The sequence below is a fragment of the Tenacibaculum sp. Mcav3-52 genome, from assembly GCF_022347665.1.
In the GTDB taxonomy this organism is placed as follows: domain Bacteria; phylum Bacteroidota; class Bacteroidia; order Flavobacteriales; family Flavobacteriaceae; genus Polaribacter; species Polaribacter mesophilus.
Map to the genome: position 1 here is coordinate 576717 of NZ_JAKRGE010000001.1, position 230686 is coordinate 807402.

At 31.7% G+C, this 230686-nt stretch carries 226 protein-coding genes and 6 tRNA genes (2 of these 232 only partly in view); 122 read left to right on the top strand and 110 right to left on the bottom strand.

Features of this window, described 5'->3' with window-relative positions; genetic code table 11:
- The 3 genes from MHM83_RS02660 to rnr all read right to left on the bottom strand — a co-directional run.
- Positions 1-182, bottom strand: partial view of a head GIN domain-containing protein gene (locus MHM83_RS02660; protein WP_239178306.1) — the beginning only. 496 nt of this gene lie to the left of the window's left edge; the window shows 182 of its 678 coding nt (coding positions 1-182); the start codon lies at positions 180-182; its stop codon lies off the left edge, out of view.
- Positions 183-260: 78 nt separating this feature from the next.
- Positions 261-881 carry a hypothetical protein gene (locus MHM83_RS02665; protein ID WP_239178307.1) on the bottom strand — a complete coding sequence of 207 codons (621 nt, stop codon included), beginning with the start codon at positions 879-881 and terminating at the stop codon, positions 261-263.
- 19 nt (positions 882-900) lie between these two features.
- The gene (rnr, locus tag MHM83_RS02670; RefSeq protein ID WP_239178308.1) at positions 901-3096 is read right to left on the bottom strand and encodes a ribonuclease R; all 2196 of its coding nucleotides are present in this window, start codon (positions 3094-3096) and stop codon (positions 901-903) included.
- Positions 3097-3212: 116 nt separating this feature from the next.
- Between rnr and MHM83_RS02675 the strand changes: the two genes are divergently transcribed.
- The 4 genes from MHM83_RS02675 to MHM83_RS02690 all read left to right on the top strand — a co-directional run bounded on the left by MHM83_RS02675 (position 3213) and on the right by MHM83_RS02690 (position 5921).
- On the top strand, positions 3213-4124 hold the full coding sequence (locus MHM83_RS02675) for a diacylglycerol/lipid kinase family protein (protein WP_239178309.1): 912 nt from the start codon (positions 3213-3215) through the stop codon (positions 4122-4124).
- Positions 4125-4199: 75 nt separating this feature from the next.
- Positions 4200-4364: a hypothetical protein gene (locus tag MHM83_RS02680; RefSeq protein WP_164505163.1), complete on the top strand. Its 165-nt coding sequence runs from the start codon at positions 4200-4202 to the stop codon at positions 4362-4364.
- Positions 4365-5049: 685 nt separating this feature from the next.
- A complete protein-coding gene (gene rpiB / locus MHM83_RS02685; RefSeq protein ID WP_047788060.1) occupies positions 5050-5481 on the top strand; it encodes a ribose 5-phosphate isomerase B in 432 nt (143 codons plus the stop codon).
- Entirely contained in the window at positions 5481-5921 is a 441-nt protein-coding gene (locus MHM83_RS02690) for a GNAT family N-acetyltransferase (protein WP_073182359.1), read from the top strand. Before rpiB ends, MHM83_RS02690 begins: the two co-directional genes overlap by 1 nt.
- Here MHM83_RS02690 and MHM83_RS02695 read toward each other — a convergent pair.
- The 3 genes from MHM83_RS02695 to MHM83_RS02705 are packed head-to-tail and all read right to left on the bottom strand — an operon-like array spanning position 5918 to position 8749.
- Positions 5918-6514 (bottom strand): T9SS type B sorting domain-containing protein, encoded by a 597-nt coding sequence (locus tag MHM83_RS02695; RefSeq protein ID WP_239178310.1) that lies wholly within the window; start codon positions 6512-6514, stop codon positions 5918-5920. The genes MHM83_RS02690 and MHM83_RS02695 overlap by 4 nt on opposite strands.
- Positions 6515-6550: 36 nt before the next feature.
- Positions 6551-8143, bottom strand: a complete 1593-nt coding sequence (locus MHM83_RS02700; RefSeq protein WP_239178311.1) for a hypothetical protein — start codon at positions 8141-8143, stop codon at positions 6551-6553.
- A 30-nt stretch (positions 8144-8173) separates the two neighbouring features.
- Positions 8174-8749: a pseudouridine synthase gene (locus tag MHM83_RS02705; protein WP_159610599.1), complete on the bottom strand. Its 576-nt coding sequence runs from the start codon at positions 8747-8749 to the stop codon at positions 8174-8176.
- 114 nt (positions 8750-8863) lie between these two features.
- Here MHM83_RS02705 and recA point away from each other — a divergent pair, with 114 nt between their 5' ends.
- Positions 8864-9871, top strand: a complete 1008-nt coding sequence (recA, locus tag MHM83_RS02710) for a recombinase RecA (protein WP_047788064.1) — start codon at positions 8864-8866, stop codon at positions 9869-9871.
- A gap of 87 nt (positions 9872-9958) precedes the next feature.
- On the opposite strand, the gene dut is transcribed toward recA, so the two are convergent.
- Positions 9959-10390 (bottom strand): dUTP diphosphatase, encoded by a 432-nt coding sequence (dut, locus tag MHM83_RS02715; RefSeq protein WP_239178312.1) that lies wholly within the window; start codon positions 10388-10390, stop codon positions 9959-9961.
- Positions 10391-10488: 98 nt separating this feature from the next.
- Between dut and MHM83_RS02720 the strand changes: the two genes are divergently transcribed.
- From MHM83_RS02720 to MHM83_RS02730, 3 genes are all read left to right on the top strand, one after another.
- Positions 10489-11484 carry an NAD(P)H-dependent glycerol-3-phosphate dehydrogenase gene (locus MHM83_RS02720; protein WP_239178313.1) on the top strand — a complete coding sequence of 332 codons (996 nt, stop codon included), beginning with the start codon at positions 10489-10491 and terminating at the stop codon, positions 11482-11484.
- A gap of 228 nt (positions 11485-11712) precedes the next feature.
- Complete coding sequence (locus MHM83_RS02725; protein WP_047788067.1) at positions 11713-12372, top strand: hypothetical protein; 660 nt, start codon at positions 11713-11715, stop codon at positions 12370-12372.
- Between the two features lie 3 nt (positions 12373-12375).
- Positions 12376-13644 (top strand): MFS transporter, encoded by a 1269-nt coding sequence (locus MHM83_RS02730; RefSeq protein ID WP_047788068.1) that lies wholly within the window; start codon positions 12376-12378, stop codon positions 13642-13644.
- 88 nt (positions 13645-13732) lie between these two features.
- On the opposite strand, the gene MHM83_RS02735 is transcribed toward MHM83_RS02730, so the two are convergent.
- From MHM83_RS02735 to MHM83_RS02765, 7 genes are all read right to left on the bottom strand, one after another.
- Positions 13733-14224: a hypothetical protein gene (locus MHM83_RS02735; RefSeq protein ID WP_047788080.1), complete on the bottom strand. Its 492-nt coding sequence runs from the start codon at positions 14222-14224 to the stop codon at positions 13733-13735.
- A gap of 94 nt (positions 14225-14318) precedes the next feature.
- Entirely contained in the window at positions 14319-15965 is a 1647-nt protein-coding gene (locus tag MHM83_RS02740) for a glycerol-3-phosphate dehydrogenase/oxidase (RefSeq protein ID WP_073182370.1), read from the bottom strand.
- A gap of 112 nt (positions 15966-16077) precedes the next feature.
- A complete protein-coding gene (locus MHM83_RS02745) occupies positions 16078-16512 on the bottom strand; it encodes a YHS domain-containing (seleno)protein (RefSeq protein WP_239178314.1) in 435 nt (144 codons plus the stop codon).
- A 1-nt stretch (position 16513) separates the two neighbouring features.
- Positions 16514-16969, bottom strand: a complete 456-nt coding sequence (locus MHM83_RS02750; protein ID WP_073182368.1) for a YHS domain-containing (seleno)protein — start codon at positions 16967-16969, stop codon at positions 16514-16516.
- Between the two features lie 56 nt (positions 16970-17025).
- Positions 17026-18204 carry an alanine racemase gene (locus MHM83_RS02755; RefSeq protein WP_239178315.1) on the bottom strand — a complete coding sequence of 393 codons (1179 nt, stop codon included), beginning with the start codon at positions 18202-18204 and terminating at the stop codon, positions 17026-17028.
- A gap of 4 nt (positions 18205-18208) precedes the next feature.
- A complete protein-coding gene (locus MHM83_RS02760; RefSeq protein ID WP_239178316.1) occupies positions 18209-19495 on the bottom strand; it encodes a D-arabinono-1,4-lactone oxidase in 1287 nt (428 codons plus the stop codon).
- A gap of 58 nt (positions 19496-19553) precedes the next feature.
- Positions 19554-20528, bottom strand: a complete 975-nt coding sequence (locus tag MHM83_RS02765) for a LuxE/PaaK family acyltransferase (protein ID WP_239178317.1) — start codon at positions 20526-20528, stop codon at positions 19554-19556.
- A gap of 104 nt (positions 20529-20632) precedes the next feature.
- Here MHM83_RS02765 and MHM83_RS02770 point away from each other — a divergent pair, with 104 nt between their 5' ends.
- Genes MHM83_RS02770 through MHM83_RS02780 form a run of 3 tightly spaced genes read left to right on the top strand, consistent with a single transcriptional unit; the run spans position 20633 to position 22967 of the window.
- The gene (locus MHM83_RS02770; RefSeq protein ID WP_047788073.1) at positions 20633-21037 is read left to right on the top strand and encodes a hypothetical protein; all 405 of its coding nucleotides are present in this window, start codon (positions 20633-20635) and stop codon (positions 21035-21037) included.
- 43 nt (positions 21038-21080) lie between these two features.
- Complete coding sequence (locus tag MHM83_RS02775; protein WP_317125563.1) at positions 21081-21581, top strand: RNA polymerase sigma factor; 501 nt, start codon at positions 21081-21083, stop codon at positions 21579-21581.
- A 3-nt stretch (positions 21582-21584) separates the two neighbouring features.
- Positions 21585-22967, top strand: a complete 1383-nt coding sequence (locus tag MHM83_RS02780) for an outer membrane beta-barrel protein (RefSeq protein ID WP_239178318.1) — start codon at positions 21585-21587, stop codon at positions 22965-22967.
- Here MHM83_RS02780 and MHM83_RS02785 read toward each other — a convergent pair.
- On the bottom strand, positions 22964-24016 hold the full coding sequence (locus MHM83_RS02785; protein ID WP_239178319.1) for an isoaspartyl peptidase/L-asparaginase family protein: 1053 nt from the start codon (positions 24014-24016) through the stop codon (positions 22964-22966). The genes MHM83_RS02780 and MHM83_RS02785 overlap by 4 nt on opposite strands.
- 110 nt (positions 24017-24126) lie before the next feature.
- Between MHM83_RS02785 and amaB the strand changes: the two genes are divergently transcribed.
- On the top strand, positions 24127-25668 hold the full coding sequence (gene amaB / locus MHM83_RS02790) for an L-piperidine-6-carboxylate dehydrogenase (RefSeq protein ID WP_239178320.1): 1542 nt from the start codon (positions 24127-24129) through the stop codon (positions 25666-25668).
- Between the two features lie 75 nt (positions 25669-25743).
- Here the strand turns inward: amaB and MHM83_RS02795 are convergent, their stop codons facing one another.
- The 5 genes from MHM83_RS02795 to MHM83_RS02815 all read right to left on the bottom strand — a co-directional run bounded on the left by MHM83_RS02795 (position 25744) and on the right by MHM83_RS02815 (position 29753).
- The gene (locus tag MHM83_RS02795) at positions 25744-26127 is read right to left on the bottom strand and encodes an ankyrin repeat domain-containing protein (protein ID WP_047788101.1); all 384 of its coding nucleotides are present in this window, start codon (positions 26125-26127) and stop codon (positions 25744-25746) included.
- A gap of 110 nt (positions 26128-26237) precedes the next feature.
- Entirely contained in the window at positions 26238-27377 is a 1140-nt protein-coding gene (locus MHM83_RS02800; RefSeq protein WP_239178321.1) for an ATP-binding protein, read from the bottom strand.
- 3 nt (positions 27378-27380) lie between these two features.
- Positions 27381-28136 carry an SDR family NAD(P)-dependent oxidoreductase gene (locus tag MHM83_RS02805; protein ID WP_073182385.1) on the bottom strand — a complete coding sequence of 252 codons (756 nt, stop codon included), beginning with the start codon at positions 28134-28136 and terminating at the stop codon, positions 27381-27383.
- Between the two features lie 134 nt (positions 28137-28270).
- Positions 28271-29188: a hypothetical protein gene (locus MHM83_RS02810; protein ID WP_239178322.1), complete on the bottom strand. Its 918-nt coding sequence runs from the start codon at positions 29186-29188 to the stop codon at positions 28271-28273.
- A 103-nt stretch (positions 29189-29291) separates the two neighbouring features.
- On the bottom strand, positions 29292-29753 hold the full coding sequence (locus tag MHM83_RS02815; protein ID WP_239178323.1) for a hypothetical protein: 462 nt from the start codon (positions 29751-29753) through the stop codon (positions 29292-29294).
- A 77-nt stretch (positions 29754-29830) separates the two neighbouring features.
- Between MHM83_RS02815 and MHM83_RS02820 the strand changes: the two genes are divergently transcribed.
- Both MHM83_RS02820 and MHM83_RS02825 read left to right on the top strand, forming a co-directional pair.
- Complete coding sequence (locus MHM83_RS02820) at positions 29831-30940, top strand: NAD(P)/FAD-dependent oxidoreductase (RefSeq protein ID WP_239178796.1); 1110 nt, start codon at positions 29831-29833, stop codon at positions 30938-30940.
- 21 nt (positions 30941-30961) lie between these two features.
- Positions 30962-31414: a 3-oxoacyl-ACP synthase gene (locus MHM83_RS02825; protein ID WP_239178324.1), complete on the top strand. Its 453-nt coding sequence runs from the start codon at positions 30962-30964 to the stop codon at positions 31412-31414.
- 187 nt (positions 31415-31601) lie between these two features.
- Here MHM83_RS02825 and MHM83_RS02830 read toward each other — a convergent pair whose 3' ends face one another.
- On the bottom strand, positions 31602-32537 hold the full coding sequence (locus tag MHM83_RS02830) for an ABC transporter ATP-binding protein (protein ID WP_239178325.1): 936 nt from the start codon (positions 32535-32537) through the stop codon (positions 31602-31604).
- A gap of 201 nt (positions 32538-32738) precedes the next feature.
- Here MHM83_RS02830 and MHM83_RS02835 point away from each other — a divergent pair, with 201 nt between their 5' ends.
- Genes MHM83_RS02835 through MHM83_RS02845 form a run of 3 tightly spaced genes read left to right on the top strand, consistent with a single transcriptional unit; the run spans position 32739 to position 33930 of the window.
- Positions 32739-33269 (top strand): RNA polymerase sigma factor, encoded by a 531-nt coding sequence (locus tag MHM83_RS02835; protein WP_047788096.1) that lies wholly within the window; start codon positions 32739-32741, stop codon positions 33267-33269.
- A 9-nt stretch (positions 33270-33278) separates the two neighbouring features.
- Complete coding sequence (locus MHM83_RS02840) at positions 33279-33698, top strand: hypothetical protein (RefSeq protein ID WP_073182380.1); 420 nt, start codon at positions 33279-33281, stop codon at positions 33696-33698.
- A gap of 13 nt (positions 33699-33711) precedes the next feature.
- The gene (locus MHM83_RS02845) at positions 33712-33930 is read left to right on the top strand and encodes a hypothetical protein (protein WP_047788095.1); all 219 of its coding nucleotides are present in this window, start codon (positions 33712-33714) and stop codon (positions 33928-33930) included.
- A 42-nt stretch (positions 33931-33972) separates the two neighbouring features.
- On the opposite strand, the gene rimK is transcribed toward MHM83_RS02845, so the two are convergent.
- From rimK to MHM83_RS02865, 4 genes are all read right to left on the bottom strand, one after another.
- Entirely contained in the window at positions 33973-34845 is an 873-nt protein-coding gene (rimK, locus tag MHM83_RS02850) for a 30S ribosomal protein S6--L-glutamate ligase (protein WP_047788094.1), read from the bottom strand.
- 3 nt (positions 34846-34848) lie between these two features.
- Positions 34849-35262, bottom strand: a complete 414-nt coding sequence (locus MHM83_RS02855; protein WP_047788093.1) for an ATP-dependent zinc protease family protein — start codon at positions 35260-35262, stop codon at positions 34849-34851.
- A gap of 129 nt (positions 35263-35391) precedes the next feature.
- Positions 35392-37470, bottom strand: a complete 2079-nt coding sequence (locus MHM83_RS02860) for a M13 family metallopeptidase (protein ID WP_239178326.1) — start codon at positions 37468-37470, stop codon at positions 35392-35394.
- A gap of 112 nt (positions 37471-37582) precedes the next feature.
- A complete protein-coding gene (locus MHM83_RS02865; RefSeq protein WP_239178327.1) occupies positions 37583-39742 on the bottom strand; it encodes a prolyl oligopeptidase family serine peptidase in 2160 nt (719 codons plus the stop codon).
- 141 nt (positions 39743-39883) lie between these two features.
- Here MHM83_RS02865 and trxA point away from each other — a divergent pair, with 141 nt between their 5' ends.
- The 5 genes from trxA (at position 39884) to MHM83_RS02890 (ending at position 46187) form a co-directional block, all read left to right on the top strand.
- Positions 39884-40243 carry a thioredoxin gene (trxA, locus tag MHM83_RS02870; RefSeq protein WP_047788090.1) on the top strand — a complete coding sequence of 120 codons (360 nt, stop codon included), beginning with the start codon at positions 39884-39886 and terminating at the stop codon, positions 40241-40243.
- Positions 40244-40547: 304 nt separating this feature from the next.
- Positions 40548-41519: a ribonucleotide-diphosphate reductase subunit beta gene (locus MHM83_RS02875; RefSeq protein WP_047788089.1), complete on the top strand. Its 972-nt coding sequence runs from the start codon at positions 40548-40550 to the stop codon at positions 41517-41519.
- A 174-nt stretch (positions 41520-41693) separates the two neighbouring features.
- Positions 41694-44081, top strand: a complete 2388-nt coding sequence (locus MHM83_RS02880; protein ID WP_239178328.1) for a ribonucleoside-diphosphate reductase subunit alpha — start codon at positions 41694-41696, stop codon at positions 44079-44081.
- Between the two features lie 68 nt (positions 44082-44149).
- Positions 44150-44812, top strand: a complete 663-nt coding sequence (locus MHM83_RS02885; protein WP_167712581.1) for an SMI1/KNR4 family protein — start codon at positions 44150-44152, stop codon at positions 44810-44812.
- A gap of 37 nt (positions 44813-44849) precedes the next feature.
- Positions 44850-46187 (top strand): deoxyguanosinetriphosphate triphosphohydrolase, encoded by a 1338-nt coding sequence (locus tag MHM83_RS02890; protein ID WP_047788086.1) that lies wholly within the window; start codon positions 44850-44852, stop codon positions 46185-46187.
- A 52-nt stretch (positions 46188-46239) separates the two neighbouring features.
- Here MHM83_RS02890 and MHM83_RS02895 read toward each other — a convergent pair whose 3' ends face one another.
- Entirely contained in the window at positions 46240-46812 is a 573-nt protein-coding gene (locus tag MHM83_RS02895) for a DUF3109 family protein (RefSeq protein WP_047788085.1), read from the bottom strand.
- A gap of 110 nt (positions 46813-46922) precedes the next feature.
- Here MHM83_RS02895 and MHM83_RS02900 point away from each other — a divergent pair, with 110 nt between their 5' ends.
- The 3 genes from MHM83_RS02900 to MHM83_RS02910 are packed head-to-tail and all read left to right on the top strand — an operon-like array spanning position 46923 to position 49269.
- The gene (locus tag MHM83_RS02900) at positions 46923-47504 is read left to right on the top strand and encodes a MarC family protein (protein WP_047788084.1); all 582 of its coding nucleotides are present in this window, start codon (positions 46923-46925) and stop codon (positions 47502-47504) included.
- 2 nt (positions 47505-47506) lie between these two features.
- On the top strand, positions 47507-48121 hold the full coding sequence (locus MHM83_RS02905) for an FAD-dependent oxidoreductase (protein ID WP_159610635.1): 615 nt from the start codon (positions 47507-47509) through the stop codon (positions 48119-48121).
- Positions 48122-48138: 17 nt separating this feature from the next.
- The gene (locus MHM83_RS02910) at positions 48139-49269 is read left to right on the top strand and encodes an endonuclease (protein WP_167712582.1); all 1131 of its coding nucleotides are present in this window, start codon (positions 48139-48141) and stop codon (positions 49267-49269) included.
- A 10-nt stretch (positions 49270-49279) separates the two neighbouring features.
- Here the strand turns inward: MHM83_RS02910 and MHM83_RS02915 are convergent, their stop codons facing one another.
- Both MHM83_RS02915 and MHM83_RS02920 read right to left on the bottom strand, forming a co-directional pair.
- The gene (locus MHM83_RS02915; RefSeq protein WP_167712583.1) at positions 49280-49969 is read right to left on the bottom strand and encodes a LytR/AlgR family response regulator transcription factor; all 690 of its coding nucleotides are present in this window, start codon (positions 49967-49969) and stop codon (positions 49280-49282) included.
- Positions 49966-50769, bottom strand: a complete 804-nt coding sequence (locus tag MHM83_RS02920) for a sensor histidine kinase (RefSeq protein ID WP_239178329.1) — start codon at positions 50767-50769, stop codon at positions 49966-49968. Before MHM83_RS02920 ends, MHM83_RS02915 begins: the two co-directional genes overlap by 4 nt.
- Before the next feature lie 365 nt (positions 50770-51134).
- Between MHM83_RS02920 and MHM83_RS02925 the strand changes: the two genes are divergently transcribed.
- Positions 51135-51518, top strand: coding sequence for a DUF1573 domain-containing protein (locus tag MHM83_RS02925; protein ID WP_239178330.1), 384 nt, complete (start codon positions 51135-51137; stop codon positions 51516-51518).
- Between the two features lie 236 nt (positions 51519-51754).
- Here MHM83_RS02925 and MHM83_RS02930 read toward each other — a convergent pair whose 3' ends face one another.
- The 7 genes from MHM83_RS02930 to MHM83_RS02960 all read right to left on the bottom strand — a co-directional run bounded on the left by MHM83_RS02930 (position 51755) and on the right by MHM83_RS02960 (position 58119).
- The gene (locus MHM83_RS02930; RefSeq protein WP_047788102.1) at positions 51755-52510 is read right to left on the bottom strand and encodes a succinate dehydrogenase/fumarate reductase iron-sulfur subunit; all 756 of its coding nucleotides are present in this window, start codon (positions 52508-52510) and stop codon (positions 51755-51757) included.
- A gap of 10 nt (positions 52511-52520) precedes the next feature.
- Positions 52521-54536 (bottom strand): fumarate reductase/succinate dehydrogenase flavoprotein subunit, encoded by a 2016-nt coding sequence (locus tag MHM83_RS02935; RefSeq protein WP_047788103.1) that lies wholly within the window; start codon positions 54534-54536, stop codon positions 52521-52523.
- A 12-nt stretch (positions 54537-54548) separates the two neighbouring features.
- Positions 54549-55226, bottom strand: coding sequence for a succinate dehydrogenase cytochrome b subunit (locus MHM83_RS02940; protein WP_073182389.1), 678 nt, complete (start codon positions 55224-55226; stop codon positions 54549-54551).
- Positions 55227-55410: 184 nt separating this feature from the next.
- Entirely contained in the window at positions 55411-55995 is a 585-nt protein-coding gene (locus tag MHM83_RS02945; RefSeq protein WP_239178331.1) for an alpha-ketoglutarate-dependent dioxygenase AlkB, read from the bottom strand.
- Positions 55996-56001: 6 nt separating this feature from the next.
- A complete protein-coding gene (locus MHM83_RS02950; RefSeq protein WP_073182391.1) occupies positions 56002-56691 on the bottom strand; it encodes an alpha/beta fold hydrolase in 690 nt (229 codons plus the stop codon).
- Positions 56692-56695: 4 nt separating this feature from the next.
- Positions 56696-57313: a DUF6973 domain-containing protein gene (locus MHM83_RS02955; RefSeq protein ID WP_239178332.1), complete on the bottom strand. Its 618-nt coding sequence runs from the start codon at positions 57311-57313 to the stop codon at positions 56696-56698.
- 5 nt (positions 57314-57318) lie between these two features.
- Positions 57319-58119, bottom strand: coding sequence for a S24 family peptidase (locus MHM83_RS02960; protein ID WP_073182393.1), 801 nt, complete (start codon positions 58117-58119; stop codon positions 57319-57321).
- 313 nt (positions 58120-58432) lie between these two features.
- On the opposite strand from MHM83_RS02960, the gene MHM83_RS02965 reads away from it, so the two are divergent.
- From MHM83_RS02965 to MHM83_RS03025, 13 genes are all read left to right on the top strand, one after another.
- Positions 58433-61984, top strand: coding sequence for a hypothetical protein (locus tag MHM83_RS02965; RefSeq protein WP_239178333.1), 3552 nt, complete (start codon positions 58433-58435; stop codon positions 61982-61984).
- A gap of 235 nt (positions 61985-62219) precedes the next feature.
- Positions 62220-64787, top strand: coding sequence for a hypothetical protein (locus tag MHM83_RS02970; protein WP_239178334.1), 2568 nt, complete (start codon positions 62220-62222; stop codon positions 64785-64787).
- A gap of 5 nt (positions 64788-64792) precedes the next feature.
- The gene (locus MHM83_RS02975) at positions 64793-65134 is read left to right on the top strand and encodes a hypothetical protein (RefSeq protein ID WP_047788113.1); all 342 of its coding nucleotides are present in this window, start codon (positions 64793-64795) and stop codon (positions 65132-65134) included.
- Positions 65135-65247: 113 nt separating this feature from the next.
- Positions 65248-65391, top strand: coding sequence for a hypothetical protein (locus tag MHM83_RS02980; RefSeq protein ID WP_239178335.1), 144 nt, complete (start codon positions 65248-65250; stop codon positions 65389-65391).
- Between the two features lie 229 nt (positions 65392-65620).
- Positions 65621-65908, top strand: a complete 288-nt coding sequence (locus MHM83_RS02985) for a hypothetical protein (protein ID WP_239178336.1) — start codon at positions 65621-65623, stop codon at positions 65906-65908.
- Between the two features lie 339 nt (positions 65909-66247).
- The gene (locus MHM83_RS02990) at positions 66248-66679 is read left to right on the top strand and encodes a TIGR02594 family protein (protein ID WP_159610655.1); all 432 of its coding nucleotides are present in this window, start codon (positions 66248-66250) and stop codon (positions 66677-66679) included.
- Positions 66672-67100 (top strand): phage holin family protein, encoded by a 429-nt coding sequence (locus MHM83_RS02995; RefSeq protein WP_047788116.1) that lies wholly within the window; start codon positions 66672-66674, stop codon positions 67098-67100. The genes MHM83_RS02990 and MHM83_RS02995 overlap by 8 nt, the downstream gene beginning before the upstream one ends.
- A 68-nt stretch (positions 67101-67168) precedes the next feature.
- Positions 67169-67786, top strand: coding sequence for a hypothetical protein (locus tag MHM83_RS03000; protein ID WP_159610656.1), 618 nt, complete (start codon positions 67169-67171; stop codon positions 67784-67786).
- Positions 67787-67890: 104 nt separating this feature from the next.
- Entirely contained in the window at positions 67891-69870 is a 1980-nt protein-coding gene (locus tag MHM83_RS03005; RefSeq protein WP_159610658.1) for a hypothetical protein, read from the top strand.
- Between the two features lie 229 nt (positions 69871-70099).
- Complete coding sequence (locus MHM83_RS03010; protein ID WP_239178337.1) at positions 70100-70699, top strand: hypothetical protein; 600 nt, start codon at positions 70100-70102, stop codon at positions 70697-70699.
- 145 nt (positions 70700-70844) lie between these two features.
- Positions 70845-71690 (top strand): helix-turn-helix domain-containing protein, encoded by an 846-nt coding sequence (locus tag MHM83_RS03015; RefSeq protein WP_239178338.1) that lies wholly within the window; start codon positions 70845-70847, stop codon positions 71688-71690.
- Positions 71691-72085: 395 nt separating this feature from the next.
- On the top strand, positions 72086-72643 hold the full coding sequence (locus MHM83_RS03020; protein ID WP_047788122.1) for a carboxymuconolactone decarboxylase family protein: 558 nt from the start codon (positions 72086-72088) through the stop codon (positions 72641-72643).
- Positions 72644-72746: 103 nt separating this feature from the next.
- Positions 72747-73109: a cupredoxin domain-containing protein gene (locus MHM83_RS03025; protein ID WP_073182403.1), complete on the top strand. Its 363-nt coding sequence runs from the start codon at positions 72747-72749 to the stop codon at positions 73107-73109.
- 47 nt (positions 73110-73156) lie between these two features.
- Here the strand turns inward: MHM83_RS03025 and MHM83_RS03030 are convergent, their stop codons facing one another.
- The 7 genes from MHM83_RS03030 to MHM83_RS03060 form a co-directional block, all read right to left on the bottom strand.
- Positions 73157-73579, bottom strand: coding sequence for a hypothetical protein (locus tag MHM83_RS03030; protein WP_073182404.1), 423 nt, complete (start codon positions 73577-73579; stop codon positions 73157-73159).
- Positions 73580-73595: 16 nt separating this feature from the next.
- Positions 73596-73814 (bottom strand): PLD nuclease N-terminal domain-containing protein, encoded by a 219-nt coding sequence (locus MHM83_RS03035; RefSeq protein ID WP_239178339.1) that lies wholly within the window; start codon positions 73812-73814, stop codon positions 73596-73598.
- 100 nt (positions 73815-73914) lie between these two features.
- Positions 73915-75207, bottom strand: a complete 1293-nt coding sequence (locus MHM83_RS03040) for an aminopeptidase P family protein (protein ID WP_239178340.1) — start codon at positions 75205-75207, stop codon at positions 73915-73917.
- A gap of 73 nt (positions 75208-75280) precedes the next feature.
- Entirely contained in the window at positions 75281-75865 is a 585-nt protein-coding gene (locus tag MHM83_RS03045) for a Crp/Fnr family transcriptional regulator (protein WP_073182406.1), read from the bottom strand.
- A gap of 217 nt (positions 75866-76082) precedes the next feature.
- Positions 76083-77396 (bottom strand): DEAD/DEAH box helicase, encoded by a 1314-nt coding sequence (locus tag MHM83_RS03050; RefSeq protein ID WP_239178341.1) that lies wholly within the window; start codon positions 77394-77396, stop codon positions 76083-76085.
- Positions 77397-77562: 166 nt separating this feature from the next.
- Entirely contained in the window at positions 77563-78528 is a 966-nt protein-coding gene (locus MHM83_RS03055; RefSeq protein WP_073182408.1) for a succinylglutamate desuccinylase/aspartoacylase family protein, read from the bottom strand.
- The gene (locus tag MHM83_RS03060) at positions 78509-79396 is read right to left on the bottom strand and encodes a RimK family alpha-L-glutamate ligase (protein ID WP_073182409.1); all 888 of its coding nucleotides are present in this window, start codon (positions 79394-79396) and stop codon (positions 78509-78511) included. The genes MHM83_RS03055 and MHM83_RS03060 overlap by 20 nt, the downstream gene beginning before the upstream one ends.
- Before the next feature lie 142 nt (positions 79397-79538).
- Here MHM83_RS03060 and MHM83_RS03065 point away from each other — a divergent pair, with 142 nt between their 5' ends.
- The 29 genes from MHM83_RS03065 (at position 79539) to atpG (ending at position 110171) form a co-directional block, all read left to right on the top strand.
- The gene (locus MHM83_RS03065) at positions 79539-82364 is read left to right on the top strand and encodes a VPS10 domain-containing protein (protein WP_239178342.1); all 2826 of its coding nucleotides are present in this window, start codon (positions 79539-79541) and stop codon (positions 82362-82364) included.
- 96 nt (positions 82365-82460) lie between these two features.
- Positions 82461-82823: a dihydroneopterin aldolase gene (folB, locus tag MHM83_RS03070; RefSeq protein WP_047788131.1), complete on the top strand. Its 363-nt coding sequence runs from the start codon at positions 82461-82463 to the stop codon at positions 82821-82823.
- Positions 82824-82878: 55 nt separating this feature from the next.
- Positions 82879-82949 (top strand) — tRNA-Cys (locus tag MHM83_RS03075).
- A gap of 80 nt (positions 82950-83029) precedes the next feature.
- Positions 83030-83875, top strand: coding sequence for an MBL fold metallo-hydrolase (locus tag MHM83_RS03080; protein ID WP_159610668.1), 846 nt, complete (start codon positions 83030-83032; stop codon positions 83873-83875).
- A 10-nt stretch (positions 83876-83885) separates the two neighbouring features.
- Positions 83886-85523 (top strand): S8 family serine peptidase, encoded by a 1638-nt coding sequence (locus MHM83_RS03085; RefSeq protein ID WP_239178343.1) that lies wholly within the window; start codon positions 83886-83888, stop codon positions 85521-85523.
- A gap of 67 nt (positions 85524-85590) precedes the next feature.
- Positions 85591-85995, top strand: a complete 405-nt coding sequence (locus MHM83_RS03090; RefSeq protein ID WP_239178344.1) for a hypothetical protein — start codon at positions 85591-85593, stop codon at positions 85993-85995.
- Positions 85996-85997: 2 nt separating this feature from the next.
- Positions 85998-87848, top strand: a complete 1851-nt coding sequence (locus MHM83_RS03095) for a M1 family metallopeptidase (RefSeq protein WP_239178345.1) — start codon at positions 85998-86000, stop codon at positions 87846-87848.
- Positions 87849-88061: 213 nt separating this feature from the next.
- Complete coding sequence (locus MHM83_RS03100) at positions 88062-89753, top strand: glutamine--tRNA ligase/YqeY domain fusion protein (protein ID WP_239178346.1); 1692 nt, start codon at positions 88062-88064, stop codon at positions 89751-89753.
- A gap of 240 nt (positions 89754-89993) precedes the next feature.
- The gene (gene ricT, locus MHM83_RS03105; RefSeq protein ID WP_159488807.1) at positions 89994-91430 is read left to right on the top strand and encodes a PSP1 domain-containing protein; all 1437 of its coding nucleotides are present in this window, start codon (positions 89994-89996) and stop codon (positions 91428-91430) included.
- The gene (locus MHM83_RS03110; protein ID WP_073182415.1) at positions 91420-91905 is read left to right on the top strand and encodes a gliding motility lipoprotein GldH; all 486 of its coding nucleotides are present in this window, start codon (positions 91420-91422) and stop codon (positions 91903-91905) included. Before ricT ends, MHM83_RS03110 begins: the two co-directional genes overlap by 11 nt.
- Complete coding sequence (locus MHM83_RS03115; RefSeq protein ID WP_239178348.1) at positions 91905-94181, top strand: penicillin-binding protein 1A; 2277 nt, start codon at positions 91905-91907, stop codon at positions 94179-94181. Before MHM83_RS03110 ends, MHM83_RS03115 begins: the two co-directional genes overlap by 1 nt.
- Positions 94182-94240: 59 nt before the next feature.
- Positions 94241-94942, top strand: a complete 702-nt coding sequence (locus tag MHM83_RS03120) for a CoA transferase subunit A (RefSeq protein ID WP_239178350.1) — start codon at positions 94241-94243, stop codon at positions 94940-94942.
- A gap of 38 nt (positions 94943-94980) precedes the next feature.
- Positions 94981-95334, top strand: a complete 354-nt coding sequence (locus MHM83_RS03125; protein WP_125343996.1) for a four helix bundle protein — start codon at positions 94981-94983, stop codon at positions 95332-95334.
- A gap of 38 nt (positions 95335-95372) precedes the next feature.
- Entirely contained in the window at positions 95373-96026 is a 654-nt protein-coding gene (locus MHM83_RS03130) for a 3-oxoacid CoA-transferase subunit B (protein ID WP_239178352.1), read from the top strand.
- A 65-nt stretch (positions 96027-96091) separates the two neighbouring features.
- Entirely contained in the window at positions 96092-96853 is a 762-nt protein-coding gene (locus MHM83_RS03135) for an exodeoxyribonuclease III (protein WP_047788142.1), read from the top strand.
- 7 nt (positions 96854-96860) lie between these two features.
- A complete protein-coding gene (locus MHM83_RS03140; protein ID WP_073182419.1) occupies positions 96861-98369 on the top strand; it encodes a lytic transglycosylase domain-containing protein in 1509 nt (502 codons plus the stop codon).
- Positions 98370-98395: 26 nt separating this feature from the next.
- On the top strand, positions 98396-99388 hold the full coding sequence (locus MHM83_RS03145) for a DUF4837 family protein (RefSeq protein WP_073182420.1): 993 nt from the start codon (positions 98396-98398) through the stop codon (positions 99386-99388).
- A gap of 114 nt (positions 99389-99502) precedes the next feature.
- Complete coding sequence (locus MHM83_RS03150; protein WP_239178354.1) at positions 99503-100975, top strand: DUF5687 family protein; 1473 nt, start codon at positions 99503-99505, stop codon at positions 100973-100975.
- Between the two features lie 20 nt (positions 100976-100995).
- Positions 100996-101691 (top strand): ABC transporter ATP-binding protein, encoded by a 696-nt coding sequence (locus MHM83_RS03155; RefSeq protein ID WP_239178356.1) that lies wholly within the window; start codon positions 100996-100998, stop codon positions 101689-101691.
- Positions 101692-101785: 94 nt separating this feature from the next.
- Entirely contained in the window at positions 101786-104017 is a 2232-nt protein-coding gene (gene porW, locus MHM83_RS03160; RefSeq protein ID WP_239178358.1) for a type IX secretion system periplasmic lipoprotein PorW/SprE, read from the top strand.
- Positions 104018-104036: 19 nt separating this feature from the next.
- Positions 104037-104444 (top strand): bactofilin family protein, encoded by a 408-nt coding sequence (locus MHM83_RS03165; RefSeq protein WP_047788147.1) that lies wholly within the window; start codon positions 104037-104039, stop codon positions 104442-104444.
- Complete coding sequence (locus MHM83_RS03170; protein ID WP_159488822.1) at positions 104413-104643, top strand: AtpZ/AtpI family protein; 231 nt, start codon at positions 104413-104415, stop codon at positions 104641-104643. The genes MHM83_RS03165 and MHM83_RS03170 overlap by 32 nt, the downstream gene beginning before the upstream one ends.
- On the top strand, positions 104636-105016 hold the full coding sequence (locus tag MHM83_RS03175; protein WP_073182425.1) for a DUF6168 family protein: 381 nt from the start codon (positions 104636-104638) through the stop codon (positions 105014-105016). Before MHM83_RS03170 ends, MHM83_RS03175 begins: the two co-directional genes overlap by 8 nt.
- 124 nt (positions 105017-105140) lie before the next feature.
- A complete protein-coding gene (atpB, locus tag MHM83_RS03180; protein ID WP_047788369.1) occupies positions 105141-106262 on the top strand; it encodes a F0F1 ATP synthase subunit A in 1122 nt (373 codons plus the stop codon).
- Between the two features lie 45 nt (positions 106263-106307).
- Entirely contained in the window at positions 106308-106496 is a 189-nt protein-coding gene (gene atpE / locus MHM83_RS03185; RefSeq protein ID WP_028891526.1) for an ATP synthase F0 subunit C, read from the top strand.
- Positions 106497-106583: 87 nt separating this feature from the next.
- Positions 106584-107081 (top strand): F0F1 ATP synthase subunit B, encoded by a 498-nt coding sequence (locus tag MHM83_RS03190; protein WP_047788149.1) that lies wholly within the window; start codon positions 106584-106586, stop codon positions 107079-107081.
- Between the two features lie 7 nt (positions 107082-107088).
- On the top strand, positions 107089-107646 hold the full coding sequence (gene atpH / locus MHM83_RS03195; RefSeq protein WP_047788150.1) for an ATP synthase F1 subunit delta: 558 nt from the start codon (positions 107089-107091) through the stop codon (positions 107644-107646).
- 21 nt (positions 107647-107667) lie between these two features.
- Positions 107668-109248 (top strand): F0F1 ATP synthase subunit alpha, encoded by a 1581-nt coding sequence (gene atpA / locus MHM83_RS03200; RefSeq protein WP_047788151.1) that lies wholly within the window; start codon positions 107668-107670, stop codon positions 109246-109248.
- A 62-nt stretch (positions 109249-109310) separates the two neighbouring features.
- A complete protein-coding gene (gene atpG / locus MHM83_RS03205; protein WP_047788152.1) occupies positions 109311-110171 on the top strand; it encodes an ATP synthase F1 subunit gamma in 861 nt (286 codons plus the stop codon).
- A 26-nt stretch (positions 110172-110197) separates the two neighbouring features.
- On the opposite strand, the gene MHM83_RS03210 is transcribed toward atpG, so the two are convergent.
- On the bottom strand, positions 110198-111073 hold the full coding sequence (locus MHM83_RS03210; RefSeq protein ID WP_239178360.1) for a hypothetical protein: 876 nt from the start codon (positions 111071-111073) through the stop codon (positions 110198-110200).
- A 196-nt stretch (positions 111074-111269) separates the two neighbouring features.
- On the opposite strand from MHM83_RS03210, the gene MHM83_RS03215 reads away from it, so the two are divergent.
- Positions 111270-113963: an Ig-like domain-containing protein gene (locus MHM83_RS03215; RefSeq protein WP_239178362.1), complete on the top strand. Its 2694-nt coding sequence runs from the start codon at positions 111270-111272 to the stop codon at positions 113961-113963.
- Between the two features lie 49 nt (positions 113964-114012).
- Here MHM83_RS03215 and dxs read toward each other — a convergent pair whose 3' ends face one another.
- Positions 114013-115782 (bottom strand): 1-deoxy-D-xylulose-5-phosphate synthase, encoded by a 1770-nt coding sequence (gene dxs, locus MHM83_RS03220; RefSeq protein WP_239178364.1) that lies wholly within the window; start codon positions 115780-115782, stop codon positions 114013-114015.
- Between the two features lie 38 nt (positions 115783-115820).
- Between dxs and rsmI the strand changes: the two genes are divergently transcribed.
- Positions 115821-116492: a 16S rRNA (cytidine(1402)-2'-O)-methyltransferase gene (gene rsmI, locus MHM83_RS03225; RefSeq protein ID WP_159610718.1), complete on the top strand. Its 672-nt coding sequence runs from the start codon at positions 115821-115823 to the stop codon at positions 116490-116492.
- Positions 116493-116526: 34 nt separating this feature from the next.
- On the opposite strand, the gene MHM83_RS03230 is transcribed toward rsmI, so the two are convergent.
- The 5 genes from MHM83_RS03230 to MHM83_RS03250 are packed head-to-tail and all read right to left on the bottom strand — an operon-like array spanning position 116527 to position 119570.
- On the bottom strand, positions 116527-117225 hold the full coding sequence (locus tag MHM83_RS03230) for a hypothetical protein (RefSeq protein ID WP_239178366.1): 699 nt from the start codon (positions 117223-117225) through the stop codon (positions 116527-116529).
- Entirely contained in the window at positions 117222-117878 is a 657-nt protein-coding gene (locus MHM83_RS03235; protein WP_173360463.1) for a hypothetical protein, read from the bottom strand. The genes MHM83_RS03230 and MHM83_RS03235 overlap by 4 nt, the downstream gene beginning before the upstream one ends.
- Before the next feature lie 2 nt (positions 117879-117880).
- Positions 117881-118576: a hypothetical protein gene (locus MHM83_RS03240; RefSeq protein WP_239178368.1), complete on the bottom strand. Its 696-nt coding sequence runs from the start codon at positions 118574-118576 to the stop codon at positions 117881-117883.
- Complete coding sequence (locus MHM83_RS03245) at positions 118567-119220, bottom strand: hypothetical protein (protein ID WP_239178370.1); 654 nt, start codon at positions 119218-119220, stop codon at positions 118567-118569. Before MHM83_RS03245 ends, MHM83_RS03240 begins: the two co-directional genes overlap by 10 nt.
- A gap of 11 nt (positions 119221-119231) precedes the next feature.
- Positions 119232-119570 (bottom strand): PadR family transcriptional regulator, encoded by a 339-nt coding sequence (locus tag MHM83_RS03250; RefSeq protein ID WP_239178372.1) that lies wholly within the window; start codon positions 119568-119570, stop codon positions 119232-119234.
- A gap of 146 nt (positions 119571-119716) precedes the next feature.
- Between MHM83_RS03250 and MHM83_RS03255 the strand changes: the two genes are divergently transcribed.
- Both MHM83_RS03255 and MHM83_RS03260 read left to right on the top strand, forming a co-directional pair.
- Positions 119717-120760 (top strand): ferredoxin--NADP reductase, encoded by a 1044-nt coding sequence (locus tag MHM83_RS03255; RefSeq protein ID WP_239178374.1) that lies wholly within the window; start codon positions 119717-119719, stop codon positions 120758-120760.
- Positions 120761-120781: 21 nt separating this feature from the next.
- Positions 120782-121459, top strand: a complete 678-nt coding sequence (locus MHM83_RS03260; RefSeq protein ID WP_047788161.1) for a LysE family translocator — start codon at positions 120782-120784, stop codon at positions 121457-121459.
- On the opposite strand, the gene mgtE is transcribed toward MHM83_RS03260, so the two are convergent.
- From mgtE to MHM83_RS03285, 5 genes are all read right to left on the bottom strand, one after another.
- The gene (mgtE, locus tag MHM83_RS03265; RefSeq protein ID WP_047788162.1) at positions 121456-122805 is read right to left on the bottom strand and encodes a magnesium transporter; all 1350 of its coding nucleotides are present in this window, start codon (positions 122803-122805) and stop codon (positions 121456-121458) included. The genes MHM83_RS03260 and mgtE overlap by 4 nt on opposite strands.
- Before the next feature lie 87 nt (positions 122806-122892).
- Positions 122893-123696: a 16S rRNA (adenine(1518)-N(6)/adenine(1519)-N(6))-dimethyltransferase RsmA gene (gene rsmA / locus MHM83_RS03270; RefSeq protein ID WP_047788163.1), complete on the bottom strand. Its 804-nt coding sequence runs from the start codon at positions 123694-123696 to the stop codon at positions 122893-122895.
- A gap of 11 nt (positions 123697-123707) precedes the next feature.
- Positions 123708-123896, bottom strand: a complete 189-nt coding sequence (locus MHM83_RS03275) for a hypothetical protein (RefSeq protein WP_047788164.1) — start codon at positions 123894-123896, stop codon at positions 123708-123710.
- A 2-nt stretch (positions 123897-123898) separates the two neighbouring features.
- Positions 123899-124228: a DUF4286 family protein gene (locus MHM83_RS03280; protein WP_047788165.1), complete on the bottom strand. Its 330-nt coding sequence runs from the start codon at positions 124226-124228 to the stop codon at positions 123899-123901.
- Positions 124229-124286: 58 nt separating this feature from the next.
- Positions 124287-126062 carry a tetratricopeptide repeat protein gene (locus tag MHM83_RS03285; protein WP_239178376.1) on the bottom strand — a complete coding sequence of 592 codons (1776 nt, stop codon included), beginning with the start codon at positions 126060-126062 and terminating at the stop codon, positions 124287-124289.
- Between the two features lie 177 nt (positions 126063-126239).
- On the opposite strand from MHM83_RS03285, the gene MHM83_RS03290 reads away from it, so the two are divergent.
- Positions 126240-126383, top strand: a complete 144-nt coding sequence (locus MHM83_RS03290; protein WP_164505161.1) for a hypothetical protein — start codon at positions 126240-126242, stop codon at positions 126381-126383.
- A 91-nt stretch (positions 126384-126474) separates the two neighbouring features.
- Here the strand turns inward: MHM83_RS03290 and serS are convergent, their stop codons facing one another.
- The 3 genes from serS to MHM83_RS03305 all read right to left on the bottom strand — a co-directional run bounded on the left by serS (position 126475) and on the right by MHM83_RS03305 (position 129139).
- Positions 126475-127749, bottom strand: coding sequence for a serine--tRNA ligase (gene serS, locus MHM83_RS03295; protein WP_239178378.1), 1275 nt, complete (start codon positions 127747-127749; stop codon positions 126475-126477).
- Positions 127750-127815: 66 nt separating this feature from the next.
- The gene (locus MHM83_RS03300) at positions 127816-128043 is read right to left on the bottom strand and encodes a helix-turn-helix domain-containing protein (protein ID WP_047788168.1); all 228 of its coding nucleotides are present in this window, start codon (positions 128041-128043) and stop codon (positions 127816-127818) included.
- Positions 128044-128200: 157 nt separating this feature from the next.
- Positions 128201-129139: a bifunctional riboflavin kinase/FAD synthetase gene (locus MHM83_RS03305; protein WP_047788169.1), complete on the bottom strand. Its 939-nt coding sequence runs from the start codon at positions 129137-129139 to the stop codon at positions 128201-128203.
- 193 nt (positions 129140-129332) lie between these two features.
- On the opposite strand from MHM83_RS03305, the gene MHM83_RS03310 reads away from it, so the two are divergent.
- Entirely contained in the window at positions 129333-132071 is a 2739-nt protein-coding gene (locus tag MHM83_RS03310; protein ID WP_239178380.1) for a TonB-dependent receptor, read from the top strand.
- A 10-nt stretch (positions 132072-132081) separates the two neighbouring features.
- Positions 132082-133731, top strand: coding sequence for an SGNH/GDSL hydrolase family protein (locus MHM83_RS03315; protein WP_159610732.1), 1650 nt, complete (start codon positions 132082-132084; stop codon positions 133729-133731).
- 29 nt (positions 133732-133760) lie between these two features.
- Here MHM83_RS03315 and MHM83_RS03320 read toward each other — a convergent pair whose 3' ends face one another.
- From MHM83_RS03320 to MHM83_RS03340, 5 genes are all read right to left on the bottom strand, one after another.
- A complete protein-coding gene (locus MHM83_RS03320) occupies positions 133761-133988 on the bottom strand; it encodes a hypothetical protein (RefSeq protein WP_047788172.1) in 228 nt (75 codons plus the stop codon).
- Between the two features lie 97 nt (positions 133989-134085).
- Positions 134086-135633: a glycine--tRNA ligase gene (locus MHM83_RS03325; RefSeq protein WP_239178382.1), complete on the bottom strand. Its 1548-nt coding sequence runs from the start codon at positions 135631-135633 to the stop codon at positions 134086-134088.
- 105 nt (positions 135634-135738) lie between these two features.
- Entirely contained in the window at positions 135739-136617 is an 879-nt protein-coding gene (locus tag MHM83_RS03330; protein WP_073182437.1) for a hypothetical protein, read from the bottom strand.
- Positions 136618-136664: 47 nt separating this feature from the next.
- Complete coding sequence (locus MHM83_RS03335) at positions 136665-137567, bottom strand: hypothetical protein (protein WP_073182438.1); 903 nt, start codon at positions 137565-137567, stop codon at positions 136665-136667.
- 45 nt (positions 137568-137612) lie between these two features.
- Positions 137613-138173 (bottom strand): class I SAM-dependent methyltransferase, encoded by a 561-nt coding sequence (locus MHM83_RS03340; RefSeq protein WP_047788176.1) that lies wholly within the window; start codon positions 138171-138173, stop codon positions 137613-137615.
- Between the two features lie 208 nt (positions 138174-138381).
- Here MHM83_RS03340 and MHM83_RS03345 point away from each other — a divergent pair, with 208 nt between their 5' ends.
- Together MHM83_RS03345 and MHM83_RS03350 are read left to right on the top strand one after the other, a co-directional pair.
- Complete coding sequence (locus tag MHM83_RS03345) at positions 138382-138921, top strand: ComF family protein (RefSeq protein ID WP_231128364.1); 540 nt, start codon at positions 138382-138384, stop codon at positions 138919-138921.
- 54 nt (positions 138922-138975) lie between these two features.
- Positions 138976-140571 carry an Ig-like domain-containing protein gene (locus MHM83_RS03350; RefSeq protein WP_239178384.1) on the top strand — a complete coding sequence of 532 codons (1596 nt, stop codon included), beginning with the start codon at positions 138976-138978 and terminating at the stop codon, positions 140569-140571.
- A gap of 108 nt (positions 140572-140679) precedes the next feature.
- Here the strand turns inward: MHM83_RS03350 and MHM83_RS03355 are convergent, their stop codons facing one another.
- Both MHM83_RS03355 and MHM83_RS03360 read right to left on the bottom strand, forming a co-directional pair.
- Positions 140680-140898, bottom strand: a complete 219-nt coding sequence (locus tag MHM83_RS03355; protein WP_159488855.1) for a hypothetical protein — start codon at positions 140896-140898, stop codon at positions 140680-140682.
- A 10-nt stretch (positions 140899-140908) separates the two neighbouring features.
- Positions 140909-141400, bottom strand: a complete 492-nt coding sequence (locus tag MHM83_RS03360) for a DinB family protein (RefSeq protein WP_167712532.1) — start codon at positions 141398-141400, stop codon at positions 140909-140911.
- Positions 141401-141612: 212 nt separating this feature from the next.
- Here MHM83_RS03360 and MHM83_RS03365 point away from each other — a divergent pair, with 212 nt between their 5' ends.
- Complete coding sequence (locus MHM83_RS03365; protein ID WP_167712531.1) at positions 141613-142569, top strand: helix-turn-helix transcriptional regulator; 957 nt, start codon at positions 141613-141615, stop codon at positions 142567-142569.
- Here MHM83_RS03365 and polA read toward each other — a convergent pair.
- A complete protein-coding gene (gene polA / locus MHM83_RS03370) occupies positions 142566-145388 on the bottom strand; it encodes a DNA polymerase I (protein WP_239178386.1) in 2823 nt (940 codons plus the stop codon). The two genes, MHM83_RS03365 and polA, sit on opposite strands and share 4 nt — an antisense overlap.
- Before the next feature lie 172 nt (positions 145389-145560).
- Here polA and MHM83_RS03375 point away from each other — a divergent pair, with 172 nt between their 5' ends.
- Complete coding sequence (locus tag MHM83_RS03375) at positions 145561-146784, top strand: metallophosphoesterase (RefSeq protein ID WP_073182443.1); 1224 nt, start codon at positions 145561-145563, stop codon at positions 146782-146784.
- A gap of 88 nt (positions 146785-146872) precedes the next feature.
- Positions 146873-147166, top strand: a complete 294-nt coding sequence (locus tag MHM83_RS03380) for a thioredoxin family protein (RefSeq protein ID WP_047788184.1) — start codon at positions 146873-146875, stop codon at positions 147164-147166.
- Here the strand turns inward: MHM83_RS03380 and MHM83_RS03385 are convergent.
- Positions 147163-147792, bottom strand: coding sequence for a polysaccharide deacetylase family protein (locus MHM83_RS03385; RefSeq protein WP_239178388.1), 630 nt, complete (start codon positions 147790-147792; stop codon positions 147163-147165). The two genes, MHM83_RS03380 and MHM83_RS03385, sit on opposite strands and share 4 nt — an antisense overlap.
- Before the next feature lie 4 nt (positions 147793-147796).
- Positions 147797-150910, bottom strand: coding sequence for a glycosyltransferase family 117 protein (locus MHM83_RS03390; protein ID WP_239178390.1), 3114 nt, complete (start codon positions 150908-150910; stop codon positions 147797-147799).
- A gap of 216 nt (positions 150911-151126) precedes the next feature.
- Here MHM83_RS03390 and MHM83_RS03395 point away from each other — a divergent pair.
- The 4 genes from MHM83_RS03395 (at position 151127) to MHM83_RS03410 (ending at position 152440) form a co-directional block, all read left to right on the top strand.
- A tRNA-Gln gene (locus MHM83_RS03395) sits at positions 151127-151197 on the top strand.
- Between the two features lie 95 nt (positions 151198-151292).
- Positions 151293-151363 (top strand) — tRNA-Gln (locus MHM83_RS03400).
- A 112-nt stretch (positions 151364-151475) separates the two neighbouring features.
- Positions 151476-151853, top strand: a complete 378-nt coding sequence (locus MHM83_RS03405) for a hypothetical protein (RefSeq protein WP_239178392.1) — start codon at positions 151476-151478, stop codon at positions 151851-151853.
- Between the two features lie 104 nt (positions 151854-151957).
- A complete protein-coding gene (locus MHM83_RS03410) occupies positions 151958-152440 on the top strand; it encodes a DUF4252 domain-containing protein (protein WP_239178394.1) in 483 nt (160 codons plus the stop codon).
- 92 nt (positions 152441-152532) lie between these two features.
- Here the strand turns inward: MHM83_RS03410 and MHM83_RS03415 are convergent, their stop codons facing one another.
- Positions 152533-152880: an arsenate reductase family protein gene (locus MHM83_RS03415; RefSeq protein ID WP_239178396.1), complete on the bottom strand. Its 348-nt coding sequence runs from the start codon at positions 152878-152880 to the stop codon at positions 152533-152535.
- Positions 152881-153001: 121 nt separating this feature from the next.
- Between MHM83_RS03415 and MHM83_RS03420 the strand changes: the two genes are divergently transcribed.
- Both MHM83_RS03420 and MHM83_RS03425 read left to right on the top strand, forming a co-directional pair.
- Positions 153002-153457 carry a DinB family protein gene (locus MHM83_RS03420; protein ID WP_239178398.1) on the top strand — a complete coding sequence of 152 codons (456 nt, stop codon included), beginning with the start codon at positions 153002-153004 and terminating at the stop codon, positions 153455-153457.
- A gap of 52 nt (positions 153458-153509) precedes the next feature.
- Positions 153510-154658, top strand: coding sequence for a cystathionine gamma-synthase (locus MHM83_RS03425; RefSeq protein ID WP_239178400.1), 1149 nt, complete (start codon positions 153510-153512; stop codon positions 154656-154658).
- A 52-nt stretch (positions 154659-154710) separates the two neighbouring features.
- Here the strand turns inward: MHM83_RS03425 and MHM83_RS03430 are convergent, their stop codons facing one another.
- Both MHM83_RS03430 and fbp read right to left on the bottom strand, forming a co-directional pair.
- A complete protein-coding gene (locus MHM83_RS03430; protein WP_047788194.1) occupies positions 154711-155319 on the bottom strand; it encodes a superoxide dismutase in 609 nt (202 codons plus the stop codon).
- Positions 155320-155443: 124 nt separating this feature from the next.
- Positions 155444-156478, bottom strand: coding sequence for a class 1 fructose-bisphosphatase (gene fbp / locus MHM83_RS03435; RefSeq protein WP_159488919.1), 1035 nt, complete (start codon positions 156476-156478; stop codon positions 155444-155446).
- A 146-nt stretch (positions 156479-156624) separates the two neighbouring features.
- Here fbp and MHM83_RS03440 point away from each other — a divergent pair, with 146 nt between their 5' ends.
- The 3 genes from MHM83_RS03440 to MHM83_RS03450 are packed head-to-tail and all read left to right on the top strand — an operon-like array spanning position 156625 to position 160207.
- Positions 156625-157107, top strand: a complete 483-nt coding sequence (locus MHM83_RS03440; RefSeq protein WP_239178402.1) for a GNAT family N-acetyltransferase — start codon at positions 156625-156627, stop codon at positions 157105-157107.
- Positions 157094-158347, top strand: coding sequence for an aspartate kinase (locus MHM83_RS03445; RefSeq protein ID WP_239178404.1), 1254 nt, complete (start codon positions 157094-157096; stop codon positions 158345-158347). Before MHM83_RS03440 ends, MHM83_RS03445 begins: the two co-directional genes overlap by 14 nt.
- 51 nt (positions 158348-158398) lie before the next feature.
- Positions 158399-160207, top strand: a complete 1809-nt coding sequence (locus MHM83_RS03450; RefSeq protein WP_239178406.1) for a GNAT family N-acyltransferase — start codon at positions 158399-158401, stop codon at positions 160205-160207.
- Between the two features lie 81 nt (positions 160208-160288).
- Here MHM83_RS03450 and rseP read toward each other — a convergent pair whose 3' ends face one another.
- Positions 160289-161626 (bottom strand): RIP metalloprotease RseP, encoded by a 1338-nt coding sequence (rseP, locus tag MHM83_RS03455; protein ID WP_239178798.1) that lies wholly within the window; start codon positions 161624-161626, stop codon positions 160289-160291.
- Between the two features lie 159 nt (positions 161627-161785).
- Here rseP and MHM83_RS03460 point away from each other — a divergent pair, with 159 nt between their 5' ends.
- The gene (locus MHM83_RS03460) at positions 161786-162463 is read left to right on the top strand and encodes an SCO family protein (RefSeq protein WP_239178408.1); all 678 of its coding nucleotides are present in this window, start codon (positions 161786-161788) and stop codon (positions 162461-162463) included.
- Between the two features lie 104 nt (positions 162464-162567).
- Here the strand turns inward: MHM83_RS03460 and MHM83_RS03465 are convergent, their stop codons facing one another.
- On the bottom strand, positions 162568-162909 hold the full coding sequence (locus MHM83_RS03465; RefSeq protein ID WP_239178410.1) for an SdpI family protein: 342 nt from the start codon (positions 162907-162909) through the stop codon (positions 162568-162570).
- Positions 162910-162912: 3 nt separating this feature from the next.
- Complete coding sequence (locus tag MHM83_RS03470; protein WP_047788202.1) at positions 162913-164238, bottom strand: serine hydrolase domain-containing protein; 1326 nt, start codon at positions 164236-164238, stop codon at positions 162913-162915.
- 92 nt (positions 164239-164330) lie between these two features.
- Between MHM83_RS03470 and MHM83_RS03475 the strand changes: the two genes are divergently transcribed.
- Complete coding sequence (locus tag MHM83_RS03475; RefSeq protein ID WP_159610763.1) at positions 164331-165542, top strand: aminotransferase class V-fold PLP-dependent enzyme; 1212 nt, start codon at positions 164331-164333, stop codon at positions 165540-165542.
- Positions 165543-165611: 69 nt separating this feature from the next.
- Here MHM83_RS03475 and MHM83_RS03480 read toward each other — a convergent pair whose 3' ends face one another.
- Complete coding sequence (locus tag MHM83_RS03480) at positions 165612-166313, bottom strand: Bax inhibitor-1/YccA family protein (RefSeq protein ID WP_082118594.1); 702 nt, start codon at positions 166311-166313, stop codon at positions 165612-165614.
- Between the two features lie 407 nt (positions 166314-166720).
- Here MHM83_RS03480 and MHM83_RS03485 point away from each other — a divergent pair, with 407 nt between their 5' ends.
- The 3 genes from MHM83_RS03485 to glpQ all read left to right on the top strand — a co-directional run bounded on the left by MHM83_RS03485 (position 166721) and on the right by glpQ (position 170329).
- Positions 166721-167746, top strand: coding sequence for a zinc metalloprotease (locus MHM83_RS03485; RefSeq protein ID WP_047788205.1), 1026 nt, complete (start codon positions 166721-166723; stop codon positions 167744-167746).
- A gap of 108 nt (positions 167747-167854) precedes the next feature.
- Positions 167855-169348 (top strand): YfcC family protein, encoded by a 1494-nt coding sequence (locus MHM83_RS03490; protein WP_239178412.1) that lies wholly within the window; start codon positions 167855-167857, stop codon positions 169346-169348.
- A gap of 75 nt (positions 169349-169423) precedes the next feature.
- Positions 169424-170329 carry a glycerophosphodiester phosphodiesterase gene (gene glpQ / locus MHM83_RS03495; RefSeq protein ID WP_239178414.1) on the top strand — a complete coding sequence of 302 codons (906 nt, stop codon included), beginning with the start codon at positions 169424-169426 and terminating at the stop codon, positions 170327-170329.
- Here the strand turns inward: glpQ and MHM83_RS03500 are convergent.
- The gene (locus MHM83_RS03500) at positions 170319-172091 is read right to left on the bottom strand and encodes a chloride channel protein (protein ID WP_073182464.1); all 1773 of its coding nucleotides are present in this window, start codon (positions 172089-172091) and stop codon (positions 170319-170321) included. The genes glpQ and MHM83_RS03500 overlap by 11 nt on opposite strands.
- A gap of 192 nt (positions 172092-172283) precedes the next feature.
- The gene (gene aspS / locus MHM83_RS03505; protein WP_047788209.1) at positions 172284-174038 is read right to left on the bottom strand and encodes an aspartate--tRNA ligase; all 1755 of its coding nucleotides are present in this window, start codon (positions 174036-174038) and stop codon (positions 172284-172286) included.
- Between the two features lie 182 nt (positions 174039-174220).
- Between aspS and MHM83_RS03510 the strand changes: the two genes are divergently transcribed.
- On the top strand, positions 174221-174565 hold the full coding sequence (locus MHM83_RS03510) for a HopJ type III effector protein (RefSeq protein ID WP_239178416.1): 345 nt from the start codon (positions 174221-174223) through the stop codon (positions 174563-174565).
- Here the strand turns inward: MHM83_RS03510 and MHM83_RS03515 are convergent.
- The 3 genes from MHM83_RS03515 to pheS all read right to left on the bottom strand — a co-directional run bounded on the left by MHM83_RS03515 (position 174555) and on the right by pheS (position 177502).
- Positions 174555-175925: an alanine/glycine:cation symporter family protein gene (locus tag MHM83_RS03515; RefSeq protein ID WP_073182466.1), complete on the bottom strand. Its 1371-nt coding sequence runs from the start codon at positions 175923-175925 to the stop codon at positions 174555-174557. The genes MHM83_RS03510 and MHM83_RS03515 overlap by 11 nt on opposite strands.
- An 89-nt stretch (positions 175926-176014) precedes the next feature.
- Positions 176015-176410, bottom strand: coding sequence for a hypothetical protein (locus tag MHM83_RS03520; protein ID WP_073182467.1), 396 nt, complete (start codon positions 176408-176410; stop codon positions 176015-176017).
- Between the two features lie 72 nt (positions 176411-176482).
- Entirely contained in the window at positions 176483-177502 is a 1020-nt protein-coding gene (gene pheS, locus MHM83_RS03525) for a phenylalanine--tRNA ligase subunit alpha (RefSeq protein ID WP_073182468.1), read from the bottom strand.
- 191 nt (positions 177503-177693) lie between these two features.
- Between pheS and gdhA the strand changes: the two genes are divergently transcribed.
- Positions 177694-179037 carry an NADP-specific glutamate dehydrogenase gene (gdhA, locus tag MHM83_RS03530; RefSeq protein ID WP_047788213.1) on the top strand — a complete coding sequence of 448 codons (1344 nt, stop codon included), beginning with the start codon at positions 177694-177696 and terminating at the stop codon, positions 179035-179037.
- Between the two features lie 77 nt (positions 179038-179114).
- Here gdhA and MHM83_RS03535 read toward each other — a convergent pair whose 3' ends face one another.
- Positions 179115-179447 (bottom strand): hypothetical protein, encoded by a 333-nt coding sequence (locus tag MHM83_RS03535; protein WP_125064411.1) that lies wholly within the window; start codon positions 179445-179447, stop codon positions 179115-179117.
- A 345-nt stretch (positions 179448-179792) separates the two neighbouring features.
- On the opposite strand from MHM83_RS03535, the gene MHM83_RS03540 reads away from it, so the two are divergent.
- Positions 179793-180752 carry an endonuclease/exonuclease/phosphatase family protein gene (locus MHM83_RS03540; protein WP_047788215.1) on the top strand — a complete coding sequence of 320 codons (960 nt, stop codon included), beginning with the start codon at positions 179793-179795 and terminating at the stop codon, positions 180750-180752.
- Between the two features lie 50 nt (positions 180753-180802).
- Here MHM83_RS03540 and glmS read toward each other — a convergent pair whose 3' ends face one another.
- Genes glmS through MHM83_RS03555 form a run of 3 tightly spaced genes read right to left on the bottom strand, consistent with a single transcriptional unit; the run spans position 180803 to position 185036 of the window.
- Positions 180803-182659, bottom strand: a complete 1857-nt coding sequence (glmS, locus tag MHM83_RS03545; RefSeq protein ID WP_167712514.1) for a glutamine--fructose-6-phosphate transaminase (isomerizing) — start codon at positions 182657-182659, stop codon at positions 180803-180805.
- A gap of 5 nt (positions 182660-182664) precedes the next feature.
- The gene (locus MHM83_RS03550; protein WP_239178418.1) at positions 182665-184221 is read right to left on the bottom strand and encodes a DUF4270 family protein; all 1557 of its coding nucleotides are present in this window, start codon (positions 184219-184221) and stop codon (positions 182665-182667) included.
- Positions 184221-185036: a glycogen/starch synthase gene (locus MHM83_RS03555; RefSeq protein ID WP_159488958.1), complete on the bottom strand. Its 816-nt coding sequence runs from the start codon at positions 185034-185036 to the stop codon at positions 184221-184223. The genes MHM83_RS03550 and MHM83_RS03555 overlap by 1 nt, the downstream gene beginning before the upstream one ends.
- A 96-nt stretch (positions 185037-185132) precedes the next feature.
- Between MHM83_RS03555 and panC the strand changes: the two genes are divergently transcribed.
- From panC to MHM83_RS03580, 5 genes are all read left to right on the top strand, one after another.
- Positions 185133-185981 (top strand): pantoate--beta-alanine ligase, encoded by an 849-nt coding sequence (panC, locus tag MHM83_RS03560; RefSeq protein ID WP_239178420.1) that lies wholly within the window; start codon positions 185133-185135, stop codon positions 185979-185981.
- 88 nt (positions 185982-186069) lie between these two features.
- Entirely contained in the window at positions 186070-186420 is a 351-nt protein-coding gene (gene panD, locus MHM83_RS03565; protein ID WP_028891458.1) for an aspartate 1-decarboxylase, read from the top strand.
- A 1-nt stretch (position 186421) separates the two neighbouring features.
- Positions 186422-187372, top strand: a complete 951-nt coding sequence (locus tag MHM83_RS03570; RefSeq protein ID WP_231128361.1) for a lysylphosphatidylglycerol synthase transmembrane domain-containing protein — start codon at positions 186422-186424, stop codon at positions 187370-187372.
- Between the two features lie 35 nt (positions 187373-187407).
- Positions 187408-188769 (top strand): DNA repair protein RadA, encoded by a 1362-nt coding sequence (gene radA / locus MHM83_RS03575; protein ID WP_239178421.1) that lies wholly within the window; start codon positions 187408-187410, stop codon positions 188767-188769.
- Positions 188770-188801: 32 nt separating this feature from the next.
- Entirely contained in the window at positions 188802-189314 is a 513-nt protein-coding gene (locus MHM83_RS03580; RefSeq protein WP_239178422.1) for a hypothetical protein, read from the top strand.
- Positions 189315-189406: 92 nt separating this feature from the next.
- Here the strand turns inward: MHM83_RS03580 and MHM83_RS03585 are convergent, their stop codons facing one another.
- The 13 genes from MHM83_RS03585 to MHM83_RS03645 form a co-directional block, all read right to left on the bottom strand.
- Positions 189407-191590 (bottom strand): transglycosylase domain-containing protein, encoded by a 2184-nt coding sequence (locus MHM83_RS03585; RefSeq protein WP_239178423.1) that lies wholly within the window; start codon positions 191588-191590, stop codon positions 189407-189409.
- Positions 191591-191677: 87 nt separating this feature from the next.
- On the bottom strand, positions 191678-192712 hold the full coding sequence (locus tag MHM83_RS03590) for a S66 family peptidase (RefSeq protein ID WP_239178424.1): 1035 nt from the start codon (positions 192710-192712) through the stop codon (positions 191678-191680).
- 127 nt (positions 192713-192839) lie between these two features.
- Complete coding sequence (arsM, locus tag MHM83_RS03595) at positions 192840-193808, bottom strand: arsenosugar biosynthesis arsenite methyltransferase ArsM (RefSeq protein WP_159610788.1); 969 nt, start codon at positions 193806-193808, stop codon at positions 192840-192842.
- A 211-nt stretch (positions 193809-194019) separates the two neighbouring features.
- Positions 194020-194838: a purine-nucleoside phosphorylase gene (locus MHM83_RS03600; RefSeq protein WP_239178425.1), complete on the bottom strand. Its 819-nt coding sequence runs from the start codon at positions 194836-194838 to the stop codon at positions 194020-194022.
- A gap of 102 nt (positions 194839-194940) precedes the next feature.
- The gene (locus MHM83_RS03605; protein WP_239178426.1) at positions 194941-195576 is read right to left on the bottom strand and encodes a TIGR04282 family arsenosugar biosynthesis glycosyltransferase; all 636 of its coding nucleotides are present in this window, start codon (positions 195574-195576) and stop codon (positions 194941-194943) included.
- Positions 195569-196012, bottom strand: a complete 444-nt coding sequence (locus MHM83_RS03610) for a rhodanese-like domain-containing protein (protein ID WP_370641884.1) — start codon at positions 196010-196012, stop codon at positions 195569-195571. The genes MHM83_RS03605 and MHM83_RS03610 overlap by 8 nt, the downstream gene beginning before the upstream one ends.
- Before the next feature lie 224 nt (positions 196013-196236).
- Positions 196237-197292, bottom strand: coding sequence for an arsenosugar biosynthesis radical SAM (seleno)protein ArsS (gene arsS / locus MHM83_RS03615; protein WP_239178800.1), 1056 nt, complete (start codon positions 197290-197292; stop codon positions 196237-196239).
- 162 nt (positions 197293-197454) lie between these two features.
- Positions 197455-197790: an arsenosugar biosynthesis-associated peroxidase-like protein gene (locus tag MHM83_RS03620; RefSeq protein WP_239178429.1), complete on the bottom strand. Its 336-nt coding sequence runs from the start codon at positions 197788-197790 to the stop codon at positions 197455-197457.
- Between the two features lie 73 nt (positions 197791-197863).
- A complete protein-coding gene (locus MHM83_RS03625; RefSeq protein ID WP_159610792.1) occupies positions 197864-198571 on the bottom strand; it encodes a DUF547 domain-containing protein in 708 nt (235 codons plus the stop codon).
- A gap of 109 nt (positions 198572-198680) precedes the next feature.
- Positions 198681-199871: a DUF5018 domain-containing protein gene (locus tag MHM83_RS03630; protein WP_239178431.1), complete on the bottom strand. Its 1191-nt coding sequence runs from the start codon at positions 199869-199871 to the stop codon at positions 198681-198683.
- Positions 199872-199951: 80 nt separating this feature from the next.
- Positions 199952-200037: transfer RNA gene (locus MHM83_RS03635), tRNA-Leu, on the bottom strand.
- Positions 200038-200098: 61 nt separating this feature from the next.
- Positions 200099-200187, bottom strand: a tRNA-Leu gene (locus MHM83_RS03640).
- Positions 200188-200210: 23 nt separating this feature from the next.
- Positions 200211-200282, bottom strand: a tRNA-Gly gene (locus MHM83_RS03645).
- A gap of 172 nt (positions 200283-200454) precedes the next feature.
- Here MHM83_RS03645 and cyoE point away from each other — a divergent pair.
- The 10 genes from cyoE to tsaB all read left to right on the top strand — a co-directional run bounded on the left by cyoE (position 200455) and on the right by tsaB (position 207738).
- Positions 200455-201357: a heme o synthase gene (cyoE, locus tag MHM83_RS03650; RefSeq protein WP_047788375.1), complete on the top strand. Its 903-nt coding sequence runs from the start codon at positions 200455-200457 to the stop codon at positions 201355-201357.
- Positions 201357-201941, top strand: a complete 585-nt coding sequence (locus MHM83_RS03655) for a cytochrome c oxidase subunit 3 (protein WP_047788232.1) — start codon at positions 201357-201359, stop codon at positions 201939-201941. Before cyoE ends, MHM83_RS03655 begins: the two co-directional genes overlap by 1 nt.
- A 56-nt stretch (positions 201942-201997) precedes the next feature.
- A complete protein-coding gene (locus MHM83_RS03660; protein ID WP_239178433.1) occupies positions 201998-202981 on the top strand; it encodes a cytochrome c oxidase subunit 3 in 984 nt (327 codons plus the stop codon).
- A 21-nt stretch (positions 202982-203002) separates the two neighbouring features.
- Entirely contained in the window at positions 203003-203341 is a 339-nt protein-coding gene (locus MHM83_RS03665; protein ID WP_047788234.1) for a cytochrome C oxidase subunit IV family protein, read from the top strand.
- Between the two features lie 60 nt (positions 203342-203401).
- Positions 203402-204049: a hypothetical protein gene (locus MHM83_RS03670; RefSeq protein ID WP_047788235.1), complete on the top strand. Its 648-nt coding sequence runs from the start codon at positions 203402-203404 to the stop codon at positions 204047-204049.
- A gap of 11 nt (positions 204050-204060) precedes the next feature.
- Positions 204061-204708, top strand: a complete 648-nt coding sequence (locus MHM83_RS03675) for an SCO family protein (protein WP_159509341.1) — start codon at positions 204061-204063, stop codon at positions 204706-204708.
- 1 nt (position 204709) lies between these two features.
- The gene (locus MHM83_RS03680) at positions 204710-205234 is read left to right on the top strand and encodes a DUF420 domain-containing protein (protein ID WP_047788237.1); all 525 of its coding nucleotides are present in this window, start codon (positions 204710-204712) and stop codon (positions 205232-205234) included.
- Complete coding sequence (locus MHM83_RS03685; RefSeq protein ID WP_047788238.1) at positions 205227-205439, top strand: hypothetical protein; 213 nt, start codon at positions 205227-205229, stop codon at positions 205437-205439. The genes MHM83_RS03680 and MHM83_RS03685 overlap by 8 nt, the downstream gene beginning before the upstream one ends.
- Before the next feature lie 197 nt (positions 205440-205636).
- Positions 205637-206965 carry a TolC family protein gene (locus tag MHM83_RS03690; protein WP_047788239.1) on the top strand — a complete coding sequence of 443 codons (1329 nt, stop codon included), beginning with the start codon at positions 205637-205639 and terminating at the stop codon, positions 206963-206965.
- Positions 206966-207063: 98 nt separating this feature from the next.
- The gene (tsaB, locus tag MHM83_RS03695) at positions 207064-207738 is read left to right on the top strand and encodes a tRNA (adenosine(37)-N6)-threonylcarbamoyltransferase complex dimerization subunit type 1 TsaB (RefSeq protein ID WP_047788240.1); all 675 of its coding nucleotides are present in this window, start codon (positions 207064-207066) and stop codon (positions 207736-207738) included.
- Here tsaB and MHM83_RS03700 read toward each other — a convergent pair.
- From MHM83_RS03700 to MHM83_RS03710, 3 genes are all read right to left on the bottom strand, one after another.
- Positions 207735-208541: a mechanosensitive ion channel family protein gene (locus MHM83_RS03700; protein ID WP_047788241.1), complete on the bottom strand. Its 807-nt coding sequence runs from the start codon at positions 208539-208541 to the stop codon at positions 207735-207737. The two genes, tsaB and MHM83_RS03700, sit on opposite strands and share 4 nt — an antisense overlap.
- Before the next feature lie 57 nt (positions 208542-208598).
- Positions 208599-208952 (bottom strand): DUF1304 domain-containing protein, encoded by a 354-nt coding sequence (locus MHM83_RS03705; RefSeq protein WP_047788242.1) that lies wholly within the window; start codon positions 208950-208952, stop codon positions 208599-208601.
- Positions 208953-209030: 78 nt separating this feature from the next.
- Positions 209031-209231: a dodecin family protein gene (locus MHM83_RS03710; RefSeq protein ID WP_047788376.1), complete on the bottom strand. Its 201-nt coding sequence runs from the start codon at positions 209229-209231 to the stop codon at positions 209031-209033.
- A gap of 161 nt (positions 209232-209392) precedes the next feature.
- Here MHM83_RS03710 and MHM83_RS03715 point away from each other — a divergent pair, with 161 nt between their 5' ends.
- Positions 209393-209740: a toxin-antitoxin system YwqK family antitoxin gene (locus tag MHM83_RS03715; RefSeq protein ID WP_047788243.1), complete on the top strand. Its 348-nt coding sequence runs from the start codon at positions 209393-209395 to the stop codon at positions 209738-209740.
- A 56-nt stretch (positions 209741-209796) separates the two neighbouring features.
- On the opposite strand, the gene MHM83_RS03720 is transcribed toward MHM83_RS03715, so the two are convergent.
- Positions 209797-210435, bottom strand: a complete 639-nt coding sequence (locus tag MHM83_RS03720) for a ribonuclease H1 domain-containing protein (protein WP_239178436.1) — start codon at positions 210433-210435, stop codon at positions 209797-209799.
- Positions 210428-210997, bottom strand: a complete 570-nt coding sequence (purN, locus tag MHM83_RS03725; RefSeq protein ID WP_159610807.1) for a phosphoribosylglycinamide formyltransferase — start codon at positions 210995-210997, stop codon at positions 210428-210430. The genes MHM83_RS03720 and purN overlap by 8 nt, the downstream gene beginning before the upstream one ends.
- Before the next feature lie 180 nt (positions 210998-211177).
- On the opposite strand from purN, the gene MHM83_RS03730 reads away from it, so the two are divergent.
- The 6 genes from MHM83_RS03730 to MHM83_RS03755 all read left to right on the top strand — a co-directional run bounded on the left by MHM83_RS03730 (position 211178) and on the right by MHM83_RS03755 (position 217788).
- Positions 211178-211414: an acyl carrier protein gene (locus MHM83_RS03730; protein WP_028891431.1), complete on the top strand. Its 237-nt coding sequence runs from the start codon at positions 211178-211180 to the stop codon at positions 211412-211414.
- Positions 211415-211420: 6 nt separating this feature from the next.
- The gene (gene fabF, locus MHM83_RS03735) at positions 211421-212671 is read left to right on the top strand and encodes a beta-ketoacyl-ACP synthase II (protein WP_159509347.1); all 1251 of its coding nucleotides are present in this window, start codon (positions 211421-211423) and stop codon (positions 212669-212671) included.
- Between the two features lie 6 nt (positions 212672-212677).
- The gene (gene rnc / locus MHM83_RS03740; protein WP_047788247.1) at positions 212678-213415 is read left to right on the top strand and encodes a ribonuclease III; all 738 of its coding nucleotides are present in this window, start codon (positions 212678-212680) and stop codon (positions 213413-213415) included.
- A gap of 84 nt (positions 213416-213499) precedes the next feature.
- Positions 213500-213970 (top strand): IPExxxVDY family protein, encoded by a 471-nt coding sequence (locus tag MHM83_RS03745; RefSeq protein ID WP_047788248.1) that lies wholly within the window; start codon positions 213500-213502, stop codon positions 213968-213970.
- Positions 213971-213973: 3 nt separating this feature from the next.
- Positions 213974-215401 carry a pyruvate kinase gene (gene pyk / locus MHM83_RS03750; protein ID WP_239178438.1) on the top strand — a complete coding sequence of 476 codons (1428 nt, stop codon included), beginning with the start codon at positions 213974-213976 and terminating at the stop codon, positions 215399-215401.
- Positions 215402-215664: 263 nt separating this feature from the next.
- On the top strand, positions 215665-217788 hold the full coding sequence (locus MHM83_RS03755; RefSeq protein WP_239178440.1) for a Tex family protein: 2124 nt from the start codon (positions 215665-215667) through the stop codon (positions 217786-217788).
- Positions 217789-217845: 57 nt separating this feature from the next.
- Here MHM83_RS03755 and MHM83_RS03760 read toward each other — a convergent pair whose 3' ends face one another.
- The 3 genes from MHM83_RS03760 to MHM83_RS03770 all read right to left on the bottom strand — a co-directional run bounded on the left by MHM83_RS03760 (position 217846) and on the right by MHM83_RS03770 (position 222048).
- Positions 217846-220782 carry a TonB-dependent receptor plug domain-containing protein gene (locus MHM83_RS03760; protein ID WP_239178442.1) on the bottom strand — a complete coding sequence of 979 codons (2937 nt, stop codon included), beginning with the start codon at positions 220780-220782 and terminating at the stop codon, positions 217846-217848.
- 18 nt (positions 220783-220800) lie between these two features.
- Positions 220801-221532 carry an energy transducer TonB gene (locus MHM83_RS03765; protein WP_073182492.1) on the bottom strand — a complete coding sequence of 244 codons (732 nt, stop codon included), beginning with the start codon at positions 221530-221532 and terminating at the stop codon, positions 220801-220803.
- 180 nt (positions 221533-221712) lie between these two features.
- Positions 221713-222048 (bottom strand): single-stranded DNA-binding protein, encoded by a 336-nt coding sequence (locus MHM83_RS03770; protein ID WP_073182491.1) that lies wholly within the window; start codon positions 222046-222048, stop codon positions 221713-221715.
- A gap of 167 nt (positions 222049-222215) precedes the next feature.
- On the opposite strand from MHM83_RS03770, the gene MHM83_RS03775 reads away from it, so the two are divergent.
- Positions 222216-222758, top strand: a complete 543-nt coding sequence (locus tag MHM83_RS03775) for a GNAT family N-acetyltransferase (protein WP_239178444.1) — start codon at positions 222216-222218, stop codon at positions 222756-222758.
- Positions 222748-223098, top strand: a complete 351-nt coding sequence (locus MHM83_RS03780; RefSeq protein WP_047788252.1) for a hypothetical protein — start codon at positions 222748-222750, stop codon at positions 223096-223098. Before MHM83_RS03775 ends, MHM83_RS03780 begins: the two co-directional genes overlap by 11 nt.
- Here the strand turns inward: MHM83_RS03780 and MHM83_RS03785 are convergent, their stop codons facing one another.
- On the bottom strand, positions 223099-223566 hold the full coding sequence (locus MHM83_RS03785; protein ID WP_159610817.1) for a CBS domain-containing protein: 468 nt from the start codon (positions 223564-223566) through the stop codon (positions 223099-223101).
- A gap of 100 nt (positions 223567-223666) precedes the next feature.
- On the opposite strand from MHM83_RS03785, the gene MHM83_RS03790 reads away from it, so the two are divergent.
- On the top strand, positions 223667-225967 hold the full coding sequence (locus tag MHM83_RS03790; protein ID WP_239178446.1) for a M28 family peptidase: 2301 nt from the start codon (positions 223667-223669) through the stop codon (positions 225965-225967).
- A gap of 280 nt (positions 225968-226247) precedes the next feature.
- Here the strand turns inward: MHM83_RS03790 and MHM83_RS03795 are convergent, their stop codons facing one another.
- The 5 genes from MHM83_RS03795 to MHM83_RS03815 all read right to left on the bottom strand — a co-directional run.
- Positions 226248-226877, bottom strand: coding sequence for a carbonic anhydrase family protein (locus MHM83_RS03795; RefSeq protein ID WP_159610825.1), 630 nt, complete (start codon positions 226875-226877; stop codon positions 226248-226250).
- Between the two features lie 55 nt (positions 226878-226932).
- Positions 226933-228513, bottom strand: coding sequence for a SulP family inorganic anion transporter (locus MHM83_RS03800; protein WP_047788266.1), 1581 nt, complete (start codon positions 228511-228513; stop codon positions 226933-226935).
- 183 nt (positions 228514-228696) lie between these two features.
- Complete coding sequence (locus MHM83_RS03805; RefSeq protein ID WP_047788267.1) at positions 228697-228996, bottom strand: hypothetical protein; 300 nt, start codon at positions 228994-228996, stop codon at positions 228697-228699.
- Between the two features lie 54 nt (positions 228997-229050).
- The gene (locus tag MHM83_RS03810) at positions 229051-229803 is read right to left on the bottom strand and encodes a CDC27 family protein (protein WP_047788268.1); all 753 of its coding nucleotides are present in this window, start codon (positions 229801-229803) and stop codon (positions 229051-229053) included.
- A protein-coding gene (locus MHM83_RS03815; RefSeq protein ID WP_073182500.1) for a BatD family protein crosses the window boundary here: on the bottom strand, positions 229803-230686 show its 3' portion. It continues 880 nt past the right edge of the window; 884 of the gene's 1764 nt are visible here — the last part of the coding sequence; its start codon lies beyond the right edge, outside the window; its stop codon occupies positions 229803-229805. Before MHM83_RS03815 ends, MHM83_RS03810 begins: the two co-directional genes overlap by 1 nt.

Consider the following 230686-nt stretch of genomic DNA (forward strand, 5'->3'; position numbering starts at 1 on the left):
TTAACTTTGTCTGTTTTTTCGCCAGTAACTATTATTTTAGATTCATCAGATTTTACTAGTTTTAAATCTATGCCATTGTACACTTTTACTATTGAAAAGTCTCCTAAATTCTTAGTTATGGTTGTTTGAGCTGATGCTAAAACGGTCATCAAGAACAAACTTAATATTGCTAACTTCTTCATAATAAATTCCATTAGTTAATTGAGTATAACCAATAATTATACCAATACTATAAAGGTAAATACTTAAAAATATTGTTTTTAACTGAATATTAATTCTGTATTATTCTTAAATTTTATAATTTCTCCTACTTTAGGTTTCTTAATTGTATTAACAAGGCCTACTATAAAAATAAGTATAAAAATTCCTCCAATTATTAATACTCCAGTTGGTCCCAAAAAGTCTGCTACTCCTACAAATATTTTTTTTATTAAACCTCTTCTGCCACTTGTGTTTAATGTTTCACCATTTTGTAAACTTAGAGCAGTGTTATGTAGGATCCAGGTAACAACTCCAAATAATAATAAACCAAATATATAAGATTTAATTTGTTTGAAAAGTGAATAATTTTTTACTACTATACCTTTTAAATTATTTAATAAATATGTTTTAATTTCAGAATAAGTAGCTGAATTAATTATTATTTCAATTTCATTTTCCTTATCATCCTTTAAACTAATTGTTATAATCTGATCTGTATCATTTAATAAAATTTCTTTTATTTCTTCAAATATTATAATAGTAGTATTTGTTAACTTCTGTTCTGAAATTAGATTACTAACATCAACTTCAACAGGTTGTTCTGTTATCCACAGGGATTTCTTATTAGCAATTAGATAAATATTATTTTTTTCTTCTTCAGTAGTAATCCAAATTTTCATAGTTTTTTATATATAATTTTTAATGTGATATTAAGTTAAAATCTAAATGTTTACGTTCTAAATCGGTATGTTTTACTTTTACAACAACTTCATCCCCTAATTGAATAATGTTTTTAGTTGACTGTCCAACCACAGCATATTGTTTTTCGTCAAAGATATAATAATCATCCTTAATGTCTTTAATACGTACCATACCTTCGCATTTATTGGATTTTATTTCAACATAAATTCCCCATTCTGTAACACCTGAAATTACTCCCTCAAATTCTTGATCTTTATGATCTTGCATGTATTTAACCTGCATATATTTAATGGAATCTCTTTCAGCTTTTGAAGCTAATTCTTCCATTTTAGAAGAATGTTTACACTTTTCTTCATAAATTTCGGCTTTAGGTGAGTTTCCGCCATCTAAATAGTGTTGTAATAAACGATGTGTCATCACATCAGGATAACGACGTATTGGTGAAGTAAAATGGCTGTAATAATCAAAAGCTAAACCATAGTGACCTATATTTTGTGTAGTATATTCAGCTTTACTCATTGAACGAATGGCTAAGGTTTCTACCATGTTGGCTTCTCCCTTGCCATGAACGTCTGATAATAATTTATTTAAACTATCCGATGTTTTTTGGCGTGTTTCTGTATTGATTTTATATCCAAATTTACTAACAATATTTTGTAACGATGCTAGTTTTTCTACATCTGGTTCATCGTGTACACGGTAAACAAAAGTTTTCTTACTTGGTCTCCCTGCAGAAAGCCCTATAAATTCAGCTACTTTTTTGTTTGCTAATAACATAAATTCTTCAATCAGTTTATTAGCGTCTTTAGCTTCTTTAAAGAAAACTCCTGTAGGGTTAGCATTTTCATCTAAATGAAATTTAACTTCAACTCTATCAAAAGAAATAGCTCCTGATTTCATACGCTTTTTACGCATTTTTTTAGCTAGTTCATCAAGTTTTAATGTAGCTTCAACAATAGTTTCATCAACTTCATATACTTCTCCAGTTAAAGAAACATCAGCAGGAATTATATTATTTTTATTCTCAATGATTGCTTGTGCTTCTTCATAAGCAAAGCGTTTATCAGAATAAGTAACAGTTCTTCCAAACCATTGGTTAATAACTTGTGCTTTCTCATTCATTTCAAATACTGCTGAAAAAGTTAATTTTTCTTCATTTGGTCGTAAAGAACAAACTCCGTTACTTAACATTTCAGGTAGCATTGGTACCACTCTATCAACTAAATATACTGATGTAGCACGATCATAAGCTTCATCATCTAAAACAGTTTTTGGTTGTAAATAATGAGAAACATCAGCAATATGAATACCTATTTCATAATTTCCATTTTCAAGTTTTGTAAATGATAAAGCATCGTCAAAATCTTTAGCATCTTTAGGATCTATGGTAAATGTTAAATCTCCTCGCATATCTCTACGCTTAGCTATTTCATACTTAGTAATTTCAATAGGTAATTCAGATGCTTCTTTCTCTACTTCAGTAGGAAATTCATAAGGTAAACCATATTCTAATAAAATAGAATGGATTTCTGTATCGTGATCTCCTGGTCTTCCTAAAACTTGAGTAATTTTTCCAAACGGATTTTTAGAATTCTCTGGCCAATCAGTCATTGTAGCAACAACCTTATCACCATCTTTTGCGCCATTAAGTTTACTTTGAGAAATAAAAATGTCTGCATACATTTTAGTGCTATCTGGTATAACAAATCCGAAATTTTTATTCATTTGTAATACACCAACAAATTCAGTTTTTGCTCTCTCAATAATTTCTACAACATCGGCTTCAAGTTTATTACTTCTACGCTTTTTATACACATAGGCTTTTACAGTATCATTATGTAAACCTTTACCTAAGTTTACTGAAGGCACAAAAATATCGTGTTCAAAATCATCACAAATAAAATAAGCATTGCCATTAGAGGTAGCATCTAAAGTACCAACATGGTATTTACGGTCTTCATTTATTTGATATTTACCTCTATCAACTTCTTTAATTTTCTTGTTAGCTGTTAATTCTGCTAACTTTTTAATAATTTGATTTTTGCCATCAGTATCAGAAACTTTCAATTTAGAAGCAATCTGTTTGTAATTGTAATATTTATTACTGTCTTCGTTAAGTATTTTGAAAATGTTACGGGTAAGATCTTTGATAACTTTACCCTTTTTTTTGTAGATTTTTTTCTTTCTAGTCATTAATCTTTCGTCTTATTTAATTTTCAACCAAAGTACGAATAAAATTAATGCTAGTAATTTAAATAACTGTTATAAATTGATTTCGTACTTTTCCAATCTTTATTTAAAGTGATGGTATGAATAATTCTTGGTTTGTTATTGTTAATCCTTTAGCTGGTAATGGTAAGTTCAATAAATATTGGTCAGATATTCAACAGGAATTAAAATTTAATAATATAACCTATGAATATGCAAAAACTGAATATGCTAATCATGAAAAATTAATTGTTCAACAAGCTATTAACAAAGGTTATAAGAAAATAATTTCTGTTGGGGGTGATGGTACTTTACATCATGTTATTAACGGAATTATGACTCAAAATACTATAAAACCTGAAGAAATAACTATTGCTGTTATTCCATTAGGTACTGGTAATGACTGGATTAAAACATACAATATACCTAAGAATATAAAAGATTCCGTTGGTTTAATAAAGCACGGAAAAACTATTTTTCAAGACATCGGTTATTTGGAATTACCTGATACTTCTTCCTATTTTAATAATGTAGCTGGTATTGGTTATGACGGATATGTTGTTAACAAGTTGAATAAATTAAAGAGATTTGGATCTATAGCCTACTTATTGAGTGGGATAGCGGGTTTATTACTCTACAAAAGAACTACTTTTAACATAACTATTAACAATAAATCTGTTGAAACAAAGTGTTTAATGACTTTGTTTGGTATTTGTAAATATTCAGCAGGAGGTATGCAATTAACTGATTATAAAGGTTCTAATAATGGTTTATTTGATATAACAATAGCTAAAAATCTGTCCTTTTGGGACTTACTATTTTCAATTAAAAAATTATACAACGGAAAAATTCTTCAGCATAAAAAAGTAGAAACGCATTTGGCTAACTCATTGTTAATAACTCCTAAAAATAATGATGAACTTCCTTATATTCAAGCAGATGGTGAGTTAATAGGTAGAGGACAAGTTAAAGTTAGTATTCTAAAAAGTGCTATTCAAATAGTTATTCCTTAAAAAGTTAAAAAAAACTTAATAAAATTGTAACGTTTCTTAAATTCATACGTCTTTATAGTAAGAAAGTCGTTATAAATGAAAAACTTACGCAAAATAATAGCACTGTTTATTTTCATATTCATTACAGGAATTATCGTAACAGTAGTGAGTATAAATACAACTTTAAACAAAAAAACTCCTTCAGAAGTAGTAACTAAAGATACTATTTACCTTATCAAAGCTTCTAAGAAAGCCGTATAAGCCTTTTTTACTCACTTATTATCACTTTTCAACAAACGTGGTATTTACGCCTTATTTTTTGCAATTTGCCCTAAAAGAAGACAAAGAGATTACACTAGTTTTTTAAACTCAGTAAATGATTAGTAGAAGAATTTGTAAAACTCAAAACTTCAAAAAAACTGTTATTAACATATTATATTATTAATAAAAGAGATTTTAAAAATTTAAAAAAAGAAATGATTGTTATTATAGTGTGTTAATATGTAGCATAAAAAGTATATTTTATTTTTGGTGAAGTGACTTATTAAAATAAATAAACAAGTTATTAGTTAAATAAAACTTTAAAAATCAACTATAAAATAGAGTTATTAACAAAAGTTATAAACAGCAATTCACTGAAAATTATGGATAGTTAATTTTCTTTTCAATGTAAAAAAAGGGTTAATTTAATGTTGATAAATGTTCATTAAAATCTAAAAAAAAAAGTTGCATAATTAATTCTTGTTCTTGTATTGTAAAAAATATCTAGAAAATCAAATTTTCTTTTCAGAATATACTATTACTTCTTAACAATTTGATAATATAGCTTAACTTCTTAATTTTAAATAGGTTATTAAGAATGCTAAAAAAAGCATTGTTAATTACTGTTGATAACCGTGAATAACTGTATTTTTGTAATTCACAACTGAATTAAAATCAACAAATTATGACAATCGCTGTAGGAAACGATCACGCAGGCACCGAATACAAATTTGAAATAGTTAAGCTTTTAGAAGAATTAGGACATAAAGTAATCAACTTTGGTACGAATGAAACCGATAGTATGGATTACCCAGATACAATTCATCCAGCTGCTGAAGCTGTGGAGACAGGACAAGCAGAAATGGGAATTATTTTATGTGGAAGTGGTAATGGAGCGCAAATGACTGCTAATAAGCACCAAGGAATTCGTGCTGCTTTATGTTGGAATAACGAATTGGTTGAATTAACACGTCAGCACAATGATGCTAACATTTTAACAATTCCAGCTCGTTTTGTATCGTTACAACAAGCTTTAGGTTTTGTAAAGATTTTTTTATCTACCGAATTTGAAGGAGGTCGTCACGCGAATAGAGTAAATAAAATAGCTTGCTGTTAATGAATTTTATAGTAAAAAGATTTCAAGAATTAACAACTTCAGAACTGTATGAGCTTTTGCAATTACGTTCTGAAGTTTTTGTTGTTGAGCAAGATTGTGTGTATCAAGATATTGATGGTAAAGATCAAAAGGCTTTACACGTTATAGGAGTTAAAGAAGGTAAAATAGTAGCTTATACACGATTATTTAATAGTGGTGAATATTTTGATACACCAAGTATTGGTAGGGTAGTAGTTAAAGAAACGGAACGTAAATATGGTTACGGACACGATTTGATTAAAGCATCCATAAAAGCTATTGTTGATAACTACAATGAAACTACCATAACGATTTCTGCACAAACCTATTTGCAAAAATTCTACGAATCTCACGGATTTAAACAAATAGGTGAAGGTTATTTAGAAGATGGTATTCCGCATATAAGAATGGTTAGAAATTAGTTTCTAATTAAAGCAAAAGCACCATTTTTAGCCTCTCCGTTTGTAAAAATTATTTGATACCAGTATGTAGTACTTGGAAGTGGTTTTCCATTGTATAAACCATTCCAACCAATAGTGTTTGGTTTAATTTTACCTACTATCTTTCCAAATCTATCAGTAATATAAATTTCTTTAATAAGATTGTTATTAGCGTTTACAATCCAAGTATCATTGTTACCATCGTTATTTGGAGTAAAAAAGTTTGGAATGGTAACATCTCTTTCTTCCTCTATAAGAATGGTAAAACTACTTTCATTATTACAACTAGTATTTATAGGGTTTACATTATAAATAAAAATTGTTTGAGAATCAGTAATAATATCTCCAGAATTTAATTGATTTCCATTTCCTCCAGATTCAGTATAATAATTTCCATTTATTAGATTAGGTAAAGTAAATTCATTAATAGCAAAAACATCATTTAAAATATCAACATCAGGTGAATTGTTTATAGTAACCATAAATGAAGATTCAATTGAACAAGAAGGATTACTTGAATCTTCGTTATAAATAAAAATTGTTTGAGATTTATTTATAATATCTCCAGGGTTCAATCGATTTCCATTTCCATTAGATTCAGTATAGTATTTTCAATCAGATAAACTAGGTAAAGAGTAATTATCACAGGTGATAACATCATTTAAAGTATCAACAGTTATGTTACAAGTAGTCTGTTTACATTCTGATTCATCATTAATAAAAGTAGATGTAGCATCAATAGAAATCCAATTTACTTCACTAAAATTTTTATCATCAACAAGAATACAATCCAAATTATTATTTGTTGTATTAAAACTGTTTCCTGGTATATTTTGATTAGCACCATTTCTTAAATCTAAAAAAGTTAGTTTATTGTTAGATACAACGAAGTAATTTATTTTTGGATTATTAGATAAATCCAATGACTCTAAATTTCCATCAGGAGCATAAAATTCTTCTAAAATAATATTATTTGATACATCTATACTAGTAAATAAATTACCTCCACAACTTAATCTTTTTAAATCTTTATTTAATGATAAATTTAATTGATTTAGTAGATTATGTTCACACCATAAAAGATATAGCTCTAAGTTCCTAAATATGTCTAAATCCTTTATTTTATTTAGAGAACACACCAACCTTTCTAACTTGATATTATTACTAACATTTATTTCATCAAGAAAGTTATCACTACAAAATAAATCTACTAATTTTAAATTATTACTAACATTTAGTGTTGTAATATTATTCTCTGATATATTTAAATGTGTTAAATTTTTAAGGTTATCGAGATTTATAGAGGTAATAGAATTAGTATAACATATAAGTTTTGTTAAATTCTTAAAATCTTGTATACCTGTTAAGTCAGCAATATTTTTTTCTTGAATTTCTAATTCTAGTATGTTTTCAATATTACTAGTTAACACATAGTCATCTAAAGGGCCAGAATCATATCCAAGGTTTATTAACTCTTGTTCAAAATTATCATCGGGTACATAGGTTAATAGAGGAGTAGCACAATTAGTACTAAACACAGAGTTGTCATCAATATCTATCCAGTTAGTTTTACTATAATTTTCATTATCTACCTGAAAACAGGTTAAATTAGGATTATCAATGCAATAAAATTGAGTAATAGATGAATTATTACCATTTTTAAAATTTACTTTTTCTAAAATTCCGTGACTTAAATTAAGTTGTTCAATTTTAATATTTTTTGATAAATCTAATTCTGTAATACTAGAATTACCTATAGTTAAATCTTTAATGTTAATATTATTTGATAAATCAATTGAACTTATACTAGTGTTAATACAGTGAAAATTTTCTAGTTTACTATTATTTGAAATATTCAAATTTTGAAGCATTGAATCACTATAAATATATAAATCTATCAAATTAGTATTACTAGAAAGATCAATAGTTACAACCTCATTTAATTCAATTGTTAATTTTTCTAAAGCAATAAAGTCTTCTATACCTTGTAAGGATTTGATTCCGTTTATATAATCAGCACTTCCTGATATTGATAGGTCGTTTACAGTGCTGATATTATTAGTAGGAACATAATCATCTAAAGGACCAGAATCATACCCTAAATCAATTAAATATTGTTCAAAACCATCATCGGGAACATAAGTATTTTGTGAGTAAGAAAATAAAGTAAAAAAGAAAAGTAAAAGAGTTATATATTTTTTCATAGCTTTTTATAAAGCTGTAAAAGTAACAAACTAAATCAATTCTTCAACTTCTTTAACTTCACCAACTTGCATGTTACCTAGTAAAATGTTACCTACACGAACGCGTACTAAACGGAGTGTAGGAAAACCAACAGCTGAGGTCATTTTACGTACTTGTCTAAATTTTCCTTCGGTTAATGTAACTGATATCCAAGGAGTAGGACCGTGACGAGCATCTCTAATTTTTTTAGAACGCTCTGGTAAATCTGGTGTATCAATTGACTTAACTTTGCAAGCTTTAGTTATATATTTCTTTCCGTCAAAACCAATTTCAATCCCATTTTTTAATTGATCAATAGCTTCTGAAGTAATTGCTCCGTCTAACTGGACATAATATTCTTTTTCAACTCCACCTCTGGTAGTGATAAAGTCGCTTACTTTTCCGTCGGTTGTTAACAACAATAAACCTTCCGATTTTGCATCCAATCTACCAACAGCCATTGTTTTTTCAGGAAAATTGTATAATTCACCTAATAATTTGTGTTTACCTCCTTTTTTTTGATTTGTAATAAATTGTGATAAAAAACCATAAGGTTTGTAAATCATGAAGTGACGATGGTTTGACATCTTTTCTTTTTTAAGAAGTACAATATTACAAAATGTAACATAAAAAGATAGGATACTAAAGCTAGTTTTTCATAACTTAGCCGTTCTTATTACTTAAAATAATTAGTACGATTTATGGCAGCAGATAAAGAAAAAGAAGCGAAATTAAAAGCGCTTCAACTTACACTAGATAAGTTAGATAAAACTTACGGTAAAGGAACCGTAATGAAGTTAGGAGATAGCCAAGTAGAAGATGTAGATGCAATATCGTCAGGTTCTTTAGGATTAGATTTAGCCTTAGGAGTAGGAGGGTATCCTCGTGGAAGAATTATAGAAATTTACGGACCAGAATCATCAGGTAAAACAACTTTAACAATACATGCAATTGCAGAAGCTCAAAAAGCAGGAGGTATTGCTGCTTTTATTGATGCGGAACATGCTTTTGATCGTTTTTATGCTGAAAGTTTAGGTGTAGATGTTGATAATTTAATTATTTCCCAACCAGATCATGGAGAACAAGCATTAGAAATTGCTGATAATTTAATTCGTTCGGGAGCTATTGACATTGTAGTGATTGACTCGGTTGCAGCATTAACACCAAAATCTGAAATTGAAGGTGAAATGGGTGATTCTAAAATGGGATTACATGCACGTTTAATGTCACAAGCTCTACGTAAATTAACAGGTACTATTAGTAAAACAAACTGTACAGTTATATTTATTAACCAATTACGTGAAAAAATTGGGGTTATGTTTGGTAACCCAGAAACTACAACAGGTGGTAACGCTTTAAAGTTTTATGCATCTGTTCGTTTAGATATTCGTCGTAGAACACAAATTAAAGATGGCGATAAAGTAATTGGTAACAGTACTAAAGTTAAGATTGTAAAGAATAAAGTTGCTCCGCCATTTCAACAAGCAGAATTTGATATTATGTATGGTGCAGGAATATCAAAAGTTGGTGAAGTTTTGGATATTGGAGTAGAATACGGAATTATAAAGAAAAGTGGTTCATGGTTTAGTTATGGAGACACTAAATTAGGTCAGGGTAGAGATGCTGTAAAAGGTGTTATTAAAGACAACCCTGAATTAATGGAAGAGTTAGAAAATAAAATAAAAGATGCTATTGAAAATCAAGATTAAGTTTTAAATTTAAAAGTTCTAACTATTACTAAAAAGCTGTTGAAAACTTCAACAGCTTTTTTTCTTTAGAAAGAATAAGATATGTGTTTAAATTCCAGTACTACCAAAACCACCAGCACCACGTTCAGTTTCGTTTAAAACTTCTACTTCTTGCCAGTTTACACGTTCGTGTTTTGTAATAACTAATTGCGCAATTCGCTCACCATCGTTAATTGTAAAATCTTCGTTAGATAAATTTACTAAAATCACCCCAATTTCTCCACGATAATCAGCATCAACTGTACCAGGAGAATTTAATACGGTAATCCCTTTTTTGGCTGCGAGTCCACTACGTGGACGAACTTGAGCTTCATACCCAACAGGAAGCGCAATAAATAAACCTGTTTTAATAATAGCTCTCTCTAAAGGTTTTAAAATAATAGCAGCATCTATATTTGCACGTAAATCCATTCCTGCAGATCCCTCGGTTTCATAAGCTGGTGTTTGATGTTTGGATTTGTTTATGATTTGTACGTTCATATGTTTCATATAGTTTTTAAAATTCAAATATAATAAGCTTTAAGTTTAGAGAGTCGATTATAGATTTCTTAATTTTGTAATACAAACAAATACTACTTATGAACAATCAAACTAAAATAGCCGTTTTAGGAGGTGGAAGTTGGGCAACAGCTATTATTAAAATGTTATCTGAAAACTTAGAAACTATTGGTTGGTATATGCGCAGCATATATGCTATTGAACATATTAAACGTAATAAACATAATCCTAGTTATTTAAGTTCTGCAGAGTTACATCCTGAACAGTTAGATTTGTCTGAAAATATAAATTACATTGTAGAAAATTATGACGTGTTAATTTTTGCCGTTCCTTCTGCTTTTTTAAACGGAGAATTAGAAAAACTTACTGCTTCTTTAGAGAATAAAGTTATTTTTTCAGCCATTAAAGGAATTGTACCAGAATCAGGATTAATTGTTGGTGAACATTTTCATGAAAAATACAATATACCATATGAAAATATTGGGGTAATATCTGGACCATGTCATGCAGAAGAAGTAGCCATGGAACGCTTATCGTATTTAACACTTGCTTGTCAAGATGAAGAAAAAGCTAAAAAACTTAGTAAAGCTATAGCAGGACGCTATATTAAAACTAAAATATCTGATGATATTATTGGTACTGAATATGCAGCGATGTTAAAAAATATTTATGCTATAGCTGCAGGAATTGCTCATGGTTTAGGCTATGGAGATAATTTTCAAGCGGTATTAATGAGTAATGGTATTAGAGAAATGAAACGCTTTATTAAAAAGATTCATAAAATGAAGCGCAATATTAACAATTCAGCATACCTAGGTGATTTATTAGTTACTGGATATTCTACATTTAGTAGAAATAGAATGTTTGGAAATATGATAGGAAAAGGCTATACCGTAAAATCTGCTATGTTAGAAATGAGTATGGTTGCTGAAGGATACTATGCAACAAAAAGTGCCTATAAAATTAATCAAAAAAACAAAGCTAAAACTCCAATAATCAACGCTGTTTATAACGTTTTATACGACAAGAAAGAAGCGAAAGATGAGTTTTTAAAGTTAACAAATAGATTAGATTAGTTGTTTGCATTTGTACAAATAATCCTTCTTAATAAAAATTAAGAAGCCCCATCAATCGCTCCTATATTTAGTTGTGTATAGGTCTTGTATACAAGATACAATAGTAACAAATTTAGATTAAAATTCTGATTAACAAAGTTTTTAATTAAAAATATTAGATATTTTAATTATGAAATAATTTTACTATAAGTTTTATTTTTGTTTCTTTGGTTTAAAATTAAACAAAAAATGAAAACAATTCAAGAAGCTGTTGAAATAACTATCAGAAAAACTCCTTTCATAGAAGAAGCTCTAAATGAGAAGTTAATTAATGTGTCATCGTTAGCAAGAGAAATTTTACCTGAAGTTTCTAAACTTTTAAAAAAAGAAGTAAAAGTAGGTGCTGTAATGATGGCTATTAACAGGTTATCTCCAGCTAATGAATTGAGAGTTAGAAAAAATATTAAAAGACTTGCTTTAAATTTAGGAGACGTAATTGTACGATCTGATTTATGTGATTTTACATTCAAAAATACAACGTCTTTATTAAAAGAAATTGCTAAAATTTTAAGTAAATCAGCAGATAGTAAAGATTATTTCTTAACGGTTTCACAAGGTATTTTTGAAACAAATATTGTAACAAGTAAAAACTTACAACCTTTTGTTGAAGAAATTTTTAAGAAAGAAGCATTAATTAATAATGTAAACGATTTAGCTTCTATAACTATAAAACTACCAAAAGGAAACTTAGATCAATCAGGTATATACTATTTTATTTTAAAACAATTTGCTTGGGCAAATATAGCGGTACAAGAAGTAATTTCTACAACACATGAAATGACTATAGTAGTAAAAGAAAGAGATGTAAATGAAACATTTGCAATTTTAATGGATTTGAAATTAAATTAATTTATGGAAAAAAAAGACCCCTATGCTTCCTTAAGAATTAAAGAATTTAATATTTTTCTTTTAGTACGTTTTGCCTTAGTATTTGCATGGTCTATGCAATTTATTATTATCGAATGGCAGGTTTACAGTATCACTAAAAATCCATTATCATTAGGAATTATTGGACTAATGGAAGTAATTCCTGCAGTATCTATGGCGTTGTTTGCTGGTCATATTGTAGATCAAAAAGAAAAAAGAAATCTACTAGCCTTGTGTATTGGCCTATTTTCACTCATAAGTTTAGGACTATTCTTTTTAACATTGCCTAGTTTTATTGAAGATTGGAATAAAAATACTGTGCTATATGCTATTTATGCTCTGGTCTTTTTTGGTGGATTATTACGTTCTTTTTTCGGACCTACGATTTTTTCATTAATTGCTTTAATTGTACCTAAAAAATTATATCCTAACGCTGCAACATGGAGTAGTTCAACTTGGCAAATAGCTTCAGTATTAGGACCAGCTTTTGCAGGGTTTACTATTTCTTGGATTGGAGTACATTGGTCTTTATGTGTTGTATTTGGTTTAGTTTCAATATCATTTTTTACGGTATTTTTTATCAAAAAGAAACCAATTCTAAATCCAAAAATTGGAGAACCCGTAATGAAAAGTTTAAAAGAAGGAGTACGTTTTGTATATAAAACAAAAGCTATTTTAGGAGCACTTACATTAGATATGATTTCGGTATTATTTGGTGGAGCAGTAGCATTATTACCAGTATATGCTCAAGATATTTTAAAAGTTGGACCAGAAGGATTTGGTGCATTGCGTGCAGCACCAGCCATAGGAGCCTTTTTAACGATGTTAGTTACTGCATATATACCTATAAGTAGAAATGCAGGAATGAAGCTTTTAACAGCTATATTTGGTTTCGGAATTTGTATTATAGTATTTGGTTTATCAACCGTTTTTTGGATTTCTATTGTAGCCCTATTTTTTAGTGGTGTAACCGATGGTGTTTCTATGGTAATTCGTCAAACCATTTTACAGTTAAAAACACCTGATCATATGCGTGGTAGAGTAGCTTCAGTAAATTCTATGTTTGTAGGTTCTTCTAACGAATTAGGAGCTTTTGAAAGTGGGGTAACAGCAAAGTTAATGGGAACAGTAACAGCAGTGGTTTTTGGTGGTACTATGACTTTAATTACCGTTATTACTACTGGAGTTTTAAATCCAACGCTTAGAAAGTTAGATTTAACTAAAGATTTGGAAGAGCATGAGAAGGAAGAATGATAAGTAAACTGATGTTCTATAGATATAAATAAAAATGCCTAGAAAATTATTTCTAGGCATTTTTAATATACTTTTTAAAGTAAATCAATTATGACATATCAAAATAATTGATTTTTGTAATTTTTTTAGTAGTTTGATCAAAATTAATATTAATAAAAACATCACAACTATCACATTCAGCATATAAAATACTCTTAGAGCCATTTCTACCAGTTGTTAAAGCAACTTCTCCTAACTTACTTATTGGATCTCCAACAGTAATTGTTATTCCTTTAATAGTAAAAGTAGCTTCATTACTTAAAACATCTAAAGACTCGATATATGGTTTTCTTCCAGAAGTAGAAAAATCTAGTTTTAAACCATTAAACTTAAAATAGTAATAAAAACCATTATCTTCAAAAGAAACAGTTGCACCTAATAAAGACTCTACTTTAGCTTGTTTACCTAAAGTTTTTTTAATATCAGTTAAGGCAATATTATTTATTTTAATATTATCAAAATCAGAGTTCGAAATAATATTAGTTTGACTTTTTGCTATAAACGCGGTTAATAGAAAAAATACTAGTATTAGTTGTTTCATATTACTTAAAAATTAATTGTATAAACCCTTTCGAAGAACGAGGTTTTTGCAGTCGCCAAAGATATAATACTCGATTAATTTTCTATGTAAGAAACTAGTTAAATTTTAAGGTTAAAGCTATTTTTTTATCCAATTCTTGTTGATGTTTTAAAGTTGTATTTTCATCCCAATTAAAGCGGCTTGTAAATTCTTGAATAACAAAGTTTTTATAAAGATCAACACTAGGTTTATCAAAAAATAAACGACCAGTTCTTCTCATAAAGAAGTCGGTAGGAGTACAGGTCATTTCATGCTTTATTACAAACCATATTTCAGCTTTTAATAAGCGCTCTTGTATATTTTCTTCATTAAGCTCATCAAACTTATCTAAAATAAGTTCGGTTTGTTTACCATAGTTATATACTAAATAACTGGCATCTTTTTCAGTAAAACCATGTAATTTTAGTTGTTTATAAATTTGATTAATGTATAGTTTTACTGATTTATAATTTTGAAAAGGCCCTCCTGATAAAACAATTTCTTCAGTTTGAATTGGATCAAATTCAACTTCAAAACGACGTTTCATTTTTTTCGCAACAATATCCACAATCCGTTCTGCCATTTTTCTATAACCTGTTAATTTTCCTCCAGCAATTGAAATTAACTTGGTATCAGAAACAAAAATTTCATCTTTTCTAGATAATTCTGAAGCCGATTTTCCTTCTTCGTGAATTAACGGGCGTAATCCTGCCCATGATGATTGAATATCATCTATGGTTAATTGAATATCAGGAAACATGTTATTTACTGCTTCAATTAAATACAAAGCATCCACCATTGAGGTTTCAACGGTGTCTTTATCTTCTTGATAATTGGTATCGGTAGTTCCAAAATAGGTTACTTTTCCACGAGGAATAGCAAACATCATACGACCGTCTGGAATATCGAAATACACAGATTGTTTTACAGGCAACTTTTCATGCGGAACAACTAAGTGAACTCCTTTGGTTAAATGCAAACGTTTTCCAATTTTAGAATTGTTAATTTGGCGTAATTCATCTACCCATGGTCCAGCTGCGTTTACTACATATTTAGCTCTAATATCATAACTTTCTTCAGTAAAAGCATCCGTTACTTTAGCACCTACCACACGCTTATTTTCGTAAATAAATTCGTCTGCACGCGTGTAGTTTAATATTTGTGCGTCGTATTGACTTGCTGTTTTTAAAACTTCTATAGTTAAACGAGCATCATCAGTACGATATTCTGCATAAAAACCTGCACCGTTTAAAATACTTTTAGGTAATAAAGGCTCTTTTTCTAACGCTTCTTTTTTATCAAGCATTTTACGTTTATCATCTCCTTCAACAGAAGCTAACACATCGTATACTTTTAATCCGATAGATGTTAGCCATGAACCGTAAGTTCCGCCATCAATTAATGGTAAAATCATTTTTTCAGGAATTACCAAATGTGGCGCTAGTTTATGAACAATAGCACGCTCAGTACCCACTTCTTTTACCAACCAAAAATCAAATTGTTTTAAGTAGCGTAAACCTCCATGAATTAGTTTGGTAGATTTACTAGAGGTTCCCGAAGCAAAGTCATTTTTTTCAATTAAAGCGACTTTCATTCCACGTGAGGCAGCATCTAAAGCAATACCTGCACCTGTAATACCACCACCGATCACTAGAATATCAAATTCGGTAGTTTGTAATTCTTGTTGAATGTTTTTTCTATTGAAAGAAGAGAAATTATTCATAGAGCTGTTTTTATCAACCAAAAATAAGAATAAAAAGAAACGATAAGCATAAAAAAAGAGCTGAAATTATCAGCCCTTTTAGAAGTCGCCCCCACAACTATTAAATCTAAAACTAACGATTCAATTTTTTCCAATTAGTATCTGCTTGTTTTTTGAGCTCTTCTGGATTTTCTTTTAACCACATTTTTAAAGTATTGGTTCCCCAAGAGTTATAAAATAAATACAGTTTACCATCTCGTATTTCAAAAGTTTTCGGATCAATATCCACCTTTTCACCAGTTTTTCCAATGGCATAGGCGCAGTACCCTCCATATTGTGGATTGTATTTTTGAGGATTTTTAAGGAAAGTAGCTAAATTTTCTTTTGACGAAAAATGAAAGGAAACGTTATTATATTTAGTTGTAATTTTTTTATTTCCTTTTTCGGCTTTATTATGAAAATAACTTACTACATCGTAACCTTTAGCAATAACTCCGTTTTTGGTATTGTATTCTTGTGAGAAGACAATACTTGAAAAAAATAGAAAGAAGATAAATATATGTTTCATTTTATTTTTTTTTATGTTTTAGTTCTTCCCAGTTTATATCTCCCTGATTTTGTAACTTTTTAGTATCACCATTTTTCCAATCATCAAGTTTGCTAGAAAGCCAAGAACTATAAAAAAGATATAATTTACCATCTCTAATTTCATAAGCTTCTGCATCAATATACATTTTAGTTTTCTTAGCAGCTACAGCATATGCACAATATCCACCATATTGAGGAATGTATTTTATTGGATTTTCTTTGAAAAGGGATAAATTTTCTTTTGAAGAAAACTTGAATTTAGCTCCATCATAAGTTGTTTGAAACTTCTTTATTCCTTCAACAGGTTCACTATTTGTAAAGTAAGAAACAACATCGTAACCTTCGGCTACATAACCTTTTTTTGTATTGTAGTCAGTTTTTTGAGCGTATAATGCAGTAGAGACTACTACTAAAAGTAGTGTAATAAAGTTTTTCATTGTTTGTAGATTTTATGAGTAGTCGATGAAAAACAAAAAACATTACAATTGAATAATTAAGAATTATTTAATAATTGCCAAGGCTGTTGAATTTTACCGTTTTTAATAGGCAAAATTTCTCCAAATTGTAAAAAAACAAACTCACTTTGGTGTGGTCTTAAAAAGACAAAATCATCTACTTGTAAAGGTATGTTTTTAGGAACATTAATCATTGTTTGATTAGTAGAAGAACCAAACAAATTATTCTGTTTTACCCCTATAGGGTAGTAATAGTCAGCTTTCCAAAAACCGCCATAAATAAAAGCAGATTTCTTACTAAAAAATTGTTTTAGTTTTTCTAAACCTGGAAGCGTTGTATTTGAAAAAGTCTTTAAAACAGGAGTAGCTATAAATGTTGCTGGTTTATAGCTTTTTAAGGAAGGAATGTCAAACGCTGTAGGTTTTACAAAACATGAACCAATAGCAATATCGTTTATTGGAGAATTTTGTTCTTTATGCAATTTTAAGGTAGGGCTTCCAGCTCCGTTAAAGGTTAAGTTATTATTCCATAGTTCTGGAAAATCATTTTTAATTAATTTTTTGCATTGCTCGTAAAATTGATTTGCTAAATGTGATGCTTTTTTTTGAGAACGAATAATCTTTGGAAGTTTTACCACATGTGGATCATAGCCCATAAACCCAGAAAATTCAACAAAATTTTGATTGTTTTCAATAAGTGATAGTCCTTTTGTTAAACTTTTTAAAGAAGAAACCCCACCGCGGTGCAAACCCACGTCTATCTCAATATTCAATTGTAATTTTTGATTGAGTTGTTTTGCCAAATTAATGTATTCTTCAATTCGTTTTTCGGTATCAACCAACCATTGAATTTGAGTAAATGGGTTAAATCCGTTGTGCTGTTGAGGTAAGTTGTTGTAAAAATATTCCGCAGTTTTTATAGGCATGGGTTTACCCAATAAAACATCGACTTTGTTCCCCAATCGAGCAACTAAATCAGTTAAAAAAGGTTGATGAAAAACCATCAACTTGCTTGAATGTGTTTTTTCTAATATATATTCAATTAATTGGACCGAAGGCAATGATTTTACTACAATTCTGAGTGATGCATCTTTTCTAAAATTAGAAATTACTTCTGTAATATTTTCATCTAGAATATCTAAATCTACTAACAAACAAGGAATGGCCCGTTGGTAGTTTTTAAGTTCTTTATTTAAGATTTTAAAATAAGCATCCATAATATTAAATACCTAATAGTTTTTGAAGATACGGGTTCACAAATATATTTTCTGGATCATGTTCTTTTCTGAAAGTCATAAAGTTGGTGAATTTAGGGTACATTCTAGCAATATCATCCGAAGTAAATGTATTCATTTTACCCCAATGAGGTCTTCCGTCATAGGCTTTAAAAACTTCTTCTAAAGCAGCAAAATAAGCACTACTATCTTTTTTATTGTATACGTGACAAGCAATATATGCCGAATCCCTTCTGTAGGCAGGGCTCATAAAAACATCATCTCCTTTTACCCAGCGATTTTCAATAGGAAAATGAATATTGAACTTTTTTGAGTTGACAATTTTTTGCACATCCTTAAATACATCTTGATAGGCTTCTGCAGGAATATTATACTCCATTTCATGAAACTTTACCATTCGCTGTGTTGCATATACTTTATGACTGTGATATACTTTTTTTACGTTACTTATACTAGCTGCTGTAATGTTAGAAACTGTTTTGTTTTGTGAAGGAAAAACTTTTGCAAACTCGCACATCAACTTAAAAACATAGTTTTCGAGTACATATTCTGTCCAATAATTAAAAAAGTTTACTTTATCAGGCTCAGAATATTCAACAATATTTGAAGTTTTTGTCCATGCTGTGTTTGTGTATGGAATCCAGTAAAACTCAAAATTACGGTTTTGAGAATTTCTTTTGCCCAAAGTAGCCAATACATCACTTAACTTTTCCTTTTTATTTTGAAGTTTTAGTTTATAAGCAGGAACACATTGTAAAGTAACTTCAGTAATAATACCTAAACAACCTAATGATACTTGAGCAGCTTTGAATAACTCAATATTTTTTTCGGTAGAACACTCAATGATTTCACCTTTTCCATTCACAAATTTTAATCCAACGACTTGGTTACTGATAGATTTAAGTTCGATACCTGTTCCATGTGTACCTGTACTTATAGCTCCTGCAATTGATTGAACGTTGATGTCTCCCATGTTTTCCATAGCTAATCCTTCTTGAAAAAGAAGTTCTCCTAATAAAGAAAGTTTTGTTCCTGCTTTTACAGTAGCTTGATTTTTTTCTTTGTTTATTGAAATGAGTCCTTGAAAGTTATCGAGAGTTACTAATATTTCGTCAGTACTACATAAAGAAGTAAAAGAGTGACCAGAACCAATGACTCTAATTTTTTGATTAAATTGTATAGCTTTTAAAACAAGTTGTTGAATTTCATTTTCCGAATGAGGAAATGCAACTGCAGATGGATTCCACCGTACATTTTCTGCCCAGTTTTTCATAAGACCTTGAAATAATAGAGGTTAATTGACTGGGAAGATAGTAAAAAATAAAAAAGGATTATAAAACCATCAAATTACAACCGCGTATATCTGAATTATCAAAACGTCCTATAATTTCAAAACTATTGTCTTGGTATACCTTTCCTAAATCTTGTGTAGCAATAAAAGAACAAGAATTGTAGTTTGCTAAATCAATTACATTAATTCCGCCTGATTTTCCTTTAGGTAAAATAGTCAAAGCATCTTCAGTATCACGAGTTAAGACTTGCATCCAAGGCGGACAGTTAAAAACACCATTTCCTTTTGAATATCCTTGACTTAATAATTCTGTCATTCCATATTCAGAATGAATTTCATTTACTCCAAAACCATTGCTTAAAATCGCATGTAATTCGTTACGAATAAGTTCTTTTCTTCTTCCTTTCATTCCACCAGTTTCCATAATAATGGTATTAGAAAGATTGAATTCATATTGTTCTACCAAATCTAATAAAGCAAAAGAAACGCCTATAAGTAATACTTTTTTTCCTTGTGAATCTAAATTTGTAAGCTTTTGAGCAAGTTCATCTAAATTGTTGAGGTAAAATCCACTTTCAGGATGTTGAGAACGTTTAATTAAGTCTTCAACCATATAAATCAAAGAAGATCCTTTACGTTCTAAATAATTGGGTAACAAAGCTAGTACAACATAGTCTTCAATATTACCGTAAAAATGTTCAAAACCTTTTAAATAGCTGGTTTCGTACCAAGATAAATCGGTAACTAAATGCTTACTGGTTGTACTTCCTGTAGTACCAGAACTTGTAAAGGTTTCTTGAATTTCATTTGTAGACGAAAGTACTTCTCCAGTTTTAAAAAACTGAATAGGTAAAAACGGAATTTGTTCAATAGTATGTACATCAGAAGGATGAACGTATATCAAATCACAAAAAGAACGATACACTTTATTATTTGTAAACTGATGTTTAAAAACTTGTAGTGCAGTTTTATTAAAATCTTCTGTAGACTGTATGTTAAAAATGGTGTTCTTCATAAACTTTTACAAAAGTAAGAGTATTCGACGCAACCTTTTTAATTTTTTTTCATCTACTACATAAACCATGGAAAGTTAAAATAATAACCCTAATTATATATGTCATGAAAAAAATTTTAATCCTTTTTTTAAGTGTATTTACGTTTTATTCTTGTTTAGATGATGACAGCCCTAATGTTAGATATGAGTTTTTAAAGGTTGATAGTGCTACAACTCCTGAAAGTTTTACATTCGGAGAAGTTGATACAATTAAGATAAAGTATACATTACCCAATAGTTGTTACTCTTTTAATGGATTGTATTATCAAAAAGTAGATACAACTAGAATTGTAGCTGGTACAGCAATAGTAGCTCTTGATGTTGCTTGCACTCAAGATGTAAGACAAGAAGAATATGCTTTTCCTGTTGAGGCAACACAAGAAGAAGATTATGTTTTTAAGTTTTGGAAAGGTAAAAATGATGAAGGAGAAGATGTATACGAAGAAGTGGTAATTCCAGTAAATTTGTAACATCAATTTAGAAAAACTCATACAAGGATGCTGTCATCAAAATATCACAGCGCAAGCGCAAGTTTACCAGTTGTTTTCTGGTAAACTTTTTGCGCTGTGTTTAAAGTATTCACGTAATTATCAAGATGCAGAAGATACATTACAAGATAGTTTTTTAACTATTTTTAAAAAGATGCCTCAATATCAGCATAAAGGTTCTTTTGAAGGATGGATGAAGAGAATAACTATAAATACAGCATTACAAAAGTATAGAGAAAAATCACCTTTACAGTTAGTTTCAGAAGCTCCTGATGAGGAAATAGTAGAAGAAATAGAGCTTGAAACTGAAAATGTGAATATTGATGTTTTATTAGAGCTCATTCAAAGTTTACCAGATAGGTATCGCTTAGTTTTTAACTTGTATGTATTAGATAATTATTCACATAAAGAAATAGCAGAATTATTAAATATTTCTGTAGGAACATCAAAATCAAACTTATCACGAGCAAGACAGATATTGAAAAAAGAAATGGAATTGTATCAAGCAAAAGAGGCAAAAGCATAACTGATGGAAGAAAAAAATATCGATAGACTATTTCAAGAAAAACTTAAAGATTTGGAGGTAACTCCAAATGAAAATGTATGGAATGCTATTGAAGAAAAGCTCCAAAAAAAGAAAAAACAGCGTGTTTTTCCTATTTGGTGGTTTTCTGGAGGGGTTGCAGCTATGCTTGTTTTAGGTTTTTTGTTTTATCCATTTACTTATGAAAAGGGAAATATAGATGATACAGATGTAATTATAGTTGAATCACCAAAACCAGCAACTAAAGAGCAAGAAAATAAAAATGAAGAATTAAAAGATAATTTATTAATAAAACCAACAAAAGAAAATATAAGGGAAATACTTGTTGTAAAAGAAGTAACGAAAAAGAAAAATAATTTGAAAGAAAAACATCGTAAAAACGAAGTTTTAACCGCTAATCATGTTGTGAAGGTTAGTAAAAAAGAATTGCAAGAAAAAGATAGCAATAATGTGTCAAGTAGAGTAGTTGAAGGGGCTTTACTGGCTAAAAATGATGTTGTGAAAGAAGAAAATTCTGCTGGCAAGCTTGAAAATAGCTTGCCAGTTCTTAAAAAAGAAGAAATAAGTTTTTTCAAAAAAAACAATGATACAATTCGTAAGATTATAAAACCAAAAAAAGATTTTTTAGCGGTTGTAAATGCTGAAAAGGATAAAAAAGAAGAGGATAAGATAAAGAAACTTTGGACCGTTTCTCCAACAGTAGCAGTATTAAACTCAAATTCTTTTTCTAAATCATCTCCAATAGATGCAAGTTTATCAAACTCTACAAAAGGAAGTACAAGTTATTCTTATGGTGTTCAAATTGCTTATCAATTAAGTAAAAAATGGTCTATTCAGTCAGGAGTACACCTCCAAGAAATGGGGTATTCTAATACCAACGTAGCTGTTAATCCTGCAAATTCAAGTACTGCAAGTGTAGCTTTTAGTTCAGGAGAAAGTTATGAATTAAATGATACTTCTCAAACAAATTTTAGTACAAATTCAGTATCCATTAGCTCAGGTAGTCTAGATGGTGAGTTGAATCAAAGTTATGGATATATTGAAGTTCCAGTAGAAGTTAAGTATAGTGTATTAGAAGGAAAAAAGCTAAAAACACAATTAGTTATGGGTTTTAGTTCTTTGTTTTTAAATAAGAATGATGTAAACTTAAAAACTACCGATTTTTTAACATCAGGAGAAGCAAACAACTTAAATAGCGTTAACTTTAGTGGAAATTTAGGGGTAGATTTTAGTTATAAGTTCAGTAAAAAATGGTCTCTAAATATTAATCCAATGCTAAAAACCCAGTTAAATACATTTAAAAACGATTCAAATGGGTTTCAGCCATACTTTATTGGTGTTTATACAGGTTTAAATTATCAGTTTTAATCGTTGTAAATTTTAATTACTAAATTACCTTTATCATCCATTGAAGCTCTGTACATTCCTGCAGTATTAAACTCAAAAGACATATTTCCATTTTTATCAAGTGCAACAACACCACCTGTTCCACCAAGTTTGGTTAATTTATTTTGAATCACATCTTTGGTAGCTTCTTTTAATGATTTTTGTTGATATTCCATTTGAGCAGAAATATCATACGCTACTTGAGATCTTATAAAGTATTCACCCCAACCAGTTGAAGAAACACCACAGGTTTTATTATTTGCATAAGTACCTGAACCAATAATAGGAGAATCTCCAATTCGTCCCCAACGTTTGTTAGTCATGCCTCCAGTAGAAGTTCCTGCAGAAATGTTTCCTTTTTTATCCAGAGCAACGCAACCTACTGTACCGAATTTACTATTTTTAATGTCAATATCATAAAAAGCAGCTTCTTTATCATCATGATCTAACTCCGTTTTTTCTTTGTCTTTAATTCGTTGTAAAGATTTAAAGCGATTTTCAGTATAAAAATAACTCGGGTCTACAATTTTCAACCCTTGTTCTTTAGCAAATTTGGAAGCTCCACTTCCAGAAAGCAGCACATGATCGGAGTTTGTCATCACCGTTCTAGCAGCTTCAATAGGGCTTTTTATATCTTTTACCCCAGCTACAGCACCTGCATTCAATGTTTTTCCATCCATAAAAGAAGCATCTAATTCATTAGTTTCTTCATGTGTAAATACAGCTCCTTTTCCAGCATTGAAAAGAGGAGATTCTTCCATAACCTGAATAGTTTTTACAACAGCATCGTTACTAGATCCTCCATTCTTTAATATCTCATATCCTGTTTTTATAGCTTCCTTTAGCTTAGTTTTATAAGCAGTTTCTTTTTCGGGAGTCATATTCTCTTTTAAAATGGTACCAGCACCCCCATGAATAATAATAGCGAACTCATTAGTAGGAGTATTATTTAGCTCTTTGGAAGTTACTTTAGATTGATTGCAAGAAAATAGTAACAAAATTAAGGCAAGGAAGTTGTAAATATTTTTCATTATTTTGTTAATTTTTAAACAAACTAAGTTGTTTTTGTTTAATTTATTAATTGTAAAATTATTCGTAGTTTTGAGTTTTAAATATAAAAACTAAAATTACAATATAAAACATGGCAGATTTTGGTATTAAGGAAGCTTTAGCTCAATTAGGCTTAAAAGATATAAACAACGGAACTTCTACAGGTTCAGTAAACTTTGCAAATGGAGAAGTTATTGAAAGTTATTCACCTGTTGATGGTAAGTTAATTGGTAAAGTAGTAGCAAGTACTCGTGAAGATTATGATAAGGTGATGGATGTAGCTACAACTGCTTTTAAAGAGTGGAGAGCAATGCCTGCACCTCAACGTGGAGAAATTGTTCGTCAATTTGGAAACAAGTTAAGAGAATTAAAAGAACCATTAGGTAAGTTAGTTTCTTACGAAATGGGAAAATCTTACCAAGAAGGTTTAGGTGAGGTTCAAGAAATGATTGATATCTGTGATTTTGCTGTAGGTTTATCTCGTCAGTTAAACGGACAAGTAATTCCATCAGAAAGACCAGGACACGTAATGAGAGAGCAATGGCACCCATTAGGAGTGGTTGGTATTATATCAGCATTTAATTTCCCTGTGGCTGTTTGGTCTTGGAACACAGCATTAGCTTGGATTTGTGGTAACGTATGTGTATGGAAAGGTTCAGAAAAAGCTCCTTTATGTTCAGTAGCTTGCCAAAATATTATAGCTGAGGTTTTAAAAGCTAACGATTTACCAGAAGGAATTTCTTGTATTGTTAATGGAGATTACAAAGTTGGTGAATACATTACTGAAGATACTCGTATTCCTTTAGTATCAGCTACTGGTTCTACAAGAATGGGACGTATTGTTGGTGCTAAAGTTGCTGAGCGTTTCGGTAAATCATTATTAGAATTAGGAGGAAACAATGCAATTATTATTACTCCAACTGCTGATTTAAAAGTAGTAGTTCCTGGAGCTGTATTTGGTGCTGTAGGTACTTGTGGTCAGCGTTGTACATCAACACGTCGTTTAATCATCCACGAATCTGTATATGATAAAGTAAGAGATGCGATTGTTGGAGCTTACGGTCAAATTAAGATTGGAAACCCATTAGATGAAAACAATCACGTTGGTCCATTAATTGATAAAGATTCTGTAAATACATATTTAGCTGCTATTGAAAAAGCAAAAGCTGAAGGAGGTAAGGTATTAGTTGAAGAAGGCGTTTTAGAAGGAGAAGGTTATGAAAGTGGTTGTTACGTTAAACCAGCAATTATTGAAGCTGAAAACCATTATGAAATTGTTCAACATGAAACATTTGCTCCAATTTTATACTTGATGAAGTATTCAGGAGATGTTGAAAACGCTATTGAATTACAAAATGGAGTAGCGCAAGGATTATCTTCTTCAATTATGACAGCAGAAATGAAAGAAGCTGAAAAATTCTTATCATTTGCAGGATCTGATTGTGGAATTGCAAATGTAAATATAGGAACTTCTGGTGCTGAGATCGGAGGTGCTTTCGGAGGTGAAAAAGAAACAGGTGGTGGACGTGAGTCTGGATCTGATGCTTGGAAAGTATACATGCGTCGTCAAACTAACACGGTAAACTATTCTGATGAGTTACCTTTAGCACAAGGAATTAAGTTTGATTTATAAGAAAATATAATTTTCAAAACATAAAAAAGTCACATCGAAAGATGTGACTTTTTGTTTTTAATTAAGTAGGATACATTACTTTCCTAAAGCTTTAGCAATAACTTTATAAGACTCATGTGCTTTTGACATTTTAGCATATTCTAAGGCAGTATATCCTCTTTCAGACTTTGTTTTTAATTTTGCTCCGTTATCAATTAATAATTGAACAATATCTGCTTTGTTATATCTAGCAGCAAACATTAAAGGAGTTAGTCCTGTAGACTTTCTGTTAATATCTGTTCCGTTTTCAACCATAGCTTTTACAGCCTCAAAGTTTCCAGCTCTAATTAATTTACAAAAAGTACTTACATTAGGGTATTCTAGGTTAGTTTTAACAGGTGTTTCATATGGAGTTGAAGTAGCAGTAATAGTTCCGAAGGATAAAGTAATTGCTAAAGCTGATAAAATTAATTTTTTCATGATGTTGTGTTTTTATGATTAGGTTACAGCTAAAAGACGCCTATAAAAACAAAACGTTTCACCAAAAACAGACACTTAACAATTATTTAAGATAAGGTCTTAAAAATCTCTTAATGATATTTTACTTTTCGTATTACTCGCATAGCTTCTTTGTATTTAATATAGGTAGTTTTATCTTCTAAGTTTTTGATATAATTTTTTGCTTTTTTAAGTTGTAGAGGAGCAATTTCAAATCCATTTAAATAACAGATTAGATAGGTAGTAGGTAGTCGATATACATCTTCATGTTCAATAACAGAAAGAGGTTTGTTGTTCACAATTTTAGCGATGATACTATTATTATTATCATAAATAAGTTGTAAAATATCGTTATGATATTGAGGAGCTTCAAATAAAAATTCCGTAACAATATCATGCTTTCCGTTATCTTTAAAGTTAATAATGGTTTTTTCTAACGGATAGCGTTTTTCACTCTTATCAATCCCTAAAACAATGTATTCGGTGATAATAAAAGACTGTTCGTTGTAACTAATTTGTACATCATCTAACGAAGAAAAAAACAAACGTACTTGTTCGTTTACCAACTCAATATCAACACGAGTAAAAAACGCTTCATTATTTATAATTTTCTTTTTTCCTGCCCAACAAAGCACAAACTGTTCGTTAAATACTTTGTATTGCGGATTATATTCTGGTTTGTGCCTATTAATAAAGTCGAAAACGCCATCAAGGGTAAGTTGAATATTGTTACTTGCGTTTTTTTCAATAGCCTCAACAATAGCTTTGTTGTTATTTTTTAAAACAAAATTTTCTTCAGCAGGCATAGAATTACTACCTCTACGATAAAAAATAGTTCCTTTACGATATTTCCAGACATTTTTGGCTAAAGAGGTAATTAATTTGGTAGGATAAATAGTTACTAATCCAATTACTTTGTGGCGTTGCAAACGTGGAAAAGGAACATTTTCATATTCTATTTTTGGTGGATTATTCAGATAAGCATTTACCAAATTTTGAATTTTGCTATCATCATAAAAATCAACTCCTATAATTTTATTTTCTTCATCCTCAATACCAATAACAATATATGAGTTGTTGTTAGGGTTTGAATTAGAAAGTGCACAAACGTGTTTTATAAACTTAGCTTTTCCTTCTTTAGAACCAAAGGATAATTTTTGTTTTTTATCATAAAAACTATTCTCGTCGTTATGAGACAGTAAGTTTTTAATTAAAAGACGTTTGTTAATCACAACTTAAGCGTTTTTGTTCACAATAGTTGCACTAGCTTGCGCTGTAGGGTATACAATTAAATCTTCAATATTTACATGATACGGACGAGTAACTACAAAGTGAATAATATCTGCTATATCTTCAGGTTGTAGTGCTTTGTATCCTTGATATACAGTTTTAGCTCTTTCAGAATCTCCTTTAAAACGAACATCAGAAAACTCAGTTTCTACCAATCCTGGGTGAATGGCACATACGCGAATATTGTGTTGATTCAAATCAATACGCATTCCTTTATTTAAAGCGTTTACAGCGAACTTTGACGCACAATACACATTTCCGTTAGGATACACATCTTTTCCTGCGATAGAGCCAATATTTACAATGAAACCATTGTTTCGTTCTACCATTTGAGGAATAATAGCTTTTGAAACGTATAATAAGCCTTTAACGTTTCCGTCAATCATAGCGTCCCAATCGTCAATATTTCCATTTTGAATGCTGTTTAATCCATGAGCATTTCCAGCATTATTAATAAGAATATCAATATGTTTAAATTCGTCAGGTAAACTATTGATCGCATTTTGTACTTCTTCGTTATAACGAACATCAAACTGAAGTATATGTACTTTGGTAAATTTTGATAATTCTTGTTGCAGTTTTTGTAGCTTTTCAACACGTCTACCACAAAGAATTAAGTTGATGTTATTTTTAGAAAAAAGTTGAGCGGTTGCCTTACCAATACCTGAGGTTGCTCCAGTAATTAAAGCAGTTTGTTGCATGGTTTTTTGTTTTGTATAAAGGTAATATTTTTTATGTTAAGCCACCATTATAAAATGAAAAACCGCCCCTAGCGGAGCGGTTTCTTTTAGTTGGCTACTACACCAACCAAAAATCAACTAACCAAACTTTATTTTTATTTCCTTTTAGGAACTGTTTCTCTTTTTATTTTAGTACGTTTTCTACCGCTACTCCTTACAGCTGGTTTTGTAGTATTTGTTTTTTCTGCTTTTAAATACTGGATAAATTCTATACCAGAAAAAATATATGTTGTTCTTGAACTTACGTGCTTTAATCGTATTGTTTCGTCATTTATAACGGTTAAATCAAACTCTTCAGTATCTCCGTTATCATAATTAAGTGTTAAATATTTTAGATTGTTTTCTCCTATAACATTTCTAACAATATAACTTCCTTCAAAATCCCAATTTATATAATCAACATTTGTGCCAAAAGGGTCATGTGATGAATAGAATGTCACATCATTTTTATGAGTAAATTTTAGATAATGCTCGTTATCAAAAGGATTTGGAGCACCTCCAGTTTCATCAGTTCTTTCCCAAGCTTTAAATTCTTGTAAGAAATACTCAATATTTTCATAAAACAACATGTTATAATCAAATGTATCTGTTTGATACCCTACTAGATAATAACTTACATTTTGTGATAAATCATCAATTCTAATTTCGTTATTAGAAAGTTGTACTACATCAAATTCAAAATATCCATCTATATCATGACGCGTTTCTAAAATTGTTCCGTATGTACTATAGTTACCAACAGCTATACCTAAACCATTTCCTGTTTTACCAATATCAACAATATTATTATTTGCATACATGGTTCCGTTTAAAAAAGAAATAGTAAAAGCTCTTGATAAAAAAGGAACTTCGCCACTACCAGTTGTTCTGTGATAATCTACATACCATAAATCATAACTTGAAATATATTCGTTTAAAGAAAAACCATCATCTACAATTTCATTTCTTACAACACATGACGTAAGTGTTACACCACCAATAAGTAGTATTAAAAGTAATTTTATACGTTTCATAAGCATTCATTTTATGGTTATGCTTATAGGTTTTCAAATTACGTGCCAAAAATAAAAAACACCTCTTTTTTGAGGTGTTTAAAGTTATTCTATACTAAGGTTTTTATTGCATAAAGACCTTATCTTTTTTTATAATGCTTTCTATTTTAACGTAGTGTGTTTTCTCTTCAATAATATAAGAAACCATTGCTTCATTTTCTTTTAATTCAAAAGGAAATTCTTCTGCAGGAGTGTTACCAAACTCTTTTTTTGGGTCAGCATGTAAAATAAGATCATTTAACTCATTAGATGAGGTTTTATAACGAGCAGTAATGTATTGTTTATCATTATGTTGCTCAACAATAGCCTTGGTAATCCTATTTTGAAAATATACTTTTTGAAAGTCAACTGGCTTCTCAGCAGTAAAATTAATAATCAAGTTAGTAGAGTTATAACTACCTTTTACACCTCCTGTTACATGAGAATAACTTGCAGATTCTATTTTGAAAGGATGATTGTTCTCCATTTTTACACTTGCGCATTTAGTAAAGCTTAGAGCTAAAATTAAGATTCCAATTAATTTCATAGAGTTGTTTTTTAATGTTTAAATTTAGACATTCAAGGAGTGTGCCAAGTCACAAATATAATCAGATTTATATGAAGTTGAATTTCAGTTACTGGGAACTAAAAGAGTGGTTTACAAATGTTGATTTTACTGTAGTAGGAAGTGGAATTGTGGGGTTAAATTGTGCATTACAATTAAGAGAAAAATACCCCAAGGCAAAAATTCTAGTTTTAGAAAAAGGAGTGTTACCACAAGGAGCCAGCACTAAAAATGCAGGTTTTGCTTGTTTTGGAAGTTTATCTGAACTGATAGATGATTTAAATACACATACCGAAGAAGAGGTTTTTAGCTTGGTAAAAAAACGTTGGCAAGGTTTACAGCTTTTACGCACCACACTGGGCGATAAAAACATAGATTTTCAACAAAATAAAGGATATGAATTGTTTTTAACAAAAGAGTTATATGAATCGTGTTTAGAGCAAAAAACATCGATAAATGAGCTTTTAAAGCCGTTGTTTTCTAAGGATGTTTTTTCAGTTGATGATAACAAGTTTGGGTTTCAAAATATTCATCAACAATATATAACCAACCAGTTTGAAGGGCAAATAGATACTGGTAAGATGGCGGCTAAGTTGTTAGAAAAAGTTTTGTCCTCAGGGGTGAAAATTATCAACAATATACAGGTTGAAGAATTTATAGAAAACAACGATGAAGTAGAAGTAAAAACGAATCAGATTGAGTTTACTACTAAAAAATTATTCATTGCTACCAACGGATTTGCAAATAAATTATTGAAAGAAAATGTACAACCTGCACGAGCACAGGTATTAATTACTAAACCGATTGAAAATTTACATATAAAAGGAACTTTTCACCTAGATAAAGGATATTATTATTTTAGAAATATTGATAATAGAATTTTGTTTGGAGGAGGAAGAAATTTGGATTTTAAAGGTGAAGAAACTGATGAGTTTGGACAAACATTGCTTATTCAAAACAAATTAGAAGAAATTTTAAAAACAACAATTTTACCGAATACTAAAGTTGAAATAGAACATCGCTGGAGTGGAATTATGGGGGTTGGAAATCAGAAAAAAGCGATTGTAAAACAGCTTTCAAATAATGTGTTTTGTGGTATACGATTAGGAGGAATGGGAGTTGCTATAGGAAGTTTGGTAGGAAAAGAGTTAGCACAACTTGTAAATTAGTATTACTTAGAAAAGTAAGAAATGAATATTAAAGAAGAACTATACAAACAATGTGAGTTGTATGTAAATAAACGTTTACAAACTGTAGAAGAAACAATTTCTTCTCATCAAAAAGCATTACAATCTGAAACAAAAAGTTCTGCAGGAGATAAACATGAAACCGGTAGGGCAATGCTACAGTTAGAAATGGAAAAAGCGAGTCAGCAACTTAGTGGAATTGCTCAAATGAAAGAAACACTTGCTAAAATTAATACAGATACAACTTCAAAAATTGCTCATTTAGGCAGTGTAGTTATAACCACCTCAACTATAAACTATTTCATTAGTGTGAGTGTAGGATTGTTAACTTTTGAAAATAAAAAATACTTCGCAATATCTCCATCTTCACCTATTGGAAAGTTAATTTTAGGTAAAAAGGAGGGTGAATCTTTTGAATTCAACGGAGCAAAAAGTGTCATTAAAGAAATTTTTTAAGAAAAAGTAGGGTAAAACAAAAATAACTTGTTTTACATGCAGGAAAGGTTGTTATAACCAGAACAGAAAAAGAAGCTATAATACACTTTTATCTTTTGGTGTTTAAGATGGTAAGGGTGTATTTTTTTTAGAAAATAATTTATTTTAAGATAGTTGAGTAATAATTATAGAGATAGTTATTATTGGTTTAAACAGTCTCTTTTAACTTAAATGAGACTGTTTTTTTATGCTCAATATTTTCAAAGTGGTTTATAAAAACGGATTGGTTGTTATAAGCAACTTCTATTAGCCAATACCCCCCCTTAAAATAAGACTTCAATACAGTTCCTTCTAGTTTTGATGGTTTTTTGGTAATCTCAAGTAAGTTAGGATATAGTAGTAATGTTTGTTTATTTATGGTGAGTTCGTTTACATCATCAAATAAAGAAGCAACATACTTTTCTTTTCGGTTTTTATATAAGTTTGTTGGACTGTCATGCGCAATGATTTGGTTGTTGCGGATTACCATCATGGTATCAGCAAAAGAAAGAGCATCATTTCCATCGTGCGTAGCAACAATACAGGCAATATTTTTCTTTTTTAAATAAGCAAACAATCGTCTTCTTAATGAGTTCTTTTTAAAGTTATCTATTTGACTGAAAGGTTCGTCTAACAATAATAATTCTGGTTCTTTAGCCAATGCTCTAGCAATGGCTACTCTTTGTTGCTGTCCACCACTTAAGTTTTTAACTTTTTCGTTCGCTAATTCGGTCATTTCAATAACTTCCAGAAGTTCTTGTGTTCTTTCTTCAGCTTCTTTAGGGTAAAATCGTGACAAGAACTTTTTAATATTTTCACTTACAGATGTGAAAGGCATTAAGTCAAAATCTTGCGCTACATATTTAAAAAACTCCATTCCAGGAACTAAATAGTGTTCAGGTCCTAAAATTTGAATATCATTCCAATATAAGTTCCCTTTATCAACATCTAGTAAACCATATACAATTTTTAAAAGTGTAGATTTTCCACAACCGCTTTCACCCATTACACACAAGTGCTCACCTTTTTGAAGTGTAAAATGGATGTTTTCTAAGGTTTTTTCTTTAGATGGATAAGTGAATGAAATATTATTTACTTGTAGCATGGTTGCAAAAATACATAAAGGTTTAAGATAAATTATAAACAAGATTTTTCATTCCAAGTTTCTCTTTAAATAGTCTTCTTTTTTAAAAAATTAGCTCTAAGTATATTTGTTATAAATGGTATGAAGAGTTTTTTTAAAAAAAATGCAATAGAAAATAAAAAGTACGTCTTTATAATTGAGGAGCTCAAAGAAAGCCTATAAATGAACCAAGAAACGGAAAATAAAAAGAAATTAAAAGCCTTTTTTGATAAAGAATATGGTGCCCTTAAGTCTTATGTTGGAACTAAAATTAAACAAAGTATTCATCAAGATGCAGAAGATATTATTCAAGAAGTTGCTTTAAAATTGTTTTCTGGAGTTAATGGAAATTCACCGATAAACAATGTAGCTAGCTTTGTTTACAGGTCTCTAAAAAATAAAATCATTGATAATTTAAGAAGAAAGAAATACGAAGCTTCAGCTTCAGATATTGATGAAATAAAACTGATTGAATTTACAGAGGTTTTATATGGTACTCCTGATAATACGTACTCTGAAGTAATGAAAAAGGAACTAGAATTAAGAATAATGAACCTTAAACCTGTATATAAAGAAATAATTATAGCTATTGATTTTGAAGGGTACACATACAATGAACTATCGGAGGAACTTAAAGTACCTGTTGGAACATTAATGTCAAGAAGACATCGAGCATTAGGAATATTACTTAGAAAAATTGAAAACAAAAAATAAAAATAAAAGATGGAAAATTTGTTTAAAGAAAGAAGAGATGGAGAATCTCCAGGAATATTTGTAGGAAGAATAATATTCGGAATAATTGCAGTTTTAATGCTTGCAATACTTTTTGGATATGCAATTATGTGGCTTTGGAATAACCTTATGCCAGATATTTTTGGATTACCAGTTATTAACTACTGGCAAGCAGTAGGGTTATTTATTTTAGCTAAAATTTTATTTTCTTCTAGTGAATGTGGAGGAAAACATAAATCAAAGAAATATTCTAACAAAAGAAGAAAACACAAGTTCAAATCACATTATGAAAAGAACTGTAAAGGAAAGTTTTCAGAATGGGAACATTATGATAGGTTTTGGAAAGAAGAAGGCAGTGAAGCTTATCAAAAATATGTAGACAAATTAAATAAAGAAACGGAACAAGAATAAAAACCATTGAGTTATGAAACTATTTATCTATGGAACCGATATTGACACAAAGAAAAAAGAAGATTCTATACGTCAGTTATTTAATAAAGATAATAATATAATTAATATATCTATTGATCTTGAAGATGTTGATAATGTTTTAAGAATAGAGGCAACTGATATTATAACAGAAGCTGACATTATAAATAAAGTAAAAGAAAAAGGATTTAACTGTATGGAATTAGCAGATTAAATATTAAAACAAAACCGACATTATTTAATGTCGGTTTTGATTTTAAGCACTTCTTTCTACGTAACGTATAATACTTTTTGCTATATCTTTTCCAGTAGCTTTTTCAATGCCCTCTAAACCAGGAGAAGAATTAACTTCTAAAATCAAAGGACCTCTATCAGACTGTAACATGTCTACACCGGCGATACCTAATTTCATTGCTTTTACAGCTTTTAAAGCAGCATTTTCTTCTTCATCAGTTAATTCTATAATTTCTGAAGTTCCTCCCCTATGTAGGTTGGATCTAAATTCACCTTCTTTTCCTTGACGCTTCATAGCTCCAACAACAACACCATCTACCACAAAAACACGAATATCAGCACCTTTAGCTTCTTTAATATATTCTTGAACAATTACACGAGCTTGCAAACCATTAAAAGCTTCTATAACAGACTCAGCTGCTTTTTTGGTTTCTGCTAACACAACACCTAAGCCTTGTGTTCCTTCTAAAAGTTTAACAATTAAAGGAGCTCCTCCTACTTTTTTTATAATTTCTGAAGTGTCTTTTGAATAATTAGTGAAAACCGTTTTTGGAAGTCCTAAATTTGCTCTTGAAAGTACTTGTAAACTACTTAGTTTATCTCTAGAGCGTACCAAAGCTTGAGACTCTACAGCAGAAAATACTTTCATCATTTCGAATTGACGTACAACTGCGGTACCATAAAAAGTAACTGAAGCACCAATACGAGGAATAATAGCGTCAACATCGGTTACAAGCTCATGATTGTATACTATCGCAGGCTTTCTTTTTTCGATAATAAGATCACATTTGGTATGGTCTAATACGACCATTTCATGTCCTCTTTTTTCGCCTGCTTCTACTAAGCGTTTGGTTGAATATAATTTAGGGTTTCTAGAAAGAACAACAATTTTCATTTTTTATATTTCTTTTGATGTGATGTTTTTTTGTGAAACGTCCACAATAAATTTTTTGTTTAAAAATTTTCTACCAATTAATACTGGATAATTCATTTTACCTCTATCTGATAGTGATAGTTTTATTTTATATTTTTTACCATAAAAAATAGCGGAGGTGGAAACAACATATCTTTTTTGTTTCTTTCCGTTTGAGCTTCTTATGCTTTTAACTTTATACTTTGTTGTTTGGAGCAATTTATTATTATATTTTTCTGTTTTTGGGCAGAGTAATATAAACTCTAACACTCCGTCTTTTTCTTCAATATGCTTACAATGTATTGCAGAAGTATAGGCTCCTGTATCAATTTTTACAGGTAAATCTTCTATTTCCCAGTTTAAAAAGGATATTTTTTCAATCCTTCCAATTAGTCTCATTCTATTAAAAATTAAGGAGGGCGAATTACTTACTATTTTTTGGAATATACAAAACTTGTTGTTAATTTTTGGAAAACAAAAAACCAGTGTATATACACTGGTTTAAAGGTACTTATTTTTTAATTGAATTTACCAAATTCTTACACGATCTTCTGGTTTTAAGTACATTTTGTCTCCTTCTTTAACATCAAATGCTTCATAAAAAGCATCTACGTTTTTAAGAGGCATATAAGCTCTGTACATTCCAGGAGCGTGTGTATCAGTCATGATACGGTTTTTTAATGCTTCATCACGCATTTTAGTTCTCCAAATAGTTCCCCAAGAAAGGAAGAAACGTTGTTCAGGAGTAAATCCGTCAATTTTTTCTGGACGACCATTCTTTTCTAAGAAAATTTGTAATCCTTCATAAGCAGCTTGTACACCACCTAAATCACCAATATTTTCACCTAAAGTAAACTCACCATTTAAGTTCATACTATCAATAGCAACAATATCACTAAACTGCTTTATTAATTTGCTTCCTGCTTCTTTAAACTTTTCTGAATCTTCTTCTGTCCACCAATTTTTTAAGTTTCCGTCACCGTCAAAACGAGCACCAGAATCATCAAAACTATGAGAGATTTCATGACCAATAACAGCTCCAATTCCTCCATAATTTACAGCTTCATCAGCTTTGTAGTTATAGAAAGGAGGTTGTAAAATAGCTGCTGGGAATACGATTTCATTGTTGACAGGATTAAAATAAGCGTTAACAGTTTGAGGAGACATTCCCCATTCAGTTCTATCTACTTCTTTACCTAATTTATCCATATCTTTTTCAAAGTTCCACTTACGAACATTAACAGCGTTGTCAAAATAAGTACCTCCCTCATCTAATCCTTTAACAAGTAAAGTTGAGTAGTCTTTCCATTTATCAGGATATGCAATTTTAACAGTTAATTTGTGTAATTTTTCTAAAGCTTTTTCTTTAGTTTCAGCACTCATCCAAGGTAATTGCGCAATACGTTTTTCAAAACCTAACATTACGTTATCAATCATTTCCTTAGCTTTTTGCTTCGCTTCTGGTGGAAATTTCTCATCTACATATAACTTACCTAAAGCTTCGCCAATAGCGCCATTTAAATTAGCTAAAGCACGTTCGTCTCTTGGACGTTGTTGTTTAGCTCCACGCATTTCTTTACTGTAGAATTCCCAGTTAGCTTTTTCTAAATCAGTAGATAATAAACCTAATGAGTTGTTGATAGCATTCCAACGTAATGATAATTTAACAGTTTCAATAGGACTATTTTTAAGTACTTCATTCATTGCTTTGAAATACCCTGGATCTGTAACAATAACTTTATCGATACTATCTACTCCAATACCTTTTAAATGAGCTTCCCAATCAATTACAGGAGCCAATTCAGCTAATTCAGCAAGAGTCATTGGGTTGTAAATTTTACGTGTATCTCTACGCTCTTCTTTTGTCATTCTAGGTTCAGCTAAACTCTTTTCGAAAGCAACAATAGTTGCTGCATTCTTTTTAGCTGTAGCTTCATCATCACCAAATTCTTGTAACATTTTAGCTACAAATACCTCATATTTTTCAAGCTTGTCTTTTACCTTTTCATCTACGTAGTAATCTCTTGATAAACCAAGTCCGCCAGCTCCCATGTAACCCGCATTCATACTACTGTTCTTAAGGTCGTTAAACACTCCAAAACCATAAAAACCAGCACCCCCATAAGGAGCCATATTGGTAATGAAAGTTTGTACGTCGTTTAAGTCTTTAATTTCTTCAATTTTTTGAAGAAAAGGTTGTACAGGTGCTTTACCTGCTTTATTTCTAGCTACGGTATCCATGATGGTTTCGTAGTAGTTTACCGCTTTTTCTTGATCAGAATCTATTTCGTTTCCTTCAGCATCTTTTATTTTTGGGAAGTTACCTTCTTCAATAGCCTTGTTTAAGATAGCTAATACATCTTTGGTAGTGGTTTTTCTTAATTGATTAAATCCTCCCCAAGAAGTTTCATCAGCAGGAATTTCAGTGTTATCAATCCAAGAACCGTTAACATATCTAAAGAAATCATCGGTAGGTTTAACCGAAGTATCCATGTTTTCTAAAACAATTGCCTGTACTTTTTCTTCAGGCTTTTTATCTGTTTTACATGCAATAACTCCTAAAGAAGCAACGGCAGTAGTAAACAGCATTTTGTGAATGGTTTTCATTTTTAATGTTTTTTGAATGAATCTTAATTTTAACAAACTACCTCGAGATTTTGTCCCGAGGTAGTAAATTTACTCTAAATAAGAGTCTGTTTTTATAAAAATGTTACAGTTTTTAACTTTTTATTTTCGATTTTGGAGCATTTGGTAATGTTTCAAATCCCATGTTGAATAATGTAAATCCAAAAATATCAGCATACTGCTCAATAGTTTTTGCTACAGGAGTTCCTGCTCCATGACCCGCATTGGTTTCAATTCTAATTAATACAGGGTTGTCTCCTTGTTGTTTTTCTTGTAATTCAGCAGCAAACTTAAAACTATGAGCTGGTACTACACGATCATCATGATCACCAGTAGTTACCATAGTTGCAGGATATTGAGTTCCTTCTTTTACATTGTGTACTGGTGAATATCCTTTTAAGTATTCAAACATTTCTTTGCTTTGTTCAGAAGTTCCGTAGTCATACGCCCAACCTGCTCCAGCTGTAAATGTGTGGTAACGTAACATATCTAACACGCCTACTGCAGGTAAAGCAACTTTCATTAAATCAGGACGTTGTGTCATCGTAGCTCCTACTAATAAACCTCCGTTTGATCCTCCTCTAATAGCTAAGTAATCAGATGAAGTATAGTTTTCTTTGATTAAGTATTCAGCAGCAGCAATAAAATCGTCAAAAACATTTTGCTTTTTTAACTGTGTACCTGCATTGTGCCATTTTTTACCATACTCTCCACCACCACGTAAGTTAGGTACAGCGTACACACCACCTTGTTCCATCCAAACCGCATTGGCAATACTAAAACTTGGAGTTAAGCTTACATTGAATCCGCCATAACCATATAAAATAGTAGGGTTTTTACCGTTTAACTCTAATCCTTTTTTATAGGTAATAATCATAGGAACTTTTGTTCCATCTTTTGAAGTATAAAATACTTGCTTACTTTCATAGTCATCTGCGTTGAATGAAATAGCGGGTTTCCAGTATAGTTCATAAGTTCCATCTTCTGGGTTGAACTTATATGAAGAACTTGGAGTGTTGTAATTGGTAAAAGAGAAGTATAATTCTTTTGCATCTGTTTTTCCTCCAAAACCACCTGCAGAACCTACACCTGGTAGTTCTACTTCACGGATTAATTTTCCATCAAAATCATATTGTAATACTTTAGAAACAGCATCTACCATATATTTTGCAAAGAAGTATCCAGCTCCTGTTGATGGAGATAATACATTTTCAGTTTCAGGAATAAAATCTACCCAGTTTTCTGGAGTTGGGTTTGCAGCATCTACAGTAACAATTTTCTTATTAGGAGCATTCAAGTTGGTTACTAAGTATAACTTACTTCCTCTACTGTCTATTACACCAGTATCACTATCAAAATTGTCAATGATAGGTGTTAATTTACTATTAGGGTTTGTTAAATCTTTAATAAATAACTTGTTTCCAGAAGTTGAGGTTGAAGCAGAAATTAATAGATATTTGTTGTCTTCTGTTAAATATCCACCAACATAACGGTGTTTTTCTTCTGGAGTAGCCCCAAAAATAACTTCATCGGAACTTTGAGGAGTTCCTAACTTATGGAAGTATAATTTATGTTGATCTGTTTTAGCAGATAATTCACTTCCTTTAGGTTTGTCATAACTAGAATAGTAAAAACCTTCGTTTCCTTTCCAAGCTATTCCAGAAAATTTTACATCAACTAAAGTATCTTCTTTAATTTCTTTGGTTTCAGCATCCATTATAATAACCTTTCTCCAATCACTTCCTCCTTCAGAGATTGCATAGGCTACAGTTTTTCCGTCTTTGGTAAAGCTTACTGAAACTAACGATGTAGTTCCATCTTCAGCAAACGTATTAGGATCTAAGAAAACTTCTTCTTTACCCTCTTTATCTTTTCTGTATAGAACATATTGGTTTTGCAATCCATTGTTTTTATAAAAATAGGTGTAATCACCTTCTTTAAATGGAGTTCCTACTTTTTCATAGTTCCATAATTCAGATAAACGGTCTTTTAACTGTTTACGATATGGAATTTTGTCTAAGTAATCGAAAGTAACTTCATTTTCAGCTTTTACCCAAGCTTCAGTTTCGGTACTTCTATCGTCTTCTAACCAACGATAGTTATCAGTTACTTTAGTACCAAAATATTCATCTACAACAGGCTTTTTAGTTGTTTCTGGATAGTTCACACTAATATTTTTTTTAGATTGCTTTTCTTCTTTACAAGAAACTAAAATTGTTCCTGCACAAATAATGGGAAGAAGGATTTTTCTCATGATTAAAAAATTGGTTAATTAGACCAAAGTTAGAAGAAAAACACTCATAGTCATTTATTTTAAGATGATTTTAACAAAAACAGCTTTGTAAATCTATTGAAATAAAAACGACTACCTTTACGTAATTATAATACAATAAGCATGACTGAAAATTTAAACAAAGAAGCTTTTTTAAAAAAGGTTTTTAATTATGAAGAAAATAAAGAATGGAAGTTTGAAGGAGAATTACCTGCAATAATTGATTTTTATGCTGATTGGTGTGGACCATGTAAAGCATTAGCTCCTGTTTTGGAAGAATTAAGTGCAGAGTATGAAGGGAAAGTTCATATTTATAAAATAGATACAGAAGCAGAACAAGAATTAGCTGCTGCTTTTGGAATAAGAAGTATTCCTTCTATGTTATTTTGTCCTGCTAACGATGAACCTCAAATGGCTCATGGAGCATTACCAAAAAAACAAATTGAACAAATAATAGAGGATGTTTTAAAGGTTAAAAAATAACCTAAAAAAGAAGAATACAAAGGTTTAAAAAGTGGCGCAAAAAGTGTCACTTTTTTTATGTTTAAACACAAAATAAGAAACTCAGTGAGTATCACTTGTCAAGCATTTTTTTTAATTTTAAGTATTTGATTTGTAGGTTTTTGTAAAATGTAAAAAATATTGTAAATTGAAGAAAAAAAAGTGTTTTGTTAAAAACTTCAAGGGATTTGTGAATAAGTATAGCTTTCAAAATATAGCAATTTTTCCAATCTTTGTTTCTGTACTCAGGGAATAAAAATAACAAACTAAAAAGAGCTTAAAAAGCATGGCATCGATTGAACCAATTTTACAAGAAAACAAAGACAGATTTGTAATTTTTCCAATTCAACATAATGACTTATGGGAATGGTATAAAAAGCAACAAGCTTGTTTTTGGACTGCTGAAGAAATTGATTTACATTCAGACTTAACAGACTGGAACACTAAACTAACAGACGATGAGCGTTACTTTATTAAGCATGTTTTAGCATTTTTTGCCGCATCTGATGGAATTGTAAATGAAAATTTAGCAGAAAACTTTGTAAACGAAGTTCAATACTCAGAAGCTAAGTTCTTTTATGGTTTCCAAATCATGATGGAAAATATTCATTCAGAAACGTATTCATTATTAATTGATACATATATAAAGGATGAAGAAGAGAAAGATAGGTTATTCAAGGCAATTGAAGTTTTTCCAGCAATTAAAAAGAAAGCAGATTGGGCTTTAAAATGGATTGAATCTGATTCGTTTGCTGAGCGTTTAATTGCTTTTGCAGCAGTTGAAGGAATTTTCTTTTCAGGTTCTTTCTGTTCAATTTTCTGGTTAAAGAAACGTGGGTTATTACCTGGGTTAACATTCTCAAACGAGTTAATTTCTCGTGATGAGGGTATGCATTGTGATTTTGCTGTACACTTACACAACAATCACTTAGTAAACAAAGTGCCAAAAGAAAGAATAAGAGATATTATTATCTCAGCTTTAGATATTGAAAGAGAATTTATAACGGAGTCTTTACCTGTGAGTTTAATAGGTATGAATGCAACGTTAATGACTCAGTATTTAGAATATGTTACCGATAGACTACTTTTAGAATTCGGATGCGAAAAAGAGTATGAGTCTACCAATCCATTTGATTTCATGGAAATGATTTCTTTGGAAGGAAAAACTAACTTCTTTGAAAAAAGAGTATCAGAGTACCAAAAAGCCGGAGTAAAATCTGGAGGTACAGGAAGCATCAGCTTTGATGCAGATTTTTAGGAACCAATAAGCTGCTATTTCCCCTACATGCAGTATTACTCAGCTAGAGCACTTTTTTCAGTGCTTTAGCGTTATAATCGTTTCAAAAGAAACAAACTAGTATTAACATTTTACATGTTGTCATAAACAACTATGTTTTGACGACGCTATTAACCAACAAAAACCAATATCAATATGTATGTAGTAAAAAGAGACGGCAGAAAAGAGCCTGTGATGTTCGATAAAATCACAGCAAGGGTTAGAAAAATGTGTTATGGATTAAACAATATAGTTGATCCAGTAAAAGTAGCAATGCGTGTTATTGAAGGACTGTATGATGGGGTAACTACTTCTGAATTAGATAATTTAGCAGCAGAAATTGCTGCGACAATGACAACTGCTCATCCTGATTATGCGAAATTAGCAGCGAGAATTGCCGTATCTAACTTACATAAGAATACCAAAAAATCGTTTTCGGAAACAATGACCGATTTGTACGAATATATCAATCCACGTACAGGAAATAAAGCTCCTTTACTAGCAGATGATGTGTACAAAATTATCATGAATAATGCCGATAAATTAGATTCAACAATTATCTACAGTCGTGATTTTAATTACGATTATTTTGGTTTTAAAACATTAGAACGTTCTTATTTATTAAAGTTAAACGGAAACATTGTTGAACGTCCACAACAAATGTTAATGCGTGTTGCGATAGGTATTCACAAAGAAGATATTGACGAGGCAATTGCTACATACGAATTGATGAGTAAAAAATATTTTACCCATGCAACACCAACATTATTTAACTCAGGTACGCCAAAACCACAAATGTCATCTTGTTTCTTGCTACAAATGCAAGACGATAGTATTGATGGAATTTATGATACTTTAAAACAGACAGCTAAAATTTCACAATCTGCAGGAGGTATAGGTTTATCTATTCACAATATCCGTGCTACGGGAAGTTATATTGCAGGTACTAACGGAACATCAAATGGTATTGTACCAATGTTACGTGTATTTAACGATACAGCACGTTATGTAGATCAAGGAGGAGGAAAACGTAAAGGTTCTTTTGCAATGTATTTAGAGCCTTGGCATGCAGATATTTTTGACTTTTTAGACCTGAAGAAAAACCACGGTAAAGAAGAAATGCGTGCGCGTGATTTATTCTATGCAATGTGGATTTCAGACTTATTCATGAAGCGTGTGCAAGAAGATGCTGACTGGACGTTAATGTGTCCACATGAGTGCCCTCATTTATACGATACGTATGGTGAAGAGTTTGAGCGTTTGTATACAAGTTATGAAGCTGCTGGGAAAGGAAGAAAAACTATTAAAGCACGTGATTTATGGGAGAAAATCTTAGAATCACAAATAGAAACAGGTACTCCGTACATGTTGTATAAAGATGCAGCAAACCGTAAGTCAAATCAAAAGAATTTAGGAACGATTCGTTCTTCAAATTTATGTACTGAGATTATGGAGTATACTGCAGAAGATGAAGTAGCAGTATGTAACTTAGCATCAATAGCAATACCAATGTTTGTTGCAGAAGATGAAAACGGAAATAAGTTCTTCGATCATCAAAAGTTATTTAAAGTAACGAAAAAAGTAATCCGTAATTTAGATACAGTAATTGATCGTAACTATTATCCTGTAAAAGAAGCAGAAAACTCTAATTTCCGTCACCGTCCAGTAGGATTAGGAATTCAAGGGTTAGCTGATGCTTTTATTATGTTACGTTTACCGTTTACTTCAGAAGAAGCGAAGAAGCTTAACCAAGAAATTTTTGAGACATTATATTTTGCAGCTGTAACCTCATCAATGGAAGTTGCTAAAACAAAAGGGGCCTATTCAACTTATGAAGGTTCCCCAATGTCACAAGGAGAATTCCAGCACAATATGTGGGGAATCAAAGACGATGAGTTGAGCGGTCGTTGGGATTGGGAAAAACTACGAAAAAACGTAAAAAAACATGGAGTTCGTAACTCATTATTAGTAGCGCCAATGCCTACAGCATCTACCTCTCAAATATTAGGAAACAATGAAGCTTTTGAACCATATACTTCTAATATCTACACACGTAGAGTATTATCAGGAGAGTTTATCGTAGTAAATAAACATTTATTAGAAGATTTAGTAGAGTTAGGTTTATGGGATAATGATATGAAGGAAGATATTATGCGTGCCAACGGATCAATTCAACATATTGATGCTATTCCACAAAACTTAAAAGATTTATACAAAACCGTTTGGGAAATGAGTATGAAAGATATTATCGATATGGCACGTCATAGAGGATACTTCATCGATCAATCTCAATCGTTAAACTTATTTATGCAAGATCCTGATTATGCGAAGTTAACCTCAATGCACTTCTACGCATGGAAATCTGGATTAAAAACAGGAATGTATTATTTACGTACCAAATCTGCTGTAAATGCGAAGCAGTTTACGTTAAATATAGAAAAGAAGGAAGAAGACAAGCCAATGAGTACAGATGAATTCAAAGCGATGGTTGAAGCTTCTAAAAATGCAGAAGGACCAGACGATTGTTTAATGTGTGGATCTTAAGCTAGAATTAAATTAAAAGTGATAAAGAGAAGTCGATAGGCTTCTCTTTTTTAATATTTTAGAGGTCTATGGAGATAAAATATTTTATAATTCTTGGCATTTTTTCCGCCGCTGTTGCTATTTTAAGAAAGAATAACAGAATTGATTCAGGTAAAATAGAAAAGAAAAAAGCTGTTAGGAGTAAAGCAAAAAGTTTGCTAGATAAATTTAGGAATTCTACTGATTACAATCATCCTATTTCTAAAAGTATAGTTAGGTTATTAGAAAACTACCATTATCATGAGAATGTTGGAAAAACATTAACTGATGAAGAAATTAAAATGATTGAAGAGAAGTTAAATCTAAAACTCCCAAAGTCATATAAACTATTTCTGAAATATTTTGGAGATGGAGGCGATTGGGTTTTTGTACAAAATATAGATAGCATCCAAAATGGAGGCTTTTATAAAGAATACGATTACAATAAAACTTTAAACGAATTTGTTTATTTAGGAGAGGAGAAGATTATGACAGAAAGTTTACTTTCTTTAATGATAGGAGACTCAAACGGAGGAGCATGGTGTTGGTTAACTCATGAAGAGAGAAAGGATAATGAATGGTCATTAGCTTATTATATGGATGGATGTTTACATTACAAGGTGAAAAATTTTACAGAATGGTTAGAAGTAGCTGCGTCGGATAGAGAGGTTATTAGAGAATATGATATAGAAGAAAAACTAGGTTTAGGGTAAAGATTTTGTATTTTCGACAAAATTTTATTTACGAATGATGAACTGGGAACAACTCCTTTCTTTAAAACGTTTTGGTGATACCCAAAAACGTGAACGTGCAAAACAAGATGAAACTCGTTTAGGTTTTGAGGTAGATTTTGATAGAATTATATTTTCATCGGCTTTTCGTAGTTTGCAAGATAAAACACAAGTAATTCCATTATCAAAAACCGATTTTGTTCATACACGTTTAACGCATAGTTTAGAAGTATCAGTTGTAGGGCGCACGTTGGGACGAAGAGTAGGTAAAGAATTACTAGAGCGCCACCCAAAATTAAAAGAACTAGGATACACTTTTAATGATTTTGGAGCTATTGTAGCTGCGGCATCAGTAATGCACGATATTGGGAATCCACCATTCGGACATTCAGGAGAAAAAGCCATTGGAGAATATTTTAAAACGGGAAAAGGTCTTCAGTATAAAAATCAATTAACTGATTCGGAATATCAAGATTTAATAGATTTTGAAGGAAATGCCAACGGGTTTAAAATCCTAACAGAAAATAGAGAAGGAATTCAAGGAGGTTTACGTTTGTCATATGCAACACTAGGAGCTTTTTTAAAGTACCCTAAAGAGAGTTTGCCAAAGAAACCAACAAATCATATTGTAGATAAGAAATACGGCTTTTTTCAGTCAGAAAAAGATGCTTTTTTAGATGTAGCTGAAGATTTAGGGTTATTGAAAAAAGAATCTGAAGGAGTTTCTTATTATCGTCACCCATTAGCATACTTAGTTGAAGCAGCTGATGATATTTGTTATACAATTATCGATTTTGAAGATGGAATCAATCTAGGTTTAATTGAAGAAGATTATGCCTTAGAATATATGATTAAGTTGGTAAAAGATACGATTGATAGTAAAAAATACCATTCATTACAGCATACTAAAGATCGTGTAAGTTATTTACGTGCCTTAGCCATAGGAGTATTAATTAATGAAGCAGTAGCCATCTTTTTAGATAATGAAAAAGCTATTTTAAATGGAACCTTTGATAAAGGGTTATTAGATAAATGTAAATATGAAGCTCAGATTAATGATATTATTAAATTAAGTGTTGATAAAATTTACAGAAGTAAAGAGGTTGTTGAAAAAGAAGTTGCAGGATATAAAATCATAGCAGATCTTCTAGATGTTTTTGTAACTGCTTTAAATAATAAATTTGATGATAAACAATCTAATTATGATAAGTTAGTACTTAATCTAATTCCACAGGAATATCAACAAGATAAAGAAAGCTTATATGATAGAATTATGCAAATTTCAAGCTATGTTGCAGGTTTATCTGATGGATATGCTATTCGTTTACATAGAAAAATAATGGGAAATATTAGTTAAGTATATATACTAATAAGATAAAAAACGACGCTAAATAGCATCGTTTTTTATCTTATTTTTTTAAATATTTTTCTGCTGTTTTTTCAAGTTCATCATACCAGTTTTGGCCGAACTTTCTAATTAAAGCTTGTTTTACAAATTTGTATACAGGAACTTGTAATTCTTTACCTAAAGAACAAGCATCGTCGCAAATTTCCCATTTGTGGTAGTTTACGGCAGCAAATTCACTATAATCCTTTACACGAACAGGATACAAATGGCAAGAAACGGGTTTTTTCCAATCTACAATACCTTGGTTATATGCTTCTTCAATGGCACATAAGGCAGTGCCTTTATCATCAAAAATAACATAAGCACAATCGGCATCATTAATTAAAGGAGTTTCCAGTTCACCAAAATCACTAGTAATCCAAGTACCTTGTTTTTCAATAGCTTCAATTCCTTCTTTTCGTAAAAAAGGTTTAATTTTTGGGTATATTTCTTCTAAAATTATTGTTTCCTCTTTTTCAAGGGGTGCTCCCGCATCGCCATCTATACAACAAGCCCCTTTACATGCAGATAAGTTACAAACAAACTCTTTTTCTATAAGGTCTTCTGAAACGATGGTTTTTCCTAATTGAAACATAAAATGTCTTTAATATTGGGAAGTTTATATTAACTTCTTGTAAATTTAAATGCAAAAATACTAGATTGTAACATTACTTATATAATTTTGCACGCGAAAATATAGCAACTATGGACTTTAACTTCAAAGAAATCTTCACAGCCTTTATGGTATTATTTGCGGTAATTGATATTGTTGGAAACATTCCTATCATTATTGATTTACGTAAAAAAGTAGGACACATTCAATCAGAAAAAGCTTCTGTAATAGCAGGATTTATTATGATTCTGTTTTTATTCTTAGGACAGAGACTATTAAATTTAATAGGTATAGATGTACACTCATTTGCAGTGGCAGGTGCTTTTATCTTGTTTTTCCTAGCATTAGAAATGATATTAGGAATTACTCTTTATAAAGAAGATGATGAGGAAGCATTAAGTGCAACTGTTTTTCCTTTAGCTTTCCCATTAATAGCAGGTCCTGGTAGCTTAACAACACTACTTTCATTACGTGCGGAATTTAACCTTGAAAATATTATTGTAGCCGTTTTATTAAATGTAATTGTAATTTATATTGTGTTAAAAACGTCCAGAAAAATTGAAAAAGTAATTGGACCAAACGGAATAAAAATTATAAGAAAAATATTTGGTGTAATCTTGTTAGCTATAGCAGTTAAATTATTTGCGGCTAACTTTAAAATGTTAGTAGCTTAACTATGGTTTTTGATGTACTTATTGTTGGAGGAGGAGTATCAGGTATGCAATGCGCTTTAGTTTTAGGTTCTGCACTTACTAAAGAATATGCAAAAGGAAAAACAGTTGGAATTATAATGCATCAGCGTTCTTCTCACCTACAAGATGCTCTCTTTAATAATGTTTTAGGTTTAGCTCCAGAAACTTTAGGAAAAGATATTCTAGAAAGCGGTAGAAATCAGTTAAAAAATTTATACCCAGAAGTATCTCAAATTGAAAATGAAAAAGTGATAGCTGTTTTGGATGATGAAAATGGATATAAGATAATCACTAATAAAAATGAATATTACAGTAAAAAAGTTGTTATAGCCCTAAACTATTCAAAGCCTTTTGAAATAGCTGGTTTAGAACAATATGTAGAGCGTCATATTAGAGCAAATGCTATGAAAGATAGAATTCAGTTACGTAATTTCAACCACTTAATAAAAGAAGGGTTATATGTTTGCGGAACCTTAGCTGGGTGGAGAAGTCAGTTTGCAATTGCAGCAGGAAGTGGAGCAAGTGTAGCGACAGATATTTTAACAGTATGGAATGATAATGTACCTACCAAAGTACATGATAAACATAAAAAAGACTAATTATTTAAGATAGAATCATGAAGAAAATAATAGGAATAATAACAATTTTAATGTTGTTTATTAATTGTGGAGGAAGTGATAGTGATGTTGTACCAACAGAAGATAAAGTAGTAGCTGTTGATGATTCCTTTGAAGCTGAAGAAAATAAAGAGAATGTATTAGCTAGTTTTTTAGAGAATGATACTTATACTTCAGGAAATGTAAAAGTAACGTTTGAGACTAGTTCTGCAAGAAATGGAACTATAGTTAAGAGCAATAATGCTTTTATATACACGCCAGCACAAGATTTTGTAGGTACAGATTCTTTTAAGTATACTATTTGCAGTACAATTACGCCAAGTAATTGTTCTACTGCAACGGTAATCATTAATATAAATGCTTCAGCCAATGGTAATCCAGGAAGTTTTAATATCCCTTCTGAATTATCAGAATATTATAAAGATGTAGACTTTACCTTAACAGGAAGTTCTTTAAAAGATATTTTAGCTACTGAAATTATTAATAGTCATACTACCTTCTTAGATTATACGCCAGATGTTTGGAATGTATTAAAACAATCAGATTTAGACCCTAACGATAATAGCAAAGTAGTTTTAATTTATGGTCATGACGATACAGATGGTAATTATGTAACAGATAGAACTCGTAGTAAAGATGCCAATGGAGGAAATACAGGAGATTGGAATAGAGAGCATGTATACCCTAAGTCATTAGGAAATCCAAATTTAGGAACTTCAGGTCCAGGGGCAGATGCGCATCATTTAAGGCCTTCAGATGTAACTTTTAATTCTCAAAGAGGGAATAAATTATTTGCTGCAGGTACAGGGAATGCCGGAGACGTTTCAGGGAACTGGTACCCTGGTAATGAATGGAAAGGAGATGTTGCTCGTATGATGATGTACATGTACTTGCGATATGGAGATAGATGTTTACCAAAGAATGTAGCTGTCGGTTCTGTTACAGCTTCTGATAGTAATATGGTTACTTTATTGTTACAGTGGAATGCTGAAGATCCTGTATCTGATATAGAGATACAACGTAACAACGCAGTTGCTAATGCGCAAGGAAATAGAAATCCGTTTATTGATAATCCGTATTTAGCTACGGTTATTTGGAATGGTGATGCAGCTGAAAATACTTGGGAGTAGTCCCAATAACCTATTGATTCTTAATTTTTAAAAGAGTCAATAGGTTATTTTTATAAGTTCTACCAATAGGAATTTTGATGTTTTCTATATAAAGAAAAGTTCCTGTATATTTTTCAATCTTTTCTAAATTTACAATATATGATTTGTGTATTTGTACAAATTTGTTTGAATTTAGAGTTTCATTCCAGTTTTTTAATGAATCTATAATCGTCAATTTTTTTGATGAGGTGATAAAATGCACATAGTTTCGATCAGATTCTAAGTATAAAATATCGGCTAGATATACTTTATGTATAATTTTATCTATATTTAAATAAGTAGCTTCTTTTTCTGAAGTTTTTGATTTTAATAATTGACTTTCTACTTTACTAATTGCTTTTAAAAAGCGATCAAAAGAAAAGGGTTTTACCAAATAATCAACAATTGTTTCTAACTCAAAACTATTTACTGCATAATCAGGATATGCAGTTGTAATAACTATTTTAGGAGGGTTTTTAACTGTTTTTATAAAGTCTAATCCAGAAATATCAGGTAAATTAATATCTAGAAAAATAACATCAACAGTATTGTTTTTCAGAAACTCATTAGCTTGTATGGCTGTTTGAAAAGCATGTACAATTTCAGTATCTGGAATTTTACCGATATACTTTTTCAAAATAGCTTGCGCAGGCAACTCATCTTCAATAATTATACATTTCATAATTGATCTATTTTCAGTTCTATAGTAAAAACATCTCCTTTTTGATGAATGTAAAGAGAATGATTATCTGGATAAATTAATAGCAATCTCTTTTTTAAGTTTTCTAAGCCAATGGCTTTGGTATTTTTATTTGTGTTTATATTGAATTGATTACTACTTATTAAATGTAATTGATGGTTAGTAACGTTGATAAAAATACCAATCTTACTATATGCAATGCTATGTTTAAAAGCATTTTCAATAATGGTAATTAAAAGGAGTGGAGCAATTTGGTATTGATTACTATCAGTTTTATAATGGTAATCAATTTCTTTCACTCCTTCAGTTCGAATTTTTTGAAAATCGATATAGTTTTGTATGAAAAGTAGTTCTTTTTCAAGAGAAACCTTTTCAGAAATTGTCTCATATAAGACATGTTTAAGGTTTTCTGAGAGTTTTAAGATTAAATCAGGGGTTTGGTTAGGTTTGTCAATAGAATACGCATAAATCGTGTTTAAATTATTTAAGAGCACATGCGGATTTATTTGTGATTTTAAAAATTTCAACTCCATTTCTGTTCGTTCTTGGGTTGTTTGTGCTAATTTTTCTTGTCCGTCTAAAAACTTAAACAACATCCATATAAAAGAGAAAAATAATAGAGGGACTAGAGTTTGCCATAAATAATCGCTTAAGCACTTCATAATGGAACATCCACAACGTGCAAAAACATTACAGTATAGTTGAGTTGCTAAAACAGAAATAAGAACAAAAGCAATTCCGTATAACACATACCATTTCTTTTTAACGAATAGCGGTAACAATAGTTGATTGTTAGTATATACGATAATGATAAGAATAAAAAAGTACTGTAAAAAAGGGTTTTCTGCCCAGTAATACTGGGTAAATACAAAAAGAGAGATAAAGATAAATAAAGCCCAAAAAAGTAGGTGGATTAGAATTTCAGCGCTATGTTTTTTTAAAAGGCTCATTGTGTATTTCAAAGTAAACAAAATATAAGCTGTAATCAAAGCAGAAAGTACCAACGACATTTTTCTTTGTATCAATAACATGTTATAAGTTGTTTGTACATGTTTTAAAGTAGTGTATACGATTAGTTTTTTTATGGGGATATATTAAGATAAATTCGAAGAAATAAAATATTTATTACTAACTAAAAATATTAAAAATGAGAAATACTGTATTATGTGTAATTGTAGGATTAATGGCAATCATGGCAAACGCTCAAGAGTTTCAATTTGAAACAGCATCAATCGATTACGGAAAAATTAAACAAGGCGCTGATGGGGTTCGTGTGTTTGAGTTTACAAATATTGGTACTGAACCGTTGATTATAAAAGATATTAAATCCACTTGTGGGTGTACAGTTCCTAAAAAACCAGAAAAACCAATTATGCCAGGTGAAAAAGGGCAAATAGAAGTATTATATGATACAAGAAGAGTAGGAGGGTTTTCAAAAGCCATTACGATTATATCGAATGCTAAAGCATCTAGAAAAATGTTAAAAATAAAAGGGCATATTGAAAAAGAGAAAGAAAAAGATAGAGTTTAATAATTTAAAAGCCTGAGTTTATAAGCTCAGGCTTTTTATCTCTAATTGGAGATATGATTGATTTAGTAATAGATAGCCCCCCCGGATTACCATATTGTAATCATCGGAGACAAATGTATATGCTTTTCATTTCTTTAAATTTAAAAAAGGCATAAGTGTGTAAATATTAAGTATAAAAGAAGGTATAAAAAAACCGAAGCATTAGCCTCGGTTTTTTTATGTATAGGTGTTTTATTTTATCCTTTAAAGCTAGCTTTTAAGAACTCTGAGTTCATACGAGCAATGTTTTCTAAAGAAATTCCTTTCGGGCATTCAATTTCACAAGCTCCAGTATTAGTACAGTTACCAAAACCTTCTAAATCCATTTGAGCAACCATGTTTTTAACACGCTCAGTCGCTTCAACCTGTCCTTGAGGTAATAAAGCATATTGAGATACTTTTGCTCCAACAAATAACATGGCAGATGAGTTTTTACAAGTAGCAACACAAGCACCACAACCAATACATGTGGCAGCATCCATGGCTTTATCAGCATTTTCTTTAGGAACCAAGATAGCATTCGCATCTGTGGTGTTTCCTGATGTGTTTACTGAAATATAACCGCCTGCTTGTTGAATTCTTTCAAAAGAACCTCTATCAACCACTAAATCTTTAATTACTGGAAAAGCAGCAGCTCTAAATGGTTCAATTGTAATAGTATCTCCATCGTTAAACATACGCATGTGCAACTGACATGTAGTTACTCCACGATCTGGTCCGTGTGCTTCACCATTAATGTACATAGAACACATACCGCAAATTCCTTCACGACAGTCGTGGTCAAATGCTACAGGCTCTTCACCAGCATTAACTAATTGTTCGTTTAATACGTCCATCATTTCTAAGAAAGACATATGCTCGGAAATATCGGTCACCTTATATTCGACCATTTTCCCTTTATCGTTCGCTCCTTTTTGTCTCCAAATTTTTAGCGTAAGATTCATGTTACTCATATCTCTTTTCTTATTTGTATGAACGTTGTTTTAGTTCAATATCGTTAAACTCTAATTCTTCTTTGTGTAATACAGCATCAGCTGGTTCTCCTTTATACTCCCAAGCAGAAACGTAAGCAAAGTTTGCATCATCACGTTTTGCTTCTCCTTTTTGAGGTCCGTCTAATTCAACAGACTCTTCTCTAAAGTGTCCTCCACAAGACTCAGTTCTGTTTAAGGCATCTTTAGCAAATAACTCTCCTAACTCTAAGAAATCAGCAACTCTTCCTGCTTTTTCTAATTCTGGGTTCATTTCATTTGCACCTCCGGGAACTGTTACATTCTTCCAGAAATCTTCACGTAACGCTTTAATTTCAGCCATCGCTTCTTTTAAACCTTGTTCGTTACGTGCCATTCCACATTTTTCCCACATAATTTTTCCTAATTTCTTGTGGTAGTAATCTACAGAATGCTCTCCTTTATTGTTAATAAAGAAATCAATACGATCTTTAACCGCTTTTTCAGCTTCTTCAAATTCTTTAGTTTCAGTTGAAATTTTACCTGTACGGATATCGTTAGATAAATAATCACCAATTGTGTAAGGTAACACAAAGTATCCGTCAGCCAAACCTTGCATTAATGCAGAAGCTCCTAAACGGTTAGCACCGTGATCAGAGAAGTTTGCTTCACCAATAGCATAACAACCATCAATAGTAGTCATTAAGTTATAATCTACCCAAATTCCACCCATGGTGTAGTGAGTTGCAGGATAAATCATCATTGGTGTTTTGTATGGATTGTCATCTACAATCTTTTCATACATTTGGAATAAGTTCCCGTACTTAGCTTCTACTATTTTTTCACCTTCAGCAATAATTTTCTCTTGTGAAGGGTTTTTAATTCCATGTAATTTACATTGCTCTTTACCATAACGCTCAATAGCTGATTTAAAATCTAAGTAAACAGCTTCACCAGTAGCATTTACACCATAACCAGCATCACAACGCTCTTTTGCAGCACGAGAAGCCACATCTCGAGGTACTAAGTTACCAAAGGCAGGATATCTTCTTTCTAAGTAGTAATCTCTATCTTCTTCAGCAATTTGAGTTGGTTTTAATTTTCCTTCTCTAATAGCTAATACATCTTCCATTTTCTTAGGAACCCAAATACGACCATCGTTACGTAACGATTCAGACATTAGGGTTAGTTTAGACTGATAGTCTCCCGAACGAGGAATACAAGTTGGGTGAATTTGCGTGTAACAAGGATTCGCAAAGAATGCTCCTTTTTTGTGAACTTTCCAAGCAGCTGTAGCGTTAGATCCCATTGCGTTGGTTGATAAGAAATATACATTTCCATATCCACCAGAAGCAATTACTACTGCATGTGCAGAGTGACGCTCAATTTCACCAGTAACTAGGTTACGAGCAATAATACCACGAGCTTTTCCATCAACAATTACCAAATCTAACATTTCATGGCGATTGAACATTTCAATCTTACCACGAGCAATTTGACGGTTCATTGCCGAATACGCTCCTAATAATAACTGCTGACCAGTTTGACCTTTCGCGTAGAAGGTACGAGATACTAATACTCCACCAAACGAACGGTTATCTAATTGACCACCATAATCACGTGCAAAAGGAACTCCTTGAGCCACACATTGGTCAATAATATTTGCAGAAACCTCAGCTAAACGATAAACGTTTGCTTCACGAGAACGGTAATCTCCACCTTTTACTGTATCATAAAATAAACGGTAAAAAGAATCACCATCACCTTGATAGTTTTTTGCTGCGTTAATACCACCTTGTGCTGCAATAGAGTGTGCACGACGAGGTGAATCTTGGTAAGCAAAAGCTTTAACGTTATATCCTAATTCTGCTAACGTTGCAGAAGCAGAACCACCCGCTAAACCAGTACCCACTACAATAACGTCAATTAAACGTTTGTTAGCAGGGTTTACCAAGTCAATTTTATCTTTATAAGTTGTCCATTTATCTTTTAATGGACCTTTTGGAATTTTTGAATCTAAAGTTGCCATACTTGTTGCGTATTAGTGATTGAAATGATGAAATAATGCAATAATTACGAATCCTAACGGAATTAAGATTGCGTAAAGCTTACCAAAAGTTTTCAATCCTTTAGTATATTTATTATTTGCTCCCACAGATTGGAAAGCAGAATTAAATCCGTGTAATAAATGTAATGCTAAGAAAACAAAAGCAATTACATAAGCACCAACTCTAATTGGGCTTAAAAACTTGTGCTGTAGTTCGTGGAAGTATCTAAACTCACCATCGTGTAAACCACTCCAGTCACCTTGAATAAATTTGGTGTTGATTTCTGGAAACCAAAAATCGATAAAGTGTAATACAATAAAAGCTAAAATAGCAGCACCACTGTAAATCATGTTTCTACTCATCCAAGTAGAGTTTGCAGCTCCATTATTTTTAGCATAGCTAACCTTACGAGCACTTTTGTTTTTAATTTCTAAGACGAATCCCATTACAAAGTGAAATACCACACCAAATATTAAAATTGGTTGCATTACATATTGAATTAACGGGTTTGTTCCCATAAAGTGCGACAGTTTGTTAAATGTAGCTCCGTTATCTGGAAAAATCGAAGTAATGTTAATTGCAAAATGTTGTAATAAGAAAAACATCAGGAAGAATGCCGAAAGTGCCATGGCAAACTTTCTTCCGATAGAAGATTTTAGTAATCCGCTCATTATTTTGTTTATTGATTAAATAATAGCACAAATTTAAGAGGATGACAGTACTTGAACAAACTTTACGAATTGTTTTCTTAAATATTTAGAATGGGTTTAAATAGTGATTTAAGAAAACAGTTTTTTTGATATTTGTAGAGGAAAAAATGAGAGTGAATTTAAGCTTTTTTTCATGTATGGGGTTTCAAAAACCGTATTTTCTAAATGTTAAATTTACTCTTGGGTTTAAATATTCAGGGTTTTCGGGTAGGCTGTGTTCGTAGTATTCTTGACAATCTTTTTTCATAACTAATAAACTCCCATGCTCCAGAAGTATATTGTTTTCAATCATCGTTTTATTTTCTCGAAGATAAAACATACGTTCTTCACCTAAACTAAGGGAAGGAATAATATCAGTATTTCCAAAAGCAACTTTATCTGAATGATAATCAATGCCAGAATTTCCATTAGGATAATAAATACATACACAAGTTTTAAATTCTTGTCTAGTGTGTTCTTCAACTTGCTTTTTTAAAGGAAGCATATATTTTGGCCATATCATAGTGTTTCCCCAAGCTGATTTTTGAAAAACATTTTTCTCCATTAAATCAGGGTCAATAAACATTAATTTACCAAAGTTGTATTTAATTACCTTATCAGATGAAAGTCTCATTTCCATCATATTTGTAAGTTCAGACAGGCTTATTAATTGTTTAAATAACTCTGTAGCATCTTTTTCAGTTAAAAAATTAGGGCTGTAACTGATAACATTGTTAAGGCTGGTTAACATTTTATATTATTCGTTGATGGTTAGGTTCATTATTGATGCCAGTTCTTCAGGTTTTTCAAGAGGAACCATATGACCACAATTTTTAATCATTACGTATGTTCCTCTTTCAGTTTTATTGGCAAACTCTTTTAGTTTTTTTGGGTTGATAAGCGCATCATTTTCGGCAGCAATAAAAAAGATAGGGATGTTTAAATTTAAAACTTCTTGTGAAATATTTAATCTAGTTGAAGTTGCTTTTAACTGACGAAGTAGTACGTCTTTTCCTAAATCGGCATCCATTTTTTTAATAACAGAAATAATTTCGGAATTACGGTGATTATCTGGGTGTAAAAACTGTTGAATTCTTGCTTGAGAGATTCCTTTGTAGGTGTGTTTTTCTAAAAAGTCAATAGTGCTTTTTCTTAGTTGAATTTCTGAATCACTCAATCCATCAGTATTGGCAGCAACTACAACTAACTTTTTTACTTTTTCAGGATAATGAGCACTAAAGTTCATAGCGGAAAACCCACCTAAAGAAAACCCAATGATAGTGGCTGGTTCTTCAACGTGATTCAGTATCATTTGATTAATTTCCTCAAAAGAATTAGCAGGAGTAATATCAATATGGACTGGCAATATGTTTTTTAGTTTAGGAAAAACATATTGCCATAAATCTACCGTACACATGGTGCCTGAAATTACATATACTTTTTGCATTTATCTATTTATAATTAGAGCTAACCAAACATTTGTTATTCTTCCACTTGCCAATTAATATTTTTTTTGAAATAACCTCATTATTACAAGTTAGAAAATTACCGTTTTTATCTTTTTTAATAATTTTTAATTTTCCTTGATGAATGGCATTGATTACTCTGTAAATCAATCCATTTTTAGGAAGGTTACCACCTTTTTTGGAAAGTGTTAAACCAACTTCGTTGTTAAATAAATCCATTTCTGAAGAAATCTGATCAGGAATAACACCGTCCTCTAATTTTCGCTCTTTGTATGTTTTATAGTTATCTTTTTCGTGAGCTTTACCAAGTGAACGAGCTGCATTTTCTCCAATTTGTTGTCGTAATAAAGCCATCCAAAAAGCATGACGAAATGCATCTACTTGTCCGCCTGCATGATCTCCGTCTAGTAGGGGAGAAACTCTTAGAGAGTCACTTACTCTTGATGCTTCACGTGAAACAATAAAAGCTTTTTTTGCTTTAAAAGGATGGAGTAGTACCCATGTTTTTTGAGCTCCTTGTAGTTTTTTAAATTGTTGCCAGTTGGATTGGGCGCTGGTGTAAAAAGGGAGTAAAAGAACTAAAAAAAGCAGTTTTTTAAGCATAAAAATTAATTTTTACTGCTAATTTGCTCTTCTAATTCAACAATTTTACTTTCTAAATCGTGTAATCTATCATAAACATCAACAGGTTCAGGCATTTGTTTAGAGGCGAACATAGTTACATACCAAACTTCCATAATTTCCTCAGCATTTATGGTATAAGTAGGGTAGTTACCATCTTTATTATCACTTTTTAAAATAAGTTTACCTCTTTCTTCTATTCTATTAATTACACGTTTTAAAACAATACCATCATTCTTACTTACAATTACATATACACGACCATCTTTAATATCATGTAAATTTTCAACATATTTTCCAAAAACTAAATCTCCATCAAAAAAAGTACGCACCATAGAGTTTCCTTGTACTTCAAAACAACGAAAGGTGCCATTGTTAAGATGAGGCATATTAAAAGAAGGAAGTTGTTCTATATAATTTGAATCTCCATAACCATTTAAATAACCAGCTCTTGCTTGTATAGGAACATAAACCACGTTTTCATTACCTGAAGAATTCACAGAAACAACCTGAGGAACTCCAGAATATGTTTGAATATTTGTAGGTTCTGTTTTTAGCATTATATCACTTTTTCCAAATAAATAATCAGGATTAATGTTGAATTCATTAATAATAGAAGTAAGAACATCGTAACCAGGTTTTGTTTTTTTTCTACTACCGTCAGATTGAGGCCTCCCATTAATAATGCTATCTATAGTGGTTCCAGTAACACCTATTTTTTTTGAAAAAGAAAAGTTATTTAAGTTAAAAGCATCTCTAATTGCTGCTATTTTTTCGGAAATTCCCATAACATTTTATGTTTTTACATATTGCAAAAATAATTAAACTTTTGTTTGTTTAAATGTGTAATATGTTTTATATTTGCCTCGTTAATGAATTGCTAATATACAAAAAAATTGTAATAATCAAACATTTGTGTGGTTTTAGCGATTGTGTTTTTAAGATTTCAACTTGATTTTCTTCACTTTTTTGAAATCTATACTCGTTTATTCAAACATTTTTTTGAATAAAACAAAAATCAAGAAAAAAAGAACTGTTAGAAAAGCAACTAAACAGGGCTCTTTTTGAGCTTGATTAAAAAATTAATTAAATTTTATAAAAATGAGTAAAAAACCAATCAAATCAAACCTATTTAGGTTTGTAACATTACGTAGTCCACAATTAATTGAAGACAAAGAAACTGGATTTGTTTCCTTTCCAGAAGAAAAAAAAGCAGAAAGTTTAGCTTTTCAAGCAATACAAGGAGCTACTACAGATGAAGAAAGAAAAACAGCATTAAAAGGAGCTTATAGTACGAATTTTACACCAATAGCTAGTAGGGTAGAGATTAAAAATTTACACGAAGCGTTATATCAGTTTTCTGGATGGTTAGTGCGCAATAAGACAGTATTATCGTATGCTGGTATTGATGCTAATTTATATGCAGCACAAGAACTTACTGTTGATGAAGAGTTAGTTTTATGGGAAAACTTATTTCATCAAACCATTAATAAGGAATCGGCTATTGTTCGAGAAGGACTGATTCAAATGTTGGTAGCGAATAAGTTTTTAAAAGCATTTAATGTATTTACTAACAGCTTTTCACAAGAAACAGAGGGGGAAATTGTTTTTACAGAAGAAAATGAAAAAGAATTTGTACGTAGAGCGAATGCAAGTGTTATTGTGCCTAAAGAAGTGGTTATTTCAGATCAACAATTTGAAGGAGGAGCTACAAACATAAGTCCTAGTTCATCAGAGTATTTGACATCTAGTTTACAGGTTGAGATGGCTAAAACACGTTTACAACAATATGAACTAGGTTTAAAGGAAATTGAAAAAGCTGAGTATGTTTATAATAAAAGTGAGCAGGTACGATATAAAGAAGCTTTACAAGCTCATGAATTAGCTGTAGAAGATATAAAAAACGCAGCTCAACCAACGATTCAAACAATTGTAGACGCTAAATCAGGATTTGAAAAAAGATTAGAAATATATCCAGATTTAGAATTGCCTAAGTTTGAATTTGAAAAAGCAGAAGAGATTAGTAGAGCTGCGGACGGTACAACGACAACTACTTTTCAGTATTCAGAAGGGACTAAAGATTTATTAAATTCTGAAGGACTCAAATTATATGATAATTTTTATGAGGCAAAAACGGTTCTTAGACAAAAAATAAAAGAAGAGAATCAGAAAATTTTAGAAAACACTCCAGAAAAAGTGAGAGCTGTTTCTATTCAAGGAGGTACTCTAAATTATAACCTTAGTAAAAGTACACCACTGTACTCTTATTCGGGAGATGTTTTTGGTCAAATGGGGAAAGGATCAAAAATTATTATGTTTTTAAAGGTTGAAGATTCTACTAATGTAAGAGTAACACAGGCAAGTTATACTTTAGATGATGTTGATGCTCAGGTACCGTATACTGGTACTTCATTTAAGAGTAGTCCTGCTAGTTTTGATGATACGTTGTTACGAATTGAGTTATTTCCAGAAAATTTACAACAGTTAATTTCAGGACCTGTATTTGGTTTGAACGGTAGTTTTGTTTTAAGTAACGGAGTGTCGTTAGAGTTTAAAAACATTATGTTTCAGGTTAAGTTTGATGATGGGTACTATGAAATAACTAACAATTTTGTTGGTCAATGTATAGTTAGTGGTAATGCTTCAGGGGATACAAGTAATGATGGAAAAGGTGTTCTTTATGGAATATCTCAATTAGGAGTAGCAGATTTTAGGCGAGTAGAACAAGAAGTGTGTTGCTATGTGCCCGGAGAAGTGTCGCACATAGAAAATATCATGGCACGCGAATATAAAGAACGTTCTACTAGGGACTTAAGAGTTTCAGAAACAACTACGGAAACAACAACAGAAAAAGAAGTAGAAAACTTGACGGACACTACCTCAACAGAACGTAATGAAATGCAAAACGAAGCGTCGTCTATTGTAAATAGTGATAATGCTACTAGTTTTGGAGCAAATGCAAGTGTGTCTGCTGAATTTGCTAAAACTAGATTTTCTGCAGGAGCTAATTATAATAACTCTTCATCAACTTCTGCTTCTGATTCTAATTTACAAGCGCAAACGTATGCTCAGGAGGTAACAGAAAGAGCTTTAGAACGTGTGGTTCAGAAAATTAGTACCAAACGTACGTCTCGTATATTACGAGAATATGAAGAGAATAATACTCATGGATTTGATAACCGTAAAGGAGATAAACACGTTACAGGAGTGTATCGTTGGGTAGATAAGATTTATAAGAATAAGTTGATAAATTATGGTAAACGCTTAATGTATGAATTTGCGTTACCAGAACCTGCGAAGTTTTATATTGAATCATATTTGAAAAATGGCGGAGAAAATGAAAAAACACCAACAGGATTTGATATTTTGGGAAAACCTGTTCATCCAAGTGGTTTAAGAATGTATGCGATTAATAACTCAAAAGAATTAAACCAAAACAATTATCAGTATTTAGCTTCGATTTATAATGCAGAGGTTGAAACCGCACCAGTTAATGAGATTTATGTTAGTGAATCTTTTAAATTAGATTCGACTAAAACTATTAACGCTTATGAATCATCTTCAATTGAAGGGGATGTAAAATTACCTGAGGGTTATGAGTCGGTTGAAGTTAATGTAAGTTATACAGGTGTGGAGGATGATAAAGCTGCAAATGCAAAAGGGTTCTTTATTAATGTAGGAAGCATTAAAATAACAGATAGAGAAAATCAACCGAAGTTGCATAAAGAGGTTACTAGAACAATGTCAGGACATACAGGTAATGTTGCTGTTTCTGCTACACAAGTTGATTTTTTTACAGGTAGTTTAAATGTAGTTATAAAGTGTAGGGTAGATAGAAAAGGTATTGAAAAATGGCAAAATGAAACTTATAAAGCTATTATAGATGCTTATAATGAGCGTTTAAAAGAATATGAAGATTTAAAAAAATCTCAAGAAACTGAAAAAGAGCCTAATGAAAAGAAAAAAGAACTAAGTTCTCAAATAAACCGTAGTATTGAAAAGCGTGAATTAAAACGTATTGCTATCGATTTAATGACAAAACCTTTTGATGTTGTTACCGCTCAAGATAATTATAAAGAAGAAGGTAAAGAAGTGGATGCCAAACATGTTGTAAGAACGGCTAAATTTCAAAAGCACGCTGAAACAGTTAAGTTTTTTGAACAAGCATTTGATTGGGAAATTATGGCGTATACATTCTATCCTTATTTCTATGGAGCAGAAGGTAGTTGGGATGCTAATTTTGAGTACAACGAAGGTAGCGATCCTATTTTTCAAGCCTTTTTACAAAGTGGTATGGCAAGATCAGTAGTACCGGTACGTCCAGGTTTTGAAGAAGCTGTAAACTGGTATATGAAAACTGGTGAAATTTGGAATGGTCAAGGAATGGTTACCGATATGGATGACGATTTATATGTTTCTGTTGCAGAAGAAATGCAAACTATTGAAGGTGAAGTAGAAGGTGCTTGGGAAACTCGTGTACCAACAACGTTAACCGTGTTACAGGCAGATTCTGTAGTATTAAATGAAGGAGGTTTGCCGTGTAATCCAGACTGTGAAGGTCAAGGCTTATTTGATGTAAGTACCTATAAGATAGGAGATGGACCAGATGGTGTAGATTACGATATTGTAGGCGATACCAACAATGTAGCATAAGTGCAGTAAAAATGTTTGTTAAACAAACATTTTTCTATACACACAGTCACAAACCTCACCCTATATTTTTTTACGTCATTACGAAAAAAAATGAAGCAACCTATGTATCAAGAGTTTTAAACTTAAAGGGTTGCCAAGTATAGCTCGTAATAACACTTCTAATACTCTTCTCTTTGCTTTAAAAGAGAAGAGCTGGGTGAGGTTTGTTTTTTATTAATTATAAAAAATAAAAAATATGCATGCTCATGAATATGGAAGCAAACATTTTAAACACAAAACCAATTTTAAAGATTTGGTGGTGTTTTCAGATGTTCAGCAACAAAAAATAAAAGAAACTGCAGTTCCAAGTCCCAATATATATGTAGAAATAGAAAAAGGAGTAAAAACTGCAAATAAATGGTTACTACATTTTAATAGTCGATTGTCTGGTGAATATGGAGATTTTTTTCTAGAAAATAATTCGCCTTATGGGCAAATTAATAAACTGCAATATGAAGAAAATGATGAAAACTTTGCATTTATTCAAAATACCATTGTTGATTTTCAAAACGGAACATTGCCTTATTATAAAATTAATGAAAAGTTTTATATCCAACTTGATAATAGTATCGATTTAGAGGAGGTAATTGTAAATGCAACCCCTTCACCAACTACCAGAGATGTTAAAAGTATCCAATATGAAGCTTTTACAACTGTATTTATTTCTGAAGATGGAGCGCAATTATTACAAGCTTATGAAGCGATACAAAATGTAAGTGCACACGAGGTAGTTATTTTTATTGAACGCAGTTCAGGAAGTAACCTTTTCGGAACAGTGTTTAGAATAAAAAAAGGGAAAAATGTAAATTCTCTTATAGAAACGAACAGAATTCGCATAGCGGAAATTGTTAGAGCTTATGGAGTAGATGTATTTACGAACGAGCTAAGTAAAATGCTGGAACAAGAACTTAAAAAATCAACAGAGAGCGATTTTTATTTGGTATTGAAAAAAGGAGGGCAAATAGTACGTTGGGGAGCGGATGTTACTTTAAGTAACTTGTCTAAATTCTTAAAAAGCTCAGGCGAAGAAATAGGTAAGTTACAGTTAGGTGAAAGCTATTGGAAAACAACGGATGAAGGAAAAGAGAACTCAAAATACAATCCGTTATTGCCCAAGTTTAATATTAATGAGAGTTTTTCTTCCGAGGAATTGGCAAATTCAATTTATAAAAATTATGTAGTTCCTGTTGAAGCTCCAATTGTAACGTTTGCAGAGCGATTTAACAAACATTGGTTGTTTAAAGAGCTTATGCCTTTTAAAAGTGAACGTATTACTAAGTTATTTAAGCACGTACCAGGCATACTTAAAGAGTTTTTAGATGGTGTAAAAGAAAACGTACAAAACACCTACGATTTTATTAACGGATTGTTAGTAGGGCTTATTAATAGTATTATTGATTTCTTTAAATCTATCTTTGATATTTTAGCTATTTTGGTAGATGTTTTAAACGGCGTTATCCAAACAGGAAAGTTCTTTGAAAAACCAGGTCATTACCTACGTTTATTAGCAGAAGGTTTTGAAAACCTTATCGATTTAGTACTCAATACCTTCACGTTAACAAACCTAAAAGCATGGATGCAGTTTTTAATAGAAATGCCTATAACTACTGCTAAACTATTAATAGGTTTATTTGTTAAGGCATCCAATACAAAAATCACGATAGATCCAGGTGCTTTAGGGTATTATATAGGGTTTTTGGTTGGTTTTATAGCTTCGGAAGTAGTACAGTTTATCGCTACTGGAGGAACAGCCAATATAGCCAAAGCAACCAAAGCAGTATTAAAATCGTATCAAGAGTTAGCGAATGTAGTAGCTAAAAAAGTGGTAAAAACAGCAGAAATAACAGTAGATGTAGTTTTAGCTGCGATTAGAAAGCTTAAAGAATTTGCTAAAAACTTTGCGAAACATTTAGATAATCTTAAAAAATGGATTGGAGAGTTTATAGAGAAGCTTGTGAGTACAGCAAACCAATTATTTAAAGGCTTCGAAGCTGTTTTAGAATTATTGTATGATTTGGGAATTGTTATTTTTGAGAAGCTAGATCCTAATACAGGAGAAGTTTTAGTAAGCCCTGACGGAGTTATTTACACTGTTAAGCAAGGAGATAAAACCATTTTAGAAGGGACTGAAGATGCTATTCGGAAATTTGCTAAAAAGATTGATGAAATTCGTTCCAGCGGAGGAAATAGCAAAAAGAAAGTTCAAAGTTATTTGGATGATACTTGGAAGTATTTTGATAAGGTGGGAGCGTCACAATTTCTTTATAAAAAAACTAAAGAAATGATTAACCTGTATAAAACAGGAAGAAAAGTGGATTTTGAAAAGAATGTGAAATATTTAAGTAAATCTGAGGTTGATGAATTAGAGATTTTTGTACAGTATGATAAGATAGTTGATGTTAAAGGAAACCTAATAGATACAAATAATAGTATTTCGATAGCGGAAGATGGTTTTAAGGCTATAACAAATAGAGCGATTTTTGTAATGTCAGATAGAGGAGAAATATATCTTTCTAAGTTGAATAAATATGGTGAATTTCATCATTCGAGTTTTTTACAAGGGGGAAAAGTTTCTGCGGCGGGAGAAATTGTTATAGAAAAAGGTGTTATAAAAGAGATTACAAATAATAGTGGGCATTATCGTCCTCTTTTAAAAGATGTTAAAGAGAATATATTAAAAGAACTAGAGAATAGAGATTATTTATTTCATAATGGCTTAGTTGGTGAGGAAAAAGAAATAGTAATAAAATTTATAAACTTTTAGAAAAAATGGAAGAACAAAAAATAGAAGAAGCTTTACATTCTGCAATTTACGGGAAAAATATAAAAAAAATTAAAGAACTTAAAGATTTCTTTAAAGATATAGAGAAAGGAGATATCTCAGGTATAGATATTGAGCTTTTAAAGAGTAAAAAAGAAATATTTAGATGGATAGTGGATAATCCAAATTATGATTTTAATAAACTGTTTGATAATTATTTTTTGATTAATAATAATTATTCTAATAATGATATTTATGAATATGCAAAACTGTTTTATGAAAGGATTCAGTTTTTTATAGATAAGTATGATAAAAAGGAATTTATTATAAAGTATGAAGATTTTGATTAAAGAGTTTTAATATATTTATTAAAAGCCATCATTAAAAACGAGTACATATTTTCTATAAGCTAAACATTGTCAAGGAAACGAATTGAGGTAATCTTAAATTAAGGAGTAAAAAAATGATTTATACAATTTTTGGATATACTCAAAAAGATAAAGCTAAATTAGCTGAAATTCTTTCAGAAAAATTAGAGATAGAATTAGTTAAAGATTTTTATGAGGATGAAGATCCCTATGTTTTTTTCGAAAAGAAAAGAGTTTAGTTGATTATTTATGTATTAAGAAGCAATTTAGAGTAGGTGATTCTTAGGGTAATGATTATCATAAAATTTGTCCTTGGGCTGTTGAGATAAATTTTACTAGTCTATCAAGTTTTGAAAACACTTCGCGAGCAGAAAAGGTAAGAGAGCTTTTAAAGGATTTTTCTGAAATTAAGGAAATTGATTTTCGGAATGGAGTATAGATGTTTAAGATGTGATAATTAAGTAAATTATGATTACAAAAGAAGAGGCTTATAAAATAGCTTTAGAAGTTTTAAAGAAAGAGGATATTGAGTATTTCAGTATAGATGATGTTAATGACATTAGATTTGAGTCTAAAGAAGAATTAGGGTATCCCATTCCAGTTGGAAAATTTAAAGGAGAAAAAATAGATCTTTTTATCGTGACTTATGGTGAGTATTGGGGGCTTGAAGAACGAAGCATGTTTATAGATATAAATGCCGAAACAGGGGAGGCTTTATATATTACTACTCCTCATGATTTTATAGAATTGGGATAGAAAAACTCTTTTAAAGGTTCTTTAATAGAATTTAAGAGATAGAAATAAAAACCGCCTAAAAGTTAGGCGGTTTTTTTATGTAAAAAGTTATAGGGGATTTTCAAGAATATCTCTAAATTAAAACATAATGCAAAATACTTGTAATTTGTTTTGTTTTTAATTGTAATATGTTGTATATTTGTCTTGCTTTTCTAACAGTTCATTGTTATTTATTAATCTTTAATGTAAGCAGAAACGAAAAAAAAGTTATGATTAACCCCTTTCAGGTCTAGAAAAAGAAAAAGAATCAACAACTTACAAGTTTTGTCTGCAAACGCTTTAAAAAAATTAAACATTTGTATGAATAATTTAATATCAGTAGCGTTATCGCAATATGGAGTCAAAGAGGTGAAAGGCTCAAAAGATCATCCTCAAATTATAAACTATTTTACTTCATTAGGTTTTGATGGAGGAAAATTTAAAGATGAAACCGCTTGGTGCAGTGCCTTTGCAAATTGGGTAGCTAAAAAAGCAGGTTATGAACACACAAACCAGCTAACTGCACGCAGTTGGTTGTCGGTAGGAGACTCTACTACAAATCCAGAACCAGGAGATGTGGTGGTTTTATGGAGAGAAAATCCTAGTAGCTGGAAAGGACATGTTGGGTTCTTAATTAAAGAAACCAGACGATATGTGTATCTATTAGGAGGTAATCAAGGAAATAGTGTAAGTATTAAAGCATATCCTAAAAACAGGGTATTAGACTTTAGAAAACTAAAAAAGAATGGATAAATTTTCGCATTTCATTTTTTGGTTGCTTGCTTTATTGTCGCCTTTAAATGGAGTGTTAACTACCATGATGTTACTAATCGTAGTTGATTTTATTACAGGAGCCTATGCCTCTTTAAAATTACAAATACCTATAAAAAGCGAACGAATTGGACATACCATTTCTAAGTTTGTTATTTATAACTTGGTAATTATATCAGCTTATTTTTTAGAAAAACACATTGTAAATGAAGTTCCTTTTTTAAAAATAATAGCAGGATTTATAGCTATTACAGAAACAAAGTCAATTTTAGAAAACTACAACAAAATTTATGGAGTAAACCCCTTTAAAGCATTGCACAGTTTGTTAAAACAAGCGGGTATGCAAGGTACCTTAGAGCAAACAACCGAAAAACAAAAAAACAACGACAAAGAAAAAGTTTAGTCGCTAACACTTTTTTTAGCGACTCTTTTTTATCAAAAACAATTTAAAAACGATAAAAAAGAACAAAAATGAAACAAAACAAAGAAACATTAAAACAATTTTTTGAAACAGGCGACAAGCCAACCCAACAACAATATTCCGATTTAATTGATAGCTATATCGATGCCAAACAACCCGAAGGAGAACCCAACCGAAGGTTTGTAATTGACGAAACAGGAGAGGTAAGTGTAACTTCTGAACAGCAAGTTCCAACTTACCAAGCAGGAACTAATATTATGATTGATGAAACAGATCCTTTACAACCAGTGATTAATACAGCTCCTAGAGTTAATATTACAGAAGGTGTATTTACACCTAGTTTTTTTGCTACAGGATCTTCATTTTCAGTACAACAAGTAAAAGGTGAGTATTATACTATTGGAGACCGTGTTTTTGTTGATATAATATTATCAGGCGTAACGTCTGATGGTCAAGCTACTTATGGAGAAGTATATATAGCACCTAACATTGATGGTTTCCCCATTGGTGTATCTGTCTCAGGAACCGTTTATAATATACAAGCTCATGAGAATTATGGTTGTTATGTAAGACATGATTTAGGAAGAGTAAATATTAAAGATAGGGTTTGGGATAATGAAACGTTATACATAAACTTCTCATATACATCAAAGGAGATATTAAGCTAGTTGTATTAAAAATAATTAACAAAAAGTATAGCCACTAGCAAATCCAGTTTTTAGCGGCTCTTTTTTATCAAAAACAAATTTAAAAACGATAAAAAAGAACAAAAATGAAACAAAACAAAGAAACTTTAAAGCAATTTTTTGAAACAGGCGATAAGCCAACACAACAACAATATGCCGATTTAATTGATAGTTATATAGATGCCAAACAACCCGAAGGAGAAGCCAACCGCAGATTTGTCATTGATGAAACAGGAGAGGTTAGTATTGCTTCTGAGCAACAAGCACCTGAATATACATTATCTCCCATTTCTGGAACTAACACCGTTGATTTATTAAAAGATGGCGTAAGCGTTTCACAAATTGACTTAACGCCTTATTTAGATAATATAAATTTAGCACGATTGGTAAGTGGAGAAGTACAAGGAAACAACCTTATTGTTAAAAGAGATGATGATAGTGCTTTTAGTATTGATATATCTTCATTAGTGGGGACTATTGGAACAGAGCTGTCAGTCATTGAAACGACTTATGATGACTTATTAAATTTAATATCAACAAATAGTTTAGTACCAGATCAAGAATACTCTTTTGATTTTAAAAATATCTATAAACAGATTGATACAGATGTTATTAAGCAAGATTCACCTGTTGAAAAACTAGTCGTAAAAGCAGAAACTAATAATACTTTATTTTCTACAGCAAGAAGTTTAACCTATGTAAATGATAAAGTTGAATATGATGTATCTACTGTAACATTTGATGGAGTAGATGAGGCAAACAGTCCTGTAACAAATATAGCTAACCAAGGAACTATTTTGAATAGGATTGACAAGGAGTTAGAAATTGAAACTCCTTACGATTTTAGAACAGAAAAATTTGTAAGATATAAAGGTTCAATACCTGTATATGATTCATCAATTAGTTATCCTAGATATAGTTTGGCAAAAGCTCCAGAAGATTTGAGTTATATGAGAGTAGCTTATAAAAATGATAATTCTTCTGCAGGTGACAATATAAATAACCTGTTTTATTGGAATAGGCAACCTTTTGGTACTACAACTACTTTTTTTGAAGACTATAATTACACAAAAACTAAAGCTTACATGAATATTGTTATTGATGTAAACGACTCACAAGAGTATTTAACTTTTTCTAATACAGCAATTCCTACAAAAGAACAAGCTTGTAAGGTAAAGCTTCATAATAGAAATATAGTGATTAAAGGTAAAGCTTTTGATTGTGAGATAAAGTATGTTAATTCAGAATATAATGAAGGAGTTACTATAACCAATTGTACAGAAGTTAGACTGATGGTAGGTAGAAATGAAACAAACTCTTCAGCAGCACCTGGTACTGTTTTTTTAGGAAGTATAACAGAGATGCAAAAAAAGTTGGTGAATATAAGTGGAAATACAGTAGTTTTTAACTTAAGTAATTTAGAGATTCTTAATGGAGAAACAGAATTAAGTAAGGGGATTGATAGTGCACCTGACTTGTTTATATCTTATGGTTACATTAGTAGTATAAACAACTCAATATTTCTTAAAAGTGATAACGCGAGCAATAGAGTTAGAATAATAGGGACTATTGTTAGAAGAAGTTTAAGTGGAATATTTAAAGGAGACATTGAATTTTGTTACTTTATTAATAACGTAAGAAGAACAACATTTAATAATACGGTAAACGGATTCACTTGTTTTGCTGAATTATATAATGTAATTTTTAATGGAAAAATAAATTCTTTTAAACTACAGTTTGATGAAAGTACATACGTTCCCATTAGTGAGTCTTACACTAATTTAGTTACATTTAAAGAATGTATATTTAATACATCTATAAATGACTTTGAAATAATTTACCCTAAGAATAAGGTAAGCTTTTGGGGTGCGAAGTTTAATATAAAAGAATTAACAGGTAGGTTAAATATACCTTCAGTAAGTGCGTACAGTGGAGATAAATATAATTATAACTTTAATTTTACTAATTATTATAAGCAACCAGATGATAGTATAGATTTATACTATCAAGATATTGATGCTTCAGGAGTTGCAAGAATGGTTAAATTTATTCCTCAATTGGTTTGATAGAGAGAATAACCAAAAACCAAAGTCTAACCCCTAACAATCGTTTTTAGTGGTTCTTTTTCCTGTTAATTTTTAGTGTTTGGTGTCATTTCGACGAGATATGAGGAGAAATCTCATCTTTAAGAGATTTTTCGTCACTCATTCTTCGCTCTTTGAACTGACAAACATTTTTCTAATACCAGTTATGATTTCAAGTTGTAAATGGTATAAAATCTAAAACAAAAACATCATGAATTTTTTTAATAACAAAACCGATAGGTTGCTATTGGGGGTTATTATAGTGCTGTTACTTGTCAATCTTTTTAATAAAAGATATCAAAAAACAAACCCACAAACCCCCAAAATAACCGTAGTAAAAGACACCGTTTGGCAAACCAAAATAGATACGTTTAAGGTACAAACCATTAAATACCAAAAAGTGTATGTCCATAAAAATGATGTCACCAAGATTGTAAAAGACACCATTTTTATCAAAGACACTAACGATTATGTAGCCGCAAAAATATACCGAGATACTTTAAAGAATGCCGATATAGAAATTTATAACTACGATTTGGTAAAAGGAAAATTGTTAGATAGTCAGTTATCGTATAAACTCAAAGTACCCCGAGAAATAACTATTACCAAAACGATTGAGCATCCAAAAACCTACAGAAGTGGCTTGTATCTCTTTACCGAAATAGGAGGAAACCCACAAACCTTTGACAACCTCAGTTTCGGACTGCAATACAATCGAAAAGGAAAATGGTTTGCTAGTTACCGATTAAATATCAACCAACTCAATCAACCTACCCATAATGTAGGTGTAGGGTATCGATTGTTGAATTAAAAGAATTAATTTTCAACCATAGAAGTTAAAAATTCGTTTTAATACCCGAACAATAAACTATTCGGGTATTAAAACGAATTTTAAGTTTTTAAAAAACTTGTCAGCTCTCTCTATTTTTTTCGACAAACAATAAAACTATGTATAAATGGCGGTACAAGATATTCAAAACTACTCCTATCAAAATATTTTTTCGTTGCAAACAGTTCAGTTTGAAGAATCATGTGTAGTAAACTCACCACAGCAAATAAATCAATACAAAGTATTTTGGATAAAAGAAGGAACAGGTAAGTATAATATCGATTTTAAAAGTTACTCTTTTGAAGATGGAGTATTATTTTTTTTATCACCAGGACAAGTATTTTCAGTAGATTCCGAAAAAATTAAAGAAGCCTATCAACTTAGTTTTACAAGAGATTTTTATTGTATTCAAAGACACGATGCAGAGGTATCATGTAATGGAGTATTGTTTAATAATATATATGAAACACCTTTTGTAGTACCTTCAGAAAAAGAAACGCAAAAATTAGATTTTATTCTTCAAAACCTAAAAGAAGAGTTTGAGTTAGAAGAAACAGCCCAATACGATATGCTACAATCGCTTTTAAAACAGTTTATTGTATATTCAGTACGAATAAAAAAAGAAAAAGATGTTGTAAAAGAGAGTGTAGAAACCAAGCTTTTTAAAGATTTTAGCCTATTGGTAGAGCAAAATTTTAAAAAGATACACCGAGTTACAGGATATGCTTATCGGTTAGGCTTATCACCAAAATCACTAACAAAACACCTTCAAAAAATAGGAACGGAAACTCCAAGCGACTTTATAAAAAACAGAATTATTACCGAAGCAAAAAGACTGTTGTTGTATACAGATGACTCTATTAAACAAGTTGCTTTTGATTTAGGATTTAATGATCCTGCGTACTTTTCTCGGTTTTTTACCAAAGCTACAGGGCAATCGCCAAAACAATTTAAAAGAAGTTATAGCTTATAAAAGAAAAAACCACGCAACGCGTGGTAAACTACACAACTAATAAAGTTTTTTGTTACACTAATACAAACAACCTTTTCGACGCCTTAAAAGTACTACTATAAACGTGTTGTTACGTTACCTGTATTTTACGAAACCATAAATAAAAAGCTAGTTTTTTGTAAGAAAAATGTTAGCAAAAATAGCTTGTCCAAGTTTTAAGAACCTTTGTCCATTTTTTAAGGTCTATTCCTGTCGCACCTTTGTATCAGAATTCAAAAACAACGAATTATGAGAACAGAAATTAACCAATGCCCTAATTGTTGGGGATATCAAGAATACGATGAGCAGTTTCCTGAAAGAGAATTATGTAACTGTGAAAAAATAAACTAAAAAGACAACTTTAAAATAGTAAAATTATGAGCACAAGAATTGAAACTTTAAACCCAGAAACCACAACAGGAAAATCAAAAGAATTGTTTGATGCAGTTCAAAATAAGTTAGGATTTATTCCAAACCTAATTAAAGTAATGGGAAATTCACCAGCACTTTTACAAAGCTATCTAAGCTTGGGAGAATTAAATGGAAGCGGGAATTTTTCAAACAAATTTAGAGAGCAATTAGCATTAGTTATAGCAGAAGAAAATGAATGTAACTATTGTTTATCAGCACACACGGCAATAGGAAAAAACAATGGCTTGTCAGAGGAAGAAATTGAACAAAACCGACAAGCAGAGGCTTCTGATGCTAAAACCAAAGCAGGCTTAAAATTTGCACAAAGTGTTACAAAAAACAAAGGAAATGTAAGTTCAGTAGAAATAGCTGAGGTAAAAGCAGCTGGGTATAACGACGGAGATATTTTAGAAATTGTATTAAATGTTGTAGCCAACACCTTAACAAACTATGTAAATCATATAGCAGAAACTGAAGTTGATTTTCCAAAAGTAGAAGCAGGAAAATTCACACAAAGTGCATAAAAAACGAATAGCTCTTGTGGCCTTATTTACAAAGTGTAGTTACGGGGTTTTAGGTTACAGAGCTATTCATCTATAAAAAGTAAAATCATAAAAATCAATAAAAATGAAAAAAGTAGTAGCTATTTTAGTATTATTAGTTGGATTTGCATTTACAGCAAATGCGCAAAAAGCAAAAACCATTTCTTTAGAGCAAACAAAAGGAAAATTCACTCAAAAATCGTTAACTCTTTCAGAAGGAACTTATGTTTTTGAAATTTCAAACAAGAACGTAGGACACGATGTAGGGTTTGTATTAGCGCCAAAAGGAAAAACAGAAGAAAAGCATCATATAAAAAACGCGTATGTAACTTCTTTAGTAAAAAACAACAGTAAGTCAAGCTCTAAAAAAGTAACTTTAACAAAAGGGGAGTACGTGTACTTTTGTCCGCTTAATCCAACACCTCAATATACTTTAACAGTAGAGTAGTGTTTTAATAATTGATTAATAATAAAAAACCCGTTTTTACGGGTTTTTTAATTCAATTTTACAAATCTACTTCCAAGTCCATCGTAGTTATTGTCAGAAATTTCTAAAGTATTTGGTTTTATGAACCTAATAATTCCTGAGAGGACAATTCCTGAAAATTGCTGATCGTTTGAAAGTTGTATAAAACGTTCTTGTTTATTTGAATAAATTGCCTTTTTCATTTCTAGGGTGTATGTACCTTTTGAAATGAGGGAGTCATTTTTTGATATAGAAAACTGATTGTTTTTCAACAAGGTTAATTGTACGTTTTTGTTGAGTGTTTCGGGAGTTTTATGAATATGGTTTCCAAAACCACCATCAGTATTGGTCCAATTCCATGTTCCGACCAAATCGGAATTATCAATCTTGTTTATTTGAGTTGAAGCACAAGAAATCAATGCAAAAGCGAATATATAAAGTAGGGTTTTCATAGTAAAGGATTTTTGTTCACTCTTTTATTTTTTGTTCTCTTCCAATTAGGAAATATAAAAAAGCACCAAAAAAGTTAGCTAATAAAACAACGAGAATCCAGACAATTTTATTGTTTCCTTTAAATTTACTTTTTAAAATATCAATAAGCGCAATTATTGTTGGAATAATTCCAAGTAAAACAATTAAGATTAAAATTAGTTGCCATACTCCAACCATTTCTATATAGGTAGTCATCATAATGATTTTTAAACGCTAAAAGTAGTAAAATAAAAACGCCATTAAAACTCCTTTTAATAGAAATTTTAATAACGCTTTTAAAATATGGAAAATGATACTATTTATTCATAATATCTTCTATTTCGTCTGCTTCAATAGGTATGTTGCGCATTAAGTTGAATGGCTCACCTGTTTCTTGAATAACTACATCATCTTCTAAACGAATACCAAAACCTTCATCAGGAATATAAATACCAGGTTCAACTGTAAATACTTGGTTTGCTTGCATTGGTTCATGTAACAATCCGTAGTCATGCGTATCTAAGCCCATGTGGTGAGAAGTACCGTGCATAAAATATTTTTTGTATGCTGGCGAGTTAGGGTCTTCATTTTGCACATCAGCTTTGTCTAATAACCCTAAACCTAATAATTCCGAAGTCATTAATTTACCAACCTCAACATGGTACTCAGCCCAAAGAGTTCCTGGAACTAACATTTTAGTAGCGTCGTTTTTTACACGGTTAACAGCATTGTATACCGCTTTTTGCCTGTCGGTAAAACGACCAGAAACAGGTATGGTACGAGTCATATCCGAAGAATAGTTAGCATATTCAGCTCCAACATCCATCAGTAATAAATCACCTGCTTTACATTGTTGGTTGTTTTCAATATAGTGCAATACGTTTGCATTGTTACCAGAAGCAATAATTGGGGTATAAGCGAATTTCTTAGAACGATTTCTGATGAACTCGTGAATGAATTCTGCTTCTATTTCATATTCCCAAACACCAGGTTTTACGAAGTCTAACACACGTCTGAATCCTTTTTCAGTAATGTCACAAGCCGTTTGAATTAAATCAATTTCGATTTGATCTTTTACCGAACGTAAACGTTGTAAAATTGGGTTACTTTTTGCTACTGAATGTGCAGGATATTTGTTTAATAACCATTTAGTAAAACGAGCTTCACGAGTTTCAGTTTCAACATTAGCACGGTAATGTTCGTTCGTGTTGATATAAACCGTATCAGCTAAAGCCATCATTTCAGCCAGTACTTTTTCTAAGTCTTGTAACCAGTATACGTTTTTAATACCGCTAGTCTCTAATGCTCTTTCTTTGGTTAGTTTTTCACCTTCCCATACAGCAATATGCTCGTTAGTTTCACGTAAAAATAGTACTTCACGTAGATTTTCTTTCGGACAATCAGGAAATAAAATTAATATACTTTCTTCTTGGTCAACACCACTTAAAAAGAAAATATCACGGTGTTGTTCAAAAGGTAACGTGCTATCGGCACTTACAGGATAAATATCGTTTGAGTTAAAAATAGCTAAACTACTAGGCTTCATTTGAGCCATGAAGTTTTTACGGTTTTTTATAAATAATTGACTGTTTATTGCGTCGTACTTCATAATGTTTCAATTAAATTGATAAGATTCCCTCAAAAATACGGAAAGAAACTATGCAAATATTAGCCATTTGGCGCTAATTTATGTTTTTTCGAATTCTACTCATATGGCGAGTAGAAATTCCTAAAAAAGAAGCTAAATAATGTAGTGGAACTTCTTGAAGTAGTTTAGGTTCGTTTACGAGTAGTTTTTTATAACGCTCTTCAGGAGTTAAAGTCAGTAAATCAATGCGGTAATCGTCAATCAAAAAAATTTGATGTTCGACTAAGTTGTAATAAAACTGATAAAAGGCCTTATTATGTTTCATTAAATGTTTAAAATCACTTATGTTAATAATCCAAAGCTTGCAGGCACTCAAAGCTTTAATGTTTTTAGGAGAAGGAGTTTGTTGTAAAAAACTTTTTAATGATGAGGTAAAACTATTTTTTAAAGCTAAATAAGTGGTCTTTTCTTCTCCAGAAACCGAGACAGCATGTTGTAAAATGCCACTTTCTATAAAACAAAAATAGGAACAAACGTTTCCTTTTTTAACAAAAAAATCATTTCTAGATAAGGAAAACTCTTTAAAACAGTCAATAATTTCTGGAATTAACATATTTAAGACTTCATTATTTATAATGTTTTGTATGTGCTGTGTAATAGCTTTTTTAGAAGCATCCATTTATGGAAATAAATTTTTAGCTTAAAAGTATAAAAAAGGATGCTTTTTACAGCATCCTTTGAAATAAATTGTATTGATAATTGATTTTAACTCAACTAATCTGGTATAGGCTTTTTATCTAATATTTTAATAACTTCTTTAGTTTTTCAAAGAATTAACATAGAAGTTTTTTAGTAATGAAACTTCAAAAAACTTAATAATTAAAGAAGTAAAATTGTTAACGAGATGTTTTGTTATTATTTTTCCTATTACGATTATTTCGTTTTCTAGGAGTATGTTTTTTAGTGTTTTCTGTTGACACTTTTTTCTTTGAATTAGAAGATGTTTTAAGTGTTTTTTTAGTCGGTTTGTTTCTAGATTGCTGCTTTGGTCGCTCAGTAGTTATTTCATTTTTTATAGTAGATAAATCAAAACCTTCTAATTCAGAAATAGCTATTTTTTGCCCTAATAACTTCTCAATACTTTTTAAATAAGCTTCTTCCTCTTGTGCGACCAAAGAAATTGCTTCGCCACTAGCACCAGCTCTTCCTGTTCTACCAATTCTGTGTACATAGTCTTCAGGAACATTGGGAAGTTCAAAATTAATAACGTGTGGTAATAATGGAATGTCTAATCCACGAGCAGCAATATCGGTAGCTACCAGTACTCTGATAGAATTATCTTTAAAGCCTTTTAGAGCTTTGGTTCTTGCTCCTTGACTTTTGTTACCATGCATAGCTGCTGCTGAAATTCCTCGTTTAATTAGTTTTTCAGTCAACCTATTAGCACCGTGCTTGGTTCGAGTAAAAATTAATACCTGGCTCCAGTTTCCTTTTGAAATTAACTGACCAACCAATTCTGTTTTCTTGCTCTTCGGAACTTTGTATAGTTTCTGATTTACTTTTTCGGCAGTTGTATTTTCAGGAGCTGTTTCAACTAAAACCGGGTTGTGTAAAATACCTTGTGCTAATTTTTTTATTTCTTTTGAAAAAGTTGCCGAAAACAATAAATTTTGACGTTTTTGTGGTAAAAAAGAGATGATTTTTTTAATATCTCGTAAAAACCCCATGTCTAACATTCTGTCGGCTTCATCTAAAACCAAAACATCTACACGTTTTAAAGAAAGTTGATTTTGTTCATGTAAATCAATTAATCTACCAGGAGTAGCTACTAAAATATCTATTCCTTTTTTAAGAGTAGCTATTTGAGAACTTGGTTTTACACCACCAAAAATAGCGGTAGATTTAATGTTTAAATGCGTGCTATATTCGCGCACATTATCATATACTTGAGCTGCTAATTCTCTTGTAGGAGTTAGCACTAATGCTTTAATTGGACGGTATTTCGGATTCTTTTTTTCTGATATGTTTTGTAAAATAGGCAAAGTAAACCCTGCTGTTTTACCGGTTCCAGTTTGTGCAGAGGCTAATACGTCTTTACCTTCTAAAATAACGGGAATTGCTTTTTCTTGAATAGGAGAGGGAGTTTCGTACCCTTTTTCGGTTACAGCTTTCACTAAAGCTTTTGATAAACCTAACGATGTAAATGTCATATATAATTCTTCAGTAGTATTTAAAGAAAATACTACTATGAGCCAGCAAAGGTACTGCTATTTTATTGGGGTTCGGCTATAAATAAAAAAAGCCTTACCTAAGATGCTTCTATATTAATATAACTGATTTAATGAGAGAACTAAAAACAACAATTAAGAAAAGTTGTTATGGTTTCCCTATGTGGAATAAAGCATCTCCCATATTAATGATTGGAAAATTATTTTTAGCAATGATATATCCATCGTAAGGTGATTTTACGGAAAAATTTGTTTCTCCATAGGTATCCATAATATACCCTAATATTTGTCCTTTTATTATTTGATTACCATTGTTAACAACAGAAGTAAATAAGCCAGCTACTTTAGCACGAACCCATTTATGTTTATTAATGTGTATTGAAGTAGTGTTTTTAGGTATTTCTATATTTTCACTTATCATTTTAAAATGTTTTAAAACACGAAGTGTTCCGTTAATACCTTGTTTAATAGCATGCTCTTCAAGCCGTAACGATTCTCCTCCTTCATAAACAATTACAGGAATATTATTTTTATAACATTGATTTCTAAAAGACTTCGGAATAAGTTTAGAGCCAAACATAAATGGAGCATTGAAAATATTGGCTAGTTGAACTCCTTTTTTATCTTCAGGAGTGTATCGTATTTGTGGGAAGTTATTTCGTTGTTCACCTCCCGTATGAAAATCAATAGCAAAATCTACATTATTGGTAATTTCTTTCATTAAATAATACGCCATTCTACTAGCTAAAGAACCCGTTTTTGAACCAGGGAAACTACGATTTACATCTTTACCATGCATGTCTCTCGACATATTTAAAAAGCCAAACACATTAAGTAAAGGAACCACGATAACACAACCTCGGTGAATTTTGTACGATTTATCAATTAACATTCTTCTGACTAATTCAATACTATTTACTTCATCTCCGTGTAGACCACCCTGTAGTAGAATAGTAGGACCTAATTGATTACCATTAAAAATATACACAGGAATTTCTATTAGAGTACCTGTAGGTAACCTATCAATTGGAATCTTAATTAATTTAGATTCGCCTAAACCAATTTTTTGTCCACGAATTTCTATGATTTCGTTTTTAAAATTTTGTTCGAACATTTTCTTCTAAAAATTTAATAATAACTTTAGCAATATTGTCTTTGGTGTAGGATTCAATTCCTTGTAAGCCAGGAGTTGAGTTGACTTCAATTAATAGAGGTCCTCTTTTTGATCGAATCATATCAACGCCAGCAATAGGAAGTTCTAAGTGTTGAGCTGCTTTAATAGCTATTTCTTCTTCTTCGGGAGTTAATGTAACCTTGTGTCCGCTACCTCCTTTATGAATGTTAGAACGAAAGTCCCCCTCGAGCCCTTTACGTTTCATAGAAGATACCACTTTGCCATTTACAATAAAAGCACGAATATCTTCACTGTTACTTTCCTGAATAAATTCTTGTAGTAAAATACTGGTATTTGTTCCGTGCATAGTATCAATAATAGACATCGCAGATTTTTTGCTTTCAGCTAAAATTACTCCAGAGCCATGTGTTCCTTCTTGTAGCTTAATAATTACAGGAGAACCACCTAATAAATCTATTTGCTCACCAATATTTTCAGCGTCAACAGAAAAAACAGTCTGCGGAATAGGAAGTCCATTTCTACTCATTATTTGTAAAGTACGAGCTTTGTTCTGTGCATCAACAATACCTAAATAACTAGCAGTACTATATACTCCGTTCATTTCAAACTCTTTTACAACTGTTGTTCCATGTTTCATGGCTGAAACACCTATTCGAGGAATAATAACATCAGGAATATCAATAATATTTTTACCGTTGTATAGAATAGCAGGTTTACCATCGCCAAGTTTTATAAAACATTTTAAATGGTTTATAATTTCAACTTTATGTCCACGACGACTTGCCTCTTTATATATTCTTTGTGTTGAATAAATCTGGTCACTAACAGAAAGAATAAAAATAGTCATAACCTAAAAATTTTGAGGTTAAACAAAGCTACTAATTTTTTTGTTTGACAAGAACTTCAAAAAGAAGTCTCTCAATATTCTGTTAATTTTTTTGAAATAGTTTTTGCTTACAGTATTTTCACTTCTTCTAAACCAAATTATAATGAGAACCTTAGCCAAAGCTTTAATAGCTTTATTTCCGTTTACAGTAGCTGCACAGCAACCTACATCTGCAGAGAAAATACAACAAGCTTTACAACAAAAAGAAGCATTAACTTTAACTTCTACAGTAAAAAATATTCCCTTTAAAAATATAGGACCTACAGTGATGAGTGGGCGTGTAGTGGATATTGATGTAAACCCAGCAAATACTACAGAGTTTTATGTAGGTTATGCTTCAGGAGGAGTATGGCATACTGATAATAACGGAACAACTTTTACTCCAATTCTAGACAACTCTCCTACACAAAATGTAGGCGATATTGCTGTAGATTGGAAAAATAGAACAATTTGGGTTGGTACAGGAGAAAATAATTCTTCTCGATCATCGTATGCAGGAATCGGAATTTTAAAATCTACCGATAAAGGTAAAACTTGGACAAACGTTGGGTTACTCGATTCACATCATATTGGACGAATTTTAATCAATCCAAAAAATCCTGATGAAGTAATAGTAGGTTCTATAGGACATTTATATTCATCAAACAATGAAAGAGGAATTTTTAAAACTACAGATGGAGGAAAAACCTGGATAAAAACCTTGTTTATTGATGAAAATACTGGAATTATAGATATTCAACCTGTACCAAATAACTTCAATATTTTATATGCTGCTGCTTGGGAGCGTGAACGTAAAGCATGGAATTTTGATGGAGATGGAAAAAATTCTGCAATTTATAAATCGACAGATGCAGGAAATACTTGGACTAAAATTTCTGATAATAATGGTTTCCCTAATGGAGATGGAGTAGGAAGAATTGGTTTAGCAGTATATGATCAAAACACGGTATATGCTTTTCACGATAGTCAATTCCGAAGAAAAAAAGATGCTGCTAAGAAAGAGAAGGGAGCAGGAGCCTTAACAAAAGAGGAGCTTGCATCAATTTCGGCAGATGAACTTTTGAATATGAAAGACAAAAAATTGAATTCATATATCAAAATGAATGGTCTTCAAGAAAAATATCGTGCGGAAAATATTAAGCAAATCATTCGCTCAAGTCCGGGAGAAATGAAGCCAAGTGATTTAATTGATTATTTAAAAGATGCAAATGCAGCGTTATTTGATACTCCAGTAATAGGAGCGGAGGTTTTTAAGACTACTGATGGAGGAAAAACATGGAAAAAAACACATGAAGGGCATTTAGATGATTTATACTATTCGTATGGGTATTATTTTGGAGAAATTCGTGTTGATCCGCAAGACAAAAATGGAATCTATGTATTAGGAGTACCAATTTTAAAGTCGAAAGATGGTGGAAAAACATTTACATCTATTAGTAAAGAAAATGTACATGCAGACCATCAGGCGCTATGGGTAAACCCTAAAAAACAAGGACACTTAATTGATGGAAACGACGGAGGGCTAAATATTTCATACGATGATGGTGAGAGCTGGATTAAATTAAACCAACCAGCAGTTGGACAGTTTTATACCGTATATGCGGATAATCAAGAAGTGTACAAGGTATATGGAGGATTACAAGACAACGGAGTTTGGGTAGGAAACCACAATGCAAAAATTGACAAAAGCTGGCATCAAACAGGACAAAATCCTTACGAAAGTTTAATGGGAGGTGACGGAATGCAGGTTGCTGTTGATGACAGAAATCCGAATATAGTGTACACAGGCTATCAGTTTGGAAACTATTATCGAATTGATAGAGCAACAGGAAAGCAAACCTATATTCAGCCGAAACCAAAAAAAGATAAACCAGCATATCGATTCAATTGGCAAACTCCTATTCAGTTGTCAAAACACAATCAAGATATTTTATATTTAGGAGGAAATAAGTTACACCGTTCTTTAAATAAAGGTGATGATTGGGAAGAAATTTCTGGAGATTTAACCAAAGGAGAAAAGGAAGGAAATGTAGCTTACGGAACATTAACTACTATTTCTGAAAGTCCATTTCAATTTGGATTAATCTACGTAGGTTCTGATGATGGATTGGTACAAGTAACTAAAAACGGAGGAGGAAATTGGGAGAAAATCTCTAATTCTTTACCCCAAAATTTATGGGTAAGTCGTGTAATAGCTTCAAAGTATAAGAAAGAGCGTGTATATGTTACGTTAAACGGATATCGTTTTGATGATTTTACACCGTATGTATACATGTCTGATGACTATGGAAAAACATGGAAAAATATAAGTAGTAATATTCCAGCTTCTGCGGTAAATGTGATTAAGGAAGATCCTAAAAAAGAGAATGTCCTATACTTAGGAACTGACAACGGATTGTATGTTTCTTTCAATCAAGGTTCAACATGGGAAGCTTTTAGCAACGGATTGCCAAATGTTGCAGTACACGATTTAGTAATTCAACCTAAAGCAAAACATTTATTAGTAGGAACACATGGGCGTAGTTTGTACAAAGCGAATATTACTTCTTTACAAGAATTTGATAACAAAGAAGCTATTTTCAGTATTAAGGATATTAAGAAAAGAAAATCTTGGGGTAGTTCTTGGAGTAAATGGTTAGAACCAAATACACCAAAAATCACAATTCCTTTTTATGTAACTACAAATAAAGAAGTTGTGTTAGAAATATATTCGGGTAAAGTTTTGGTAAATACTATAAAGGCTAAAGCAACAAAAGGATTTAATGAAGTAGTGTATGATGTTTCTTTTTCTGAAAAAGGAAGAAAAAAGTACTTAAAGAAAAACAAAGAAGCTAAGGTAAAAAAAGCAAAGAATAACAAGTATTATTTACCTAAAGGGAAATATAAAGTAACAGTGGGTGAGTTAAGTCAAACATTTGAAGTTCTTTAACAAAGAGATTATAAAAGAGAAAAACAAAACTGTTTTTCTCTTTTTTTGAAATAAAATTTACACAACTTAATAAAGAAACATTACTATTTTTGCGGTATGGGAATAATACGTGTAAACGACATTCGTGTTTTTACAAATCACGGATGCTTAGATGAAGAAGCAAGAATCGGTTCGGAATATAGAGTTGATATTGAAGTAAAAGCTGATTTACAAACATCTGCAAAAACAGATAATTTGGTTGATACGGTAGATTATGTGCATTTGAATAAAATTGTAAAAGAAGAGATGGCAATTCGTTCTAAATTACTAGAGCATGTTGCTCAACGAATTTTAAGTAGAATCTTTAAAGAAATACAACTGGTTGATGAAGCGGAGGTTAGCGTAGCAAAAATTAACCCACCCATTGGAGGAAATGTTGCTGAGGTTGCAATTGTTTTATCAGAAGTGCGTAAAAAGTAAAAAAAGCTTGCAAAAAAAGATAAAAGCTGTAAATTTGCAGTCCTTATCAATATAAGGTGTCGTGGCCGAGTGGCTAGGCAGTGGTCTGCAACACCATCTACAGCGGTTCGAATCCGCTCGACACCTCAAAAAGCTCATCAATTATTGATGAGCTTTTTTGTTTTCCTTAACAAATTAATTCGTTAAAAATCTGCATCTTTGTAGCTATGCGAATTTATCCGATAGAAACAGGAAACTTTAAATTAGACGGAGGCGCTATGTTTGGCGTAGTTCCGAAAACAATTTGGCAAAAGACAAATCCTGCCGATGAAAACAACATGATTTCAATGGGCATGCGATGTATGTTGATTGAAGATGGAGATCGTTTAACGCTAATTGATACAGGAATTGGTAATAAGCAGTCCGATAAGTTTTTTGGATATTATTATTTATATGGAGACTTTTCATTAGATACTTCTTTAGCAAAACATGGTTTCCATAGAGATGATATTACCGACGTGTTTTTAACACATTTACATTTCGATCATTGTGGAGGATCAATTCAATGGAACAAAGATAGAACGGGGTATGAACCAGCTTTTAAAAACGCACGTTTTTGGAGCAATCAACGTCATTGGGATTGGGCAGTACACCCAAATGCGAGAGAAAAAGCATCTTTTTTAAAAGAAAACATCTTACCAATTGAAGAAAGCGGACAACTAAACTTTTTACATCTAAACGCAAAAGATTATGTTGGGTTTGATGTGTTGTTCAAAGATGGACATACCGAAAAACAAATGCTACCGAAAATAGAATATCAAGGAAAAACATTGGTGTTTATGGCAGATTTACTACCAACAGCAGGTCATATTCCTTTGCCTTATGTTATGGGGTACGATACAAGGCCACTACTTACCTTAAAAGAAAAAGAAGCTTTTTTAAACGAAGCAGCAGATAAAGAATTTTACCTGTTTTTAGAACATGATGCTTACAACGAAGTAATAACAGTAAAGCATACAGAAAAAGGAGTTCGTTTAAAGGAAACATTTAAGTTTACAGATATTTTTAATTAAGATAGAGATTATGAGAGTTTTAAAGCCCGTATTTTACTCGGCAATTGCAGTGGCTACTTTAGCTAGCTGTAAAACAGTAAGCAAAATCCCTGTGCCAGCAGGAAGTAATACCGTAGTGAATATTCCAGCGAAAAATGCTGAATTAACAGACTATGAGCAAGAAAACTGGCAGCATTTAGACTTGGCTACAGATACAATTCCAGGAATGAGTGTAAATAAAGCCTATGAGTTTTTAAAAGGGAAAAAGCATGTAGAAGTTGTAGTTGGTGTCGTTGATTCTGGAACTGATTTAAAACATGAAGATTTAGTTGATGTAGCATGGGTAAATACTAAGGAAATTCCTGGAGATGGAATTGATAATGATAAGAATGGATATGTTGATGATATTAATGGATGGAACTTTTTAGGAGACTCATACAAAGAACATTTAGAATACGAACGTATTTTAATGAAACCAGAAGTTGCAGATGCTGAAACCTTAGCAGAAGTAAAAGCATATCAAGCTGAAAAAGTAGCAGAAGCAAAGAAAACAGTTGCTCGTTATGGAGGTTTAAAAGGAATGGTTGCAGATGCTGATAAAGCATTTACTAAATACTTTGGAAAATCAACCTATACTAAAGACGAAGTAGGAGCTATCAATACAAATGATGAAATGTTAGGCAATGCAAAAAACTTTGCAACTAGAATGTTTGGTTATTTTGATACGCTAGAAGAAGCTAAAGAGTACTTTGAAAAAGGTATTAAAAACGCTGAAAAGACAATAAATGGAGATAACTTAAAAACAGATTACCGTACTGTTGTTGGTGATAATGCGTATGATATTAATGATAAACCAGGATATGGAAATGGTAATACAGGTCATTCTGAAAAAGATGAAGCGCATGGTTCTCACGTTTCAGGTATCATTGGAGCAACAAGAAACAACGATAAAGGAATGGACGGGGTTGCCAATGTAAAAATCATGGCTGTACGTTCAGTTTCTGACGGAGATGAGTATGATAAAGATGTTGCTTTAGGTATTCGTTATGCAGTAGATAACGGAGCAAAAGTAATCAATACAAGTTTTGGTAAAGGTTTTTCACCAAACAAAGAGTGGGTTTACGATGCAATAAAGTATGCAGCATCAAAGGATGTGTTAATTGTAAATGCAGCAGGAAATGATGGAAAGAATATTGATGTTGAGAAGACTTTTCCTAACGACGCACCAGATTTAATGAATGAAGTTGCAGATAACTTCTTAACAATCGGAGCAATGAGTGCAAACTATAATGAAGAATTACCAGCAGCTTTTTCAAACTATGGTAAAAAGAATGTAGATGTGTTTGCACCAGGGGTACAAGTGTATTCAACAACTCCAGACAATGAATACAAGAAGTTTAACGGAACTTCAATGGCGTCTCCAGCAGCAGCAGGAGTTGCTGCATTAGTGCGTTCTTATTATCCTGAGTTAACAGCGAGTCAAGTAAAGCATATTTTAATGAATTCAGGAACGAAGATAGATTTAGAAGTTAATAAACCAGGAACAGGAGCTAGATATGGTACTGCGCCTGTAAAAGTTCCTTTCTCAGAACTATCAGTATCAGGACGTGTTGTAAATGCATACAATGCAGTTAGAATGGCTGATAGAATGGTAAACGGAAGAAAATAAAACCAGTATAAACAAGCTAAAAAAGAGCATTATTTTTTGATGCTCTTTTTTTGTTATAGGAAAACACATGCAACTAGAATTCAACAAAAAAACACAGGAATTAACAATTAAAGATGAAGTGCCAATGCATTCATGGTTAATTATCTCTTTAATGTTAATTAATGGAATTAATATGGGAGTTCAGTTGCATTTAATGAGTTATGAAAACAAGGAAACTCTTTTTGTTTTTATGTTTTTACTTGCAGTAGTTTCTGTAGTAGTAATATTTTATTACGTAGTAAAAAGATCATGGAAATCTAAATACTTACTTAATGAAATTGAAGGAATAGAAACAAGAAAAGCCTACGGAAGAGAGCGGGTTTTTCTAAAATTACGCAATGGAAAAAGACGTAGTTTTCCAGTATTAAAAAATGAAAAAGAACTAAGTGATTTTAAGAAAACACTAACCTCAATGGGGATTAAATCAGTTTAAACATGAAGAAAATAATTTTAAGCCTTTTATTGTTACCGGTTATTTCTTGTGCTACCGTAAATAGTACAAAAAACAAAACCGTAACAAAAACAAAAGTACACAAGCAATCTAACCAAGGGTATTGGCAGCAACATGTTGATTATACTATGGATATTGATATGGATGTTAAAACATATCAATACAAAGGAACACAGAAATTGGTGTACACAAACAATTCACCAGATGCGTTAAATAAGGTATTCTATCATTTATATTTCAACGCATTTCAACCAAACTCACAAATGGATGTTCGTTCAAGAAATATTCAAGATCCAGATAGAAGAGTAGGAGATCGTATTAGTAAATTATCACCTTCAGAAATAGGATACATTAAAGTAAGTTCTTTAAAACAAAACGGTTCGGTAGTAAAACACGAAACTGTTGGAACGATTTTAGAAGTTACATTAAACAAACCAATTCAACCAGGAGAAAGTGTAACGTTTGATATGATTTTTGATGCGCAAGTACCAAAACAAATCCGTCGTTCGGGTCGTAATAGTGCTGAAGGAGTTGCTTTGTCAATGACACAATGGTACCCTAAAATGGCTGAATATGATTTTGAAGGTTGGCATACACCACCATACTTAGGAAGAGAATTCCATGGAGTTTGGGGTAATTTTGATGTAACACTTCATATTGATAAAAATTATGTAGTTGGAGGAACAGGATATGTACAAAACCCACAAGAAGTAGGTCATGGTTACGAAGACAAAACAAAACCGTTAAACCTTCCGTCAGGAGATAAATTAACATGGAAATTCACTGCGCCAAACGTACATGATTTTACTTGGGGAGCAGATCCTGAGTTTATTCATGATACTTATAAAATGGATAATGGAATCGACTTACATTTCCTTTATAAGAAAACATTAGATGCTGAGTATTTAGAAAACTGGAAAAAGTTACAACCTAAAACAGCTGAGCTAATGACGTATTTTAGTAAGCATATAGGTCAGTATCCATATAAGCAATACTCAGTTATTCAAGGGGGAGATGGAGGTATGGAGTATGCAATGTGTACCTTAATTACAGGACAACGTAAATGGGGAAGCTTATTTGGAGTAACAGCACACGAATTAGCACATACTTGGTTTCAATTCTTGTTAGCAACTAACGAAAGTAAACATCCTTGGATGGATGAAGGATTCACCACTTATATTTCAAACAAAGCAGAGAATGAAATTTTAGGAGAAGGAAAAGAAAACCCACATGCAGGATCTTACCGAGGGTATAATTACGTGGTAAAAAACAATATTGAAGAACCTTTAACAACACATGCTGATAGGTATCATACAAACACAGCGTATGGAGTAGCGAGTTATTCAAAAGGAAATATTTTCTTATCTCAGTTAGAATATATTATTGGAAAAGAAAATGTAGCAAAAACGTTGAAGAAGTATTTTGAAGACTTTTCTTTTAAGCATCCAACACCAAATGACATTAAACGTACAGCTGAAAAAGTTTCAGGACTTCAGTTAGACTGGTATTTAAATGAATGGACGCAAACAACACATACTATCGATTACGGAATAAAATCAGTAAACGGAAAAGAAATTACCTTAGAACGTATTGGTCAAATGCCAATGCCTATTGATGTTGAGGTAACGTACACAGACGGCTCAAAAGAATCATTTAATATTCCGTTACGTATGATGCGTGGAGAGAAACCAACCAATGCTACAGTTATTACAGATTGGACTTTTGCACATCCAACATACACTTTTACAACAAAAAAAGAGGTAAAATCAGTTGAAATTGACCCGTCTAAACTAATGGCAGACGTAAATCAAGAAAACAATTCGTTCGGAAAGTAAGTTCAAACCAAATAAAATTATTAAAACGGAAAATCTATACAGGTTTTCCGTTTTTTTATTAAAAAAAATAATCCATAATTTTCTTTGTGTAATTATCTCATAGATTCTATGTAATTTTGTTGCTTAAACCTTTTAGGAAGCTCTTAATTGATTCTATTTTAAGAGAGAACAATAGAAGGTAACAAAAATAGAACACGTACATAATTTATAAAGATGTCAGAAGAAAAGAAATCATTGAATTTTTTAGAGCAAATTGTTGAAGAAGATTTGGCAAATGGAATGCCAAAAGAAAATTTGCGTTTTCGTTTTCCGCCAGAACCAAACGGATACTTACATATAGGACATACAAAAGCTATCGGTATTAGTTTTGGTTTAGGAGAAAAATACAATGCTCCAGTAAACCTTCGTTTTGATGATACAAACCCAGCAAAAGAAGAGCAAGAATATGTAGACGCTATTAAGCGAGATGTAGCTTGGTTAGGGTATCAGTGGGAAAAAGAATGCTATTCTTCTGATTATTTCCAACAATTATATGATTGGGCAGTTCAATTAATTAAAGACGGAAAAGCATATGTAGACAACCAATCTTCTGAAGCAATGGCTGAACAGAAAGGAACGCCAACGCAACCAGGAGTAGCAGGACCTAATAGAGATAGAAGTATTGAAGAAAATTTAGATTTATTCACACGTATGAAAAACGGTGAATTTGAAGAAGGTTCTCATGTGTTACGTGCTAAAATAGATATGGCTTCACCAAATATGTTAATGCGTGATCCTATTATGTACCGCATTTTAAAGAAAGAGCATCACCGTACAGGAAGTGACTGGGTAATTTATCCAATGTACGACTGGACACACGGAGAAAGTGATTATATAGAGCAAATCTCTCATTCACTATGTTCACTAGAGTTTAAACCTCACCGTGAACTATACAATTGGTTTAGAGATAATGTGTATGAATATAGTCAATCAGAATACCCATTACCACCAAAACAAAGAGAATTCTCACGTTTAAACTTAAGTTATACCGTAATGAGTAAACGTAAGTTGATGAAGTTGGTTGAAGAAGGAATCGTTTCAGGATGGGATGATCCACGTATGCCAACTATTTCAGGATTACGTCGTCGTGGTTATACACCTGCTTCTATACGCAGCTTTATTGAAACGGTAGGAGTTTCTAAACGTGAAAACGTGATTGATGTAGCATTACTAGAGTTTAAAATTAGAGAAGATTTAAATAAAACAGCAAATCGTGTAATGGCTGTTTTAGATCCGGTAAAAGTGGTAATAGATAATTATCCAGAAGATCAAGAAGAAATTTTAATTGCTGAAAACAATCCAGAAGATGAAAACTCAGGAACAAGAGAAGTTCCATTTTCAAGAGAAATTTATATAGAGCGTGAAGACTTTAGAGAAGAAGCAAACAAAAAATTCTTCCGTCTAAAGTTAGGAAAAGAAGTGCGTTTAAAAAATGCGTATTTCATCACGGCTAATAGTGTAGAAAAAGATGAAAATGGAAACATTACGGTAATTCACTGTACATATGACCCATTAACAAAATCAGGAAGTGGAACAGAAGAAAGTAAGCGTAAGGTGAAAGGAACCTTACACTGGGTTTCTATAAAACATGCAGTAAAAGCTGAGGTAAGAGCGTATGACAGATTGTTTTCAGATGAAGCACCGGATAGCCATAAAGACAAAGATTTTATGGAGTTTTTAAATCCGAATTCGCTAGAAAAAATTACGGCTTACGTTGAACCAAGCTTACAAACAGCAAAGATTGGAGACCGTTTTCAGTTCCAACGTTTAGGGTATTTTAATGTTGATGATGATTCAACAGTTGAAGGCTTAGTATTCAATAAAACGGTTGGACTAAGAGATAATTGGGCGAAAAAGAATAATTAGTGCCCAAAGACTAGAATAAATAAAAAATGCTGCTTTTTAACTTAAAAGCAGCATTTTTTTTAACAAAAAAATCAATTTCCACTTTTCATTAGAATATGTATCTTTACAGATTAAGGATAGTTGTTATAAAGTAAATTTTATACAGCTGAAAATCAAATAATAAAAATATTTTTTGATACTGTAAATACCACAGGTTTAAAAAATATTTCAAAAAAATATTTCAAAAAAATATATTATCGTATGAGTTGTAGCAGTTGCTCAACTAACAAAAGCGGTGTGCCAAATGGCTGTAAGAGTAACGGAAATTGTGCTACAGGTACATGTGGAAGTGGAAATAAGCTCGCTGTTTTTGATTGGTTATCAAATATGACTTTACCTTCAGGTGAAGCACCATTTAATATTTTTGAAGTCCGTTTTAAAAATGGACGAAAACACTTTTATAAAAATCCTGAAAACTTAACCCTTTCCATGGGAGATGTGGTTGCAGTTGAAGGATCTTCAGGGCACGATGTTGGTATTGTTTCTTTAGCAGGAGAGCTAGTAAGAGTTCAAATGAAAAAAAGAAAAATTACTGCGGATAGTGATGATGTAAAGAAAATTTACAGAAAGGCATCTCAAAAAGATATTGATGTTTGGCAGGAAGCCAGAGGAAGAGAGTTAGAAACACAACGAAAAGGAAGAGAAATAATTAGCCGTTTAGGCTTAAAAATGAAACTTTCTGATGTTGAATATCAAGGAGACGGAACCAAAGCTACTTTTTATTATACAGCAGACGAACGTGTAGACTTTCGTCAGTTAATTCGCGACTTAGCTAGTGCTTTTTCTATACGAGTAGAAATGCGTCAGGTAGGAATGCGCCAAGAAGCAGCTCGTTTAGGAGGAATTGGTTCTTGCGGTAGAGAATTATGTTGCTCTACTTGGTTAACCGACTTTAGAAAAGTAAATACAGCAGCAGCCCGTTATCAGCAACTATCATTAAATCCATTAAAGTTAGCAGGACAGTGTGGTAAACTAAAGTGTTGTTTAAACTACGAATTAGATACGTATTTAGATGCATTACAAAGCTTTCCGAAGCAAGATAAAGTGCTAAAAACAGAAAAAGGAGATGCTGTTTTCGTTAAAATGGACATATTCAAAAAATTACTTTGGTATACCTACAAAGAGGAAAGTTTTAAATGGTATAAACTATCGTTAGATCAAGTTCAAGAGATTATAGAATTAAACAAAAATAATGAACTTGCGTTACCGTTAGAAGAATATGAATTGGAGATAGCTGAAGAGGTTTCTGTCGATTTTGAGAATGTTGTAGGTCAAGATAGTTTAACGCGTTTTGATGCACCTAAAAAAAGTCGTAAAAACAGTAGGCGTAGAAAAAGAAAACCAGCAAATAAAGCGGAAGTAGATAAACAGCCACAAACAAATAAAAGGCAAAAGAAAAAACCACAAGGAAAAACGGAAAAAACTGAAGGAGGCCAAAAAACAGAAAAAAAGAGAGTTGATAATAGGAAACCAAGACCTAAAAACAATCCAAAAACTAGAAAGCCAAAACCAGAAAGTAAAACAACTGATAAACCACAAGGACAACAAAAAAAACCGAGAAATCCCAGAAGAAAAAACAACAATCAACGAAAAAGAAATAATAGCGATAATAAAAACAATACCAATAATGAGAAGTAAAATTGGCATCATTTTTTTAGTAGCCATACTATTAGCTTCATGCGACTCAAATAGTGAGTTTGACAATTATATTGCGCTTCCTAAAAGCTCATGGAATAAAAAAAATGCAATACAGTTTACATTTCCAATTAATGACTCTATTGGTAAGAAAAATCTTTTTATAAACCTTAGAAATAATAAAGATTATGCATACAGCAATCTTTTTTTAATTACGCAAATGAATTTTCCTGACGGACAAATAATCATAGATACATTGGAATATGATATGGCAGACGTTACAGGGAAATTTTTAGGACAAGGTTTTACAGACATTAAAGAGAATAAACTTTTTTATAAAGAAAACATAACGTTTCCCCGAAAAGGAGAATATACTTTTAAGGTTCGACAAGCCATGCGAAAAAATGGAAAGTTGGAAGGAATTGAAGAATTAGAAGGAATAACTCATGTAGGGTTTAGAATAGAAAAAATAAAGTAATGACAGAGAAAAAAACAACAAATTTTAGTAAGTACATTAAATGGTTTTGGGGTATCATTTTAGGAGGGTTCTTATTTGTTTGCCTACTATTTTTACTAGCTTCTTGGGGAGTGTTTGGTGTACTACCTACTTTTGAAGAGTTAGAAAACCCAGAGAATAATTTAGCTACAGAAATTATTTCAGCTGATGGTAAAACTTTAGGTAAGTACGCTGTTGAAAACAGAACACCTATAAAATATAAAGACATTCCACAAAATATGGTAAAAGCGTTAGTTGCAACAGAAGATGAGCGTTTTTATGAACATTCAGGAATTGATTTTAGAGGAACAGCAAGAGCCGTTTTAAAACCAGGAAGTGGAGGGGCGAGTACAATAACCCAACAACTAGCAAAAATGTTGTTTACAGGAAAAGCTTCTCGCAATATTTTCAAAAGAGTACTTCAAAAGGTGAAAGAATGGGTAGTAGCTGTTAAGCTAGAGCGTCAATACACTAAAGAAGAAATCATAACCATGTATTTGAATAAATATGATTTCTTAAATCAAGCAGTAGGTGTTCGTTCAGCAGCTCGAATTTATTTTGGAAAAGAACCCAAAGAGTTAGATATAGAAGAATCTGCAATGCTAGTAGGAATGCTTAAAAACTCTTCCCTTTTTAATCCTTTAAGGAGAAAAGAGATGGTAAAACAACGAAGGAATGTTGTTTTAAAGCAAATGAATAGAAGTGAGTTTATTACTTTAAAACAAAAAGATTCATTACAAAAATTAGGTCTAGGACTTAATATAAACAGAGAAGGACATAGTGACGGTTTAGCAACATATTTTAGAGAGCATTTAAGAAGTATCTTAAAAGAGTGGGTTAAAGAAAACCCAAAACCAAATGGAGAAGAGTATAATATTTATAGAGATGGATTAAAAATTTACACTACTATAGATTCTCGTATGCAAAAATATGCTGAAGAAGCGGTTTATGAACACATGGAAAACCTTCAATCATATTTTGATAAAGAACAAAAAAGAAATAAAAAAGCTCCTTTTTATGATATAGGGAAAAAGGACATAGAAAAAATAATAAGAAGAGCAAAGCAAAATTCAGACCGTTATAAGCGAATGAAAGCAGCAGGAAAGTCTGAAAAAGAAATAGATAAGGTGTTTAACACAGCTACTGATATGCGTATTTTTACGTGGAAAGGTGAACGTGATACAGTAATGACTCCTTATGACTCAATACGTCATTATAAACACTTCTTGCGTTCAGGTTTGGTGTCTATTGAACCTCAAACAGGCCACATTAAAGCATGGGTTGGAGGAATTAATCATAGATACTTTAAATATGATGCAGTTGAGCAACAAAAACGCCAAGTAGGTTCTACATTTAAACCTTTTGTATATGCTACTGCAATTAATCAATTAAAAATGTCACCTTGTGATAAATTACCAAACACACCATACACCATTCCGAAGGAAAAATATGGAATGCCAGAAGATTGGACACCAAAAAATGCAGGAGGTAAATATGGAGGTGAATTAACGTTAAAAGACGCCTTAGCAAAATCAGTAAATGTGATTACAGCACAATTAATTGATAAAGTCTCACCTATAAATGTAGTTCGACTAGCAGAGTCTTCAGGAATACAATCCAAATTAGAAGCAAATCCGTCTATTGCATTAGGAGCAATTGATTTATCTTTATTAGAGATGGTTAGTGCATATTCAACTTTTGCGAACAAAGGGTTACGTGTTAGTCCACTAATGGTTACTCGAATTGAAGATAAAAACGGAACAGTTTTAGAAGAGTTTGTTCCTGAGACAAAAGAAGTGTTAAGTGAAGAGTCAGCTTATGTGATTTTAGATTTAATGAAAGGAGTAACTCAAGTAGGTTCCGGAGCTCGTTTAAGATCAACATGGACATCAGGAGGAGATGCAGTAACAGGTTTCCCTTATAAATTTACGAATCCTATTGCAGGTAAAACAGGTACAACACAAAATCAATCAGATGGTTGGTTTATGGGAATGGTGCCAAACTTAGTAACTGGAGTATGGACAGGAGGAGAAGATAGAGCAACACACTTTGCAGGACTAAGATATGGTCAAGGGGCAACAATGTCACTACCAACATGGGGAATATTTATGAGAAAATGCTATGAAGATAAAACGCTAGAGGTTAGTAAAGGAAATTTTGAAAAACCTAAAGATATAAGTATTAATTTAGACTGTTCAAAAGTTGAAGAAGCTAAAGAAGGAGAAGAAGAAACAGTACCAGACGATACGGATTTTTAGTAAATTGTAAAGTATTTAAAATCTCACCTAGTAGGATAAAGCTTAAAACAACAACTATAATGATAAATAAAAAAGTAAATAACGTACAAGAAGCATTGCAAGGTGTGCAAGATGGAATGACCTTTATGTTAGGAGGGTTCGGTTTATGCGGAATACCTGAAAATGCTATTGCTGAGTTAGTAAAAATAGGAGTAAAAGATGTTACTTGTATTTCTAATAACGCAGGAGTTGATGATTTTGGCTTAGGGTTGTTATTGCAAAATCGTCAGATAAAGAAAATGATTTCTTCTTATGTAGGAGAAAATGATGAATTTGAGCGTCAAATGTTATCTGGAGAATTAGAAGTAGAATTAACACCTCAAGGAACTTTAGCCGAGAAATGTAGAGCAGCACAAGCAGGGTTTCCAGCATTTTATACCCCAGCGGGTTATGGAACAGAGGTAGCAGAAGGAAAAGAAACTCGTGAGTTTGACGGGAAAATGTATGTATTAGAGCCAGCATTTAAAGCAGACTTTGCTTTTGTAAAGGCATGGAAAGGTGATGCTGCTGGAAACTTAATTTTTAAAGGAACTTCAAGAAACTTTAACCCTAATATGTGTGGGGCAGCTACAATTACAGTTGCTGAGGTTGAAGATTTAGTTCCAGTAGGAGAATTAGATCCAAATCAAATTCATATTCCAGGAATTTTTGTACAACGCATTTTCCAAGGAGAAAAGTATGAGAAGAGAATTGAGCAACGAACTGTTCGCAAACGAGATTAGTTTTTAATGAATCAATTTGAAAATTTGAAGATGTAACAATGAGAAGTGATAAAGAAAACTTAATTGTAAAATTAACTTTTGAGTTATCTCTTGAAATCATCAAGTTTTCAGAAGAAATAAGAGCTTTACATCGTTATGAGATGGCATCTCAGGTTTTTAGAAGTGGAACATCAATAGGAGCCAATATTAGAGAAGCACAAAATGCAGAAAGTAAAGCAGATTTTATTCATAAATTTAAAATTTCAGCGAAAGAAGCTGATGAATTGGAGTATTGGTTATTATTGTGTGAACAATCAGAATTTTACCCAAGCCCAAAAAAGAAGTTACTAACAGATTTGAAAACAATTATTAAGATAATAAGTAAAATAATAGCTTCTTCAAAAAAGAAGTAATTATAAAATTTTCAAATCAACAAATTTTCAAATTAAAAATGTTAGATAAAAACGGAATAGCGAAAAGAATCGCAAAAGAAGTAAAAGACGGATATTATGTAAACCTTGGTATCGGAATTCCAACATTAGTAGCCAATTTTGTTCGTGATGATATAGAAGTAGAATTTCAATCAGAAAATGGAGTATTAGGTATGGGACCTTTTCCTTTTGAAGGAGAAGAAGATGCTGATATTATCAATGCAGGAAAACAAACTATAACAACTATGCCAGGAGCTAGTTTTTTTGATTCTGCTACTAGCTTTTCAATGATTCGTGGTAAACATGTACACTTAACCATTTTAGGAGCTATGGAAGTAGCTGAAAATGGAGATATAGCGAACTGGAAGATACCAGGAAAAATGGTAAAAGGTATGGGGGGAGCGATGGATTTAGTAGCCTCTGCCGATAACATTATTGTAGCAATGATGCATACCAATAAAAGAGGAGAATCGAAGTTACTTAAAAAATGTTCCTTACCATTAACAGGTGTAGGTTGTGTAACTAAAATTGTAACCAACCTAGCGGTATTAGAGATCAAAGACAATAAATTTCACTTATTAGAAAGAGCTCCAGGAGTATCTGTAGAAGAAATTAAAGCAGCTACAGAAGGAACTTTAGTAGTTGAAGGAGACATTCCAGAAATGAATATTTAACAAAATTATAGGATAAAAAAAAGACGTAAAGTGTTAAGCTTTACGTTTTTGTATTTTAAAAATAGATGAAAATAATCTCATACAACGTAAACGGAATTAGAGCAGCATTAAAAAAAGGGTTTATCGATTGGTTACAAGCAGCGAACCCTGATGTAATATGTATTCAAGAAACCAAAGCTCATAAAGAACAATTAGATGTAACTGAGTTTGAAAACGCTGGATATCCATACCATTATTGGTTTTCAGCAGAGAAAAAAGGGTATTCATCAGTAGCAATTTTTTGTAAAGAAGAACCAAACCATGTAGAGTATGGTACAGGAATAGAATCTATGGATTTTGAAGGGAGAAATCTTCGTGTAGATTTTGATGAGGTCTCTGTAATGAGTATGTATTTACCTTCAGGAACTAATAGTGCTCGATTAGACTATAAGTTCAACTACATGGATGAAATTTTAACCTATGCTACAGAGTTAAGAAAAGAAATTCCTAACTTGGTTATTTGTGGAGATTACAACATCTGTCATGAAGAAATAGATATTCACAACCCGAAAATGAAAGGAGTATCTGGGTTTTTACCAGAAGAGCGTGAATGGCTAGGGAAGTTTATCAATAGTGGATTTATTGATAGTTTCCGTCACTTGCACCCAGAAAAACAAGAGTATTCTTGGTGGAGTTATCGAGCAAATGCAAGAGCGAATAATAAAGGTTGGCGTATTGATTACAACATGGTAACCGAACCATTAAAAGATAAAATTTCAAGAGCATATATTTTACCAGAAGCAAAACATTCAGATCATTGCCCAATTGCAGTTGAATTAGATTTATAAAACCAACATGAAGAAATTACTAACACTACTACTTTTTACAACTTCAATTTTTGCGCAACAACCTGTTGATAGTCTTTTTATAGCTAAAGACAGTATTGATGTTGTGGTAAATGACTCTATAAACTTATCGCAAAACCAAGAGCTATTTTCTACAGAAGATTTAAAGATGATTGATAGCTTATTGATTGAAGAAAAATTTAATTCATCGTTGTTTGACAGTATTCAATATGTAATTAACGATAAAGATATTTTAGGAAATACAACCACAATTCTAACAACAGATTTATTAAAGAAAAGATTACAAGACCTAAACGTAAAAACACCGTTTCATTTAGAGTATAATCCTGCGTTAGAAAAAGTAATAAACAGTTATTTAAAATACCGAAAAAAATACTATCCAGCATTAATGGCTCGTGCTCAATATTATTTTCCAATGTTTGAGCAATACTTAGATCAATATGATATTCCGTTAGAAATGAAATATTTGGCTATTGTTGAGTCAGCATTAAGACCCGACGCTCGTTCTTGGGTGGGAGCTACAGGTTTATGGCAGTTTATGTATGGAACAGGTGTTCAGTTTGATTTGAAAGTAAATTCGTATGTAGATGAACGTCAAGATCCAGTAAAATCAACAAAAGCAGCTTGTCAATACTTAAGTCAACTATATAAAATTTTTGGTGATTGGGATTTAGCTTTAGCAGCATATAATTCGGGTCCAGGAAATGTATCAAAGGCAATAAAGCGTTCTGGAGGATATAAAAACTATTGGAATATCCGCCCTTTTTTGCCTCGTGAAACAGCAGGGTATGTACCAGCATTTTATGCAACGATGTATATTTTTGAGTATGCAGAAAAGCACCATATTTACCCTGAAGCACCGAAAATATTCAATTTTGAGACAGATACAGTTCGTGTAAAAAGAACCATTAGTTTTGATCAGATTTCAGAAAAAACAGGGATAGATTCTGATTTATTAGCGTTTCTAAACCCGTCGTATAAGCTAGATATTATTCCATATGTAAAAGAAAAAAATTATGCAGTTCGATTACCTCGAAGAAACTTAATGGACTTCTTAGAAAAGGAAAAAGAAATATATGCTTTAGCAAATGAAGATGACGCTAAAAGAGAAAAGCCATTACCAAAGTATTTTGAAATGGATAAACGTATTCGTTACAGAGTTCGAAGTGGAGATTATCTAGGTAAAATAGCTAATAAATTTGGAGTACGAGTAAGTGATATTAAACGTTGGAATGGTTTACGCACACATCATTTAAAAATAGGTCAGAGATTAAGTGTTTATCCTAAAAGAATGGCTGTTCCAAAGAAGGTTTCAAAGAAAAAATATAAAGCACCAACAGGTAAGCATGAGGTGTATGTTGTTAAAGAAGGAGATTCATTATGGACTATTTCAAAAAAATATCCATCAGTTTCTGTTGATGAAATTAAAAAATGGAACAATATTTGGAGTGTTAAGAGTTTGAAACCAGGAATGAAACTTAAAATATTTAAAAGCTAAAAAACAACTACTAAACACCACAAACTATGAATAAACTAATAGCATTATTTGCCCTGATTTTTATAACAGTTTCGTGTAAAAATAAAGGAGAGAAAAGCGACTATGTTTTACCAACATCAAATGGAAATACTAATAAAATATTAGTAGTAATTAAAGGAAATGATTGGGAAGGTAAAATTGGTGACGAAATTCGCTCTGTTTTTGGGGAGCATCAGGTAGGATTACCACAGCCTGAAACATTACTTTCAGTAGGACAAATAGATCCTATAGGATTTAAAGGTTTTATAAGGAATGCAAGAGCTGTTTTGATTCTTAGAGAAGGAGAAAAAGAAAAAATAGCAGTAGAAAAAAACAAATATGCTGAACCTCAAATTTTAGTTTATGCAACAGCTAAAAGTAAAGGAGCTTTGGTTGACTTGATTCGCAACAGAGGAAAAGAGATTATTAAACTATTTAAAGATGAAGATGTAAAATTTACTCAAAACATTTTTAAAAAAGAAAAATTAGATGAAAGCCAATTCAAAACAATAAAAAAATTAGGTATTTCATTAACCATTCCTGAAAGGTTTAAACTTGTTGAAGATACGGGAGACTTTTTATGGTTACGTCAACACTTAAAAAGCGGAATAGCAAGAGGAGATGGAACCAACAATATTTTAGTGTATAGTTATCCATTAGAAGATGAAAGTAAAGTAGAAGATAATATAACAAGAATGCGCGATACGATTGGTAAAAAATATATTCCAGGAAGTAAAGAAGGAATGCACATGATTACCGAACAAGCATATACACCATTTACTTTCGATGCAGAAATTGATGGAAGAAAAGCTTATGAAACTAGAGGTAAATGGGAAGTAAAGAATGATTTTATGGCAGGACCGTTTATTAATTACTCGATAATTGATAAAGAAAACAACCGTGTTCTTGTTTTTGAAGGCTTTACTTATGCACCTTCAGTAAATAAAAGAGATTTTATATTTGAGTTAGAAGCAATAGCAAAATCTTTAAAAATAAAATAAAAGATAAATCATAACAACGGTAGAAAAGCATCAATTTTTAAATTGATGCTTTTTTTATGTAACAAAAAGTTGTAGAAAAAGACAAATAAGATAATCAACCAAATACAAAACCAAATGATTGCACATTTTTTAAAGTTAGAGTGGAAGCAGTTTTTTCGCTCTTCTTATTTCGGAAAAAGTATTGCATTAAAAATTATCATGGGCTTTTTTGCATTGTATATGCTAGTTTCATTTTTAATGATAGGAATAGGAGGGTATTTTTTCATTAAAAAAGAATACCCAAATACAGATCCACTTTTTTTTGTGAATGGATTTCTTGTTTTTTTATTACTTGGAGATTTAATTTTTCGCTACTTAATGCAAAAATTACCAGTACTAAACATTAAGCCGTTTCTAAACTTACCGGTAAAAAAAGAAAAGTTAGTCCATTTTGTATTAGGAAAATCAGCAGTGTCGTTCTTCAATATAATGCCGTTGTTTTTTTATGTGCCTTTTTCAATAGTATTAATAGGTCAAGGCTATGATATTATGGGGGTTTTAGGATGGTTGTTTTTAATGGTTATGCTAGTGTTAAGTGCTAACTACGTAAATTTTTTAATAAATAAAAACAATTATGCACTAGGAGTAATGATTGTTGTACTAGCAATATTGTTTTTTGGAAATAAATACCAGCTGTTTAACGTAAATTATGTGTTTGCTCCTGTTTTTCAATCAGTATATAACCTTCCTGCTTTTACATTAATAGGAGTGGTTCTATTGATAGGTTTATATTATATAAACTTTAAATTATTAAGAGAAAAAGCATATTTAGATGACGCTATAAAAAGTAAAGAAGAAGTAGCAAAAGAATCAGACTTATCTTTTGTTGATAGATTAGGAGATGTCGCGCCATTTATTAAAAATGATATTCGTCAAATTTGGAGGAATAAACGTACCAAAACAGTATTTTTTATGTCGTTTATATTTCTTTTTTACGGAACTTTCTTCTTTGGAGAAGAAACATATCGAGAAAAAATGCCTGCTTTCTTAGTCTTTGCAGCAATTTTTGTGACAGGAGGATTTACATTAAATTATGGTCAGTTTATTCCTGCATGGGATAGTGAGTATTACAAAATGCTTATGAGTCAAAATATCCGTTATCGAAAATTTTTAGAAAGTAAGTGGTATTTAATGGTTGTAGTATCAGGAGCATTGTATTTGTTAAGCATTCCTTATGCTTATTTCTATGGATTAGATATTTTTTTAATGATAACTGCAGGAGCAATATTTAATATAGGATTTAACTCTCTTTTTTTATTGTTTGCAGGTTCTTTTAACCGAAAACGTATAGACCTAAATAAAAGTGGGTTTTCAAATTATCAAGGAACCAGTGCAACCAATTTTTTAATCATAATTCCCATAATCGGAATTCCTATGTTCTTATTCTGGGTTTTCAACAAGTTTGTGAGTTTCAATGCAGGAGTTTTAGCAATTGCTATTGCAGGAGTACTAGCATTAGCGTTCAAAAATTACTTTATGAACTTTATAGAAAAAAGATACATTAAAAGTAAGTACGCAGTAATACATGCATTCAGCCAAAAATCATAACTAACCAAAAACTAAACAAAATGATATCTATACATAATATTTCAAAAACATACGGAAGTACACAAGTTTTAAACATAGAAGAGTTGAATATTCCAAGCGGACAAGCTTTTGGGTTAGTAGGGAATAATGGAGCAGGAAAAACAACTTTGTTTAACCTGTTATTAGATTTAATTAGACCAACTACAGGAGGGATTGTAAATAATGAAGTAATTGTAAATAAAAGTGAGAACTGGAAAACATTTACAGGGTCGTTTATAGATGAAACTTTTTTAATAGGATATTTAACACCTGAAGAATACTTTGATTTTGTTGGAGATTTACGCGGGATGAATAAAGCTGATGTAAAAGCTTTTTTAGCTCAGTTTGATGAGTTTTTTAATGAAGAGATTTTAGGAAAGAAAAAATACTTACGAAGCTTAAGTAAAGGAAATCAAAAGAAAGTAGGTATTGTAGCTGCAATGATGGGGAATCCACAAGTGATAATTTTAGATGAACCTTTTGCAAACTTAGACCCTACAACACAAATTAGATTAAAAAAAATAATTAAAAAACTTACAGAAAATAATGATGTAACTGTACTAGTTTCTAGTCACGATTTAAGTCACGTAACTGAGGTGTGTGGGCGTATCGTAGTCTTAGATAAAGGAAATGTTGTAAAAGATATAAATACATCACAAGAAACTTTAAAAGAGCTAGAAAGCTATTTTTCTGAATAAAACAAGGTAAAAATCACCTTATAATTATTATTTTTACCTCTTTACGTACAAAAAATGCAATTATTACGTTGTTGTACTGTAAAAGTAATAGTATATGAAAAAAGGGGTAAAGATAATAGTATTCAGTGTTTTAGGAACTATCGTGTATTCGTGTAGTGTTAAAAAGGATGCTTTTTTGAATAGAAGTTACCATGCCGTTACTACTAAATACAATGTGCTTTTTAATGGAGAGCAAGCGTATTTAAAAGGACTTGAAGAAATTCAAGAAAAGCACGAAGACAATTTCTGGAAACGCTTACAAATAGAACCTATAACTTTTGATGAAAGTAAGTTAGCTACGAAAGTACTTACACCAGGTACAGGATTTAATACTGAAGAGAGTGAAGAAGACAAAAACCTAACTCCTTTTGAAAAAGCAGAAGAAAAAGCAATAAAAGCCGTTCAAACACATTCAATGAATATTAATGGCTATGAAAAAAATAGCCAGATAGATGACGCTTATTTATTGTTAGGTAAATCAAGATATTATACCCAGCGTTTTATTCCAGCATTAGAAGCCTTTAACTACGTAATAGTTAATTATCCAAAAGCAAATTTAAATTATGAAACAAAAATATGGAGGGCGAAAACAAATATTCGTCTAGGTAATGAAAAAAGAGCTATAGAAACATTAATGTTGTTATTAGATGTTTTAGATGAGAAAGAAAAAATAAATAAAACGGTAAAAGAACAAGCTTATACAGCCATGGCAATGGCATATGAACAAACCGATACCATTCAAAAAATGGTAGATTATTTAAAATTAGCAACTAAAACACGTTACAATAAAGAGCAAACAGCAAGAAATATGTTTGTGTTAGGTCAGGTTTACAGCGAATTAGATAGAAAAGATTCAGCAAGAATGGTGTTTCGAAGATTATCAGAATTTAAAAGAGCACCAGACAAGTTCCGTATTCGAGCAAATATTGAACTTGCTAAAAATACTCCAAATGATTCAACATCAATATTAATGTTGGCAAGGTTAAGAAAACTGATTAAAAACTCTGATAACCGCAAGTTTTTAAACGAGTTATACTACCAAGCAGGGGTGATTCAAGAAGGGAGAAATAATCCTGAAGCGGCAGCAGAATATTATAAAAAATCTTTACAAGCGAAGCATAACAACAATTACCAAAAAACATATGCGTATGAACGCTTGGCAAATATAGCTTTTGAAAAAGAGAATTATTTGTTAGCAGGCTCATATTATGATAGCGTATTGCAGGTGGTTTCCAAAGAGTTTGATCAAGAAAAAAGAATTCGTAGAATTCGTAGAAAGAGTAAAGGGTTAACAACTTTAAGAAAATATGAGGAAACTGTTAAAAATAACGACAGTATTCTTAGTTTAGTTGGAATGACGCTAGATGAAAGAACTTCTTTTTTTGTGACATATATAGAAAAAATAAAGAAAGAAGACGAAGAAAAAAGACAACAAATGCTCAATGCTCAGAACTTTGGAAATGGTTTTGGAGGCGGTGTATCTATAAATAATAGTGCAAATAAAGGGAAGTGGTACTTTTACAATACTCAAGCATTAGGGTTTGGAAGAGCAGATTTTCAAAAAATATGGGGAACACGCCCTCTAGAAGATAACTGGCGATTATCAGACAAATCTATTAGCGTCACAGAAGATGTGTCTGATGATATTAATGGAAAAAAAATCAACAAAAGATATGAGCTTTCAACATATCTTGAAGCTATACCAACTGATGACAATGTAATTAATGACCTTGTAAAAGAGCGAAATGATGCATTATATCAATTAGGACTAATTTATAAAGAGCAGTTTACAAACACTACACTAGCAATTAAAAACCTAGAACGCTTAAGACAGGTGAGTATAAATAATAAGTTGGAATTGCCAATAAGTTACCACTTGTATCAAATATATAAAAAGCAAGGAAATGTAGCTAAGTCAAATGATTATAAGAACATTATCCTAGAAAAGTATCCAGAAACAAGTTTTGCTCAAATAATTTTAAACCCAGATAAAAAACTTGTTAAAAAGAAGAAAGAAGATCAGGTTTTAAATAAGTATAAAGAAATATATTATTTATATAAAGAAAATAAATTTGAAGAGGTCGTTAGTGAAATAGATAAATTTTCAAGTACACTAAAAAATTCAAATTTAATCCCTAAATTCGCACTTCTAAAAGCCTTGGCGATAGGTAAATATCAAGATAAAGAGACCTATAAAAAAGCGCTAGAGTTTGTTGCAGTTAGTTATGCTACTACTCAAGAAGGTAAAAAAGCAAAAGAAATTATAGAACTATTAAATAAAGCATAACCCCTTAAATTCCCCGAATATGTTTGGTAAAGAGAGTAAAAAAACAGGAGAAAACAAAGTTGCAGAGAGAAACATTATAGGAAAAAACACTAAAATAATAGGTGAGATTATTTCAGAAGGAGATTTTAGAATAGATGGAATATTAGAAGGAACCATAGAAACTAAAGGAAGAGTAATAATTGGAAATACTGGTTTAATTAAAGGAAAAGTTGAATGTACTAATGCAGATATAGAAGGAGAGTTTTCAGGAGAGCTTTTTGTTTCAAACACTCTTACAGTAAAATCTTCAGCAAATATTAATGGTGATGTAATTATAGGAAAATTATCTGTAGAACCAGGAGCAGAATTTAATGCCACTTGTGCCATGAAAGGAGCGGTAAAAGAACTAAATAAAAATGAGCAAGGACTCAAAGAAAAAACCGCTTAATAAATACATACGATTCACAGGAATCGCACTTCAAATGGGATTAACTATTTACCTAGGAAGTTTGCTAGGTAAATGGTTAGACCAAAAATATCCAAACGACAACCAACTTTACGTAAAAATTTGTACACTTGCAGCAGTTTTTGGTGCTATTTACTCTGTAATACGCCAAGTAATTAAGATAACCGACAATAATGAGTAAACGAATTTTAGTATTTTCTTCTATTATATTAGTTTTAGGTATAGGAGGCTTCTTTTTAAACAGTTTTTTGCTTTCTAATGCGGGTGTAACACTTTCTTTTTCTGTATTACAAGTATACTGTTTTAATGTAATAGCAACTATTTTAATTTATTCTTTAATAGAATGGGTACTTGGATATTTACCAAATGAAACAGGATATTTATATTTAGGAATGTTAATGGTAAAATTCGGAATTTTTATTCTACTATTCCAAAAGAGTATTTTTTCAGAAGCAGGGTTAACAAACCCAGAAAAAGCAACCTTATTAATTCCTATTATGGTGTTTTTAGCTATCGAAACTGTAGCGTTGTCAAAAATACTTAACACTAAATAGATGAGTTGTTTATGACGATGTGTGGTGTTCTTTAAAACTAAGCAAAAAAAGGGTTTGTAGTTTTAATTAAATGTGTACCTTTGCACCGAAATTTACAGACCCAAAATCTATATTTAGTAAAGGTATGATGGTAGCAAACAAAACTATCAAGTTTTTAACACTTTTAACACTTGTGTTTTCATCGTTAACTGCATTTGCAGGTGGAGACGATACAACTTCTAATGATAGTGGTAGAATTAACACTAAAGAGTCAATAGATGCTTATATTAAGCATCACTTGGCAGATTCTCATGATTTTAACTTGTTTTCATATACGAATGATGCAGGAGAGCGTAAGCATATAGGCTTTCCATTGCCCGTTATAGTGAAAACTACTAAAGGAATTAAGTTTTTCATGTCGTCAAAATTTCATCATAACGATGATGGTACATTGGTTGTGGATGCAGGTGATGTGAAATTGGTGAAAATACATAGTAAAATATATGAATTAAATGCGGGTGAAGAAGTGGTTGCTTTTGATGAGGAGCATCATGCTACTAACGCACAGAAAGTATTGGATTTGTCTATTACCAAAAGTGTGTTTGGTATGTTTTTAGCAGGTTTGTTAATGTTCTTTGGATTTAGAAGTTTGGCTTCTGGGTACAAAAAAGGGCCAATACCAACAGGTGTAGCACGTATACTAGAACCTTTAGTTTTATATGTAAGAGATGAAATTGCACGTCCTAATATTGGAGAGAAACATTACCGTAAATTTATGGGGTTCTTATTAACCGTGTTTTTCTTTATTTGGGTTTTAAACTTATTAGGATTAACCCCGTTAGGTTTTAACGTAACAGGTCAAATAGCAGTAACAGTTTGTTTAGCTTTATTTACATTTTTTATCGTACAATTTAGCGGAAATAAAGATTATTGGAAACATATCTTCTGGATGCCAGGTGTGCCAGTCTTAATGAAATTAGTATTAGCACCAATTGAGGTGTTGGGTATGTTAACTAAACCATTTTCTTTATTTGTGCGTTTGTTTGCGAATATTACCGCAGGACACTCAGTAGTTATGGGTATCGCAGCGTTAATGATTTTATTAAAAGCAAAGTTTGGAACAGCGGGAGCAACAGGAATCTCTTTCTTTTTAACCTTGTTTTTAACTATTATAGAGTTGTTGGTAGCTTTTCTACAAGCTTATATTTTTACCATGTTATCATCGTTATTTATTGGTATGGCGGTAGAAGAACATGACCATCACTAAGAACTAGAATCAAAAATTTGTTTAATTATATATAAATCAATTATTATGACACTTAATTTAGTTGGAGCAGGATTAATCGTAATCGGAGCAGGATTAGGATTAGGGAAAATCGGTAGTAGTGCAATGGAAGCTATTGCTCGTCAACCAGAAGCTGCTGGTAAAATCCAAACTGCAATGATTATTATTGGAGCATTATTAGAAGGTTTAGCATTCGGTGCTTTACTTTTAGGATAAGCAACAAAAAACAAACAAATTCCTGTAACGGTTGGTTGCAGGAATTGTTTACACAATTAAACAAAAAAACACAAAAAATATATAATAATGGGAATATTTAATGACTTTTCTGTAGGGTTGTTTTTTATGCAACTAGTAATTTTAGCTTTATTAATCTTTATAATGGCAAAGTTTGCATGGAAGCCTATTTTAAATGCGTTAAATGAGCGTGAGGAAGGGATTCAAGGTGCTTTAGATGCTGCAGAAAATGCACGTAAGGAAATGCAAAACTTGCAAGCGGATAACGAAAGATTAGCAAAAGAAGCCAGAGCAGAGAGAGATGCAATGATGAAAGAAGCTCGTGAGATAAAAGATAAAATTATAGCTGATGCTAAAAAAGAAGCAGAGGATCAGACTACTATAATGATAGATAATGCAAAAGCTACAATAAAACAAGAGCAACAAGCAGCTATCGCTGAGTTAAAGAAAACAGTAGGTAACTTATCTATCGAAATAGCTCAAAAGGTAGTAAGAAAAGAATTAGCTTCACAAGATGAACAATTAAAGCTTGTGGAAGGAATGTTAGAAGAGGTTACTTTAAACTAATCAGTAGATGAAAGAATCAAGAGCAGCATTACGTTACGCAAAAGCAATTTTAAATTTAGCTAAAGAATCAGGAAATGAAGCTTTAGTAAATGATAACATGAAGTTAATCGTAGATACAATTGCCGAAAGCGCTGATTTAGATGTTATGCTTAAAAGTCCTGTAATTAAAGCTGCAGATAAGCGTAAAGTTTTAAATGCACTTTTTGGAGATAAAGTAGACAACATAGTAAAAGGGTTGTTTAATTTATTAGAGGAAAATAAGCGTATGGTGATGTTAGACCCTATTGCTAAGCAATATGCAGTTATATATGATCACTATAAGAACACAAAAATTGCCAGAGTTACAACCGCAGTAGCTTTAACAAAAGAGTTAGAAGATAAAATACAAGCTAAAATTGTAGCCCTTACAGGAAACAATGCAAGTATTGAGAATATAGTAAATCCAGAGATATTAGGAGGATTTATCTTACGAGTTGGAGATGTGCAGTATGATGCAAGTATCTCTAGTCAATTTAATGAGTTAAGGAGAGAGTTTGACAACGGTCATTACATTCCAAAAATTTAATTATACATCAAAAGAAATAAGATGGCAGCAATTAAACCAGCTGAAGTATCAGCAATTTTAAAGGAACAATTAACAAATTTTGAGTCTAAAGCTTCATTAAATGAAGTAGGGACTGTATTACAAGTAGGTGATGGTATTGCACGTGTTTATGGATTATCTAACGTACAATACGGAGAATTAGTAGAATTCGATAACGGATTAGAAGGTATCGTATTAAACTTAGAAGAGGATAATGCAGGTGTTGTATTATTAGGAGCTTCTACTTCAGTAAGAGAAGGATCTACTGTAAAACGTACAGAAAGAATTGCTTCTTTAAAAGCTGGAGAAGGAATTGTAGGTCGTGTTGTTAACACTTTAGGGCAACCAATCGATGGTAAAGGACCAATCGAAGGGGAAACTTTTGAAATGCCTTTAGAGCGTAAAGCACCAGGAGTTATCTTCCGTGAGCCTGTAACTGAGCCAATGCAAACAGGTATTAAATCTATCGATGCAATGATTCCAGTAGGACGTGGTCAACGTGAGTTAATCATTGGAGACCGTCAAACAGGTAAATCAACTGTTGCTATTGATACTATCTTAAATCAAAAAGAATTTTATGATGCAGGACAACCAGTGTACTGTATCTACGTAGCTATCGGTCAAAAAGCTTCAACAGTAGCAGCAATTGCTAACATGTTAGAAGAAAAAGGAGCGTTAGCATATACAACTATCGTTGCTGCAAATGCATCTGACCCTGCACCTATGCAGGTATATGCACCATTTGCAGGAGCTGCAATTGGAGAATATTTCCGTGATACTGGTAGACCAGCTTTAATTGTTTATGATGATTTATCTAAGCAAGCAGTAGCTTACCGTGAGGTATCTTTATTATTAAGAAGACCTCCAGGGCGTGAGGCTTACCCAGGGGATGTATTCTACTTACACTCAAGATTATTAGAACGTGCTGCTAAGGTAATTGCTGATGATTCTATTGCAAAAGATATGAATGATTTACCAGAATCATTAAAATCTAAAGTAAAAGGAGGAGGATCTTTGACTGCATTGCCAATTATTGAAACTCAAGCAGGAGACGTTTCAGCATATATTCCAACAAACGTAATTTCGATTACTGATGGTCAGATATTCTTAGAGTCTGATTTATTCAACTCAGGGGTTCGTCCAGCGATTAACGTAGGTATTTCTGTATCACGTGTAGGAGGTTCGGCTCAGATTAAATCAATGAAGAAAGTATCTGGTACACTAAAGTTAGATCAAGCTCAGTACCGTGAATTAGAAGCATTCGCTAAGTTTGGTTCTGACTTAGATGCTGCAACTTTAAATGTAATTGAAAAGGGTAAGCGTAACGTAGAGATCTTAAAGCAAGCGCAAAACGATCCTTATACTGTAGAAGATCAGGTAGCTATTATTTATGCAGGTTCTAAGAACTTGTTAAAAGATGTGCCTGTAAACAAGGTAAAAGAATTTGAAAAAGATTATTTAGAGTACTTAAACGCGAAGCATAGAGATACTTTAGATACTTTAAAAGCAGGAAAATTAACTGATGAAGTAATTGATACTTTAAGAGACGCTGCTAAAGAAATTTCAGCTAAATTTTCAGCTTAATAAAAACAAAAAAGGCATCCCCGTGTAACAACGGGGGTTTTATAAATTTTAAGTTCAATTAAATGGCAAACTTAAAAGAAATACGTAACAGAATTACTTCGATTAAATCAACAATGCAGATTACCTCTGCCATGAAAATGGTATCGGCTGCAAAGTTGAAAAAAGCTCAAGATGCAATTACAGCAATGCGTCCGTATTCATCTAAGCTTACCGAATTATTACAAAGCTTAAGTGCTACATTAGATAGCGATGCAGGTGGAGTATATTCAACAGAAAGAGAAGTAAATAAAGTATTGTTAGTTACTATAACTTCAAACAGAGGTTTATGTGGAGGTTTTAACTCATCTATCATTAAAGAAACAGTTAAAACAATTAACGAGAAATATAATAATACTGCTGTTGAATTATTAACAATTGGTAAAAAAGGAAACGATATTCTATCAAAAGATTACACCGTTGTAGAAAATAGAAACGATATTTTTGATAACTTAACTTTTGATAACGTTGCTGAAGTTGCTGAACAGTTAATGAATTTATTTGTAGACGGTTCTTACGATAAAATAGAAATCATTTACAACAGATTTAAAAATGCAGCGACTCAAATACCACAAGTAGAACAATTCTTGCCAATTCAACCTATAGAAGGAGAAACAAATGCTAATTTAGATTATATTTTTGAGCCTTCTAAAGAGGAGATTATTTTAGAATTAATTCCTAAGTCATTAAAAACGCAATTATACAAAGCAATTCGTGATTCATTTGCTGCCGAACACGGTGCTCGTATGACTGCAATGCATAAAGCAACAGATAATGCAACAGAATTACGTGATGAGTTATTATTAACTTATAACAAAGCACGTCAAGCTGCAATTACAAACGAGATTTTAGAAATAGTTGGTGGGGCAGAAGCTTTAAATAACTAGAATAATATTTTCAATCATTTAAAAGGTCAAAGCTTATTTAAGTTTTGACCTTTTTGTTTTTCTAAGCTATTCTTATATAGATATAAGTATACTAATAAAGGAATCAACCCGTGAGGAAGCCTATATATTGTTAAGTATAAGTATTGGTGCATAATACTCAAAGAAAAATCATAGTGAAAAGCGCTAAAAATTCTAGCCAAAGCAGTTACACCCCCCCAAAAACAAGCATATAGCAGGACTGGTTTTGAAAGTTTGGGAATAAATATAGCAATAGCAATGATAAAATCTAAAACACCAGCTACGAATAATAGGTTTTTAGCCATTTCTTCTTGTACAGGTAAGATGTTTAAGGTCATAGTAACAAAATTACCAGGTAATGGATAAAAAATACCAATAGCGTACATTCCATGACATATAAAAGCTAGGGCGATAAAAACTTTAAGATAAAAAAGTAAAAGAAGTGCGTTTTTGTGTTTTAAGAAATATAATAAAGCAATAGGAACTCCAAACTGAATAGTGTGCTCAAAAAACATTATAAGGTGAAAAAACTTATTCTTGGTAATCATTAAAGCTAAAAAAATTAAACTTACTGCACCTAATTTTAAGATACAACGCATCCATTTTTTTGAATTTTCATTTATTATTATTGAAATGATTGCACATACTAAGTATAAAACACCAATACTTCTAGTTAAAATTTGGATAGCTAAATCTGTATTTAGGTTTGTAACATACGACTGCCAACTAATGTCAAAAACAAAATTAATCACAGGTTCTAATAAGTGTTGGTCCCAAAAGAAACTTCTGTATGGAGCATCCCAAAATAAATGCTGGTAAGCTCTACCGAAAAAAATAAAAAAAGAAGAAATTTTTAAAAAAGAAAGAAGGGTTTTAGTACTCATAAAGTAAGGTTTAAACAAAAGTAAGAATAGAGGATATGTAGTTTGTTAAAATAAGATTAGTAAACTATAAAAGAATAGTTAGGTTAATGTTAGTCAGGTTATTATATAATTAATTTTAATAAAAACAAACGATTAATTTGAAAGGTAAAAAATATATTTGTGATAACTAACTAGTAAACTTAAAAGCCCCCTCACGATGAAAAAAATTATTTTAACACTGTTATTTTTAGCAGTCCTTAGTACTTATGGTTCTAACGATAAGTACCGATTAATCATCACAGATAATCCTGCAACTACTATAATGATTGGTTGGAACCAAATTTCAGGATCTAACCCAATTGTATACTATGGAACGACTGATAATGGAACTAACTGGTCAAATTATTCAAATTCCAAACCTGTAGACCGCTCAGTTTCTTATAAAGGAATGAGTAATACTTTTGCTAAACTAACGGGTTTGAGTCCTAACACAAACTATTATTTTGTAATTAAAGATAGCCAAGGAGTGAGTAGTCGATTCTGGTTTAAAACAGCTCCAAGCACCAATGATAAAATGTCGTTTATTGCAGGAGGAGATTCAAGAAACAATAGAACACCAAGAAGAGATGCTAACTTATTAGTTTCTAAATTAAAACCTACTGCTGTGTTTTTTGGAGGAGATATGACTAATGGAGACTCTAGCTCTGAATGGCAAGATTGGTTTAACGATTGGCAATACACAACAGCAAGTGACGGAAGAATGTTTCCTATTGTACCAACAAGAGGAAACCACGAAGGTTCAAATAATAGTATTTATAACTTGTTTAATGTTCCTTCAACGAGTGTTTATTACGATATAACTTTTGGAAATAACTTGTATACAATTTATACATTGAACTCTGAGATTTCTGCAGGAGGGAGTCAGTATTCATGGCTAAGTCAAAAGTTGAATGCTAATAACTCTATTTGGAAGTCGGCTCAATACCATAAACCGATGCGTCCTCACGTATCATCAAAATCAGAAGGAAATGATGAATACGCTAGTTGGGCTCAATTATTTTATGACAAAGGAGTGAACTTGGTATTTGAATCAGATTCTCATACAGTAAAAACTACATGGCCAGTAAAACCTTGTTCCAGCGGAAGTAATTGCGATGAAGGCTTTGTTAGAGACGATGTAAACGGAACCGTTTATGTAGGAGAAGGTTGCTGGGGAGCACCTTTACGCTCTTCGAATGATTCAAAAAACTGGACGAGAGATGCGAGTACCTTTAATCAATTTAAATGGATTTTTGTTGAAGAATCTAAAATAGAGGTTAGAACGATTAAGGTAGATAATGCGAGTAGTGTAGATTCAGTTTCAAATCAAAATCCATTCACAATACCCTCTAATTTAGATATATGGAACCCATCTAACGGAAGTGTAGTAACAATTATAAGTAGTAATGTTAGCTATCCAGAAGTTACAATTACAAATCCATCATCAGGCGCATCACATACCGTAAACACTCCAGTAACAATTTCTGCTACTGCAACCGATAGTGATGGAACTATTTCAAGTGTTAAGTTTTACGTAAATAATACTTTAGTAGAAACTGATATGAGTACTCCTTATTCTTATAACTGGACACCAACAAATAATAACCAATCATATACTATTAAAGCAATAGCAACAGATAATGATGGATATGAAACTACTTCTGAAGAAGTTTTAGTTTTTGTAGGAAATGTTTCTAAAACTGTTACTTCAACAATCAATAGTACCAATGATGATGCTGAACAATATGAGTCGTCAGGGCAAATGTATATGAACAGTTCTGATTTAGAATTGGTCTATGATGGAAGCTCAAAAGGAAACCAGCATGTAGGAATGCTATTTAGAAACTTAAATATACCGGCAAATGCTACGATAACGAATGCGTATATACAATTTACGACAGATGAGACAAATTCGGGAAGTACATCATTGGTAATCAAAATTCAAGATTCGTCAAATGCACCAGACATTACCTCTCAGAGTTATAATATAACATCAAGAAGTTATTACAGTCAATCGGTTGCTTGGAATCCTAGTTCTTGGAGTTCTGTTGGAGCATCTGGAACAGCACAAAGAACGCCTGATTTAAAATCACTGGTACAATACGTTGTGAACAAGTCCAATTGGAATTCTGGTAACTCAATGATGTTTTATATTTCTGGAACAGGAGAACGTACAGCAGAATCATATGATGGAAGTAGTGCTAGTGCTCCAAAATTGATGGTTACTTATAGTACAGGATCTCCTGATAATGGAGGAGGAGAGACTCCAGAATGTGAGGATATAAACGTAACAATTACTTTTGATAAATATTCTTACGAAACTTCTTGGATCTTGAAGGATAACAATGGACAAACAGTGATAAGCGGAGGTGATTATACTCAAGGAAATGGAGAGTCTATTACTGTGTCAAAATGTATACCTGTAGGATGTTATGATTTTACAATTAATGACGAATATGGTGATGGTATATGTTGCAGTTATGGAAGAGGTTCATATGAAATAACAAATAGCAAAGGTGACGTATTAGCTTCAGGAGGAAGTTTTGGCTCATCTGAAACCAAACAAGTTTGTTTGAATACTTCTACTGCTGCAAAGGAGCAATTAAGAAGTAAAAAAACAGAAGAAACAAACAATTCAGAAATGAGTATTTATCCAAACCCAGCTGTTGATAGGATTTATATTAAAGGAGGAAAGAATACATTTTTATGGATTGCAAAAATAGTAGACGTATCAGGAAGAAAAGTAATAGAAATACCTGTAATTAATAACTCAATAGATGTTTCTACAATTTCAAATAACTCAATTTATATTGTTGAAATATATGATGAATTAGGACAAAAGAAACTTTCTGAAAAGATAATGAAGAAATAGATTTTGAAATAAAGAGTTAAAAAGCGAACCAACTTGGTTCGCTTTTCTTTTATAATAAATCTTGAATTGTTTTTTTAATTGAATTAACATTTATTCCACAAACTTCTTGTAATTGTTGAATCGTACCGTGATGTATAAACTCATCAGGAATTCCTAATAGTTTCACTTTTCCTTGATAGTTTACTTCGGAAGCATACTCTAATACTTCACTTCCAAATCCACCTTTGATAGTGCCATCCTCAATAGTGATAATGGTATCAAATTTGTAGAAAATAGTATCTAAAAGTTGGGTATCTAAAGGTTTTACAAAGCGTAAATCGTAATGTGCAACCAATTCTTTATTTTCAAGCTGATTAATCGCTTCAGAAATATTATCAGCAATAGTTCCTACAGATAGCACTGCTATTTGATTTCCTTCTTTTAAACAAATGCCTTTTCCAATTTTAATGTTCTCAAAAGGAAGTAGCCATTGTTCTAGTTTTCCCTTACCTCTTGGGTAACGAATTGCAACTGGATGCTCTAACCCTTGTTGAGCGGTAAACATCATATTACGCAACTCAATTTCGTTACGAGGAGCAAATATAATTAGGTTAGGTATACAACGTAAATATGCCAAATCAAAAACACCGTGATGTGTTGCTCCGTCTTCACCTACTAATCCAGCTCTGTCTAAACAGAAAATTACAGGTAAGTTTTGTAGAGCTACATCGTGAATTACTTGGTCGTAAGCCCGTTGTAAAAAGGTAGAATAAATATTACAAAAAGGAACCAATCCTTGAGTAGCCATACCTGCAGCTAAGGTTACAGCATGTTGTTCAGCAATACCTACATCAAATGTTCTATCAGGAAACTCTTGCATCATAAATTTTAACGAACTTCCAGTTAACATAGCAGGTGTAATTCCTACGATTTTTTCGTTTTGTTGTGCTAGTTCAACAATGGTTTTTCCAAAAATATCTTGAAATTTGGTGTATTTACTTTCTTCTTTAGGTAATACATCCCCAGAAACTTTATCAAATTTTCCAGGAGCATGATATTTTACTTGATCTTGTTCTGCTTGTCGTAACCCTTTTCCTTTGGTAGTAATTACGTGTAAAAATTTTGGACCTTGAATCTTTTTTAATCGATCTAGTTCACGTAGTAACTCTTCAAAATTATGTCCGTCTATAGGGCCTGAATAATCGAAGTTTAATGCTTCAAAAATATTATGCTGTTCAATCTCTAATCGAGGGGCTTTGATTTTTGTTAGATAATCTTTTAACGCACCTACCGATGGGTCAATTCCAATCGCATTATCATTTAAAATAACCAAGAGGTTAGTATTGGTGTCTCCCGCATGGTTTAACGCTTCAAAAGCCATTCCACTTGCGATAGAGGCATCACCAATCACCGCAATATGATGCTTTTCAATGTCTTGTAATTTTGAGGCAATTGCCATTCCTAAAGCAGCTGAAATAGCAGTAGAAGAATGTCCTACACCAAAAGTGTCGTACTCACTTTCTGAGCGTTTAGGAAATCCTGAAACTCCGCCAAATTGACGATTGGTATGAAAAACGTCTTTTCTTCCTGTTAAAATTTTATGTCCATATGCTTGATGTCCTACATCCCAAACTAGCAAATCGTTAGGAGTATCAAATAAATAATGAAGTGCTATGGTTAGTTCAACCACACCTAAGCTTGCACCTAAATGCCCTTCTTTTGTGGAAACCACATCAATAATAAACTCACGCAATTCCTTTGCTAGTTGCGGTAGGTTTTCAGGTGTTAATTTCCTTACATCCGAAGGAAAATCAATATTTTTTAACAGCTTTTTTGGCATAGGACAAATGTAAGAAAACTTTGTTGTAGCTTTGTTGTATGAGTAAACTGTATTTGGTACCTACACCGATTGGAAATTTAGAAGATATTACGCTAAGAGCACTCAATATTTTAAAAGAAGTAGACTATATTTTGGCGGAAGATACACGTACAAGTGGGAAGTTGTTAAAGCACTATGATATTGCTACACCTATGCAATCTCATCATATGCATAATGAACACAAAACGGTTGAAACGATTGTAAAACGTTTGCAGAGTGGTGAAACTTTTGCTTTAATTTCAGATGCAGGAACTCCTGCAATTTCAGATCCTGGTTTTTTACTTACCAGAGCTTGTGTACAAAACGATATAGAGGTGGAATGCTTACCAGGAGCGACCGCTTTTATACCTGCACTGGTAAACTCAGGTTTACCGAATGATAAATTTGTTTTTGAAGGCTTTTTACCTGTAAAAAAAGGACGTCAAACACGTTTACAATTCTTAGCAGAAGAAACACGTACTATGATTTTTTATGAGAGTCCGCATAAATTATTAAAAACGTTAGCAAATTTTGCTGAATATTTTGGAGAGGACAGGCAAATATCTGTTTCTAGAGAATTGACAAAATTGTTTGAAGAAACCAAACGAGGAAGTGTAAAAGAAGTGCTATCATATTATACTGAAAAACCTGCTAAAGGTGAAATTGTTATTGTTGTTGAAGGGAAAAAATAGGTTAGATTTTTTATATTATTTAATTCTTAAATTTTTAATTGTTGGTAAATTTATATTCTGGATACTGTTCTTCGAGAAGTTTTTTAGCTTTATTGGGTATGGTTATTAAACTTATGTAACCAATAATAATTGCTAGTGTAGTAACAAAAGCTATGATTACAGAAGTAAATCCACTTAGGTTTTCATATGAACTAGGAGTTATAAATTGAAAAATGTAAAATAATAGAAATACAACATTTCCATGATTTTGAGTTTGTATAATATCCTCCAACATCCATTTTTTTCCTGTTTTTTTGAATTTTACATTTAATTTTTTCCTTTTTTTGAACAACATAAAAAACTCTATTAGGATAACTATAAAGAAAAATCCATTAAATAAATTTTTAGAAAAAGAAAACTGTAATAAAAGATAAAAGCAATAAAACATTGAGAATGTTAATACTATTTTAGGAATAGAAAACCACTGTTTTACAAAACCTAAAATAATTAGAAAATATTTTTTATTCATTTGTTTTTGCTTTTCTTCTACTACATTCATAAATCCAAACACACCAAATTTTTTAAACGATTTATCGCGAGCTTGCTCAAAAGTTAGTGTTGGATTTTCTTCCCAAATTTGTTCAATATCGTTGGCTAGATGGTCTACTAACTCAGTTTGCACATCATAATGCTCAACAAAATGTTGACGTGTAAACTTGTATAATTGTTCTATATGTTGGTCGGTGAGTTTCATAAAGCTAATTCTTTTTTCATTTTTTCAACTTTAGTAAAGGCTGTTTTGTAAACCTTGTATCCAGCGTAGCTAAAAACCCAAAAAAGAGGGATTAAAGCAATAGACAATAGTTTTTGAATATTTTCGGGAGCCTCTTTAATTAGTTGTAAGGGAAGACTTATCATTAAAAAAGGAAACGAAAAATAGAATATTCCATAATCTAAATTTACAGATTTTCCATATTGTTTCATTATTTGTTTTGTAATGGAGAAAAGAAAGAGAGTTGAGGGCGTTAAGAAAAAAACTAAGCTTAATTTTTTGAAGTTATCAAAATCTACTTGTATAGTAATGAAATAGTATAGAAATGTGAACAGAGTATATATGAAGACATTTCTAAAGGACTTAAAAAAACTTAAAACTTCTTTTACATATTCTTTCCTGTATTTTTTGTTTACGTTTTTCCAGCCTTCTTGATTTTCTTTATGTAAAGATTTATGCCAGTCTAATTTTACTAAAGATTTTTCTAACTCTATTTTAAAGTTGTTAGTTGTTGAGTTTTCTTCTACATCAGAAACTATATGATCTATCATTTCAATACGTAAATCCCAATATTTAATCCCTTTTGTTTTTAGTAGTGTGTCAATGTGTTCTATTTGTTCTTTAGTTAATTCCATAGCTATATTAATACGTGAGGATATTGTTTTTTTACAGTTTGTTTGTTTTTATAAAATACATATTCACCTGACCAATAAAAAAGTAGTAATAAAACAAATACTCCTAAATGAATTAAATTATAATTAGTATTAGTAAAGCTTTGGTTGTTTCTAAAAGTAACACTACTGTTAAAAAAGATAAAAAGAGTATTAATAAGTTGTAAAAACATATCTGACTTATTGAGCACTAAAAAATGTTCCTTTCGATTAAAACGTTCTCTTTGACTACCAAATTCAATAGAAATACGGATTAATAATTGTACAATAATTAAAAGACTAATTCCACTAAGCAAATCGAAGAAGTACTCTTTGTTTTCAAAAAGATTCATTAGTTCTTTAAATATAAAAAAAAGAGCTACTGTAATTAATACTTTAGGCAGTTTAAAAAATGACTGAAGGTGTGAAAAAGTCAGTTTATAAAAGCGTTTATGAACAGCCTTTGTTTTTGTTTTTAGAAGTTTTTTAAAACCTAGATCACTAAACTTTTTATGTTCTTCTATAATAGCTTTTTTAATATCTAAATTGGGTTCTTTTTTTAATCGCTGTTCTAAAATTGAGGCGAAATGATCTACTAATTCAGCTTTTACATCATAAAATTTAATACCACATGCAGAAATATAGTTGTCGATTTTTATTATTTGTTCTTTTGTTAGTTCCATTTGCAAGCATGTTTTTTTATTGCTAAAAAGTGATTTTTATAAAGTTTTATGCCTAGTTGTATAATAAAAGCACTAAATACTAACATTATCATTTGAATGAGGTCTAAGTTACCCTCTTTAGTAAGAAAATCACCAAAAAACATCAAGGGTAGTAATACATATGGTAAGACTTGTATTTCATATACAAAACGATAAGATGTTCTTTGTTTAGATTGCCATATTATGATATACCCGAAACCAATAATAAAAGATACAGTATAGATAAAAAGAATGGCAAGAAAGTTTATTGTTTGAGCATACGAAGTAGCTACTTCTGGTTGCAAACCAATTAATAATATCATTAAAGCGAAGGTGAATAATAGTTTAATAGCGTGAGGTTTCACATACTTTTTCATTTTATCAATTATAATTTTAGGTTTTACATAGGCATAGCCTAGATACCCACTTGAGGAGTTTTGTAAAATAGTATTCCACTTTTTGGTAGTGTTCCTAAATGCTTCTTCGAATGGAGTATTTTCGTCTATATTGTTTTCTAATTCTGAAGCAATATGATCTAACACTTCAATTCTAACATCTATATAGTATACCTTTTTTACATCAAGGTACTTTTCTACTCTTTTAATTTGTTCTTTTGTTAATTCCATAGCTAAAAAAATTACTCCAAACTAAACTTAGGATTTACCAATTGTTGCATGGTGTTTAAAAACTCTTGCATCTCAGAAAGACGATTAACTGTTTCTTTTGTGCCGTTTTCCGTGAGTTTATAATATTTACGTAAGCGATTACCAACTTTAGCAACTTCAACATCCAACAATCCTTCAGCTTCTAATTTATGTAAAGCTGGGTATAAAGCTCCTTCAGTAATTTTTAATTCACCTTTGGTAAGCTCTTTTACTTTTTGTGTTATTTCATACCCGTACATTTTATCATTTTGAGCTAATAATTTTAAAATAATAGTTTGTAATGATCCTTTATATAGTTTTTGATTTCCCATGATTATGAGTTTTCTTATACCTAAGATTTTTAGGTATACAAATATACATAATTTACTTATGTATGAAAATCTTAGGTGTACTTTTTGTAAAACCCTAACTTTTGTTCGTATTGAGTTTGTTATTTTTGCTGTTCAAATTTGACTACATGAGTACTTTTTATAAATTAACAATAGAAGAAATAATAAAAGAAACAAAAGATGCTGTTTCAATACTTTTTAATGTTCCTGCAGATTTAAAAAGCAAGTTTCAATTTATAGCAGGACAATACATTACTTTAAAAACAATAATTAAAGGAGAAGAAGTTCGTAGAGCTTATTCTATATGTGCTGCACCGAAAAGTAATCAACTAAAAGTAGCAGTAAAAGCTGTTGAAAACGGGAAATTTTCAACATTTGCAACTACTCAATTAAAAAAAGGAGATGAATTAGAAGTAGCAGTTCCTGAAGGAAAATTTATATTAACTCCTGAAAACAACAAAAATTATATTGCTTTTGCAGCAGGTAGTGGTATTACCCCTGTGTTATCAATGATTAAAAGCGTTTTAGAAGATTCATCATCAACTTTTACGCTAGTTTATGGTAACAAAAGTATTAATGATACTATTTTTTATAATGATTTAAATTTATTACAACAAGAGTATCCTAATCGATTTAATTTACATTACGTGTATAGTAGAGAGCGTCAAGAGAACACATTGTTTGGAAGAATTGACAAAGGACACATAAACTACTTTGTAAAGAATCTTTATAAAGAAGTAGTATTTGATGAAGCTTTTTTATGTGGACCAGAAGAAATGATTAAGATAGCTTCTGAAACACTTAAAGAAAATGGTTTATCAAAAAGCGCCATTCACTTTGAATTATTTACAGCTTCTACAGCTGAGGAAAATACAGATTTAATAAAAGAAGGAGAAACAGAAATTAAAGTAGTGTTAGATGATGAAGAAACTAGCTTTACAATGAAGCAAACAGATACTATTTTAGCTGCAAGTTTACGAAATAAATTAGATGCTCCTTATTCTTGCCAAGGAGGTGTTTGTAGTAGTTGTATTGCAAAAGTTACAGAAGGTAAAGCTGTTATGACCAAAAACTCTATTTTAACTGATGATGAGTTAGAAGAAGGTTTAATACTTACTTGTCAAGCGCATCCTACGACGCAGAAAGTTGTAGTAGACTTTGATGATGTATAAGTAAAACCGTAACTTTATAAAATGGATTTTTACGACTTTAAAAACGCCTTCTTTGTTGGTGTTTTCATGGCTTTTATGATAGGGCCAGTATTTTTTATGCTCATTAAAACAAGTATTTTAAAAGGTGCTCGTGCGGCAATAGCCTTTGATATAGGTGTGATCTTAGGTGATATTTCATTTATGTTAATAGCCTATTTTGGAAGTAGAAGTCTGTTGGAAAAAATAAAAGATGATCCACGCTTGTTTCTTATTGGAGGATTGGTGCTTATTATTTATGGGTTAATTACTTATTTAGATAAAAATAATAAGAAAGAAGCAGAAGCTCCTGATGTTGTTTTACCAGAAAGCAATAATTATCTAAAGCTTCTTTTTAAAGGTTTTTTCCTAAATTTTATAAATATAGGTGTATTAGCCTTTTGGCTTGGTTTAATCGTGGTTATAGGACCAACATACGATATGAATCCTAAGTACTTAGTTTGGTATTTTGGTACTGTAATAGCAGGCTACGCAATTACAGATTTAGGAAAAATATTACTTGCTAAACAATTAAAAAGTAGGCTAACTCCATTAGTTATTTATCGAATAAAACGAGGAATGGGAGTATTGTTAATTGTTTTTGGTGCTGTATTAATGCTAAAAGGATTTATTCCTGAAAGTAAGATTGATAACCTGATAGAAAAAGTAGAATCAATAGATTAAAAACCAATAATTATTTTGGCTATTGAAAAGTAGATTAAGATTCCAAAAATATCATTACTTGTTGTAATAAAAGGTCCTGTAGCAATAGCTGGATCTATGCCTCTTTTATCTAAAAATAAAGGAATAAAAGTACCCACTAAACCAGCTACAATAATTACTGCAAATAAAGAAGATGAAATAGCAGAGGCAATTGTTATATCTCCTTTCCAAACCCAAATAAAGAAAAACAAAATAATAGCTAAAACAAGTCCGTTTACAGCAGCTAAAGACATTTCTTTTAATAACCTATTAGTAACACTTCCTTTTACATCATCATTAGCTAAGCCTTGAACAATAATGGCAGAAGATTGTACGCCTACATTACCAGCCATAGCAGCAATAAGAGGTGTAAACATAAAGAGAACAGCATTATCTTCTAAAGCACCTTCAAAAAAACCCATAATTCTTGCTGCTCCAATACCTCCAATTAAACCTAAGAATAACCATGGTAATCGAGCTCGCGTTAATTGTAAAATGCTATCTTCGGAGTCAACATCTTGAGTAATACCTGCGGCTAATTGATAATCTTTTTCAGCTTCTTCTTTAATTACATCAACAATATCATCAATAGTAATTCTACCTACCAAAACACCTAATTCATCCACAACAGGAATAGCTTCTAGGTCATATTTACGCATGATGTTAGCTACATCTTCCGCATCGTCGTGTACATGAACAAAATCTACTTTTGGAATGTAGACATCTGAAATTTTAGAACGAGTAGACGCCATTAACAAGTCTTTCAAAGACAAACGTCCTTTTAGCTTACCTTCATCATCAACTACATAAATAGAATGAACTCTAGTAACCTCTTCTGCCTGCAGTCGCATTTTTTTAACACAAGTAAGCACATTCCAATTCTCATTAACTTTTACAAGCTCTTTTGCCATTAAACCTCCAGCAGAGTCTTCATCATAACGAAGTAGCTCTACAATTTCTTTAGCGTGCTCTCTGTCTTCAATTTTTTGAATAACAGCTTGTTTTCGCTCTTCAGGAAGTTCGGCAATAACATCGGCAGCATCATCGGTATCAAGTTCATTAACCTCTTCGGCAATTTCTTTGGCAGAAAGTTGTTCAAAAACTTTTTCACGAACCTCTTCATCAACTTCCATTAATACATCTGAAGTTGTTTCGCTATCTAATAAACGTATAATGTAAACTGCTTCTTCAAAAGTGAGTTCATCTAAAACTTCAGCAATATCAGCATAGTGAATATCTGAAAAAACTTCAGAAAGAGCTGTGTCTTTTTGTTGCTGAATCAGTTCTTTTACGTTTTCTAATAAGTCTTTTGTGATTTCTAGTGCCATTACTTGCAATTTTGCTCGATTATCGAGGTTTTGAATATGTTGAAATCTAATTCAAAAAGAAGACTTGTTCTTGTCTAAAAAGGACTCTTAACTATTATTTTGAGCTATTTTTTGTGTCAACTCAATGAATTTTTGCACCGATAATTGTTCGGGACGCATCGCAAATATAGGGTCTTCTTTTAAGGTATCCGAAAGATTAAAAGATTTTAAACTGGAACGTAACATTTTTCTTCGTTGATTGAAAGCTGTTTTTACCACTCTAAAAAATAATTTTTCATCAACAGGAAGTGTATAGTTCTCTTTTCTGATAAGTCTAATAACTCCAGAATCTACTTTTGGTGGTGGATTGAATACAGAAGGAGGTACGGTAAATAAGTATTCAGCATTGTAAAAAGCTTGTGTTAATACCGAGAGTATTCCGTAGGTTTTGCTTCCTTCTTTTTCTGCAATTCGTTGAGCAACTTCCTTTTGAAACATTCCTGAAAACTCAGGAACAAATTCGCGGTTTTCAATAGCTTTAAAAACGATTTGAGAAGAAATGTTATAAGGAAAGTTACCAATAATGGCTACTTGTTGCTTATCAAATATTTTGGTAAAGTCTTTTTTTAAAAAATCACCTTCAATAATGGTAAACTTCTCTTTTGAAGTGTCTAACTTAATATGTTCAACAGGAAATGTTTCTTGTAAATAGGTTACCGATTCTGAATCTAGTTCCATTACGGTAACCTTAGTTTTTTTTTCTAATAAATACTTTGTTAAAACCCCCATTCCAGGACCAATTTCTAATACATTATTGTATCCGTTTTCAGTTAAAGTATCAGCTATTTTTTTTGCAATGTTTTCATCGTTTAAAAAATGCTGTCCTAAATGTTTTTTAGCTCTTACGGTCATTTTTATTGTATCTATTTGGTTGGCGATTTTATTGTTAACGCTATAAATGTTAGTCCAAAACCTATCCCACTAATTACTCCACTAATGGTTTCCCAAGGATTATTTTCATAAGTGCAATACCCCATGACTCCACCTAAAGTTGCTATGAGTATGCCTATTATTATAAGTAGTTTTTTCTTTTGATAGATTTTTTCTTGCATCTCTAGTTACTATTCACTGTAGGATAAAATTCATTTACTATTTTCAATTCAGTTCGAAAAGCAAGCATTTTATCAGCAAACTTTTTTAATCCGTCATTACGTAGTTTGTCTGCGCTATATTTATAATAGTTATCTAAATCTTCACGTGTTTTCGCGGTATATTGAATAGAGTAGGTAATACCTCCCATTTCTTCCTCAACCAACACTTGTGTCATTTTAGCACTTAAAAAGTGTCCTGTAGCTAATACTTCAGGTATATGGCTTTCAATCCATGTTAACCATTCTGCATGTATACTTTCGTCTATATTTATTGTTACGTTGTATATGTACATTTCTTTTAATTTGGAAGTTTGAAAATAAAGTAATTGATAAATTTTCAAACTTGGTTTATTAAATATCGTCTCCTCTTAATTTTCTAAATTTTTTTCGAGCTTCTACTAGGTAGATACTCGACGGGTGGTCAAAAATAATCTTTTGATAGTATTCTTTAGCCTTTTCTAAGTTATTTAATTCGTTATTATATAATTCAGCCATGTGATAATATACATCGTCAACGTAAATGCCTTTTTTATCTAGGACTATTATTTTAGTGTAATTTAAAATAGCCTTATCATATTGTTTCTTTTTAACAAATAATTGAGCTTGTTTAAATAAGGCTTCATCTTCAATAGGTTGCCCACTGTAATTAGTAATTATATTACTTAAAATAGCTATTGCTTCGTCATTTTTATTTTGATAAGCTAATAAATCAGCTTTCGCATATTCTTTTAAACCTGTACCAATGCTATCTTTAGGCTCGTTATCTGAAATTGTTAAGAACAAATCGGCAGCATCATTGGCAATAAGCTGTGTAGCAGATCCTTTTAGAACTTTTAGTTGAGCTTTTGCCCAAGTAAAATCATTTTTAAAGTAGGAAGCTTGCGCTACTTTAAAGCGGGCTTCTTGACCTATGTAATTATTTTTGAACAGTGTTTGAACTTGAGAAAAATAAATTAGCCCTTTGTTAAACTTACCCATATAAACAAAAACATCACCAAGTTTAAGTTTTATAGTTGCTTTTATAAATTTTGAATTGGTAAAGTTTAAGGCATTCTTTAAAATGATAGATGCTTCTTCTGGATTGTTTTTTGTAAAGGTTAAGTAATTAGCATACTCTATTTGTGTGAAAAGTGTTTTTGAGTTAATTCCGTATTCTTTGAAGATGGAATTAAAACGCTCTTCTACATCAGGTTGTTTTGTCTCAATTGCTATTTTTAGGTTGTTGTTTATGGCATTGAACTTATCTCTTGGGTAATTCGTTTTCTCAATAATAAGATCAAAGCACTCTTTTGCAGTTTCATAGTCTTTATTCTCTAAAGCTATTTTACCTAAATCATTAATTTTACCCAAATTATCAGGGTTTCTTGCAAGTAATGCTTTGTTTTGAATAAGGGCTTTGCTGTATTGCTTTTGCCTAATAAATAACCAAGAAAGTAAATCGTTCCAAATATCTTTGGGGTTACTTATTGACTTTCGTAATAGCGCTTTTTTAAACAAAATGTTATTTTCCTCTTCGCTATCATCAGTTAAATATTTACCAGTATAACGTTTTACGTTGTTGAGGTAGCTTTCGTTTTTATCAACCAGATCAATATACGACTTGAACATTTGTTCAAAATCTCCTTTTTCACCATAAATTTGTGCTAATTGAAATCCATAATTAGCTTTTGGGTTAATTTCCATTACTTTATTAAAAGCTTCAATAGCTAAATCTAACTTGCTGTAATTTTTAAATAAACCAGCTATTAAAGAACCATAATTAGCTTTTTTATTAATGGACTCAATTGCTTTTTGATAGTATTCATTAGCATCTTCTATTTTTTCTTGTCGTTCACTATTATAACCTAGAATTACATATAAGTAAGATAAGTTGGGTCGTTCTTTTAGTTTTTGAGTGAGTAAATTTTCAGCAGCTATAAATTGTTCTGTTTCTTGATAACAAGTAATTAGTTTTTTTAAATAGGTTGTATTATAGGGGCTTTGATCATACAGCCTTTTGTATAATTGAATGGCTTTTTCATACTCATTATTTCTAAAATAATTTTCAGCAATAATAAACTCATTTTGTTGTGCGTGACAAAATAAGCTTAAAATGAGTAAATTAAATAGAATAATGATTTTCTTCATTTTGGAAAAGTTTAAGCGTTTTGCTTTATGTTTAATTCAGCTAATAGCGGTTTTATCTACCAAAAATACAGAACAAAATTGTTAAAATACTATTAAAAGGAGGGCTTTTTTGAAAAGCTGTGTAACATTTTGGCACGAACTTTGTCTTATTAATAAAACAACTAAACAGTGTAAACTATGAGAAATTTTACGACACAATATGAGTTAGCAAAGCAGAATGCAAATGAATTTATGAGAAAAGGGCAAATACCTCAGTATTTTGAAGCTTTGTTAGAAATGAATAAATACAAGAGATTAATGGTAGCAGTAGTTGCCAATTAAACATATTTTTTTCAATGGGGATTGATTAATTAAAAATCCCAAGCATCGTAATTGAGGCTTGGGGTTTTTTCATTTTTTATATTATAATTGATTAATCAATTATATCAAAACCACAATAAGGAACTAGTACTTCAGGAATTTTAATTCCATTTTCAGTTTGGTAGTTTTCTAAAATACCAGCCAATACACGAGGTAAAGCTAAAGAACTACCATTTAGTGTATGTACTAATTGACTTTTACCTTCTTTATTTTTGAAGCGTAACTTTAAACGGTTTGCTTGAAAAGTTTCAAAATTTGAAGCAGAACTAATTTCTAACCAACGCTCTTGTGCTGTTGAGTATAATTCAAAATCGAATGTTAAGGCAGAAGTAAACCCTGTATCTCCACCACATAAGCGTAAAATACGATATGGTAATTTTAACTCACGTAAAATATCTTTAATGTGTTCTACCATTCCGTTTAAAGCATTGTATGAATTGTCAGGGTGCTCAACACGAACAATCTCAACTTTATCAAATTGATGTAAACGATTTAATCCACGAACATGCGCTCCATAACTTCCTGCTTCTCGACGAAAACAAGGAGTGTAACCTGTAACTGCAATAGGTAAATCAGCCTCTTTAACTAAATCGCCTCTAAACATATTAGTTACTGGAACCTCAGCAGTAGGAATCAAATATAAGTTATCTCCAGTTACATGGTACATTTGTCCTTCTTTGTCAGGTAATTGTCCTGTTCCAAAACCAGAAGCTTCATTTACTAAATGAGGAACCTGTACTTCGTTATACCCAGCAGCGGTATTTTTATCTAAAAAATAGTTGATTAAAGCACGTTGTAAACGAGCTCCTTTTCCTTTATAAACAGGAAAACCTGCACCCGTAATTTTAGCACCTAAATCAAAATCAATAATATCATATTTCTTCGCTAATTCCCAGTGAGGTAATGCATTTTCTCCTAAATTAGGAACAATACCTTCTTTAAAAACTTCTTCATTATCTTCTTCATTCTTTCCTGCTTTTACTGATGGGTGAGGAATATTAGGGATTTGATATAATAATTCGTTTAATTTCTCTGCAGCTGAATTTAATTCTTCTGTTAACTGTTTAGATTGCTCTTTTAATTCACCTGTTTTTGCTTTTAGTTGATTTGCTTCTTCAGCTTTACCAGACTTAAAAAGCCCGCCAATTTCTTTGGATATTTTGTTAGATTCAGCTAAAATAGTGTCTAAAGAAACTTGTGTAGTTCTACGCGTTTCATCAGCAGTTAATACTTCTTCAATAATTGTTTCGGCATTAGCAAAATTACGTTTTGCTAATCCGTCTAAAACAGTTTGTTTGTTTTCTCTAATAAACTGAACCTGTAACATCTTTTTAATTTTTTAAGAAAAGCAAAGATAAAAGAAGCTATAGACTTAAGCAATGTGTTTTGTGTACTAAATTTCTTCGAGCATTACAAAGAAGTCAGATAAAGTAATATTAAAATAGTCGCATATTTTTTGAAGAGTGGTGATAGTAACATTTGTTTTTCCTTGTTCTATTCTAGCTAGGTGTATTCCAGTATCAATATAAAATTCACTTGAAGTAATGTGGTATTCTTCTCTTAAAGCTTTTACACAAAGTGCTACCTTTTTTAAAGTAACCTCTTTTTTTGACAGCATCATTCTTTTTTTGATACAAATTCTTAAAAACATATGAAATACATAATGACATACTTGTCATTATATAGGGGTTAAAAAAATTAACTTTGCGTGTAGTTACGTCAATAATACTAATTCTAAAAATATTTGAAACCGGGGGGCTTTAAGTATAGTTTTAAGGTTAGGGTTTGACGTAACTTTTTAGAAAAAGTAACGAATTCTGTTTATCTTTTTTCAGTTGAGAAATTAAACAAGAAACAGAATCAAATTTTTGTTCATTTCTTAAATAGTAAAGTAATTCAATAGTTAATTCTTTACAATATAGATTTTGGTTAAAATTGAAATAGTGTACTTCAATTGTTTGGTGTTCACCGTCAACTGTTGGTCGATTACCAATATTCATCATTCCATAAATAGTAGTGTTTTCAATAATAGATTTTATTATATAAACACCTGTTTTAGGAATTAATTTATAATCTTCAGGGATATCAATATTTGCGGTAGGGAAACCTATTTTTCCTCCTAGTTGTTTGCCATTCACAACTTTTCCAGTAAGAGAAAAATTATATCCCAAGTAATTATTAGCTGTTTTTAAATGCCCGTTAGCAAGAGCTTTTCTAATTTTGGTAGAACTAACTGATACATCATCAATATCTTGAGCGGGAATTTCTTGAACAGTAAAATCATATAAATGAGAATACTCTGTTAATTGTTCAATATTACCTTCTCTATTTTTACCAAAATGGTGATCGTAACCAATAATCAGTTTAGAAATATTTAGTTGATTAACTAAAATATCACGAACAAAATCTAAAGCGGTAAGTCTTGAAAACTCTTTACTAAAAGGATGAATTATTAAATAATCTAACCCTAATTTTTCTAGGTGTTGAGCTTTTTCGGTAATAGTATTGATTAACTTAATAGAAACATCTTTTTGTAATACCATTCTTGGGTGAGGAAAAAATGTTAGTAACACCGACTTTTTATTACTAGCTTTTGCTTCACTAACTAACTTTTCAATAATCTTTTGATGCCCAATATGCACTCCATCAAAAGTACCGATGGTGATTATTGTTTTTTGAGAAGGATTAAGGTCAAAAAGAGAATGTATAACTTCCAAGATAACTAATAAATTTAAGCAAAAATACAATTTGTATGAGATGATAAATAATAAAAATTTAAATAAAATGTAAAATTTGTTTTTGGTAAGTTTTTCGATGTATAATTAGTATAATTGTAAAAAAACAGGGTAAATATTCTGTAAATGAAAAAAAATTGTATTTTGCACTACAGTTAACAAATTACTTTACATTATGATGAAAAAACTATTACTTGTTGCATTTGTGCTATTTGGTACAGCAATAATGGTTGCTCAAACTACCATTACAGGTACGGTTAGTGATGCTTCGCTTGGCGGACCATTACCGGGAGCAAACATTAAAGTTTCGAGAAAGACAGTAGGAACGTCTACTGATTTTGATGGTAAATTTACAATGACGGTAACAGATACTCCTCCGTTTACTATTGAAATTTCTTCCTTAGGGTATCAAACAAAAACAGTTGAGATAACAAAAAACAACCAAGTTGTTGAAATTAGCTTAACAGAAAACGCAACCTCTTTAGATGAGGTAGTTGTATCAGCTTCAAGGACTCCAGAACGAGTTATGGAATCACCTGTAACAATTGAGCGTTTTGATTCAAGAGCAATAAAGAATACAGCTTCTGCTTCATATTATGATGGATTAGAAAATTTAAAAGGAGTTGATATTAACTCAGGAGGCTTAACATTTAAAACAGTAAATACACGTGGTTTTGCTACCTTTGGTAATGAGCGTTTTGTACAGTTAGTTGATGGTATGGATAATGCTTCACCAGCATTAAATTTTGCCATAGGAAACTTATTGGGAATCTCTGAAGTAGATGTAAAAAGCGTTGAAATTTTACCAGGAGCAGCTTCAGCTTTATATGGAGCTAATGCTTTTAACGGTATTATGTTAATGCGTAGTGAGAACCCGTTTAACGAGCAAGGTATTAGTGTTGGTCTAAAAACAGGCTTAACAAGTCAAGAAGCAGCAGGAGATAATGGATATTATGATGCTACAATTAAAATGGCACATGCTTTTGATGATTATTTTGCTGTTAAAGCTAGTTTTTCTTACTTAAAAGGAGAAGAATGGCATGCAACTGATTATAGAAACACAACAGGTATCGGTGGTATATATATTCCAGGTATGAGTCATACTGATGATCCAAATTATGATGGAGCAAATATATATGGAGATGAAGTATCTGTTAATTTGGGAGGAGCAATAGGAAATGTTAGTAGAACAGGGTATAGAGAAGTAGACTTAATGTCTAACGAAGCTAAAAGTGTAAAGTTTAATGGAGCTATTCATTACCGTCCATTGGGAAATGACCGTGTTGAAATAATTTGGAATTCAAAATACGGTACAGGTAATACCATTTATCAAGGACAAAACCGTTATAATCTTGCTAACTTCTTTATGGAGCAACATAAATTAGAAGTAAGAGGTAAAAACTTTTTTGTAAGAGGGTATTATGCAGGTGAAGACGCTGGAGATTCTTATGATACTCGTTTTGCTGCAATAAATATAAACAGTAAATGGAAAGAGAACTCAGTTTGGTTTGGAGAATATGCAGCTGCGTATTTAGGATCCGTTCCTGGAGTACAGGCAAGCAATCATAATCAAGCAAGAGCTTTTGCTGATAGGAACAGACCAGAAGCAGGTTCTGCTGAGTTTACAAGACTATTTAATGAAGTAACTGCTGATCCAGATTTAATGACAGGGTCTAGATTTAGAGATAATACAAGTTACTATCATGCAGATGCAAACTTAAACTTACGTGATTACATTGATTGGGCTGAAGTTCAAGTAGGAGGTTCTTACAGGCAGTACAAGCTTAACTCTTTTGGTACTATTTATACTGATAGTGATGGGCCTATTAAATATGGAGAGTACGGTGTATATACACAAGTTCAGAAAAAAATGATGGATGACCGTTTGAAGTTTACAGGATCTATCCGTTATGATAAGTCTGATAATTTTGATGGAAATGTTACACCAAGAGTCTCTTTAGCCTATGCAGCAGGAGAAAACAAGAACCATAACTTTAGAGCGTCTTTCCAAACAGGTTTCCGTAACCCAACTACCCAAGACCAATATATTGGTTTGGCAACAGGAGCAGGCTTTATTTTAGGAACAGCTCCTGACAATATTGATCGTTTTTCAACTGCTGTTCAAACAACTACAGGAACATTTACTTTAACGGGTCAAGATGCTCTTAATAGAGGGTATTCTGCTGCTTCAATTAGTAGAAAAGCGAATGAACCAAATAATCCAAATATTCCTGATCCTACATTAGTTAAGACAGCTTTAGTGCAGCCAGAAAAAGTTAAATCTTTTGAAGTTGGATATCGTGCAGCACTTCCCTTAGGAGAAAACAAACTATCTATTGATTTTAGTACATATTATAATATGTATTCTGACTTTATTTCTAATAAAGATGTAGTTGTACTAGTAGACCCAAATACGCCAGCTACCATAAATAACTTAACTAATAGAGACTTAGTAAGAACATTTAGTGTAAAAACAAATTCAACGGCAGATGTTAATTCTTATGGAGTAGGGTTAGGATTAAACACAAAAGTATTTAACGGGTTTGATGTTGGGTTAAACTATACATGGTCTAAGTTTGATTTTGATCAAGCTTCTGATCCTGATTTTGAAGCTGGATTTAACACACCAGAGCATAAAGTAAAAATGCAATTTGGACATACAAATTTATTTGAAAACTTTGGATTTAATGTAAGTGCTCGTTGGCAAAATGAATTTTATTGGCAGTCTACTTTCTTAGAAGGAACAATTGAAGAAAGAACAGTTCTTGATGCTCAAATTAATTATTCTGTTCCTTCAATTAAATCAGTATTTAAAGTAGGAGGATCTAATTTAACAGGTGAAGAATACTTAAGTGCGCCAGGAGTAGGAGCTGTAGGTTCTCAATATTACATTTCTTGGACTATCAATAACTAAAAAAGAAACAATGAAAAATACAATTAAATATACTTTTTTGTCTGCGTTATTTTTAGGGTTAGCCGCCTGTGACGTAGATAATACATTACCTGAGATTAAAGGAGAAGCGGAAAACAATGTAACACTAGAAGCTGGTAGTGTAGATTTTTCTAAATATGTAGCAGTAGGAGCCTCTTTTACAGCAGGATTTTCAGACGGGGCTTTATTTAAATCTTCTCAAGAAAACTCTTTTCCAAATATTTTAGCTAGTAAATTTGCTATGGTTGGTGGAGGCGATTTTACACAACCTTTAATGAATGATAACATAGGTGGTTTTTTAATAGGAGGAGAAGAAAAAGGAGAGCCAAGGTTTTATTTTAATGGTGATGGGCCAGCAAGGTTATCAAAAACACCTACAACAGAGATAAGTAATATACAAACGGGACCATATAATAACATGGGAATCCCTGGATTAAAAAGCTTTCACCTAGGAGTAGAAGGTTATGGAGCATTAGCAGCTTTACCAAATGCAAACCCTTATTATGTAAGAATGGCATCTAACCCTATGGCAAGTGTTATACAAGATGTATTAGTACAGCAACCAACATTTTTTACATTATCTGAAATAGGAGGAAATGATGTTTTAGGATATTCTATAGCTGGTGGTGTAGGAGAAGATCATAATGAAACAGGAAACTTAGACCCAACAAGTTATGGAGCAAATGATATTACTAATTCAAATCTTTTTGCTTCTGTTTTTTCAAGTACCGTTGATGCTTTAGCAGCGGGAGATAGAAAAGGAGTCGTAGCTAATTTACCTTATATAACATCGTTACCTTACTTTACAACAGTTCCTTATGCGCCATTAGATCCTAGTAACCCTGATTTTGGAGCGCAAATACCAACATTAAATAATGTTTTTGGGGCTATTAACGGAGTTTTTGAAGCAATTGGTGTTCCAGAAAGATCAATTGTTTTTACCACAGATGCTGCAAATGCAGTTGTAATTAAAGATGAGTCTTTAGATAATAAGACAGCTCAAATTGTTGGAGCTTTATTAGCAAGTCCTACTTTCCCTCCTTTTGTGGCAAGTTTTGGATTACCTACTGATGCAACTACATTACAAAAAGTAGCAGGTTTATTAGGTACTTATTACGGTCAAGCAAGACAAGCAACAGAAGAAGACTTATTAGTGTTACCAAGTAGTGCGATTATAGGTGAAGTTAATACAGATTCAGTTGCGTTTTTAATGTCACAAGGTTTATCACAAGAACTAGCAGGAATGTTTTCTGTAGAAGGAGTTTCATTACCTCTTGAAGATAAATGGGTATTAACAAAAGATGAGGTAAGTAGAGTTAAGAATGCTACGGATTCTTATAATGCAACTATTAAATCGGTGGCTGAAGCAAAAGGGTTGGCTTTTGTAGATTTTAAAGCTATTTTACAAGAAGCTTCTACTACTGGATTAGAGTTTGGAAGTTATAATATGAATACTAGTTTAGTAACAGGTGGTTTAGTTGGTTTAGATGGAATTCATTTAACAGCTAGAGGATATGCGTTAATGGCTAATAAAATGTTAGCTGCTATTGATGCTACATACGGATCTAACTTTACCTTAGGTAAAGACGGTTTAGCTAAACCAGATGATTACCCAACAAATTACTCACCTACCTTACAATAGAGAGCAAAATAAAGTAAAAAAGCTGAAGATTAATCTTTAGCTTTTTTTTTGTCTTTATCAGAGTTGATAATATATTTTTTATACTTACCATCTTTATATCTATAGTAGATAAATAAAGGCATTAATATAAAAGACATGTATAAAACACCTAGTCCTATTACTACTTGTGCTTTAGGGTGCTCTGTGTTTAAAAGGTAAGCACCAGTTATCATCCAAAGTAAAAAGATGATGAATAATATTTTAAGTATAGTTTTCATTCGTATTTATTTCAAGAGAAGTTATTTACTATTGCAAAAGTAAAAATCCTAAACAGTTACGTTTAGGATTCTTGCTTTATTTTGACGTTTTTTAGATTTATGCTTCCGTTTTTTGTAACCAAGAGCGTACATCTACCTCTTGTTTAATAATATTGCTTAAATCTTCTATTTTAACTCGTTTTTGCTCCATAGTATCTCTATGACGAATGGTAACAGTGTTGTCTTCTATAGTATCATGATCTACCGTAATACAGAAAGGTGTACCAACAGCATCTTGACGACGATACCTTCTTCCAACAGCATCTTTTTCATCATAAACAACATTGAAGTCCCATTTTAAATCGTTAACAATTTTACGAGCGATTTCTGGTAAACTATCTTTTTTAACTAATGGTAAAATAGCTGCTTTGGTTGGTGCCAAAACTGCAGGTAACTTTAAAACAGTTCTTGTTGAACCATTTTCTAGCTCCTCTTCTTGTAAAGAGTTAGAGAAAACAGCTAAGAACATTCTGTCTAAACCAATAGAAGTTTCAATTACGTATGGCACATAACTAGTGTTGTCCTCGTGGTCAAAGTACTGTAGTTTTTTTCCAGAGAATTTCTCATGTTGACTTAAGTCAAAATCAGTACGAGAATGGATTCCTTCTAATTCTTTGAACCCAAAAGGAAATTTAAATTCAATATCAGCAGCGGCATCAGCATAATGTGCTAATTTGTCATGATCGTGAAAACGATAATTTTCTTCTCCCATTCCTAAAGACATATGCCACTTTAAACGAGTTTCTTTCCACTTTTCATACCATTCTTTTTGAGTTCCTGGCTTTACAAAAAATTGCATTTCCATTTGCTCAAACTCTCGTTGTCTAAAAATAAATTGGCGCGCAACGATTTCATTACGAAAAGCTTTACCAGTTTGTGCAATTCCGAAAGGAATTTTCATACGTCCAGTTTTTTGTACATTTAAGAAGTTTACAAAAATACCTTGTGCAGTTTCAGGACGTAAATATACTTGCGTTGAACTATCTGCTGACGCTCCTAATTGCGTTCCAAACATTAAGTTAAATTGCTTAACTTCTGTCCAGTTTTTAGAACCAGAAACAGGACATGTAATGCCTAAGTCTATAATTAAATTTCTAAACCCTTCTAAATCGTTTTCTTCTTGAACTCTAGTTAATTCAACTGTTATCTCGTCAATTTGTTTTTGACGTCTTAAAACATTAGGGTTTGTACTTCTAAATTCATCTTCATTAAAAGCTTCACCAAAACGTTTTTTTGCTTTGGTTATATCTTTTTGAATTTTTTCGTTGATTTTTTCTCTAAAATCTTCAACTAAAACATCAGCTCTATAGCGTTTTTTAGAGTCTTTGTTATCAATTAAAGGGTCGTTGAAAGCATCAACGTGGCCTGAGGCTTTCCAAGTAGTTGGGTGCATTAGTATTGAAGCGTCAATACCTACAATGTTTTCATGCATTTGCACCATTGCTTTCCACCAATAATCACGAATATTCTTCTTTAATTCTACTCCGTTTTGAGCATAATCATACACTGCGCTTAAACCATCGTAAATTTCAGATGATTGAAATACATAACCGTATTCTTTTGCGTGTGATAATACTTTTTTAAATTGATCTTCTTGTTTTGCCATATTGCAAAAATAAAATAAGGATTTAAACTAAGGGTATGGAAAAAGAAAAAAGTGAAGAATAAATTAAGCCCTTCACTTTTTTATTAATAATTAATAGTTATGGTTTTATCTTAGCTTTATTGTTGTATTTCCAGAATAAACACCATCAACAAAAGCACTAATTATATACTTTCCTTTTTTAATATCGTCTCTGTTTACTAATATTAAAGATACAAGACTTAAACGGTTATTGTTGTAGTTAACTTCTAAAGAGTCTGTGTATTGAACTTTTTGTCCGTTTTTTAAGTCAGTTTTACCTTTAGGAGCGATTACATTTTTGTTTTCATCAATAATTTGAATGTATACGCGTTTTTCACCAGCACTAGTAATTGGGTTTTCTAACAAATCGAAATTAATTCTAAAAGCATCAGTTCTGCTAGATCTACTTGTAGATGTTAGCTTTCCACTACTTCGTTCTTTCATTGCAATAGCTTTTACTGGACTAGTTTTAATAATTCCACCAATAGCTACTTTTGCCTCTAATTCTTTGTTTTTTTCTGTTAGAGTTTCATTTACACTATCTTTTTGTTGTAAAATTTCATTAGCAATAACATTTTCTTGTGTTAAAGCATCGTTAGCACTGTTTAAAGAATCTATCTGAATGAAAAGTTTCTTATTCTCACGTTCTAAGCTAGCAATTCTACTTCTGTACTTTCTTATAAGTCCAAAGTTATCAGATTTTAAGAGTTTTATTGAGTCTCTTAAGTTCTTCATTTTAATTAGCTCTACTTCTAACCTGTCAGCTAAACGTTTTTTACCAACAACAACATCTGTGTAATCTTTAATCATTTCGTCTAGATCTTGTTGTAACTCAGCTTTTTCTTCTAAAAAAATATTTTGAAGGTTTTCATTTTCATTTGATTTTTGATGAGAATAAAAAAATAGGAAAAGTAATAAGATAATTAATACTAAAATTAAAACATTTTTGGTTTTTTGTTGATTCATAAGTTAAGGGGAAATTGATTATATTAAGTTATTTATTAAGGGGTGTTTTACTTTAATGCTAGAGATTTATTACCAGTATAAATACCGTTCACAAATGTATTTATATGGTATATTCCTGCATTAATTTTATTTTTTATATTGATAAAAGAAATCATAGATAGTTGTTCGTTATTGTATTCAGCTATTAAAATATCACTACACCATATTTTTTTATTGTTTTGTAAATTTACTTCTTTATATGGGGCAATCACATTTTTATTCATATCTGTTATTTGAATGTAAACTTCTTTTAAACCAGGTGGTGTTACTTTATTTTGCATTAACTCAAACTCTATTTTAAAAGCACTTACTTTTGTCGATTTTGAAGTAGATGTAAACTTTCCGTTTCTTTTTTTTCTCATTGCCTCTGCTTTTATAGAAGAAACTTCAATAAGTTCAGCAGTGGCTATTTTTTTCTTTAAAGCTAACTTTTCATTACTTAAAAAACGATTTATGTTGGTAAGTTTAGTGTTTTGTTTTTCTTTTATTAATAATGCTTCTTTAACACTATCGTTCTTTATAATTAGTTTGTTATTTATAGTGTTTAAGTGACTTACTTCAGTAAAAAGCTTTTTGTTTTCTTCAATAAGTACTTTTGTTCTCTTCCTAAAATACCCAATAAATTTATAGTCTACTTGTTTTAGGTTTTTAATAGAATCTCTTAGTTGAATTACTTTGTTAAGCCCACCTTTTAGCTTTAATGAATATTCATTTTTTTTATAGCTAGCTTCTTCATAATCCTCAATAATGTTTGTTAATTCGCCCTCTAGTTCTTTTTTTTCAAGTTCAAAAATTGCCTTGAGTTCAGAATAGTCTCTAGCATTTTGATAAGACAAAAAACCAATAACAAGTATTAGTAAAATTAAGAAGGCAACAAAACTATTATTTTTTATTTTTGAGACTATCATCATTTTAAAGGGTATAAAAAAAGGGGACGCTCTGTGCTAATATACTATTTATTTTTTAACACATTTATAAATAAAAGCAGGTGGAAAGTTTAATGGTTCAAAGCTCAAATTTATGTTGTCTCCAAAAACTTCTTTTAGTTTTTTGTAGTAAGTTAAGCTATACTGATATTGAATAAATAGTCCTGATGGAGCTAAAAAGTTATAGCTTTTTGTTAAGATAGCGTGCGATATTTCTTTTGGGATTATGGTAAGGGGCAAGCTAGAAACAATGTAGTTGGCTTTTGAAAAACCAAGCTTTTGTATTTCAAGTTTTATGTTTTCTGCAGAAGCCTTTAAAACAACTAATTGTGGATGTTGTATTTTTTTTAATTCTCTATAGAAAGCATCATTTATTTCAAAACATATTAATATGGTGTTGGGTTGAAGTTTTTTTAGTAAATATTGTGTTATGGCTCCGTTTCCAGGTCCTAACTCTACAATAACTTCAGCAGATTTAAAATCAATTTCTTTTAGCATCTTGTTAGCTAGGTATCTAGAGCTTGGAACAACTGTGCCTGATGTTTTGTAATTTTTTACAGCTTCTTTAAAAAAATTAAACTTTTTACTCAAAATATAATTTATTGTTGTTTTTTGTATCTTCCTATGTTAAAAAAGGCTTGTAAAGATGCAATTTTTAAAAGAGATATTCTACTTATTCTACCCCAAATTATGTGTAAATTGTGAAAAAACGTTATTACAAAATGAAACACTTCTCTGTGTTATTTGTAAAAACGACTTGCCAATTATAGACGATAATAAGCATATAAATGTTACATTAATGTCAAATTTTTATGGGAAAGTACCAATACAAGCAGTACATTCTTTTCTTTTTTACAGGAAGAAAGGAGTTACCCAAAAATTGATCCATCAATTAAAGTATAAAAATCAGCCAGAAATTGGAATATTTATTGCTGACTGGTTTGGAGAACGATTAAAAACATTAAATACTTTTATAGATATAGACTATATTATTCCAGTACCATTACATTTAAAAAAGCTTAAAAGTAGAGGATATAATCAAGTAACCATGTTTGGAAAACGATTAAGTGATATTTTGAATGTAGAGTATAAGCCAGATATTCTTATAAGAACTTCCAAAACTAAAACGCAAACATTAAAACAACGATTTGAACGGTTTTCTAATAACAAAACAAAGTTTAAACTTGTTGATACAACACTTTTTGAAAATAAACATATTTTACTTATTGATGATGTTATTACAACAGGAGCAACATTAGAAGCTTGTGCAAACGAACTTTTAAAAACGCAAAACATAAAGATAAGTGTTGCTACAATGGCGTATACACAAAAAGACTAATATCATTCCATCTTAATTTACTACTTTTGAAAATGGATTTTAAACCAATAATTTGTGAAAAATAAACACTTTATTTTAGTAACTCTTTTCGCTTTTTTAATAAGTAGTTGTGCACGTAAAGGACGACCAGAAGGAGGTCCAAAGGATGAAACCGCACCAATAATGGTTACTGCAAATCCTCCTTATGAAACTATTCATTTTAAAGATGATAACATTCGTATTTATTTTGATGAGTATATTGTTTTAAAAGACCTACAAAAACAGTTGGTAGTTTCTCCGCCAATGAAAAATCCACCGTTAATTACACCACAAGGAACACCAAGTAAGTATATTAATATTAAAATATTAGACACGTTACAGAAAAATACCACCTATACTTTTAACTTTGGAAATGCAGTTCAAGATAACAACGAAAACAACAAGTTAGAGAGCTTTAAGTATGTGTTTTCAACAGGAGACTATATTGATTCTTTAAAAATTAAAGGTGCAGTAGCTGATGCTTTTGATAAAAAAGAGGTGAAAGAAGTTAGTGTTTTGTTATATAAGATTGATAGTACCTACAACGATTCTATTGTTTTTAAGAAAAAGCCAAATTATGTAACAAGCACGCTAGATTCTACAAATTTTGAGTTTAGTAATTTACGTGAAGGAAAATATTTAATGCTAGCATTAAAAGAGCCTTCAAGTGATTATATTTTTAATAGTAGAACAGATAAAATTGGTTTTGTAGTAGATACAATTACGTTACCAAAAGATACTTTGCTAAATAAACCTATTCGTTTTTTTAAAGAAATTCAGCCATATGAGTTTAAAAGAGGAAAAGAAGTAACAAAAGGAAAAATTCAGTTTGGTTTTGAAGGGAAGCAGGAAGATATGAGTATTGAACTGTTATCGGAAGTTCCGCAAGATTACAAGTCGTTTACTCAGTTTGAGGAAGATAAAGATACACTCAATTATTGGTATACACCTGTAGAGAGAGATTCATTGAATTTTATAGTAAATAATCAGAATTTTAAAGATACTGTTACAGTGTTTTTAAGAAAAAAGAAAATTGACTCTTTATCTGTGTCATCTAGTGTAAGTGGAGTTCTTAACCTGAAAGATACTATGTTTATTAAAACAAATAATCCAATTGTTTCTTTTGATAAATCGAAGTTTTCATTGATAGATAAAGATACTGTTGATGTCCCTTTTGAGTTGAAAAAGCAGTCGATTAATAAACTAGCTGTATTGTTTGAAAAGAAACCTAAATATGGATACATTTTTAAAGGCTTACCTAAAGGAATAACTGATGTTTTTGAAACTACAAACGATACGTTAGATTATAAATTCACAACGCGTACTGTGGAAGATTATGGAAGTATTGTTTTGGATGTTAAAAACGAAACAGAATATCCTGTTATTATTGAATTATTAAGTCAAGATAAGGTTGTAGAAAAAAGGTATCTTACTTCTTCTAAAAAGATAGAATTTATCTTACTAGAACCTAAGGAATATAGTGTTAGAGCTATAGTTGATGAAAATAATAATCGTATGTGGGATACTGGAAATTTCTTATTAAGAAAAGAGCCAGAGCAAATTATCTATTTAGAAACTGTATTTAAACTAAGGGCTAATTGGATACAAAACGAAACATTTGTAATAAAATAGATAATATCATCTTGAAAGAGTAAAGAAACCGAATAGAGAAGCAATTAGTTTCTTCATTCGGTTTCTTATTTACATTATATTTACTGTTTCTAGAAAATATTACTGTTTTTACAACAATTCTTCACAATAAAAACCATGATGTTGTATTGCTTTTAAAATGGCATCAGCTTTAATCATTTGAGTCTCTACCCGAAGAATATTATCGCAATCTTCTAAGTCAAAATTCCAGCGGTCATTTTTGGTAATCAAACGATTTAAAGTAGGTTGAACAATTTTAATTTCATTGTTTTTTGTAATGGATGTCTTAAATACCAAAACTGTTTTCATTTTAGTTTGATTAACGTTCATAAAAATATGGAGGTTCAATATCTAAAGCGCGCAAATACACATAGGCTTGTCCGCGATGATGGATTTCATTGTCAATAAAATAGAATATTGATGACCAAACAGTACCTTCATATTGACCAAAGATTTTAATGTTTTGTTGAAACTGCTCTGGTTTTATCTTAGCCCAATAAGTGTTTATTTCGTCAGTAGCCTTGTCCCAGAGTTCAATAATTTTTGCTTTTTTGTTACCGTGGTCAACCCTTTCAATTAATTCTTGAATTTCTCCAGTAGCAATTTCTTTAATACCAGGTCCAGCTATACCTAAAAGTTCCATAACCATATCAGCAAAAGTACGCATACCTCCTATAGAGTAATTAAAAAAGGCTTCCTCAGGAAAAGCTTCAATAGTTCTTCGGGTTAAACCTCGATGCCCTTGCCAATGTGCTAATAACTCAGAAGGTGTAATTACTTGTTCTAATAATGTGCTTGTTTTTGATTCCATAATTGTAATTTTTATTATTTGAAATCAAAATTAATATGGGGTGGTGACAGCTTTATGTCAGTAGAAAAAAAATAAATCTTAAAAAGACTATTGACAAGCGGTTGTCACTTACTGTATGTTACTTTGTATAAAGTATAGTTATTATGTTGAAGCTAAAATTTAAAAAATACTTCAGCCTGAAATCCTATCTTTGGGAAATATGTTATAGCATTATGAGTTTAGACACGGTAAAACGTTTTGATAGAATTGTGGCAGTACTTATTCAGTTACAATCTAAACGTATAGTAAAAGCACAAGAATTGGCTGATAGATTTGAGGTGAGCCTACGTACTATTTATCGTGATATACGAACCCTTGAAGCATCAGGTGTGCCCATAATAAGTGAGGCTGGTGTTGGTTATTCTATTATGGAAGGGTACCGTTTGCCTCCTGTTATGTTTACTAGAGAAGAAGTAGGAAGTTTTGTGGCTGCCGAAAAACTAATGCAGAAGTTTGTAGATAAATCATTAGGAAATTATTATGAGTCTGCTATGATGAAGTTAAAATCAGTGTTGCGTGGTCGTGAAAAAGATTGGATTTCTGCCTTAGAATCACAAATATTAGTGGACCCTACAAATAAATTGTTCAACGATAGTTTACCAAATGCACTTGAAACCTTGTTTGAAAGTATTGCTGAAAAAAGGCAGGTATTTTTAAAATATCAGGCGGTAAATAGAGAAACACCTTCTGAACGTTTTGTGGAACCTGTGGGTATTTATCACGAATCAGGATTTTGGTATGTATTGGCTTTTTGCCATTTAAGAAGTGACTACAGGCAATTTAGAACCGATAGAATGTTAGCAATAAAATCAACTCAACATAGTTTTACTAGAGAACACATTACGTTAGATGAATACCGTAGTCAGTATGAAAATATACCAAAAACAAAAGTTGTTATTTCCGTTGATAAAAGTGTGGTGCGATATATTAACAATAGTAAAATGCAACACGGTTTTGTCTCTGAAAAAGTAAAAGGAAACCAAGTGGAAATGACATTCATGACATCTTATGTTGAACACAGTTTTTCAAGATGGTATATTGTGTTTTCAGATTATGCTAAAATCATTGAACCTGAAAGTTTAAAACTTCAGGTAAAAGAGATTTTAGCAAAGGCAATTACTAAACTTTAATGCGCCTCTAACCAGTTTGCTCCTGTATCTATTTCAACATCTAACGGAACGCTCATTTTAAAGGCGTTTTCCATTTCCTGTTTAATAATCGGTTTAATAATATCTAATTCATCTTTATGAGCATCAAAAACCAATTCATCGTGTACTTGTAGTAACATTTTCGACTTGAAGTTTTCTTGCTCAAATCGCTTGTAAATATTAATCATGGCAAGTTTAATGATGTCGGCAGCAGAACCCTGAATAGGAGCGTTTACCGCATTCCTTTCTGCAGCACCACGAACAATAGCATTACGAGAATTGATGTCTTTTAAATAACGGCGACGATGTAAAACAGTTTCCACATATCCGTGTTCACGAGCAAAATCTACCTGCTTAGAAATATAATTTCGTAGTTTCGGATAGGTTGCATAATAGGTGTCAATCAACTCTTTTGCTTCTTTACGAGATAAATCGGTTTGATTACTCAATCCGAAAGCAGAAACTCCATAAATAATTCCGAAGTTTACAGTTTTAGCATTGCTACGTTGCTCGCGGGTTACTTCCTCAATAGGAACATTAAATACTTTTGCAGCAGTAGAAGCGTGAATGTCTTCACCATGTTGAAAGGCTTTAATCATGGTTTCTTCCTCACTTAAAGCAGCGATAATTCGTAATTCAATTTGACTGTAATCAGCCGCTAGCAATACATAGTCTTCATTTCTCGGAATAAAAGCTTTACGTACTTCTTGTCCACGTTTTGTACGGATAGGAATGTTCTGTAAGTTCGGATTGTTAGAACTTAAGCGTCCTGTAGCTGCTACAGCCTGAGCGTATACGGTATGTACTCTTCCAGTTTTAGGGTTAATTTCATTAGGAAGTGCATCAACATAAGTGCTTTGTAGTTTTTTATACTGACGATATTCTAAAATATCAGCAACTATTTGATGATCTTTCGCTAAATAAGAAAGTACATCTTCTGCTGTAGAATACTGCCCTGTTTTAGTTTTTTTAGGTTTATCAACTAGTTTTAACTTGTCAAATAAGATAGGACCTAATTGCTTTGGAGATGCAATGTTAAATTCTTCACCGGCTTGTTCGTATATGTTTTGCTCAAGTTGTGAGATGTCTTTAGATAAGGCTTTCGAAAGTGTTTTTAAGAAGTCAGTATCTAAATTAATACCTTCAATTTCCATAGCTGTTAATACAGAAACTAATGGTGTTTCTACTTCGTTGAATAACTTGGTAACATTGCCACTTTCCAACTCCTTAGAAAAGTGCTCTTTTAATTGATAGGTGATGTCTGCATCTTCAACTGCATATTCGGTTTGTTTTGGTAACTCAACTTGTCGCATTGAAAGTTGATTTTTACCTTTTTTACCAATCAATTCTGTAATAGAAACTGGTTGATAATTTAAGTAGGTTTCAGCAAGTACATCCATATTATGACGCATATCAGGATTGATAAGGTAATGCGCAATCATGGTGTCAAACAAATTCCCTTTTACAGGCATGTTGTAATTTGACAATACTTTGATATCGTATTTTAAATTGTGGCCTATCTTTTCAATGTTTACAGCTTCAAAAAATGGACGAAATTCTTCTAAGATAACTTTTGTTTCTTCTTGATCTTCCGGAAATGAAACATAATAGCCTTTACCAGCTTCCCATGAAAAAGCAATTCCAGTTAGCTCAACTTCTAAGGCCTTTAATCCAGTTGTTTCAGTATCAAAACACACAGAATTTTGTTGCATTAATTTCTCTAACAATAATTTTCTTGAAAGAGGTGTTTCTATTAATTGATAGAAATGATTCGTATTTTCAATGGTTTTAAAACCGTTAATATTTGTGTCTTTAGTAGCGCTTCCACTACCAGGAGTTGCAAATAAATCAAATTGACCTGCAGCACTAGTCTTTGTTGTTTTAGGTATTTCTAATGCAGCAGTAGTTTCTTCAGAAGGAGCAAATGTTTTTAAGAAGTTTTCCGTTAAACGACGAAATTCTAATTCAGTAAAAATTTCTTTGGTAGCTTCAACATTGGGTTGCTCAAAAACCAATTTATCCAATTCTAACTCAACAGGAACATCTAGCATAATGGTTGCTAGTTTTTTAGAAAGCAAGCCTAATTCTTGATTAGCTTCTACCTTTTCTTTCATTTTTCCTTTTAACTCATGGATGTTTTCAAACAAACCTTCCATACTACCATAAGCAGCAAGAAATTTCTTGGCTGTTTTTTCACCAACACCAGGTAATCCAGGGATATTATCAACAGAATCCCCCATCATTCCTAAAAAGTCAATTACTTGTAACGGGTTTTCCACACCAAACTTAGTTTTCACTTCTTCAACACCCCACTTTTCATATCCATTTCCCATACGAGGTGGGCGGTACATAAAAATATTATCAGAAACCAGTTGAGCAAAATCTTTATCAGGCGTTACCATGTAAGTGTGTAGTCCTTCTTTCTCAGCTTTTTTAGCCAGCGTACCAATAATATCATCGGCTTCGTACCCTTCTTTTACAATGGCAGGTATGTTCATGGCTCCTAATATTTTTTCAATGTAAGGAACAGCTAAACGAATGGCTTCAGGTGTTTCTTGTCGGTTTGCTTTATAATCTTCAAAAGCTTCAACGCGGTCAGTACTTCCTCCTTTGTCGAAACAAACGGCTAAATAATCTGGCTTTTCACGCTTTATTACATCTAGTAAAGAGTTGGTAAACCCCATAATAGCTGAGGTGTCTAACCCTTTAGAGTTGATACGTGGGTTTTTAATAAAGGCATAATATCCTCTAAAAATTAAAGCATACGCGTCGAGTAAAAAAAGTCGTTTTTGATTTGCCATGTTAAGTCTTAAGCCTATTGAAATAAAATGTTGATATCGATTTGTTTACAGAAAAAGTAGAAAAACTATCGTTTCTATGAACTTTGGAGGTAAAGCTACAAAACTTTAACAAGATGTTAAAAATCAATTTTAAGAATCGCAGTATCTTTGTTTCTCCTTAAAAATGAAATAGATGTCTCGTTGGTTAGTAACAGTTATTATAATATCCGCAATAATTATTGTATTTGAAGCATATGCTTTTCAAGCAATAAAAACACTTACAAGAAGTAAAATTATTCGTTATGGATGGTTGTTAATTGGGGTATTAGCTTACATACACTTTTTTTATGTAATTTTTGGTTACGATAGAAGCTCTGGACAAACAAGAGAGTTTCAATGGGCAATGGGGATGCTTTTACTTGTTTTAGTTCCTAAGGTGGTGATTTTTTTATTAATGTTTGGAGAAGATGTGGTTAGATGGTCTCAAAAAGGAATCTCATTTTTGTTTAAAGAAGAAACCAAAGACTTGGTTGGTAGAAGAGCTTTCATATCAAAACTAGCTTTAGGACTGGCAGCACTACCGTTTGCAAGTATGTTGTATGGTATTTTTAAAGGAAAATACAATTACAAAGTGCTTAAATACCAGTTAAGTTTTAAAGACTTACCAGAAGCTTTTGATGGTTTTACCATATCTCACATTACCGATATTCACTCAGGAAGTTTTGATAATAAAGAAAAAATTAAATATGGAGTAGATTTAATTAACGAGCAAAAATCTGATATGATTTTATTTACGGGAGATATTGTAAATAATTTTGCACACGAAATGGATGATTGGATTTCTGTTTTTTCAAAGTTAGAGGCACCTGTTGGAAAATACTCAGTATTAGGTAATCATGATTATGGAGATTATTCTGATTGGAAAACACCAGAAGATAAAAAAGCAAATTTCAAAGCAGTAAAAGATATTCATCCAAAAATAGGATTTGAATTATTATTAAATGAGCATAAATACATTGAAAAAGACGGACAAAAAATAGCATTGATTGGAGTAGAGAACTGGGGAAAGGGCTTTAATAAAGCAGGAGATCTTAAAAAAGCATCAGAAGGGGTAAGTAAAGATGATTTTAAAATTTTACTGTCCCACGACCCAAGTCATTGGGAATATAAAATAAAACAAGACGATTTTAATTATCATTTAACTTTAAGCGGACATACGCATGGTTTACAATTTGGGATTGAAATTCCTGGTTGGATAAAATGGAGCCCATCAAAATATGTTTATAAACAATGGGCAGGGTTATATAAAGAGTTTAATAGGTATATTAATGTGAATAGAGGGTTTGGTTACCATGCCTTTCCTGGTAGAGTAGGGATTTGGCCTGAAATTACCGTAATTGAGCTAAAAAAAGCTTGATTTTTCAGTATTTTTAAGATTATCATAATAATTACCTAACAAAAAATTAGTAATTTTAGGCACTTTACTGATAAAACTTATGCAAAAGATGACAAAGTTTGGTGAAATTATAAGCATTAACAAACCTGTGTTAATCGATTTTTATGCAGATTGGAGTGAACTAGAACCTAGTTTAGATACACTTCGTGATGTAGCTGCTGCATTAGGAGACAAAGCCAAGGTGATTAAAATAGATATTAACAAGAATGAAATTCTTGCAGATGCCTTACGTGTTAAAGGAAATCCAACTTTTATGATTTATAAAAATGGAGAGATGAAATGGCGCCAAACTGGAGAGCAAGACGCTAATACGTTAATAGGCTTAGTTCAGCAGTTTGTTTAAGAAATTGCCTTAAACTTATAACCTTGTAACGAAAATTCTTCTAGAACTTTTGGAAGCACATAATATAACTTGTCGCTAGCCTTTATACTATCGTGAAAAACGATAATACTCCCATTTTCTACATTTCTGAGTACATTTTGTAAACATTTTTCTTTAGTAATAGTCGGGTCAAAATCTGCTGACAATACATCCCACATAATAATTTTATAACCATTGGCAAGAAGTTGTTTGGCTTGTTTTCTTTTTATTTTTCCGTAAGGAGGGCGAAATAGTTTTGTTTTTTGATGCGATAATAAGTTTTCGCATTTGTTTATGTTGTTAATGTAAGTTGTATTGCTGTTTTTCCAGCCGTTTAAATGATTAAAAGTGTGGTTTCCTACCGAATGTCCTTCATTAACAATTCTTGAAAAAACAGCGGGGTATTTTCGAATATTATCACCAATACAAAAAAAAGTAGCTTTTGCATTGAATAGGTGAAGTTGGTCAAGTACAAATTCTGTTACTTTTGGAATAGGTCCATCATCAAAGGTTAGAAATATTTCTTTTTGAGTAGAAAAAAAAGACCACGTATATTTAGCGAATAAACGTTTAAGTATACGTGGTGTCTTTATAAAATATAACCTCATTAAATTAAGGCTTAATAGTATCGAGTTCTTGTGGAAGCTCAGGCTCTTCTTCAGGCATTAAATGACTAAATAGACGAGCATGTGTTATATAATCTTCAAAAAACTTTTTACCATAATCTTCATCTTTGTCATATCGAGTAATTTGCTGAACTAAGTTTTGATACATGTACAGAGTTGTTTCTAAATTATCGATGATTAAATCAATGTCCTGAGTATTAAATGTGCTATAATACTTTAACTTCTGTTGGAAAATATCAGCTAAGGTTTCGGCAGTTTCTCTAGCTTTATTAATATCACCAATACGATAATACAGTTCTGGATAGCCTAAAGAGAAATTGTAGTGATCAAAATCTTTAATAGGCATTTTGTGTAACGATAAATCTAACACGTCTTTTGCATTTACAGAATCTCCTTTTTGTAAGAATTCTTCAGATAAACGAATTAAGTTATTACGTAATGAAATTGCGTTACGCTTACTTTGCTCATCTAGGTAAATTTCTCCGTTATTGATTGTTTTCCAATCCCATTTTTTAACATTGTTATACATTTTTTCAGGATCTATGCGTCCCATGTCAAAAATTGTTCGCCCTTTATTAGATGTTTTTATAGGTACTAATTTGTACGCCATTCCATCTAATTGTAAGTAATCTTTTAGCCAAATGTATTCTTCATCAGCATTTGCACCACCAGTAAAGTAAATAGGTCGCTTCCAGTCGAAATTATTTAAAATGTCTAGCATTAAAAGTCTTGCTTTAGATAAACCTCTATCATCAACAGTAATGTCAATATAATCTACCATTTTATCAGCATCTTTTTGTGCTACTAATCCAGTTTTTAAAGCATTTTCTTTGTTAACAGGAATACGAATTCTGTTGGTTGGATAAAATTTTTCCTTAGCGCCATCTCCTGCGTCTAAATAAGTGGCATCATTATCACTAGCTATCCAACGCATAAAATCTTTTATATTAAGTAAAGAATCTTTTAACTGTGGAAGTGGGTAGTAGTATGCCATATCCAAGGTTCCATACTTGTACTGATCGTGTGTTAACTGTGATGGAATAGGGTCAGCATCGTAGGTTTTCTTTTTCATTTGATCGATGTACCAATCTGTTTGAAAAAGACTTGTATTTACTATTTTAATATCTCTACGTACACCTTCTACTTGCTGCATATACCAAAGAGGAAACGTATCGTTGTCTCCAATAGTAAAGATAATCGCATTCGGGTCACAACTTTCTAGATAGGTTTGTGCATTTAGTTGTGCTAAATAACGGTCAGCTCTATCGTGATCATCCCAATTTTGGAAGCCCATTAACGTAGGAACAGCTAGTAATGATACTACTGAAACAGCAATAGCAATTACCTTTTTAGGAGCATACTTTTTAAAGTAATCATAAAGGGCAAGTACTCCAAAACCAATCCAAATAGCAAAGACATAAAAGGAACCAACTACCGCATAATCACGTTCACGAGGTTCAAAAGGTTTAGGGTTGGTGTAAAATATAATAGCTAATCCTGTGAATAAAAAGAACAGTGTTAGCACATAAAAATTCTTCTTATCTCTATTGAGTTGATATAACAAGCCAATAAGCCCTAAAATAAAAGGCAAAAAGAAGTAGGTGTTACGTCCCTTGTTGTTTTTAACATCATCTGGTAAATTTTGTTGAGAGCCTAAGCGAGCTTCATCAATAAAATTAATACCGCTTAACCAGTTTCCATTTTCAATGTCTAAATGTCCTTGAATATCGTTTTGGCGACCTACAAAATTCCACATAAAATAACGCCCGTACATATATCCAAATTGAAAATCAACCATGAATTTTATGTTTTCTAAAAACGTTGGACGTCTTTTACTTCGAGCAGGAATTCCAGCAATACTTTTGTATTGTTGTTCAGAAGCAGGATTTACCATACGAGGAATAAACCCTTTGTGTTTGCTTGAGTAATTAGGAAGTACATTTTTGTACCTGTTTACAATAACATACTTGCCATCTATTTTTTCGTACTTAGGTTTATCGTCTTTATAAGGATTGTCGGCATCTTGTTCTCTATCGTAAGCTACAGAATAGTAATTATCATAAAAAACATTTGCATCACCATATTGTTCACGATTGTAGTATGCTAGTAGTTCACGCGCACTTGATGGGTTGTTCTCGTTAATAATGGTATCAGCATTCGCACGTATTGGTAACATTAACCAAGACGAGAAACCAATCATTATGAATAATACTGAAAGTACTAAAGTGTTTGCAGTAACCAAGTTCTTTTTACGTGTATATTTTAATCCGTAAAAGAATAAAGCTATTAAAACAATTCCAGCTATAATAGTTCCTGAATTATAAGGTAGTCCTACTTGGTTGATAAAGAATAACTCAGCAACACTAAAGAATTTTAAAGTGAAAGGGAATAAAAACTTAAACACAAACGCTAAAACTAATATTGCAACTAGCGTAGCAATTGCCGTTGTTTTGATGTTGATATCCTTATATGTTTTGAAGAAATATACCAAAACAATTGATGGAATTACTAATAAGGATAATATGTGAACTCCAAAAGATAATCCAACTACAAAACTTATCAATACCAACCATTTATTTCCTCTAGGAGTATTTAATTCACTTTCCCATCGTAACCCTAACCAAAATAGTAGCGCCATTAAGAAAGAAGACATAGCATACACTTCCCCTTCAACAGCACTAAACCAAAAACTATCTGAAAAAGTATACGCTAAAGCACCTACTAATCCGCTTCCTAATACAGCAATAGCTTCATTATTACCTAACTTTCCATTTTTTATAGCCATTCTTCTAGCTAAATTGGTAATTGTCCAAAACATGAAAAGGATAGTAAAAGCACTTGCCAATCCAGACATAAAGTTGACCATTTTTGCCAACTGACTAGGGTCACTAGTAAACATAGCGAAAAAAGCACCCAACATTTGAAATAAAGGAGCACCAGGAGGGTGTCCAACTTCTAAATTTACAGCAGTTGCGATATATTCTCCACAATCCCATGAACTCACTGTGGGTTCAAGAGTTAAGGTATAAGTGATTAACGCTACTGCAAACGAAACCCATCCTAAAATGATGTTCCACTTTTTATAGTTAAACTCAGTCATAGTTTTTTATATAGATATAAAGTACGAATGTATTAATTACTAATGATTTTTTCGTTGAAAACAAAAATATAATTTTAACAGTTTCTCTAAAATAGCGACTTATATAAAGTTCTGTTAAATGAAATTTTTGAGGTTGAAAAAGAAGTAAACGAAAAAAAGCATAAAAAATTTGCTGAAATATAATTTTGTTCTATATTTGCACCCGCAATAAGCAATTGGCCTATGGTGTAATGGTAACACACCGGTTTTTGGTACCGATATTCAAGGTTCGAGTCCTTGTAGGCCAACAAAATCCTTACGAGTTTCGTGAGGATTTTTTTATAAAAAGTGTTTAATGATTTCTAAATATAAAACTTTGTTTTTATATTTGCACTGTAAACATTGGCCCATGGTGTAATGGTAACACACCGGTTTTTGGTACCGATATTCAAGGTTCGAGTCCTTGTGGGCCAACTAAAAAGTCTTAACTGAATAAGTTAAGACTTTTTTTTGTGTTAACAGTTAACCAAATTTATAATGAGTATAATTGGGGTTGTTATTAATAAATTAAATTAAGGATTGCTATATGGTAAGTATTGAAAAGGTAAAAAAATACTCAATTGAAGAACTTATAGAGTATATATATAATAATAAAATAAGTAAAGATACATTTATCAATGCTTATGATAAAAGTTCTTTAACTATAAAAGAAGCAGAAAGTCTGCTTTATAATATTGATGTTTCTTACAAAAGAATTAATGAATCTTTAGAACTTGAATTGAAGCTTTTTTATGTACTAGTTCCTTTTGGTGTTATTAATATATTTCTTCATTCTCATAATTCAGATATTAAAAGATTTGAAACATTTAAGTTTAAAAGAAAAATTAGGCAATATTATCTTTATTCTTCAGTAGGTAGTATTGCTTACATAATAGGTGGAATACTTATAGGAATATTCTTTTAACCAAAAAAGCAAATAAAATACCTCAATAAAAATTATTAAACACTAATATAATTTTTATGTAACAAAACATTAGTCATTTCGTCTTCAATTAAAACACTATTATTATGAAACGAATTGCAACCATCTTTTTCTGCTTTTTTGTGTTAAGTTCTTTTGCACAAAAAGAAAACTTTAAAACATTTTACCAATCTAATAAAGATAGAGCCGAGGTATCTTTAAATATTCCTAGTTTTTTTGCCAACATGTTCATCTCTGATGAAGATACTGATGAGTTTGGGGTTTTCTTAAAGAGATCTAAAAACTATAAAATCATGGTGTTCAATAACAACATGGCTTCAGTGCAAAAAGATTTTAAAAAGTTTGCACGAAGAAATAAATTGAAAACTTTAGTAAGAGTTAAGGATGGCAACGAAAGAGTTACGGTGTATTTTAGAGAGACAAAAGATCGTATTAAAGAAATTATCGTCAATGTTCATGATAAAAGTGATGAAATGGTATTATTAGGAATTAAAACTAATCTTACCATGGATGAGTTATCCGCTATGGTAGAAGCATCTACAAAAAATAAAAGCATAGCTTCAAATTAAAAAAGAATTCTATGTTCCCTAAGCGTAGTCGAAGGGAAGTATATAAATTTATAAGAAACTCCGACTGTAAAATGTCGGAGTTTTCTTGTTTTTTAACCCACAAGTTCTTTTAAGCTTTCTACTACCTTCTTACTGTTTCCAATAAAAATTTGGTTGTCAACAATAAAAACAGGGCGCTTTAAAAAAGTGTATTCATCTAAAATATACTGACGATAGTCTGCTTCACTAACATTCTGATTTTTTAAATCCATTTCTTTGTACAATTTTGCTCTTTTGTTAAATAGGCTTTCGTAACTGTCGGTCATGGTGCGCATTTCTTCTAATTGAGCAACTGTAATCGGATTGGTTTTTATTTCTTGCTTTTCAAATCCGTCAAGATTTACTTCCTTTAAAATTCTTCGACAGGTATCACAAGTTTGTAAAAAATAAACTTTCTTCATAATCATGTAAGCTTTTATTATATTAACAATAGATTTGTTTTTAACCATTAAATAACAAACACTCATTGTAGGTTTTCATGGCTAAATAGGTATCTTTGAAATAGCTAAAATAACTAGAAAAATGAACAAACAATTTGAAGTTTTAAAAAAATCGAGAGCGTTAGTTTTAAAAAGAATAGAAGGTCTATCGCATGAACAATTACATATAATTCCAGAAGGATTTAATAACAATATTGCTTGGAATGTGGCGCACTTAGTGGTTACTCAGCAACTACTACACTATAAACTATCAGGATTGGATTGTTTAGCACCTGATGAGTTAATTGAAGGATACAGAAAAGGAACCTTTCCTACCAAAGATTTTACTGAAGAAGAATTTGATGAAGTAAAAGAACTGTTAATTGGATTACCAGATACTTTACAAGAAGATTTTGAAGAAGGAATTTTTAAAGAATACCAAGAGTACGAAACCAGTACAGGTTTTGTGATAGATTCTTTTGAAAGCGCTATGGCTTTTAATAATTTACACGAAGGAATGCATTTAGGAATTATTATGAACTTGAGTAAATTGGTTTAGAGTTCTAATAATTTAATGTTGTTTCTGGAGTAAGTTGAATAAATACTAACAGATGAAATTCAATACGAAAACAATACATGGAGGTCAAAAGCCTGAAGAAGCTACAGGTGCAGTAATGCCTCCTATCTTTCAAACATCCACTTATGCACAGTCGAGTCCAGGTGTTAACAAAGGATATGCGTATTCACGTTCAGCTAATCCAACGCGTACTGCTTTAGAAAGTGCGTTTGCTACTCTTGAAAACGGAACACACGGATTTGCTTTTTCCTCTGGTTTATCAGCGATAGATTGTGTGTTGCGAACTTTAAATCCGGGTGATGAGGTAATTGCTGGAGATGATATTTATGGAGGGACGTATCGAATGTTTACGAACATGTTTGAAAAATACGGATTGCAATTTCGATATGTTGACATGAACGAAGTGATGAATGTAACCAATGCTATTTCTGAAAAAACAAAACTCATTTGGATTGAAACACCAACCAATCCGCTGATGAAGATTGCAGATATTGAGGAAATCACTAAAGCAGTAAAAGCAAAGAATAAAGATATTCTAGTAGCTGTTGATAACACATTTGCAACCCCTTATTTACAGCGTCCGTTAGATTTGGGAGTTGATATAGTGATGCATTCGGCAACAAAATATTTAGGAGGGCATTCTGATTTGGTGATGGGAGCTTTAATGGTAAAGGATGCTAAACTTGCAGAACAATTACATTTTATTCAGTTTGCAGCAGGAGCTATTGCAGGACCTATGGATTCGTTTTTAGCACTACGTGGAGTAAAAACCTTACACTTACGTATGCAGCGTCACTGTGAAAATGGAAAAGCAGTAGCACAATATTTATTAGAACATCCAAAAGTAAGTGAAGTATTTTATCCAGGGTTAGAAAAACATCCAAATCACGGAATCGCCAAAAAGCAAATGGATGATTTTGGAGGCATGGTTTCTTTCCGTTTAAAAGATCAGAGTAAACAAGCAGCCTTATCTTTCTTAGAAAATACTAAAATTTTCACCTTGGCAGAATCACTAGGAGGAGTAGAGAGCTTGGTAAGTCACCCAGTAACGATGACGCATGCATCAATTCCTGAAGCCGATCGTTTAAAAATAGGAATTACCGATTCTTTAATACGATTGAGTGTTGGAGTAGAAGATATAGACGATTTATTGACCGATTTAGAGCAGGCACTTTCTAAATAAAAAAAACCGAAATACATTGTACTTCGGTTTTTCTATACTGCAAAAGCTAAAATTATTTAGCTGCAGCATATCTTCTTTCTACTTCGTTCCAGTTGATTACTTTAAAGAAAGCTTCAATGTAATCAGGACGACGGTTTTGGTAGTTTAAGTAATAAGCGTGTTCCCAAACGTCTAATCCTAAAATAGGAGTTCCGCCACAAGTAACACCTGGCATTAATGGGTTGTCTTGGTTAGGAGTAGAGCAAACTTCTACTTTTCCTCCTTTGTGTACACATAACCAAGCCCATCCTGAACCAAATTGTGTAGCAGCTGCTTTAGAAAAAGCATCGATAAACGCTTCTTTTGAACCAAATTCAGCTTCGATAGCATCTTTTAATTCTCCAGATAAATAACCTCTATCTTCTGGGTTCATTACTGTCCAGAATAAAGAGTGATTGTAAAAACCACCACCATTGTTACGAACACCAGCGTTGTTCATGTCTAAGTTAGTTAAAATATCTTCGATAGATTTTCCTTCTAAATCAGTACCTTCAATAGCAGCATTTAATTTAGTAGTATATCCGTTGTGGTGCTTGCTATGGTGAATTTCCATAGTTCTAGCATCTATATGTGGTTCTAAAGCGTCGTAAGCGTATCCTAATTCTGGTAAGTTAAAAGCCATAATTATTTGTTTTTTAATAGATTAATTTTTTCGTTTTTCCGAATGTAAATTTAACCCAAAAAAATAAGGCAAACAACTGTTTGCCTTATGGATAATTTATTTGAGTATAAATAATAACTATTATTTAGTATATTGGTTTATCATCAGATGAAAATTTAGTCATAAACTCTTCCGCTTTTTCAACCATTTGTATACTTCCACAATAAAAAGGTACACGTTGGTGTAGTTCGGTTGGTTTAATATCTAAAATACGAGTAAACCCATCAGAAGCTTTACCACCTGCTTGCTCACAAATAAACGCCATAGGATTACATTCGTATAATAAACGTAACTTTCCTTTTGGTGTTATAGCAGTAGCAGGATAAATATATACACCACCTTTTATCATATTTCTATGAAAATCTGAAACTAACGAGCCAATATAACGTGCTGTATACGGACGGTTATCTGCTTCGTTTAATTCTTTACAGTGAATTAAGAAACGTTTCATTCCTTCTTGGAAATGTGTGAAATACCCTTCACTTACTGAGTAAATTCTACCAATTTCAGGGTAACTCATGTTTGGGTGCGATAAGTAAAAAGTACCAATAGCAGGATTTAACGTAAATCCATTCACTCCATTACCAGTAGTAAAAACTAACATAGTTGAGGTACCATAAGCTACATAACCTGCAGCTACTTGCTCGCTACCCTTTTGTAAAAAGTCTTCTTTAGTTACAGGGGTTCCAACAGGAGAAATTCTTCTGTAAATAGAAAAAATAGTTCCTACAGAAACATTTACATCAATGTTAGATGACCCATCTAAAGGATCCATTAACAACACATATTTATTTTCGTTGGCTTTGTTTTGACCTTCAACTACAACAAAGTCGTCTTCTTCTTCACTAGCAATACCACAAACAATTTCACGATTAATCAATGTTTGCTTAAATAAATCGTTCGCTAAAACATCTAGTTTTTGTTGTGCTTCACCTTGTACATTAATGTCACCAGCAGCTCCAGTAATATCAACCAATCCAGCTTTTCTAATTTCGTGGTTTACTACTTTAGCAGCTAAACGGATAGAATTTATTAAGCGAGATAATTCACCAGAAGAATATTTAAAGTCTTTTTGTTTGCTGATGATAAACTCACCCAGCGTCATATGCTTGTTACTCATGTCAAATTTTTGTGTTGTGCGTACAAAGATGCCAACTTTTATTTAGTATTTTAAAATTTTCAACAAAAAAATATGATGTGTTTTAATTTTTCATTTGTTTTATCAGAAAGTTTTAAGAGAAGTATCTTTACCAAAAAAAGTAAGAAATGAGTTTTATTATCAGACCTGGAGAGCAAAAAGATGCTCAAGCTATATTAGATTTAATCGTCGAATTAGCTGTTTTTGAGAAGGAACCCAACGCGGTTAAAATTACGGTAGAAGACATTGTTAAAGATGGTTTTTCTGAAAAACCGAAGTTTAAAACCTTTGTAGCTGAAGAAGATAATAAGATTATAGGTATGGCGTTGTTTTATGAACGCTATTCTACATGGAAAGGAAAAGCAATTCATTTAGAAGATCTCATGGTAACGCAATCTAAAAGAGGTATTGGAGCCGGAAAAGCATTGTATAGTGCTGTTATGAATTATGCACATGAAAACAATTGTAAAAGAGTGGCGTGGGAAGTATTAGATTGGAATACAGGGGCTGTTGATTTTTACAAAAGTACAGGCGCAACGGTATATGATGAGTGGAGAGTATGTCATATGAATGAACAAAGCTTAGAACAATTTTGTAATGAGAATATTTAAGTTTGGAGGAGCATCGGTAAAAGATGCGAATGGAGTAAAAAATGTTGCAAAAGTATTGCAACATGAAGGTACAGAAAATACGTTGGTTGTAATTTCTGCCATGGGAAAAATGACCAACGCTTTTGAGCAGGTGGTTAATGATTATTTCTATAAAAAAGAAAGTCTTAAAGATTCTTTGAGTTTTGTAGAAGGCTTTCATCAAAATATGTTGAACAATTTGTTCAGCACAAACCATGAAGTATATAATAAAGTAAATCATTTGTTTGGTGAATTGAGTGGTTTTATGGCTCGAAATACATCCAAAGATTATAACTACGTATACGATCAAATGGTTGGTTTTGGAGAGTTATTATCTACCACTATAGTAAGTGCTTATTTATCTGAAATAGGAGTAGAGAACCAATGGTTAGATGTAAGAGAGTACATAAAAACTGACGGTACTTATCGTGATGCTAAAATTAATTGGGAGCAGACACAACAACAAATTCAAGAAAAAGTAGATGTATCTAAATTAAATATTACACAAGGATTTTTAGGAGGGTTTGGTACAGAAACAACAACGTTAGGAAGAGAAGGATCTGATTATACCGCAGGTATTTTTGCCTATTGTTTGGATGCTGATAGTGTTACTATTTGGAAAGATGTACAAGGAGTATTAAATGCAGACCCTAGAGTGTTTTCAGAAACAGCTTTGTTACAAGAAATTTCGTATACTGAAGCTATTGAAATGGCTTTTTATGGAGCTTCGGTAATTCACCCAAAAACAATTCAACCTTTAGAACAAAAGAACATCCCATTATATGTGCGTTCGTTTGAAGATGTTACAAAATTAGGAACATGTGTTGGGAGAGGGAAAAAAATAACACCAGAAGTTCCTTGTTTTATCGTAAAGAAAAATCAAATTTTAGTAGCAATTTCAGCAAAAGATTTCTCTTTTATGGTAGAAGATAATATTAGTGATGTTTTTAAGAAGTTACACGACTATAATTTAAAAGTAAACTTAATTCAAAATTCAGCGATCAGTTTTTCTGTTTGTATAGAAGATAAGTACAATAATTTTGAGAATTTTTACAACGATTTAAAAGGGGCTTATAGAATAAGAGCTTATAAGGATACTACTTTATACACAATTCGTCATTTTAATGATGAAGCGATAAAAACGATAAGAAAACGAGGAAAATCAATCATTCGTCAAATAAATACTGAAACTGCACAGTTAGTGATTCAAGAAAACATGTAAAGCTTGCAAAAAATCGATTATATTTGCAGTTATGTCAATTGATAACTATGTATGGGATTAGTAACACCTAAAGAAGTTGCAAAAGCAATAGGAGCCGACAAGTTCGGCGTTTTCGGAACGTTTTCAGGTTGGTTGCTGATGAAAGTTTTGCGAATTTCTACCGCCAATGAAATTTATAACAAGCACAAGCACAAAAAAGATTTACCTTTTTTAAATGGTTTGCTTGATGAGTTTCAAATAGAGTTTGAAATTCCTGAAGAAGACTTAAAACGTATTCCTAAAGAAGGACCTTTTATAACAATTTCTAACCATCCGCTTGGAGGGATAGATGGTATTTTATTATTAAAACTCTTATTAGAGCACAGAGCTGATTACAAGATTATAGCGAACTTTTTATTGCACAGAATAGAGCCTTTAAAGCCTTATGTAATGCCAGTAAATCCTTTTGAGAATCATAAGGATGCTAAATCGAGTGTAGCAGGAATTAAAAATGCCTTATTACATTTAAGAGAAGGAAAGCCGTTAGGGCTTTTTCCAGCAGGAGAAGTATCTACGTATCGTGATGGAAAATTAATGGTTGATAAAGAATGGGAGCAAGGGGCTGTACGCTTGATAAAAAAAGCGAAAGTACCTGTTATTCCTATTTACTTTCACGCTAAAAATAGTCAGTTGTTTTACACATTGTCTAAGATTAGTGATACGCTAAGAACTGCAAAGCTTCCGTCAGAATTATTATCTCAGAAAAATAGAGTTATCAAAGTAAGAATTGGTAAACCAATTTCAGTAAAAGACCAAGATTCATTTACTGAAATACCTGATTTTTACCAGTTTTTACGTAGAAAAACGTATATGTTGGCGAATCCGTATGAGAAAGCATCTCCGAAAATATTGTCAACACACAATTTAAAAATTCCGAAGAAAGCCAAAAAAATCACTTCTCAAAAATCACCAGAGTTATTTGTAAAAGAAGTTGACGCTTTACGAGAAAAAGGAAGTAGATTATTACAGAGTAAGAACTACGAGGTGTTTTTTGCAAGTGCAAAAGAGATACCAAATATTTTACATGAAATAGGGCGCTTACGTGAAATTACCTTTAGAGAAGTAGGAGAAGGAACAAATAAACCTATTGATTTAGATAGGTTTGATAAATATTATCACCACTTATTTTTATGGGATGACCAACAAAACAGATTGGTTGGAGCCTATAGAATGGGCTTAGGAAAAGATATTTTTAAGAAACACGGAATAAATGGTTTTTATATTCAAACATTATTTAGAATAGAGCCAGAATTATACCCTATGATGGAAAAAACCATTGAAATGGGACGTGCCTTTATTATTAAAGAATATCAACAAAAACCAATGCCATTATTTTTATTGTGGAAAGGGATTGTACATGTTACATTACGTTACCCAGAACATAAATATTTAATGGGAGGAGTAAGCATAAGTAATCAGTTTTCTGAATTCTCAAAATCGTTAATGATTGAGTTTATGAAGTCACATTATTACGATCCGTATGTGGCACAATACATTCGTCCGAAGAAAGAATTTAAAGTAAAATTAAAAGATGCTGATAAAGACTTTGTGTTTGATGCTACTGAGGCAGACATGCAAAAGTTTGATAAAATTATTGACGAGCTTGAGCCAGGAGAATTACGTATTCCGGTATTAATTAAAAAGTATGTGAAGCAAAATGCACGTTTAGTTGCGTTTAACGTAGATCCTAAGTTTAATAACGCAATTGATGGGTTAATGTATATTAAGGTAGCAGATATACCAGAAAGCACCGTAAAACCTGTTATGGAAGAATTTCAAGAAGAATTAGAACGTCGCGCAGCAGAGAATTTAAATAAGTAGAAGCCAAGTTAAAAATAGCATAAACTAAAAAAGCATCGTACTACTCAGTACGATGCTTTTTTAGTTTGTATTGCTTATAGGTTATTTGAATAACCTAAATATATCGTTTCCGTTGGCAAATAATAATAAGGCAATTAATAAGATAAATCCTGTAATTTGAGCATATTCTAAGAACTTATCACCTGGTTTTTTACCAGTAATCATTTCCCATAAGGTAAATACCACGTGACCACCGTCTAAGGCAGGAATTGGTAGTAAATTCATAAACCCTAACATGATAGATAAGAATGCGGTGATACTCCAAAATGCTTGCCAGCTCCAAGTAGCAGGGAAAATTTTTCCTATTGAGATGAAACCTCCAATACTTGTTGCTCCTTTTTTAGTGAAAACATATTTAAATTGAGTAATATAATCCTTTAGAGTCCAGTAAGCTTTTGAGCTACCAACAGAAAGAGCCTCAGCAAATGAATAGTTTTTATGATTAACTTCCAGTGAGTTTTTATACAACTCTTCATCAACCTCTGGGGCAACTCCTATTTTCTTTTCTTGATCTTCACTAAAACTAACAAGTATTTCTTTCTGTTCACCATTTCTCTCAATCAACAAAGAAAGTTTGTTAGAAGATGATTGAATTAGTTTAGTGAATTCTTCCCAGTACTCAACATTTTTTCCGTTAACAGCAAGAATTCTATCATTATTTTGAATTCCCAAACTATCAGCTAACATATTTGGAGCAACTAATCCGATTACTGGTTTTATCCTTCTCTCGGTAAAAGGAGTCATATCTCCTTTTTCCCACATAATCTCTCCAATGTTTTCGGGTAAATTTATAGTTTTAGTTGTACCGTTTTCACGAAGAACATCAATACTTTTTACATCTCTTAAAAAAAGATGCTTATTAATATCTAGGACATTTTTTGGTGCTTCTCCATTTATTTTTAAAATTTTGTCTCCTGTTTTAAATCCATATTCTTTAAAATAATCAGATACAGCAAAACCATTTTTCACTCCTTCAGGTTTTACGTAATTATCTCCCCAGTAAGCAGTGATACATACGTAAATGAACCACCCCAAAATAAAGTTTACAATAACACCACCTAACATAATAATTAAACGTTGCCATGCAGGTTTAGAACGAAATTCCCAAGGTTGCGCAGGTTTTTGCATTTGTTCAGTATCCATGCTCTCATCAATCATTCCCGCAATCTTCACATAACCTCCTAACGGAATCCAACCAATACCATAAACAGTTTCTCCTACTTTCTTTTTAAATAAAGAGAATTTATAATCGAAAAACAGATAGAATTTTTCTACTCGGGTTTTGAATAATTTGGCAGGAATAAAGTGTCCTAATTCGTGCAAAACGATTAAGAGCGATAAGCTTAAAATAAACTGTGATGCTTTTATTAAAATCTCCATAAATGGTGTTCGTCTAAATTTAAAATCTGACAAATGTACGTTTTTAACAACAGTTGTAAAAGTTTGCACGTAAGTTAGCCTTTGGTTTTAACAAAGTTTTTAGGATAGTGGTTTATAAACGCTGTTTTTAGTCGTATTTTTGTAGAAAATTTTAGTACTGTGGATATTAAATTCTTTAAAAAATCAAAAAGCACCTTAATTTTTATTTTAGTTTTTTGTGCTATTGGAGTTCCTGTTTTTTATCATTTGGTAAAAGTTGATAACAAACTGCCTATTTATAACCCTGCTGATATTAACCCTAAATTGGTGGATGCTTCTGTAAGAAACAGAACAAAAAACCATAGAGTAGGTGAGTTTAGCTTAATTAACCAGAATGGAGATACGATTACGAATGCTGATTATAAAGGAAAGATTTATATAGCCGATTTCTTTTTTACCCGTTGTCAAACTATTTGTATTGCGATGGCGTATAATATGAGTGAGTTGCAAGAGCATTATAAAAATGATGACGACATCATGTTTTTATCACACTCCGTGACTCCAGTAATGGATAGCGTTCCACAATTACGAAAGTATGCAACTGAAAAAGGGGTGATTGATGGAAAATGGAATGTAACAACAGGAGAAAAGAAACATATTTACAACTTAGCACGTAAACACTATTTTGCTGTATTGGATGAAGGAGATGGCGGAGAAAGCGATTGGGTTCACACAGAGAATTTTGTGTTAATTGATAAAGAAGGACGCATAAGAGGTTCGTATGATGGAACTAAAAAAGAAAATATGCAGAAAATTATTGATGATATTACACTGCTTAAAGAAGAGTATAAAAAGTAATTTGTAGAGGAGGTTTCTACAAAAGACACATATGAGTTGAAAAAAAGACCTTGATGTTTTTACAAAAACATCAAGGTCTTTTGGTTAAAACGTCTTGATGAGTTTTACTTCCTATTTCCATCCCCATCAAAGTTCTTATTTATTTCTTGTTCGGTTTTAACAACAGATACGGCTAATGATAATAACATAATTGCCATAGGTTGCCATGTTAATTCTTTTGATATAAAGGCTAAAACCAACGAAGCAACCAAAGAAACTGCTGAATACTTCATAAACTCTTTAGTGAAAAAAGCATTAGCAAATTGCCAAATAGTATCATTTTTCATAGTTTTATTAGTACGATACCCATAAATAGCATTGATTTTTTTAGGAGGGAAAAAATGAAAAATAATACTGAATAAAAAAAGCAATCCGTTTATAGAAAGCACATAATAAAATGGATTCATGGTTTAATTTTTAATAGAATTTATAATTCCTTTTAACAAGGTATTTACGTCTGCGTTTTTGGTAAGTCCTGTACGAACTACAACCAAATCTTGACTAGGCAAAATAAATACATTTTGACCTTTATATCCGTTAAAAGAAAACATATTTTTTGGAGCATCAGGATAACGCCCACCAGCATTTAACCAAATTTGTGCCCCATACCAACCATCAGAAGTTGGAGTAGGCGTTGTAGCGTAGTTTACCCAGTCTTTATCAAACAAATGTTCTCCGTTCCACTCTCCGTTATGTAAGTATAACAAACCAAGTTTAGCCCAATCTCTTGCCGTTGCCCAGGCGTATGAAGAGCCTACAAAGTGGTTACTCATATCCGTTTCAACAATCATTGAGTTCATGCCTATTTTATCAATCAAACCACTATACCAAAAATCAAGATACTCTTGGTGTGTGTTGAATTTTGTTCGTAAAATACCCGATAACAAATTAGACGTTCCAGAAGAATAATTCCAAGTTTCGTTTGGTTTTCCTACCAATGGTTTGTTTACTTGAACTTTGGTCATGTCTTTTTCTAAAAACAACATTTTAGTAACATCAGAAATGGTATTATAATCTTCTTCCCATTCCAAACCGGAATTCATTTGTAATAAATTATGAATTGTAATGTTTTTACGGTCGTCATTTTTCCATTCAGAAAATAAGTTGTCTTCTTGAACATCAACTTTCCCTTGACATTTTAAAATCCCGAACAATGTTCCTGTAATACTTTTGGTCATAGACCAACCTAACTGCTTCGATTCTTTGGTAAAACCAGTATCATATTTTTCAAAAATAATCTTGTCTTTATATACCACTACTACTGAGCGTGTTTGATTTCTATCATTAAAAATAGTATCAATAGTTTCGTTTAGTTTTGTATAATCAATGTTAGCAAAAATAGTGTCTTTATGATCTGCATTTCCATAAGGAAAAGGAGTGATATTATCAGGTTTTGAACGTTTTGGAGTAAGTTGAGGTTTGGTAACATCAAAATCATCTGTAACTAAAACAGCACCAAGACCTTTTCTGTATACAGCTTTTCTTTTTAGCAATCCGTACACTGAACCTGTAGCTGACTTTTCTTCTGTATTAATTTTATCAGAAGTAATATTTATAGGAGAAAAATTATTGTCATTTGCATCGGTAAAAGCTAAACTTCTTTCTGCTAGAAATACTGAAGAAGCGGTATTTTTGGCGGAGTATCCTGCCAAAATATTTAACTTCGGATAGTTGTAAAAAACAGCAATTGTTAAAGCAATTAAAACGAGTAAAAGAATTCTTTTTAAATTTTTCATGGAATGGGTTTCTAGCAAATGTAAGAATTTAATTGTTTGATGTTTGTATTTAAAACGCAAGCCCTACCTTTGTACTAAATTTGATATTTTATATGTTTAGTATAGATAAAATTCGCGCTGATTTTCCTATTTTACAAAGAGAAGTACATGGAAAAAAATTAGTGTATTTAGATAACGGAGCAACTTCACAAACACCACAGGTAGTAATTGACACTATTGTAGATTATTACTCTAATTACAATGCAAATATTCATAGAGGTGTACATACATTAAGTCAGGAAGCAACTGATAAGTATGAGGAAGCCAGAATTAAGATTCAAAAACATTTCAATGCGAAGCATTCGTATGAAATTATTTTAACTTCAGGAACAACACATGGAGTTAATATTGTAGCATCTGGTTTCGCGTCTATTTTACAAGAAGGAGATGAAATAATTGTTTCAGCTTTAGAGCATCATTCTAACATTGTGCCTTGGCAAATGTTATGTGAAAAAACAGGAGCTATTTTAAAAGTAATTCCGATGGATGAAGATGGTTCTTTACGCATGGATATATACCATGAATTGTTGAACCCAAAAACAAAATTAGTTTTTTGTAATCATGTATCTAATGCATTAGGAACAATTAATCCAATAAAAGAAATTATTCATGCTGCACACAAATTTGGTGCTTATGTGTTGATTGATGGTGCACAAGCAGTACCGCACATAAAACCAGATGTACAAGCATTAGATGCCGATTTTTATGTGGCTTCGGCTCATAAAATGTGTGGGCCAACAGGTGTTGGAATGCTATATGGTAAAGAAGAATTGTTGCAATTATTACCACCATACCAAGGGGGTGGAGAAATGATTGAAACTGTAACTTTTGAAAAAACTACGTATGCAGGATTACCTCATAAGTTTGAAGCAGGAACACCTAATATTTGCGGAGGTATTGCTTTTGGAGTTGCTGTGGATTATATGAATTCAGTTGGTTTTGACAACATAGAAAAGCAAGAAAACGAACTGTTATCGTACGGAACCCAAGAATTAGAAAAAATAGATGGATTAAAAATCTATGGAACAACTAACAAAACATCTGTTATCTCTTTTAATTTAGAAGGAATACACCCGTATGATGTTGGAGCTATTTTAGATAAGTTAGGTGTTGCTGTTCGTACAGGTCACCATTGTGCACAACCTATTATGGATTTTTATTGTATTCCAGGAACAGTGAGAGCTTCTTTTTCTTTTTATAATACCAAAGAAGAAGTTGATGTATTGGTAAACGCAGTTAAGAAAGCGCAAATGATGTTAAGTTAGAAGAATTTAGCATAAGAATATAAAAAAGCCTCCATTTGGAGGCTTTTTTAGTTTATAATAGTTTTTTTACTAATCTCTTGACATAAATATTTGTAATACATACCAGAATAATAGCATTAAAGAAGCAAATAAGCCTAATGCTGCAGGAATGTAATCATCCGTAGAAAACTTGTGAACTAAGTTAGATGTTTGGTATAAAATAGAACCAGCTGCTAACACACACATTCCAACAGAAAACCACAAACCTAAATTAAATCCGAATAAAGCACCAGCTATTATTAATCCGATAGCGATAAAGAATCCAACAGATAATCCAGCTCTAATAAAAGAAAAATCCTTTTTAGTAATAAAAACGATTGATGAAATTCCAACAAACAATGCTAACGTAACAATTCCTGCTTGTTTTATAACATCAAAATTATTGGTATAAGAAATAGCAATGTAAATTAAAGGGATAAAAATAAATGCTTCAGCAAAGATATACCCTGAATATGCTAAGTATTGTAAGTTTTTGTCAGAAGTTTTTAAGGCAGTACTTTCTGCATAGTTTGTAATTAACATAAAACCACCCAGTAACAATAACCATTTATAACCTTGGGTCATTGATAAGGCAAATTCTACAATCGTAGCACTTTGTAAAAATAAATATTCAAACAAAACAAACAATAATACGCCACCAGCAACGTGCGCATAGGTTTTTTTGTAAAAAGCAATTCTGTCAGTTTCTGATACTTGTGCAACAAGCACTTTTGGTTCAAATGAGTTTTCCATAATTAATTTTTTAAATACGATGTAAAGATATGTTTTTTAGGTGATTTTAAATTTATCTTTCCATGTTGTAGAAAATACAATTTGAGTGTGTTAAAAATGTCGTATTTAAAATTTTTATTGTTTAAAATTGACGTTTTTTTATTGTTTTTGTTAAATTTTAACATTCTAAGATTGTTAGGATAAGGGTGTTCCCAAGTGATAAAACCTAATAAATTAACTTTTTTTTAACTTTTATTTAGCGTTTAAAAAAAATCATATATTGCATATCGTTAAAAAACCCTTCAAATAACTATCAAATTTACAGGTATTTAACAAATTAATTGATGATACCTTTTTTTTGAGTTTTTTAACAAGTTATTGCCTTATGGGCAGTTTTATCAATAACTAATTTTTTAATTATTCACAACATGAAAAGAATTTTTTTAACACTAGCTGTAGCAGCCTCATTTTTAGTAGGATGTCAGGAAAACTCTAAAGACGAAGCTTTAGACCCTCAAGAATCAATTGATATGAGTGACTTTTATGTAGAAACAGAAGAAGTTTCTCATAGAGGAGGGTCAGAACAATGCCACTCAATGAGAGTTTTAAACAGGCAAGTAAAAGAAAACCCAGGGTTATACAAAAAAATGTATGATATTGAGTATGCTACAAGAAAAATAACAACAAAGAAAGGTAAACCAGGGGGAGGAAGTACTGGAGGAGATGTAGATGTAGCTCCAATAGAAGATGGTTTAGGAACTATTAATATTCCTGTATATGTACATATTGTTTTACCAAACTCTAATAGTGTTACAAATTCTCAAATTCAAGCACAAATGAATGTATTGAATGACGACTTTAGTAATCCAAATACAAATCAACTTCCTTCAGGGGCTTCGGATTTTATCAACGATGCAACTGATACAGGAATCCAGTTTACATTAGCAGGCACTTTTAGGCATGATGACTCTAGGTCATCTTGGGGAACGAACGATGCTGTTAAGGCTGCTTATCCTCCAATTACACCAGAAACACACTTAAATGTTTGGGTATGTGAAATAGGAGGAGGTATCTTAGGATATGCTCAATTTCCAGGAGGTTCTTTATCTACAGATGGTGTAGTGTTATTAGCAGGAACTTTACCAGGAGGGTCTTCTGCTCCATATAATATGGGAAGAACTGCAACCCATGAAGTTGGTCATTACTTAAATTTACGTCACATTTGGGGAGACGGAAGATGTCGTCAAGACGATTTCGTAGCTGATACTCCATCTTCTGATGCCTCAAACTACGGATGTCCAACGTATCCAGATGTTAGCTGTAAATCTGCTGATATGACAATGAACTATATGGATTATACAAACGATGCTTGTATGTATATGTTTACTGATGGTCAGCGTAACAGAATGAGAGCTTTATTTGCTTCAGGAGGAGCGAGGTCTTCTATGATATAAGTTTAATAAGTCTTTTTTTAAGACGTTCTCAATAATTATTTTAAAACCAAGAGATGTACATCTCTTGGTTTTTTTTACTTTTATGCGGATAAATAATAACTTTTTATTTTGAAAAACATTAAATTCCCAACTCCGCATACTATCTTATTATTAATTGCAGGGTTGGTAGCTATTTTAACATGGTTTGTACCAGCAGGTAAGTTTGACACGTTACAGTATCAGAAAAACAATAATTCATTTACGTATTTACACTTAGAAGAAGAGAAAACAATACAGGCAAGTCAAGAAACATTAGAAAGCTTAGGAATTAAAATTCCATTAGAAAAGTTTATCAACGGTGATATCGCAAAACCAATCAGTGTACCAGGAACGTATACTCAGCTAGATCCAAAACCACAGGGTTTTTTAGACTTTTTTAAATCGCCAATAAAAGGAATCATTCAATCGTCAGATATTATTTTATTTGTCCTGATTTTAGGAGGAATTATAGGAATAATGAATTTCACAGGTGCTTTTGATGCTGGAATAGCTTGGTTAGCAAAAACATTGAAAGGAAAAGAGTACTGGCTTATATTTGTGGTAACAACCTTAATAGCTGTAGGAGGTACAACTTTTGGGTTGGCAGAAGAAACCATTGCCTTTTATCCAATACTAATTCCCATATTTTTAGCGGCAAAATACGATGCTATAGTAGCTTTAGCTTGTGTGTATATTGGGTCGTCGATTGGTACAATGTGTTCAACGGTAAACCCGTTTAGTGTTATTATTGCTTCAGATGCAGCAGGAATTAATTGGACTACTGGCTTTACAGGGAGGTTGTTAATGTTAATTGGAGGAATTATCATTTGTGTAATTTATATTTTACGTTATGCAAACAAAGTTCAAAAAGATCCAACAAAATCCATTATTTACGATCAAAAAGAAATGATTGAAAGTCTTTTTGGCAGCTCAACATCAAGTACACATAGCTTAACAGGTAGACTACGAATTATATTAACCATTTTTACCATGTGTTTTGTAATTATGATTTATGGAGTATCTCGTTTAGGATGGTGGTTTGAAGAAATGACCGTGGTGTTTTTAATAGGTGCTATTTTAATAGGTTTTCTAGCTAAGATGAAAGAAGAAAACTTTGTAAACACGTTTATTAAAGGAGCTGGAGATTTATTAGGAGTTGCTTTTATTATCGGTATTGCACGAGGAGTTTCCGTATTAATGGAACAAGGTTTAATAAGCGACACTATTTTACAACACGCAAGCGAGTTTACTACAGGAATGTCTAAAGGAATTTTTACCAACGTAATGTTATTCATTTATTCAGGACTATCATTTTTTATTCCAAGTTCATCAGGAATGGCAGTATTAACGATGCCCATCATGTCTCCGTTGGCAGATACTGTTGGTGTTGGTAGAGAAGTTATTGTAAATACCTATCAATATGGTATGGGTTTGTTTGCTTTTATCAACCCAACAGGCTTAATTTTGGCATCTTTAGCCATTGTGAAAGTAGGATATGATAAATGGTTAAAGTTTGTAATTCCGTTAGTAATTATCTTAACAATTTTTACAATGCTAGTTTTAACCGCCCAAGTATACTTGTAAATAATGAAACAAATTTATGCGCTGTTTTTCTTGATATTTTTCTTCGGATGCAAGCCAGAAACTAAACTGACCAATATGAAAGAGAAAGTTGTAATCGCTCATCGAGGAGCCTCAGGATACTTACCAGAACACACGATGGAAGCCAAAGCCATGGCATACGCAATGAATCCTGACTATATAGAACAAGATTTAGTATTGAGTAAAGATAACATTCCAATTGTGATTCATGATATTTATTTGGATGATGTTACTGATGTTGCTGAAAAATATCCAGAAAAAAAACGAGAAGATGAACGTTTTTATGTAATTGATTTTACGTTTGGAGAATTACAAAAACTAAATGTAACAGAACGTTTTAATCCGAAAACAGGAGAACAAGTGTACCCGAATCGATTTCCGAAGGGGAGAGGCAACTTTAAATTACACTCTTTACAAGAGGAAATAGAGCTAATTCAAGGACTAAATGCTTCCACAGGAAAAAATATCGGAATTTATCCAGAAATTAAAAACCCAGCATTTCATCATAAAAATGGAAAAGATATTGCTAAAATTTCGTTGGATATCCTTTCAAGCTATGGCTACAAAACAACGAACGATAAATGTATGTTTCAATGTTTTGATGCGAAAGAATTGGAAAGAATTCGAAAAGAATTGAAGTCCGAACTATTCTTAGTACAATTAATTGAGTTCCCTGAAGAAACCAAAGAATTAGTACATTTCGCATCGTATGCAGACGGGTTGGGACCTTGGTACAAGCAAATTTTAGATAAAAAAGTAAGAGAGAAGTGGCAGTTTACAACACTAGTTAAAGATGCTCATAAACTAGGATTACAAGTACATCCATATACTTTTAGAGCAGATCAATTGGGTGAGTTTTCTTCTTTTGAAGAAATGATGCAAGTACTGTTTCTTGAAGCAAATGTTGATGGCGGTTTTACCGATTTTCCAGATAAAATGGTTCAGTTTTTAGCTACACAGTAACCTCTAACAATTTTTTTCTATATACTGAAAGTAGTTTTGATTTAGAAATAAAACCAATGTACACTCTGTTTTTTACCACGGGTAAATTCCATGCGCCACTTTCTTTAAATTTTTGCATGACTTTTTCAGTGGTGTCATTATAAAAAATAATTGCTGGAGCAATTTTCATAATATCTCTTACCTTCGTAGTTTCATATAATTCTTGATTAAACATCATAGGGCGGATATCATCTAATAAAACAATCCCCATAAACTTATCTTCATTATCAACCACAGGAAAAATATTACGTTTTGATTTGGCAACTGCTTTTTTTAGCATATCTCCAAGACTCATTTCAGGATGAATTTTCACAAAGTTTTTTTCAATAATTTGACTCGTTTTCATCATCATCATCACATTTTTATCTTTGTTATGCGTAATTAACTCGCCACGTTCTGCTAGTTCAATTGTATAAATAGAATTTGATACAAAATACTTGGTAATAGCATAGGAAACAGCAGAAACAAGCATTAATGGAACAAATAAATCATAACCTCCAGTTATTTCAGCAATTAAGAAAATAGCCGTTAAAGGTGCGTGTAAAACACCAGCCATTAAGCCCGTCATACCAATCAATGTGAAGTTAGTTTCTGAGACATCAAACCCGAATTGATTGATAATTTTAGCAGTAACATTTCCCAAAGCACTTCCCATAACGAGTGTAGGGATAAAAATACCACCAACTCCGCCAGCAGCAAAAGTAGTAGTCATGGCAATTACTTTAAAAACACCAATAATTAACAGAAAAATAATAACCATCCAAACATTATTAAAATCAATGTTGTAATGAATATTCTTAAGAGCGGCACTGGCATTTTCAGACAATAAATTGTTGATAATTCCATAACCTTCACCAAATAAAGGAGGAATTAAAAACAGCATTATACCAATGGCAATTCCACCAAATACTAATCGTTTAAAAGGAGTGTATTTTTTGAAAAAATTAATAATTCTAAAATAGATTTTAGAAAAATATACAGAAGAAAACCCTGTAAAAATAGCCAAGGCTATGTAAAAGATAAGATCGTTAATTTCAAAAGCATCTTGTAGTTGTACACTAAATAATACATCTTTTCCTAAAAAGAAATAAGAAGTAATCACCGCTGAAACCGATGCTAATAATAAAGGAACTAAAGATGCAAAAGCAAGATCCAAACTAAAAATTTCCACTGCAAAAATGATAGCAGCAATAGGAGCTTTGAACATTGAAGACATCGCACCAGCGGTAGCACAACCAATTAGCAGCATACGAGTTCTCATATTCATATGAAAAAGCCTAGCAACACCAGAGCCTAAGGCAGCACCAGTACTTACAGCAGGGCCTTGTAGCCCTACAGAACCTCCAAAACCTACAGTTATAGGAGCGGTAATTAATGAAGCATAAATTTTATAACGTTCAATAATTCCATTCTTTTTAGAAATAGATTGTAAAGTAGTAGAAATACCATGATCAATATCTTTTCTAATTAGATATTTTTTAATGTAATACACTAAAAATAACCCGATGATAGGAAAAATAAAGTATAATGAATGATGATAATCTTTAATAAGTCCATCTTCTAAAATACGATGGAAGTAAAAAGTAAGGTTCTTAAGAATTAAGGTACCAATACCTGCTAAAAACCCTACTAAAATGCTTAAAACATATACAAACTGTCGTTCAGAGATATGTTTGTATCTCCAAATTAATATTTTTTTATAAGCTTCTTTAGATGTAGGCATTGTGTTCTAGATGCTTAGTTAATTTTTTAAAAGCTAAATATGAATAATTAAAGATATAATTTATTAAGAAAAGTTGTAGGTTTTTATAAAAAAGAAAAATCCCATTCTAATTCTAGAACGGGATTTTTTATTGGTTATTACGAAGTAAATTGTATTCGATGTGGTAACCCTCTTGTTTTGTAACAAGGTAGACTACCCTTTAATATCTAGTTTAATGCTCAATTCTTGTAATTGCTCATCGTCTATAGTTGCAGGAGCATCAATCATTACATCGCGTCCTGAGTTGTTTTTAGGGAAAGCAATAAAATCACGAATGGTTTCTTGACCTCCTAAAATAGCTACCAAACGATCTAAACCGAAAGCTAAACCTCCGTGAGGTGGTGCTCCGTATTCAAAAGCATCCATTAAGAATCCAAACTGAGCTTTTGCCTCTTCTTCGGTAAATCCTAAATGCTTAAACATGATAGCTTGTGTTTCTTTATCATGAATTCTAATAGATCCTCCACCAATTTCGTTTCCATTTAACACTAAATCATAAGCGTTTGCTTTTACAGCTCCTGGATCAGTATCTAATAATGCTAACTGACCTGGTTTTGGAGAAGTAAATGGGTGGTGCATTGCGTGGTAGTGACCTGTTTCTTCATCTAACTCTAATAATGGGAAATCGATTACCCATAACGGAGCAAACTCGTTTGGTTTACGCAAACCTAAACGTTCTGCTAGTTCCATACGTAACGCACTTAATTGCGCGCGAACTTTGTTAGTATTTCCTGAAAGGATACAGATTAAATCTCCAGCCTTCGCTCCTGTAGCTTCAGCCCATTTAGCTAAATCTTCTTGGTCGTAGAACTTGTCTACCGATGATTTAAAGCTTCCATCTTCGTTACATTTCACATATACCATTCCTAAAGCTCCTACTTGCGGACGCTTTACCCAATCGATTAATTTATCAATTTCTTTACGAGTGTATGAAGCTCCTCCTGGTACAGCAATTCCTACTACTAATTCTGCTGAATTAAATACTTTGAAATCTTTGTGCTGTGCTACTTCGTTTAACTCACCAAACTCCATTCCGAAACGAATATCTGGCTTGTCGTTACCATATTTACGCATGGCTTCATCAAACGTAATTCTTGGGAATTTGTCTACTTCAACTCCGTTGATTTCTTTTAATAAATGACGCGTCATTCCTTCAAAAATCTCTAAAATATCTTCTTGCTCAACAAACGCCATTTCGCAGTCTATCTGTGTAAACTCTGGTTGACGGTCGGCACGTAAATCTTCATCTCTAAAACACTTTACAATTTGGAAGTATTTATCCATACCACCTACCATTAACAACTGTTTAAAGGTTTGTGGTGATTGTGGTAAGGCATAAAACTGACCAGCATTCATACGAGAAGGTACTAAGAAATCTCGTGCTCCTTCTGGAGTGGATTTGATTAAATATGGAGTTTCCACATCAATAAATCCTTTGTCAGATAAATATTTACGAACTTCCATCGATACTTTATGACGGAAGACTAAGCTGTTTTTAACTGGGTTACGACGAATATCTAAATAACGATATTTCATACGTAAATCTTCACCACCATCCGTTTCATCTTCTATTGTAAAAGGTGGTAATTTAGCTTCGTTTAAAATTTCTAAACTAGATACTAAAACCTCTACATCACCTGTTGGAATATTTGCGTTTTTAGATTGACGCTCAATAACTTTTCCAGTAACTTGTACTACAAACTCACGCCCTAAAGTTTTTGCCTTCTCCATTAAGTCTTTAGAAGTGCGTTCCTCGTCGAAGATTAACTGTGTAATTCCGTAACGGTCACGTAAATCTACCCAAATCATAAAACCCTTATCACGTGATTTTTGTACCCATCCAGAAAGGGTAACTTCAGTATTAATGTGCGATGCTCTTAACTCACCACAAGTATGCGTTCTGTACATTTTTAAAAATTTTATTCTCGCATAGCGAGATTTCTTACAAATTTGTCATTCCGAACTTGTTTCGGAATCTAGAAATTTTTGCTGTGCAAATTTAACTATAAATGTTAGTTTGTAAAAAATTACCACGACTTAGTTTTTATGACTTTAAATCATTTGTTTTGCAGTATAAAAACCTTTTTCAAATGACATTAGACGTATTTAAACAAACCATACAAAACACACCAAAAAAAGTTGAGTTTTCTGACACTATTTCGGTAATTGAAAGCCTGTATAGTTTCACTCCTACTGCCTTTAAAAATGGAAGTTTATACAACGAAGCTGAAAAAAATCAAGGTTCGTGTAAAATATTTTCGTTTGCTATACAGCAGGGATTTAGTAAAGAAGAAACCTTAGCGTGTTTTGGAAAGTATTATTTTGAAGATGTGTTATGTAATCCAGAAGGAACAGATCATCAAAATATTAGAAACTTTATAAAAACAGGTTTTGAAGGCTTGCTTTTTGAAGGAGAGCCCTTGGCTAAACATTAAAAGCTCCTCTTTTTAACTTCTGAAAATACTTAGCAGCTTCTCTCTTTACTTTTGGCGCTAAAATTAGTGTTGAAAGCACAGTAGGAATTGCCATTAAAGCATACGCACTGTCAATTAGGTTAATAACAAAGTCTAATTTTATAATAGAAGCAATTACAATAGTAATGATGTAAATATAATTGTATGATTTTCCAATCTTGGTGTTAGTTAAAAAGCTTAAACAACTCAATCCATAAAAAGAGTAGGTGAACAGTGTTGAGAAAGCAAATATTAATACACAAATGGTTAAAATAATACTTCCAATCTTGTAAGGAAGTACCGCATCAAATGCAGCCAGTGTCATAGAAATTCCATTACCTTCAAAGTTTTCCCAAACTCCTGAGGCTAAAATGGCTAATGCAGTTAAAGAACAAACTAACAAGGTGTCAATAGCAGGCCCCAGCATAGCGACTAATCCTTCACGGATTGGTTCTTTGGTTTTTGCAGTCCCATGCATCATAGGTGCAGTACCTAAGCCAGCTTCGTTAGAAAAAGCAGCACGTTTTACTCCAGTGATTATCAAAACCCCTAAAGCACCACCTAAAACAGATTTTCCTGAAAAAGCATCCTCAAAAATTAAAGAAAAAATAGATGGAACTTGCTCTAATCGCAAAAATAAAATGGTTAAAACAGTAAGTAAATAAATCACAACCATTATAGGAACTAATTTTCCTGCAACACTACCAATTCGTTTAATTCCACCAAAAATAACCATGGCCACTATAATAGCAGTAGAAATACCTAATAGTAATTTAGCTGTAAAATGGCTGGATTCTTGTATTTGAAAAACATCTACTAAGGTTTGTGTTAGTTGGTTGGCCTGAAATGCAGGTAGTGTACCTATCAATCCAGCTGCTGAGAAGAATAGTGCTAAAGGTTTCCATTTTTTTCCTAAACCCTCAGTAATTACATACATAGGCCCTCCTTTTACGTTTCCGTTTTCATCTTTTCCGCGATACATTACTGATAAGCTACAGGTGAAAAATTTGGTAGCCATACCTACAAAAGCACTAATCCACATCCAAAAAATAGCACCCGGACCACCTGTTGCAATAGCAATGGCAACACCACTAATATTTCCCATTCCTACCGTAGCTGCAATAGCAGATGATAAGGCTTCGTAATGTGATAAATCTCCAGGAGAGTCTACTTTGTCATATTTTCCTCTTAAAATAGCAATAGCATGACCAATGTACCTGAACGGAATTAACCCTGAATAGATAAAAAGGTATAATCCACCACCAATTAATAAAATTAGTAAGGGAATTCCCCATACCCAAGAAGAAAATTGAGCAATTGAGTCTTGAATGTTTAAAAACATGAAATAGGATTTTTACGAAAGTACTAAAAAGTGATAGTAAAAAAAGAACGATAGCTGTGATTTAACAACTATCGTTCTTTTGTGAATTTTTATTTACAAACAATTCCTTTTTTTCCTAAGAATTCAATGTCTCTTAAAAAGCCTTTTTGAATGGTTTCTGCTTGAAAAATAAAAGTTTTATCATGTAGTCTGTTGTCTTCAAAAAATGTTACCTGAAAACGGTTGTCTAAATCGAACAATTCAGGTTGCATTAATTCAAACTTTTGATAACTATTTGCAGGAAGAGTATCTATTTTTCTTCTGAAAATAGAAGTAGTTTTAGTATCTGAAAATCCTTGTGAAACAATTACGACCATTTCTAAATCAACATCTTTTCTGTTTAGAATGTATACATTCCAATCCTCTTTACCATCAATTTCATTAGTTTCTAAAACTACTGCGATTTCTACACCTGTTACTTTAGGGATTTCAATATCTTTTCTCATTGAAAACTTTTTAAAATGGAAAGACGAAAGTTTAACGCTTTCGTCTTTTATTTTTTGAATTTATCTTTAAAATTAAATTACAGATTTAAACTGTTCTAAGAAACGTTTGTCATTTTCATAGAACATACGAATATCTGGAATTTGGTATAATAACATTGCAATACGTTCAATACCCATTCCGAAAGCATAACCACTATATTTTGTAGGGTCGATATTACAGTTCTTTAAAACATTAGGATCTACCATACCGCATCCCATAATTTCTAACCAACCAGTTCCTTTGGTAATTCTGTAATCGGTTTCAGTTTCTAATCCCCAGTAAATGTCTACTTCTGCACTTGGCTCAGTAAATGGGAAGTACGACGGACGTAAACGTATTTTAGATTTACCAAACATTTCTTTGGTAAAGTATAATAAGGTTTGTTTTAAATCGGCAAAAGAAACGTCAGTATCTATATATAACCCTTCTACTTGGTGGAAAATACAGTGTGCACGTGCTGAAATATCTTCGTTTCTAAACACACGTCCTGGAGAAATTGTACGAATTGGAGGTTCGTTGTTTTCCATATAACGCACCTGAACTGATGAGGTATGTGTTCTTAGTAATGTGTCAGGATTCTTTTCAATAAAGAAAGTATCTTGCATATCACGTGCCGGGTGATATTCTGGTAAATTTAAAGCAGTAAAGTTGTGCCAATCATCTTCAATTTCTGGTCCTTCAGAAACAGTAAAACCAATACGGTTAAATACTTCTATAATTTGATTCTTTACTAAAGAAATCGGGTGTCGAGAACCTAAGTTGATTGGTTCAGATGGACGCGTTAAATCACCATAAACACCTTTTTCCTCAACAGCATTCTCAATAGCCTCTTTTAAAGAATTTACTTTATCTTCAGCTGAAGTTTTAAGTAAATTTATGGTTTGCCCAAATTCTTTCTTTTGGTCGTTAGGTACATTTTTAAATTCAGTAAATAAATCTTTTAAAATTCCTTTACTTCCTAAATATTTAATTCTAAATGTTTCAATTTCTTCTTTTGAAGTGGTATTAAAAGCTTTTACCTCTTCAATCAATTCTTTTACCTTGTCTAACATAATCTTTCCAAAAGTTAAGGTGCAAATTTACGTTTTTTTGTCTAAAAAAAAGGACTTTTAATAGGGTTTGCATAAACACCAATAAAATAAGGGAAATAAACGGTAAAATAGAAATTAACGAATAGTAAAATAATTATATTTGCATAGTAAAATTGTTAATATTATAAAATAACAGAACAACAACTAAGTTTATGGAATCTAACATACAAGCATTTATGGATTACGTAAAAGAACGTAATGCATACGAACCAGAGTTTTTGCAAGCTGTACATGAAGTAGCAGAAACAGTAATTCCGTTTATAGAAAATAATCCAAAATATCAGGGTAAGAAATTACTAGAGCGTATGGTTGAACCTGAACGTACTATTATGTTTAGAGTGCCTTGGGTTGATGATAACGGAGAAACTCAAGTAAACAGAGGATATAGAGTTGAGTTTAACTCAGCAATTGGTCCTTATAAAGGAGGGTTACGTTTTCATCCTTCAGTAAACTTATCAATCTTAAAATTTTTAGGATTTGAGCAAGTTTTCAAAAACTCATTAACAACCTTACCAATGGGTGGTGGTAAAGGAGGATCTGACTTTAACCCTAAAGGAAAGTCTGACCGTGAAGTAATGGCTTTTTGTCAATCATTTATGACAGAGTTAGCACGTCATATTGGACCTGATACTGATGTTCCTGCTGGAGATATTGGTGTTGGAGGTCGTGAAATTGGTTACATGTTTGGTCAATACAAGCGTTTACGTAACGAATTTACTGGAGTATTAACTGGTAAAGGAGCTTCTTGGGGAGGTTCATTAATCCGTCCTGAAGCTACAGGTTATGGTGATGTTTACTTTGCAGAAAACATGTTAAAAACCAAAGGAGATTCTTTCGAGGGTAAAACTGTAGTTGTTTCTGGTTCTGGTAACGTAGCGCAATATGCTACTGAAAAAGCAACTCAATTAGGAGCTAAAGTGGTTACTTTATCTGATTCATCAGGTTATATCTATGATGAAGACGGTATTGATGCTGAAAAATTAGCTTTTGTACAAGAGTTAAAGAATGTAAAACGTGGAAGAATCCATGAATACGTAGAAAAATACCCATCAGCAAAATTCTTCAAAGGTGAAAGACCTTGGGGAACTAAGTGTGATGTGGCTTTGCCATGTGCAACTCAAAATGAGTTAAATGGAGATGAAGCAAAAGTATTAGTTGATAATGGATGTATTTGTGTTGCAGAAGGAGCAAACATGCCATCTACTCCAGAAGCTATTGAAGTATTCCAAAATGCAAAAATCTTATTTGCACCAGGTAAAGCTTCAAATGCAGGAGGTGTAGCAACATCTGGATTAGAAATGTCTCAAAACTCTTTACGTTTGTCTTGGACTCGTGAAGAAGTAGATAGCAAGTTACATTCTATTATGAATAATATTCACGAAGCTTGTGTAAAATATGGTACACAAGAAGGTGGGTATGTTGATTATGTAAAAGGAGCAAATATTGCTGGTTTTGTTAAGGTTGCTGATGCAATGTTGGATCAAGGAGCGGTATAATTTTATAGATAATAACATTAAAGCCTCATAGAAATATTTCTATGAGGCTTTTTTATTAGGGGATAATCGGTAAGTAATTACTTACTACTACTTTTCTGTATAGTTAAAGGCATTTTATAAATATGGTTTTTTAACTTAAATTCATTATTTATAAACTTATAATTTAATCTGCTTTTTACATAGTGACAAACTTGTTCAGTATCACAGTTAACATTCAAAATAACTATTTCTCCGTTTTTGTTTATTAAAAATTCTACGGTAGTTTTTACTTCTTTATCTAGAACAAAGTTAGGGTTACCTAATAGTTCAACGATTTTTGTTCTAATTTTCTCTTTTGCAGGATTTTCGTTTGTTGAAAAAACTGAAGTACTCATTAGAGTGACGAACATTAATACAAATAACTTTTTCATTTTTAGAGTTTTAGGGTTTGTTTTAAGTTTGTTTTAAGTTTGTTTGTTAAAATTTAACACTGTAAAAGTATTGTAAATGAGGCTTTTAATTGGATGTTGGTAATTAATAAAATATTGTTTTAAAGTAAAATAAATAAGCGTCTTATAACTGTTTTACAAATAATTAATATTGAATATATTTCTTTTTTTAAGTTTCTTTTTTGATGAATTTTAAACAGTTTAGTGATTTTTATTAAAATATATAAGATTGTTTTTTAAAATTTATCGAATACCTAAATACTTAAGGTTAGCTTTATGTTATAAAGCTTGCTTGATTTTTGTATTTTCGAATGATAATTTTTTTAAATGACAGCAAATAAGAGAAAAAATAGATATACAATTGCTTTTTATAATGTTGAAAATTTATTCGATACTGTAGATAATCCAAATACTTTTGATGATGATTTTACACCAAATGGTAAACTAAGATGGAATAGAAAAAAGTATGGTCATAAACTTAGAAAAATAACATCTGTTATTAGTCAGTTAGGAAATAACCAATCAGCATATCCACCTGTTATTATAGGATTGGTTGAGGTTGAAAATGCCATTGTTGTAAACGATTTAGTAAAGCACAAAAACCTGTCAAGATTTAATTATGATTATGTTCATTACGATTCACCAGACGAAAGAGGTATTGATGTTGCTTTGATGTATAACAAAGACTTTTTTAAGGTTATATTTTCAGAAACGCATTCACTTTTATTAAACGATGAAGAAGGTGGGGTAGATTATACGCGTGATTTATTAGTGGTTAAAGGGATGCTTAATGATGAAATAGTATACGTTTTAGTTAACCATTGGCCTTCACGTAGAGAAGGGGTGTCAGAAACTGAAAATAATAGGATAAAAGCAGCCCAATTGACTCGAAGTGTTATGGATAAGATTAAAGAAGAAGAAAGTACTGCAAAGTTTATTATTATGGGAGATTTTAATGATAACCCCGTAAATAAAAGTGTTGAAGAGTATTTGATGTCAGATGATTTGTATAACCCAATGAAGCCTTTATATAAAAGAGGTAAAGGAACAACCACTCATTTCAAAGAATGGCATTTATTTGATCAGATTATGTTTTCTAGAGATTTTTTTGATGAGAAAAAAAGTAAGTACACATTTTTAGATGCAAAAATTTATAATAGAGATTGGTTAAAAATATTCAATGGGAAATATGAAGGAAGTCCGTTTAGAACTTTTATAGGACCTTTTTATAAGGGCGGGTTTTCAGATCATTTTCCTGTTTATATTACTCTAGAAAAAGATAGATAAAAAAATCCTGAGAAAACTCTCAGGATTTGTATTTTGAATAAAATCAATTGTTACTCTACAGTAACCGATTTTGCTAAGTTTCTTGGTTGGTCAACATTTTTATCCAACATTACTGCTATATGGTATGAAAGTAATTGGAGTGGTATTGTAGTTAATAAAGGAGAAAAAGCTTCTTCTGTATCTGGTATTTCAATTACATGGTCAGCTATTTCCTTAACTGTTTCATCACCTTCCGTAACAATTGCTACTATTTTACCGCTACGAGACTTAATTTCTTGAATATTACTTACTACTTTTTCGTAATGTCCTCTACTTGTTGCAATGACAAAAACAGGCATGTTTTCATCAATTAAGGCAATCGGTCCGTGTTTCATTTCAGCAGCAGGATACCCTTCAGCATGAATGTAAGAGATTTCTTTTAGTTTTAAAGCCCCTTCTAAAGCAACAGGAAAGTTAAACCCTCTACCTAAATACAAACAGTTTTTAGCGTCTTTATATACGGCTGCTATTTCTTTAACTTGGGAATCAATTTTCAATAAACTTTCTACCTGAGTAGGAATTTGTTGCATCGTTTGTAAATAAGTATTTACTGCAGATGTTGATAAAGTTCCTTTAGCTTGTGCTAGTTTTAAAGCAATTAGAGAAAGTACTGTTATCTGTGTTGTGAATGCTTTAGTTGAAGCTACTCCAATTTCTGGACCAGCATGCGTATAAGCACCAGCATGTGTTTCCCTAGCAATTGAAGAGCCTACTACGTTACAAATACCAAAAACAAAAGCTCCTTTAGATTTAGCAAGTTTAATAGCAGCTAAAGTATCAGCTGTTTCACCAGACTGAGAAATGGCAATTACTACATCTTTTGGGGTAATAATAGGATTACGATATCTAAACTCTGAGGCATATTCAACTTCAACAGGAATACGTGCCATATCTTCAAAAAGATATTCTCCAACCAACCCTGCATGCCAAGAAGTACCACAAGCTACAACGATAATTCTGTCTGCGTTTAAGAATTTAGACATATTATCATCAACACCAGCCATTCGTATAATTCCCTCATTAGCTAACATTCTTCCCCTGTAAGTATCTATAATAGCTTTAGGTTGTTCATATATTTCTTTCAACATAAAGTGATCATAACCACCTTTTTCTATCTGTTCAAGACTTAATTGTAGTTTTTGAATATTCGCATCAATTTCTTTATCACTCTCAATTTTACGAACTTTAATCCCTTTGTCTTTTTTTATAATAGCTAATTCACCATCCTCAAGGTAAATAGCATCTTTTGTATATTCAATAAAAGGAGAAGCATCAGAAGCTACGAAAAACTCTTCGTTGTTTTTTCCAACCCCAATAGCAATAGGGCTACCTAATCGAGCTACGACTAATTCATTAGGTTTTGTTTTGTCAAAAACAGCAATTGCATAAGCTCCAATTACATTGGTTAAAGCTAATTGAACAGCTTTTCCTAATTTACATTCCTCGCTTTTTTTTATTTCTTCAATAAGGTTTACTAAAACCTCAGTATCGGTATCACTTTTAAATTCATAGCCTCTAGAAAGCAATTCTTTTTTAATGGTATCATAATTTTCTATAATTCCATTATGAACAATTACAAGATTTCCAGATTGAGAAAAATGAGGATGAGAATTTACATGATTAGGAACGCCATGTGTTGCCCAACGAGTATGTCCTATGCCTATTTTGCCATTTTTTCTTTTTTCTTCTTTGTTTGTAATTATTTCTAAATCAGAAACTTTTCCTTTGGTTTTTGATAAGTGCATTGTTTCACCATCATACATCATGATTCCCGCACTATCATAACCTCTATATTCCAAACGCTTTAATCCATTAATTACAATTGGATAAGCCTCTCTATGTCCAATATATCCAGTAATTCCACACATACAATTTACTTTTCTTTTGAATATGATATTTTTAAAACAGCTCTTTTAGTTCCGTTAGTAGTCTCATTGCCATCTAACAACGTTACAGCTCTTGGGTTCCAGTTATAGGATTTAATAGAGGTTGTTAAAACATTATTAACTACAGGGGCATCTGTAGGATTGTATACTTTTAAAACTAAAGGATCAGTAGTTGTGTTTTCTTCTCCCGATAATAGTTTGGAAATGTAATCGGTAATTCTAAAAGTATATTTTTCAGGGTTATCATCGTCAGTTTTCTTTAAAGTCCCCCCAAAAGAAGCAGGATCAACATAAGCATCTGTTAACTGAGTTGGTGAAATGCCGCCTGCCTCGTTTTTCTTATTTTGATATAAGAATAATTGCTGAGGAATAACATTGGCATCATTGTTAATTGTTTGATTTATATAAAAAGTAAGTGAGGCATCGTTGATTAGCCAGTTATTACTTTTTAACTCTTGAACTTTTGTATCGTCTAAAATTTCAACTTTTGCCATACTTCCTGCTGTTCCTTGAATAACAAAGTTGTTAGTGGGAGCAGGATTTGCAGCAGGAGTCATTTTATAAATACTGTTTCTTACTCCTGCAAGGGGGAAGGAATATTCTTTTTGTATAGTGTCTTTTACTGTAGTTCCATCTACTACTGATTTAGTGTAGTAAAAATCTACTGAAGGAGTCGGAGAAGCTGCGAGATTCAGAGGGACTAAAGAACCATCGTTTCCAGTAGCCATAATTTTTAAACCCCTGAAGTAATTATCAAAAGCCTCTTTTGAAGCAAATTCTCCATTTTCAAATTTATCCCAGAATAAAGTTTTCATTTTTGCTAAATCTAAAGGAATTGCTAAAAATGGAACTTTAAGCTTTTGTGAGTTTTCTGCTTTAACGGTGTATTTATAAGTGGTTGTGTTTGTTAATGAAGAAGATCTGTCAATTCTATCAAAAATGAATGTAGTGTCTGTAGCTTTAGGTTTCATTTCATAAACTCCATCTTCATTTAAAATAGTATTACCTAAGTATTCACTATCAGAAAAAAAAGTGTTTCTTTTAGAAGGGTCACTTGGGTTTAGTGTATTTAAATAGGTTTCATTTTGAAATACTTGTATAGAAGTAGCAATATTTGGGTTACCTAATACCGAATCTAATTTAAAAGTAGTAATACCATTTGTAGTACCCTTAGATGTTGCTTGGTACGGAATTTTTAAAATTACTTTATCTAAATTAAATATGGTATCACCATCGGTAACATTTTCTTTGTTTTTTAAACCAGATAAATAACCAAGTTGAGAAATGATTGACGCTTCAATTTTTTCAGCATTAGGATTGTTATACACTCCTAGCCAATAATCACTAATAGTAGCGTTAATATTATCAGCTTGTACATTTTTTGTGTCTATTGGAGTTATTTTAACATCCAATAGAATTTCTCCTGTTTCAAACTTGTCATTATTAATAACATTTGTCCCAACTTCACTAAAGTCTTTTTCACAAGATGTAATAGTTGCTAAACATAGCAAGCTAATACCAAGTACACCAATTTTTCTAATCATTATTCGCTTAATTCTAAAACGTTCTCTTTATAAAATTCTAAATATGCTTCAGTTAAGGTTTCTTCCGATTGAAAATCTAAAACTTTTACATTATTGTCATTAATATAGGTTTCAACTTCTTCCGGTAAAACTTCACTGCCTTTTATGATAGCATCTGAGTTTTCAATAGCACTTTTCAAAATGTTTAAATGACTCGGTGTTTCGATAGTTGCTACCTTTGATTCCTCAATCTTATCAAAACGAACTTTATTAGCCATTTCTTTATTTAAATCTTCAATGTCGCTGTTGTAAAGCGAAGTTACAATCTTACTTTCTGCAAACAAAGGTTCTTCTTTATAATATTCTCTTAAATATAGAGGTAATAAAGATGCCATCCATCCATGAACATGAATAATATCAGGAGCCCAGTTTAATTTTTTAACGGTTTCAACTACACCTTTAGCGAAGAAAATCATACGCTCATCGTTATCTTCAAAAAGCTTATCGTCTTCGTCAGAATAAACTGCTTTACGCTTAAAATATTCATCATTGTCAATAAAGTATACTTGCATTCTTTCTTTAGGAATGGATGCAACCTTAATTATTAAAGGCATATCCATGTCGTTAATAATTAGGTTCATACCCGATAGACGAATAACTTCGTGTAACTGATGCCTTCGCTCATTAATCACCCCAAATCGAGGCATGAAAATACGGGTTTGAATTCCTTTAGAATGTGCATTTTTAGCAACGTTAAATGCGGTAGACGATAATTCTGTTTCTGGTAAATATGGTGTTACCTCTGATGAAACATATAAAATTCTCTTATCCTTCATTAAATCGGTCTCTTTTATTGAAGGTGCAAAAATACGAAAATTAATGCAAAAATCGTGTTAAATTGCTAATTTTGCATGCATTTCAATTAAATAACAATGAAAATTTTCACAAGAAAATCTGAAATAAAAGAGTTTTTATCATCTCAAAAAAAGGATAAAAAATCAATCGGGTTTGTTCCAACTATGGGGGCTCTTCATCAAGGGCATTTATCGCTTATTAGAAGAGCAAAAAAGAAGAATGATATTGCAGTAGTTAGTGTTTTTGTAAATCCTACACAGTTTGATAATAAAGAAGATTTAGATAAATATCCCAAGACTTATGAAAGTGATGTGGAGTTGTTAACGTCTGCTAATTGTGATGTGTTGTTCTTTCCTTCAGTAGAAGAAATATATGCCGAAAATATTACATCAGAAAAATTTGATTTTGATGGGCTAGAACATCAAATGGAAGGGAGGTTTAGAGATGGTCATTTTGATGGTGTTGGAACAATAGTAAAAACGTTATTTGAAATAGTAGAACCAGATACTGCTTATTTTGGTAAAAAAGATTTTCAGCAATTGCAAATTATTAAAAAGTTAGTAGAAAAATATAACTTACCAGTAAAAATTAAAGGAAGACCAATTTTTAGAGAAGATGATGGGTTGGCTATGAGTTCTCGAAATACGAGATTAACAAAAGAATACCGTGAAGCTGCACCATTTATTTATAAAACATTAAAAAAAGCAAAAAAGAAATTTGGAGTAAAAGATCCAAAAGAGTTAACAAAATGGGTGAAAAAACAATTTAAAAATCATCCGTTACTTGAATTAGAATATTTTACCATTGCAGATGAAAAAACATTGCAAACGGTAACAGAGACTAAAGAAAATATGAAGTATCGTGCGTTTATAGCTGTTTTTGCTGGAGACATTCGCTTGATAGATAATATTCGTTTAAAGAGTTAATGTTTGAGCTTAAGAATGAGCTTTGTAATAATGTTAAAATCATCAAAAAACAATCTAGTATTCATTAAAAAACAATTATTTTTGCAGCATGTTAGTACAAGTAGTAAAATCTAAAATACACCGTGTTAAAGTAACCAACGCGGATTTAAATTATATAGGAAGTATCACCATTGATGAAGATTTAATGGATGCTGCTGGAATTATTGAAGGAGAACGTGTACAGATTGTGAATAACAATAATGGAGAGCGTTTAGAAACCTATGCAATTCCAGGACCAAGAAAGAGTGGTGAAATTACTTTGAATGGAGCTGCAGCTCGTAGGGTTCAAAAAGGAGATGTACTTATCTTAATTGTATATGCTTTTATGGAGTTAGAAGAAGCCAAAAAGTTTAAACCACAATTAGTATTTCCTAACGAAGAAAACAACTTGCTAGAATAGTTTGAGTATATCAGTAAAGAAAATCACAAAAATACTATTACCTCTCATTTTGGGAGGTTTTTTAGTTTGGTATTCATTGTCAAAAATTTCAATTGAAACCTTAGTACAATATTTTAAAGATGCTAATTACGGATGGATAGCTTTAGGACTGTTTTTTGGGGTGTTAAGTCACTTATCTCGTGCTTATCGTTGGAAGTTCTTATTGGAGCCTATGGGGTATAAACCAGATTTTGGCAATAGTACTATGGCGGTTTTAGTAGCGTATTTAGTAAACTATGCAGTCCCAAGAGCAGGAGAAGTGTCTCGTGCAGCTGTAATGACTAATTATGAAAACATTCCGTTTGAAAAAGGTTTTGGTACTATCGTTGCCGAACGAATGGCAGATTTACTAATGATGTTGAGTATTATAGTAATTACACTTTTTGTACAATTTGATTTTATTTATGAATTACTGACTAAAAATTTTGATCCAATTAAAATAGGAGTTCTTATTGGTGGCTTGGTTTTAGTGTTTATGATTTTTACAAGGTTTGTAAAAAAAGCGCAATCAGGAATTGGACTAAAAATCAAAAATTTTGTAGCAGGATTAATTGAGGGAGTAACCAGTATTTTGAAAATGCAACATAAATGGGCATTCATATTTCATACCGTATTTATTTGGGTAATGTATGTGTTAATGTTTTGGGCAACCATTCCAGCAATTGATGGATTACAGGTTCCGTTAGGAGGTGTTTTAATCGGGTTTATCGCTGGTGGATTTGCGATTGCGGCGACTAATGGAGGGATAGGATTGTATCCTGTTGCCGTAGCTGGAGCTTTGGCTTTATTTGGAATTGCTGAAGAACCTGCAACAGCCTTTGGTTGGATTATGTGGACAGCTCAAACGGCTATGATTATTGTCTTTGGAGGGTTAGCATTTTTGTTCTTACCCATCTATAATAAAAACAAATAGTTTTCTTTTCTTTGTAAGTAAATCTTACAAATCGAATGGCAAAAACCAAAACAACTTTTTTCTGTCAAAACTGTGGCGCGCAACACGCGCAATGGGTAGGGCAATGTGGCTCATGTAAAGAATGGAACACTATTGTTGAAGAAGTGATTCAAAAAGAAGAAAAAAGAAGTTGGAAATCGCCATTAAACACACAAAAAAGAATAGCGAAACCTTTACGAGTTGAAGATATTCAATTGAATCCAGAAGAGCGATTTGGCACCAAGAATCAAGAGTTAGATACTGTTTTAGGTGGCGGATTGGTGAAAGGAGCGGTAGTGTTATTAGGCGGAGAACCAGGAATTGGTAAATCTACGTTGTTGTTACAAATTGCTTTACAAATTCCGCAAAAAGTATTGTATGTGTCTGGAGAAGAAAGTCAGTCGCAGATAAAAATGCGTGCTGAACGTATCGAAGGAAAAAATCCTAACTGTTTAATTCTTACCGAAACGAATACCCAACAGATTTTTAAAAATATTGAAGAAGTTCAGCCAGATGTGTTGGTAATAGACTCTATCCAAACTTTACATACGGATACAATTGAAGCGTCACCAGGAAGTATTTCCCAAATACGAGAAACTTCCGCAGAATTGATAAAATTTGCAAAAGAAACGGCAACTCCAGTTTTGTTAATCGGACATATTAATAAAGAAGGACATATTGCGGGGCCTAAGGTTTTAGAGCACATGGTGGATGTAGTGTTGCAATTTGAAGGAGATCGAAATCATACCTACCGTATTTTACGTTCACAAAAAAACCGTTTTGGTTCTACGGCTGAATTAGGGATTTATGAAATGTTATCGGATGGATTGCGAGAAGTATCGAACCCTTCAGAAATCTTAATTTCAAAAAAAGACGCTGATTTAAGTGGAACTGCCATTGCATCTACCTTAGAAGGAATTCGTCCGTTAATGATAGAAATTCAAGCGCTAGTTTCAACAGCAGTTTATGGAACTCCACAACGAACTACAACGGGTTACAACTTGAAGCGCTTGCATATGATTTTGGCGGTGCTAGAAAAGCGTGCGGGGTTCAAATTAGGAGCGAAAGATGTGTTTTTAAATGTTACCGGTGGAATTCATGTAGACGATCCAGCAATAGATTTAGCGGTAGTGGCAGCGATTTTATCATCAAATCAAGATCTAGCCATCAATCCAGATGTGTGTTTTGCAGCTGAAGTTGGTTTAGCAGGTGAAATTCGTCCTGTTTCTAAAATAGATCAGCGTATTACCGAAGCTGAAAAGTTAGGATATAAAACCTTTGTAACCTCAAAATACAACAAGATTACGAGCAAAAACCATTCTATAAAACTAATTTTAGTAAGTAAGATTGAAGAGGCTTTTGCTACCTTGTTTGCTTAGAAAATTAATTATAAACCTAAATATTAAAAAAAATGAAAAAGAATTTATTTATCCCTCTTGTAATGTTAGTGCTTTTTGGATTTGCTTCTTGTTCTTCTTCGGGAGAAGATGAAGATTTAAGTCTAGGAAATTATGCTATGAAAGTAACTATTAATGGAGAAGTGTATGAGATGAATAATGCTTTGGGTACAAAGAAGGCTTCTAATAGTATAAACACTAATTATCCAAATGATAAATTTATTTACTTGCAAGGAACTTTACTACCTAAAGAAGTAAATATGTGGATTAATAGAGAGCATTTAGTTGCTGGAAAAACAATAGAAATAAATAGAGAAAGTGTAGATAATGATACTTATATAAAGTATATAGATTTATTAGATGATGATTTACAAGTAACGGTATCAGGAAGTATAACAATAACATTGGTTGATAATGATAAGAAAGTAGTGAAAGGTACTTTTGAGTTGGATGTTGAGAACTATGATTCTCCTGAGGTAATAGCTCATAGACTAAGAGATGGTAGCTTTGCTTATACTTTCGAATAAAAAATAAAGAGAACCTTTTAGGTTCTCTTTTTTATTAGTTGATTTTTTGTTTAAAAATAGCATGTTGATTCTCATTAACCAAATAGAATAACCTATTCCTTTTTCTTTCCAAAAAGTCTGTTGAAAAACCCTTTAATTCCTTTTTCTCTGTATGGGGGACAGTCTATTGAAGAAGAAATCTCTTCAGGAATACCAAAAGAGGTTAAGTATCTTTCCTTTAGTTCGGGTGTGTTTTCTATTTCCTTAAGAATGTTGGCTACAATAGGCAGTGCTAAAGAAGAACCAGAACCATTTCCGCTAGTAAAATGTACATCGTTTTTAGAGGTCCCAACCCAGGTTCCGAGAACAATATTCGGTGTATACGCCATAAACCAAGCGTTGGTATAGTTTTGAGCGGTACCTGTTTTACTGGCTAACGGACTTTTAATTTTATACCTATTTCTTATGCTAGCTCCTGTTCCTTGCTCTACAGCTTGTTGTAAAATAGTAGTTAACGTTTGTGTACTTTCTTCTGTAAATACTCTTTTTGCCTTTTGCTTTTCACTTTCGTAAATGATATTTCCTTCTTTATCGGTAATTTTATGAATCATGTACAAATCATTCATTTTACCTTTATTGGCAAAGGCACCGTAAGCTCTTGTGGCTTCAAATAGCGATAAATCTAGTGTGCCTAAAGCAATAGAAGGAGCATCGTCAGTAATTTCTGGGAATAGTAACTTTTCACAAGCATTAATCAACCACTCTTTTTCTAGTTTAAAATATAGGTTTACACTAGGAATATTCATAGATTTTATCAACGCATACCACATGGCAACTTTTTTATCGGGAGTTGAGCTATGGTCGGCATTTTTCGGTTCCCAATTATCGTATTCAGGATAGGTTTTTTCCTCGTTTTCAAAATAATCACACGGAGAAATTCTATTTTCTAGTGCTGTAGCGTATAAAAATGGTTTGAAGGCAGAGGCTATTTGACGGTGTGATAACACCATATCAAAAGGAAGTGTGTTAAAGTTATTTCCGCCAACCCAACTGATTACTGCGCCATTCTTCGGATTCGTAACTAATACAGAAGCATTTAGCATTTTATCATAATACCAAAGACTATCAATTTTATTACCAGTAATGGTTTTTGTGCTATCCCAATCAAAGAGTTGAATAGTTCTATTTTGTTTGTCGTCTTCTGTAAACTGCTGCTTTTTTAACCATTTGTTTTTTAGTCTGTTTGAAGCTAATTCTTTGTCTAACTGTTGTTGCTTGATGATGAGTTGTTCCTTAGCAGATTTTTCTGCAATTTTTTGAATGTCGTAATTCAGTGTTGTATGAATTTTTAATCCGTCGGTTTCTAAATTATAAGAAGTATTGGTGCTGTCATTTATTTTTTTTACAATTTCTACTGCTTTTTTCTTTACTTGATAGGTAAAATAACCAGCGGTGGCATTTACATCAAGGTTTTTGTAGTTAAGTGTAATAGGTAGTTTTTGTAAACTATCAGCAACTTTATTACTTAAATAGGCTTCGTTATTCATTAACTGAAGAACTGTATTACGGCGCTTTTTAGCATTTTCTGGATTCAATCTTGGGTTATAATAGGTGTTAGCTTTTAACATTCCTACCAATACAGCTGATTCCTCAATGTGTAATTCACTAACTGATTTGTTAAAAAATCGATTAGCAGCCGATTCTATCCCAAAATTATTTTCTCCAAAAGGAACCGAGTTTAAATATAATAACAAGATTTCATCTTTGCTGTATAGTTTTTCCATACGACTAGCAATGATGAGCTCTTTTATTTTGTTAATAGGCATGCTCAAAAAACCATGGTATTGCCTTCCGTAAAGGTTTTTAATTAACTGTTGTGTAATGGTGCTTCCACCACCTCCAGAGGCATCTTGTAGTAAGATACTTCTAAAGAAAACACGTGCATAACTTTGACCATCGTAGCCATTATGGGAATAGAATCGTTTATCTTCTGTAGCTATTAACGCTTCTTTTAAGTAATTTGGAATTTGTTCTAGTCGAACATTGGTTCTGTTTTCAGCAAATAGTTTACCTATAATTATCTCGTCTGATGAATAAATTAAAGAAGCTTCTTCATTGATGATAGATGTCAATTCTTCTTTATTAGGGAGCTTCCCAAAGACTTCAAAATATACTAACGAAAATAATACTACTACTAAAAGAACTCCAAACAGTATTAATCCTGTAGCGTATTTTAACAAAAGAGTTAATTTCTTACTTCCTTTAAGTTGAAGTTGTATTTCTTTCAATATTTTCATTGTACAAAATAACGAATTCTAGTTGGTAAAATTGTAAGAGTGTAATATAATGGTTTGGGTTAAGAGAGATGTGATTAGAAATTGGTTTTAATTTGTTAGAGCGCTTTCAATTATAGAAAAAGTTTTATCTACGGGGTTTATTTCTGCTTTTATTCCGTAGGGAATTGTGAAAGTAGGGCAAGTATGTCCAAAATCCATTTCTGTAATTATTGGTAAATCTGTTAAACCAGTTTCGTCTCTAATTACTTGAATTAATGCTTTCTCATATTCTACTACATATTGATTATTGTAAGGTCTACCAACTATTAATCCTTTAATATTATGTATAATACCAGAAGCAACATAGTTTCTTAAAATCCAAAGAAAATAATGGGGAGGCATCATTGCTTCTGATGTTTCAAAAAACAATATTTTACCTTTCCAATCTGAAGGGGTTACCCATAATTTGGTGTCTTTTAAGGTTTCTAAAACATCAAAACACCCCCCTAATAGTTCTCCCGATACTGTTTTTGTACCTTGTAAAAATTTCCATCCTTTAGGTTTTGTTAACTGTCTTGATATATTTTGGTTTTCTGGATTTTCCCATTCTAATCGTTCAGATGTCCAACCTTCAGTATTAGGGCTAATTTTCCCTATAATTTTATTAGAAAATAAAGTTTGGTTAATGTCATCTATTTGGTATTGATGCATTCCATTATTTTCAGCAAATCCAACAAGTGTTGAAGTTCCATAAAAAGATGTTACTCCCGCTTTATAAAAACAAAAATGTGTTACAGTAGAGTCTGAGAAACCAATAAAAATTTTTGGGTTTTTTCTAATAATATCTAAATCGATAAAAGGTAGCATTCTTATGCTGTCGTCTCCTCCAATGTTAGAAATGATTGCTTTTATAGACTTGTCCTCAAGAGCTTCCATTAAGTCTTCAGCTCTTGCTTTTGGGTTTTCATAAATCCATTTAGCAGGTTTTAACGCATTTCTAGTTTCAACAACTTCTAAATCAAAATTATCTTGTATCTGTTTTTTTCCTATTTGATATCTATTAGGTATTTCTCCAGCACCTCCCCATGATAAAGAAATTGTAGCTACTTTATCTCCTTTTTGTAATTTTTTTGGTTTTATCATGGTTGTTTTTAAAAGTGTTTTTATGGTTGTAAGTTTATAAAAAACTTTATTTTTTAGAGGCGAAGTTAACCTTTTTTGCAATAAAAAACCTCGCTTTAGCGAGGTTCAGAACTAAAGTAGTTTACGTCTAACAACATCCACCACCATCGTAATGATAGGTAGATTCTGAGAAAAATATATCGTCTCTTCCTAACGCTTTTAAAGCTGCGGCTGTTTTATCACAAATCGCTAAGGGTTGATTTTTTAATAAGGTGTGTCCTGCTCCGTCATCAAAATAGTCTTCATCTCCAAAGTAAATGGCAGCTTTACCTGTAAATACACATGGACCATCAGCAGGCATTGGATCTTTAATCGCAGCTACTTCAATCGATTCGATATAAATCAATTCATCGGTAGGGTAATTTTTGGGGTCTAAAATTCTGTATGGTTTACGTGCTCTAATTTCAATAGTTCCAAAACCAGCATCCGTCAGCATTTTTACGTATTCCGTAATCGGTAAACTTCCGCTTAAACATAAGGCACGTAAACGTTCGTCATTACGCAAGGTTTCGTTCATAGGTTGCTCACACGTAGGGTCACTCATCACCAAACGTCCGTGAGGTTTTAACACGCGGTACATTTCAGCAATGGCTTTTTTTAGTTCTTCAGCTTTAAAAATGTTAAATAAACAGTTTTGAGCAGCCACATCAATCGAATTATCTTCTACAGGCAAGTGTAACGCATCTCCTTTTCGTAAATCGACAAACTCACTTTTGAACCAAGGATTTTGAGCTTCTGCTTCCACAAAATTTTTTCGAGAAGCCTCTAGCATTTCATCTACCACATCAATTCCAATCACTCCGTTTTTCTGACGTGAGAAATAAGAGAATTGTAACAATTCCATTCCGCCACCAACACCTACATATAATATTTTAGGATTGTTGGTTAAATCACGAGCATGTACGGTAGAACCACATCCGTAGTTCATTTCTTGCATGATTTTCGGAATTTTTAATCCTGGTAACTCCCAAATAGGGTTTGTTGTACAGCATAAACCAACATCAGGGGTTAACGCTGCTTCTTTGTATACATTTTTGGTGGTTTCTAAGTAACTCATATTTTTTAAGATTAAAGACCGCTACGCTGTTAGATAAAAGAATAAAGACTTGTGTTGTTTGTCTAGGTTCTTGATTCTAATAGTCTTGCTTTATAATTTGTTTTGTTATTTCGAGCCTTTCGACTGCCGCTTAAGACATGCTAAAGCGAGAAACCTCAAGGTTGGATGCTACTTCCATTAAAAAGATTCCTTCACTATGTTCGGAATGATGTTATAATTCATTAATTAATTCTTTAAAAAGCGTGATCATTTTAGGTTCTGCTTTTCCAGCAACTTCAATAATTTCGCTAATATTTACAGGTTGTAAATTTTTAGGATCGCATTCATCGGTTAATACCGAAACAGCTGCACACGGAATGTTGAGTTGTTTTGCTACGATTACTTCAGGTACGGTACTCATTCCTACTGCATCTACTTCTAAAATTTGTAACATTCTATACTCAGCTCTAGTTTCCAATTGCGGACCTACAACACTAGCATATACACCTTCTTTCAGGTCTATGTCGTTAGCTTTGGCAATAGCTTTCATTTTTGTATTCAATTTTTTTGAATACGGTTCAAGCATATCGGCAAAAATATTTCCAAACTCATTAGCTCCTTTAAAGGCTAGGGGAGAACCACCTTGTAAATTCAAATGATCTTCAAGCAACATCAAATCTCCTTTTTTATAAGAAAGGTTGATAGCGCCTGCAGCATTAGAAACTAACAAAGTTCTAATACCTAGTGCGTGCATAGTTCTAATACCGTAGGTCACTTCCCATAGATTATACCCTTCGTACATATGAAAACGACCAGACATAACCACTACTTTTTTACCCGATAAGGTTCCGTAGATTAATTTTCCTGAATGAAATTCTACAGTTGCTTGTGGAAAGTGTGGAATGTCAGCATACGGTACTTCTTGTTCAATGGTTATTTCATCGACTAATTTCCCTAAACCTGTTCCTAAAACAATTCCTATTTCTGGGTTGGTAATTCCTTTGTGTTGAAGAAATTCTTGTGTTTCTTGTAGTTGTTGTTTTTTTAGCATTTTATATTGTGTTTGTCATTGCGAGCGATAGCGAAGCAATCTTTAAGTTATGACTTCGAGATAGGCAGATTACTTCGTTCGTATACTCCCTTGTAATGACGGTTAGTTTAAAAATTGATTGAATACTGGGTTGTTTTTGATGTCGTCAAAAACATCTACATCATTTAAGGTTTCTAACAAATGTACTGATTCGTTTTGTAAATCGTTTAAGGTATCTTTTCTAACAGTTGAGGTTCCCCAGTCTTTATTTTGAAAAATATTAGCATGGAGTTTTTTCATGCCTAATAGGTAATAACCACCATCTTCTGCAGGCCCCATAACTACATCATTAGAATTCAATTTTTCAAAAGCTTCATTGATGTGTTCGGAAGTTAAATCAGGTAGATCACTACCAATAATTACAGCTTTTTCATATCCAGTAGAAAATGCTTGTTGAAAAGCGTTGTGCATTCGTATACCTAAATCGTTTCCTTCTTGCAGGTGCTTTTGATATACTGGAGCATTCCAAATATCATTTTCGTGAACTTTTACCGAGTAGTATACAGCTTTATCGCAAGTTAAATTTTGGGTAACTTGTTTTGTGTGTTCTAATAAGAATTTATAAATATCTAACGCAGCTTCGTCTCCAATTGTTTTAGCTAAACGTGTTTTTACTTTACCTAATTCTGGGTTTCTAGTAAATATTAGAAGAAGATTTCTCGACTGCTCTCGAAATGACACTTCATTTTGATTATTCATATATTTTTTCTCCTTTGTGTAACCATTTACTCCATTCTTTATTGAAAGCATGGACTTTTTCTGTAGGTTTGTTTTGTAGGTTAACGATTGTGTTTCCTTGGTTTTTCCATTCGAAAATACCACCATATAGGTTAAAAATGTTGATAAAACCTTCTTTTTGTAGTTTTTCGGCAATGTCTTCTGAACGGATTCCTAAAGAACAATATACTACAATTTTGGTATTCTTGTTTTTAGGAAGTTTTGTTAAGGTGTTTTCTAAATTAAAAAGATCATAACCGACACAAATAGCATTTTTAAGATGACTGACTTTGAATTCTCTAGGTTCACGAGCGTCGAGTATAATTGTGTTGTCACCTTGAGCGGAGTCGAAAGGCTTTTCTTTTTGTAGTTCACTAACAGAAATATACGGAACACTTTCAGTATTATATTTTTTCAATAACTGTTCTAGGTTCTTTTGAGAAAAAGAATTTACGGATATTAATAATATGAGAAAGAAGAGGTTTTTCATATCTAAAAAACATTCACGGTGTTTGATAAAATCTATAGAGAATTAAAGTGATTATATCTCGATACAATTTTTCTTCCAAAATGTCAGAAAAACCACTCGATGTGACATTATTTTACTTTTACATAACTTCATTGTTTTATTAATTCATTGAGCTATGCTACGGTTCCTTGACAACTACTTCCTGCACCAGCGGTACAACCATAACAGTGTTGATTGATAATGATATTTCTGTTTTGTAATAATGCTTCGTTGTATTTAGAAATGTGCTGTGATTTGCTTGCTACTTTTAGATTTAGCATTTGATTGAAATCGCAATCATATAAATATCCGTCCCAACTTACCGATAGTGTGTTGGTACACATTACATTTTCTACTGCCATAGGATTGTAGGCTTCTACTAACGAATACATATAATCTTCATAATTTTCGGAAGCAATTAAGTAATCTAAAAATCGACTGATAGGTAAATTGGTAATAGCAAAAAGTGAATTGAAAATAATATCAAAATCTTCTTTCAAAGCTTTTTTAAAATCAGCTTCCAAAGCTGCTTGGTCTCCTGGTAAGAAAGCTCCTGATGGATTATAGACTAAATCTAGTTGTAAGCCAGTTCCTTCAATTCCATATCCCACAGCATTTAGCATTTTTAAAGCTTCAATAGATTTGTCGAAAACACCATCACCGCGTTGTTTGTCGGTTTTTCCACGAGTCCAGTGAGGCATAGAAGAAACTACATGTACATTGTGCTTTTTAAAAAACTCGGGTAAATCGTAATACTTTTTATTCGCTCTAATAATAGTTAAGTTAGAGCGCACAATAAAATCTTTAATTCCTGCTTTGGAAGCTTCTTCTACAAACCATCGAAAATTCGGATTCATTTCAGGAGCTCCACCCGTTAAATCCAGGGTGTGTGCTCCAGTTTTTCGAATCACATCTAAACATTGCTCCATGGTTTCTGTGGTCATAATTTCTTTTCGGTCAGGACCAGCATCAACATGGCAATGTGCACAAACTTGATTACACATGTACCCTAAATTAATTTGAAGAATTTCTAATTTTTTAGGACGTAATGGAAACTGATTGGTCTCTTTGAGTTTTTTGGCAAACGTAGGTAATTCACCATCAGCAAAAATTCCGTTTGAGATGATTTCAAGCTGGCGTTGCGTGTTAGCTAAATCGTTGTTTCTAGATTTTAAAGATTTTTTCATTATCCTTTTTATAAAGCTGAAATAAGGTCAGCTTCTCATCTTTTTTAGTGTTTAATATCCTTCGACTAGTTCCTAATGTAGTTTCAATCAAAATACACTTTGATTGAAACTAATGCTCGGGATAAGCGATTCACATAATTTTGATTTTCAAAATTAGTTTTCTGCTTACATTTCTAATTTATTGACTTTATTCATCATTTGAACCCCGTGTACTAAAGTTGCTCCACTTTTAATGGCAGCTCCTACATGAATGGCTTCCATCATTTCCTCTTTAGTAATACCTCGTTGTAATCCGTCTTTAGTGTATGCATCAATACAATAAGGGCATTGTTCAGTATGTGCAACAGCTAAAGCGATTAAGCTTTTTTCACGTGCGGTTAGAGCTCCTTCTTCAAAGACTTTTCCGTAATAATCAAAGAACTTGTTTCCTAATTCTTCACTCCATTCTGTTACTTTGCTAAACTTTCGTAAGTCGGCTGGATCGTAGTATGTTTTTGACATGTTATTTCATTTCTATTAAAAAAGTAAAAATACCAAATTGTTTTCACTGCTGTTTTACAAAAGGGTAATGAGATTATTTTCCATTTAAAGACCAATCGTATTTTAAATAACTAACCTTTGCTTTTTGATTAATTTTTACATTTGAGTATTGATTTAGAAAATTGATTAAGTCTCCTTTTTTTGTGAAATCTCCTTGAAACCATTCGAATATTTTAGATAATTGGATGTTATTTTCTGAGATTTTATTTCTTGAAGAATCATTGATAAACTTTTTCATTAAAAGAGTAGTTTTTGATTCATAATTTTTTTCTGTGAAGGCATAATTTGGTAATTGAGGACAAGAGCCTGATGCGCAGTTTACAGCGACATGAATTTTTGGGTCGCTATATTTTTTACGTAAAATTTCATGTTCAATTTGATTTAAGGTGTAGGTTTTACCGCCAACTTTAGCAAAAGGAATACTCCATGCGTCTTTACCTTTCTTTTTAATATTCATAATGCTTTTAAGGGGATAATTGTCCAAAATTAGTTGAATGGTGTACGCATTATATGCGTTTGCCCAAAAGGCTTTAGCTTTTGAAGCTGACCAAGATTTTTGAGGTTTTATGTTTGCTAACTCATCTAAATAAGCTTGAAGTTTAGCTTTGTCTTGTTTAAATCCTTTGTAGTTAACACTTCCTTTTGTATTTACATGTTTTTTTAGTAACGCATCAAAAGTGTTGGTTTGAGCAGTAGAATTTAAGAAGAAAGCTAAACTTAACAGTAAAAATATATTTCGCATGATTTTCGATTTTAAAGTTTAGACGTAGGTTTTGAGGGAACATTACAGAGGATGTTTTTAAAAGTTTGATACAAAAAAACCTTAACATTTATTTGTTAAGGTTTTAAAATTATTGTTTTCCCTGAAGTTTTATATTGAAGTACCATTCATGTTTTATCCAAGTATTCCAGTTTTTCAGATTATTATTTAAGGATATATTGGACTGACCAGAGTAACCTTGTCCAAAACAAAGTCCGTTTCCACTACTAATGTATGCGGAAGAGCCTGTATTTACACCTAAGTTAGCTCCGTCAATCAAGTACCATGTGAATATATATTCAGTATTTGCTTCAAAAAATAGTTGTAAATCAGAAAGATTAAAGTCAACCCATCCACCAAGAAATGTTGAGTCTAACTCTGTTATGGCAGTGGAAACTATTTCACCTCTTATGTTTCTAATGTCTAGGTTTAGTTTAATTGTCTTATTATGTGGAGTTCCAGTTTCATGATGTTTAAAGTTGCTTTCTAGTTTAACACTAAAAGAGGATAACTCTGTGTCGTTTTGGAATAATACACTTTGACCAGTTCCTAGGTTTCTATCGTATGGTGATATATCTGGAGCGTTAGTTCTGCTGTCTCCGCCAAACCATTTATTAGCATTTGATTGATTACAGGTGTTTGAAAAAGAGTTGCTAACGTGTTCTAGAATTACGGTGTAAGTTTTTTCAACGCCATTTTCTGCCTTAACTGTAAAGTTAACAGGGGAAGAGTAATCTATTATATCGCTTGGTAGAGGAGAAATTGAAGCTTTTTCTGATATGTTTATTTCAGTTGTTAGGTTAGAGAGGTTTAAAAAAGTAGGAAGTTTTTTTGTTATTTTATTTTCTATATTATCAATACTTGTTGCTAATGTTTGATTTGTTGTTTTAATTTTAAAAGAAATGATATCGTTTTGGTCGCTTAATTCTCTTTTAATATCAATAGTATAGGTTTTAGTAGTGCCATTTTCTGCGGTTACAGTAAAAGTTAGTGGTTTGTTTATTTTTGTGATTGATTTTGGATCTGGGTTTATGGTGGATTTTTCAGAAATAAATACTTCTAATTCAACATCGTCCAGTTCTACGTAGTCGGGAATTAGACCTATAATAGAGTCTTCTGAAATTTCAAAATTTTTAATAAAATTTCCTTTTTTGATAGAAAAGCTTAGTATTTCATTTTCGTTACTTGAAATGTAATTATTTATTAGTATGTATTCTTTGTTACAAGACAAAGTAACTATTAGGACTGTTATAAGAAAAAATAGGGCTGTATTCCTTTTCATAATTTTTAATTTTAAAAGCTAAGATAGGTGTAAATTTTATAAAACAAAAAAGCCTTAACAAATAAATGTTAAGGCTTTTGTACTGAAGGCGGGACTTGAACCCGCACGGGCATTACGGCCCATTGGATTTTAAGTCCAACGTGTCTACCAATTCCACCACTTCAGCGTATGTGCTTTGTTAATGACTACTTTTAAAATGAAACCTCACTCATATAAGTGAGGTTTCTTGGTACTGAAGGCGGGACTTGAACCCGCACGAGCATTACGGCTCATTGGATTTTAAGTCCAACGTGTCTACCAATTCCACCACTTCAGCATACTCTTTTATAAAAAGGATTGAGCGAAAGACGGGATTTGAACCCGCGACCCTCACCTTGGCAAGGTGATGCTCTACCCCTGAGCTACTTTCGCGTAGTCATTTTTTATTTTAATGAACGTGCATTACTGCGAATGCGGGTGCAAATATAACACCATTTTTTTAATTACAAAGCAGTTTTCATTTTTTTTTAATTTTAATTCCAATAAAATTTTATGGTTGTTCAATAAGAATGGAATATCTTTGCAGAAATTTTTAAAATTAGAAGTGGATTCTGTTTCATCTGTACATACTAAAACTTCCATAAAATCAATAGTTAAAGACTTTAAACAGTTAACGAAAGTTGGGTTGTCTATTAGTGTGGTTTTTACTTCTATCACTGGATATTTATTAGGGGCAGAATCGATTAATTACACTACAATAATTTTATTAGCTTTAGGAGGATATTTAATGGTTGGAGCGTCAAATGCTTTTAACCAAGTAATAGAAAAGGATATTGACGCCGTAATGCAACGTACTAAAAACCGTCCTTTACCTTCTGGAAGAATGTCAGCAACTGTAGCTTTAATTATTGCTACACTATTTACTGTTGCTGGTATTGCTATATTATACGTAATCGATCCTAAATGTGCCTTATTTGGCGCAATTTCTATCTTTTTATATACAAGTGCTTACACACCGTTAAAAGCTGTAACACCTTTGGCTGTTTTTGTAGGGGCTATTCCTGGGGCTATTCCTTTTATGTTAGGTTGGGTAGCTGCAACAGGAAAATTTGGTATAGAAGCAGGGTTTTTATTTATGATTCAGTTTTTTTGGCAATTTCCACACTTTTGGGCTATTGGGTGGCTTCAGTTTGAAGAGTACAATAAAGCAGGGTTGCATATGCTTCCAATGGATAAGAAAGACAAAGGAGCTGTTGTTCAGATTATCTTTTATACATGTATTATGATTTTAATGTCGATTGCGCCTGTATTAAAGGTGACGGGAGATTTTTATATATATCCTATAACAGCAGTAATTATTTTATTATTAGGAGTGTTGATGTTGTATTACGCGATACAGTTATACAAAACAGAAAAAAATACAGATGCTCGTAAGTTAATGTTAGCGAGTGTTTTTTACATTACAATTGTACCCATTATTTATGTGGTAGATAAATTTTTACACTAATGAGTGAACAAACGTTACAAGAGGAGTTAAAAGTAGCAAAACGTAAATCGGCAAAACCTATGTTGTGGATTTCCATGATTAGTATGGTAATGTTTTTTGCAGGGTTAACAAGTGCTTATGTTGTTAGTATGAACCGTGAAGACTGGGTGACGTTTGATTTACCTCAAGCTTTTTACATAAGTACTGTATTAATAGTGTTGAGTAGTGTTACGCTGTTTTTTTCTCAAAAACTATTAAAAAAAGATAATATACAAGCTTCGTTTACTTTATTACTAATTACTTTAGTCTTAGGGTTAGGTTTTGTATGGTATCAATATGTAGGGTTTAACGAGCTAAAAGCTGTAGGGCTTTACTTTACAGGTCCTGAAAGCACAGTGTCTACATCATTTATTATAGGAATTACGTTTATGCATGTTTTACACCTATTAGCGGGTGTAATAGTGCTTTTTGTCGTTATTTATAATCATTTTAAAAAGAAGTATTCTTCAGCTGATATGCTTGGATTTGAACTAGGTGCAATCTTTTGGCATTTCGTTGATGTGCTATGGATTTATCTATTTTTCTTTTTCTATTTTATTAGATGATGAAAAATGCGTAATTTTGGCGCACTGATTTAACAAAAATTAACAATAAGAGATTTATGGGAGCAAATATTGCTGTAAATTCTGACAACAAAGAGACCTGGGGCGGAGGTGGTGTAAAACCATTTGGAGCTAGTTATGGTAAAATGATGATGTGGTTTTTCATCGTATCAGATGCATTAACTTTTTCGGGCTTTTTAGCAGCGTATGGTTTAACACGTTTTAAATTTATTGATTCTTGGCCTATTGCTGATGAGGTATTTACACACTTTCCTGGATTACACGGTGTACATGCACCGATGTACTATGTAGCATTAATGACATTTATTTTAATTGTATCGTCGGTAACAATGGTGTTAGCTGTAGATGCAGGTCATAAAATGCAAAAGAAAAAAGTAGCTTGGTATATGTTTGCTACTATCGTTTTTGGTATTATTTTCGTTGGGTCACAGGCTTGGGAATGGAAAAACTTTATTAATGGTTCTTATGGAGCTGTAAAGTCTGCAGATAATCATATTTTACAGTTTGTAAAAGATGGTCATCAAATTGCATTAGTAGATTTTGTTCATAACGATAGAAAAGATGAAAGAATACAACACACCAGAGAAAATGGTTTATGGTTTCAAAATGAAGCAACTATTTCTCAGTATTCAGTAGCTCAGGTACAAGAAGCTTTTAAAGCAGATCCATCTTTATTAATAAGAATTGAAAAAATTAATCCTGAAACGAAACAAAAAATTGTTTTGTCAAGAGAAGAAAGTATTGCAAAGTTAGCTACAGCTACAAAAGTTGTTGAAGGTGCTAACTTAATAGAAAATGAGTATGGAAATCCTATTTTTGCTGATTTCTTTTTCTTTATTACAGGATTTCACGGATTTCACGTATTTTCAGGTATTATTTTAAATATCATTATTTTCTTTAACGTTGTATTAGGTACTTACGAACGTAGAGGACACTACGAAATGGTTGAGAAGGTAGGTTTATATTGGCACTTTGTAGATTTAGTTTGGGTATTTGTATTTACTTTCTTCTACTTAGTATAATTAAAAAAAACAATAGTAAAAATGGGTCACGCACACGAATCAAATACAAAAAGAATTTGGGTTGTTTTAGCAATCTTAACAATAGTTACAACAGTAGAGGTAGTATTAGGTATTATTAAACCAGCATCTTTACACCTACATGGTTGGGGTACTAGTTGGTTAAACTGGATATTTATAATATTAACAATCGTAAAAGCATATTATATAGCATGGGCTTTTATGCATTTAGAAGGAGAAAAGCCATGGCTTAGGCGTTCTATAGTTTGGACGGGAGTTTTCTTAATTTGCTATTTAGTTACACTCGTTTTAATTGAAGGTGATTACTTATTTGAAACATTATCACCATTAGTAAAATGGTAATCGTATAAAAACAGTTAAAAGGTGGTGTAAACCACCTTTTTTTATATAAGAACATTAAAAATGAATAAAACGAAAAGAAACATAGTGTTATTTGCACTGTTTATTGTGCCGCTATTGTTTTATATATTTTTGTCATTAGGAATTAATAACTTTGCTAAGTTACCTGTACTAACAGAAAATGTAATTGATGTCTCATCAATTAGTAATAAAGATCAGTTTGATAAGAGAATATCAATAGTTACCTTTATAGGAAGTAATGTACAAGACGCAAAAGGAGAATTATTTAATCTCAATGAAAAAATCTATAAACCATTTTATGGATTCAAAGACTTTCAGCTAGTTGTTATTGCTTCTAAAGAAGCAAAAGAAGAAGTAGAAAAACTTCAGAAGGAAATAGGAGTTTATACCAATATGATAAAATGGAACTTTATCTTTGCTAGTGATGCTGAAATTGAGGTACTGTATGATAGCTTTAAAACAAACCAATCATTAGATAGAAATTTACATTCTTCAAAAGCTTTTATAATTGATAAAAATGGGAGCTTAAGAGGCAGAACAGATGATGAAGATAGTTTAGGAGGAAAGTTGTTTGGTTATAATATGAAGTCTGTAGCTGAATTAAACAATAAAATGAAAGATGATGTTAAGGTAGTATTGGCTGAATATCGTTTGGCATTAAAAAAGAATAACGCAGATAGAGAAATTTAAGGAAGACTCACATGAAAAAACAAAATTATTCATACATAGGTATTTCACTAATAGTATTGCTTTTTGGTATTTATGCAATTCCTAAGATTATAGCACATTTTCAAACAGCAAATCTGCATAAATTTAATAAAGTACCCGACTTCGAATTTATCAATCAAGACGGTGAAACAATCACCAATAAGGACTACGAAGGAAAAGTATATGTAGTTGAGTTCTTTTTTGCCACTTGTCCTACTATCTGTCCTTTAATGAATGCACAAATGGTAGAAATTCAAAATGAATTTATGGGGAATCCTAATTTTGGTATAGCATCATTTTCAATTACTCCAGAAATTGACACACCACACCAATTGAAAGAATATGCTAAGAATAATGGTATAAACCATAGAAACTGGCATTTACTTACTGGAAAACCAGAGGATGTTGTATACGATTTGTCAAATGAAGGTTTTAAGCTGTATGCAGGGAAAGGAGAAGCTAGCCATGGTGGATTTGAACATTCTGGTTTGTTTGCATTAGTAGATAAAGATGGATATATCCGTTCAAGATATGATGAACATGGAAATCCAATTATGTATTACAGAGCCTTAGATGAACATAATTTCGGAAACCAAATTAGTGAGTTAAAAGAAGATATTAAGTTATTACTGAAAGAGTAACATGAGTGCAACAGAAGAAAAAAAATATAAAAAATTTATTACTATAGTTTCTATCGTAATCCCTATAGCAGTAGCTGCTCTATTTGGAATTAAAATACCTAATGTAGAACCATTGTCTTTTTTACCGCCTATTTATGCTAGTATAAATGGTTTTACGGCTATGTTGCTCGTCGCTTCAGTAGTTGCAATCAAAAACGGAAAAATAAAATTACATGAACAGCTAAATACCACAGCTATTGTTTGTTCAGCACTATTCTTAGTGATGTATGTAGCATATCACATGACTTCAGATTCTACTAAATTTGGAGGAGAAGGAATAATTAAATATGTGTATTTTTTCATCTTAATTACTCATATATTATTGTCAATAATCATTATTCCATTTGTATTGATAACTTTTATGAGGGCTCGTTTGGGTAATTTTCCTGAACATAAAAAAATAGCAAAAATTACATTTCCCTTATGGTTATATGTAGCGGTTACTGGAGTAGTTGTTTATTTAATGATATCACCTTATTATGTTTAAAAAGATTATATTTTTAATATTACTTGGTTTTTCTTTCAATACTTCAGCACAATGTGCAATGTGTAAGGCAGTGATAGAAGGAGGAAATGAAACTATTGCTGAAGGAGTAAATAATGGAATAACTTATTTAATGGTGTTTCCATATATATTAGTCGGACTTTTATTTTACTTTATTTATCGTCACAAAAAGAAAGCAAAAAATTAGTTTTCCTAAAAATCAAGAATTTTTTGTAACATTTTTTTGTTTTAATCGTCACATAGTAGCAATAAATAAAATAACTTACCATATTTACATATTAAGTTATAAAATTGTTTGCTAGCTTTTGTAATTAATAGAAAAGCGATATATTTCTACTTTTAGAAATATCAACTAACTGAGTTTAAATAAAAAATATTGATCTTTTGAAAACTAAAATTGCATTATTTGCAGCTATTTTTACTTCTGTAGCTGTTTTTTCACAAAAACAATGGACACTTAAAGAGTGTGTAGATTACGCATTAAAAAATAATATAACAGTTAAGCAAAACCGCTTAAATATTGAGATTGCTGAAGCAGATGTTAAAAGTAATAAAGCTAATTTTTTACCAAGTATAAATGCTTCAACATCAGGAAACCTTTCTACTGGGTCTTCATTTGACCCTGTATCTCAAAACAGAACAGAAAATACAACCCTATTTGGAGGGGCGTTAGGTGTAAATGCTAGTTATACGGTTTTTAATGGTTTTAAAAACTTAAATCAAAAAAAGCAAGCAGTATTAGGAGTAGAAGGGAGTAAACTAGATTTAGCCAAAGTAGAAAATGATATTTCACTTAATGTAGTTAATGAGTATTTAAATGTATTATTTGCTAAAGAAAATTTATCAGTAGCTAAGGTGCAAGCAGAAATCAGTAAAAAGCAAATTGAAAGAGCAAGAGCTCAGTTTGAAGGAGGAGTAATACCCAAAGGAGATTTATTAAACGTTGAATCTACGGCTGCAAATGATGTTCAAAATGTAGTACTACAAGAAAATACTTTGAGTATAGCTTTATTAAGATTAAGTCAATTATTACAAATTCCTTCTAAAGATTTTAATGTAGCAGATATTGAAGTAGGGTCTCCTTCAGCAGCATTATTATATGATAACGCAAATGTGGTATATGAAAAAGCATTAACTGTTTGGCCAGATATAGAAAGAGCTAAATTAGATGTTGAAAGCACTAAATTAGGTGTTGAAATTGCTAAATCAGGATATTATCCTACTATCAATGCTTCTTTAGGAGCCAACACAAATTATAGGTATTTTTTAGATCCTTCAGCTCCAGCAGGTAGGCTTTTAGATCAGTTAGATGGTAATTTAGGTTTTAGCCTAGGATTTAGCGTTAATATTCCAATTTTTAATGGGTTTAGAAATGATGCTAATGTTGAACGATCTATTGTAAATAATTCAATTAGTGAATTTAGATTGGAAAGTCAAAAATTACAGTTGCAACAAGAAATTGAAAGAGCTTTTTTAGATGCTAAAGCAGCTGCTAAAACATATGAAGCAGCACAAGTATCATTAGAGGCTCAAAAAGAAGCCTTTAAAAATGCACAAGTTAGTTATGACTATGGATCAATGACTCAATTTGATTTTGATCAAGTACGTAATCGATTAGTAAATGCAGAAGGAGCAATGATTAGGGCTAAATATGATTATGTATTTAAAACGAAAGTATTGAAATTTTATTACGGGGAGTCAATTGTTGACTAACTAAGAAAAATTTATTTATTGTTGAAAAAGCCTTGTTAGAATTTTACTAATGAGGTTTTTCTTTATAATGTATCTTTGCCAAAAATAAATTTTCAGATTTGGCAACAATCTTACACATAGAAACAGCAACAAAAAACTGTTCGGTTAGCGTAGCAATAAAAGGAGAGCTTTTAGCTTTACAAGAGTTAAATGATGGAAATTATTCACATGCTGAAAAGCTGCATCCATTTATTCAACAAGTAATGAAAAAAGCAAAGCTTTCTTTTAATGATATTGATGCTGTTGCAGTAAGTAAAGGTCCTGGTTCTTATACAGGACTACGTATTGGAGTGTCAGCAGCAAAAGGATTATGTTTTGCTTTTGACAAGCCTTTAATATCTATTGAAACATTACAATCATTAGCTCATAAAGTTTCTGTAAAGGAAGGAGTTGTTGTCCCGATGTTAGACGCACGTCGTATGGAAGTATATGCAGCTGTATATAATTCTAAATACGAACAGGTAAGAGATATAAAAGCAGAAATCATAAATGAAAGTTCTTTTGAAGAATATTTATCTAAAGGGAAGGTATACTTTATAGGTGATGGAGCAGAAAAGTGTAAAGGAGTAATTGTGAACGAAAATGCAGTTTTTATTGATGGAGAGTTTCCTTCTGCAAAAGAAATGGTTCAGTTAAGTTTAGATAAGTACAAAAAAAACGACATCGAAGATGTCGCTTATTTTGAACCTTTTTATTTAAAAGATTTTGTAGTTACGCCTGAAAAAAAACGTTAACCCTCTTTGTGGATTTCTACTGAGTGAGGGTAAGGAATTTCAATTCCAGCATTATCTAAGGCTATTTTTGTGTTTTCAGTTATATCAAAATATACAGCCCAATAATCTTCTGTTTTAGACCAAGGTCTCACAGCAAAATTTACAGAACTATCTGCCAATTCAGATACATTTACTGTAGGAGCAGGGTCTTTTAATACTTTTGGGTGCGAGGTAATAACATTCATTAATATTTCTTTGGTTTGTTTAATATCAGCATCGTAAGAAACACCAAAGGTTAAATCTACTCTACGTGTACCTTCGGCAGAGTAATTAACAATGTTCCCATTAGATAAAGAACCATTAGGTATAATTATTTCTTTGTTAGATAAGCCCGTAAGCTTGGTAGTAAATATTTCTATTTCTTTTACAACACCAATTTCACCTTGAGCCTCTATTAAATCTCCAATCTTAAAAGGTTTAAAAAGCATAATTAAAACACCGCCAGCAAAATTACCTAAAGAACCTTGTAAAGCAAGACCAACAGCCAAACCAGCTGAGGCTAAAATAGCAGCAAAAGACGTGGTTTCAACACCTAGTTTTGCTATTACTGTGATTATTAAAAGGATTTTTAAAGTCCAATGTAGTAAATTAACTAAGAACTTTTGTAGCGTAATGTCTACTTCTCTTTTAATCATTATTTTTCTTGTAGCTTTAAGTAGTAGTCCAATAATGTAAGAACCTACAATGTAAATAATAATAGCCATAATCGCTTTCGGAGCGTATGTCATTATTAAATCTTGAAATTTTTCAAAATACTTTTCCATTTTTATGGTAAATTTTAGTTGTTAATAAATGATTTTTAATAAGTAGCGGTTAGATTTTTATAGTATTAAACTGATTAAACCTAATAAAGCAGGAATAGACTGAATGACAAAAATACGAGGTTTTTTTGTAGAAAAAGAACCATAAAGACCAGCAATAAAAACACAAATCAAGAAAAATATTCCCACATCAATTTTTTGTGATAAAATAGACCAAGTTAAACCAGCTGCAAGAAAACCGTTGTATAACCCTTGATTAGCGGCTAATACTTTTGTTTCCTCAGCAAAATCTTTTGATTTTAAACCAAAGGTTTTTATTCCTTTAGGTTTGGTCCATAAAAGCATCTCTAGTACAAGAATATATAAATGAATAATAGCTACTAGAGTTAAAAGAGAATATTGTATAATGTTCATGATAATTAATAAAGATGAAATATGCTGCTCGAGCAACTACTAAAACCGCATATGGTAAGTGACTAGTTTATATTGATGTTAATTTACTTCAAAAGTTACTTTTAGGTTTACTCTAAACTCAGTTACTTCATCATCATTAACAACCACACTTTGTGATTGTACAAAAGCAGATTTAATTCCTTTTACCGATTTAGAAGCTTGTTTAATTGCTTTTCTAGTAGCATCTTCCCAGCTTTTTTCAGAGTTTGCTAAAATTTCAATAACTTTCATTACTGCCATAATAATTTTTTTAAAGATTAATACATGTAAATATAAGCTTTTAATAATGTTTTTATGCAGATGAAACATCTAATGTTAATTTAATGTTATGTAAATGTTTTTAATATGTAAATTTTTTGTATATTTGTGTTAAGAGGTATTAACTTTAAAAGATTTACATTATGAAAAAATTAATAATAGCAGTTTGTATGTTGTCGGTTTCATTTATGCAAGCTCAAGACGTGGAACCAAAATATGAAGTTGAAGGAGACTTAGTAAAAGCTACTTATTTTTATAAAGATGGCACTATTAAAGAGCAAGGTTTTTTCAAAGATAAAAAGTTAACAGGTACTTGGACTTCTTTTGATAAAAAAGGAAATAAAGTAACTATCGGTCATTATGAAGCAGGAAAAAAAGTAGGTAAATGGTTTATGTGGAAAGAAGATGGGTTAAAAGAAATTGATTTTAAAGACAATGCCATAGCAAGCGTACAAACTTGGAAGGAAGAGACCAAAATGGCAGTGAAATAAGTTAATATTTTGCCGAATAAGAAAATTAGACCGAGTATTTTAGATACTCGGTTTTTTTATTTTCTACCAAAATCAGCAGGGATTTCACCCCAAGCCTTAGTTTCCCACTTTAATAACGGGTTTTTATAAGAATTCTCTTCCAACCATTTTTCAGCACGTCTAATTAAATCTAAAATTTCTTTATTAGAACTATCAAATGTAATATTGGTTCTGCATTGCTTCTTTTTAACCCAACTCATAGCGATTTTAGAGTCAGAATAAATAGGGAGAGAATCCATATTTTTACTTTTTAACAAAGCAATTCCATGTACAAGAGCTAAGAACTCACCAATATTATTAGTGCCGTTATTAAATGGTCCCATTTTAAATATTTCTTTCTTGTTATGAGTTAATACCCCTCTGTATTCCATTAAGCCAGGGTTTCCGGCACAAGCAGCGTCAACAGAAATGCTTTCTAAGATGGGAGAGCCGTATTTGGCTTTTTCTTTTGCGGAAAGGCTTATTTTTTTAGTATCTTTTCCTTTATAGTCATTATAGCTTTTTTTTAAGGCTAATTCAGCTTCGTTTTTATCAGCAAAAGCTTTGTATTGTGCACCAGTAAAACCATCAATTTGCTTTTTACAAGTATCCCAAGATGAAAAAATACCTGTTTTTTTTCCCTTCCAAACTACATAATATTTTTTCTTCTTACTCATTGTGTAAAATAACTTCTTCTATAACCTTTGGGAAATGTTTATATTCTAATTCATGAACTTTCTTTGCTATAGTCTCTGGAGTATCATCAAATGAAATAGCTGTTTTAGCTTGGAAGATAATAGCACCTTCGTCATAATTTTCATTCACGTAATGTATAGTAATACCTGTTTCAGCTTCATTATTTTCTTTTACAGCATTATGTACGTTCATTCCGTACATTCCTTTTCCTCCATATTTTGGTAACAATGCTGGGTGTATATTGATTATTTTATTAGGGAAAGCTTCCACAATTTTAGAAGGAATACGCCATAAAAAACCAGCTAATACAATAATATCAGCTTCAGCGAGTAAAAAGTTTAAAACAGTGTCATCTTTACTAAAGCTTTCTCTATCAAATAAAGATGCATCAATGTTTAGTCGTTCGCAACGGTCAAAAACTTTGGCGCGTTGGTTGTTAGAAAGCACATGAGTAACAATTGCAGTTTTAGTTGAATTGAAGTGTTTTATGATGTTTTCGGCATTAGAACCCGAACCAGAAGCAAAAATAACGATGCGTTTCATGTTAAAATTTAGTTGTTTTGTTACTACAAAAAAAAGAATAATTATTAACAATGGTGGTGTATGTAGCAAAATATTCAGGTATTTTTTTTATTTTAGACATCACATTTTTGAGCAAAAATTAGAATTAATAACTAAGATTTGTATTTTTGCCTCGATTTTAAATTTTAAAACAAACAAATTATGTCAGACATTGCATCAAGAGTAAAAGCAATTATCGTAGACAAATTAGGAGTAGACGATAACGAAGTAACTAACGAAGCAAGCTTCACAAACGATTTAGGAGCAGATTCTTTAGATACGGTTGAGTTAATCATGGAATTCGAAAAAGAATTTGATATTCAAATTCCAGATGATCAGGCAGAAAACATTGGTACTGTAGGTCAAGCGATTAGCTATATTGAAGACGCAAAAAAATAAGATTATATGCAATTAAAACGAGTTGTAGTAACTGGACTTGGCGCATTAACGCCAATAGGAAACAATAAAGAAGAGTATTGGAATAGCTTGGTTAACGGAGTTAGCGGAGCAGCACCTATAACGTATTTTGATGCTGCCAAGTTCAAAACTCGTTTCGCATGTGAGCTTAAAGATTTCAACGCGACCGATTTTATAAACAGAAAAGAGGCGCGTAAAATGGATAAGTTTACGCAATATGCGATGGTTGCTTCAGATGAAGCAATTGCTGATGCTAAGCTAAATCTAGATGATGTTAACAAATTAAGAGTTGGTGTTATTTGGGGAGCTGGTATTGGAGGATTGGAAACGTTTCAAAATGAGGTGTTAAATTATGCTGAAGGAGATGGATCTCCTCGTTTCAATCCTTTTTTTATTCCAAAAATGATTGCAGATATTGCCCCTGGGAATATTTCTATTAAAAATGGATTTATGGGGCCTAACTATACTACGGTATCTGCTTGTGCATCGTCTGCAAATGCTATGATTGATGCTTTGAACTATATTCGACTAGGTCATTGTGATGTAGTTGTAACAGGGGGAAGTGAAGCTGCTGTTACAATTGCAGGTATGGGTGGTTTTAACGCTATGCACGCCCTATCTACTAGAAATGAGAGTCCAGAAACAGCTTCAAGACCATTTGATGCTGAACGTGATGGATTCGTTTTAGGAGAAGGTGCAGGAGCTATAGTTTTAGAAGAGTATGAACATGCTAAGGCTAGAGGAGCAAAGATTTACGCTGAAGTTATTGGTGGAGGGTTATCGTCAGATGCTTACCATATGACAGCACCTCACCCAGATGGAATAGGTGTAATTGCAGTAATGAAAAACTGCTTAGAAAACGCAGGTATAAAACCTGAAGATGTAGATCATATTAATACACATGGGACTTCAACACCTTTAGGAGATGTTGCTGAATTAAAAGCAATATCTGAAGTTTTTGGAGATCATGCAAAGAACATTAATATTAACTCAACAAAGTCTATGACTGGACACTTGTTGGGGGCTGCAGGTGCTATTGAAGCAATAGCATCATTATTAGCAATGGAACATGGTGTTGTTCCTCCAACAATTAATCATGTTAATGTTGATGAAAACATCAATCCAGAATTAAACCTAACGTTGAATAATGCTCAAAAAAGAGATATTAAAGTTGCTATGAGCAACACATTTGGTTTCGGTGGGCATAATGCTTGTATAGCCTTTAGAAAACTAGATTAATCTTTTATGAATTTTCTTCGTAGAATTGTTAAACCCCAAAACAAAGAGGATGAAAACTTCTACTACGAATTAAAAGAGCTGCTTAATTTTAAACCAATTAAGTTATCGTATTATAAAAAAGCATTTACGCACAGATCTTTAAAATTAGTAGATAGTAAAGGGCATCCAATAAACTACGAACGGTTAGAGTTTTTAGGTGACGCTATTTTAGGAACTGTAATTGCTTCCTATTTATTTAAAAAAGTACCTGAAGGAGATGAAGGGTATTTAACACAAATGCGATCTAAAATAGTAAGTAGAGAGCATTTAAATAGCTTAGGTAAAGATCTAGAGTTGATTAGATTTATAAAGAGTAATATTTCTAAAGAGCACGTTAGCAATAATATTCACGGAAATATTTTTGAAGCTCTGGTAGGTGCAATTTACTTAGATAGAGGATACAATTATTGCCACCAGTTTATTTACGAGCAAGTAATAATGCCTTATGTAGATATTGAAAGATTAGAAGGTAAAATATCTAGTTATAAAGGTTTTGTTATAGAATGGTGTCAAAAGCAGAAGAAAAAGTATAAGTTTGAATCATACGAAGACTCAGGTAACCAGAGTAAAAAACATTTTAGTGTACGCGTAAGTATTGATGGTAGTATTGTAGCTAAGGGAAGAGCTACCTCTAAGAAAAAAGCAGAAGAAATTGCAGCTAAAAGGGTTTATTTTGCAATGCAAAAACAAATGCTAAAATCTTAACGTATAAACAATAAACGTTTTCATAAATTTTACATAGTATTTTCTATACATTTCTTAATTTAGCAAAAGCAAATAATTGTTTTTATGCCTATTTACGAGGTGAATATAAATGAGTTTTCTAATTATAATTATAGATTAATTGGAATTCATACAACTCTAAGTGAGTATAAATTAGCGTATTTACTAAATAAATTTTTACAAATTAAATTTAATAGAGCAACTTATGATTTAGATTTTGTTACAAAAGGAAATCAATCATCTTATGCAATATATGAGTATACTAATACGAAATTATATCAAGATTGGTTTTTAATAGCAAATGTATATAAGTCAACTCTTGAAGCAGAATCAATAAGCCTTTTTAATCAAAGTGATTCAATTACACGTTTGATACCAGAAAAGAAGAAGGTTGACTTTTTCTTAAAACTAGAAGGAGATTTTGATCATAACTCAATTGTAAAGATTATAGATATAATAAAAAAAATCCCTCAAATAATAACCTCTTATGAAATAGAGGTAGATTCATTAAAATCGAAAGATTTTTTAATTTTTTAATATATGCCACACAACAAGAAAACAAAAATTGTAGCAACATTAGGACCAGCAACAAATACAAAAGAAATTTTGGCCAATATGGCAGCAGCTGGTGTAAATGTTTTTAGAATTAATTTTTCACATGCCGATTATGAAGTAGTAAAAGAACGCATACGTCAAATACGTGAAATAAATGATGAAAGAGGTTATAACGTAGCAATATTAGCAGATTTACAAGGGCCAAAGCTTAGAGTTGGTGTAATGCAAGAGGGAGTAGAATTAAAAGCAGGTGATACGTTTACTTTTACCACCGAAAAATGTGAAGGAACACAAGAGAAAGCTTTTATGACCTATCAGCATTTTCCAAAAGATGTAAAAGTAGGAGAGAAGATTTTAGTTGATGATGGTAAACTGATGTTTGAAGTAACAGCAACAAATAAAGAAAATGAAGTTATTACCAAAGTAATAGTAGGAGGAGCATTAAAATCTAAAAAAGGAGTTAATCTTCCAAACACTAAAATTTCTTTACCAGCTTTAACAGAAAAGGATAAAAAAGATGTAGTTTTCGCATTAGAGCAAGAAGTAGATTGGATAGCTCTTTCATTTGTACGAACACCTGAAGACTTACGTATTTTACGTGATATCATTAAACAGAAATCACGTTATAGAGTTCCTGTAATAGCAAAAATAGAAAAACCTGAAGCTGTTGAAAATATAGATGCTTTAATCCCGTATTGCGACGGTTTAATGGTAGCGCGTGGTGATTTAGGAGTTGAAGTACCAATGCAAGATGTACCATTAATTCAAAAAATGTTAGTCCGTAGAGCTAAGCAAGCAAGAATTCCGGTAATTATTGCTACTCAAATGATGGAAACCATGATTGAAAACTCTGTACCAACAAGAGCAGAGGTAAATGATGTAGCAAACTCTATTATGGATGGTGCAGATGCTGTAATGCTTTCAGGGGAAACTTCAGTAGGAAAACACCCAATAAGAGTTATTCAAAAAATGACAGAAATTATTGGAAGTGTAGAATTTTCAGATTTAATAAAAGTTCCGCAAGAGCCACCTCACATCCGTACCAAAAGATTTATAACTAAATCTGTATGCCATCATGCAGCTCTTATGGCAGATGATATTAATGCGGCAGCAATATCGACTTTAACTAATAGTGGATATACTGCTTTTCAAATTTCTGCTTGGAGACCAAAATCACACGTACTAGCGTTTTCATCTGAGAAAAGAATCTTAGGAAAGTTAAACCTTCTGTGGGGTGTTAGAGCCTATTTTTACGATAGAGAACTAAGTACCGATGATACTATTGAAGATATTAACGAAATAGCTAAAGAAAAAGGCTATGTAAAAACAGGAGATTTTATGATAAACTTATCATCAATGCCTGTAAAAGCAAAAGGTATGGTAAACACATTACGTGTTTCTCATATTGACTAAATAAAGGCAATAAAATATAGAAAAAGCTCAACTTTAAAAGTTGGGCTTTTTGTTTTAAATTTTGAAAGATCTACAATTGATTTTTTTTATTCAGTTATTGATTTATATATTTTTCAGTTAGGAGTTATACTCTTACCAATGATAAGAAGAATGGGGTTAAATCTAATACATATGAACTAAGAAAATTCACAAGATAAATTAACCTTTTACTATATTTGAAACCTCGCTATTCATGCGAGGTTTTTTATTTAAAATAATTTTCAATGCAACTTATCTCCTATATAACCTCTCGTACGCAAATCTCACAAAAATCAATTCAAAATACGATTGAATTATTAAATGAAGATTGTACCATTCCTTTTATATCCCGTTACCGAAAAGAAAAAACAGGTAATTTAGATGAAGTTGAAATAGGCCAAATAGTACAACTTAAAGAACAATTTGAAGCAATAGAGAAACGGAAAGCAGCCATTTTAAAAGCTTTAGAAGAGCAAGAAGTTTTAACCAATGAGTTAAAAGCAAAAATTGAAAAGACAGAAGACTTAACTACACTAGAAGATTTATACCTTCCTTATAAAAAGAAACGAAAAACCAAAGCAGAAACAGCTCGTAAAAACGGGTTAGAACCGTTGGCGAAGATGATTATGAGTCAGCGAGTAAACGATTTGGAATTTACTGCTTCAAAATACCTTTCGAACGAAGTAGAACAAATAGACGATGCTTTAGAAGGTGCCCGTCATATTATTTCTGAATGGATTAACGAACGAACGGATGTCCGTAATAACATTCGTTACCAATTAGAGCGTTTTGCAACCATTGCTACCAAGGTTATCAAAACTAAAAAAGACGAGGATACTGCCCAAAAATTTAAAGATTATTTTGACTGGGAAGAAAATCTAAATCGCATTCCTTCACATAGATTGTTAGCTATTTTGCGCGCCGAAAAAGAAGGTTTTATTCGTGTAAAAATTAGTATTGATGATGAACGAGCTATTCAAAAAATAGAAGACAGAATTATTCGTTCGCATAACGAATGTGCTGAACAAATTGAATTAGCTATTGCTGATGCTTATAAGCGTTTGCTTTTTCCTGCATTATCAAATGAAGCTTTGTCTATAGCTAAAGAAAAGGCAGATGAAAGTGCCATTAAGGTATTTGCTAAAAACCTTCAACAATTACTATTAGGCTCTCCTCTTGGTGAAAAACGAATTTTAGCTATTGATCCAGGATTTAGAACAGGGTGTAAAGTGGTTTGTTTAAGTGCTCAAGGAGATTTATTACATAACGAAACTATTTTTCCACACGCACCTCAACATCAATCAAAAGAAGCAATAAATAAACTTAGCTCTTTAGCTAATGCTTATAAAATAGAAGCTATTGCTATAGGTAACGGAACCGCTTCAAGAGAAACTGAACGATTGGTAAAAAGTGTATATTTTAAAAATCCCGTAGAAGTATTTGTTGTAAGTGAAGCTGGTGCTTCTATTTATTCGGCTTCTAAAATTGCACGAGATGAGTTCCCTAATTATGATGTAACTGTTCGTGGAGCTGTTTCAATCGGTCGTAGATTAGCTGACCCTTTAGCTGAACTGGTAAAGATAGAAGCAAAATCGATTGGGGTTGGGCAATATCAACATGATGTAGACCAAACACAACTAAAAAAATCATTAGACACTGTAGTAGAACATTGTGTAAACAAAGTAGGTGTTAACATTAACACTGCTAGTGCTTCTCTGTTAAGTTATGTTTCTGGTATTGGCCCTAAATTGGCTGAAAATATAGTGAATTACAGAAATGAAAATGGAGCTTTTTCCAATAGAACAACAATAAAGAAAGTCCCTCGTTTGGGAGGAAAAGCATTTGAGCAATCTGCTGGGTTCCTACGAATTAAAAACAGCGATAATCCACTAGATGATTCTGCTGTACATCCAGAGCGCTATGCTTTAGTAAAACAAATAGCCAAAGACGTTGGTAAAAAAGTAGATGATTTGATTGGTAATTCTTCTGTTTTAAAACAAATTAAGCTCCAGCAATATGTAACCGATTCTTACGGGTTACCTACGCTACAAGATATTGTAAAAGAGTTAGAAAAACCAGGATTAGACCCTCGTGAAAAAGCCAAAGCTTTTAGTTTTAACGAACATATTAAAACAATAGATGATGTACAAACAGGCATGGTACTACCCGGAATTGTAAATAACATTACAAATTTTGGTTGCTTTGTTGATATAGGTATTAAAGAAAGTGGTTTGGTACATGTTTCTAACCTTTCTGATTCTTTTGTAAAAGATGTTAACGAACATGTAAGTTTACATCAACACGTTCAAGTTAAGGTATTGGAGGTAGATATTACAAGAAAACGTATTCAATTAAGTATGAGTTTTTAACTAAAAAAAACGAGCTAATTTAATTAGCTCGTTTTTTGTATGCAAAATACTATTATTTTAGTTATTAATAATCCAAGAAAGATAATACAAACTACCTATGTTTCCTAAACCAGGAGCATGTTGATATTCTTCTCCAAATAAATTTGTTCCACCTATTTTAAACTTCGATTTTAAACTAGGTACACGATAATTTAATTGTGCATCTAAAACAGTTCTTGCTTTTACATCTCCCTTTACAAAAGTAGACACCCATCTGTATTTATCTCTCCATCGTGCATTGATGTTAAATCCAAAATTTTTGAAAAGCTTTTCATTACCAAACTGGATTTTAACACTATGTTTTGGTGTGTTAAAGTTAGGTTCAAAAGATCCAAAATCTAAATCTTCTTTCATTTCAAAATCTGTGAAGTTATAATTTGCACCTATATTAAAGTTTCTAAATAGCTTTGTGTTAAGCCCTATACCCACACCATAAGAGTTTATCTTAGATTTAGCATTGGTTATTAAGTTAAACTCTGTTACACTTCCCGTTCTAACTGCTTCAGCAGCTAAAGGGTCTAATTGTCCTGTTGCTATAACATTTCCAATATTAGGCACTACTACATCTTGAAAGAATACAAAGTCATTATGGATACTATAAAAAGCGTTAAAATCTATATCTAAATTAGTATCATTAATGTTTAAAAGGCTTCTATAACCTAATTCAAATGTTTTTACCTCTTCTGGTTGTATCTCTTTATAATCAGATTTAATATTTTGTCCTTTATCGTTAATAAAATCTAAATCATATACAGACCTTGTTAATAAAGCATTATTAATTATATCATCTCCTGTCGTAATAGAATTTTCTGTTACAGTATTACCCGTAGTAGGATCTTCATATCTACTAACAGTAGGGATGCCTATTCTTCTTAGGTTATCTGCTGTAGAACCTATAGTAGTTTTTCTTGCAGAAGGCAAAAACATATATTGTTCTTGAATTGTTGGGTTTCTAAAACCTGTTTGATAAGATGCCCTAATTATATGTAGTTTTTCTTCTCCTAAAGCATAATTAAGCGCTAATCTTGGAGAATAGTTTGGAGAAAAATTCTCAGATTTATCGTAACGGATAGAACCTGTAAACTTTAATCTGTCATTTAAAAATTTCTTTTGAAGTTGAGTATAAAAACCATATTCTTCAATACTAATTTCTTCGTTAGCATCATTAAATATTGTTCCTTTTGATTCTGGATTATAGTTTCTATAAGAACCTCCTACTTGAACATCTGCCCAATCATTAAGTAAGCTTCTAAAGTTGTAGTTTGCATCTACATGCGCATAAGCACTTTTATCGTAAATTTTACTACCTCCTTCAGTTATTAAGGTTGATGTAATTGAATTAAACCCATTGGTAAATTCAGCAGTACCTGGGTTTAACCTATATTGATCTGCAAATTCTCTAGACATTGCTATAACTCTTGAATCAACATCACTTACATTAAAAGGATTACCTGAAGCTCCTATTAAAGATGAGTTATTATTAACTAAATCCATATACTGTATTGCATAATAATCTCCCCAGCTTGGTCTGTAAGTTGTACCAGATAAAACAGGAATCTTAGCATCAGCTAAAGAATTTAGTCTTTGAGCTGTTCTTGTTAAATCGTAAGTATTACCAGCGTCATTACGTGTATAATAACCTCTTACAAAGAAATTATCTCCTTTTATTTCTAATTTAGATTGTCCAATATAATAGTTACGTTGCGCAAACCTTGAAGCAGCTCCTTGAAACATATTATCTCCCATTGCTATTCTTGTAGCTAATTGAATTTCTAATGATTCATCTTTAAAAGGTCTATAATGTAAAGAGGTTGAAAATTTTATGTTTTTAGATTTGTAATCTTTAACTAATTCTCTTTCTGAATACCCTTTTCTACTAATATGTGTTCCTACAGGGAAGTTTAATGTAGAATCTTCATCTAGTGATGAAGCATCTAAATACCCTAAATATACAAGCACAGGAGTTGAGCTAGCTAAATCAGCAAAATCTTCATCTCCATACATATTTATACCATCATAATCTAAGCTTAAAGGAGCATCAAAACTTCCATTAATAATTTCGTTGGTGTCAATTCTTTTGTTTCTATTGTCGGTAGCATGCCATTCTTCTGCTTCAAAATAAGAGAAGTTTACTTTTGCAGCGAAAGCATCACTAAACTTATAGGCCATTCGAGTACTTACATCATAAAAAGGACTGTTTCCTGCTGCTTCTTGACTGGTCATTCCTCCTTTTGCTAAAACACTTATTCCTGTATGATTAAAAGGGTTTTTGGTATCCATTACCATAATACCATTATAAGCATTGGCACCATATAATGCAGAAGATGCTCCTGGTAGTATCTCTACACTTAAAATGTCTAGTTCTGATACACCAGATAAATTACCAGCACTAGTATTTAAAGCTGGTGCTGCTGTATCCATACCATCTACTAACTGAACAAACCTTGAATTATTAAAATCAGCAAATCCTCTAGTATTTATAGATTTGTATCCATAACTAACTTCTCTAGCATCAACACCTTTTAAGTTTACCAAGGCATCATAAAATGAATTAGAGCTACTCTTTTTAATATCGGTTAACCCTAATCTTTCTATGGTAACAGGAGATTCAATAATTTTTTCTGGTGTTCTAGAAGCTGATATAACGACTTGGTCTAATAACAAGTTTTCTTTTAAAACAACATTTACTTTTTTCTCGAAAGAAACAATTGAAACCTCTTCTGTATTAAACCCAAAAGCAGAAATTGTTATTGTTTGAGGTAACGTATTGCTCGGTAAAACGATTGAGAAATTTCCTTCTTCATCTGAAACAACAAATGTTTCTCCATTTGAAATTTTTGCATTGTAAAACGGTTCTAAATATTCATCATACACAGAACCTGATATTTTTACCTGAGCATAACTTGATAGCATAGCCAAGGTAAAAACAATCATTACTAATTGTTTTTTTAACATTTTAAATTTAATTGATTTTTATTCTTCTAATGAAAAGTTTATTGGAAAACCATATTTTACAGGTACACGTTTTCCATTATTTTTCCCTGGTTCGAAGCGAGGTAGCATAGATACCACTCGTTTTGCTTCTTCATTAAGAATTTCTCCTCCATCAGGGCCTAAAGTTTTAATATTTGTTACATAACCATCTCTATCTATAACGAAACGAATCCAAACTTCTCCTTGAATTTGGTTTCTTACAGCTTCTCCTGGATAGCGAAAATGTTTATTAATGTGATTAACCATCTCTAAATTAAAACAATCAAGTCTCTCTTTTTTCTTGGTATTTTTACATTTATCAAAAGAAGGTATTTTTTCTGTATAATAAAGTTTAGTTGCTTTTGATAACTCTTCTTTAGATAACATTTCTGTTATTCTTGTTAAATTATTTTCATACCCTGATGTTAGGTTTTTATTTTCAATATCTACAGGTTGTGTAGTTGAAACCTCATTAACATTTAAAGTACTAACTGAATTTATAGCTTGTGCCTTTTTTTTAAGGACTCTTTTTTTAAGATATCTTTTGCTTGCTGATATTTTAACTTTAATTTGTCTATCTGCCTTTTTCTTTGAGTTTTTTACAGGTTCTATAGTACACTTTGTTATACTATTTACATCCATAAAAGAATCATCTGGAGATTCACACACTTCTTTTTGAGCATAAAAACTTAAAGATGACAACAAAAAAATCACTAAAAAATACTTTCTCATATAAATAATTATATATTATTAAAATAATAAGGATTAAGAGTATTCTTACGAATTAGATATCATCGGGGGAACGGCCGGCAAAATTACATGTTTTAAAAATATTATTAAGCATTTTTTTAAAAAAAATAGCTACATTTACCTTTATTTTTTTTGATATTGATTATCAATGTTTTAGTCGTTTTACTTGCTCCCTAACATTAATAATTCATTACAAACTACTTCTGTTATATAACGTTTATTACCTTCTTTATCTTCAAAAGAGCGAGAAGTCAATCTACCTTCAATCATTACTTCTTTTCCTTTTTCTAGGTATTTTTCTATTATTTCTGCTGTTTTATTCCAAGCAACAATATTATGCCATTGGGTATCGGTTATCTTTTCTCCTTGTGCATTTTTATAAGTCTCATTAGTTGCAATAGCAAATTTTGCTAGTTTCTTTCCAGAATCTAAAGTGATGATTTCTGGAGTGTTTCCTAAATTACCTATTAACTGTACTCTGTTTTTTAGTGCGTTCATAATATTTTTTTAATGTTAAATAGTTAAGAATTTGCCATTCAAACGAATTGACTCTGCAAAGATGATACAGCATGCAAATTAAAAACGATTAGTAAACATTTGTTTTCGTTTGTAATTGAATGTAATCGTTTAATTATATTTTATACCTTTGAAAACAAACATTTAGCATGAAATTTTATTTAGAAACCGAACGCTTAATTTTAAGAGAGTTTAGAGAAAGTGAAACAGAAGGGGTTTTTGAGTTAGATTCTAATCCTGAAGTGCATAAATATTTAGGAAAGAATCCTATAACAACTTACAAACAAGCTGAAGACATTATAACCTTTTTTGAAGAACAATATAAAGAAAGGGGTATTGGTAGGTTTGCCGCTTTTGAAAAAGCATCAGGAGAATTCATAGGATGGTCTGGATTAAAACTCAACACGGGAGAAAAAGAAGCATTAAATGGTTTTACTAATTTTATTGATATTGGTTATCGTTTTATTCCGCGTTTTTGGGGTAAAGGTTATGCTTCCGAATCTGCTTTTGCTTGTTTAGACTTCGGCTTTAAAGAAATGAATTATGATATTATTTATGGTGCAGCTGATGTAGAAAATATTGGTTCTAACAAAATTCTACAAAAAATAGGATTACAGTTTATAAACCAGTTTGGTTATAAGGGTGTAGATGTTAACTGGTACGAACTTAAAAAATCAGATTATGGAAAATAAAAAATGTTTAGAGTGTGGTGAGAAAGTAATTGGAAGAATTGATAAAAAATTCTGTTCCGATTACTGCCGAAACGCCTTTAATAATAAAGTTAATAAAGAAAGTAAGAACCTAATACGAAACACCAACAACCGCTTACGAAAAAACTATAAAATTCTTTCCGAATTAAATACTTCTGGTAAAACAAAAGTAACCCGTCGTAAATTATTTGATAGAGGTTTTGACTTTAAGTTTATTACATCTCTTTATACAACAAAAACAGGTAACACCTATTTTTATGTATATGATCAAGGATATTTAGTATTAGAGAATGAATTATACTTATTAGTTAAGCAAGATTAATTATTTCCATGTGTTTCCTTTTAATTTCATGGCTGCAATAAGCACATCTTTTTGACTGATTTGTCCTGCTAGCTTACCATTTTGAACAATAGGGAAACGTCTTCTACGTGATTTTAAAAATTTATTGGCAGCATCTAAAATATTCATATTACCATCAATCGTTTCAACTTCTTTCACCATGGCTTTTCCAACTGTGTTGTTCTTACCTGTTGGTGAGTTATAATACCTGCTTTCTGATATTTGTTTTATACAATCACCTTCTGAAATAATTCCTACCAATTCATTTTTTTCATTAACAACAGGTCCTCCCGATATTTTATGCTTAATAAGTATATCTATCGCATCTTCAATAGGTTGTTCTTCTTTAAATGTAATTAACTTTGTGCTCATATAATCTGATACTAGCATTGGCACCTTCTCTTCTTGTGGTGTACTCGATCTCTTTCCTTGAAAACTTTTAATTGCCATAATCTTAAAATTTGCTATTAAATATACTGATTTTTAATTGATTATGTTTTTTATTCTTAAAAAATAAATTACTTACTTTTATAAATACTAAAGTCCTACTATGAAATCATCAAGAAATTACCTGGCAGTTCTCATTATTATTTTAACCGTTTACTGGAGTTTTTACACTATACTTCCAAGTGCAACTTCTTCAAAAAAAGAAATTAGTGCTACTGAGTTTTCAATAGATAATGCACTCTATCATTTAAAAAACATCTCTCAAAAACCGCATCATACAGGTTCTGAAGAACACAAAAATGTACAAAATTATCTAGTTCAAGAGTTACAAAAACTGAATTTAGAACCTGAAATTCAATATCAAACTGCTATTAATAAAAAATGGAGGGCAGCAACTACTACAGAAAATATTATTGCTAAAATTAAAGGAACCGAAAACGGCAAAGCTTTATTGCTGTTAACCCATTACGATTCCAACCCTCACTCATCACTAGGAGCAAGTGACGCTGGCTCTGGCGTAGTAACTATTTTAGAAGGTATAAGAGCTTACCTAGCCGCAAATAAGACGCCTAAAAACGATATTATCATACTTTTTTCAGATGCTGAAGAATTAGGACTTTTAGGCGCACAAGCTTTTGTTGAAAATCATCCTTGGGCAAATGATGTTGGCTTAGTACTGAACTTTGAAGCACGAGGTAGCGGTGGTTCTAGTTATATGTTGATGGAGACTAACGGGAAAAACAAAACATTATTAACTGAGTTTTTAAATGCAAACCCCAATTATCCAGCTGCCAACTCTTTAATGTATGGTGTATATAAAAAGCTTCCTAACGATACCGATTTAACTGTTTTTAGGGAAAAAGGGAATGTCAACGGATTTAATTTTGCCTTTATTGATGATCATTTTGACTATCACACCGAACAAGATTCCTACGAAAGGTTAAATAGAGAAACATTATTGCATCAAGCTGATTATTTTACCACTTCGTTAAACTATTTTGCAAATGCTGATTTAACGAACTTAAACAGTGACACTGATTACATTTATGTAAACTTTCCTTTTACTAAGTTACTAACATACCCGTTTTCTTGGGTGCTGCCAATGCTAATCATTGCCTTTTTGTTATTTATAGTGCTGGTTGTAGTAGGTATATACAAGAAGAAGATGACTGTAATAGGTCTTTTAAAAGGTTTTATTCCTTATATACTATCTTTAGTATTCTGCATCGCTATTTCATACGGGCTGTGGCAATTATTGTTGATTATCCATCCACAATATACAGATATACTTCATGGTTTTACTTATAACGGATATCAATACATTATTGCTTTTGTTCTTTTAAATCTTTGGATTCTTTTTAAGGTATATAATAAGCTAAAAGAAGCCAAAGCCATCGATTTACTAATTGCTCCCATAACTTTTGGATTGGTTATAAATGTTATAATTTACATGAATTTACCAGGAGCGGGTTTCTTTATTATTCCTGTTTTTGCTTCTTTATTCATTTTAGCAATATTACTGTTTATGAATATTAACAAAGCATCTAGAGCTGCATTATTTGCAATTATATCTATTCCTACAATTTATATGATTGCTCCTATGATTCAGTTATTTCCTGTAGCGCTAGGTTTAAAAACATTATTTATTTCAGCCATACTTTTAGTGTTTCTTTTCGGGTTGATGCTTCCTGTTTTTTATCAGGAAAAAACTAAAAACGGATGGCAAACATTAACTGGTTTTCTTGCGTTATTATTTTTTGGTTATGCAACTTTTGATAGTGGTTTTTCAATAGAAAAGAAAAAGCCTAACAGCTTAGTTTTTATTCAAAATTCTGACACTAACACCTCGTATTGGGCTAGTCATAATAAAACATTAGACGGATACACGAAACAATATTTTAATGATGAATCTAAACAAGGTGGTGCCGATTTAATGGCTGGAAAAAGTAAATACAATACTTCTTTTAATTATTACCAAAAAGCAGAAAATAAAAACATTCGTATTTCTAACATCAAGATTCATCAAGATACCATTATTAATAGCCAACGAAATGTTTCATTCACAATTACACCTACGCGAAACATTGATAAATATGAGTTGTACACAAATACCCAAATAGAGTTAACTAATTTTACTGTTAACGGAACTTTGTACGATAAAGGAAAAGCCTTTACGGCCGATAAAGGAACGCTATTAATTTATCAAATGGCAAATACTGATAAGGATTTGACTATTTCTTTTACAATTGATAAAAATACCCAACCTGATATTGTAATTAATGAAATATCTAATGATTTATTATCGCATCCTAAGTTTACTATACGACCTAGAAGTGAAATAATGATGCCAATGCCTTTTGTGGTTAACGATGCTATTATTTGTACTCGAAAACTTAAATTATAAACCAATAAAAGTTTTCTTACGCTATCTAAAAAAGCATTGTTTTTAGGGTAGTTATAAAAGACTTATACCTTTTTTGAAAAACACTTTGATGTTTTTGTAAAAACGTCAAGGTCTTTTTTGTAAGTCTTCTTAGTGTTTTGTTTTTTAATTAAAATTTTAAAGTGATATTTATTTGTAAACAATTTGTTTTAATTAATTCTAAATAAATTCATTAATGAAAAAAGAGAACCTAAAACTAAGTTTAGATTCTCTTTATAATATAATTTAAAATTGGTGTTCTTTATTCAAAAAAAGTAACAGCCCCATCTTTAATGTCGTACATAGCTCCAACAATCATGATTTCACCGTTGTTATGCATTTCAGCTAAAACTTCACTTTCGTTTAAAATTCGGTCGATAGTTAAATGTACATTCTTTTCGGCAACGTTATTTACAAACTCTATATTAGATGAGTTTCTTAAGCTTTCGTCTTTAGGTTCAGTGACAGCTTCAACAGCAGGTTTAATTTTACCTAACATGTTGGTTAAGTTACCTAACTGAGCATTGTCACAAGCTCCTTTAACAGCCCCACAACTAGTATGTCCTAACACAACGATTAATTTTGTGCCAGCTAATTTACAAGCAAACTCCATACTACCTAAAATATCTTCGTTTACAAAATTACCGGCAATTCTTGCGCTAAAAATATCACCTAAACCTTGATCAAAAACTAATTCGGCTGAAACTCTAGAATCAATACAACTTAAAATAGTAGCAAAAGGAAATTGCCCTTCTCTAGTATCGTTGACTTGCTCTAATAAATTACGATTAGCTTTTAAGTTATTTTGAAATCTTAAGTTTCCTTCTTTTAAATATTGTAATGACTTTTCAGGTGTCATAGTGGCTTGTGTTTCTTTAGTATGTGCTTTCATTATATTTTTTATAAGATTATTTATGTCGTTTTAAGAATTTACGAAGTTAAAAAGTTTATGCTGCTTTTGGCCTAAGTTTAAAAAACTTAATAAAACTTTCTGGGTTTTCTACAATACCACGTTCTGAAATAAGTTTAATATTAATATTTCTTTCTTTAGCTTTAAAAGCAAAGTCTTCTAAAATTTCGATAATGTCGTTATCTAAGTATCTAGTTTTTCTTACATCTAATTCTAAATGAGTGTTTTCAGGTAAGCTATCTAATTCTTTTAAAATAGCTCCTTTGTTAAAGAAAGTAACCTCTTCTGCAAGTGTCATTTTTATCTTGTGTATTCCGTTGCTTTTATCCTCAATATGTAAGAAGTGAGAGTTTTGGTAACTTTTTATCAAAATAACAAAAACACCGACAGCTAATCCTAAAGAAATTCCTGTAAGTAAATCAGTAAAAACAATACCTAAAACTGTTACAATAAAAGGAATGAACTGTTTCCATCCTAAAATAAACATTTGCTTAAATAAACTTGGTTTGGCTAATTTATAACCTACTACTAATAATATAGCTGCTAATACAGATAATGGAATTTTATTTAATAAAGTAGGTATTAGTATTACTGAAATTAATAAGAAGAAACCATGTATAATCGCAGACATTTTAGATTTACCTCCTGATTGAATATTTGCAGAACTTCTTACAATTACTTGAGTAATAGGTAGCCCTCCAATTATACCAGATAAAATATTTCCTGTTCCCTGTGCTAGTAATTCTCTGTTTGTTGGGGTTACATTTTTTTCAGGATCTAATTTGTCAGTAGCTTCAACACAAAGTAGCGTTTCTAAACTGGCTACTAGTGCAATTGTAAATGCGGTTACCCAAACTTCGTAGTTGGCAATAGCACTAAAATTAGGAAAGGTAAATTGCCCTAAGAAAGAATCAAAACTTTCAGGAATAGGTACGCTTACTAAATGAGATGCTTGTATTGCCAATGTTTCATTTCCTTGTGTTAGAGTAAAAAAGACAATTCCCATAACAACTGCTACTAATGGTCCTTGAATTAACTGAAATATTTTTCCTTTTTTACTTAAAACTCTATCCCAGAGAATTAATATTGCTAATCCAATAAAACCAATAATCATTGATCCTATAGTGATATTGTCAGTAATACTTAAAAGAGCTGAAAAAGTATTCTCTCCTGAAGGTTCAATAAAACTATCAGCGCCTTCTGGTTCAGCGTCATATCCGAAAAAATGAGGAATTTGCTTTAAGATAATAATAATACCAATACCAGTAAGCATTCCTTTAATTACAGATGATGGAAAATAATAGCCAATTACACCAGCCTTAAGAATACCAAAAAGAATTTGGATAATTCCACCTAGTACAACTGCAACTAAGAAGTTTTCATAACCACCTAAATTACCAATAGCAGTTAATACAATAGCAGCTAAACCAGCTGCAGGACCGCTAACTCCTATTTTAGAGCCACTCAAGGCACCTACTACAATACCTCCTACAATTCCTGCAATTACACCAGAAAAAAGAGGAGCTCCACTAGCCAAAGCAATACCTAAACATAAAGGTAAGGCAACAAAGAATACGACAATACTTGCGGGTAAGTCGCTTTTAATAGTTTTAAACATGATATATGTGTTTGTTAAACTCTAAATAAAATTTTAGAGTATGTTTTAATTTTAAAAATGATTGATTTATTAGCAATAGAAACTTAAAATATATCAAGGAAAGTAATAGTACTCTTACTGTACATTGAAATATTTTTCATTTTTTTAGCTAATCGCCTTATATGAGGTGGTTTACCTGTGTTATTATGCAATAAGTAATTCTGGAGGAGGGGTAAGAATTTTTGGATATTGTGAAACGTAGTTTTTAGACTGAAAACGAACGTTTTTCTTTTTTTGAATTTTCTTATATAAAAAAGAAGTGTAGTCTTCGTTAGGATGAGCTTTTAATTCAGCTACTTTAACGTGTTTAGTATTTTCTTCTTCTTCGCTAAGATTTAAAAATATAGTAATATCTTGATCTTTATCAACTAACGTAATAATCGAGGGCGTAATAATTATGCCTGTGAATAAGACGATGAAAAAGATGGCTATTTTGGATTTCAAGATACTTTTTTATTTGTTCACTGGTAAAAGTAATTAAATTTTTGAAGAAAAATGTTATAGTTCTTTTAAAGTTTTAGTTTTTACCCATCCAATTTTACCGTCAGTTAACTTTAATTTTTTCCAATTATCTACAGAGTCTAATATATTAACTTTAGTTCCTTCGTGTAGTGTAAAAATCTCATTAGAATTATTAGTAGGTTCATTTTTAACAGAAACTTCTTCGCTATAAATAATGGCCTCAATATTGTTTTGGGCTTGGTTATATTGAATGTATGTTATAGCTAAAGAGGATGTTAGAAATAGAAATGAGATAATACTAGTTGTAAAGTAGGTTCTTTTTTTACTTGGAGTATAAGAAAAATAAAACAGTAAAAATAAAATAGAAGCCATAAAAGAAAATACAACAGTAATTACAGCCCACGTATTATAAGTAAACTTTTGTAAATAGTTTTCATTAAGCTTTTGAAATACTGATTTTGGCAATGCCTCAACTCTATCAAGAGTTAAACGTTTTGCTATAACTAAGTTGTTTTTTGCATCCTCGTTTAAAGGGTTTAACTGTAATGCTTTTTCGTAATTATAAATAGTAGGAGCTATTTTATTGAGTTTATAGTAACAGTTAGCTAAGTTGTAATAAACTTCAGATGAAGCTAGGTTTTCATTTTCTATTTGCTCATATAATTTAATAGCTTCTTCGTACTTTCCTTCTTTATATAAAGAATTAGCACTTAAAAATAAATCATTGGCATTTTGTGCCAACATACTAATTGACACAAATAAGAATAAATATATAACTAAATTTCTCATTATAACTGTCTGTCTAATTGCGTTATTACTTGTTTTGCTTTTTCATATTCTTCCTTCATTTGTGTATTGGTAATTGGAGTATATCTAGCAAAATCACAATTGTTAAATACTTCAATAAAGTTGCTAATGGTTTCTTTGCTAACATTTTTATTTGCTAGTAAATCAGTAATTTTTTCACGACTTATATCAGAAGTTTCTACGCCTAGTTTAGCCTTCAAGTAATTATGTAAAGCTCTTTCTAAGGCTTCATAAAAAGCTTCTTTATTTCCTAATTGTTTTTGTGCTTCCGATAAGTATTTCTTGGCGAGTTTGTCAGCCTTTCGTAGCTTGTTTCCTAGCACATCACTATTACGTTCTTCTCTCTTTTTCTGAATAATAATTCCAATAGGAATTGTTAAAATAGGAAGCAACAAAAGAATATAAAATAATGTAGATTTAAAGAAATCTTCAGTTTTTATAGGTTGTAAGTTAGTAGATGTTTGGATGTATCTGAAATCGCTACCCGTAACTTTTACGTCTTGTTTAGCAACTGCATTAGTATCTGAATCTGTCGGAATTTCTTTTCCTTCCAAAACATCAACATATAAATCATCTGTAGTGATGGTTTGATACACTTTTTCTTTTGGGTTAAAGTAAGAAAAGCTAGTTTTTGGAATTCTATATTTTCCTTTGAATTCCGGAACAACAGTGTAATTATCTGTAATGGATCCAGATAGTCCTGTTCCAGTAATACGAACGCTTTCTTTTCTTTCTGGTTGATAAACCTCTAGTTCTTTAGGGGTTTCAATTTTTGGGAGTTCAAAAAGTTTTAAATTTCCTTTTCCTTTCACAGAAACCTTAATTTGCGATGATTCGTTAGCCTTTAAGGTATTCTTGCTTAAAG

What these genes read in the sequence shown, in the direction of transcription:
- MHM83_RS02665 (WP_239178307.1), bottom strand. Translation starts at nt 881, where the DNA reads ATGAAAATTTGGATTACTACTGAAGAAGAAAAAAATAATATTTATCTA.
- rnr (WP_239178308.1), bottom strand. Translation starts at nt 3,096, where the DNA reads ATGACTAGAAAGAAAAAAATCTACAAAAAAAAGGGTAAAGTTATCAAA.
- MHM83_RS02675 (WP_239178309.1), top strand. Translation starts at nt 3,213, where the DNA reads ATGAATAATTCTTGGTTTGTTATTGTTAATCCTTTAGCTGGTAATGGT.
- MHM83_RS02680 (WP_164505163.1), top strand. Translation starts at nt 4,200, where the DNA reads ATGAAAAACTTACGCAAAATAATAGCACTGTTTATTTTCATATTCATT.
- rpiB (WP_047788060.1), top strand. Translation starts at nt 5,050, where the DNA reads ATGACAATCGCTGTAGGAAACGATCACGCAGGCACCGAATACAAATTT.
- MHM83_RS02690 (WP_073182359.1), top strand. Translation starts at nt 5,481, where the DNA reads ATGAATTTTATAGTAAAAAGATTTCAAGAATTAACAACTTCAGAACTG.
- MHM83_RS02700 (WP_239178311.1), bottom strand. Translation starts at nt 8,143, where the DNA reads ATGAAAAAATATATAACTCTTTTACTTTTCTTTTTTACTTTATTTTCT.
- MHM83_RS02705 (WP_159610599.1), bottom strand. Translation starts at nt 8,749, where the DNA reads ATGTCAAACCATCGTCACTTCATGATTTACAAACCTTATGGTTTTTTA.
- recA (WP_047788064.1), top strand. Translation starts at nt 8,864, where the DNA reads ATGGCAGCAGATAAAGAAAAAGAAGCGAAATTAAAAGCGCTTCAACTT.
- dut (WP_239178312.1), bottom strand. Translation starts at nt 10,390, where the DNA reads ATGAACGTACAAATCATAAACAAATCCAAACATCAAACACCAGCTTAT.
- MHM83_RS02720 (WP_239178313.1), top strand. Translation starts at nt 10,489, where the DNA reads ATGAACAATCAAACTAAAATAGCCGTTTTAGGAGGTGGAAGTTGGGCA.
- MHM83_RS02725 (WP_047788067.1), top strand. Translation starts at nt 11,713, where the DNA reads ATGAAAACAATTCAAGAAGCTGTTGAAATAACTATCAGAAAAACTCCT.
- MHM83_RS02730 (WP_047788068.1), top strand. Translation starts at nt 12,376, where the DNA reads ATGGAAAAAAAAGACCCCTATGCTTCCTTAAGAATTAAAGAATTTAAT.
- MHM83_RS02735 (WP_047788080.1), bottom strand. Translation starts at nt 14,224, where the DNA reads ATGAAACAACTAATACTAGTATTTTTTCTATTAACCGCGTTTATAGCA.
- MHM83_RS02740 (WP_073182370.1), bottom strand. Translation starts at nt 15,965, where the DNA reads ATGAATAATTTCTCTTCTTTCAATAGAAAAAACATTCAACAAGAATTA.
- MHM83_RS02745 (WP_239178314.1), bottom strand. Translation starts at nt 16,512, where the DNA reads ATGAAACATATATTTATCTTCTTTCTATTTTTTTCAAGTATTGTCTTC.
- MHM83_RS02750 (WP_073182368.1), bottom strand. Translation starts at nt 16,969, where the DNA reads ATGAAAAACTTTATTACACTACTTTTAGTAGTAGTCTCTACTGCATTA.
- MHM83_RS02755 (WP_239178315.1), bottom strand. Translation starts at nt 18,204, where the DNA reads ATGGATGCTTATTTTAAAATCTTAAATAAAGAACTTAAAAACTACCAA.
- MHM83_RS02760 (WP_239178316.1), bottom strand. Translation starts at nt 19,495, where the DNA reads ATGAAAAACTGGGCAGAAAATGTACGGTGGAATCCATCTGCAGTTGCA.
- MHM83_RS02765 (WP_239178317.1), bottom strand. Translation starts at nt 20,528, where the DNA reads ATGAAGAACACCATTTTTAACATACAGTCTACAGAAGATTTTAATAAA.
- MHM83_RS02770 (WP_047788073.1), top strand. Translation starts at nt 20,633, where the DNA reads ATGAAAAAAATTTTAATCCTTTTTTTAAGTGTATTTACGTTTTATTCT.
- MHM83_RS02780 (WP_239178318.1), top strand. Translation starts at nt 21,585, where the DNA reads ATGGAAGAAAAAAATATCGATAGACTATTTCAAGAAAAACTTAAAGAT.
- MHM83_RS02785 (WP_239178319.1), bottom strand. Translation starts at nt 24,016, where the DNA reads ATGAAAAATATTTACAACTTCCTTGCCTTAATTTTGTTACTATTTTCT.
- amaB (WP_239178320.1), top strand. Translation starts at nt 24,127, where the DNA reads ATGGCAGATTTTGGTATTAAGGAAGCTTTAGCTCAATTAGGCTTAAAA.
- MHM83_RS02795 (WP_047788101.1), bottom strand. Translation starts at nt 26,127, where the DNA reads ATGAAAAAATTAATTTTATCAGCTTTAGCAATTACTTTATCCTTCGGA.
- MHM83_RS02805 (WP_073182385.1), bottom strand. Translation starts at nt 28,136, where the DNA reads ATGCAACAAACTGCTTTAATTACTGGAGCAACCTCAGGTATTGGTAAG.
- MHM83_RS02810 (WP_239178322.1), bottom strand. Translation starts at nt 29,188, where the DNA reads ATGAAACGTATAAAATTACTTTTAATACTACTTATTGGTGGTGTAACA.
- MHM83_RS02815 (WP_239178323.1), bottom strand. Translation starts at nt 29,753, where the DNA reads ATGAAATTAATTGGAATCTTAATTTTAGCTCTAAGCTTTACTAAATGC.
- MHM83_RS02825 (WP_239178324.1), top strand. Translation starts at nt 30,962, where the DNA reads ATGAATATTAAAGAAGAACTATACAAACAATGTGAGTTGTATGTAAAT.
- MHM83_RS02830 (WP_239178325.1), bottom strand. Translation starts at nt 32,537, where the DNA reads ATGCTACAAGTAAATAATATTTCATTCACTTATCCATCTAAAGAAAAA.
- MHM83_RS02835 (WP_047788096.1), top strand. Translation starts at nt 32,739, where the DNA reads ATGAACCAAGAAACGGAAAATAAAAAGAAATTAAAAGCCTTTTTTGAT.
- MHM83_RS02840 (WP_073182380.1), top strand. Translation starts at nt 33,279, where the DNA reads ATGGAAAATTTGTTTAAAGAAAGAAGAGATGGAGAATCTCCAGGAATA.
- MHM83_RS02845 (WP_047788095.1), top strand. Translation starts at nt 33,712, where the DNA reads ATGAAACTATTTATCTATGGAACCGATATTGACACAAAGAAAAAAGAA.
- rimK (WP_047788094.1), bottom strand. Translation starts at nt 34,845, where the DNA reads ATGAAAATTGTTGTTCTTTCTAGAAACCCTAAATTATATTCAACCAAA.
- MHM83_RS02855 (WP_047788093.1), bottom strand. Translation starts at nt 35,262, where the DNA reads ATGAGACTAATTGGAAGGATTGAAAAAATATCCTTTTTAAACTGGGAA.
- MHM83_RS02860 (WP_239178326.1), bottom strand. Translation starts at nt 37,470, where the DNA reads ATGAAAACCATTCACAAAATGCTGTTTACTACTGCCGTTGCTTCTTTA.
- MHM83_RS02865 (WP_239178327.1), bottom strand. Translation starts at nt 39,742, where the DNA reads ATGAGAAAAATCCTTCTTCCCATTATTTGTGCAGGAACAATTTTAGTT.
- trxA (WP_047788090.1), top strand. Translation starts at nt 39,884, where the DNA reads ATGACTGAAAATTTAAACAAAGAAGCTTTTTTAAAAAAGGTTTTTAAT.
- MHM83_RS02875 (WP_047788089.1), top strand. Translation starts at nt 40,548, where the DNA reads ATGGCATCGATTGAACCAATTTTACAAGAAAACAAAGACAGATTTGTA.
- MHM83_RS02880 (WP_239178328.1), top strand. Translation starts at nt 41,694, where the DNA reads ATGTATGTAGTAAAAAGAGACGGCAGAAAAGAGCCTGTGATGTTCGAT.
- MHM83_RS02885 (WP_167712581.1), top strand. Translation starts at nt 44,150, where the DNA reads ATGGAGATAAAATATTTTATAATTCTTGGCATTTTTTCCGCCGCTGTT.
- MHM83_RS02890 (WP_047788086.1), top strand. Translation starts at nt 44,850, where the DNA reads ATGAACTGGGAACAACTCCTTTCTTTAAAACGTTTTGGTGATACCCAA.
- MHM83_RS02895 (WP_047788085.1), bottom strand. Translation starts at nt 46,812, where the DNA reads ATGTTTCAATTAGGAAAAACCATCGTTTCAGAAGACCTTATAGAAAAA.
- MHM83_RS02900 (WP_047788084.1), top strand. Translation starts at nt 46,923, where the DNA reads ATGGACTTTAACTTCAAAGAAATCTTCACAGCCTTTATGGTATTATTT.
- MHM83_RS02905 (WP_159610635.1), top strand. Translation starts at nt 47,507, where the DNA reads ATGGTTTTTGATGTACTTATTGTTGGAGGAGGAGTATCAGGTATGCAA.
- MHM83_RS02910 (WP_167712582.1), top strand. Translation starts at nt 48,139, where the DNA reads ATGAAGAAAATAATAGGAATAATAACAATTTTAATGTTGTTTATTAAT.
- MHM83_RS02915 (WP_167712583.1), bottom strand. Translation starts at nt 49,969, where the DNA reads ATGAAATGTATAATTATTGAAGATGAGTTGCCTGCGCAAGCTATTTTG.
- MHM83_RS02925 (WP_239178330.1), top strand. Translation starts at nt 51,135, where the DNA reads ATGAGAAATACTGTATTATGTGTAATTGTAGGATTAATGGCAATCATG.
- MHM83_RS02930 (WP_047788102.1), bottom strand. Translation starts at nt 52,510, where the DNA reads ATGAGTAACATGAATCTTACGCTAAAAATTTGGAGACAAAAAGGAGCG.
- MHM83_RS02935 (WP_047788103.1), bottom strand. Translation starts at nt 54,536, where the DNA reads ATGGCAACTTTAGATTCAAAAATTCCAAAAGGTCCATTAAAAGATAAA.
- MHM83_RS02940 (WP_073182389.1), bottom strand. Translation starts at nt 55,226, where the DNA reads ATGAGCGGATTACTAAAATCTTCTATCGGAAGAAAGTTTGCCATGGCA.
- MHM83_RS02945 (WP_239178331.1), bottom strand. Translation starts at nt 55,995, where the DNA reads ATGTTAACCAGCCTTAACAATGTTATCAGTTACAGCCCTAATTTTTTA.
- MHM83_RS02950 (WP_073182391.1), bottom strand. Translation starts at nt 56,691, where the DNA reads ATGCAAAAAGTATATGTAATTTCAGGCACCATGTGTACGGTAGATTTA.
- MHM83_RS02955 (WP_239178332.1), bottom strand. Translation starts at nt 57,313, where the DNA reads ATGCTTAAAAAACTGCTTTTTTTAGTTCTTTTACTCCCTTTTTACACC.
- MHM83_RS02960 (WP_073182393.1), bottom strand. Translation starts at nt 58,119, where the DNA reads ATGGGAATTTCCGAAAAAATAGCAGCAATTAGAGATGCTTTTAACTTA.
- MHM83_RS02965 (WP_239178333.1), top strand. Translation starts at nt 58,433, where the DNA reads ATGAGTAAAAAACCAATCAAATCAAACCTATTTAGGTTTGTAACATTA.
- MHM83_RS02970 (WP_239178334.1), top strand. Translation starts at nt 62,220, where the DNA reads ATGCATGCTCATGAATATGGAAGCAAACATTTTAAACACAAAACCAAT.
- MHM83_RS02975 (WP_047788113.1), top strand. Translation starts at nt 64,793, where the DNA reads ATGGAAGAACAAAAAATAGAAGAAGCTTTACATTCTGCAATTTACGGG.
- MHM83_RS02980 (WP_239178335.1), top strand. Translation starts at nt 65,248, where the DNA reads ATGATTTATACAATTTTTGGATATACTCAAAAAGATAAAGCTAAATTA.
- MHM83_RS02985 (WP_239178336.1), top strand. Translation starts at nt 65,621, where the DNA reads ATGATTACAAAAGAAGAGGCTTATAAAATAGCTTTAGAAGTTTTAAAG.
- MHM83_RS02990 (WP_159610655.1), top strand. Translation starts at nt 66,248, where the DNA reads ATGAATAATTTAATATCAGTAGCGTTATCGCAATATGGAGTCAAAGAG.
- MHM83_RS02995 (WP_047788116.1), top strand. Translation starts at nt 66,672, where the DNA reads ATGGATAAATTTTCGCATTTCATTTTTTGGTTGCTTGCTTTATTGTCG.
- MHM83_RS03000 (WP_159610656.1), top strand. Translation starts at nt 67,169, where the DNA reads ATGAAACAAAACAAAGAAACATTAAAACAATTTTTTGAAACAGGCGAC.
- MHM83_RS03005 (WP_159610658.1), top strand. Translation starts at nt 67,891, where the DNA reads ATGAAACAAAACAAAGAAACTTTAAAGCAATTTTTTGAAACAGGCGAT.
- MHM83_RS03010 (WP_239178337.1), top strand. Translation starts at nt 70,100, where the DNA reads ATGAATTTTTTTAATAACAAAACCGATAGGTTGCTATTGGGGGTTATT.
- MHM83_RS03015 (WP_239178338.1), top strand. Translation starts at nt 70,845, where the DNA reads ATGGCGGTACAAGATATTCAAAACTACTCCTATCAAAATATTTTTTCG.
- MHM83_RS03020 (WP_047788122.1), top strand. Translation starts at nt 72,086, where the DNA reads ATGAGCACAAGAATTGAAACTTTAAACCCAGAAACCACAACAGGAAAA.
- MHM83_RS03025 (WP_073182403.1), top strand. Translation starts at nt 72,747, where the DNA reads ATGAAAAAAGTAGTAGCTATTTTAGTATTATTAGTTGGATTTGCATTT.
- MHM83_RS03030 (WP_073182404.1), bottom strand. Translation starts at nt 73,579, where the DNA reads ATGAAAACCCTACTTTATATATTCGCTTTTGCATTGATTTCTTGTGCT.
- MHM83_RS03035 (WP_239178339.1), bottom strand. Translation starts at nt 73,814, where the DNA reads ATGACTACCTATATAGAAATGGTTGGAGTATGGCAACTAATTTTAATC.
- MHM83_RS03040 (WP_239178340.1), bottom strand. Translation starts at nt 75,207, where the DNA reads ATGAAGTACGACGCAATAAACAGTCAATTATTTATAAAAAACCGTAAA.
- MHM83_RS03045 (WP_073182406.1), bottom strand. Translation starts at nt 75,865, where the DNA reads ATGGATGCTTCTAAAAAAGCTATTACACAGCACATACAAAACATTATA.
- MHM83_RS03050 (WP_239178341.1), bottom strand. Translation starts at nt 77,396, where the DNA reads ATGACATTTACATCGTTAGGTTTATCAAAAGCTTTAGTGAAAGCTGTA.
- MHM83_RS03055 (WP_073182408.1), bottom strand. Translation starts at nt 78,528, where the DNA reads ATGTTCGAACAAAATTTTAAAAACGAAATCATAGAAATTCGTGGACAA.
- MHM83_RS03060 (WP_073182409.1), bottom strand. Translation starts at nt 79,396, where the DNA reads ATGACTATTTTTATTCTTTCTGTTAGTGACCAGATTTATTCAACACAA.
- MHM83_RS03065 (WP_239178342.1), top strand. Translation starts at nt 79,539, where the DNA reads ATGAGAACCTTAGCCAAAGCTTTAATAGCTTTATTTCCGTTTACAGTA.
- folB (WP_047788131.1), top strand. Translation starts at nt 82,461, where the DNA reads ATGGGAATAATACGTGTAAACGACATTCGTGTTTTTACAAATCACGGA.
- MHM83_RS03080 (WP_159610668.1), top strand. Translation starts at nt 83,030, where the DNA reads ATGCGAATTTATCCGATAGAAACAGGAAACTTTAAATTAGACGGAGGC.
- MHM83_RS03085 (WP_239178343.1), top strand. Translation starts at nt 83,886, where the DNA reads ATGAGAGTTTTAAAGCCCGTATTTTACTCGGCAATTGCAGTGGCTACT.
- MHM83_RS03090 (WP_239178344.1), top strand. Translation starts at nt 85,591, where the DNA reads ATGCAACTAGAATTCAACAAAAAAACACAGGAATTAACAATTAAAGAT.
- MHM83_RS03095 (WP_239178345.1), top strand. Translation starts at nt 85,998, where the DNA reads ATGAAGAAAATAATTTTAAGCCTTTTATTGTTACCGGTTATTTCTTGT.
- MHM83_RS03100 (WP_239178346.1), top strand. Translation starts at nt 88,062, where the DNA reads ATGTCAGAAGAAAAGAAATCATTGAATTTTTTAGAGCAAATTGTTGAA.
- ricT (WP_159488807.1), top strand. Translation starts at nt 89,994, where the DNA reads ATGAGTTGTAGCAGTTGCTCAACTAACAAAAGCGGTGTGCCAAATGGC.
- MHM83_RS03110 (WP_073182415.1), top strand. Translation starts at nt 91,420, where the DNA reads ATGAGAAGTAAAATTGGCATCATTTTTTTAGTAGCCATACTATTAGCT.
- MHM83_RS03115 (WP_239178348.1), top strand. Translation starts at nt 91,905, where the DNA reads ATGACAGAGAAAAAAACAACAAATTTTAGTAAGTACATTAAATGGTTT.
- MHM83_RS03120 (WP_239178350.1), top strand. Translation starts at nt 94,241, where the DNA reads ATGATAAATAAAAAAGTAAATAACGTACAAGAAGCATTGCAAGGTGTG.
- MHM83_RS03125 (WP_125343996.1), top strand. Translation starts at nt 94,981, where the DNA reads ATGAGAAGTGATAAAGAAAACTTAATTGTAAAATTAACTTTTGAGTTA.
- MHM83_RS03130 (WP_239178352.1), top strand. Translation starts at nt 95,373, where the DNA reads ATGTTAGATAAAAACGGAATAGCGAAAAGAATCGCAAAAGAAGTAAAA.
- MHM83_RS03135 (WP_047788142.1), top strand. Translation starts at nt 96,092, where the DNA reads ATGAAAATAATCTCATACAACGTAAACGGAATTAGAGCAGCATTAAAA.
- MHM83_RS03140 (WP_073182419.1), top strand. Translation starts at nt 96,861, where the DNA reads ATGAAGAAATTACTAACACTACTACTTTTTACAACTTCAATTTTTGCG.
- MHM83_RS03145 (WP_073182420.1), top strand. Translation starts at nt 98,396, where the DNA reads ATGAATAAACTAATAGCATTATTTGCCCTGATTTTTATAACAGTTTCG.
- MHM83_RS03150 (WP_239178354.1), top strand. Translation starts at nt 99,503, where the DNA reads ATGATTGCACATTTTTTAAAGTTAGAGTGGAAGCAGTTTTTTCGCTCT.
- MHM83_RS03155 (WP_239178356.1), top strand. Translation starts at nt 100,996, where the DNA reads ATGATATCTATACATAATATTTCAAAAACATACGGAAGTACACAAGTT.
- porW (WP_239178358.1), top strand. Translation starts at nt 101,786, where the DNA reads ATGAAAAAAGGGGTAAAGATAATAGTATTCAGTGTTTTAGGAACTATC.
- MHM83_RS03165 (WP_047788147.1), top strand. Translation starts at nt 104,037, where the DNA reads ATGTTTGGTAAAGAGAGTAAAAAAACAGGAGAAAACAAAGTTGCAGAG.
- MHM83_RS03170 (WP_159488822.1), top strand. Translation starts at nt 104,413, where the DNA reads ATGAGCAAGGACTCAAAGAAAAAACCGCTTAATAAATACATACGATTC.
- MHM83_RS03175 (WP_073182425.1), top strand. Translation starts at nt 104,636, where the DNA reads ATGAGTAAACGAATTTTAGTATTTTCTTCTATTATATTAGTTTTAGGT.
- atpB (WP_047788369.1), top strand. Translation starts at nt 105,141, where the DNA reads ATGATGGTAGCAAACAAAACTATCAAGTTTTTAACACTTTTAACACTT.
- atpE (WP_028891526.1), top strand. Translation starts at nt 106,308, where the DNA reads ATGACACTTAATTTAGTTGGAGCAGGATTAATCGTAATCGGAGCAGGA.
- MHM83_RS03190 (WP_047788149.1), top strand. Translation starts at nt 106,584, where the DNA reads ATGGGAATATTTAATGACTTTTCTGTAGGGTTGTTTTTTATGCAACTA.
- atpH (WP_047788150.1), top strand. Translation starts at nt 107,089, where the DNA reads ATGAAAGAATCAAGAGCAGCATTACGTTACGCAAAAGCAATTTTAAAT.
- atpA (WP_047788151.1), top strand. Translation starts at nt 107,668, where the DNA reads ATGGCAGCAATTAAACCAGCTGAAGTATCAGCAATTTTAAAGGAACAA.
- atpG (WP_047788152.1), top strand. Translation starts at nt 109,311, where the DNA reads ATGGCAAACTTAAAAGAAATACGTAACAGAATTACTTCGATTAAATCA.
- MHM83_RS03210 (WP_239178360.1), bottom strand. Translation starts at nt 111,073, where the DNA reads ATGAGTACTAAAACCCTTCTTTCTTTTTTAAAAATTTCTTCTTTTTTT.
- MHM83_RS03215 (WP_239178362.1), top strand. Translation starts at nt 111,270, where the DNA reads ATGAAAAAAATTATTTTAACACTGTTATTTTTAGCAGTCCTTAGTACT.
- dxs (WP_239178364.1), bottom strand. Translation starts at nt 115,782, where the DNA reads ATGCCAAAAAAGCTGTTAAAAAATATTGATTTTCCTTCGGATGTAAGG.
- rsmI (WP_159610718.1), top strand. Translation starts at nt 115,821, where the DNA reads ATGAGTAAACTGTATTTGGTACCTACACCGATTGGAAATTTAGAAGAT.
- MHM83_RS03230 (WP_239178366.1), bottom strand. Translation starts at nt 117,225, where the DNA reads ATGAAACTCACCGACCAACATATAGAACAATTATACAAGTTTACACGT.
- MHM83_RS03235 (WP_173360463.1), bottom strand. Translation starts at nt 117,878, where the DNA reads ATGGAATTAACTAAAGAACAAATAGAACACATTGACACACTACTAAAA.
- MHM83_RS03240 (WP_239178368.1), bottom strand. Translation starts at nt 118,576, where the DNA reads ATGGAACTAACAAAAGAACAAATAATAAAAATCGACAACTATATTTCT.
- MHM83_RS03245 (WP_239178370.1), bottom strand. Translation starts at nt 119,220, where the DNA reads ATGGAATTAACAAAAGAACAAATTAAAAGAGTAGAAAAGTACCTTGAT.
- MHM83_RS03250 (WP_239178372.1), bottom strand. Translation starts at nt 119,570, where the DNA reads ATGGGAAATCAAAAACTATATAAAGGATCATTACAAACTATTATTTTA.
- MHM83_RS03255 (WP_239178374.1), top strand. Translation starts at nt 119,717, where the DNA reads ATGAGTACTTTTTATAAATTAACAATAGAAGAAATAATAAAAGAAACA.
- MHM83_RS03260 (WP_047788161.1), top strand. Translation starts at nt 120,782, where the DNA reads ATGGATTTTTACGACTTTAAAAACGCCTTCTTTGTTGGTGTTTTCATG.
- mgtE (WP_047788162.1), bottom strand. Translation starts at nt 122,805, where the DNA reads ATGGCACTAGAAATCACAAAAGACTTATTAGAAAACGTAAAAGAACTG.
- rsmA (WP_047788163.1), bottom strand. Translation starts at nt 123,696, where the DNA reads ATGACCGTAAGAGCTAAAAAACATTTAGGACAGCATTTTTTAAACGAT.
- MHM83_RS03275 (WP_047788164.1), bottom strand. Translation starts at nt 123,896, where the DNA reads ATGCAAGAAAAAATCTATCAAAAGAAAAAACTACTTATAATAATAGGC.
- MHM83_RS03280 (WP_047788165.1), bottom strand. Translation starts at nt 124,228, where the DNA reads ATGTACATATACAACGTAACAATAAATATAGACGAAAGTATACATGCA.
- MHM83_RS03285 (WP_239178376.1), bottom strand. Translation starts at nt 126,062, where the DNA reads ATGAAGAAAATCATTATTCTATTTAATTTACTCATTTTAAGCTTATTT.
- MHM83_RS03290 (WP_164505161.1), top strand. Translation starts at nt 126,240, where the DNA reads ATGAGAAATTTTACGACACAATATGAGTTAGCAAAGCAGAATGCAAAT.
- serS (WP_239178378.1), bottom strand. Translation starts at nt 127,749, where the DNA reads ATGTTACAGGTTCAGTTTATTAGAGAAAACAAACAAACTGTTTTAGAC.
- MHM83_RS03300 (WP_047788168.1), bottom strand. Translation starts at nt 128,043, where the DNA reads ATGATGCTGTCAAAAAAAGAGGTTACTTTAAAAAAGGTAGCACTTTGT.
- MHM83_RS03310 (WP_239178380.1), top strand. Translation starts at nt 129,333, where the DNA reads ATGATGAAAAAACTATTACTTGTTGCATTTGTGCTATTTGGTACAGCA.
- MHM83_RS03315 (WP_159610732.1), top strand. Translation starts at nt 132,082, where the DNA reads ATGAAAAATACAATTAAATATACTTTTTTGTCTGCGTTATTTTTAGGG.
- MHM83_RS03320 (WP_047788172.1), bottom strand. Translation starts at nt 133,988, where the DNA reads ATGAAAACTATACTTAAAATATTATTCATCATCTTTTTACTTTGGATG.
- MHM83_RS03325 (WP_239178382.1), bottom strand. Translation starts at nt 135,633, where the DNA reads ATGGCAAAACAAGAAGATCAATTTAAAAAAGTATTATCACACGCAAAA.
- MHM83_RS03330 (WP_073182437.1), bottom strand. Translation starts at nt 136,617, where the DNA reads ATGAATCAACAAAAAACCAAAAATGTTTTAATTTTAGTATTAATTATC.
- MHM83_RS03335 (WP_073182438.1), bottom strand. Translation starts at nt 137,567, where the DNA reads ATGATGATAGTCTCAAAAATAAAAAATAATAGTTTTGTTGCCTTCTTA.
- MHM83_RS03345 (WP_231128364.1), top strand. Translation starts at nt 138,382, where the DNA reads ATGTCAAATTTTTATGGGAAAGTACCAATACAAGCAGTACATTCTTTT.
- MHM83_RS03355 (WP_159488855.1), bottom strand. Translation starts at nt 140,898, where the DNA reads ATGAAAACAGTTTTGGTATTTAAGACATCCATTACAAAAAACAATGAA.
- MHM83_RS03360 (WP_167712532.1), bottom strand. Translation starts at nt 141,400, where the DNA reads ATGGAATCAAAAACAAGCACATTATTAGAACAAGTAATTACACCTTCT.
- MHM83_RS03365 (WP_167712531.1), top strand. Translation starts at nt 141,613, where the DNA reads ATGAGTTTAGACACGGTAAAACGTTTTGATAGAATTGTGGCAGTACTT.
- polA (WP_239178386.1), bottom strand. Translation starts at nt 145,388, where the DNA reads ATGGCAAATCAAAAACGACTTTTTTTACTCGACGCGTATGCTTTAATT.
- MHM83_RS03375 (WP_073182443.1), top strand. Translation starts at nt 145,561, where the DNA reads ATGTCTCGTTGGTTAGTAACAGTTATTATAATATCCGCAATAATTATT.
- MHM83_RS03380 (WP_047788184.1), top strand. Translation starts at nt 146,873, where the DNA reads ATGACAAAGTTTGGTGAAATTATAAGCATTAACAAACCTGTGTTAATC.
- MHM83_RS03385 (WP_239178388.1), bottom strand. Translation starts at nt 147,792, where the DNA reads ATGAGGTTATATTTTATAAAGACACCACGTATACTTAAACGTTTATTC.
- MHM83_RS03390 (WP_239178390.1), bottom strand. Translation starts at nt 150,910, where the DNA reads ATGACTGAGTTTAACTATAAAAAGTGGAACATCATTTTAGGATGGGTT.
- MHM83_RS03405 (WP_239178392.1), top strand. Translation starts at nt 151,476, where the DNA reads ATGGTAAGTATTGAAAAGGTAAAAAAATACTCAATTGAAGAACTTATA.
- MHM83_RS03410 (WP_239178394.1), top strand. Translation starts at nt 151,958, where the DNA reads ATGAAACGAATTGCAACCATCTTTTTCTGCTTTTTTGTGTTAAGTTCT.
- MHM83_RS03415 (WP_239178396.1), bottom strand. Translation starts at nt 152,880, where the DNA reads ATGAAGAAAGTTTATTTTTTACAAACTTGTGATACCTGTCGAAGAATT.
- MHM83_RS03420 (WP_239178398.1), top strand. Translation starts at nt 153,002, where the DNA reads ATGAACAAACAATTTGAAGTTTTAAAAAAATCGAGAGCGTTAGTTTTA.
- MHM83_RS03425 (WP_239178400.1), top strand. Translation starts at nt 153,510, where the DNA reads ATGAAATTCAATACGAAAACAATACATGGAGGTCAAAAGCCTGAAGAA.
- MHM83_RS03430 (WP_047788194.1), bottom strand. Translation starts at nt 155,319, where the DNA reads ATGGCTTTTAACTTACCAGAATTAGGATACGCTTACGACGCTTTAGAA.
- fbp (WP_159488919.1), bottom strand. Translation starts at nt 156,478, where the DNA reads ATGAGTAACAAGCATATGACGCTGGGTGAGTTTATCATCAGCAAACAA.
- MHM83_RS03440 (WP_239178402.1), top strand. Translation starts at nt 156,625, where the DNA reads ATGAGTTTTATTATCAGACCTGGAGAGCAAAAAGATGCTCAAGCTATA.
- MHM83_RS03445 (WP_239178404.1), top strand. Translation starts at nt 157,094, where the DNA reads ATGAGAATATTTAAGTTTGGAGGAGCATCGGTAAAAGATGCGAATGGA.
- MHM83_RS03450 (WP_239178406.1), top strand. Translation starts at nt 158,399, where the DNA reads ATGGGATTAGTAACACCTAAAGAAGTTGCAAAAGCAATAGGAGCCGAC.
- rseP (WP_239178798.1), bottom strand. Translation starts at nt 161,626, where the DNA reads ATGGAGATTTTAATAAAAGCATCACAGTTTATTTTAAGCTTATCGCTC.
- MHM83_RS03465 (WP_239178410.1), bottom strand. Translation starts at nt 162,909, where the DNA reads ATGAATCCATTTTATTATGTGCTTTCTATAAACGGATTGCTTTTTTTA.
- MHM83_RS03470 (WP_047788202.1), bottom strand. Translation starts at nt 164,238, where the DNA reads ATGAAAAATTTAAAAAGAATTCTTTTACTCGTTTTAATTGCTTTAACA.
- MHM83_RS03475 (WP_159610763.1), top strand. Translation starts at nt 164,331, where the DNA reads ATGTTTAGTATAGATAAAATTCGCGCTGATTTTCCTATTTTACAAAGA.
- MHM83_RS03480 (WP_082118594.1), bottom strand. Translation starts at nt 166,313, where the DNA reads ATGGAAAACTCATTTGAACCAAAAGTGCTTGTTGCACAAGTATCAGAA.
- MHM83_RS03485 (WP_047788205.1), top strand. Translation starts at nt 166,721, where the DNA reads ATGAAAAGAATTTTTTTAACACTAGCTGTAGCAGCCTCATTTTTAGTA.
- glpQ (WP_239178414.1), top strand. Translation starts at nt 169,424, where the DNA reads ATGAAAGAGAAAGTTGTAATCGCTCATCGAGGAGCCTCAGGATACTTA.
- MHM83_RS03500 (WP_073182464.1), bottom strand. Translation starts at nt 172,091, where the DNA reads ATGCCTACATCTAAAGAAGCTTATAAAAAAATATTAATTTGGAGATAC.
- aspS (WP_047788209.1), bottom strand. Translation starts at nt 174,038, where the DNA reads ATGTACAGAACGCATACTTGTGGTGAGTTAAGAGCATCGCACATTAAT.
- MHM83_RS03510 (WP_239178416.1), top strand. Translation starts at nt 174,221, where the DNA reads ATGACATTAGACGTATTTAAACAAACCATACAAAACACACCAAAAAAA.
- MHM83_RS03515 (WP_073182466.1), bottom strand. Translation starts at nt 175,925, where the DNA reads ATGTTTTTAAACATTCAAGACTCAATTGCTCAATTTTCTTCTTGGGTA.
- MHM83_RS03520 (WP_073182467.1), bottom strand. Translation starts at nt 176,410, where the DNA reads ATGAGAAAAGATATTGAAATCCCTAAAGTAACAGGTGTAGAAATCGCA.
- pheS (WP_073182468.1), bottom strand. Translation starts at nt 177,502, where the DNA reads ATGTTAGACAAGGTAAAAGAATTGATTGAAGAGGTAAAAGCTTTTAAT.
- gdhA (WP_047788213.1), top strand. Translation starts at nt 177,694, where the DNA reads ATGGAATCTAACATACAAGCATTTATGGATTACGTAAAAGAACGTAAT.
- MHM83_RS03535 (WP_125064411.1), bottom strand. Translation starts at nt 179,447, where the DNA reads ATGAAAAAGTTATTTGTATTAATGTTCGTCACTCTAATGAGTACTTCA.
- MHM83_RS03540 (WP_047788215.1), top strand. Translation starts at nt 179,793, where the DNA reads ATGACAGCAAATAAGAGAAAAAATAGATATACAATTGCTTTTTATAAT.
- glmS (WP_167712514.1), bottom strand. Translation starts at nt 182,659, where the DNA reads ATGTGTGGAATTACTGGATATATTGGACATAGAGAGGCTTATCCAATT.
- MHM83_RS03550 (WP_239178418.1), bottom strand. Translation starts at nt 184,221, where the DNA reads ATGATTAGAAAAATTGGTGTACTTGGTATTAGCTTGCTATGTTTAGCA.
- MHM83_RS03555 (WP_159488958.1), bottom strand. Translation starts at nt 185,036, where the DNA reads ATGAAGGATAAGAGAATTTTATATGTTTCATCAGAGGTAACACCATAT.
- panC (WP_239178420.1), top strand. Translation starts at nt 185,133, where the DNA reads ATGAAAATTTTCACAAGAAAATCTGAAATAAAAGAGTTTTTATCATCT.
- panD (WP_028891458.1), top strand. Translation starts at nt 186,070, where the DNA reads ATGTTAGTACAAGTAGTAAAATCTAAAATACACCGTGTTAAAGTAACC.
- radA (WP_239178421.1), top strand. Translation starts at nt 187,408, where the DNA reads ATGGCAAAAACCAAAACAACTTTTTTCTGTCAAAACTGTGGCGCGCAA.
- MHM83_RS03580 (WP_239178422.1), top strand. Translation starts at nt 188,802, where the DNA reads ATGAAAAAGAATTTATTTATCCCTCTTGTAATGTTAGTGCTTTTTGGA.
- MHM83_RS03585 (WP_239178423.1), bottom strand. Translation starts at nt 191,590, where the DNA reads ATGAAAATATTGAAAGAAATACAACTTCAACTTAAAGGAAGTAAGAAA.
- MHM83_RS03590 (WP_239178424.1), bottom strand. Translation starts at nt 192,712, where the DNA reads ATGATAAAACCAAAAAAATTACAAAAAGGAGATAAAGTAGCTACAATT.
- arsM (WP_159610788.1), bottom strand. Translation starts at nt 193,808, where the DNA reads ATGAGTTACTTAGAAACCACCAAAAATGTATACAAAGAAGCAGCGTTA.
- MHM83_RS03600 (WP_239178425.1), bottom strand. Translation starts at nt 194,838, where the DNA reads ATGCTAAAAAAACAACAACTACAAGAAACACAAGAATTTCTTCAACAC.
- MHM83_RS03605 (WP_239178426.1), bottom strand. Translation starts at nt 195,576, where the DNA reads ATGAATAATCAAAATGAAGTGTCATTTCGAGAGCAGTCGAGAAATCTT.
- MHM83_RS03620 (WP_239178429.1), bottom strand. Translation starts at nt 197,790, where the DNA reads ATGTCAAAAACATACTACGATCCAGCCGACTTACGAAAGTTTAGCAAA.
- MHM83_RS03625 (WP_159610792.1), bottom strand. Translation starts at nt 198,571, where the DNA reads ATGCGAAATATATTTTTACTGTTAAGTTTAGCTTTCTTCTTAAATTCT.
- MHM83_RS03630 (WP_239178431.1), bottom strand. Translation starts at nt 199,871, where the DNA reads ATGAAAAGGAATACAGCCCTATTTTTTCTTATAACAGTCCTAATAGTT.
- MHM83_RS03655 (WP_047788232.1), top strand. Translation starts at nt 201,357, where the DNA reads ATGAGTGAACAAACGTTACAAGAGGAGTTAAAAGTAGCAAAACGTAAA.
- MHM83_RS03660 (WP_239178433.1), top strand. Translation starts at nt 201,998, where the DNA reads ATGGGAGCAAATATTGCTGTAAATTCTGACAACAAAGAGACCTGGGGC.
- MHM83_RS03665 (WP_047788234.1), top strand. Translation starts at nt 203,003, where the DNA reads ATGGGTCACGCACACGAATCAAATACAAAAAGAATTTGGGTTGTTTTA.
- MHM83_RS03670 (WP_047788235.1), top strand. Translation starts at nt 203,402, where the DNA reads ATGAATAAAACGAAAAGAAACATAGTGTTATTTGCACTGTTTATTGTG.
- MHM83_RS03675 (WP_159509341.1), top strand. Translation starts at nt 204,061, where the DNA reads ATGAAAAAACAAAATTATTCATACATAGGTATTTCACTAATAGTATTG.
- MHM83_RS03680 (WP_047788237.1), top strand. Translation starts at nt 204,710, where the DNA reads ATGAGTGCAACAGAAGAAAAAAAATATAAAAAATTTATTACTATAGTT.
- MHM83_RS03685 (WP_047788238.1), top strand. Translation starts at nt 205,227, where the DNA reads ATGTTTAAAAAGATTATATTTTTAATATTACTTGGTTTTTCTTTCAAT.
- MHM83_RS03700 (WP_047788241.1), bottom strand. Translation starts at nt 208,541, where the DNA reads ATGGAAAAGTATTTTGAAAAATTTCAAGATTTAATAATGACATACGCT.
- MHM83_RS03705 (WP_047788242.1), bottom strand. Translation starts at nt 208,952, where the DNA reads ATGAACATTATACAATATTCTCTTTTAACTCTAGTAGCTATTATTCAT.
- MHM83_RS03710 (WP_047788376.1), bottom strand. Translation starts at nt 209,231, where the DNA reads ATGGCAGTAATGAAAGTTATTGAAATTTTAGCAAACTCTGAAAAAAGC.
- MHM83_RS03715 (WP_047788243.1), top strand. Translation starts at nt 209,393, where the DNA reads ATGAAAAAATTAATAATAGCAGTTTGTATGTTGTCGGTTTCATTTATG.
- MHM83_RS03720 (WP_239178436.1), bottom strand. Translation starts at nt 210,435, where the DNA reads ATGAGTAAGAAGAAAAAATATTATGTAGTTTGGAAGGGAAAAAAAACA.
- purN (WP_159610807.1), bottom strand. Translation starts at nt 210,997, where the DNA reads ATGAAACGCATCGTTATTTTTGCTTCTGGTTCGGGTTCTAATGCCGAA.
- MHM83_RS03730 (WP_028891431.1), top strand. Translation starts at nt 211,178, where the DNA reads ATGTCAGACATTGCATCAAGAGTAAAAGCAATTATCGTAGACAAATTA.
- fabF (WP_159509347.1), top strand. Translation starts at nt 211,421, where the DNA reads ATGCAATTAAAACGAGTTGTAGTAACTGGACTTGGCGCATTAACGCCA.
- rnc (WP_047788247.1), top strand. Translation starts at nt 212,678, where the DNA reads ATGAATTTTCTTCGTAGAATTGTTAAACCCCAAAACAAAGAGGATGAA.
- MHM83_RS03745 (WP_047788248.1), top strand. Translation starts at nt 213,500, where the DNA reads ATGCCTATTTACGAGGTGAATATAAATGAGTTTTCTAATTATAATTAT.
- pyk (WP_239178438.1), top strand. Translation starts at nt 213,974, where the DNA reads ATGCCACACAACAAGAAAACAAAAATTGTAGCAACATTAGGACCAGCA.
- MHM83_RS03755 (WP_239178440.1), top strand. Translation starts at nt 215,665, where the DNA reads ATGCAACTTATCTCCTATATAACCTCTCGTACGCAAATCTCACAAAAA.
- MHM83_RS03760 (WP_239178442.1), bottom strand. Translation starts at nt 220,782, where the DNA reads ATGTTAAAAAAACAATTAGTAATGATTGTTTTTACCTTGGCTATGCTA.
- MHM83_RS03765 (WP_073182492.1), bottom strand. Translation starts at nt 221,532, where the DNA reads ATGAGAAAGTATTTTTTAGTGATTTTTTTGTTGTCATCTTTAAGTTTT.
- MHM83_RS03770 (WP_073182491.1), bottom strand. Translation starts at nt 222,048, where the DNA reads ATGAACGCACTAAAAAACAGAGTACAGTTAATAGGTAATTTAGGAAAC.
- MHM83_RS03775 (WP_239178444.1), top strand. Translation starts at nt 222,216, where the DNA reads ATGAAATTTTATTTAGAAACCGAACGCTTAATTTTAAGAGAGTTTAGA.
- MHM83_RS03780 (WP_047788252.1), top strand. Translation starts at nt 222,748, where the DNA reads ATGGAAAATAAAAAATGTTTAGAGTGTGGTGAGAAAGTAATTGGAAGA.
- MHM83_RS03785 (WP_159610817.1), bottom strand. Translation starts at nt 223,566, where the DNA reads ATGGCAATTAAAAGTTTTCAAGGAAAGAGATCGAGTACACCACAAGAA.
- MHM83_RS03790 (WP_239178446.1), top strand. Translation starts at nt 223,667, where the DNA reads ATGAAATCATCAAGAAATTACCTGGCAGTTCTCATTATTATTTTAACC.
- MHM83_RS03795 (WP_159610825.1), bottom strand. Translation starts at nt 226,877, where the DNA reads ATGAAAGCACATACTAAAGAAACACAAGCCACTATGACACCTGAAAAG.
- MHM83_RS03800 (WP_047788266.1), bottom strand. Translation starts at nt 228,513, where the DNA reads ATGTTTAAAACTATTAAAAGCGACTTACCCGCAAGTATTGTCGTATTC.
- MHM83_RS03810 (WP_047788268.1), bottom strand. Translation starts at nt 229,803, where the DNA reads ATGAGAAATTTAGTTATATATTTATTCTTATTTGTGTCAATTAGTATG.